Origin of the sequence: Exiguobacterium sp. s125 (assembly GCF_018618605.1) — a bacterium.
In the GTDB taxonomy this organism is placed as follows: domain Bacteria; phylum Bacillota; class Bacilli; order Exiguobacteriales; family Exiguobacteriaceae; genus Exiguobacterium_A; species Exiguobacterium_A oxidotolerans.
Genome location: NZ_JACSMI010000001.1, coordinates 403,701 through 634,386 on the forward strand (window position 1 = coordinate 403,701; position 230,686 = coordinate 634,386).

A 230,686-nucleotide genomic window follows, 5' to 3' on the forward strand; every position below is an offset into this window, starting at 1 on the left:
CTCTTTCGGTTGCCTGAAGGCAGTTAAACCATCATCGAGGAGGTAAGTGGCGAGTTGTTTACTTGCGACAGGTCCTTCGATTTCAACTGGACCGAGCGATGTTTCATGAGTACGATGATTGAATTGTTTTTCAAACATGTAAGCGTCACCACCTTTCTCTTTATTATAGCCGAAGCGAGTTGCGGAAAGAGAGGGATTTTTTAACAAATTAACGGCAATCGATTGAACTACACCATAACTAGCTTATAATGGAGAGGAGTATAGAGAAGGGGAGGAACGAGAGATGAAAGTTTTGAAAGCGCTTCCGGGTAAGCATTGGTTATCCGACTATAATGAATCGGCGTCATACGATTGGCAAGAAGCGGAACAATATTTTTCATGGGCAACGACGGGGAAAGTCAATATGGCCCATGAAGCAATTGACCGTCATGCTGAAGGTGAACGAGCGAATAAAAAAGCTCTGATTTACTTTGATGGAACGACGGAGCAAACTTTTACGTATGCTGACATGAAACGTTTGACGAACAAAGCGGCAAACGTTTTGACGGATGCTGGAATCAAAGCAGGAGACCGAATTTTTATCTTCATGCCACGTTCGCCAGAACTTTATTTTGCGTTGCTCGGTGCCTTGAAAGTCGGAGCAATCGTCGGTCCGTTGTTTGAAGCCTTCATGGAACAAGCTGTACGCGACCGCTTGCTTGATTCTGAAGCAAAGATGTTGATTACGACGAAAGCATTATTACCACGTGTTCCGCTTGAAGAGTTATCGACACTCGAATCCGTCTTTTTAGTCGATGAAGACATCGAGACGACAGATCGGCTACTGGACTTCCGGGCAGCGTTCGAGTCCGCGTCAGATGTGTACGAACCGGTTTGGCTCGACCGGGAAGACGGTCTCATCTTACATTATACGTCTGGGTCGACGGGAAAACCAAAAGGGGTCTTACACGCTCAAAATGCGATGATTCAACACATGATGACCGGACGTTGGGTTCTTGACCTTCAGGAAGATGATATCTATTGGTGTACAGCAGATCCGGGCTGGGTGACGGGGACGAGTTATGGGATTTTTGCCCCGTTCTTAAATGGTGCGACGAATGTCATCGTCGGTGGTCGGTTCAATCCGGAGTTTTGGTACAGTGTCATTGAAAAATACAAGGTAACGGTTTGGTATAGTGCACCGACCGCATTCCGGATGCTGATGGGTGCCGGCGCAGACGTCGCACAAACACATGACTTGTCGAGCTTACGGCACGTGTTATCGGTTGGGGAACCGCTCAACCCAGAAGTCGTTCGTTGGGGAAAAGAAGCATTCGACCAACGCATCCATGATACGTGGTGGATGACGGAAACAGGGGCAATGATGATTTGCAACTATAAATCGATGGACATCAAACCAGGGTCGATGGGGAAACCGATTCCTGGGACAGAAGCTGCAATCATCGATGATCAAGGGAATGAGTTACCTCCGTTTAGAATGGGCAATTTAGCTTTGAAAACACCGTGGCCATCCATGATGCGGCAAATCTGGAATAATCCACAAAAGTATGAATCATACTTCTTCAAAGGATGGTACGTTTCAGGAGATTCTGCATATATGGATGATGAAGGATACTTCTGGTTCCAAGGACGCGTCGATGATGTCATCATGACGGCAGGAGAACGGGTGGGACCGTTCGAAGTTGAAAGTCGTCTTGTCGAGCACCCGGCAGTTGCAGAAGCCGGTGTCATCGGGAAACCGGATCCAGTACGTGGTGAAATCATCAAAGCCTTCATTTCGTTACGAGACGGCTATGAACCGACTGAAGAATTGAAACAAGAAATTCAGGCGTTCGTCAAAGAAGGGCTTGCAGCACATGCGACGCCACGTGAGATTGACTTCCGAGACAAGCTTCCGAAAACCCGGAGCGGTAAAATCATGCGCCGCGTCTTGAAGGCGTGGGAGTTAAATCTTGAAGCGGGTGACCTCTCGACGATGGAAGAATGATGTCAGAGTAAGTGACGTATAGGATTGACTGTTCTTGAACTACCAACGATGCTTCGTTGGTAGTTTTTTAATATGAACAAAAAAACGAAGTTCACTGTTACGTGAACTTCGTTTTTTTGAATGGCTTCATTCAGTTTTTTTGTTGTCTTCTTTTGCTTTCTTTTCAGCATCAGCCTTCGCCTCTGCTTCTTTCTTCTTAGCCTCCGCATCGGCTTTCGCCTTGTCGTCAGCCGCTTTTTTCTTAGCCTCTGCATCAGCTTTCGCTTTGGCATCGGCCGCTTTTTTCGCGTCCGCATCGGCTGCTTTATCTTCAGCAGCTTTCTTTTCAGCGTCAGCTTTTGCTTGCGCTTCAGCGTCGTCTTTCTTCTTCGCGTCTGCTTCTTTTTCTTTTGCCTCGGCCTCTTTTTTCTTTTCTTCAGCGGCTTTTTTCTTCGCTTCCGCTTCTTTTTTCTTTTTATCTTCTTCTTTGAATGAACCTGAGTTCTTGAAGTCATCTGCGTCTACTGAAGCCGGTTGATTGAAGCGTGCACCTGACTTGAAGTAACTGTTGTTCGCAGCATACGTTGCATTTGCCATCTGTGCCCACAGGTTCTGGGTACGTTGGTAATATGTCGTTGCACCCATCAATGAGTTGTTTTGATCATGCCCCGTCCAAACCGCCAGTGTAACCCCTGGTGTTGAAGCAACGAGGTAAGAGTCCTTAATTTCGTTCGTCGTTCCGGTCTTACCGGCCCAATCGCCAGGTACTTTTAATAACGAGTTCGCATAACGAGCTGTTCCGTTATCAAAGACACCACGCATCATATCAAGCGTTAAATAAGCCGTACGCTCTTCGTAGATTTTTTCTTTTTTCGATTTAGCTTTATAGATGCTTTTCCCGTCTTTCGTAATCTTCGAGATGATATACGGTTCGACGTATTCACCGTAGTTCGCGAGCATCGCATAAGCACCAGCAAGCTCAACCGGTGTGATTTCCATCGTTCCAAGAGCAGCAGATGGTGCGTACCGGATGCTGTCAGGAACTTTAATACCCATGTCGACTAGTTTTTGAATCGAGTTCGACATATTCATTTTTTCGTAAATCTTCACGGCTGGAACGTTGAGTGAAAGTTCCAATGCCTCACGGACCGTCACATTACCTCGGTAACGCCCGCCTTCATTGTTGATTGGGTTGTCACCTGGTTGACGTGGAACCGTTTGATAATAATACTTTTCATCATTAACGGTCGAAGCCGGTGTAATCAAGCCGTTTTCGATACCGTTCGAATAAACAAGAATTGGTTTGGCTGTCGAACCGATTTGACGTTTTGCCTGGAACGCGCGGTTGAAATCATCCGCCGTTCCATCCGTGTAACGTCCACCGACGAAGCCTAAAATACGACCTGTCTCATTTTGAATCATGACAGCAGCCGTTTCTTCTGGATCTTTTTTCGAGACCGTTTTTTTCGTTTTTGGATCAACGACTTGCGTGTATTGTGGAGAAGCAGGGAAGTTGGCAGCATTTTTAGCCGGTGCCTGCATCGCCTCGTGAATTTTCTTATCAAGTGTCAAGTGAATCTTGTATCCGCCTTGACGCATGGCAACTAAAGCCTGTTCCTGATAGTTTGCTTTGACTTCTGCGAGTTCGGATGGTTTTACTTCATCTTCTTTGACGCCATCCTTTTTCATGAAATAGCTCGTCATGATTTTCAAAGCTTCTTTTTCAGCAAGATCGTAAACGTACGGGTACGTATCACGCGAACGTGTTGACGTTTTGGCGAAGTCTTTTGTGATATCGTATTTGACGGCTTTTTCATATTGCTTTTTCGTAATGTTTTTTGCGACATACATCCGTTTTAGAACAGTTTTCATCCGGTTCGTACTTGCTGTCAAATCTTCTTTGACGACACCACCTTGAAGGTAGGGTGTGTAATAATACGGGTTTTTCGGAATGCCTGCTAAGAAGGCTGCTTGTGGTAATGTCAGTTTTTTCGCGGATTTATTGAAGACACCACGAGAGGCGGCTTCGATTCCGGCAATATTTCGTCCGAGAGAGTTTCGACCGAATGAGACAACGTTTAAATAGGCTTGTAGAATTTCATCCTTCGTCATCGCATTTTCGAGACGAAGTGCTAAGATGATTTCTTTTGCTTTCCGTTCGAATGAAACTTCATTCGTTAAAATTTGGTTTTTAATCAATTGTTGTGTCAACGTACTGCCACCCGTCCGAGAAGACGAGTTCGTTAACTCCTGTAAGACTGCCCGGAGTGTTGCTTTCGGTACGACGCCATCATGTTCATAAAAATCGACATCTTCCGTCGAAAGAACAGCGTCTAGCAGGTAAGGTGAAATTTCTTTGATGTTGACCGGTTGACGTTCTTCATCTGTTGAAATGTTCGTCAACTTTTCGCCACTGCCCCAGTAAATTTCACTCGTAATGGCATAACTATTAACTTGTTGCTTCATTTCCGTTAATTCTGGTGCTTTTGTATCTTTGACGAGCGAAGCGAAATAGCCGCCTGCTGCACCGACAGAAAAACTCCCAATCAGTAGGACAGCAATGATGAGGAATAAAATGATATTCCAAGATACGTCATATGTGATATTCGACCAGTGCCGAACGGCTTTCGTTCGGGGATGATTCCAAAACTTGGACCAGTTCTCGCGCATAAATGATCTCCTTTACATCTTAAACTTGGGTGTAAATTAACATTAAATCACAGATAGACGTATTATACCACAACTGAAACGTGACAATGTCTCTTGACAGTCGATTCTACTTCGACGTATCATGAAAACATCTTATGAAAAATATACGAAAAAATCAGCTGTGATTGGAATTAGTAATGGAACGCTCCCTGTATCAGAGACCTAGTGGTGCTGCGAACTAGGACATAGCGTGTTCATGAATTACGTCTCCAGGAGCTTCTTGAGAAATCAGGCGGACCGTCCCGTTATCGACGATCTAAGTGGCATGTGTTGCATGCAATTAGGGTGGTACCACGGAATATTCCGTCCCTTCGTTCAGTCGGAGGGGCGGTTTTTTTATACAATTTTTTTAGGAGGAAAACAGATGACGTTACTTGAGGATTTAGAGTTTCGCGGCCTAATCAGCCAAATGACAGATGAAGAAGGTATTAAAGAACTCCTGGCAAGTCCGACAACACTGTACACGGGATTCGACCCGACAGCAGATTCATTGCATATCGGACACCTGTTACCAATTCTCGTTCTACGCCGTTTCCAAGAAGCGGGGCACCACGTGGTCGGTCTCGTCGGTGGCGCAACCGGGATGATTGGAGATCCAAGTGGGCGGTCGACAGAACGATCACTGAACACGTCGGATATCGTCGAAGAATTTGCGAACCGCATCAAAGGGCAATTATCACGCTTTTTACCGCTGGATGGCGAAAACCCTGTGACGATTGCGAACAACCTGGATTGGACAAAAGATTTAACGATCATCGATTTCTTACGCGATATCGGAAAACACTTCCCGATCAGCTACATGCTAGCGAAAGACTCTGTTGATTCACGCCTTCAGAACGGGATTTCTTTCACAGAGTTTTCGTACATGCTATTGCAATCATTTGATTTCTTAAAGCTATATGAAAACGAAGGGTGCCGACTCCAGGTCGGCGGAAGTGATCAGTGGGGAAACATTACAGCAGGGATGGAACTGATCCGACGCGTTGGTCATGAAGAGAAAGCATTCGGCATCACTGTACCACTCGTCACGAAATCAGACGGGCAAAAATTCGGGAAAACAGCAGGCGGGGCAGTGTGGCTCGATGCCGAAAAAACGACACCGTACGAGTTTTACCAGTTTTGGTTCAACGTCGATGACCTTGATGTCGTCAAATTCCTGAAATACTTTACGTTCTTGACACACGAAGAACTGGAAGGATTGCAAACGGAAGTGGAAACGGCACCTGAAAAACGGATTGCCCAGCGCCGTCTGGCAGAAGAGATGACGAAACTTGTCCATGGCAGCGAAGCGCTTGAACAAGCGGAGCGAATTACGAAAGCACTCTTCAGTGGTGACATCAAAACATTGCAGGCGGCTGATATCGCAGATGCCTTTAAAGGGATGCCGCGCTTTACGCTTGGTGAAGCAACGAATCTCGTCGACGTACTCGTCGAAGCGAAAATCAGTCCGTCGAAGCGTCAAGCGCGAGAAGACGTGACGAATGGCGCAATCTACATCAATGGAGACCGTGAACAAGAGTTGACGAAAGAGATCACGAAGCAAGATGCGATTGGTGACTTCACGATCATCCGTCGTGGGAAAAAGAAATACTTCGTACTTGAACATGCGTAAGTGATATAACAAAAAAGAACGCTGACGAATGCTCGTCAGCGTTCTTTTTGTTTAGGCTGTTCTAAAAATACGGAGTGGTAATAAACGAACGGCGATCGTCGTGGCAAGTAACGCTTTTAGCGTATCACCGATGATAAACGGGACATTAATGACGAGGGCATCCATGAATGATAAATGTAGGACGAGCATTAAACCGAATGTTCCGAGTAAGTAAACGAGACCGAGTCCGAAAACGACCATTCCAAAAAACAATGGGATGAAGCGAGTCGTTCGTTCGGCGACATAGCCGATGAAGAAGCCGGCAATCGGGAAGGCGACTAAATACCCTACGGTCGGTCCGACGAACGGCGCAAGACCACCTTTGCCTCCGAGAAGTGGTAATCCGGCAGCAGCGAGCAGCAAAAAAATCAAGACGGCAAGCCCGCCACGCTTCGCACCGAGAATGGCACTGACCGTCATGATGGCGAGCATCTGGAGTGTGATCGGTACAGGTCCGACGAGTTGAAGTTGTGGTAGTAAACTAATGGCTGAGATGATTGCAGCACCGAGTGCAGTAAATGTAAGATCTTTTGTTTTCATGATGGATGAGGGCCTCTTTTCTTTTTTTTGTGTTAACCAATATAAATAAAAGGTTAACACAAAAAGAAAATGATGCAACTACTATTTTTAAAAAATGTTAAAAGGACACAAAAAAAGCACCCACCGAAGTGAGTGCTAAAAACAACAGATTAACGTGAGTAGTACTCAACGACGAGTTGTTCTTGGATTTGATCGTTCAATTCAGAACGCTCTGGAAGACGGACGAACGTTCCTTCGAGCTTTTCAGCATCAAAAGTAACGAAGTCTTTAGTTGCTGGTGCAACTTCGAGTGCTTCTTTGATAACGACAAAGTTCTTCGATTTTTCGCGAACTGAGATCGTTTGACCTGGTTTCACGCGGAATGAAGGGATGTCGACGCGAGCGCCTTCAACTTGGATGTGACCGTGGTTGACGAGCTGACGAGCAGCACGACGTGTACGAGCCATACCCATACGGTAAACGACGTTGTCAAGACGTGCTTCAAGTAAGAACATGAAGTTCTCACCGTGGATACCAGGCATTTTGCCAGCATCGTTGAAGATACGGTTGAATTGGCGTTCGTTTACTCCGTACATGTGACGAAGCGTTTGCTTCGCTTGAAGTTGAAGACCGTACTCAGACATTTTGCGACGGCTGTTACCGTGTTGTCCTGGAGCGTACGGACGTTTTGCGATTTCTTTTCCTGTTTCAGTAAGAGAGATACCGAGACGACGTGAAAGTTTCCAAGCTGGACCTGTATAGCGAGCCATAATAAGACTCCTCCTTAGTGTTCGTTATTATTTGCATAAAAATAATAACGCCATCAAACCCACGTTACGCCCATTTCATGGTGTGGCACCCTCGCTTGATAGCAAAGTTACACGATGCCCCTCCGGCAAAGCCGAGTCATGAAATGTGATACGCAAGCGATTTGACCGCTATCGTTATCATTTCTGCACTTTTACAAGTATACGTCTGCTTATTCCTGCTGTCAATCAAATATGACGAAGAAGAATTTCGCTAAAGGCTTCAAGGCCGGCTTGATCGGTTTCGTCAAAACGATTCAGTTCAGGACTGTCGATATCGAGGACACCAATCGTTTTTCCATCTTTAATTAATGGAATGACGATTTCGGAATTCGTTGCCGCATCACACGCGATATGGCCTGGGAAAGCATGGACATCCATGACCAGTTGTGTCGTTTGATCTTCTGCCGCTGTACCACAGACACCACGACCGAATGGAATCCGGACACAAGCAGGTAAGCCTTGGAATGGTCCGAGAACGAGTTGATTTTGTTCTGCGTCCGTTAAATAGAAGCCGACCCAGTTCGTTCGATCGAGAAATTGACCAAGTAACGCACTCGCATTTGAAAGATTGGCAATTTGATTCGTTTCTCCAGTCAGTAAAGCATTAAGTTGCTTATTCAGCATGTCATATTGTTTTGTTCGGTCACCATCATACGTCGTTGTCTCAAACATCATTAAGATTCCTCCTGAAAAATCATATTTAATCTATCTTACCCGAGTTTTAAAGATGCTGACAAACAATTGATTTCTCGGCGAGACGCTGTAATCTGTGGAAGAAATCAGGAAAAGCCTTAGTAAATCTATGCAAATCGGTTGCGCTATACTATTATAAGGATAAGATAAAAAGCGAAATTGTTGATAAATGGAATCGCTTGATAGGGTGGAGGTCGTGACAAATGTGGGCATGGGTGATTGGTGTCATCGTCATCGTATTACTCGTCATGTTATTTAGCATGATTAGTCGAAAAAAATATTATACAAAAATTGACGAGCTAGATATGCGCAAACAGGGGATTATTAGCGCATCAATTCCGAAGGAGCTACAAGAATTAAAGCAGCTTCCGATGGCGGGCGAGACGGAGACGAAATTCACTTCCTGGCATCAGGCTTGGGAGGAACTGTTGACAGTCCACGTCGCGCAAATCGATGAAACATTGTATCGAGCGGAAGAAGGGCTCGATAAATATCATTTCCTTGCCGTCAAGAATGATTTAGAAGTAACGGAACAATTAATCGGTGAGCTTGAAGGGTTAATCGATGAGATGCTGCGTGAGATGGAGACGTTTAAAAATAATCAATCTGCATTGACTTCATTGAAAGCGCAAGGTGAGACAGATTCAGGTCAAGTCCGTAAATCGTTGCTCCTACAAGCGACGTCGTTTGGTCCGGCATTAGCGAAACTTGAAGAACGCAGTGAAGAAATCGATCAGTTGCGTACAGAAATGTCTGCTTTTGAGGAAGCAGGTGAAGTGACGAAAGCGTATGAAACAAGCCTTCAGCTTGAAGAACGAGTCGCACAGACGCGTCAATTAGTCGAAGTGATTCCGAATCATTGGAAAGTCCTGGCACATGAGTTACGTCAACGAATCGACCAATTGAGCGCCGGATATAATGAAATGACGCTGGATGGTTATCCGCTTGAGCCGCTTGGCATGCAGTCGGATATTAAACGATTTGAGGAAACACGCCTCAACCTAGTTAAAAAACTTGAATTTCTAGAAATGGACGATTTAGAAGAACGCGTCCAGCAACTTTCGGCTGATGTCGACCAAATGTATGATACGTTCCGTCGTGAAGTCGACGCGCGTCATCATGTAAAAAAAGAAAATCAAGTCTTGAAACAAAAAGCACTGCGGATGCGTGAAAAAGTCCATCAATTGGCACAAGAATTTAGTTCGCTCCGTGAACAGTATGAGATTTCAGCTGACTTAGGAGAGCATTACGAGTCGATTCAGCGCGATGAAGAGATGTTGTTTGGGGCAGCAAAGGATTTAGACGAATCCATCGCTAGCCGAATCATTCCGTTCAGCATGTTAGAAGATCAGATGCGTGATGCCATTCGGCTGGAAGAACAATTAACGATTCAATACGAACGGTTCAGTATCGAACTCCAAGCACTACGCAAAGAAGAGCTGGAAGTACGCGAACGCATCAATGAATGGCGTCATGCATTCTCTAGTGCCCGGTTACGATTAAAACGGCTCGGGTTACCGAAGATGCCGCAAGATGTCGAAGAAGCGCTTCAAACAGCGAGTCGTTCGTTACAGACGCTCGAGGCACGTTTTGAGGAGATTCCGTTTAATGTCGGTTACATCGTTTCGCAAAGCGAAGATGTCAAGTTGACGTTTAAACAATTGCAAGAACGGATAGATACATTAGTGTTCGAAGTCACTTATGCAGAACGACTTGTCCAGTACGCGAATCGTTTCCGTCGCAATGATAATGAGATACATATGTCGTTGACGATTGCTGAGACGAAGTTCCTCGCTGGCGATTACGAACGTGCGATTTTACTAGGGGAACGTGTCCTCGAACAATTTGATCCACAATCAATTGAACGAATCAAACAAGCATGTGCCAAGCAAGAAACGATTCATATGTAATCATCACTGACAACTCAGGGTGGCCGCCGCGGTCACCCTGTTTTCGTAAAAAAAAGGAGCGATTAAGATGGGAATACTTTATGTAAACGGAATCATTCGAACGATGGCGCATGAACATGATGTTCATCCGGCGATGTTTATCGAAGCAGGTCGGATTGTAGCCATGGGGGATGAGGGGAAGTTACGGCGACGTTTCGGTAAACGCGTCGAGTCGATTGAGAATCTGAATGGCAAAGCCGTCTATCCTGCCTTTACCGATGCGCACATCCACCTCATTGGATATGGCGAAGCGATAGGTCGTGTCGATGCTTCGCGTTACATGACGCTAGAAGAACTCGGACAGGCCTTTTTAAAAGCAGAAGCGATCAATGGAATTCATGTGGCAGAAGGCTACGACGAGACCAAGCTAGATCAAGCGCCAACAAAAGCTTGGTTGAATCAACTGTTCCCGACAGAACCAGCTTTACTAAAGCGGACGGATCGGCATACGGTACTCGTCAATGACGTATTGTTTGAACAATTGGGATATAAAGCATCAACGGTCATCGAGGGTGGGAAAATCGGTTTGCTCGATTCAGGGGAAGCAGATGGTTTTCTTTATGATGCAGCAATGGAACCGCTCTATGCGTTGCAAGCAGGATCGACGGAACGAAACAAATCATCGTTGCGCGCGGCAATCAAAGACTTATATCGTCATGGGATCGTGGCGGCACATACAGAGGATTTATCTTATCACGGTGCATTAAACGAAGTCTTATCAGCTTATAAAGAAGTGACGGAAGAAACGGGTTTTCATGCCCATCTTCTCGTGCATCATCTCGTCCTTGATGAATTCATTCAAGCAAACCCTGTTCTCCCTGACACGCTCTCAATTGGAGCGATGAAATTATTTGTCGATGGTGCCCTCGGTGGAAGAACGGCATTATTGCATCGTGGCTATTCGGACGACCCGACGACGCGTGGCATTGAAGTTCACTCGCAGGACCAACTTGAACAACTCGTGAAGCGAGCACGAAGTTACGGTTTTACTGTCGCGGCGCACGTCATCGGAGATCTTGCAATCGAACGTTTCGTGGATGTGCTTGAAAAGTATCCGGCTCCGAAAGGGACGCGCGATCGTATTATTCACGCAACGGTCGTACGACCTGAATTATTGGCACGGATTCGGAAGTTGCCCGTCTTAATTGATGTGCAACCGGTCTTCTTGTTAGATGATGCTGATTTTGCTGAAGCACGTCTCGGTTTGAAGCGTCTCGACTCGGCCTATCGCTTGAAGTCGCTAGCGGGCACAGGAGCCTTAATGTGTGGAGGCTCTGACGCGCCGATTTCAAGTCCCGATGTTCGCCGAGCGCTCTATGCAGCGACCGTGGGGAAAGCAGGGCGGATTAATAAATCGAACGAAGTTCTTTCAATGTACGAAGCATTGTTATTATTCACAAAAAATCCACATGTCGCAACAGAGACACATGGACGAAAAGGAATGTTATTGCCTGGATATGATGCAGACTTCGTCATCTTCGAAGAAGATTTTTATCGTCTTGCAGATGAACAGATTCTTACGAATCGACTAGTCGAAACGGTACAACAAGGAAAAACGGTCTATCGCCAGGAAGCATCTTTGACAACGACTTAAGAGGTTGCGTTCGTTCCGTAAATCCTCAAAAGGGGATGACTCATAGTCAGATGAACACCACCCCTTGTGACGGACGCGCTTCCTTTCCCCTCGGAGTCGAGGATGAACGTTTCCGTCCTCTATCAATCAAATGACCGATGATCCGCTTTTCGCGGTTTAAAGCGATTCAAGACGTTCTTTTCTGTACGTTCCTTAGGTGATAAAAAAACTTCCTTGTCCTTGGTGGACAGGGAAGTTTTTGTTTGTTTTATAAGAATGACCGTTGGATTTTATGCCAAAATGTATTGTTTGTTAATTTGACGGTTTTTAATTCTTTATCGGACAATTGGATGTCGACGGAGTCCGTTCGTTTTAAGCTTAACGCTTCATTGTCCATCCCGATGATCGGATAGTCGTTTCCGTCTTCGATGATGCGAAGCGATAATTTACGACCACGGTTCAAGAGGAAAGCCGATCCGAGCGTCCGGTAGCGGTTATTGTTGACGGATGCGATTTCGCTGACTTGGAGGCAGTGAATCAATGGATCGACGATTGCACCAGACAAGGACTTGTTATAAGCGGTCGATCCGGTCGGCGTCGAAATGACCATACCATCGCCACGGAACGTTTCAAATAAGAATCCATCAATGTAGACTTCAATTGCGAGTGATTTAATGATGCTCGATTTAACGGAACATTCATTGAGGCAAAGCATACCTGGCCCGCCATTGATCGATGCTTCAAGCAATGGATAACGTCGGACTTCAATTTCGCCATTCGAGACGCGATCGCCTGTTTCTTTGAAAATGGCTTCGACGGAGGACAGGTCATTAATGTCGAAGTCACAGTAAAAGGAATTTGGACCTTCTGCGAAACCGACATAGATGGCATCGTCACGGAAGCCTGTAAAGCGAGCTGCTTGAAGAAACGCGCCGTCACCACCGATTGAAACGATGATATTTGCTTGTTTATGATCCTGGACGACATTCAATCCGTATCGCTTGCCGACTTCAACTAATTTACGTACCTGCGTCTCGTGTCTTTGTTTATTTCGGTAATACAGGTAGACATTGTTTCGAGCCATGGTCAATTCCCCCTTGAAAGCGTTTCATGTACTCTTTCATTATAACTGTTTTTTCAGAAATCGGGAACCGATAGCTAGGAAGTTCGTCAGAAAGCTTGCGTTATAAGGCGAACCTTCCTATAGTAAGATTGAAAATGCATTTGAAAGACAACATGGGGAAATGGGGAATACACATGGCAACGTTTAAAGGAAATGATATTACATTACTTGGTACACAAGTTGAAGTCGGACAACAAGCACCAGACTTCGAGGTACTCGCTAACGATCTTTCGCCGGTTTCGCGCGATACATACAAAGGAATTCGTATGATTAGCGTCGTTCCATCGATCGATACGGGCGTCTGTGACGCTCAAACACGTAAGTTCAATGAAGAAGCAGCACAAATCGATGGCGTGACAGTGTTGACAATCTCAAACGACCTTCCGTTCGCACAACGTCGCTGGTGTGCCGCAAGCGGGCTTGATAATGTCGTAACATTATCGGATCACCGTGATTTATCGTTTGGGCATAGCTATGGCGTCGCGATTGAAGAACTTCGTTTGCTAGCTCGTTCGGTATTCGTTATTGGTTCAGCAAATCAAGTCGTCTATGTCGAATATATGCCAGAATCGACAGACGAAGTGAATTTTGATGCGGCGATCGCCGCAGCAAAAGCTGCGAAGTAAGAATAGTTTACAAACGACGTAAAACAGATACAATGGATGTAATGAGAAGAACGGCTCCCAGGAAATATGGGGGGCCGTTTCGTTTTGAAAGGATGAACTGACGATGGAAACATTAGAAAAATTATATAAGGAACTAACGCAACAAACGAGAAAATTAGAACGCGACCTTGATATGCCCTATTTAGAGGCGCTGACGGAGGTCATTGATCGCTTAAATGACCGCCATACTGAAAAAGTCGATCCAGAAGTCATTCGGAAATCTGTTTCGCTTGCTGTTCTCGAAGGAATGAAACAGGCACAACCGAATCATTTGCCAACACCGGACAGCGTTGCATTGTTTGCAGGTTATTTAATCGGGAAACTAATCAAGAAGGACGACGCTCGGTTACTTGATCTTGGTAGTGGAACAGGTGGGATGCTTCATGCCGTCATGAGTCAACTTCCGACGGGGACGGCAGCAGAAGCAGTCGAAGTCGATGAAACGTTAGTCCGGTTATCGGCTTCAATCACGGAATTACTCAATTATCCCGTCACTTACACGCATCAAGATGCACTCCGTCCTCTACTGTTAGATCCAGTCGATCTCGCGATGGCAGACTTGCCGATTGGTTACTATCCGGACGAAGAAGTATCAAAAGAGTATGTGTTAAAACGAGAAGAAGGAATGAGTTACAGCCACTTTCTTTTGATTGAACAGGCGATGAATTATGTTAAACCAGGCGGATTCGGTGTCTTTGTCATCCCGAATGGATTATTTGAGCACGATACGGAAGGGAAATTGAAGCAGTATTTTGAGACGAAGGCACATGTCGTCGGCATCTTGCAACTGCCATTAACCATGTTCAAGCAAGAACAGGCAGCAAAAAGTTATTTAATCGTCCGAAATCACCTAGCGGGAATGACGATGCCAAAACAAGCATTACTTGCTGAACTCCCGTCATTCACCGATGCACGTGCATTTGGTGGAATGGTGAAACAGATTGATGAATGGATTAATACAGAATTAAAATGAAAAGTGAAAAGTAATTGAATTCTATTGTTAATTTGACTATCCTAATGTAAGACAGAAAAAATAGAACACCCACACAGATGTGAATGTCTACTGATTTTGAATGGAAAAGGGGAAAATAGATCATGGCAAAAATTATGGCGGTAAATGCTGGTAGTTCGTCGCTTAAGTTCCAACTACTTGAGATGCCGAGTGAAACGTTAGTAGCAATCGGTTTAGTAGAGCGTGTCGGGAAAGACGATGCAATCTTTACAATTAAATATGGTGAAGGGCAAAAGTATACAGACGTCCTTCCGCTTGCAACACATAAAGAAGCAGTAGAACTCTCACTTGAAAAGTTGATGGAGTTTGGCATCATTTCTTCTTACGATGAAATCAAAGGTGTTGGACACCGTGTCCTTCATGGTAAAGAAAAGTATGCGGATTCTGTCGTGATTACGGAAGATGTCATTAAAGATATCGATTCCTATACAGAGCTCGGTCCACTCCACATCCCACCAAACTTGATCGGGATTCGTGCGTTCCAAGCAATCTTGCCGGAAGTCGAGCAAGTGGCTGTCTTCGATACGGCCTTCCACCAAACGATGCCAGAAGAAAACTTCCTTTACAGCCTTCCGTACGAATACTATACGGAATACGGCATTCGGAAATATGGCTTCCACGGTACGAGCCACAAATATGTTACGGAACGTGCATCTGAGTTGCTCGGACGTCCGCTTAAAGACCTTCGTTTGATTTCTTGTCACCTCGGTAGTGGGGCATCGATTGCAGCAGTTGCTGGCGGTGAGTCACTCGATACGACGATGGGCTTCACGCCACTTGAAGGAATTACGATGGGAACACGTTCTGGTTCGCTTGACCCGGCCTTGATTCCGTTCCTGATGGAGAAAACAGGGAAGTCGGCAGAAGATGTCTTGAACGTCATGAACAAAGAATCAGGAATCTACGGATTATCTGGTCTTTCAAGTGACTTACGTGATGTTGAATCAGCAGCAACGGAAGGAAACCATCGTTCTGAAATGGCACTTCGTATTTTCGCGAACCGGATTCATGGATACATCGGACAATATGCTGCAGAGATGAACGGCGTCGATGCCATCATCTTCACGGCAGGTGTCGGTGAAAACTCTGACTCGATTCGTGAGCGTGTTCTCCGTGGACTCGAGTTCATGGGCGTCTACTGGGATCCATCGCTTAACAACGGAGCGCGCGGAGAAGAACTCTTCATCAACTACCCGCACTCACCAGTCAAAGTCATCATCATTCCAACGAATGAAGAATTGATGATCGCACGTGACACAGTTCGTGTCGGTGGATTGATTGAACAAAATGCATAAGTACTAACATGCAGAAGGCCGGACGTCATGTCCGGTCTTCTGACTGTAGACAACGTGCTATCGGGAGATCAAGCGTCTTTTTTTGTTGCTTTCCTCGGGCGAGGCGCAAGCCGTTGCTCCTTGGATCCTAGCGGACAACGAGCAGGGTTTTGCCTGCCTCTGAACGTGCGTTAAACACGCACTTTTCCGTAGGAGTCAACGAAACGTGACGCTTTTTAGGGAATACCATGATGGAAATCCAGCATGCAGACACTTTAGAGCGAAATCCGCCTCGATATCGCATGTTCACGTTTCGTAAGAGTTTATCTACACGAAGGCCGGACATCATGTCCGGTCTTTTTTTGTATTGATAAAGCTAAAACAATGATTTTTTTAACGAGAACTTTTGTTCTTGTTTTTTAGTTATGTTACGGTCTTTGTCATATAACGTTCTGAAATCTGTCTTCATTTCAAAAATAAGTCGTAAATAAGGTTTGAAAACATAAATATGAGCCTTTTGTAACATAATAGTAATAGTAACGACATTTTTTTGTGGTCTATATGTAACGGCACTGCCCCTTTTTGTCATGTATATTAATCTCAGTTAACAAATCGGGAACAATTATGGAGGAGAGATTACATGATGAAACGAATACTCGCTAGTGTTTTAGCAATGTTGTTAGCACTCAGTTCGTTTGCAGGTCTTCAAGCAGAAGCTGCTACTAAAAAGAATGTTAAATCGTCGGTCAATAGCCTAGTTGTTCGTCAAAAAGCAACCACGTCATCGAAAAAATTAGGTCTTCTTTATAAAAATCAAACTTTACCGTACAAAGCAAAAACAGGTAACTGGTACAAAGTAAGCTACAAAGGAAAAACAGCATACTTAAGCGCACGTTATTCAAAGGTCGTCAAGAGCTCGTCTTCTAAAAAACAATCGTCAAGCGGTTGGAAAACACTAACAAACGTCAGTGCGACAGCTTACACGCCGTACGATCCGGGCAGTGGCAACTTGACAGCGATTGGTTGGAACATCAAGAGTTCGAAGAAAAAAGTCGTAGCGGTCGACCCGCGTGTCATCCCGCTTCGTTCGACGGTCAAAGTGTATTATAAAGGGAAATTAAAAGGTACGTACACGGCAGCGGATACAGGTGGAGCCATCAAGGGAAAAAAACTTGATATCTTGTACTACTCGCGCTCAGAAGCATTCAGCTGGGGACGTCGTAACGTCACCGTTAAATTTAAATAAGCACATCTATCCATCGGGCATCGGCTCGATGGATTTTTTTACGAAAAAAAGCACCCTCGTGAGAAGGTGCGGAGAAAATAATGAATTCAATTAAAGACGGACGATCAAAACATCACATTTGGCGTAACGTGTGATGCTTTCAGAGACACTACCGATGAAGAAACGTTCGACGGCATTCAGGCCGGTCGCACCACAAATGATTAAATCGACATCATGATTTGGAGCGAGTTTCTTCGCGATCGTGACTTTCGGTGAACCGTACTCGATTGCGACTTCCACATCTTTGACTCCACGTTCTTGCGCCGTTTTGACATATTCGTCTAATAATTCTTTTGCATAAGACTCGGCACGCTCTGTGATTGTGCGGTCATATGCTTCGACAGTCGCGAACGTCCGTGTATCGATGACATGGGCGATGACTAACTTGGCGTCATTTCGAAGTGAGACGTCGATTGCGGTCTCAAATGCACGTTCTGCTTCTTTTGATCCGTCAACTGCTACTAGTACGTTATGATATACGATTGCCATGATGAATCCATCCCTTCGTATTCGGCTGATACTACGTCCTTATTATACCATTCCCACAAATGGAAAGTGTTGAACATTGTTAGAGTTCTAAAAATTGTTCTTCAAACGTGAACATCGTAAGATAGAACAAGGTGAAAGGGGGCGATGCCAAGATGAGGCACGCGTTGATTACAGCAGGAACGAAAGGGCTTGGAGAAATGGTGACACGCCGTCTGTTAGACGAAGGATGGTATGTGACAGCATTGCACCGATCGAAGCCGGAGTTTGAACATGAACGTCTTTATCCAATTCAAGCAGATGTGACGAAACAAACCGAATTGCTTAAAGCAGTAGATGAAGCGATGGAAAAGCATGGGCGGATTGATGCATTGATACTTAATGCGGGACCGTATATTTTTGAACGGAAATCACTCGTCGATTATTCAGACGAAGAGTGGGACGAAGTCGTCGCAGGGAATTTGACGGCGAGCTTTTGGTTACTACGGAAAGTGATTCCAATCATGCGGGAGCAACGCTATGGACGTGTCATCACATATGGTTTTCCGGAAAGTGCGACAGCACCAGGATGGATTTATCGAGCTGCTTTCGCTGCTGCGAAGAGTGGGATGGTCAGCTTAACGAAAAGTGTTGCGTTAGAAGAGGCGGAGTACGGGATTACGGCGAATATGGTCAATCCCGGAAACATCGTCGGAGACAACAAGACGAAGTGGATTGATGAAGCAGTCGCAGACGATCAAACGCCTGTCGGCCGGACCGGTGTCGGGGGCGATATCGCCCGCGCCATTTCATTTTTACTTGCAGAAGATGCGAGTCTGATTACGGGTGCAATTCTCGATGTGACAGGTGGCGTCAACGTCGTTCATCAGTCGCGAAAATAAAAAAAGGTTAGCTCATCCGAAGAATTCAGTCGGTTGAGCTAACCTTTTTTAGTAGATGTTTAGTTGGCTTCGATTGATTGTAAGTGTTTCGGATAGCGCGTCAATGCTTCTGGACCGTCTGCTGTTAAATGAATGTCGTCTTCGATTCGAACGCCACCAACGTCAGGGACGTAGATGCCAGGCTCAAGTGTATAGACGATACCAGGCTCAGCTGTCAGAAGATTATTCGATGCAAGTGACGGGAATTCATGGACGTCGATTCCGAGACCGTGACCAACGCGGTGCGTGAAGTATTCGCCATAACCAGCCTGGTCGATGACGTTCCGTGCCGCTTCGTCGAGTGTACCGAGTGTGATGCCGACACGACTCGCATCTGTCGCTGCTTCAAGCGCGGTTAAAACAGTTTGATACATTTTTTCCTGTTCCGCGCTCGGAGTTCCATAAACGAACGTCCGTGTAATATCAGAGCAGTATCCTTTCCAAACGACACCGAGGTCAAACAAAACGAAATCGCCCTCTTTAATGACGCGGTCGCCAGGGACACCGTGCGGATCAGCGCTGTTTGCACCGAATAAGACGAGTGTATCAAAAGACATTTCGCGGACGCCTTTTTTCTTCATCTCGAATTCGATTTGTGCGATGACTTCGATTTCAGTTACGCCGGGGCGAATTGCATTTTTCCCGATTTCGATTGCTTCGTCTGCGAGTTGAGCGGCTTCGCGTAAAATCGTGATTTCTTCTGAATCTTTTTGGAGGCGTAATGCTTGGAGCTTATCTCCGATATCGAGAATTGCCGCATTTTCCAAACGAGACTCAAGCTCTTTGAAACGGCTGAACGTCATGTGTTCCCCTTCAATCCCGAGTCGGTTGTTTGAGACGGCGAACGAGCCGAGCAATTGCGCGATTTTGTCGAATGGATTTTCATGATCGGCATAAGTGACGACTTCACCATCCCATGGACTTGCTGCTACGATACTTGCTTCGAGTGCTGGGCAGAAGAGTGCTCGTTTTCCATTCGCGTCAACGATGACGGCCATGACACGTTCGTGTGGTTCAGCGTAGACACCAGAAAAATAGAATACACCGGCTTTTGAAGTAATCAAGGCGACATCGATGCCTGATTCTTTTAATACTTGGCTGATTTGATTCGTACGTTCTAACATCTTATTCCCACCTCTCTTATAGTCACTTTTCAGTATAACATCCTTGCTTTTGGAAAACATTTCTCGCAAATCGGACTAGTACACTTTTCATTCTTTCGAGTAGTACAGTATAATGACAGAAGAGTAGAATATAGGAAAAAGAAGGGATACAGCATGCCTACGAAACACGAACAGATCATCCGACACATTGAAGATCTCGATGTTGGCGCAAAAATATCCGTCCGGCAGATTGCGAAAGATTTAACGGTATCGGAAGGTACGGCATACCGTGCGATTAAAGAAGCCGAAAATCTAGGCTTTGTTTCGACGATTGAACGGGTCGGGACGATTCGCATTAAGAAAAAACAGAAAGAAAATATTGAAAAACTGACGTTTGCAGAAGTTGTCAACATCGTTGACGGACAAGTTCTCGGCGGACGGAACGGTCTACACAAGACGTTAACGAAATTCGTTATCGGTGCGATGAAGTTAGAGGCGATGATGCGATACATCGACGTCGATAGTCTCGTTATCATCGGTAACCGAGAAAAGGCGCATGAACTGGTTCTCGAGGCGGGAGCGGCAGTCTTAATCACAGGCGGTTTCGATACGACGGAAGATGCGAAGCGCTTGGCAGATGAAATGGAACTTCCGATCATTTCGACGTCGTACGATACGTTTACGGTTGCGACGATGATTAACCGGGCGATTTACGATCGCCTGATCAAAAAGGAGATTTTGCTCGTTTCCGATATTTTGATTCCGTTGCATGATACCTTTTATTTACAGACGAACGACCCGATTTCCAGATGGCATGAATTGAACGAACAGACGAAACACAATCGGTATCCTGTCATCGATGAACAGATGAAGGTCGTCGGCGTTGTCACGGCGAAAGACATCATTGACCGACCGCATGATTGGCCGGTTGAAAAAGTCATGACCCGTCATCCGATCACGGTCGGTATTCGGACGAGCGTGACGAACTCGGCGCACCAGATGGTTTGGGAAGGGATCGAAATGTTGCCGGTCATCGACCAGTACGGCAGGTTGCTAGGCATCATCAGTCGGCAAGATGTCTTGAAGGCGCTCCAACTCGCAAATCGTCAGCCGCAAGTCGGCGAAACGTTTGATGATTTGATTACAGGGCAAATCAAGACGGCGGAAGATGATCGTGGGCAGTACCTGTCGCTTGAAGTCTCACCGCAGATGACGAATTTCATGGGGACGGCGTCGAGTGGCGTCTTGACGACGCTGCTCGTCGAGGGTGCGACACGGATGTTGCGGCATATGAAGAAGGGTGACCTCGTCATCGAAAATGTCAGCATCTACTTCATCAAGCCGGTCCAGATTGAAAGTACGATTACGATTCGGGCAAATGTATTTGATGTTGGCCGGAAGTTCGGTAAAGTCGACGTCGAGATGTACCAAGGAACCCAAATTGTTGCGAAGGCACTTGTGACCTCACAATTGATCGACCGATAAATGACCAAATAAAAAAGACGGAGAATCCGTCTTTTTTACGATTGTTCCATTTCGCGAACAACATAAGGGTAAATTTTTCGATAACGAATGAAACCAGCGATGAATGAGGCGAGACCAACTGCGATTAAAATCGAGCAGACGATTTTACCCGTCAACGTCGTCAATCCGTCGCCAGACAGAAATTGATTGGCTGCGAACAAGATGACGAATAGGCTGAGCCAAATGCTTGCTTGGGTGTTAAATAAAAATTTCCGATTCGTACTCTTCGTATGGAATGCACGACGCTTAGCGAGTAAATAGCCTCCTAGCGACAAGACGATTAACAAGATTAGAACGAATTGCATGGGGATGACCTTCCTTTCTTTTTCGTATCTGTTTGTATCATATCAATATTTAGAGGAGCTGTGCACTGTGAAAGAACAAATCAGACAATTGATTGAAGACGCATCGACGATTATTATTCATCGGCATGAACGACCGGATCCGGATGCGCTTGGAAGCCAGTTCGGGTTACGTGAAGTTTTGCAGCAACAATTTCCGGAGAAAAAAATCTACGCCGTCGGTGAGATGGCAGACTCCCTATCGTTCATGGGGAAGCTCGACGCAGTGGAACCGAAAATGTATGAAGAAGCACTCGTCGTCATTTTAGATACGGCGAATGAAGCACGAATCGACGGTCATGTTGCGATGACAGGGCGTCACGTCATTAAGATTGATCATCACCCGGACGAAGATGCTTATGCAAAAGTCCAACTCGTCGATCCGACCGTCAGTTCGACATCGGAATTACTTGTCCATCTGTTGAATGACTGGGGATATCCTATCCCAGCGGCAGCGGCGATTCAATTTTATGCAGGAATCGTCGGGGATACAGGACGCTTCCAATTTAGAGGGACGACGAGCAAAACGTTTGCCGTCGCAGCACAACTGCTTGATCTCGAAATCGATACAGATTGGCTCTATCGCAACATGTATCAAACGGAACTCGTTGCACTTCATTTGCAAGGATATGTCTTGCAACATATCCAGTTGACGGATGCAGGCGTCGGTTATGTCGTCTTGACGCAAGAGACGTTAAAACGTTTCGATGCGACGGTCGAACAAGCTTCGTTGCTCGTCAATAGTTTTGCCGGCCTTAAAGGAATGAAGAGTTGGGCGTTATTCCTCGAGACGGAAAAAGAGGTCCGCGTGCGCATTCGTTCAAAAGGACCCGTCATCAACGAAGTAGCGAAGGAGTTCCGGGGCGGTGGACATCCGATGGCGTCCGGTGCGACAATCGATCACTTGTCAGAAGTGGATCAAGTCGTCGCTCGTCTCGACGCAGTCGCACAAGACTTCCGCTTCGAATGAAAAGAGGCTGCTCGCTATCATCCAAATTCGGATACATAGCGGACAGCCTTTTGTGGTCTCAGTGCGTTGTTGTCTCTTCTTGCGGAATAAACCAAGTTCCGCGTTCTGTATGGTCTTCGATGACATTGAGTTCTAACTCTTTAACAGACTTCCGAATGCGTTCGGCGATTTCTTCTGTTTCAGTAAAGGCAGTGACACCGAGTTTGAGTTGCTCGACTTTTTCACGGGCAATCTGGCTACGATTTAAAATCATCAGAAACACTCCTTCCTTCCGCGTCATGATATTTCTATACTTATTGTATCGAATATTGAGTAAGAAGGCGATAGTCAGGAGTCGCTAGATATGAATGTTCTGAAAACTTTTACCATGCAAAAACTTATAATGGATGAAAGAAGTAGAAAAGGAGGGAGGAAATATGATGCAATTGAACGTACGAACGGCCTACAGCCCATTGCAGAGTATGATTCGTCTATCACCGTATCTCGACGAGTTGAAGCGAAGGGGAGCCTCAACTGCGGCGATTTGCGAGACGACGTTAACGGGGGTTCCGGCGTTCGTTTCTGAATGTCAAAAACGGGATTTGCTTCCGGTCGTCGGTTATGAACAAGACATGAAGGAAATCGATGAATTCAATATTTTATGGTATGCCAAAACAGGTCGGGGATTACAGATATTATACCGATTAGCCAGTGGACAGGAAACAGAGGAATGCAGCGAATTAATCGCAATCCTTGAGCCGAAACGTCAAGCGACAGAAGATGAAACGCGACTTCGGCGTCAAGTCGTGAATTGGATGGGGTATGCCAAAAATGCGACGGTCTATTTAGGTGTGAAAATGGCGCGCTCGACTGTCGAACGGGACAGCAGGGAGCGTTACCGGGTAGTTGCCCAAGAGTTAGGACTGGAAACCATCCCGATCGATCCCGTCCGCTACTTGCGTCGTGACGACGCAGATGCCTACCAAGCACTCCGAGCGATTGACGAAGGGACACCGTTTCAAGAACAAAAAGTGAATCGACAAGCACATCTCAAGTCGGATGAAGAATTACGCGAACATTTTACCGAGCACGAACAACGTCTCTTGAAACAGTGGGCGCAGACGCAAGAAACACTTACATTACCGAAACAGTCGAGACCGTTGCCACGTGTCGCGGATGACTCAATGGGGAAACTACGTCAGCTTGCACGCGACGGATTACTGGCACACGGTCTAGTTGATGAGACTGCGGAGGCGAGACTCCGTTACGAGCTCGACGTCATCGAAACAACTGGATTTGCTGACTACTTTTTAATCGTCGAGGATTTAGTACGGCATGCGAAAGCGGTCGGCATTCGTGTCGGTCCCGGGCGTGGGTCGGCTGCCGGGTCGCTCGTCAGTTATACATTAGGCATTACGACGGTTGATCCGTTGAAATATGGGTTGCTGTTCGAACGTTTCTTAAATCCGGAACGCATCACGATGCCGGATATCGATATCGATATTGAGGACGAACGCCGCGAGGAGCTACTGGATTATCTCGTTGACCGATATGGTCGAAGTCACGTCGGTCAAATCGGGACGTTGTCGACCCTTGGTGCAAAAGCATCACTTCGAGATGTCGCCCGTGTCCTCGAGTTTTCAAAAGATGAGACGGATGCTGCGGCGAAGCAAATCGCTAAAGAAACGACCTTACAAGGAATCGAACAAAAGCAAACCATCTACCGCTGGTTCTCCGGAAGTGAGAAGCGGCGCCAATTGTTACACCTCGCCCAAGAAATCGAAGGATTGCCAAGACAGCGGTCGATTCATGCAGCCGGTGTCGTCATCGGCTCGGAAGACTTGATTGAGACGACGCCGCTCGATACAGGATCGAGCGACCGGTTCGTCACCCAATATTTGATGAAAGCACTCGAACAACAAGGTCTCTTGAAAATCGATTTACTAGGACTCAGGAATTTGACGCGTCTTCGACAAATGGAACAGCTGATTCGGCGGGAACGTCCCGATTTTTCGATGGAAGAGCTTCCGGAAGAAGATTCGGCAACCCTGCGTTTATTTGCACGAGGGGATACGGATTATATCTTCCAGTTTGAATCGAACGGGATGAAGCAGACGTTACGTGAAGTCAAACCGACCCGTTTTGAAGATTTAGTCGCGACGATGTCACTCTTTCGGCCGGGGCCGATGAAATTCATCGATCTATATGCGAAACGAAAGGCGGGACAACCTTATCAAACGGTTCATCCGATTTTAGCGGAAGTACTAGAGACGACATACGGTGTCATCGTCTATCAAGAGCAAATCATGGAAATCACGCGTCGGGTCGCCGGATTTACACTGGCGCAAGCAGATTTATTACGTCGGGCGATATCGAAAAAAAATAGTGCGTCGGTCGAATCAGAGAAAGTGCGTTTTTTAGAAGGTGCCGTTCAGAATGGTCTTGCGCAAACGACTGCTGAGACACTGTATGATCAAATCGAACGTTTCGCGGGCTATGGCTTTAACCGGAGTCACGCAGTCGCCTATACGAAGATTAGTTATGCGTTAGGTTATATGAAAGCTCACTATCCACAAGTTTTTTCCCTTGTGTCGATCGATCAACCGGAACGACTTGTCCGGGCGATGCGGGACAAGCGTTTGCCAGCTTTACCACCTGATATTTGGATTTCAGACTATCGTTCGACTCTGGAAGGAAAAGGCATCCGACTCGGGATTCAAGTGTTACGTGGAATATCGGAACGCGATTTCAAAGCTTTGAAAGAAGCAGCGAAATCATCGCAGACAATCACGACGTTACTGACGACCGTCGGCTGGGGAAAAAAAGAACGCGCTAAAATCGAATTGTTACTCTATGGTGGAGCATTCGACCGTGCGACACATGGCGACCGGGGATTAGCGGAACAAGAAGTCCTTGATTACTTTACGATGGCTTCGAATACGTTGTTACCGGACGAATTAGCAAGCCTCGGTAAGCGGGCAACGACAAAAGCCGTCACACGTACTGCGACGGACTGGGCGCGGCTCGAACGTGAAGCACTTGGATTCTGGTTAACCTACTCACCTTTGATGACAGCGATGACACCCCAAGTCGAGACGACGCATTTTCATGATGTTTCAAGCGAGATGGAAGAATCCGTTTACCTTGTGTGTTATATCGAGCAGCTGCGGGAATTTAAGACGAAGCGTGCACAATCAATGGGCGTCATGCAAGCCGTTGATGGGTATTCGAACGAAGAGGTCGTCATTTTCCCGAAACAGTACGACATGTATAAACGATCGTTGTATGTCGGAAACGTGTTGTTGATCGAAGTGAAGGTGCAAGACCGGGCAGGTGAACGGCAGTTCGTGTTAGAGCGGTTACGTCCGCTTGGTCAAGATGTCTTGTTCATCAAGTTACCTTCTAAAAATGAGCTGGCTCCTCTTGAACGTGTACTTGAAATCGCACCGGGTGACATTCCGGTCGTCGTCCGCTATGCTGACACGAACGAAACAAAGACGTTGCCGGGTTTATATGCGATTCGTCATGAAGAAGAGCTGTTCGCGCAATTACGGATTCAATTTGGTGAAGCGAACATCATCTTAAAAAATGTCCCCCGATCAAACTAGTAGTAGGTAATAAGATTTGTTATAATAAGGGGTAATTGGTCTGACCAATGCCACCTAATTTTATGTAATGACGGGTACGTCAGAAAGGTGGTGCCGTAAAAATGGAGAAAAAGCGAAACGCTTTTGAAATGAACATCGCGGCAATTAAATTGATGATTGAGCAGGATGGATTAGTTCCGGGAGATCGGATCCCATCTGAACGTGAGTTGGCTGATCGACTAGCAATCAGCCGACCGTCCGTCAGGGAAGCATTGCGAACGCTTGCTTATCTCGGAATCATCGAGACGAGACATGGTGGAGGAAGCTTTCTTTTAAATCGTGACGACCATACCTATATTCAAATCATTGCCCAATTTTTAGTGACCGGCGACTCGAAATTTGAAGATTTAGCAGGAACACTTCGCTTACTTGAACAATCTGCTATTGCCCAGTTGGACGATCATACGTTTCTGGAAGAACATCTCGATTCAGATACTGCGTTTCGAGAAACGTTGATCAATACGGTGAAAAATGATTTGTTCGAGCGGATTTGGAGACAAGTGAATGCATTTTATCAAAGTTTTGGTCAAGGGGAACTCTATACGCGAGCGGAACGGGAAGCACTCCTGAAACGCTCTTAGGAACTACAAGGGGGAACTAACGTGCAAGCATTTTTTCGAAAACCTAAAAAGTTCGTGACGTTGACGACGAAAGAGCAACGGGTCGACGTCCCAGTCGGACTGATGACGAAATGTCCAAAATGTAAATTAATCCAATATACGAAACAACTTGAAGCCAACTTGCGTGTCTGTACATGTGGATATCACCATCCTTTGACGGCGCAGGAACGGTTTTCGCAACTATTTGATGACGGTAGCATCACATATTTTGATCTTCCGAACGTAAAAGCAGACCCGCTTCAATTTCAAGATTATCCAGAAAAATTGAAGGGGGATCAAGTGCGGACAGGTCTTGAAGAAGCCATCGTCTGTGGTGTCGGGACGGTGGATGGTTATCCACTCGTTGCGTGTGTGATGGATGCACGCTTTCGGATGGGTTCGATGGGGGCGGCAGTTGGAGCAGCGATTGCAGAAGCAGTCCGGTATGCAACGAAACACCGATTGCCTGTAACGATTTTCTCTGCTTCAGGTGGGGCACGGATGCAAGAAGGCATGGTCAGTTTAATGCAGATGGCGAAGTCGAGTTTATTCCTGAAGCAACATTCGGGTGCCGGACTCCTCTACATCTCATGCATGACTCATCCGACGACAGGTGGTGTCTCAGCTAGTTTTGCGATGCTTGGAGACTACAACATTGCAGAGCCGGGTGCGTTGATTGGATTTGCAGGACGACGGATCATCGAACAAACGATTCGAGAAAAATTGCCGGAAGATTTTCAGACGTCGGAATTTCTACTACAAGCGGGTCAACTCGATGATGTCGTATCACGACACGATTTGAAGACCTACTATAAACGAATTCTGATGATGCACGCGGAGGGAACAAATCATGCAACCATTTGATCAACCAGTCATCGCGTTACGCGAGAAAATATTAGAACTTCACGACATGGCGGAAACGCAAGGTCTCGATTTTAAAGAAGAGCTGAATTTGCTCGAAGAACGATTACGTCGATTAGAACTCGATATTTATGGGAATATGAAAGCGTGGAACCGTGTGCAGTTGGCACGTCATCCTGAACGACCGACGACGCTTGATTATGTCGAGCGGATTTGTGACGACTTCATCGAACTTCATGGCGACCGGCATGGATATGATGATGCTGCAATCGTTGGTGGAATCGCGATGCTGAACGGTCGACCTGTAACAATCATCGGCCATCAGCGTGGTAAGGATACGAAGGAAAACATCCGCCGAAACTTTGGAATGCCTCATCCGGAAGGATATCGAAAAGCACTACGACTCATGCAACAAGCCGTGAAGTTCAACCGTCCAATCATTACGTTCATCGATACGAAAGGGGCTTACCCGGGTCGTGCAGCGGAAGAGCGCGGCCAAAGCGAGGCGATCGCGAAAAATCTCTTTGAAATGGCTGGCATGGAAGTGCCGATCATCTCGATCGTCATTGGCGAAGGCGGTTCTGGTGGAGCGCTTGGTATCGGTGTATGTGATGAACTGTTGATGCTCGAAAACTCAACGTACTCTGTCATATCACCTGAAGGTGCAGCTGCTTTGCTTTGGAAAGATGCAAGTCTTGCAGAACAAGCGGCGGAATCAATGCGAATTACTGCACCCGATTTATTGCGTCTAGGGATTGCGGATGCAATCATTCCTGAAGTCATTGGTGGAGCACACTTAGATGTTTCATTACAGGCGGACAAATTAAAAGTTGTACTAGAACAGAAGCTTGCGTATCTTACACAGTTAACATCAGAACAGCTGATTGAGAAGCGCACAGAAAAATATCACCGGATTGGCACATAAGGGGCATGTAATCGCTATCATGGTTGGGATTCCTTATTTCGTGATAGGCTGAACAAACTGTCTGTTCAAGTTTATGCAATCTGCCCTGTTGTAAAACAAGAAAACAACGTGCTATTTTAGATTCAGATTAATAGAGAGGTGATTAACGTGAGTTTAAAACGGATTGCTGTCTTAACAAGTGGTGGAGATGCACCCGGGATGAATGCTGCGGTGCGTGCTGTTACACGTAAAGCAATTTTTCATGGCCTAGAAGTATTTGGTGTCTACAATGGATATCAAGGTTTAATCAATGGAGATCTCGTCCAATTGAACCTTGGGTCAGTTGGGGACATTATTCAGCGTGGAGGAACATTCCTTCGTTCAGCTCGCTGTCCTGAGTTCCGCACAGAAGAAGGACGTGCGAAAGCAGTCGTCAACTTGAAGAAGTTCGAAATTGACGCACTTGTCGTCGTAGGTGGCGACGGGTCGTACCGTGGTGCTCAAAAACTGACGGGACTTGGTTTCCCGACAATCGGTCTTCCGGGAACGATTGATAATGATATTCCAGGAACGGATTATACGATTGGATTTGATACAGCGCTCAATACAGCGCTCGAAGCAATCGATAAAATCCGGGATACGGCATCTTCGCATGAACGGACATATGTCATCGAAGTCATGGGTCGTGATGCTGGAGATATCGCACTCTATGCTGGATTAGCAGGTGGGGCGGAGTCGATTCTTGTTCCAGAGCGTCCAGAAGATTTAAAAGAAGTCCTCGATCGTATTCAAAGTGGTGTCAATCGTGGTAAAAAACACTCGATCGTCATCGTCGCTGAAGGTGCAGGTCGGGCGCAAGATGTTGGGGATCAAATCGCGAAAGAAACGGGGCTTGATACACGCGTTACCGTGTTAGGTCATGTTCAACGTGGAGGAGCGCCAACAGCTGCTGACCGCGTACTTGCGAGCCGGATGGGCGCTTACGCAATCGACATTTTACTTGAAGGTAAACAGGGACGTGTTGTTGGCGTTCGGGGTGGTAAAATGATGGATCTTGATATTGACGAAGCATTAGATGAAAACAAACATGTACTCGATCTTGATATCTTAGAATTGTCGAAACAACTTTCAATCTAATATATCTTTAATACTCGAGGTCATTTTGGTTAGGTTTATTGGCACTGTTGACAAACGGCCAAACATTGTAGGAGGTTTATGGAATATGCGCAGAACTAAAATTGTATGTACGATTGGACCGGCGTCAGAAAAACGTCTTCCAGAAATGATTGAAGCAGGAATGAACGTCGCTCGTTTGAACTTCTCACACGGTGACTATGAAGAACACGGCGCACGAATCACGGATATCCGTCGCGCAGCTGAAGAAGCAAACAAATTAGTAACAATCCTTTTAGATACAAAAGGTCCTGAAATCCGGACGCATACGTTTGAAGAAGGAAAAGCGCTTCTCGTCCGTGGCAAACAAGTCATCGTCGTCAGCGGTGATGCAAATGAAATCGTCGGTACAGCAGATAAATTCTCTGTGACATATGACGGTTTGTATGATGATGTCGAAGTCGGTTCGATGATCATGTTAGACGATGGATTAATCGGACTTCGTGTTGCGGAGAAACTTGCGAACCGTGAACTTCTTTGTGACATCGAAAACGAAGGTATCATCAAAACGAAAAAAGGTGTTAACTTACCGAACGTAAAAGTTAACCTACCTGCTTTGACAGATAAAGATATCGCAGACATCGAGTTCGGAATCAAGAGTGACATCGATTTAATCGCTGCTTCATTCGTCCGTCGTGCGTCTGACGTTGTGGCGATTCGTCAATTACTTGAAAAACACAACGCGAGCCACATCAAAATCTTCCCGAAAATCGAAAACCAAGAAGGTTTCGACAACATCGAAGAAATCATCGCGATTTCAGACGGTTTGATGGTTGCACGTGGTGATCTTGGAATCGAGATTCCGACTGAAGAAGTAACACCAGCTCAAAAAGACCTCATCAAAATTTGTAATCACTATGGTAAACCAGTCATCACAGCAACACAGATGCTTGATTCGATGCAACGTTTCCCACGTCCGACACGTGCCGAAGCATCAGACGTCGCGAATGCGATTCTTGATGGAACGGATGCAATCATGCTTTCAGGCGAAACAGCAGCAGGGGATTACCCGATCGAGTCTGTTCAAATGATGCATACGATTGCGAAGCGGACAGAAAAAATGCTTGACTACAAAAAATTATTGAAAGATCGTCAAACGCGTAGTGAGCACACGGTGACGGATGCAATCGCTCAAGCGGTTACGCATACATCAATCAACTTGGACGCAAAAGCAATCTTGACGCCGACACAATCAGGCTACACGGCATCACGGATTTCAAAATACCGTCCGGAGGCGAACATCGTTGCGGTCACACCAAGCGCGCGTGTTGCGCGTCAGTTGAATATCGTCTGGGGTGTGTACCCAATCGTCGTTGATCATCTCTCGGACAACACGGATGATATGTTGACACTTGCTGCCGATACAGCAAAAGATGCTGGATTCGTCACAGACGGTGACCTCGTCGTCATCTCTGCTGGGATCCCTGCTCTGACTGCCGGTACAACGAACATGTTGAAAATTCATATCGTTGGTAAAGAAATCGCGAACGGTCGCGGAATCGGCGAACGTGGTGTCGTTGGCGAAGTCGTCATCGCGCACACAGCTGAAGAAGCAAACGCGAAAGCAAAAAAAGGTATGATTCTTGTTACGAACTCAACCGATCGTGACATGATGCCTGCAATCGAGTTAGCAGCTGCAATGATCACAGTAGATGGCGGATTGACAAGCCATGCTGGGATCGTAGGTCCTTCACTCGGCAAACCAGTCATCGTCGGTGTTGAAAATGCTTTGACAATCTTTACAGATGGTCAAATGATTTCAATCGATCCATTGACAGGGAAATTGTACAACGCATAATCAATGAAACGGATATGGCGAAAGCCATGTCCGTTTTTTCGAAACATGGGGGTCGTCATGGAAGCCTATCTCTTTTTAATTGGTCTCGTTTTAATCGGAGTCATTGCGCAAAATAAGTCACTCATCATCGCAGCTGCCTTCTTGTTAATCGTCAAAGCGATTGGATTAGATAGTCGCCTCTTCCCATCGTTGCAGGCGAAGGGAATCACCTGGGGCGTGACATTGATCACGGCTGCTATTCTCGTGCCGATTGCGGCAGGGGACATCGGGTTTAAGGAATTGTTAAACAGCATCCGGGGTCATATCGGAATCATTTCATTTTTAGCGGGAATATTCGTCGCAATCGTTGCTGCCCACGGGGTCGGTTTGATGAAGGAAGATCCACTCGTCACAACGGCACTGCTTGCCGGAACAATTCTTGCGGTCGGTTTATTCAGAGGTGTTCCCGTAGGTCCATTGATAGGAGCGGGAATCGCTGCACTCGTCATTGGAATGTGGGATGTTATATCAAAAGCATTTAGTGGCTAAGTGACTTAAATGAACGCAAACGAATTAATTTTTTGATAATAGTATGCAAGTTCGTTCACTTTTTGGTTAATTTTGTTTATACTAAGGACAGAAACAAGATGGTCTATTCAAGAACAAGCGATTCAGCAAGGGGATTTCTTGAGTAGACGTCTTTTTTTCAATACGGAAATGAAAGCGTTTTAAATTTCTGGGGGAAAAAAAGGGGGATTTTTACATGACTCAAACAAAAGGGTTAGAAGGAATCGTCGCGACAGCATCGAAGATTAGTTCGATTATCGATGGTCAGTTGACGTATGGTGGTTATACAATTGATGATTTGGCGGAGCACGCCTCATTTGAAGAAGTCGTCTTCTTACTTTGGAACGATCGTTTGCCAAAAGAAGATGAGTTAAAGCAACTTTCAGAAGCTTTAATTACTGAAGCAGAAGTTGCACCGGCTGTACTTGAGACGTTAAAAGTAGCTCCGAAAACAGCGAATGCGATGGCAGCCATCCGAACTGCTTTATCACAGCTTGCATTGTATGATGAGTCTGCTGAAGATATGTCGACAGAGGCGAACTACGCTAAAGCCATCAAACTCCAAGCACAAATCGCGACGCTCGTAACGGCGTACGCGCGTATCAAGAAGGGGCACGATCCGATTGCACCAAAATCCGGTCTTTCGTACGCTGCGAACTTCCTGTATATGTTGACAGGTGAAGAGCCGACAGAAGTTGCTGAAAAAGCATTCAACCAAGCGCTTGTGCTTCACGCCGACCATGAGTTGAACGCCTCGACGTTCACAGCACGTGTTTGTGTCGCGACACTTTCTGATGTCTATTCAGGTGTGACGGCAGCAATGGGTGCACTTAAAGGTCCACTTCATGGTGGAGCGAACGAAGCGGTCATGAAAATGTTGACTGAAATTGATTCGGTTGAAAAGGTTGACGAGTATGTTCATAATAAACTTAAGAACAAGGAAAAAATCATGGGCTTCGGTCACCGTGTTTATAAAGATGGTGATCCACGCGCGAAGCACCTTCAAGAGATGAGCCGTCAATTGACTGCTCAAATCGGGGAGCCGAAATGGTATGAGATGTCAGTTAAGGTTGACGAAATCGTCCAGTCGGAAAAAGGATTGAAACCAAATGTTGATTTCTATTCTGCTTCTACGTACCATGCACTTGGTCTTGAGACAGAATTGTTTACACCAATCTTTGCTGTTAGTCGGATGTCAGGTTGGTTAGCGCACATTTTAGAGCAATATAGTGACAATCGCCTCATTCGCCCACGCGCAGATTATATTGGTGAAACGCACCGGACATACGTGTCTATGAACGAACGTTAAGCGACGGAGAGGAGCAATCCTCTCCTGCTTTTTGACGTTAACTATTATTCAAGGGGGATTTTACACATGGCTACAATTCAAGGCGAAAACATCACGGTAACAAACGGAACATTGCACGTACCTAACGCTCCAATCATTCCTTTCATCATCGGTGATGGCACTGGACCTGATATCTGGAATGCCGCAGTTCGCGTATTTGACGCTGCAGTCGAAAAAGCATACAACGGCGAAAAGAAAATTGAATGGAAAGAAGTCTATGCAGGCGAAAAAGCATTCAATAAAACAGGTAGCTGGCTTCCGGAAGAAACGCTTGACCTAATCCGTGAGCACATCATCGCAATCAAAGGACCACTCACGACACCAGTCGGTGGTGGAATTCGTTCACTGAACGTTGCCCTTCGTCAAGAACTCGACTTGTACACATGTCTCCGTCCGGTACGTTATTTCACTGGTGTTCCGTCACCTGTTAAACGTCCTGAAGATACTGATATGGTCATCTTCCGTGAAAACACAGAAGACATCTACGCAGGAATCGAATATGCAGAAGGTAGCGAAGGTGCACAAAAATTACTTAACTTCCTCCAAACAGAAATGGGTGTCAACAAAATTCGCTTCCCAGAAACATCGGGTCTCGGAATTAAACCGATTTCAAAAGAAGGTACAGAACGCCTCGTCCGTGCTGCAATCGAATATGCACTCGAAAACAAACGTGCTTCATTGACGCTCGTTCATAAAGGAAACATCATGAAGTTCACAGAAGGTGCTTTCAAAAACTGGGGATACGAGCTTGCTGAGCGTGAATACGCAGAGCATGTCTTCACATGGAACCAGTATGACCGCATCAAAGAAGAAGAAGGTGCTGACGCAGCAAACAAAGCACAATCTGAAGCTGAAGCTGCTGGCAAATTAATCGTCAAAGATTCAATTGCAGATATCTTCTTACAACAAATTCTCACGCGTCCAAAAGAGTTTGATGTCGTTGCGACAATGAACTTAAACGGAGACTACATTTCAGATGCACTTGCAGCACAAGTCGGTGGAATCGGAATTGCTCCTGGAGCAAACATCAACTACATCACAGGACATGCAATCTTCGAAGCAACGCACGGTACTGCACCGAAGTATGCTGGTCTTGACAAAGTAAACCCATCGTCAGTCATTCTTTCAGGAGAAATGATGTTCCGTCACCTTGGCTGGAACGAAGCGGCTGATTTAATCATCAAGTCGATGGAAACATCAATCGAAGAAAAAGTGGTCACATATGACTTCGCACGTCTCATGGATGGCGCGACAGAAGTGAAATGTTCTGAATTCGCGGATGAACTCATCAAAAACATGTAATCTCGGATTAGAGGGGGTATGGGAAGATGAACAAGCGGAAGAAAATTTCAATCATCGGTAGTGGATTTACGGGAGCGACGACGGCACTTTATCTTGCTCAAAAAGAGCTTGGAGATATCGTACTCGTCGATATGCCGCAACTGGAAGATCCGACAAAAGGCAAAGCACTTGATTTACAGGAAACGGCTCCGATTCAAGGATTTGATTCATGGATTCAAGGAACGTCTGACTACAAGGACATCAGTGACTCAGATATCGTCGTCATTACGGCAGGTATCGCGCGGAAACCGGGAATGAGTCGGGAAGACTTAGTCAGCACGAATGCAACTGTCATGAAATCGGTGACAAAAGAAATCGTTCGCCATGCACCGGAATCGATCATTATCGTGTTGACGAATCCGGTTGATGCGATGACGTATACAGTCTTTCAGGAGTCAGGATTTCCGAAAGAGCGGGTCATCGGTCAATCGGGTGTGCTCGATACGGCACGGTTCCGGACGTTCATCGCCATGGAGTTGAATGTTTCCGTCAAGGACGTCTCAGGATTTGTCCTCGGCGGACACGGAGACGACATGGTACCGTTACTTCGCTATTCACAAGCCGGTGGTATTCCGGTCGAGAAACTCATTTCTGCCGACCGCCTCGCGGCAATCGTTGAACGGACACGTAAAGGGGGCGGAGAAATCGTCCAGTTACTTGGTAACGGTTCTGCCTACTATGCGCCAGCAGCAGCCATCGTTGAGATGGTAGAGGCAATCCTAAAAGATCAGCGACGGATTTTACCAGCCATCGCGTATCTTGAAGGAGAGTATGGCTATCACGATCTATACTTTGGGGTTCCGACGATCATCGGTGGGAATGGTCTTGAACAGATTATCGAGCTTGAATTGACAGAAGACGAACAAAAATCGCTTGACCGTTCGGCGGAGACCGTTCGATCTGTCCTGACGATTTTATGAATGTGAAATTACAACACCACGCCTTTCTAGACAGTCTTGACTGTTTCGGGAAGGCGTGGTGTTTGCGTTAAAAGGAATGTAGCTGCCTTAGTAGGAACGTAAAATTTTGAACGGAGGATGTCATATCGTTCCTCAATCAGAATAATTTCAGACTTTATAAATCGTTCGCATATATTGAGTATATGTACAATCAGGCATTAGAAATTTTAAGGAACATATCAAACGAATACAAGGAATGTGTATTAATATTTTTTTAGTAGGGTATAAATGGAAGGTACGTTCATTGCATATTATTTCTCAGTAAAGGGAGGAAACAACATGCGGGCTGTAACCTATCAAGGGGCAAAGAATATTGAAGTAAAAAATGTAGCAGATCCATCGATTGAAAAGAATGATGACATTATTGTTAAAATTACATCGACAGCAATATGCGGTTCGGATTTACACATTTACCAAGGAACGATGCCGGCAAAAAAAGACTATGTCATCGGTCATGAGCCAATGGGAATTGTTGAAGAAGTAGGTCCTGAAGTAACAAAGGTAAAACGAGGAGACAGAGTCGTTTTACCATTTAACGTTGCTTGTGGTCATTGTTTCTTTTGCGAGCATGATATGGAAAGTCAATGTGATAATTCGAATGGGAATCCTCACGTTGATACAGGTGGATACTTTGGATTTACGGAAACGTTTGGTGACCATCCCGGTGGTCAGGCGGAATATTTAAAAGTGCCTTACGGAAACTTCATGCCACTCGTTATTCCTGAATCATGTGAGTTAGAAGATGAGGCTCTACTCTTTTTATCCGATGTTATTCCAACTGCATATTGGAGTGTTGTGAATAGTGGAGTGAAAAAAGGTGATACCGTCGTAATTCTCGGATCCGGTCCGGTCGGATTAATGACTCAAAAATTTGCGTGGTTGCAGGGTGCGAAGCGAGTGATCGCTGTTGATCAACAAGTGTATCGCTTAAATCATGCGAAGATGACAAACCATGTCGAGACTGTAAATCTACAAGATCATCAAGAAACTGGACAGTATATAAAAGAGTTGACGCAAGGTGGAGCAGATGTTGTCATTGATTGTGTTGGACTGGATGGAAAAATGTCTTCGCTTGAAAAGGTTGAACAAAAAATTGGATTGCAGGGCGGAACGTTGAGTGCCATCAATATTGCAAAAGATGCAGTTCGTAAGTTCGGAACCGTTCAATTAACAGGTGTGTATGCAGAAAAATACAATCAGTTCCCGCTTGGCGATTTTTTCACGCGAAATATTACGTTGAAGATGGGACAGGCACCGGTTGTCCATTTGATGCCGGGGTTATTTCAAAAAATTATTAATCGGGAGTTCGACCCGACTGATATTATTACACACAAGGTTGGTATAGAAGACGCCGCACAAGCTTATAAAACCTTTAATAATCACGAAGACGGTTGCATTAAGGTGATACTAAAACCATAAGTACCCATTTTGATGGGCATTTCCAACAATCATTTTTTTGTGAGAGATATCCTCGCTTTTAGTCAGCTATTTAGGTTATAGAAAATTTGTTACGAAGATGGAGAATTTTCTATGGAAGATTGTCTTGCCGCTTTATCTAAAAACTGAGCACTCCTTCAGAAAGAAGGAGTGCTCAGTTTTTATTTTAATGTTGAGTTTGGTATTCAATTTTTGAAGAATTCTCCAACATTCCTGTACTTTGAATTAAAAGAAAAGGACGGGCCATAGGAAACCGACTGCTAAACCAAGCAACATGCCGACGAATACTTGGAATTCCGTGTGTCCGACTAATTCGTTTAATAGTGGCGTGTCATGGCGGATTCCCTTGAAGTAGTCATTTAGTAATTTTGCCTGTAACCCGACAGCCTGCCTGACGCCTGTCGCGTCATACATGATGATGACTGCAAAGATGGTCGCGAGAGCGAACAGTGACGAACCGAAGCCTTCTTGGAAGCCGATGACGACGGCGAGAGCGACGACGGTCGAACTATGTGAACTTGGCATGCCGCCTGACGCGAACATGATTTCAAGATCAAAGGTTTTATTCTTGATGACACCTGTAACGAGTTTTGCGGCTTGTGCGATAAACCATGCGGTAAATGCAGCGAGTAAAGGGCTGTTCCATTCCATGTCTATTCCTCCAGATTCATTGACGATACAGTATTGTTTCCCGAATTGATGGGCTTTTACACGGAAATCTGACTTTCGACGTAGCTTGACCTTAAAGATTGTGTAAAGAAAGGTAAGAAAGATTTGTGATTCAGTAGGAAAAGTCGTTAAGATGAAGACAGAAGAAGTGGATTCCAATGAATTCCGCATTCGAAGATGAGATTTGCCGAGGAGGCCGACTGTTTTGAAAGATAAAATAATTGTTGTTGATGACGAACTCTCGATCGCTACACTTTTGAAATTCAATCTAGAACAAGCTGGCTTTATTGTAGAGACTGCCCACGATGGCATGTCCGGTTTAAAATTAGCGGAAAAGCAAGATGCCGCATTGATTGTACTCGATTTAATGCTACCGGAACTGGATGGACTTGAAGTCTGTAAACGACTTCGCCAACAAAAAATCAACACGCCAATCTTGATGTTGACGGCAAAAGATGACGAATTTGATAAAGTGCTGGGACTTGAGCTCGGAGCAGACGATTATTTGACGAAACCGTTTAGTCCGCGCGAAGTCGTAGCCCGTGTCAAGGCGATTCTTCGCCGAATGAATCAGCAAGTCGCGACGGAAGAAACGACGGATGGAACGATCTTAATCGGGGACGTCAAAATCGTTCCGGATAACTATGAAGCGTTCAAAGCAGAGGAACGCCTAGAGCTCACACCAAAAGAGTTCGAGTTGCTCGTTTACCTCGCTAAAAATAAAGGTCGGGTTTTGACACGTGATCAACTCCTATCTGCGATTTGGAACTATGATTTTGTCGGAGATACGCGAATTGTCGATGTGCATATCAGTCACGTACGTGAAAAGATTGAACCAAATACGAAAAAACCGATCTATATTAAAACAATCCGTGGGCTCGGATATAAGATGGAGGAGCCGAAAGTGGAATGAGCAAATACCGAAAACGATTCATACTAAAAATGTTGTCCTTCATCAGTCTTGTGCTGATTGCGCTTGGTTTTTTGTTAGGACAATCGTTTAAAGAGTTTTATGTGAATAACGAAAAAGAAAAGTTGATGGATGAAACATCACTCGTTGAAACGATTTTACAAGGTCGATCGTTAGAAGAGATGGCTGCGTATGTCGACCAATTGTACGCAGAATCGCATTTCGATATGATTTTATTTAACTCACGGGGAGAAATCATTGCTGGGACACCCGTTGATGTTACGAAATTAAATGTGCGGGCAATCAATTTCTCAGCGATTCCGGTGGATGGTACGTTCGAATCGAAGACCGATGATACGAGTCTCCAGTTTACGAAACCTGTCCAGACAGCTAGTGGAAATGAAGTGTACCTCAGCTTGATTCGTTATACGAAAGACTTAGATGTCATCTACTCACGCATTTGGACGGTGATCGTTCTTTCGCTCATCGTCTCCTTGTTTATGATTTTCTTTACCGTCTACAGCTCGACGAAACGGTTCTTACGTCCTGTAGCGGAAGCGACGGAAGTTTTGCGTGAACTATCGCACGGAAACTATAAATCCCGTGTCTATGAGTTAAATTCACCAGATGAATCAAGGGACTTAGGGAAGTCGATCAATTTACTCGCACGCAACTTAGAAAATGCTTCGTCCGGTGAAGCGATGCAACGCGCGCGACTTGAGTCGTTGATTGAATACATGGGTGCCGGTCTGATGTTGATTGATGAAAAAGGCTACGTTCTCCTCGTCAATCGGACGTATCGGGAAATGTTCAACATTCATGGTAAATCAAATGGTCAACTGTATTATCGTGTGTTGCCAAATGAGAAAATGAGTCAAGTCATTGAAGATGTTTACTTGACGGAAAAACCGAACCGGAAACAATCGAGTGTCCGCTTTGGAATCAATAGTCGGACGTTCATGGTCAGTGCGGCACCAATCTTCGGTAAGAATGGCCGTGTCCAAGGTACGACCGTCGTTTTCAATGACATCACGGAAATCAAGAAGCTGGAGCAGATGCGGAAAGACTTCGTCGCAAATGTTAGCCACGAGTTAAAGACACCATTAACATCGATTAAAGGATTTGCGGAAACCTTGCTTGATGGTGCGCAAGACGTACCGGAAATCCGCGAACAATTTTTGAATATCATTCACGATGAGTCTGAGCGGATGCAGACATTAGTAGAGGACTTGTTGGAGTTATCGCGTCTTGAACAAGATAACTATCAACTTGAGACGACGATTGTCGATGTGACGAGTCTGATTAACGAGACAGAGGCGTTGCTGCATCATAAGGCGCAAGAAAAAGAGATGACGATCCATATCGAGACGGAAGAGGAAGTCTTCATCCGGGCAGACTTGAATCGGTTGAAACAAGTCGTCGTCAACCTAGTTGCCAATGCTTTGAATTATACGCCGAATGGTGGGAATGTCTGGGTCAGCTTAGAAGACGGGGAAGAGATGGTCACGCTCCAAATCAAGGATGACGGGATCGGAATACATCCGAAAGAAACGCAACGGATTTTCGAACGTTTCTATCGGATTGACAAAGCGAGAAGTCGTAATTCAGGTGGGACAGGGTTAGGTCTTGCCATCGTCAAACACATCATCGATTTGCATCATGGAACGATTGATGTCGAGTCGGAGGAGCAACAAGGAACGACCTTTACGATACGTTTACCGAAAAAAGGCTGAACTTCACCGTGAGTTCATATTCTCTTTACAGAGCGATTGTATGCTAAAGATACCTTCTTCATCATCTGTGGAACGACTGGTTCAGCTCCCATGTCGTACACCACAAGGCGATTGGCTTCACAGCCAATCGTCTTTTTTTATGGCGTTTTTAGCGAACAAATGTGTGTAGAGTGATACAATAAGAACAGAAATTCTTCCAAAGGAGCGGAGACGATGGAAAACAAACTTTTATTGATTGACGGAAACTCACTAACGTATCGTGCCTTTTTTGCCTTGCCGCCGATGACGGACGCACAAGGACGTAACACGAACGCCGCTTACGGCTTTACGATGATGTTACTTAAATTACTTGAAGAGGAGCAACCGACGCATATGTTAGTCGCGTTTGATGCTTCGAGCGAAACGTTCCGCCACGATGTGTACCAAGAATACAAGGGAAGTCGGGAAAAGACGCCGTCTGAACTACGGGAGCAGTTCCCGATTGTACGTGATATCTGTGAAGCGCTCGGTATTCAAATGATGGAGCTTCATCGTTATGAAGCAGATGATTTGATTGGAACCCTAGCGCGGACGATGCCGGCAGACCGGACACGGATCGTCACGGGTGATAAAGATTTACTTCAACTCGTCACCAATCAAGTCGAGGTATTGATCACGAAGCGCGGTATCACGGACGTTCAGTGTATGACGGAAGACTTGTTTGCCGAGACATACGGTGGACTGAAGCCGATTCAAATGATTGATTTAAAAGGGCTGATGGGTGATAAATCGGATAACATTCCCGGGATTCCTGGTATCGGCGAAAAAACAGCGATTAAATTAATTTCTGCGTATGGTTCAGTCGAAGGACTGTATGAGCATGTCGAAGACTTAAAAGGAAAACAAAAAGAGAAGGTCATCGCGAACGAAGACCTTGCCCGGTTGTCGAAAGAACTTGCGACAATCAAACTCGATGTCCCGCTCGACGTCACGTTGCCTGATTTACAAATCAGTGATGTCGACACACAAGTACCGTATTCGTTGTTCCAATCGCTCGGGTTTAAATCGTTAACGAATCGTTTTGCTCCTGTCATCAAGGAAGAGGACAAGGAACAATTGAACGTCGAGACGATTACGACACTTCCTTCAGACGTGCAGGATGCTGTCCTCGTCGTCGAGCAGTTGCGCGAAGACTATATGGAAGAAGACATCATCGGTTTTAGTATCGCGACACCGAATCAAATTTATGTCGCTTCTCGTGAATTGGTCGAGGATCCTGCTTTTCGCGAATGGATCGAGTCGGACAATCAAAAAATCTGTCTCGATGCGAAACAAGCTGCTTTTGCGTTACGGAAACATGGTTTAAAACTGCAAGCCTTCGATGACTTGTTACTCGCTGGATATTTATTGAACTTAAGCGGTGGGACGACACTAGCGTCGATTGCCGGTCATTATGCGATGATGGCGCCGAGTGAAGAAGCCGTCCTTGGAAAAGGTGCAAAGCGTAGCGTGCCGACAGACAAACTGTTGCATCCTTATTTGGCAGAAAAAGCACGGATGATTGAGCGGTTGTTCCCGAAAGTACAAGAAGAGCTCAAAGCGAACCAACAATTCGAATTGTATGAGACGCTCGAACGTCCTTTGTCAGGTGTGCTTGCTGAAATGGAGTGGACCGGCATCCGTGTTGATGTCGCGACGTTGCAAGAGATGCAACATGATCTTGCAGGACGCTTAACGGATCTTGAGGAATTGATTTATGGTCAAGCGGGTGAAGCGTTCAATATCAACTCACCGAAACAACTCGGCGTCATCCTGTTCGAAAAACTCGAACTTCCCGCCTTTAAGAAAACGAAGACGGGTTATTCGACGGCAGCAGATGTCTTAGAGAAGTTAAGACCACTCCATCCGGTCATCGATCACATCATGCTATATCGTGAACTGCAAAAACTCCAATCGACGTATGTCGAAGGGTTACAAAAAGTCATCAAAGAAGATGGGAAAATCCATACGCGGTTCGCTCAGACGATCGCCCAAACAGGACGACTCAGTTCCGTTAACCCGAACCTGCAAAATATTCCTGTCCGGATTGAAGAGGGACGTAAGATTCGTAAAGCGTTTGTTCCGAGTCAAGCCGGATGGTCACTGTACGCTGCCGACTATTCACAAATTGAGTTGCGTGTCATGGCGCATATGTCGGAAGATAAAACGCTGGTCGATGCATTCCTGCACGACGCTGACATTCATACGCAAACAGCGAGTAGTGTTTTTTCGGTCGATCCGGGTGATGTGACAGGAAACATGCGTCGCCAAGCGAAAGCTGTCAACTTCGGAATCATTTACGGTATCAGTGATTACGGACTCTCACAAAATTTGAACATCAGTCGAAAAGAAGCACAAGACTTCATCGATCGTTATTTTGAGTTGTTCCCGCAAATCAAGTTATTCATGGATGCTGCAATCGAGAAAGCACGCGCGAATGGATTCGTCGAGACATTGATGAACCGGCGTCGTAACATCCCGGACATCAATTCGAAGAACTTTAACTTACGTGGTTTTGCAGAACGGACGGCAATCAATACACCGATTCAAGGATCGGCGGCAGATATCATCAAAAAAGCGATGCTCGATGTCCATGCTGCGCTTGAAGCGTCACCACTCAAGGCGCGTTTATTGCTTCAAGTACATGATGAATTGATATTTGAAGCACCAGACGAAGAACTGGACGCTTTAAAAGCACTCGTCAAACAAGCGATGGAGCAGACGGTCGAATTGTCAGTGCCGTTACGCGTTGACGGGGATGCGGGGCATTCATGGTACGAAACGAAATAATCTGTTAGAGGAGGAGCTAGTTTGCCTGAATTACCTGAAGTCGAGACCGTCAGACGCAATCTGGAGCGGACGGTCTCTGGAAAAACGATTTCTTCTGTGAAGGTCTTCCATCCGAAGATGATTCGGGGAATGGAAGTCGCACCGTTTGTCGACGCTTTGAAGCAAGAGCGGATTGAACGGGTCGAACGGCGCGGGAAATTTCTTTTATTTGCATTTGAACAATTTTATCTCGTCAGTCATTTACGAATGGAAGGGAAGTATTTTCCGTATCCCCAAGCGATTGAAAAAGATAAGCATACTCATGTCATCTTTCGATTCACAGACGGCTCAGAGTTGCATTATAACGACGTCCGAAAGTTCGGGACGATGGAGTTGCGGGAAAAAGCGACCGTGATGCAGGTCCCACCACTTGCCCAACTCGAGCGGGAACCGTTTGATCCGACGTTCACGGCGGAAGTCTTAGCCGAAAATCTAATTCGCAAAAAACGCAGCCCAATCAAGACAGCATTGCTCGATCAATCGATCTTTTTAGGACTTGGGAACATCTATGTCGATGAGACGTTGTTCGCGGCACGGGTTCATCCGTTAACGAAAGCAGGGGCCTTGACGCTTGACGATATTTCGCGGATTCACGTCGCAGGTGTCGATGTCTTACAAAAAGCCGTCGAAAGTGGCGGCAGTACGATTCGAAGTTATGTCTCGCCATCCGGAAAAGGGGAGTTTCAACTGCAACTTGCTGTGTATGGTCAAACAGGTGTCCCGTGTCCGCGTTGCGGGACAGCGATTGAAAAAATCAAGGTTGGTGGACGTGGGACACACTTCTGCCCGAACTGTCAGCAGGTCGCGTTATGAGAATCGGTTTGACGGGAGGAATCGCGACGGGAAAGAGTACCGTCGCGACGTATCTACAAACGAATGGGATTCCGGTCATCGATGCTGATTTGATCGCGCGGGAAGTCATGGAACCGGATGGAACGGCTTATCAAGATGTGAAAGCTGCCTTTCCGGAAGCATTTGAAGAGGGGATATTAATCCGAGCCAAGCTTGGTGAAATTATTTTTCACGATAGTGAAAAACGGAATTTACTGAATGAGTTGATGCATCCGAAGATTCGACAACAGATGCTCGCCCGGGCAGACGAATTGGAACAGCAAGAAGAATCTTTAGTGGTTTTTGATATCCCGCTTTTATTAGAAGGAGATTGGAAACAGCTTGTCGATCAAGTCGTGGTCGTCTATTGTAACGCTTCTCTACAATTGGATCGCTTGATGAAACGCAATCAAATGTCACGGGAGGAAGCGCAATCACGTGTGCAATCTCAACTCGATATTGAACAGAAACGTCTCCTCGCCGACTATGTGTTGGTCAACGAAGGAACGGTCGAAGCGTTATACCGACAAATCGATCAGTGGTTAAAAACGTTACCTGTCACGCGTTGAGGTTTGGAGCGAAACAAAATTAAAGAAGCAGAAGTATCGTTTTGGGAGAAGTTGATGACTTCTCTCAACTTTTTTTTGGTTACATAATGAAATCGCTTACATTTCATGATATAGTTCTATCTGTAAACGGAGCATTATCCGTCACATTGAAGGGGGATCCGCACATGGGAGTCAAGGTGGCAGTTAACGGGTTTGGGCGTATTGGTCGAATGGTGTTCCGTCGATTAATCGCTGAGGGGAAAAGTCAGGTCGTCGCAATTAATGCAAGTTATCCACCGGAAACACTCGCGCACTTAATTAAGTACGATACGGTCCATGGAAAGTTTGAATACCCGGTCGAGATTGTCGAGGGTGGTTTGATGATTAATGAACAACTCGTGAAAATCGTCAGCGAACGTAATCCTGAGTTATTACCGTGGGGGGAACTTGAGATTGATGTCGTCGTCGAAGCAACAGGAAAGTTCAATTCGAAAGACGGCGCAAGTAAACATGTGTTGGCGGGAGCAAAAAAAGTCGTCATCACGGCACCGGCGAAAGGGGACATTCGGACAATCGTAATGGGGGTCAACGATGCGATGTACGATCATGAGAACGATCATGTCGTCTCGAATGCATCCTGTACGACGAATTGTCTTGCCCCTGTTGTTCAAGTCATCGATCGAGCATTCGGAATCGAGACGGGACTCGTCACGACGATTCATGCTTTTACGAATGATCAAAATAATATTGATAATCCACATAAGGATTTACGTCGGGCACGGGCTTGTGGATCATCAATTATTCCGACATCCACTGGTGCGGCACGTGCCATTTCGCTCGTTTTACCGCATCTCGAAGGGAAGTTGAACGGGCTTGCGCTCCGTGTTCCGACACCGAACGTGTCGCTCGTTGACCTCGTCGTCGAAGTGAGTCGTGATACGACGGTCGCAGAAGTAAATGAAGCGTTCGTGAAAGCAGCTGATGGTGCGTTAGACGGGATTCTAGGGTTGACGATGGAACCGCTCGTTTCGATTGATTTTAACGGGGAAGTCCGTTCGACGGTCGTCGATGGCCTATCGACGATGGTCATGGGTGGACGCCAAGTGAAGGTGCTTGCTTGGTACGACAATGAATGGGGATATTCATGTCGTGTCGTCGATCTCGTTCAGATGATTGGAGCACATATTGAGGCAACAACGGTTGAAAAGGAATTAGAATTAAAATAATTTATATTTTTTAAACCGCTCTATACCAACAGATAGAGCGGTTTTTTAATAAATAGGCGCTGAAATTTAAAATTTATCCTTGTGTATCTTTTTGATACTCGCTATAATTCAAATCGTGAACTTCAATCGGTCTGGCAATCGCAGCTTAAAGGGTTAGGACCTCTCTGGACTAACTTTCCCCCGTGGGTGCGAAAGACTCAGGCGCAAAGTAAGTGATCATGACTATACTTTGAAGACCATTGAATGTAGGGGGGATCCACTAATGGATACTATGGGAAGACACATTATTGCAGAACTTTGGGATTGTAATCCTGAAAAATTAAACGACATGGAGTTTGTCGAACGACTCTTCGTTGACGCAGCACTTCAAGCAGGTGCAGAGGTACGCGAAGTCGCATTCCATAAGTTTGCTCCACACGGAGTAAGCGGCGTCGTCATCATTTCTGAATCGCATTTGACGATTCATAGCTTCCCAGAACACGGATATGCATCAGTTGATGTCTTTACGTGTGGGGATCGCATCGATCCAGCAATCGCAGCGAATTATATCGCTGACGCATTAGATGCAAAAATCCGTGAAAATGTCGAAATTCCGCGTGGCATGGGACCAGTTAAAGTTCCGGCAGCTACGATTCAGCACGTTAACTGACAAAAACACGAACTACCAGCCCTCGTCTTTATGGCGAGGGCTTTTTAATATGTCTGACGTCTGTTATTCTTAATAGTAGAAGAAAACAGAAAAGGTGATGGCGGATGGGATTTAAAGAACGTTTGCAAAAACAACTTGAAACGTCTGATACGCATAAAAACGAAAAATTACGAACGCACTATTATGCTGCGACTCCCGAGATGTTGTTTACAGGTCTTGAGACTGTCGTGGCGAAGCAACACGGAACCGTTAAACGAATTGATGTTGAACGAGGAGAATTATCTTTTCAAGGAACTGGGTTAGATGGACTAGCGACAGTCATCATGGTCGGTTCTGGTAGAACAGCTGTTGATCTATTTTTGCATCGCGAAGGATTACTTGGTCCGGACCTCGAGCAATGGATTGAAACAATCTATCAAGAATTAGATGCGACATACCGATTGAAAATGATTGGAACAAAAGAATTTACGTGAACGGAGGTGCGGCATGCGTTGTCCAGCCTGTAATTATAACGGGACGAAGGTTCTCGATTCGAGACCTGTGCAAGATTTTGGCTCGATTCGGCGCCGTCGTGAATGTGAATCATGTGGTTATCGTTTTACAACATTCGAGATGATTGAACAAACACCACTCATCATCGTGAAAAAGGATGGGACCCGTGACGAATTCAATCGTGATAAAATTTTACGTGGACTCGTCCGTGCATGTGAAAAACGTCCGATTTCAATTGAGCAACTCGAAACGGTCGTCAGTCGTGTCGAAAAAGCCTTACGGGCAACGGCACAACATGAAATTCCGAGTGAACAGGTCGGCCGGCTCGTCTTGAATGAACTCGCTTCTGTTGATGAAGTGGCTTACGTCCGTTTTGCGAGTGTCTATAAACAATTCAAAGACATCAATGTCTTTTTCCAAGAGTTATCTGAACTAATGGAACGCCATCAAGAAAATGAACGTGAAAATTTAACGTAATCGAGGAGAGGTCGTCTGTAGGTCAGAACGCACCTCTCTTTTTCTCACGAAAGAAGGGACGAAACAGATGTTGGAACGTGATGTATCGGGAACGGACTTATGTTTAATCATGAGTAATGGTGTCGTCGATCGTGAAGCTTATCAATCCCTCTATTATTTATATCAGCCGATCATCGGTGTAAAAGCTCTTGGTCTGTACCAAACGTTTTGGAGTGAGATGATTCCTGGTAAAACGAAATCACAATATATCTCACATGCAGAACTAGGAACATTGTTAGGATTTTCTGTTGATGAATTTAAAGAGGAGCTTTTTAAGCTCGAAGGAATTGGATTGATTCGAACATTTGAGGCGAAACAAGCTGCCTATCGTTATGTTTATCAAATTCGCGTCCCGTTAGCACCGAATACGTTCTTGAATGATGGTGTCTTATCAAGCTTACTGTTTTATCGTGTCGGAGAAATCCGCTTTCGAGCACTTCAAAATCGTTTTCGGACGGAGCAGCTACCGAAAAATGTCGTTGACCGGACGGTTCGTTTTGATCAAGTGTTTGATGTCAAAGCAGGACTTGCTTCTGCCCATCAACCAAAATCGTATGCGAAACAAGAACGTGCCGCCTATGAATTTGATTATTCATTCGACTTAGAAGAAATGAAGCGTCAGACCGATCGTTTTCTCCCGAGAAGCTTTTATACGAAATCGATTGACCAATTGTTGCTGAAGCTAGCTTACGTCACACAGTCGAATGAAACCTTGATGGCGGAACTGTTGAATGCCCGCTTCCGGCATGAAGCGTACCTACCAATGACGGACAGTGAGAAGCAAGAGCGCTGTAAACAGATGATGTTATCGGCGAAACAAAAGCTCAGTCGTGATAAAAAAGCGAAGGTCGCTGTCCTCGAAGAAGTCGAAGTCGGTGATTTAAGTGAAAGTGAGACGATGGAAGGGACTCATCCGAAGCACTATGTCGCGAAGTTACGTAAGGTGAAGTCACTTTCTGAACGGGATGAAGAATTGATTCAGCAATTGATCATCGATTATGAAATGTCGTCGGGAATCGTCAATGCTGCCTATTATTACGCACTTGTCATGAAAAAGGACAATCGCTTCAGTAAAAACTTTTTGCTGTCGATTGTCGACGATTGGAAACAGAAAGGTTACGCGACAGCAGCAGAAGCATTAGCGAAAACAAAAGACCAAGACGAATTAATCGCAAAGAAACAGGATCAAAAGCAAGAACGGTCACGCCAAACGGTTGGCGGCAGAAGAGGGCGTCCGAGTTCGACTGGACCGAATCCGAAATGGCTACAAGAAGAAAAAGAGAAACAACAAAAATATGAAGCGACTAAAAAAGCGAGTTTTGAATCCGAAGTACCGGATGATGCAGAGATGGAACGGATTCTGCGTGAACTAAAGGGGAAGTAAAGGAGTAGTGAGATGGAACATATCCAATCATCGATTGAAAAAATCTTGAATCGTCCAGGTGTCGCAGCATCCGTGCGCGCCATTCATGAGCGAGTCCTATCGCATCCAGGTGTCATCGTCTTTTTAAGGACACATCCTGAAATTGATCAACGGACGATTGAGCGAGGGATGTTAAAGCTCAATGAATATGCCGAGCAGATGGACGGTCATCAAGTGATTGAAAAAAAAGCCGTTATCGAAGGCTATCAGCCCGTGCTGCATTTAGAAAAAGGTCAAATCATGGTCGCTTATGAAAAAACGCAAGCACTCAAAGATCGTGAAAATGAACGGGCGCTCGAGAAAAAATTCAAAAGTTTGTTTTTACCGGATGAAGTACGGGACGCGAACTTCAGTGACTTTGATTTGACGACGACGGATCGAAAACTTGCCTTGCGGGCAGCATCACAATTTTTGAATACGATTCGTTCGAAAGAGCAGGTCAAAGGACTGTATCTGCACGGGAGTTTCGGTGTCGGGAAAACGTACCTGCTCGCAGCAATCGGGAATGCGCTCAAAAAAGAGCGTGTTGCGACAATTCTTGTCCATGCGCCGGGATTTGTCTCGGAAGCGAAACGCCGAATCCGGTCTGATAGTTTTGATACGTTCCTCGAGAGTTTTCAGACGGTGCCCGTTTTATTGATTGACGACATCGGGGCGGAGTCGATCAGCCCGTGGGTCCGGGACGAACTGTTCGGGATCATCTTGCAGTACCGGATGATGCATCGCTTGCCGACATTGTTCAGTTCGAATTTATCCTATGATGAACTCGAGCTTCATTTCGGGATTACGAATGATCAAGGAGATAAATTGAAAGCGATGCGATTGATGGAACGCATCCGGACGACGACGAATCCAGTTGAATTTTTAGGTGAAAATCGCCGGCGTTATTAATTTTCCTTGTCAAAGAACTTCATTTTTCGCTATACTTAGTGCACAATCAGTATAGTGAATTGCAAAGATTGAGGATACGAAGGACGAACTGGACCAAACAAGCGAGAGAAGGATGGTGAAAGCTTCTCATGGACTCTATTCGTTTTCTTTACTCCCTCATAGCACAGACGGGGCTAATCCGTTTGCGTCTCACGCCCGTTATCGCGTGTTCGAGCCGGTACATGGAAACATGTTCGGGAACGAGGGTGGTACCACGAGATGAAGACTCGTCCCTTTTTAGAGGGATGGGTCTTTTTTTTATTTAATTTAAGGGGGAAACAGTCATGTCAACTATTGCTCTTACATTTCCAGACGGCGCGGTCAAAGAATTCGCAGCCGGTACAACTGCTGAAGAAGTCGCGGCTTCCATCAGTCCAGGACTCCGTAAAAAGGCATTTGCCGCAAAACTAGACGGTGAAGTCATCGACTACCGACGTCCGATTGAAAAAGACGGTGTCATCGAACTCGTCATGCCAGACTCAGAAGAAGGACTCGATTTGATTCGTCACTCGTCTGCGCACTTGATGGCGCAAGCGATCAAACGTCTTTTCCCGGATGAAACGATTCACCTTGGAATCGGACCGACAATTGAAAACGGCTTTTATTATGACATCGATATGGAACGTCGTTTGACAGAAGAAGATCTTCCGGTCATCGAAAAGATGATGAATAAAATTGCGGGAGAAAACTTGTCCATTGAACGGGAAGTCGTTTCGCGTGACGAAGCTTTAAACATCTATAAGGAACTGAATGACCCGCTTAAAATCGAATTGATTGAGTCGATTCCAGCCGATCAAGATTTGACACTGTATCGCCAAGGCGAGTTCTTCGACTTATGCCGTGGTCCACACGTCCCGGCGACAGCGAAGCTACAAGTCTTCAAATTGATGAGCATCGCAGGTGCTTACTGGCGTGGTGATTCAAAAAATAAAATGCTGCAACGGATTTACGGGACAGCCTGGGCAACAAAAGACCAACTGAAACAACACTTACACTTCTTGGCAGAAGCAAAAGAACGTGATCACCGGAAACTCGGAAAAGAACTTGATTTGTTCTTTACATCGCAAGACGTCGGTCAAGGGTTACCAATGTGGTTACCAAAAGGGGCGGCCATCCGTCGTACTGTCGAACGGTACATCGTCGATAAAGAGCTCGAACTGGGTTATGAACATGTCTACACACCTGTGCTCGGTTCAGTTGAGTTGTATAAGACGTCAGGTCACTGGGATCACTATCAAGATGACATGTTCCCGAAAATGGAGATGGATAATGAAGAACTCGTTCTTCGGCCGATGAACTGTCCGCACCACATGATGATTTATAAAAATGAACCACGGTCATACCGTGACTTACCACTCCGTGTCGCAGAACTTGGTGGCATGCACCGTTATGAAATGTCAGGTGCACTGACTGGGCTACAACGCGTGCGTTATATGGTCCTAAACGACGGGCATACATTCGTCCGTCCGGATCAAATGAAAGATGAGTTTAAAGCCATCGTTCACTTGATTCAAGAAGTCTACGCGGACTTCGGGATTACTGATTATAAATTCCGTCTGTCTTACCGTGACCCGGCAGATAAGGAAAAGTATTTCGACAACGATGCGATTTGGGAAATGGCGCAACGTGAGTTGAAAGAAACGATGGATGAACTTGAACTTGAGTATTTCGAAGCAGAAGGTGAAGCCGCGTTTTATGGTCCAAAACTCGATGTTCAAGTCCGGACAGCACTCGGTAAGGATGAGACACTGTCGACAGTTCAGCTCGACTTCTTGTTACCGGAGCGCTTTGAATTGACGTATAAAGGAAATGACGGACAAGATCATCGTCCGGTCGTCTTGCACCGTGGTGTCGTTTCGACAATGGAACGTTTCGTTGCGTACTTGATCGAAGAATACAAAGGGGCATTCCCGACATGGCTCGCACCGGTCCAAGTCAAATTGATTCCGGTCTCACGGGCACAGGAAGACTATGCACGTGAAATTAAAGCGATGCTCTTGAAAAAAGGGATCCGGATTGAAACGGACTTCCGCGATGAGAAGCTCGGTTACCGCATCCGTGAAGCACAGATGAACAAAATCCCGGTCATGCTCGTACTCGGGGATAAAGAAGTGGAGTCACGGGAAGTCAACATCCGTCGTTATGGCTCGAAAGATTCAAGCAATGCCTCGCTTGAGCAATTCGTTGCTGATTTAGAAGCAGAGATTGCCAACCGTTCGAAGTAATCAATAATAAGCTGAATCGGTTAGCACGACACAAGTCAGCTTTCCTGTCCGTCACGGGCACGGGAAGGCTGGCTTTTTCTTGCATCCGGGAGGAATCGCAGCTTAACCCGATGGATTTTGGAGAAATTTTCGAGTCCACCCGTTTTGTATCTACAGAGTTTTTGAGAAACGACCGATACATGGATGAGAGGGGTGGAACGGTTGAAGAAATTAATTTTAGTGTGTCTTTGTGCGATGTCGTTTACCTTCATTGCGCCGGACATCGAACGAGTCGAAAGTATGAAAACATACCGGATTACACCTCGGACAGAGCCGATTGATTCTGTTTTACGAAAGTATTCGACATATAATGAAAAAACAAAAAACTATTATACGTTGCGGTCTTATTTAGAAAAAATTGAGGCGGAAGGTGGCGGGACACTGATCTTAGCGAAAGGAACGTATCTGTCGCCGATTCGTGTGGGGGTTCCATCGAATACGACGATTCGTTTAGAAGATGGTGTCATCATTAAAAAGACATTCGATACCGGGACGACGAAAATCGCAGCAACAACAAGTGTCTTCGACCTCGTTCCACCATCCGTTTTGCGTCTGAAGACAACGGTCGGAAAATACAACGGTTCGAACCATGTGACGATTGAAGGTCAGGGCAATGCACAAATCGACTTAAGTCATCTCGCTAGAGGCGCAGCCTTTGCGATCGCCCATAACGCGAATCTTTACATCGGTGGACTGACGATTCGTAACCAAAACGGTTCACACGCGATTGAGTTAGATGCAACGAATCATGCTGTGATAGAAAATATGGCATTCATCAATGCGACGATGATTAAAAATACGGGACCCAATGAATCAATTAATTTAGATACACCTGATCCGGTAACACAAGGATTTCGATGGAAGTGGTCTGCGCAGGATCGGACACCGAATCAAAACATTGTGATTCGAAACAATACGTTCAAAAACATAAATGTCGCAGTCGGTACCCACCAATACTCGCAAGACCGTCCACATCAGAATATTCGAATTGAGTACAATACGATTGATGGTACGAAAGATCACGCGATTTCGATGATGAATTGGGAGAAGCCGATCGTTCAAATGAATACAATCCGAAACGTTCATCGAGCAGATGGAAAGGCAATCGCGATTCTCGGACGTGGTGTCGTTGGTGGAATCATCAAAGGTAATAAGATTGAAAATACAGATCGTGCGATTCAAATGCAACCACATCAAAGTAATGGATTTAAACCCGTCTATAATCGATTTACGGATGCTGAAAAGTTGAATTTTCGTAAAAATAAAATCAAACAAGTCAACGTCGGGCAAGTCGTACTCTATTCGAAATTGAATGATTTTTCAGTAGAGACATCAGAACGGTTCAATTTTGTCCCATGAAGCATATAAATTCCGGATTGAAGCGAAGTGTGACAAATGGTTGCTGCAAAAAAAGAACGGGTCATCCCATGTAAAAGTCTTCCGTCAGTAGTGTTTCTATAATTAAAAACAGCCCACTCCGGATTCAGGAGTAGGCTGTTCGTTTATACGGCTTATCATTTTTGCATTTGTTGCAAGAACGGTTTGATATCGACGTTCAATGCTTCCGATAACTTTTCACCGAGTGACGCATCGGCACGGTAGAAGTTACAGATTGCAAGTAAGACCGTGTTTTCGTGACGTACTTGTTGAAGGTCATTCACAAGGTTATTGAGAAGGGCCATCTGTTCTTCTTCCGTCATACGACGGTAGACTTCACCAGCTTGTCCGAAGTTATTCGTTTTCTCGATTTCGAGACGGCCATGAATGTCATCATGGAGTGGCTGTGTGTCTTCCGTATACTCAGGTGTTTGTTTCGGTTCATCTTGGTAACGGTTTGGTTCGTAGTTGACTGAACTTGTTTGCTGCTTAAACGGCATTGCACCATCACGCTGGTAGTTGTTGACTTGAGCGAACGGACAGTTGATTGGAAGCTGTTGATAGTTCGGTCCGATCCGGTGACGTTGTGTATCAGAGTAAGAGAATAAACGACCTTGAAGTAATTTATCTTCAGACGGTAACATACCTGGTACAAGGACACCTGGGTTGAAACCGACTGATTCTGTTTCGGAAAAGTAGTTGTCGACGTTTTTGTTTAATGTCATTGTTCCGACGTGTTGGAACGGAATGACATCTTCGAACCAGTCTTTTGTAGCATCAAGTGGGTCGAAGTCGAAGTTTTCGACATCAGCAGGGTCGAGTACTTGAACGAAGAGGTCCCATTCTGGGAAATCGCCATTTTCGATAGCCTGGAATGTATCGTTTGATGCGTGATTGAAATCTTTTCCTTGAACTTCTGTTGCTTCGTCAGCAGACAGGTTATGAACGCCTTCTTTTGGTACCCAACGTAATTTGATATAGACCGTGTTACCGTGTGCGTTTACCCATTTAAATGAGTGAACAGAAGAACCACGCATTTTACGGTAGCTTGCTGGAATTCCTTCATCTGTGAAGAGGTGCATCAACATATTCGTTGATTCAGGGCGGAGTGTCATGAAATCCCAGTAGCGATCAGGATCTTGGATGTTTGTCCGTGGATCTGGTTTTAATGAATGAACCATATCCGGGAACTTCATTGCATCTCGAATGAAGAAGACCGGTAAATTGTTACCGACGAAATCCCAGTTTCCTTCTTCTGTATAGAATTTAACAGAGAAGCCGCGTGGATCACGGAGTGTTTCAGGAGAGTGTGTACCATGAATGACGGTAGAGAAGCGGGCAAAGACAGGGACTTCCGTTCCTTCTTCTTGTAGGAAAGCCGCTTTTGTATATTTTTTCATCGAATTTTTTACTTTAAAGACACCGTGTGCGCCGAAGCCACGTGCGTGTACAACGCGTTCCGGTACGCGCTCACGGTCAAAGTGAGCAATTTTTTCGATTAATTGATAGTCTTCTAATAAAGTAGGTCCGCGACGTCCAGCTGTACGTGAGTTTTGGTTGTCCCCAATCGGCACACCCTGATTCGTCGTTAATTTCTTTTCGTTTTCATTCATTATTTTAACTCCCCCTTATGTAAGATTAAAACAATTATAAAACAATAATCATTCTAAATAAAGAAATAAGCACTATTCAAATAAATAATTTTTAGCACAAGATAAATTTACCCATTCATTTCTAATCAGAAACTTCTTGCTAAACGAACTTAGGATTGCTATTATAATCAAGTATGTGAGCAACGTGCTAATTGAACTGATAAAGCGGCTTGACATCACGGGAAAGTAAGTGCTATGATAGCAAAGTGAAATGACAACAAAGCAGAAGCATCCCGCTTCTCACCATGTACAGGTTGCTGTGCTGGTCCATCATGATGATATGTGATAGTAGAGTGTTCTCTGACTATTGTATTCTTTATGAGTGTGGGCGGGAAAAACTGCCGACGCTTTTTTTATAGCGTTTTATATCATTCATTTTTCGTGCTCTGCACGATGGAGGTGCTAACCATTAGCAAAGATCTGTTAATCAATGAAGGCATCCGCGCTCGAGAAGTTCGTCTTATCGGAGCGGATGGTGCACAACTTGGAGTCCAATCACGCACTGAGGCATTGCGTCTCGCTGAGGAAGCTGACCTTGACCTCGTCATGGTCGCACCACAAGCAACGCCGCCTGTATGTAAAATCATGGACTACGGTAAATACCGTTTCGAGTTGCAAAAGAAGGACAAAGAAACTCGGAAGAATCAGAAAGTGATTCAGATGAAAGAAGTCCGTCTCAGCCCAACAATCGAGGAGAATGACTTCCAAACGAAATTCCGTAATGCGAAGAAATTCTTGGAGAATGGTAACAAAGTGAAAGCGAGTATTCGCTTCCGCGGACGTGCCATCACTCACTCGGAAATCGGTAGACGTGTCCTTGAACGTCTCGCTACGGATTTAAGCGAGTTCGGTGTAGTTGAACAGAGACCGAAGATGGAAGGACGCAGCATGTTCTTAGTGCTTGCTCCAAAGAAAGAAGACTAATCGAATCGAAGTAGGAGGGAATCTCTCATGCCTAAAATGAAATCGCACCGCGGTGCTTCTAAGCGTTTCAAACGTACTGCTTCTGGCAAATTGAAACGTGGTCGTGCTTACACAAGCCACTTATTCGGTAACAAATCAACTAAAGCGAAACGTAAATTACGTAAAGCTAGCATGGTATCATCGGGTGACTTCAAACGCATCCGTCACATGATCGCGAAGTAATTTATTCAATCGTACACAGATTTAGGAGGGAATTTATATGCCACGCGTAAAAGGCGGATATACGACTCGTCAACGTCGTAAAAAACAACTCAAATTAGCTAAGGGCTATTACGGCTCGAAACATACACTCTTCAAGGTAGCGAAACAGCAAGTCATGAAATCTCTCATGTATGCTTACCGTGACCGTCGTCAAAAGAAACGTGACTTCCGTCGCCTCTGGATCACTCGGATCAATGCGGCTGCACGTATCAACGGTCTTTCTTATAGCCGCATGATGCATGGTCTCAAACTTGCGGGTATCGACATCAACCGTAAGATGCTTGCTGACCTCGCAGTTACAGATTCAGCTGCATTTGCTTCACTTGCTGACTCAGCAAAAGCAAAATTGAACGCTTAAGTTCTACAATTCGTCGGGGAATTTAATTCTCCGGCGTTTTTTTTTGAGGAATGCTAAAATAGGTGATAGGCAGAAGTTTATGTCTACGTTTTATTTTTTTGGATAGAAGGAGAATTAAGATGGACTGGTTGACACTTTTTGAGATGCAGGAACAGTTAGATAAACGAATCCAGTCAGAACATAATTTGACCGGGAATCAGTTTGATGAGCGGTTGCTTGCCCTATTAGTAGAGTTAGGCGAACTGGCGAATGAAACACGTTGCTTTAAATTCTGGTCGACAAAGGGACCATCAGCACAAGTTACGATTCTTGAGGAATATGTCGATGGCGTCCATTTCCTCCTATCGCTCGGTCTAGCTCTTGATTATAAGAAAGATCGATTCGTTGAAGGGGATTATTACTTGACTGCGACAGACGCGTTTTTAGATGTTTACAATAAAACAAATGTGTTCGCGATTTCAAGAACAGAACAAAGTTACGATGTTTTAATTGGTGCATACCTAGCATTAGGTGCTACACTTGGTTTTACACAAGAAATGATTTTCAAGGCTTATGTTTCAAAAAACGAGGCGAATCATGTTCGCCAAGACAACGGTTACTGAGGAGGAAATCAGATGAATGAACAATTACATATGTTGAAGCGTCTAACGGATGCAACAGGAGTACCCGGGAACGAGAAAGAAGTACGCCAGCTCATGCGGGAGTATCTAGAACCTCACGCTGAAGCATTCCATCAAGATGGGTTAGGTAGCTTATTCGCGGAACACAAAGGGGCAGAAGATGATGCGCCTCGTATTTTAATTGCCGGTCACATGGATGAAGTTGGATTCATGGTAACGAAGATCGATGAAAAAGGGTTTCTTCGCTTCCAACCACTCGGTGGTTGGTGGGGACAAGTGCTTCTGGCACAGCGTATGAACATTGTGACATCATCTGGAGAAGTCATTCCAGGCGTAATCGGTGCGAAACCACCTCATGTTTTACCACCGGAAGCGCGCAATAAACCAGTCGATATTAAAGAAATGTTTATTGATATCGGTGCTACTTCAAAAGAAGAAGTCGAAGGTTGGGGAATCCGACCAGGAGATACGGTCGTTCCACATTGCGAATTTACTGTGATGAAAAATGAGAATTTCTTGATGGCAAAAGCTTGGGACAATCGGATTGGCTGCGCGATTGCGATTGAAGCCATCAAACGTTTAAAAGAAGAAGGACATCCGAACACGATTTTTGCAGGAGCAACGGTGCAAGAAGAAGTTGGGCTTCGTGGCGCGCAAACGGCTGCGAACTTGATTCATCCATCGATTGCATTTGCTGTTGACACAGGAATCCCTGGTGATACACCAGGAATGACGGATCGCGAAGCATTGTCAAAACTTGGAGAAGGTGTACAAGTCATCATGTTTGATGCGACGATGATCGCACACCGTGGATTAATCGATTTCGTCACAGGTGTCGCAAAAGAAGAAAACATTAAATATCAATTGGACCTAACACCGGGTGGTGGGACGGATGCTGCGAAATTCCATTTATCGAACACAGGAGTTCCTTCGCTCGCATTGACAGTACCAATCCGTTACTTGCATACGAACGTTTCCATTATGCATAAAGCAGATTTCGAAGCAGCAGTCGATTTAATCGTTGCCGTTACGAAACGTTTAGATACGCAAGCAGTCCAAGCGATTTACGAGGGGTAAACCATGAAACATATTTCTTCTACGAAGAATGAGATCGTCAAACAATGGAAAAAGCTTTTAACAAAAAAAGGACGTCTTCAGACAAAACGTTTCCTCATTGAAGGAGAGCACCTCGTTGAAGAGGCTGTTCGTGCTGGAATCATCAAAGAATTGATTGTCCGTGAAGATGTTCAAGTTCCGGGTTCTTGGAAGAAAAATGCGGCTGACTTGATCACAATTGACGAATCAGTTGCCAAAGTCTTGTCAGAAACAGAAACGACACAAGGGATTTTCGCAGTTTGTGAGATGAAAGAGCAAACAGAGCGCTTAGAGCGTGGCCGTTACCTGTTACTCGATCGTCTGCAAGACCCGGGTAATGTCGGAACGATGATTCGGACAGCCGATGCGGCTGGATTCGATGGTGTCATCATTGGTCACGGGACAGTTGATGTCTATAACAGCAAAGTCCTCCGCGCAACACAAGGTTCGATTTTCCACTTGCCGGTCATCATGATGTCGCTTGATGAAGCGATTCAAGACTTGCATGAATTAGGGGTGTTCGTTCTCGGAACGGCACTACGCAATGCCAATCCGTATACAGAAGTCGAAAATCTTGGTGCAATCGGACTCATCATCGGGAATGAAGCACAAGGTGTTGCACCAGAATTGCTCGACCAATGTGATGGACGTGCTTACATTCCAATTCGCGGAAAAGCCGAATCACTCAATGCAGCCGTTGCAGCAGGAATTTTACTGTATCATTTTGCTCCGGTCGATTGAATCACTGAAGCGTTCATGCTAAAGTGAGTTACAGTAGAACATTTAATTAGACGTTGATGGAACAGAGTAGGTTAGAGAACGATTCGATTAGGGAGAAGAAGCCTTAGACTGCAAGCTTCTTTACGAATCCGCTAGCTGAATTCACTCCGGAGTCGCACGAGAGATCGTGACGGGAAGCGCCCGTTATCGCGCTACTTGAGGACTTGATGGATTCAAGTCGAACAAGGGTGGTACCACGATTGAATTAAATCGTCCCTTCGGCATTTGCTGAAGGGGCGTTTTTTATTTGAAAAAAAGGAGTGACGAGCATGCGGGAACAATTAGAGGCACTTCGCGACGAAGCGTTACAACTCGTGAATCAAGCCAGTACACAAAAAGAATTAAATGATGTCCGTGTCAAATATCTCGGAAAAAAAGGTCCGATCACAGAAGTATTACGTGGAATGGGAAAATTATCAGCAGAAGAACGTCCGGTCGTCGGTGAAATCGCAAATGCGGTTCGTGGTGTCATCCAAACAGAACTCGAGCAACGTTTAGTAGACGTCAAGCAACAAGAAATGGACGCAAAACTAGCGCTTGAAGCGATTGACGTGACACTTCCGGGTCGACCGAAAAAAGTCGGACAAGCGCATTTGCTTCAACAAGTCACGGACGAGATCGAGGACATCTTTGTTGGACTCGGTTATACGATTGCAGAAGGACCTGAAGTCGAACAAGATTTGTTCAACTTCGAAATGTTGAATCTGCCGAAAGATCATCCGGCACGTGATATGCAAGATTCATTTTATATCACGGATGAAATTCTGATGCGGACCCATACGTCACCTGTCCAAGCGCGGACGATGCTCGCTTCGAAAGGTGAACCGATTCGGATTCTTTGCCCAGGGAAAGTCTATCGTCGCGATGAAGACGATGCGACGCACTCACACCAATTCATGCAAGTGGAAGGACTCGTCGTTGGAGAGTCGATTTCAATGGCAGACTTAAAAGGCACGCTCGAAGCATTCGTGAAGCAAATGTTTGGGGAGGCACGTGAAATCCGGTTACGCCCTAGCTTCTTCCCGTTCACAGAACCATCCGTCGAAGTCGACGTCTCGTGTTTTAAATGTGGTGGAAAAGGGTGCAATATCTGTAAACAAACAGGCTGGATTGAAATTTTAGGTGCCGGTATGGTTCATCCGCACGTCCTTGAGATGGCAGAATATGATAGTACGAAAATGTCTGGATTTGCCTTCGGGATGGGGATTGAGCGAATCGCCATGTTGAAATATGGGGTCGATGATATTCGCCACTTCTATACGAATGACGTTCGCTTCAGCGAACAGTTTTAAGGGGGAAAACAGATGTTAGTCTCAAAACAATGGTTACAGCAGTTCGTTGACGTCAGTCAGAAAACCGGTGAGGAACTGGCGGATTTAATTACGAAGAGTGGAATCGAGGTCGAGGGCGTCGAAGTCCGTGACGCCGATTTGAACAATATCGTCGTCGGTCATGTATTAACAAAAGAAAAGCATCCGGAAGCGGATAAGCTAAACATCACGACGGTTGATATCGGACAAGAAGAACCGGTACAAATCGTGTGTGGTGCACCAAACATTGAAGCAGGACAAGATGTCATCGTTGCCCGTGTCGGAGCACGCCTTCCGGGCATTAAAATTAAGCGAGCTAAACTGCGTGGAGTCGTTTCTGAAGGCATGATTTGTTCACTTGAAGAACTTGGCTTTGAGAAAAAGTATATTCGTGAAGATGAGCAAGCTGGCATTCATACATTCCGTGAGCCGGTCACACCAGGGCAAGACGTCTTAGAACTACTTGGTCTGCATGACGAAGTATTAGAACTCGGTTTGACACCGAACCGTTCTGATTGCCTAAGCATGTACGGTGTGGCGCATGAAGTAGCAGGTATCTTAAATACGACGGCTGTTTTCCCGGCAATCGACGTGACGGAAGCAACTGATAAAACAACACTTGCTGTCACACTTGAGTCGGAGGAATGTCCGTTTTATGCGGCGCGTGAAATCCAACATGTCGTCATCGGTGAGTCGCCACTTTGGCTCAAAAACCGCTTGATTGCGAACGGGATTCGTCCAATCAACAATGTCGTCGACGTGACGAACTTCGTCTTACTTGAAACAGGACAACCGCTTCATTCATTCGATGCTGAAAAACTGGGGCAGCAAATCGTCGTTCGTCAAGCGAAAGCAGGAGAGTCCTTCCAAACACTTGACGAAGTCGAACGGACACTCGATCCTTCGATGCTCGTCATCACAGATGGCGAAAAGCCCGTCGCGCTTGCAGGTGTCATGGGTGGTGCAAATACAGAAGTCGACGCAACAACGACGTCAATCATCCTCGAATCGGCTTATTTCGCACCGACATCTGTCCGGAAGACGAGTCGTGTCCTTGGACTACGTTCGGACTCCAGTTCACGTTTTGAAAAAGGGGTCGACCCACGTCGTGTCTTGTTAGCACTTGACCGGGCAGCCGCATTGATTGCTGAACTTGCTGGTGGAACAGTCCTTGCTGGAACGGTCCAAGCAGGTACACTTCAACTCGATGATCACTTAATCGAAGCGAGTGTCTCGTATATCAATCATCGTCTCGGAATGAAAATCGAAGGTACGGTCATGAAAGAGTTATTAGAACGCCTTGGACTCGAAGTTGAGTTATCAGGAGATGCACTAACGGTCAGTGTACCGACACGTCGCCAAGACTTGATGATTCCGGCTGATATCGCGGAAGAAGTCGCACGACTCTATGGGTATGATGCATTGACATCGAGCTTACCGCAAGAAGCGAGCCGCGGTTTCTTGCCGAAACGGAATCAACATCGCCGTCAAATCCGTCGTCTCTTACAAGGTGCCGGTTTATCGCAAGCCATCACGTACTCACTGACGAGTGAACAACGTGCGATGCAATTCAATGAACAAACAGATCTCCACCCCGTTAAGTTGGCGATGCCGATCAGCGAAGCACGTTCGACACTTCGGACATCATTGATTCCAGGGTTACTCGAAGTCGCGCAACACAATGTCGCACGTCAACATGCCGACCTCGCTTACTACGAACTGGGGAGCGTTTACCTCCAGCGTGATGCGTCACTTGAGACGTTGCCGATCGAACAAGAACTGGTCGCCGGAGTCGCTGTCGGACTAGCGGAACAACACCGTGCGCATGGCACAATGGTCAAAACGGATTTCTTCGTTGTCAAGGGAATCGTCGAAACGTTAGCAGAGGCATTCAATGTCAAGTTGACATACGAAGCGGCAGTCATCGATTCGATGCATCCAGGTCGGACGGCACGTGTACTGATGGACGGTGAAGCGATTGGGTTCGTCGGCCAAGTGCATCCAGCACTCTCGAAAGAGCAGTATGGCTTAAAAGAAGTCTACGTCTTTGAACTCGATGCCATGAAACTTCACTCGAAAGAGCCGGTCGTCTATCAAGAGATGTCCCGTTTCCCATCGATGACGCGCGACATCGCGATTGTCCTCAATCAATCGGTCACAGCAAGCGAAGTGGAGCAAGTGATCATGCAAGCAGCAGGTCCGCTTTTACAACATGTCACATTATTTGATGTCTACACGGGCGATAACGTCGGTGAAAACAAAAAATCATTCGCCTTCTCGCTCCGTTATCAAAATAAGGAACGGACTTTGGTCGATGAAGAAGTCACAGCAGCACACGAACATGTCGTATCGGCTTTAACAAAAGCGTTCGACGCAGAACTTCGTGCGTAACCGGTCAATCGAATCACATGAGTTAAAACGAGGATGACGTCACTGTCATTCTCGTTTTTTTTGCGTTTCGGCCGTTTCTTCGTTCAAGATACAGTCGAACTACAGCTAGACTACAGATACGTTGCATAAGATGAGCTTAGAAGATTAAAGGAGGAACACGAAAAATGAATTTTTTGAAGCGGGCAGGAAAAAGTATTGTAGCGCGAAAGGGAAAGACGATGATCATGTTGATTATTTTGACGGTAATCGGATCACTCGTACTGTCAGGATTCGCGATTCAGAATGCTGCTAAATCGGCGGGAGAAGAGGCGAGAAAAGAGTTAGGGGCGACAGTGACACTACAAGTCGATCGACAAAAGCAAATGCAGGAACGACAAGCGTCAGGTGAACGTGGACGACCAGAAGAAGTAGCGATTGATACGACGGATGTTGAAGCAATCGAACAACTAGATGAAGTCAAGTCCGTCAACTACCTGGCACAAACGACGGCGACATCAAGTGATCTCACACCGATTGAGAGTGAATCAACGAACTCAGGTGGTGGGCGAGGGGGAGAGATGCCTGAAGGGATGACGATGCCAGATTTCTCTTTAAATGGTGTGACGAACATGGAACTACTTGATACATACACGAACGGTACGTTGAAAATCGTGGATGGAGAAGCATTGACTACCGATGCTAAAGAAAAAAGTGTTGTCATCGATGAAAACTTAGCGACTGAAAATGATCTCAAAGTCGGGGATACGTTTAAGCTGACATCGACAACGACCGAGGATTCCGTAACAGTGACAATCATTGGTTTATCGGCATCGACGGAAGCGACATCCGATGCGAATTTCCGAGCGGCAGGCTTCATGGACCCGATGAACCAGATGTACATTGCAAATGATACACTCGCGAGCTTCTCGACTGAAGAAGGAACGGTCAGTGTATCGAGTGTCGTCTACGCGCTAGAAGATCCATCTGAAATCAATACGTTCAAAAAAGAAGCGATGGCTGTCTCACCACTCGACTGGGATACGTTCACACTGGATGCGAATGATGCTGCTTATCAAAAAATGGTTGGACCGATTGAACAAGTCGCGTCCTTCTCAAAATCTGTCGTCTATCTTGTTAGTATCGCAGGTGGTTTGATTTTAGCGCTGTTGATTTTATTATCCGTCCGGGAACGTCGAAAAGAAATGGGTATTTTACTGGCGATGGGTGAAAAACGCTCGAAATTAATGGGGCAATTACTAATTGAAACGTTTGCGATTGCGGCAATTGCTTTCCTTGTCACGTATGCGACAGGTGGCATGACATCACAATTCATGACAGATCAGCTTTTGAACCGCGAGGTGACGGAAGCGGCTAGTTCGGTCGCAACGCAGACTGGTTTTGGCGGTCCGGGTGGACGCGGCGGACAACAAGTGTTAGATAGCATTCCACAAATTACAGAGATGACAACGAAGATTGATTGGACGACGTTACTTCAAGTCATCGAAATTGGAAGTCTAATCGTCTTTTTATCTGTCTTGTTACCTTCACTTGCCTTACTACGGATGAATCCAAAAGAAATTCTATTACGGGAGGATTAATACTATGACGACTTTAAAAATGACGAACGTCACCTATGCCTATACATCAGGAAGCAAGCAACAACGGATCTTGAACGATGTCTCGATGCAGTTCGAGGCTGGACGGTTTTATGCAATTCTCGGTGAGTCAGGTTCCGGGAAAACGACGGCTCTCAGTCTGTTGAGTGGACTTGATTCACCGACAGAAGGACAGATTACGTATCAAGGTCGCGATATTCGAAAAATCGGATTGACGACGTATCGTTCACGACATGCTGCGACCGTTTTTCAATCGTTTAATTTATTGACGTATATGAACGCATTGGATAACGTGATTGTCGCACTCGAATTGAGTGGACAACGCATAAAAGGAAAAAAGAAACATGCCCAAAATCTCCTTGAACAGGTCGGAATCGACGAAGCCCATGCGACAAAAAATGTACTGCAGTTGAGTGGTGGTCAACAGCAACGTGTCGCCATCGCACGTGCCCTTGCGACGGAAGCCCCAATCATTCTTGCAGATGAGCCGACGGGAGCGCTCGATGAAAAAACTGCGACGGACATCATTCGGCTATTTCAAGAACTTGCTCACCGTTCTAACCGTTGCATCATCGCGGTGACGCACTCTGCGGAAGTCGCTCGTGCTGCCGATCATATCATTGAATTGAAGAAACAGCGTTTTATAGAGAAGAAACGTGTTACGGAAGGCGAGGTCGTTCCTGCACGTTGATCCGAAAAAGCTCTCGCGTCTTTAGACGGGAGAGTTTTTCCTTGAGCGCTTTAAGAAGCAATATTTTGTTTAGTTGAAAGCAACGTTGATCGACGGAAATAACCATATAAGAGTCCACTACTGACGACGATGAGGCTACACATCAAAAACATGTTCGAGTAACCCACTTTCGCGGCGATGCCTGACAAAAGAAAAGCACCGATTCCGAACCCGCTATCGTAAGCGAGAAAGAATGTCGAAATCGCCTTGCCTTTTTGTGCGGGAGCCGCATAGGTCAACATGACGGTTTGTATCCCTGGAAAAATCGAAGCGGAACCAATTCCGATGATGAGGGCGGCGGACAATAATCCGGGAAGTGTCGGGAACAGTCCGAGTACTAAAAAACCGACGGCGTATAAAACATACGATGGCACCAATACAGAGGCTGGTCCGCGTCGATCAAACCGCTTACCGGCAAAAGGACGAATGGCAACCATGCCGAGTGCAGCAAGACCATAAAAGTAAGAGGCATAAGTGACATGGTCCATCGCATCTGCATACAGCGAAATGAACGCGGATGTACTTGAAATCGCAATACCAGCAAGAACAGTTGCAAGAAGTAAGACAGGACTTGATAAGAATAACGACTGCCGTAAACGAAATGGTGCGGAACTCGTAACGTGACTACTCGTTAATGGTAAACGCCAGATGAAACTAAACGAACAAATCGCAAGCAGGGCAATCGTTACGAAGTACCAGACGAGCGCATCGTGTGCAATCAACGTCAATCCGATGACCGGCCCGAGAACGGAAGCAAGGTTCATCGAGAGGACGAAATAGCCCATTCCTTCTCCTTGACGCGGCTTTGGAATCAAGGTCGTCACACTCAAACTCAGTGAAGAAGAAATCATTCCGAAACTAAAACCATGTAAGATGCGAATGATGAGCAACAGACTGAATGATTCGAGCGGTAAGACGATGAGATATAAGCAACTGACAATCATGAAAAATGTAGCGGACAGCAGTAACATTCGTTTGAGTTCATAACGATCGAGCCAATGTCCGATTAAAGGACGTGAACAAACCGTTGCTAAAATGAATGCCGTTACGACCCAACCGAGCGAACTTTGAGAAACATTGAACTGTTGTGCGGCCAGTAAAGGTAAGGAAGCATTCAATAAATAGAAGGTGATGAACAACAGTAGATTGACGACGAGTGTCGTTACATAGTGACGGTGGAATAAACGATTCAAGAAGATTCCTCCTGTTCGACAGGACGGTGGGTCGCCAGCAGACGGGTCATCAAAATCTCTAAAGAATGTTGTTCTTCTTTTGATAGTTCACCTAGGAACAAGCGATGTGCTGCCTGGACTGCTTCATCGATACCATTGAAAGCAGCTCTTGCCTGTGGTGTCAATTCAACAAGGCGTTGTCGTCCGACGGATTTCCGAGAGATGAAGCCTAGTTCTTCTAAGCGAACGACCGTTTTCGTGACAGCTGGTTTTTCGATGATTAAGTATTTCGAGAGGGTGATTTGCGACACCGGTTCAAGTAAGGAGACTGCTTTTAACAATGCCCATTGACCAGTGTGCAAAGAATGTTGGGCAAGGACGGCGTCGATATCTCGTTTGACGAGCCGTGCCACTTTTGAAAGTTGACCAAGAATATCTTCTTGTTGGGATGACATTAAAAAACCTCCTTTAAGTTAACTAGTTAACTTAAAGGAGTATAACGAATGAAGTTAGTGTTTGGCAAGGAGGAAATCTTAAACGATTGATTTGAACTGTGCTGCAAATTGAACCTGATTGGGACTTCCTTGAAGAGTAGCATCGATGTCTAGTCGTTCCATGATTTGATGAACGAGATAAAGTCCGAGCCCGCTGCCACCATGTATACGATTTCGGGATTGCTCAGAGCGTTCGAGAGGATTAAACCAGGCAGCGGTCTCACTCGAATCTTGGGTCGTTGGGAAATTTGTAATGCGCAACGTCAACTCGTCTCCTTGTTCGAACTCGATATGAATCGTTCCATTAACAGCGGTATAGGAAATCGCATTCATCAAGAGATTATGGAGTGCCCGTTCAAGTAACTGGGCATCGGTTTGAACAGTCAACTCGTTTTCTATGAGGACGATGTCGAGGTTGCGATCGACAATTAACTGATCGAACTGTTGCAATTGATGCTTGATTAATGTGAGTGGGTTAATTGGTGTGAGTTGAAGATTCATTTGCTCAACACGAGCGACTTCTAACAATTCGGCAATGAGTCGCTCCATATCTTCAATGACGTGCCCCGCCCGAGCTAGATAATGATCCCGGTCACGATAGGCACCGAGGTTTAACAGCATTCCTTCAATTTGACCTTTCACAATGGTGACGGGTGTTTTGAGTTCATGTGAGATGGCGAGGAATAATTGACGACGTTCCGCATCGCGCTTACGGTCTTTTTCGGACTCGAACCGCAATTGTTCGTTGGATGTTTGAAGCGACTCCATCGTGACTTCAAGTTTAGTCGCCAATTGGTTAATGTTTCGTGACAAATCACCCAGTTCATCGGCAGAAGTATGATGGGTTCGGACGGAAAAATTCAAGTTCGCCAGTTCTTTTGTTGCTTGATTAATTGTTAAGAGTGGGCGTGAGATGATGCGCGAATACAGATAGGCGGCAAGACCTGCTAGCAGAAGCAAGGGTAAGACGATATAGGGCGCTAATTTTAAAATAACGCTTTTCACTTCATCGATTGGCTGAATCATCTGATCGACATCTAAAATGACAGTTTGGTCTACTAATTGAAGCGGAATTGAATCTTGAATTATTCCAGCAGGAGAAGTATTGGCAGTTCGTCGAACCGGTCCACGTCCAAAACCAGGTGCGTATAACAATTGATCTTCTTCCGTCCATAAGGAAAAACGAATCCCTTTTGCCGTTAACTGATCGAGCAGCGGAAGGAGATTTTCGCTCGAGAGATGCGTGCTCTCTTCTTGAAGAGAAGCCATCGTCGCGTGAAATTGCTCTTCCCGATAACTTTGATAATAAGAAGGTAATGTCGCATATAAAAAACCAATCGTCGAAAGAACTGCCACAATCAACAAACTCATCGTCAGGAAAAAAAGTTTTCCCGTGATGCGTGGACGTTTAATTAGTCGCTTCAAGTTTATAGCCGACCCCTTTCACGGTTTGAATGTAAGGTAAATCAATTTTTTTACGTAAATTTTTAATATGTGTATCTAAAAAACGTGTATCTCCTAATGCATCGAATCCCCAAAGTTGTTGAATCAACTGTTCGCGCTCTAAGACTCGTCCAGGATTTTCAAGTAATAAATGAAGGATTTGAAATTCCTTGAGGGTCAACGTCGTTTGAATTCCTGAAATTAAAACGTTATAGCTTGACGGAAATAGGGTAATCTCTCGAAAAGAGAGTTGTTCTTCAGAGTTCGTTTGGATTCGTCTGATGATCGCTTCAATTCTTCGTAGTAAAATCCGAAGTGAGAAGGGTTTGGCGATGTAATCATCGATTCCAAGGTCAAATCCCTTCACTTGATTTTCCTCATCCTGCAAGGCCGTCAAAAAAATAATTGGTGTTTGTGATTGCTTTCGAATGTTGCGTGCGACTTCAAAACCATCAAAATAGGGCATCATGATATCTAAAATGATTAAATCGAATGAATCGGACTGATATAACTTTAATGCCTCCATCCCATTTGTGGCACAGGAAACGTTATATCCACTTGATTCAAGTAATTCCGTAAGCAGTTCACGAATGTCGAATTCATCTTCTGCTATTAATATATGTGTCATAGTTTTCACCTCAACTTTAGTTGTAGCATACTTACCTGAAGTTTAACTGAAGATTACTGGAAGACTGTTTAGAAAATGCTAGAATGGATCAAAATCAAATTCGGATTTTGAACATAGAAGGGAAGCGAACACCATGAATCATCAACACAAATTACTGTCAGACTTGCTTTCGCCTTTCCAGTTAACGACTGAAGAAAACCCAGTGATTACAAGCATTGAAACGGACTCACGCAAAGTGAAGCCGGGGAGCCTGTTCATTTGCATTCGTGGTTATACGGTAGATGGGCATCAATATGTACAAGAAGCAAAAGATAACGGAGCGGTTGCGATTCTTGCTGAAAAACAAGTCGGGGTAGTAGGGATTCCAACGATTCTCTTACCGGATACGAAACAAGCAGCAGGAAAGATTGCTAATTTTTTTTATGACCATCCGAGTCAAAAGATGAGAGTCTACGGTATTACTGGAACAAATGGGAAAACGACGACGACGCAACTTTCCTACGACTTGTTTCGAGCTGCCGGAAGACGAACGGGAATGATCAGTACGGTAGGTGCTCTGATTGATGGGCAACGTTTTGAGACACCAAATACGACACCGGAAGCTGTCATCTTACATCGTTTATTACACGAAATGGTCAACAATGGCGTAACGGACTGCATGCTCGAAGTATCGTCACATGCGTTAGTTGAGGGACGTGTAGAAGGTGTATCCTTCCACGCAGCGGCGTTCACGAACCTTTCACATGACCACCTGGATTATCATCAATCGATGGAAGAGTATGCGGAAGCGAAAGGCATGTTGTTTCAACAAGTAGCGAGGAATGACGGGAAGGGACTCGTCTTAAATGAGGAAGATGCGGCGAGTCACGTCATGGAGCGGGCCGGGGCAAATGTTCCTGTCACGTGGTATTCGACAAAGATAGAATCGGAAGCATCAATTGTAGTCGAGTGGCGAGAGGAATCTGTAAATGTTCGAATTGACGGAACGACTACTGAAGTCCCGATCGCGCTACTCGGAAACTTTAATGCGGCCAATTTAGCAGCCGCGATCGGATTGATGAAAACAGGCGAGGTCAACATGTATGAATTAATTCGACATATCCCGTCGCTTCGTTTACCCAAAGGGCGACTCGAGCGGCTATCGTTTGAAGGAACGGAAATTTATATCGATTATGCGCACACTCCAGACGGGTTAAGAAAATGTTTAGAAGCGCTATCCGTTTCGAATGAGACATTATACGTCGTATTAAGTGCAGCAGGTGAACGTGACCGGACGAAACGTCAGGAAATGGGACGAATTGCAGCACAATATTGTGCAGGAATTATCGTCACGGTTCACGATACGAGACGAGAAGATCCAAGACAAATTATTGATGAACTGAGCGTGGATATTTCGTCTGATAAAATCATTTCTTGTCACGTAGATCGAAAAAATGCCTTGCTCGCGGCAGCTGAAATTGCGCTCGAAGGAAAACGCGTTGTAATTGTCGGAAAAGGACACGAAGAAATCGAGCGAATCGGGACTGAAGGTGTCCCGTTCAATGAAACGAAAATTCTTCTCGCGGAGTTAGGGCGTTTGAAAGGAAAAGAGTCAGCCATTTAAAAACCGACCACTCCTTAGGATGATGGTCGGTTTCGTTTTTCAGCTAATTGTGTCGCTTTTTTTGTATTAGCAAAATGAAATTTTGTCCAGTTCTTTAATTGATCTGGACCGTGTTTCAATAAAAGTGATGCAGCGACTTGATCGACCTTTGCACCTGCACCTTTTGGAATTTCTGTACCCGCTTGTTGACTGAGTACATCCATCTCTTTCAAAAAGATCGCGCGGGCGAGGATGGATGCTGCTGCGACAGCGACATGAAGTCCTTCTGCTTTCGTCGAAAAATAAACGTTCTCTTTGACTTGGTTTACTTCACCAGACAAGTGTTTATAATAGGTCGCTTTTTCTGCGAACTGATCGATTAGAATCGCTTTTGGAGTGGCTTCGAGCTTTTCGAGCAGACCACCTAGCGCTGAATTGTGTAGAAGTGCCGTCATCTTTCCTTGTGTCATCGTACGCTGCATCCGATTGTAGTCTGGATTATGAAGGATTCGGAATTCGTACGGAATGACGGCATGAAGGTCGCGGGCAATCTTTCGGATTTCGATGTCCGAGACATTTTTGGAATCACGCACACCAAGTTCTTGGACGAGCTCGATTTGTTGTGCATCTACATAGGCGGCAACGACGACGAGCGGACCAAAGAAGTCTCCTTTCCCGACTTCATCACTACCGATGACTGACCAAGTCGAGAAGTCTCTCGGAAGCAGTCCACTCGCAGTAGAAGGGGCTTTCTTTAAGAGCGGGGCTCCGTAACGGGCAGAAATCGCCTCAGCTTCTGTGCCTTGGAACATTACTTTTCCTGAATTATAGATGGTGACGACACAGGTTTTCGTGCGTGCAGCAAAGCGGGCATATGGTGGCGATGTGATACGAGAAGCTTGAAAATCAGAAATAACGACTTCTTGTTTATCCTTTGGTAATTTTAAAACGACGGTTCCCATAAATAGATCATCCTTTCAGACAACAAGCATACCATCCTCTAGACCGATGGTGGACTTCTTTTCCTATTTCAAAAATGATGGTACTATATGAAAGAAGCAAAGTATGAGGAGGACAGAATAATGGCTGATTCAGAAGGGCTGAACCGGACGACGATTCATATCGCAGGTAATGATTATACGATTGTCGGGACGGAGTCGCCAGAACACGTACGTGAAGTGGGTCTCCTCGTCGATACAAAAATTCGGGAAATTCGAGACCAAGCACCACAACTCGACGTTCGTCAAATTGCCGTTTTAGCGGCTCTCAATATTGGTAGTGATTACGTAAAAATCAAAAAGAATTTGGGTGAACTTTAAACTATGATTACCTTTGTTATTTTATTATTTCTCGCATTAGGAACGATGACAGGTGTCCGTCGAGGCGTTGTCTTGCAAGCAGGACATTTACTGAGTCTGTTGATCTCGTTCATCGTGGCACTCTCGTTTTATGATGAGTTAGCTGCAAAATTTAAATTATGGGTTCCATATCCATCAACACTCGACGATGCTGGAATTGATTTAACGATGTTTTCAATTCCGAGCTCAATTGGGTTAGATGAAGTATTTTATAAAGCATTTTGGTTCATCGTTCTGTTTTTCGGGACAAAAATCATTTTATCAATGATTTTATCGATGTTTGATTCCTTGACGAACATTCCAGTGTTAAAACAAGTGAAAGGTTTACTCGGCGGTATATTTGGATTCATCGAGATGTATATTTTCGTGTTCTTGATTCTATTTTTGGCAGCCTTTGCGCCAGTCCAATCGATTCAAGATGCCATTGCGAATTCGAGCTTGGCGACATTCATGATTCAACATACACCGTTATTAGCGGAATGGCTCATGACGAAAGTCGGTTTGATAAAATAACGCGCTCCCGTTAACTGGGGGCTTTTTTTGAGGGGAGAATTGACGATGCGAACGACTCAAGATGCGATTCGACATTTAGAACGGATTTCCGTTTATCTCGAAGTAAAAGGTGAAAACCCATTTAAAATCAATGCCTTTCGTAAGGCGGCAAGTATATTAGAAGCGGCAGAACACGATTTCATGGACATTGAAGATTTCACAGCGATGAAAGGGATTGGCAAAGGAACAGCGGCGGTCCTTGAAGAATTCCGGACGACAGGCACGAGTACGGCACTCTCGGAACTGGAACAAGAAGTGCCAGAAGGTCTGATTGCGCTACTGAAGATTCCAGGTCTCGGAGGTAAGAAACTCGCAAAATTACATGATGTCGGTGTCATCGATGCAGATTCCTTTGCCGAAAAACTGGAGGATGGTACAGTCGAAGCGATGCCGGGATTCGGGAAAAAGACAGTCGAAAAATACGTGAAGGCACTCGAAACCTTTGAAACACGACCGGAACGATTACCGTACGGTGTCATGCGAAAAATCGTAAGTGAACTCGAACAGACACTAACGGCATTTGAAGGAATCATCCGATTCGCAGTTGGCGGAAGTTTCCGTCGCGCGGAAGAGACGTGCAAGGATCTTGATTTTATTTTGTCGACAGATCAAGCAGAAGTCGTCAAAGGACAATTACTCGAGCTTGAGCAAATCGATGAAATCATCGCGGCAGGTGAGACGAAAGTATCGGTCGTCTTAAAACGCGATACGAACTATATCGCAGTCGACTTCCGCTTAGTCGACGACGCAGCATTCGCCTCGACGTTACATCACTTCACAGGGTCGAAAGATCATAATGTTCGGATGCGTCAACTCGCAAAAGAACGTGGTGAGAGTATTTCGGAATACGGTGTCGAGACGAAAGACGGTTTGTTCCAACCACAAACAGAGGATGAATTATTCGCGCGGTATGACTTGCCGTTCATCCCACCAGAGTTACGTAGCGGGCGCCACGAGTTTGAACAAGATTTGACGCGACTGATTACGGAAAAAGATATCCAAGCGGATGTCCATATGCATACGACGTGGTCGGACGGAACCTTATCAGTCGAAGAACTCGTCGATGCTTGTGCTGCGCGCGGTTACTCGTGGATGGCCATCACGGATCACAGCCAATACATGAAGTTCGTCAACGGATTGACGATAGATCGCTTACGCAAACAACGTGTTGAGATTGAAGCCGCGCGTAAGAAACATCCCGACATGACAATCTTATGTGGTGTCGAGATGGATATCTTGCCGGATGGATCACTTGATTATGAGGATGAGTTCTTGCAGGAAATGGACTACGTCATCGCCTCGATTCATTCGAAGTTTGATCAGACGGAAACTGAAATCATGCAACGCTTAGAAAATGCTTGTCGTAATCCTTATGTCTCACTCATTGCCCATCCGACAGGACGAATCATCGGTCGGCGCGAAGGTTATGCCGTCAATGTTGATCGCCTGATTGAACTGGCGGCAGAGACAGGGACAGCGCTTGAACTGAATGCGAACCCGGCACGTTTTGATTTAACGGCGGCTTCGCTCGCGAAAGCAAAGGCAGCGGGTGTTAAAATCATGATTAATACGGACACACACCGTCCAGAAATGTTAGAAGACATGAAACTTGGAGTCCTCCATGCACGTAAAGCATACTTGGAACCAACAGATGTCATCAATACGTGGACGGCGCAGGAGGCGCGTGCCTTCTTTGATCGAAAACGTTTAGGAGTGGATTAAATGAATGCTAACGCATTACGCGTCTTAGAATATGATAAATTGAAAGACTTACTCATCAAACAAACGGCTAGCTCGCTCGGAGCACAGTTCGTCAAAAATATGCAACCGTCAGAAGATTATGAACAAGTCAAAGCACTCTTAGCCGTGACGACGGAAGCGACGACGGTCTATCGTCTACGCGACCGTTATCCGTTCGGCGGTTTAACGGATGTGCGTAGTGAAGTCAAACGGTCTGAGATTGGTTCAATCCTCTCGACGAGTGAATTGTTGGCTGTAGCAGACGTCGTTTACTCCGGACGCCAAGTGAAAGCTTTTCAAGAACGGCTGCACGAGGACAATCCCGACTTACGATTGCCGGCACTCGACAGCCGAATCGAGCAAATTACGAAGCTCGTCGAAATCGAACAAGGGATTCGTCATGCGATTGATGACCAAGGCGTCGTCCAAGACTCTGCGAGTGACAAACTACGGTCGTTAAGAAGTCAGCTGCGCTCACTCGAAGGACAAGTCCGTTCGAAAATCGACGGTGTCTTACGCAGTAAATCGAAGATGTTGTCGGATGCCATCGTCACGATGCGAAACGACCGTTATTGTGTCCCGGTCAAACAAGAATACCGTCAAGCATTTGGCGGGATTGTCCACGATCAATCAGCGTCTGGTGCAACACTGTTCATCGAACCACAAGCCGTCGTTGCCGCAAATAACGAAATCCAAGAAGCGCGTCTCAAAGAACGTGCCGAAATCGAACGCATTTTAGCCCGGTTATCGGCACTTGTCGGTGCCGTCGGAGATTCATTACGGATTAATCTCGATGTGTTGGCAGAACTCGATTTCATCATGGCGAAAGCGTTGTATGGTCATCAAATCCGTGCCGTCGAGCCACGCTTGAATGAAGAGCGGCGAATCGTCTTAAAAGAAGCGCGCCATCCGTTCATCGCGGATGAAGATGTCGTCCCGATCACCGTTTCCTTAGGTGGCGAATTTACATCACTCGTCATCACTGGACCAAACACCGGTGGGAAAACCGTCACGTTGAAGACGATTGGTCTTCTACAACTGATGGTCCAGTCCGGATTATACGTGCCGGCAGCCGACGAAACGGAACTGAGTGTCTTTGACGCGATTTATGCAGATATCGGTGACGAACAATCGATCGAACAAAATCTCTCGACGTTTAGTTCACACATGACGAACATCGTCTCGATGATGGAGAAGATTGACTTCATGAGCCTCGTCCTATTTGATGAGCTCGGAGCAGGAACTGATCCGACGGAAGGGGCGGCACTCGCGATTGCGATTCTCGATGAAGTCAAGCGTCGCGGAGCACGTGTCGCCGCGACGACTCACTATTCGGAACTGAAAGCTTATGGTTATAATCGTGAAGGTGTCGTCAATGCCTCGATGGAATTTGATGTCGAATCACTCAGCCCGACCTATCGTTTACTGATTGGTGTCCCGGGTCGCTCGAATGCCTTTGAAATTTCGAAACGACTTGGCTTATCGGACATGGTGATTGAGGCAGCGCGTGGTCAAGTCGGAAGCGATGCTCAGTCTGTCGAAACGATGATTGGTCGACTCGAGGAAGCGAAACAACGTGCCGAATCACTCGAGCAAGAACTACAACAAGAAAAAGAACGACTGACATTAGACCGCGAACAGTTCGAACAGGAACAAGCTGAAATTTTTGAGGAGAAAAATGAAATTTTAGCGAAAGCAGAAGAAAAAGCGACACGAGCCGTCGAACGCGCTCAAAAAGAGGCGGAGGCCGTTATCAAACGCCTGAAAGAACTCCGTGATGCAGGTGCCGTCAAGGAACATGAATTGATTGAAGCCCGCAAGCAGCTCGAACAAGCAAAACCGACCTTACAAGATCAGCGGATTGCGAAAGTAAAAGCGAAACATGATAAAACGCCGACGTTTGCTAAAGGTGAAGAAGTCAAAGTGACGACCTTCAATCAAAAAGGCTACATCATCAATCAAAACTCAAACGGCGACTACACGGTTCAAGTCGGTATCATGAAAGTCAACGTCAAGCCCGGTGATCTCGCTAAAATCGGAGCAGCCAAACCAACCCAGAAGACAACAAAACGGTCAGGAAGTTCAAGTATCACAAAACAATCGTCTCCGTCAGCCGAACTCGATTTACGCGGTGTACGGGTAGAAGAAGGTCTATCGAAACTGGAACGTTTCATGGATCAGGCGTTATTGTCGAACTATGATCATATCCGTGTCATTCATGGACTCGGGACGGGTGCGATGCGTCAAGGCGTGCAGGAATACTTGCGTGGCAATCGTCACGTGAAGACGTCTCGACTCGGTGGTCAAGGTGAAGGTGGACATGGCGTGACAATCATCGAATTGAAATGAGGAAACGCGAATGAACATCTTTGAAAACGTCTACGTCTATACGACGGCGCTCTATTCAGTTGCGGGTCTCTTAATTATCATGGGTCTTGCACTGTTTGAGTTGACAACACGGTATCGGAACTGGGAACATATCAAGAGTGGAAACATCGCTGTTGCTCTAGCGACAGGCGGAAAAATCATCGGACTCGCAAACATCGTTCATTTCGCTGTCCAAAGTGAAGAACGTGTCGGGGCAATTTTTTTAGAGAGTGCCTTTGGATTTTTATTGTTAATCTCGACCTATTGGATTTTTGAGTTCTTGACACCTAATCTCCCAGTAGACCGAGAAATCGAAAAAGGAAACATCGCAGTCGGTATCATTGCGTGTGCTCTCTCGATTGGGATGTCATTCGTCATCGGTTCTGCGTTAGTGGGGTGAGCTTGTGTTAGAACGGTTAGCAAAAATTATGTTTGGTGTCTCGATTGCTTTTTTAGTCGTCGGATTGTTATGGATCTTTATGAATTAAAAGAACTGGCTTTGCTAAGTGATCATTCCGTACTGAACTTCATTCAGTGCGGAATTTTTATGGAGTGAGGACTACTTTTCATATGAAGGAGGAACATTGAATGAATGTCAGAAAAACAACAACAAATGAAACGAGACGACGTGCATTCGAAGCCATGCAAGCCATCTCGTGGAAGGATATTTTTTGGATTATCGTTGGTTCCGCCATTTTATCATTTGGCGTCAATTACTTTACGATACCGAATGATTTATCTGAAGGTGGATTAATTGGGATTACGGTGATCTTCTATTACCTGTATGGCTGGGATCCGGGACTTGTTTCGCTCCTTGCGAACGCTATTCTCTTCATCATCGGCTATCGTTTCTTAAGTCGGAAAACGATGATTTACTCGGTCATCTCGGTTGCGGTGACATCCTTCGTCCTCTCGACGACGGCATCATTCACGACTTCGTCAGATAATCGTCTGATCGGGACAGTTTACGCAGGGATTTTGATCGGGGTCGGAATCGGTCTTGTTATCCGCGCAGGGGGGACGACAGGTGGTGGTGTCATCATCGCCCGTCTGATGAATAAATATTTGAACCTCGGGATTGCAGTCTCGATGTTTATCATCGATGTCATCGTTGTCGGAGCGTCCGGGTTCTTATTCGGTGAAGAAACGATGCTGTATACATTGATTGCAATCATCATCGGCTCTTATTTGATTGATCTCGTCAGCGAAGGCCTGAATGTTCGAGAAGCGGTCACAATCATTAGTCACCGTCAAGAAGAGATTGCGACTGTGCTGACGGAAACACTCGGAAGAAGTGCGACTGTCATCCATAGTCATGGTCATTTTACGAAACAAAAAAATGACATGCTCTATATGATTGTCGATAAACGCCAACTCGCGCCACTAAAACAAATTGTCGAAGCAGCAGACCCACGAGCTTTCGTCGTCATTCATAAAGTACGTGAAGTCATCGGAGAAGGATTTACGTATCCTTCACGATAAGATGAAGCGAGGTCAGACTAAAATTAAATGTTATGTTCCAAGCCTATTGTTCATATGTTGTGAACGGTAGGCTTTTTTTTGATGAAGTCCTTAATCATAAGAAAACCCGTCTTCATGAAAAGAGGAATTTTTTAACTTTTTTTAGCCAATAGTAGCCGTAAAGGGTAAATAACACGTATAATAAAAAATGAATAGTAATTCAGTCACAGGGAGGGATTTGAATGGATTCAGTATGGTTAAAGGATTATCCAGAGCAAGTACCCGCATCAATCGACTATCGTGAGATTCCGTTGTACCAAGCTTTAGATGAAGCGGCAGATGATTTTCCGGAGCGACGGGCACTGAGTTTTCTTGGGAAACGAATGACTTTCAAGGAAGTACGACAAGAAGCAAGAAGTCTAGCACACGTTTTACAAGAAGCTGGGCTCGAAAAAGGGGACCGTGTCGGTTTAATGTTGCCGAACTGCCCGCAGTATATGCTGAGTTATTATGCCGTATTATACGCCGGTGGAACGGTCGTCCAAGTAAACCCGCTCTATACGGACCGTGAGCTCGAGCAAATTCTAGTCGATTCTTCTGTGAAAATGCTCATCACCCTCGATCTTCTCTACCCGAAGGCGACACGAGTCAAGTCATCGACGCCCTTGACGACGGTCGTGACGACGAGCATCGCAGACTATCTGTCATTTCCAAAAAACAAACTATATCCAATCAAATCACGCAAGGACAACAACATCATCGTCGATACGACGGGATCCATTCCTTTTTTGACACACCGAGAGCACCCTCCGATTGAACCGGTCGAGATTGATCCAAAAGAAGACATTGCTGTTTTACAATATACCGGTGGCACGACAGGAGCACCGAAAGGCGTCATGTTGACGCATTTCAATTTAAGCGCGAACGTCGAACAAATTGGGCACTGGTTCTATAAATATTCACGCGGTGATGGGCGTAAATTATTAGCGGTCGTTCCTTATTTCCACGTGTATGGCATGACCTGCAACTTAAACTTTGGGATTTTTAATGCGTATGAGCAAATCATCTTACCAAAGTTTGATATTGAACAAGTGCTGAAAACGATTGATAAAGAAAAACCGAACTTGTTCCCGGGTGCACCGACGATGTACGTCGGTTTATTAAATCATCCGAAACTGAAAAAATATGATCTTTCGTCCATCGAGGCTTGTATTTCCGGTTCGGCACCACTTCCGGTCGAAGTCCAGGAGAAATTTGAAAGTGTGACGGGTGGACGGATCGTCGAAGGATATGGTTTGTCAGAGACGAGCCCTGTCACACATACGAACTGCATTTGGGATAAACGCGTTCCAGGATCAGTTGGCATTCCGGTTCCAGACACAATCGCAAAAATCGTTCAAGCCGATGGTGAGACGCTAGCAGCACCAGGTGAGATTGGTGAGATTCTTGTCCGAGGTCCGCAAGTCATGAAGGGATATTGGAAACGTCCAGAAGATACGCAGGCAGTCTTGCGTGATGGGTGGTTGCACACGGGGGACTTAGGATATGTGGGGGAAGACCATTATTTCCGGATTGTCGACCGTAAAAAAGATTTAATCATCGCTTCAGGATTTAATATCTATCCACGTGAAGTCGAAGAAATTTTATATGAACATCCTGCAGTCAAAGAGGCTGTCGTGATTGGTGTACCTGATGCTTATAGAGGTGAGACAGTGAAGGCCTTTATCGTCCTCAAAGATGAAATGAGCGTGACGGAGGAAGAACTTGATCAGTTCTGTCGAAAAAACTTAGCATCGTTCAAAGTACCAAAACGCTACGAATTTAGACAAGAGTTGCCGAAAACATTTGTAGGGAAGATTCTCCGCCGTGTCCTAGTCGAAGAAGAACGGGCAAAACAGCTGGAAGAAAGCAGTTGACAGTAAAGAAAGACATGGTAGAATAAATATGAATGAACCATCATTCATTTTATTTGTTAGGAGATATCTTTATGAAAAGAACAATGTCTAAGAGTGATCGCATCATTGATGCAGCAGTCAAAGTGATTGCAAAAAACGGTTATCATGGCGCGAAAGTAACAGCCATCGCGAAAGAAGCAGGCGTCGCAGACGGGACGATTTATCTTTACTTTAAAAACAAAGAACACCTGTTGATCTCTTTGTTCGAAGCGAAGATGGGGAGTTTCATCGAGTATTCAGAAGCTCAAATCGCGAATCATCAATCAGCGACGAAACAACTCGCTGCATTGATTGAGGCACACTTGGAGCAACTGTCCGTCGATTATGATTTGGCCGTCGTCACACAAATCGAGTTACGGCAGTCAAATCAAGAGATGCGGCAAAAGATTGCGACCGTCCTCAAACCATATCTCCATTTAATTGACCGTGTCATTCACAATGGGATCGCATCAGGCGAGTTCTCAGCCGAACTGGATTATCGGTTGGCGAGACAAATGGTCTTCGGGACGATTGATGAAGTCGTCACGAGTTGGATGGCGAGTGGCTTTAAATATGATTTATTGGAAACGCAACATGGTATTCATCGAATGCTGATCAAAGGGCTGAGTTAAGCCCTTTTCAAGACAAGCTTTTTGTAAGCGGATACAACGGATGATGGTGAATAGAAGTTGACAAGGGGGAGCTAGTGATGGAAATCTATGTGTTGTTAAAACGGACGTTTGATACGGAAGAAGCAATCCAGCTCGAAAACGGTAAGATTGAGGAAGACGGAGCAGAGTTCATCATCAATCCATATGATGAGTATGCGGTCGAGGAAGCGATTCGGGTGCGGGATGCACAAGGGGGAGTCGTAACCGTCTTAACAGTAGGTCCGGAAGATGCGGATAAAGAATTACGAACAGCACTTGCAATGGGGGCTGACAAAGCGGTTCGTATTTCGATTGAGGACGATGTCGAAGAAGCGGATCATTTCTCGGTTTCTGAAGTCCTCGCTGGTTATCTGAAGGAACAAGACGTTGACTTAATCATCGCCGGGAACGTAGCGGTTGACGGTGGAAGCGGACAAGTCGCACCACGTGTCGCACAGTTGCTTGACATACCATATGTCACGACGATCACGAAGTTAGAGATCGACGGAACGGATGCTGTCGTCACACGTGACTCGGAAGGGGACACGGAAGTCATCAAAACGTCGTTACCGTTACTCGTCACGGCACAACAAGGGTTAAACGAACCGCGTTACCCTAGTCTTCCTGGAATCATGAAAGCGAAAAAGAAACCACTTGAAGAATTAGATCTCTCAGATCTTGAACTGGACGAAGATGAACTAGCACCACGTCTCGAGACAGTCGAACGCTTTTTACCACCGAACAAAGCCGCTGGTAAAGTGCTCGAAGGAGAGATCTCGACACAAGTCGAAGAACTCGCTGCGCTATTACGAAACGAAGCAAAAGTAGTCTAAGGGGGAATGAACGATATGTCAAAAGCACTTGTACTTGCAGAATCACGTGATGGTAATTTACGAAATGTTTCGTTTGAAGCGATTGCGGCAGCGAAACTTGTAGCAGATGAAGTCGTCGTCGCCTTGATTGGGGAAAACGTAGCAAAAGATGCGGCACAACTCGCGACGCGTGGGGCGAACCAGGTTCTCGTCGTAGAGGACGCACGTCTTCTTCACTATACACCGGACGGTTATGGACAAGTCTTCATGCAACTGATTGACCGTGTGTCACCGGATGTACTCGTCTTCGGTCACACGTCGCTCGGAAAAGATTTGTCACCCAAAATCGCAGCGAAGCTCGAAGCCGGTTTAATCAGTGACGTCACATCAATCGAGGGAAGCGGAGCGGATGCGTTGTTCATCCGACCGATTTACTCAGGGAAAGCCTTTGAAAAGGTAAAAGTCACAGAAGGTAAAACACTGTTTACGGTCCGACCAAATAACATCGAACCGTTAGCGGAAGGCAGTTCGGACGGATCGATTGAAGCAGTAACGGTCGAATTAAAAGATTTACGGACCATCGTTTCTGAAGTCATTCGTAAAGCAACGGGCGGGGTCGATTTATCAGAGGCAAAAATCATCGTTGCGGGTGGACGTGGTGTCAAGAGTGCCGACGGGTTTGCACCGTTACAGGAATTAGCGGATTTACTTGGCGGGGCAGTCGGCGCTTCTCGTGGCGCCTGTGACGCTGATTACTGTGACTATGCGTTACAGATTGGCCAAACGGGGAAAGTCGTTACACCGGATCTCTACATCGCCTGTGGCATTTCCGGAGCGATTCAACACTTGGCAGGCATGTCGAATGCGAAAGTCATCGTCGCCATCAACAAAGATCCGGAAGCGAATATCTTCTCGGTCGCAGATTATGGCATCGTCGGAGATTTGTTTGATGTTGTGCCATTATTGACAGCAGAATTCAAGAAAATGCTCGTTCATTAATTTAAAAAGTGGGGTGGAGGAATCATCCTCTGCTCCTCTTTTTCTGCACGGTGGGCGGCGTAAAAATCGTCGTGAGCAGTTTCTTTTATCGAACGACATCGCTGTGCTATACTCAAATCAGTAAACAGGTTGATTTCACTTTTGCTGTAGCAAACATGAAATGAATCTAAAATTTAGGGGGTAATATTTTATGGCAATCGTACACGCAACTAGCCAATCATTTAAAGAAGATACACAAAAAGGACTCGTCCTCGTTGACTTTTGGGCAACTTGGTGCGGACCTTGTCGTATGCTCGCTCCAGTTCTCGAAGAACTCGATGCGGACATGCAAGACGTAACAATCGTTAAAGTTGATGTCGACGCTAACCCAGAAATCGCTGGCGCGTTCCAAGTACAAAGTATCCCGACACTCGTTCTCTTTAAAGACGGTGAGCCGGTTAATAAAACAATGGGCTTCATGCCTAAAGATGCATTAAAAGAATTCGTTGAATCAAACTAATTCGTTGAATGTTTCATAAAGAAGAGAGTGCCTCCTGAAATACGGAGGCACTCTTTTTTCAGACTGTAAACAACGTGATATTGGAAGATCCAGCGTCTTTTTTCGTTGCTTTCCTCGGGCGAGGCGCAAGCCGTTGCTCCTTGGTCCTCACGGCCAACGAGCAGGGTCTTGCCTGCCTCTGAACGTGCGTTGAAAACGCACGTTTTCCCGTAGGAGTCAACGAAACGTGACGCTTTTTAGGTCATACCGTGAAGGAAACTCATGCTTACAGACGCTTTAGATTGCAAGCTGTCGCGACCCTGCAGCTTTGCTGTAGCTTCATAAGAGTTTGTCCATACGCCGCAAAGAGAGTGCCTCCTGAACTACGGAGGCACTCTTTTGGTCGTTCGTTTAATCGAGTGGGACGATCCCGCCGAAAGATGTCGCTGACGATTGTCTAACGGCGCATTGTCAAGACATCGGTGAACAAAGCTCGACGAGGTGACCGTCCGGGTCAAGCACATAAGCGACGGTTTGTCCCCACGGTTTAACCGTTGGAGCGAGGATTGAAGGGAATCCTGCTACGATGATTCGTTCGTATACGTCCTTAACATCATCAGTAACGAATCCGATTTCGAGGGACTGCGGTCCGGTCTTGTCCGGGATGTCGTACGCAATCAGCGTTCGTACATCTTCTTTCGTATTAAAGGCGAGTGTCGTCGTGCCCGTGTCAAATTCGACATAACTTCCATGCTGCGCTTTGATTGGTAGACCTAATAATTCATGATAAAACATCAATGTCTGTTTGGGGTCATCAATGTAAAGGATCGTATAGCCGTAACGAATCATCGGAACCTCCTGACAAAAATTTAATCAACGAGTAACGAAGAAATATCGGAAGCGGGTGTCGGATAAGCGAAACGCGTTTGTTGCAAGGCGGAACTTGGGATTCGGTGTTGCATTGCGAATGAAAAATAGTTCGCAAGTTCAGCGGCGTGAACCCCGATGAAATGAGCGCCGAGAATTTGATCATCGTCACCAATCAGTACTTTAGCACGCGCGAAGGGATCTTTGATGCGGACATTCGTCTGCCAGGAAGAGGTATCGATCAAGTGACCGCGATAAGATATGTTGGCTTTTTTCAAAGCCGCTTCCGTTTGCCCGACTTGCGTGACGTTCGGTGCAGTAAAGACGACGCTCGGCACCGGTAATAACTCCAGTTTTCGAGAAGGTCCTTCAATCATGTTATGTGCCGCAAGACTCCCTTCGGTTCCTGCAAACGGGGTTAAGGCAGGATTGCCACTGAGCGCGACATCACCTGCAGCAAAGATGTTTGAAGTAGACGACTGGAGGTATTCATTGACATGGATGCCTTTTTCTTCGTATTCGACACCTGCTTTTTCTAGGTCGAGCTGGTCGACGCTCGCGACGCGACCGGTAGCATTTAAGACGACATCGGTTTCGACCGTCGTATCATTTGATAGTTGAAGCGTCGTGCCATGATAGGAGACAGCTTCTGCACTATGCACGATTTTAATCCCGAGTGCTTGAGTCGCTTCGAGCAACACTTCGACAAGTTCCTGTTCAAACTGTTTTAAAGGACGGGACCGTAACACGATCGTGACTTCTGCCCCGGCGATGCGGGCGAGGTGAGCGAACTCAAATGAAATATATCCGCCGCCGATGCAGACAAGGCGCCGCGGGACATCTCGTAATTCTAAAAATTCATTGCTCGTCAAGAAGCGTTCGCTTCCTGGAATCGACAATTCGCGTGGTCGTAAGCCAGTGGCAATCAAAAAGTGTTTCGCTTCGAGTTCAGTGTCATCGACTACGATCCGTTCCTTCGAGAGAAATCGGGGTTCACCGTGGAAATAGTCGATTCCGATCTCGTCATAACGCGCACGTGTTTGTTCCGGGATGGCACGTGTATATTCATTTTTTTCGTTCCATCAATTGACGCCAATCGATGGAGATGAGTCCTTTAAGACCATAACCGAGCAATCTCTCGACAGCATCTTTCGTTTCACTGCCAGTCAAAAGAATTTTTTTTGCATCACACCCACGTTGAGCGCATGTTCCACCTGGAGTGAAATTTTCGATTATCGCGACGCGAAGTCCTTTCTCGACGAATTTACAAGCTGCTTGATTCCCAGCAGAGCCTGTTCCAATTATAATGCAATCATATGTACGCATATTTTATCCTCCATGTGTCATAATCGTTGTAAGATGTTTACCCTATAAGGCAAAACTAAAAACGGTGGAAGGAGACATTTTTGTGAGCCATCAAGAACATATCAAGGCGAAACTATCCCTCTTACCTGACGAACCAGGTTGTTATTTGCATAAAAATGAATTTGGAGAAGTCATTTATGTCGGAAAAGCTAAAAATCTAAAGAATCGGGTCCGGTCCTATTTTACAGGAGCGCATGATTTGAAAACAGAACGACTTGTCGCGGATATCCGTGATTTTGAATATATCATCACAGGGAGCGAACTCGAAGCGTTACTCCTCGAGATGACGCTGATTAAAAAACATGATCCGAAATACAACATCATGTTAAAAGATGATAAGTCCTATCCGTACCTAAAAATTACGAATGAAACGTATCCGCGGCTGATTACGACCCGGAAGTTAAAAAAAGATGGAGGACATTATTTCGGACCTTATCCGAATGCGTATGCCGCTAACGAGACGAAGCGTCTGCTTGATCGCCTTTATCCGCTACGTAAGTGTCAGCCGATGCCGAAGAAACTTTGTCTCTATTACCACATCGGACAATGTCTTGGACCGTGCGAAATTCAGGGTTTAGAGACGGAACAGAAAGAACTCGTCTCAGAAATCCGTCGTTTTTTATCGGGAGAAACAAAAGAGCTCGTCGCATCTTTACAGACGAAGATGGGCGAAGCGGCAGAAGCGATGGAATTTGAACGGGCAGGCGAACTACGTGATCAAATCCGCGCCATCGACTCCATCATGAACAAACAGAACATGATTACGGCAGATTTGACGTCCCGTGACGTTTTTGGAATTTACGTCGACAAAGGGTGGATGTGTGTCCAGGTCTTCTTCTTACGGGGAGGGAAAATGATTGAACGAGACGTGTCTCTGTTCCCGATTTACGGGACACCTGCGGAAGAATTAGAAAGTTTCATCGTTCAGTTCTACGAAAAGAATATCAAACCGAGCGAGATGTATGTTCCGCCACTCGTTAATCAACTGTTATTGAAAGAGGCAATCGGAATTCGCGTTCATGTACCGGTCCGTGGATCGAAGCGGAAGTTACTCGATCTAGCGACGAAGAATGCCGAAAACGCAATTGGAGAACGGTTTGAATTGATTGCGCGTGATGAAAAGAAAACGGTCCAGGCAGTCCAGGAACTGGCTGACGCGATTGATGTTCATCCGTTATCGCGAATTGAAATCATCGATAATGCCAATATCCAAGGGGCGGACGCCGTTTCGGCGCTCGTTGTGTTCGAAGACGGAAAACCTCTTAAAAAAGAGTATCGTAAATTTAAGATTAAGACGGTCAAGGGACCGGATGATTATGAATCGATGCGCGAAATCGTCCGTCGTCGATATCGTCGCTTATTGCTAGAAGGGGCACGTCTTCCCGATTTAGTGTTGATTGATGGGGGTCTCGGACAATTGAATGCAGCGCTGGAAGTCATTCAAGACGAGCTCGGTTTGGATTTACCCGTCGGTTCGCTCAAAAAAGATGATAAACACCGGACGAGCCAACTATTATTCGGTGAAGGTGGGCAACTGATTGAACTCCATCCGCGCTCGAGTGCCTTTTATCTTCTCCAGCGCATGCAAGATGAAGTTCACCGTTTTGCAATCACCTTCCACCGATCATTACGTTCGAAAGGGATGACCCGCTCGGTACTCGATGACATACCGGGTGTCGGCCCAAAACGCCGTCAGCAGTTGATTCGCCATTTCGGTTCGATGCGCAGCTTAAAGAAAGCGAATATCGAACAGTTGACGGAAGCTGGTCTACCTGTAAAATTGGCTGAATCGGTCGCGGAATATTTGAGTCAAGAAAATGAAGAATGAAAGTAGGGGACTTCCGATTGACGGAGGTCCCCTACTGGTGTGCATTAGAATCTGAAGATGCATTGCTCTACGTTAACGAAATTAGTTGTTGATATATTTTTCGTAAAACGCTCCGAAGTCTTTTTGGTTCCAACGGTGGTAATGTCCTTCTAACCAATCAAACGATTCTTGTGATAATGCTTTAAAGGCTTGTGGAACATCCATTTCAGCTTGCCGGATGCCACCGAGAATCGTCACGGAATGATTGAGCGAGTTATTGGCGAACTCGAGCATCTTTTGTCCTTCATATTGCTTTTCAGCAATCGCAAGAAGTGCTTTATAAAGGTCTTTGACATGTTCGAGCTGTTTTTTATCGACGTCGATCGAGTAATGCTTTCCGCCGATTTCGAATTTGATCTCGACATCCAAGTCGACCGTTCCTGCTGTTTCGAACATGACATGACGAATCGGATAATGGGCGTACGGATAGCGATAGAGGACACGCTTTGAACTGACGGCGCTTTCCCCGTCGAGGTGAATCAATGCTAAATTCGTAAAGCAGTACTCATCACTTTTGGATTTGATTAAAAAATAAATTTTTTCGCCGTCCTCATGGAGCACGTAATCGTCGGCGGCGGCTTTATCAAAATCGTCCGGATGAATGACTTGACCGATATCGCTGAATCCTGTTAAGTCTGCTGCTAATTTCTTGAACATCGTAATTCCTCCTCGAATATATGATCGACTACTTTATACGATTACGTGACGAAAAAAGTTTCATGCTAACACGAATCGTATTAGAGAAATACGTATCAGTTCGAACGATCAAGAGGATCTTTCGGATCGAATTGGATGGTAATATGTACGCACTCTTTCCCCATCTCAGCATATCCTTCAGCGACAAATCCGTTCAACTTGGCAACCTGTTCGGCTAAAAAGCCTGCCTCAAGTTGAAAATAGCCGGTCGGTCGCTCGGCTTTAGTTGATTCCGGTGGTAAAAGTTCAAAAGAAAAAGTCGTCCCCTTTTTTTTCGTAAGGGAGAGGGTACCCCAACCGGCCTCTACGAAAAAAGGAATTAATTCGTCCTCGTTCAACACGGGGAATTGCCGGGCAAGTCGCTTACCTGCCCAGTAGATGACTTGACGATAGTCGTTACCGAGTAGATCGCTTAACACGTAATCGCGGATCAGTTCGATGCCGAATGTTGGCGCAGTGTTTGGTGTTGATTCCATGATGATTCACTCCTATCTCTGAAACTATTATAGCGAGCTAATTCTCGATGGTCATTGTTTTCCTAAAAAAATTTGCAGTTATTTGCAGTTAAATGCAACGGCTCGGGTTGTCTTATAAAAAGGACAGGAGTAGAATAAGTGATGAAAAGACGAATTTCCTTATGAAAGCGCTTTTCTACCAAAATGCGCCAACGTTTGATTGGCAAACAAAAGGGGGGATTTGGATGGCGAATCATCGTGATTTCGTGAGTCGTAAAATACACTCACTGCTCGGCGTCATTCCAATCGGGTTATTTTTACTTTCTCATCTTACGACGAACTATTTCATCGTTCGAGGGGAGGAAGACTTCAATAAGGCTGCGGAATTCGTGGGGAACGTTCCGTATCGACTGTTTCTAGAAGTGTTTGTCATCTTCATACCCATCATTTTACATGGTGTCTACGGTGTTTACATCGCATTCACAGGTTCCGCGAACACAGGACGTTATACATACTTCCGGAACTGGATGTATGTCTTACAACGCTTCACAGGTGTCTTCCTCGTCGTGTTCATTACATGGCATGTCTGGGAAACGCGGATTGCGGCAGCAATGGGGACGGAAGTTAATGCAAGCATGATGCAAAACATCGTCGATAACGGATTCATGCTCACGTTTTATATCGTCGGGATTCTAGCGACGACATTCCACCTTGCGAACGGACTTTGGACGTTCTGCATCACATGGGGAATCACACAGTCACCAGCGTCTCAACGCGCGATGTCTTATGTGGCGGCCCTCGTATTCATCGGTTTATCGTTTGTAGGCGTACGCTCGATTTTAACGTTTGCAGGCGTGTTGTAAGGAAAGGGGAACTGACAACATGGCGAACAAAAATCTTGTCATCATCGGTGGAGGGCTTGCCGGGTTGATGGCTACGATAAAAGCAGCAGAACAAGGAGTACCAGTAAAGTTATTCTCACTCGTACCCGTTAAACGATCACACTCTGTATGTGCCCAAGGCGGCATCAACGGTGCGGTCAATACAAAAGGGGAGGGTGACTCACCCTACCAGCATTTAGATGATACGGTGTATGGTGGCGACTTCCTCGCGAACCAACCGCCTGTTCAAAAAATGACAGAAGCGGCTCCGAAAATCATTCATATGTTCGACCGGATGGGCGTCATGTTTAACCGGACACCGGAAGGCTTACTCGACTTCCGGCGTTTCGGAGGAACACTCCATCATCGGACGGCTTATGCGGGAGCAACGACAGGACAACAATTACTGTACGCACTTGATGAGCAAGTACGTAAGTTTGAAGCGCAAGGTTTGGTAGAAAAATATGAAGGATGGGAATTCCTTCGCGCAGTCATTGATGAAGAAGGGATTTGTCGTGGTGCGGTGTGTCAAAATCTTCGTTCGATGGAAATCGAAGCATTTGCAGCGGATTCGGTCATCTTAGCGACGGGTGGACCCGGTGTCATCTTCGGTAAATCAACGAACTCGGTCATCAATACGGGACAAGCGGCAGCGGCTGTTTACCGGCAAGGTGCGATTTATGCGAACGGTGAGTTCATCCAGATTCACCCGACAGCGATTCCTGGTGACGATAAGCTCCGTCTGATGAGCGAATCGGCACGTGGTGAAGGCGGACGTGTCTGGACGTATAAAGACGGGAAACCGTGGTACTTCCTCGAAGAAAAATATCCGGCATACGGGAACCTCGTCCCGCGTGATATCGCGACACGTGAAATCTTTGATGTCTGTGTCAATCAAAAGCTTGGTGTCAACGGGGAGAACATGGTGTATCTCGATCTCTCACACAAAGACGCAAAAGAGCTTGATGTCAAACTCGGCGGTATCTTAGAAATTTATGAGAAGTTCGTTGGTGACGATCCACGAAAAGTACCGATGAAAATCTTCCCGGCCGTCCATTACTCGATGGGTGGATTATGGGTCGATTACGATCAAATGACGAACATCCCAGGATTGTTCGCGTCTGGTGAGTGTGATTACTCGATGCACGGTGGAAACCGTCTCGGTGCGAACTCACTTCTCTCTGCCGTTTATGGCGGAATGGTTGCGGGTCCAGCAGCGATTGCCTATATGAACGAACTTGAAACTTCTGTCCATGATATGCCGGAAGAGGTCGTTGAAGCGCATAAAATCGCTGAAATCGATCGATTCAATGATATCTTGGCGATGGAAGGGACAGAAAATGCGTATCAAATCCACCGTGAGCTCGGTGAAGTCATGACGGATAACGTAACCGTTGTCCGGTATAACGATAAGCTCGAACAGACGTTGACGAAGATTAAGGAATTACGGGAACGTTTCACGCGGATCTCGGCGACGGATACGGCACGCTGGAGTAACCAGGGCGCATCCTTCATCCGTCAGCTCGATCACATGCTTGATTTAGCGGAAGCGATCACACTCGGTGCCCTTCAACGTGACGAGAGTCGTGGTGCCCACTACAAGCCAGACTTCCCAGAGCGTGATGATGAGCGGTTCTTAAAAACGACGATGGCACGTTATACAAACGGTCATCCTGAAATCTATTACGAAGAAGTCGATACATCACTGATTCCACCACGCAAACGCGACTACAGCAAGAAGTCGAAGAAAGAGGTGAAAGCATAATGGCGACACCACTCGAACAAGAAACAAAACAAAAACCGGTTCAGTTCATCGTGCAACGTCAGGATGGACCAGACGGAAAAGCCTATGATGAAGCTTTCGAAGTCCCGTATCGTCCGAACATGAACGTCATTTCAGCATTGATGGAGATTCGCCGGAATCCTGTCAATGCGGCAGGTGAAAAAACGACACCGATCAACTGGGACATGGGTTGTCTTGAAGAAGTATGTGGTGCGTGCTCGATGGTCATCAACGGGACACCACGTCAATCCTGTACAGCGCTCGTCGATAAGCTCGAACAACCGATTCGTTTGCAACCGATGCAGACGTTCCCGATTGTGCGCGACTTACAAGTTGACCGTCAACGGATGTTTGACGCACTCAAAAAAGTAAAAGCATGGGTTCCGATCGATGGGACGTATGACCTTGGTCCAGGACCACGGATGCCAGAGAACAAACGGCAATGGGCGTATGAACTTTCAAAATGTATGACGTGTGGCGTTTGTCTTGAAGCATGTCCGAACGTCAATGACCGTTCGAACTTCATCGGACCGGCGTCGATCTCACAAGTTCGTCTCTTCAACTCACACCCGACAGGTGCCTATCATAAAGAAGAGCGCCTGGAAGCATTGATGGAAGATGGCGGCATCATGCAATGCGGTAATGCACAAAACTGTGTTGAGGTCTGCCCGAAAGGGATTCCGCTTACGACATCGATTGCGGCAATGAACCGTCAGACGACATTACACTCGTTCAAAAAATTCTTCGGTAGCGACGAAGGTCGTACAGGAGAAGCGGTTAGCAATTAATTCATAAAAAAGAAGGGGCGCTGCTCCTTCTTTTTATATTCAGGAGGGAATTTACGTGCGTGTACCTAGTTATATCGAAGATTTAGATGGGTGGTTAAGTCAAATGAAACACGGGACGAAACTCGATGTTGCGGTTCGCTTCGCTGAGACGGATGCCTACGGTCATATGAACAATCGGGTCCCGTTCGTCTATTTTGAGGATGTCCGGACGTTGATGCTTGAAGAGACAGGCTACTCGTTAGCAGATGACGGAATCGTCGTCGTCGCGGATGCGCAGTGTAACTACATCCGCCAAGTTTATCCACGGACGCGGCTTGCAGTCTACGCCTATCCTGTTCAAGTCGGAAAAGCCTCGTGTGACGTCCATTACGCGGCATTCGATGACGAAGAGCAACTGATGTTTACAGGACGAACATCGATGGTACAAATCGATCGTGCTGGGAATGCTTTTCCATGGGATGAAGCCTATAAAAATTCCTTGCAGAATCGATTCGAATCCGTTATCATTTGATAATGAGTTCACATATTCGAAAACGACTCACTAGTACGTTATTAGTGGAGGGAGATTTCTTAATCATGGAAAAAACATTCAAAGTCATCGCAGATTCAGGCATTCATGCTCGTCCTGCAACACAACTTGTCAACACAGCTTCAAAATTCCAATCAGATATCAACTTGGAGTACAACGGAAAGACTGTTAACCTTAAGTCGATCATGGGTGTACTTTCACTCGGTATCGCTAAAGATTCAGACATCAAAATCGTTGCAAACGGTGACGATGCTTCTGAAGCAATCACGACTCTTTCAGACATGCTGACAAGCGAAGGTCTTGCTCAGTAATCCTTTTATCTACATTCTCGGACGCCGGTCTTGCACCGTCGTCCTTTTTTGTTACCATAGAGGATAGGAAGGTGAGATATGACGTGAACAAACCAATTGGAGTATTAGATTCTGGGGTCGGCGGCTTGACGGTCGCGCGTGAGCTGATGCGGCAGCTTCCTCATGAACAAATCATATATGTCGGGGATACATTACGCTGTCCCTATGGACCACGACCGGAAGAAGAAATCCGGCAATTTACATGGGAGATGATTGATTATCTTGTCGCGCAGGATGTCAAACTGATTGTCATCGCCTGTAATACAGCGACGGCAGTCGTCCTGAAAGAAGCACGGGAAAAATTGACGATTCCAGTCATTGGCGTCATCGACCCAGGAGCACGGGCGGCAGTCAAGGTAACGCGATCGAAACGAATCGGTGTCATCGGGACGAAGATGACGGTAGAGAGCAATTCTTATGAAAAGGCATTACGACATGTCGAAGGGCAAGTTGTTGTCGAATCACTTGCATGTCCGCCGTTCGTCCCGCTCGTCGAGTCCTCACAGACGACAGGTGCTTACGTCGAACGTGTCGTCGCTAATACATTACGTCCATTGCTTTCGTACGACATGGACACGTTGATTTTAGGGTGCACCCATTATCCGCTGCTCGCAGATGTCATTGGACGAGTCATCGGACCAGACGTCCAATTGATTTCTTCAGGAGACGAGACGGCGCTCGAAGTCGCGGCTCTCCTCGATTACAATGGAATTGCAGCAGGAAATGATTTTATACCGGAACATGTGTATCATGCGACAGGTGACACGCGTTCCTTTGAACGGATCGCGACCGATTGGTTGAGTCAACCAATCCAAGCAAAACGATTAGTACTCGGAACGGAGGAAACGACATGAGAATCGATCAACGAGAATCTACGATGATGCGTGCGATTGCGTTTGAGACGAACGTGAATAAACATGCGGAAGGTTCCATTATGATCGCAGTCGGAGACACGCGGGTCTTGTGTACGGCAACGGTCGAAGAGAAAGTCCCGCCCTTTTTACGGGGGAAACGTCATGGTTGGATCAATGCGGAATATGCGATGTTACCACGTGCGACGGCGCAACGGACAGCGCGCGAGTCGGTCCGTGGTAAACAGACAGGTCGGACGATGGAAATCCAGCGTTTGATCAGTCGGGCGTTACGTGCTGTCGTCGACTTAGAAAAACTAGGTGAACGGACGGTCTGGATTGATTGTGATGTCATTCAGGCGGATGGCGGAACGAGAACGGCTGCGATCACAGGCGGTTTTCTTGCCCTCGTCCTCGCAGTAGACGGTCTGATTCAAAGCGGGAAACTGACGGATACACCAATCAAAGAAGGAATCGCAGCCGTCTCGATTGGAAAGGTCGGTCAAGAGCTGCTCCTTGATCTCTGTTATGAAGAGGATGCTGCAGCCGATGTTGATTTGAACTTAGTCATGACCTCTTCCGGGAAAATCGTCGAGATGCAGGCGACAGGTGAAGAGGCGACATTTTCGAAACGGGAAATGCTCGATATGCTCGAACTTGGGGAAAAGGGTATTGAAGAACTCCTGCGTGCCGGTCAAGACGCATTAGGTGCTTCGTGGTGGTATGTTGGAGAAGAAGTGGGGGAACATCGATGAAAATCATCGTCGCGACCCGCAATGCCGGGAAAGTGAAAGAACTCGAAGTGATGCTCGGGAAACTAGGTTATGACGTATCTTCTCTACTGGATTACGAAGCTGCACCTGAGACGGATGAAACGGGTGTAACTTTTGAAGAAAATGCTGAACTGAAAGCGAAAGAAGCAGCTGCTTACTTCGGTCACGCGGTTCTTGCCGACGACTCGGGACTCGAAGTCGACGCGCTCGACGGGGCGCCTGGTGTTTACTCAGCGCGTTTTGCAGGTCTAGAAAAATCAGATGCAGCGAATAATGCATTGTTGCTCGAGAAATTGGGCAATCGATCAATCGAAGAGCGGACAGCGCGCTTCGTCTGTGCATTGTCACTTGCGAAACCTTCTGGGGAGACGTTGACTGTACGCGGTACGATGGAAGGTCTCATCGGATTCGAAGCGAAAGGTGAGCATGGTTTCGGTTATGATCCTTTGTTCATCGTCCCATCTCGAAATCAAACGGCCGCCGAGTTAACAAAAGATGAGAAAGCGGCGATTAGTCATCGCGGGAATGCGTTGAAAAAACTTGGATTAGCACTGACTACTTTTTTAGGAGAGTGATCAACGATGAAAGCATTAATCGTTAGTGATAGCCATGGTCTCGAATCGGAACTTCTGACAATCGTCGAACGGCATCCGGAAGCAGAGGTTGCGTATCATTGTGGAGACTCACAGTTGACACGGATGGACGAATCATTATATCCCTATCGTGTCGTTAAAGGGAATTGTGATTATGGTAACGACTTTGCCGATGAGGTACTTGAGCCTTTTGGCGCAGTCAATCTATTATGTGTCCATGGTCATCGTCAAGACGTGAAATACAGCCTCGATCAATTAGTCCATCGTGCGGATCAAAAAGCAGCACAGGTCGTGTTGTACGGTCATTCGCACGTGGCGAAAGCGGAACAAAAGGATGGTAAACTCTTCATCAATCCGGGTTCGATTCGTATGCCGCGACACCGTCCTGAAAAAACGTATGCGATTTTGACGCTTGAAGAAGATGCGTATTCCGTTGATTTTTACGATCTGACAGGTGAACAGATTAATGCTTTACATTTAGAAGGCACGCTTTAAGAAAAGATTTTTTGTAATGTGATTGACACGAAAGAATTGTTTTAGTATAGTTTATTCGTGTTGACACGTCCCAATAGCTCAGCTGGATAGAGCAACGCCCTTCTAAGGCGTCGGTCGGGGGTTCGAATCCCTCTTGGGACGCTATAATTAAAATAGAGACTGCCCTTACGAGGGTGGTCTCTTTTTTTTATTATGATTTTCGATTATAATCAAGGTATCATGAACTTAAAAAGGGGATGTGGACAATGAGGAAACGAATCGGTGGAATCCTCCTTCTGACAGTTGCTCTAGCTGGTTGTAGCGAAATAACGAATACGGTCGACGACGCAAAACAACAAGTCGTCGAAGTGAAAAATAATGTTGATTATGCAGCGGAACTACAAACGATTGCGAAAGATACATCACGTGTCACGTCAGAGCTCTCGGCTAAGCTCGATCAAGCAGCGGAGAAGGCACGCGAATCGGCAAATCCAGAACAAACACTGGATCAACAAATGGAAAAGCTGAAAAATGATGAGACGGTTCAAAAGTTAGAGAAAGAGCTCGATCAAATCGACGAGCGTCTGTCTAGTCTCGACAGTCCGCCGGCCGAACTAAAGAGTTTGAGTGATAAGTTAAAGCAGTATGTCGATCAATCAGAGTCGATGACACGTCTTCTTGAGACGGACGTCTCGCTCGATACGTTGAATCAGCTTGGAGTCGAACAAGGGCAACGACTGCAAGACGCAATATCTAGTTGGACGGAACGACTCGATCCCTTCACAAAATAAGAATGATTGGTAGAGGAGGAGAGCGCATGAGTGAATCCCGTTGGATGGAACGACCGCTGGAACAGGAACGGATGCGACTCGCACGGATAACGAGGGTCGAGCGAGATGAACGGATGAAGCGACTCGATGACGTGGCGATGAGTGATGACGACATTTTGTATAGGGTATATACGATGCAAGATGCTTTTTCTGAGAGTAAAGAAGAACGAGAACGCTTCATCAAAATAGCGGAATCGTTTTTGACAGTCGAAGGAGTTGAGCAAGTGCTTGCGCTCTTCCTCTTTGAGCATGGACAGGCATACCCGCTTCGTGTCGCGCTTCGGACAGCCTCACCATACTTACCATACGGTCTAGCAGTTAAGTTGGAGGAAGCGGCATCAATGCTTGGACGGCAAACGGAACCAGACAGGGAAGCACGTTCGGACGAATCGTTTTTAACGCGGAAATCGGTCGGAAAGTCGGAAGCGGAATGGATAAACGTTTTTCAAACAGGAACGTACGAACAACAATTCGAGCAGTTACGTGGACTGACGCTTGAAAAGGCGCTTGAATTGAGACGGTATCTTTGCACCTCTTATGCAATCGGTGAGGACGTAAGACAGCAAAGTTTGATCGTCCTTCATACGTTATTATCGCAATTAATGACGGACGACTCATGTTTTCCTTTAACGCTTCGAATCGAACGTTTGCAGCTTGACGTGACATTCGATTCTGCCGAGCAGCTACGTAGACGGTTGGAACAACAGCAGGCGCAACTGCTCGGAGTGCAAGAAGTTTTATTTAGCTTAAGACGGCTCGATCCTTTTCGAGCGCTACTAATGTTGTCCTGGCATCAAATGCTCCACCTCAATCAGGAAGTCGATTTATTCGATATGGATCCGGTCGAGATGATTGAAACGCTTGATGCACTCGCTGGAATGACGTTCGAACGTGATGTGCCCGAAAAAGAACTCGGGGCACTTGCGCGTGACTTATACGATAGTGCTCATCAGATGTTAGAAGAGGGAAAAGCGTACGAGAAGACGGCGATATAGGAAATGCGAGGAATCCATTCGTTCAACAGTGGTAATGCTCGGAATGGATGTGCTATAATGTGACTTGTTGTACACACATGTACGCTAATTGACAATTTTGGAGGGACTCAGCATGACTGCAAAATGGGAAAAACAATCAGGTAGCCTCGGCGTTCTCACGTATGAAGCGCCTGCTGAAGCATTTGATAAAGCGGTAGACCAAGCGTTCAAGAAAGTCGTTAAGACTTTGAACACACCTGGTTTCCGTAAAGGAAAAATGCCACGCACAATGTTTAACAAAATGTACGGTGAAGAAGCACTTTATCAAGATGCTCTTGATATCTTGTATCAAGATACAATCGAAGGTGCTGTCGTCGAATCAGGTATCGAGCCAATCGCGCTTGAAAACATCGACGTTGAAACACTCGAAAAAGGAAAACCGGTTGAGTTTAAAATCACGTTCGTCATCGAACCTGAAGCAACTCTTGGTGAGTACAAAGGTCTTGAGTACACAGCTGTCGAAACTGACGTTACTGACGAAGATGTCGATGCTGAACTCAAAACAATGCAAGAGCGTGGAGCAGAGCTCGTCGTAAAAGAAGACGGCGTCATCGAAAATGGCGACACGGTCGTATTCGACTTCGCAGGTTTTGATGGGGACAACCAATTCGACGGCGGAACTGCTGAAAACTATTCACTCGTCATCGGTTCAGGAAACTTCATTCCAGGATTCGAAGAGCAAATGGTCGGTCTGAAAACTGGTGAGCAAAAAGATATCGACGTTACTTTCCCAGAAGAGTACCATGAAGCATCACTCGCTGGTAAACCAGTCGTATTCAAAGTAACAATCCACGAAGTGAAAGCACAAGAACTCCCTGAATTGACAGATGAGTTCGCTAAAGAAATGGACGAAGAAGTTTCTTCTCTTGATGAGTTGAAAACAAAAATTCGTACACGTCTTGAAAACACACGTAAACAAGAAGCTGATGCTTCAATGCGTGATGAGTTGGTTGAAGCAGCGACTAAAAACGCGACAGTTGATCTTCCTGCAGTTATGGTCGACAACGAAGTTGAGCGTATGGTCCAAGAATTCACACAACGCATTCAATCACAAGGTATCGAACTCGACATGTACTTCCAGTTAACTGGAACGACAGAAGAAGCGATGCGTACTGAAATGAAAGAACAAGCAGAAGAACGTGTTAAAGCACGTCTCGTTCTGAAACAAATTGTTGCAGATGAAAACATCGAAGTGAACGAAGAAGAAGCGCAAGCTGAACTTCAATCGATGTCTGAACTCTACAACATCCCTGCTGATCAACTTGAAACGATGCTCGCGCCACAAGGTGGTCTCGACACGCTTAAAGGTGATCTCCAGTTCCGTAAAGCAATCGACGTTCTCGTTGATAATGCTAAAACGAAATAAGTTTTTTAACTGAACTAAACGATTTCAAGACCTATTTCTGGTCTTGAAGTCGTTTTTTTTGTACGATAGGTCAAACAAGGACAAACATTATCAAAATCTTCAAATCAAACTGTAAAACGCTCGTCCAAGATTTGAAAGACTTTCCTTGTTCGTGCTACAATCATTAATAGTAAAACGTGAGATTGGATGCGAAACGTATCTATACAACTTCCACGTTAAAGGGGTGGACCTTTATGTTTAAATTTAACGAAGAGAAAGGTCAGCTAAAATGTTCTTTCTGCGGAAAGACACAAGAGCAAGTGCGCAAACTTGTTGCTGGACCTGGCGTTTACATTTGCGATGAATGTATCGAACTCTGCAATGAAATCGTTGAAGAGGAACTTGGTACAGAAGAAGAAGTCGAACTAAAGAACGTACCAAAACCGCATGAAATTCGTGAGACATTAAATGATTATGTCATTGGTCAAGAGAAAGCGAAAAAGTCTTTGTCTGTCGCAATGTACAATCATTACAAACGAATCAACGCCGGTGGTCGGGCAGATGATGTCGAGCTTTCTAAATCTAACATCGTCATGATTGGACCAACAGGTAGTGGTAAGACACTTCTTGCACAAACAATGGCACGTATCTTAAATGTTCCTTTCGCGATTGCGGATGCGACAAGTTTAACGGAAGCTGGATATGTTGGGGAAGATGTTGAAAACATCCTCTTGAAACTCATTCAAGCTGCTGATTACGATGTCGAGAAAGCAGAAAAAGGAATCATCTATATTGATGAGATTGATAAAATTGCCCGTAAATCTGAAAATCCTTCCATCACACGTGATGTATCAGGAGAAGGGGTGCAACAAGCACTTCTTAAAATCCTAGAAGGAACAGTTGCGAGCGTACCGCCACAAGGTGGACGTAAACATCCACATCAAGAATTCATTCAAATCGATACGACGAATATTCTTTTCATCGTCGGTGGAGCATTTGATGGAATCGATCAATCGATTAAACGTCGTCTTGGTAAAAAAGTCATCGGATTCGGAAATGATTCTGAAAACCGTAACTTTACGCAAAAAGAAATTCTTGCTGCCGCATTACCAGAGGATCTCCAAAAATTCGGACTAATCCCCGAGTTCATCGGTCGTCTGCCAGTCATGGCGACACTCGAACCACTCGATGAGGATGCACTCGTCCAAATCTTGACGAAACCTAAAAATGCGTTAGTCAAACAATATAAAAAAATGCTTCAACTTGATGATGTCGAACTCGACTTCACAGATGAAGGACTAATTGAAATCGCGAAACTCGCAATCAAACGGAAAACCGGTGCACGTGGTTTACGTTCGATCATTGAGGAAACGATGCTTGAAATCATGTTCGAAATACCATCACGTGAAGATATCGCAAAAGTCATCATTACAGCTGAAACGTTGACTGGTAAGCGTGGTCCGACGCTTGAGTTGAAAGATGGTACAATTGAACAAGGTAAAGAAAAAGAAACGGCGTAACACCGTGACAAATCGGCTCGGAGGCTACTTGTACGCCTTTCCGAGCCTTTTTTGTTTAGGAGGAATTTGATGAAGACAAAACAATATCCACTTTTACCACTTCGTGGCGTCGTCGCCTATCCATTAATCGGCTTGACGATTGATGTTGGTCGACCAGTTTCACTAAAAGCATTACTCGCTTCAAAGGAACATGAAATTGATTTGGTCGTCGTGACGCAACGCGACCCAGAAGCAGAACCATCGGTTGACGGACTGCATACAATCGGAACACTTGTCCAAATCGCGAAGATGAGTGAGCTTGGCAATGATACGGTCCGCGTCCGCGTCATCGGTAAGGAACGTGTTCGGATTGAACAAGTCAGTGAAACGGATGAAGGGTATCAAGCAGCCATCGAACCGATTGAGAAAATCGATATCAAAGGTGCAAAACAAGAGGCGCTCGTCCGCTTGATTAAAGAACAATTCGGTCAACTCGTCTCCCGTATCAAAGGCATCGGGACAGACGAACGACGTCGTTTTGAAACGTATGAACGCCTGGATTCTTTGACGGATTACATCACGTCGAAATTGCCGATTGAACTTGCAAAAAAACAAGAATTCCTAGAAGAAAATGATCCGGTCGAGCGGGGCTTGATGTTGCTCGATGTCATGAAGCATGAGTATGAAGTCGTTGAGCTAGAGCGAGAAATGCGGGAACGGACGAAAAAAACGATTGAACAATCCCAACGTGACTATTACCTTCGGGAACAGTTGAAAACGATTCAACAAGAACTCGGAGGGGAAGCAGTTTCTGCTGAAAGTGATGCTGTGAAGTATAAAGAACAGCTAGCGATGCTAGATTTATCAGACACAGCCGTTGCAAACGTTGAAAAAGAAATCAATCGGTTAGCCGTCGTACCGGCGACGAGTCCGGAACATGGTGTCATTCGAAATTACTTGGAATGGTTCTTCTCGCTTCCATGGAATGAGGCGACGGATGATTTCTTGAACGTCGAAGCGGCGTCAGAACAACTCGATGAAGATCACTACGGTCTCGAAAAAGTAAAAGAACGGATTCTCGAGTATTTAGCTGTCCGTCAATTGACAGATTCGTTACGTGGACCGATTCTATGTCTCGCAGGTCCTCCGGGGGTCGGGAAGACTTCACTTGCACGTTCCATCGCTACCGCTCTTGAACGGAAGTTCGTCCGTGTATCGCTTGGTGGTGTACGAGATGAAGCAGAGATCCGCGGCCATCGCCGGACCTATATCGGAGCGATGCCGGGACGAATCATTCGTGGACTGAAACAAGCAGGTACGAACAATCCGGTCTTCCTACTCGACGAAATCGATAAGATGTCGAATGATTTCCGTGGGGATCCATCGTCTGCGATGCTTGAAGTGCTCGATCCTGAGCAAAACAATAGCTTTTCTGATCACTATATCGAAGAACCGTTCGATTTATCGAACGTGTTATTCATCGCAACGGCGAATGATGTCTCGAACATTCCAGGACCTTTACTTGACCGGATGGAATTGATTCAAATCGGTGGTTATACGGAGCAAGAGAAAGCACAAATTGCCGTCCGTCACTTGCTATCGAAACAAATCAAAGAACATGGCTTGAAAAAGAGTCAATTAACAGTCAAACCGGACGCGCTCGAGGAAGTCGTCCGACGGTATACACGAGAAGCCGGTGTCCGGAACTTGGAACGTGTGTTAGGGTCGCTTTGTCGTAAGGCGGCGAAACAAATCGCGATGGGTGAAAAGAAACGTGTCACGGTGACGAAACGGAACTTACCAGACTTCTTAGGGAAACCGATCTACCGGTATGGTCAAGGAGAATTAGAAGATACGATTGGCGCGGTGACCGGTTTAGCGTATACTGCATTTGGGGGCGACACACTGACGATTGAAGTCAGTCTTGCGCCAGGTAAAGGAAAATTGCAATTAACGGGTAAACTTGGTGACGTCATGCAAGAGTCGGCTCAGACAGCATACAGCTTCGTACGAGCGAACGCTGAAACAGTTGGAATTGACCCGAATTTCTATGAAACACAGGATATTCATATCCACGTACCGGAAGGCGCCGTACCGAAAGATGGCCCGTCAGCTGGGATTACGATTGCGACAGCCTTGATTTCTGCTCTGACGAAACGTCCAGTCCGGCGCGACGTCGGAATGACAGGCGAAATCACGTTACGTGGTCGTGTCTTACCAATCGGTGGTCTAAAAGAGAAATCGCTCGCGGCACATCGTGCAGGATTGACGACGATTTTAATGCCACAAGACAATACGCGCGATATCGATGAGATTCCAGAAACCGTTCGAGATGGGATTCGATTCATTCCGGTCGCTACGATGGACCAAGTACTCGAACATGCATTAAAAGGAGAGTAACATGAAAATTTATAAAGCAGATTTTATTACAAGTGGTGTCAATCCGGAGCATTATCCGGAACCACTTCTTCCGGAAGTTGCACTTGCGGGACGGTCGAACGTCGGAAAGTCGTCGTTCATCAATAAGCTCGTACAGCGGAAGGCGCTCGCGCGTACTTCATCAAAACCAGGGAAAACACAAACGTTGAACTTCTTCAATATCAATGATGAGCTCATGTTTGTCGATGTACCCGGATACGGCTACGCGAAAGTTTCGAAAACGGAACGGGAAGCCTGGGGAAAAATGATGGAGAAGTATTTCACGACACGTGAAATACTAAAAGGTGTCGTCTTACTCGTTGACATTCGTCATGAACCATCGGCAGATGATGTCATCATGTACGACTTCTTAAAGTACTATGATTTATCCGTCATCGTCGTCGCGACAAAACTTGATAAAATCAAGCGTGGTCAGCGGGATAAACAAATCGCAGCCATCAAGCGGAAACTGCAATTTGATGGTCAAGATACATTCATTCCGTTTTCTTCAGAAACGGGCGAAGGTGTCGATGCGGCATGGGAAGCGATTTATGCTCATTTGTAAGAGGTACAACTGATTGAAGGTAAAAGGCAATGTTCACAAGATGAACATTGCCTTTTAATTTATTATTTCGAAAATAATATAGATAAAAAATAGCGATGTATCTATACTTAATATTGTAAAAAGATAAAGATTATTTCCAGTTCTCTTTTGGGCATAGCTTTCATCCAGCGTAAATTTTGACGAAAAAGATGAAATAATAACAAATTAATGGAATAGCAGCTTTAAAAAATATGCTATACCGGAATTGAAAACTGTAGGAGGCTTATTCGTGGACTTACTTCGAAACAAATGGTTTAAAGCATTACTTTGGATACTAACGATTTTCTTAGTCATCTGGGTCGGGACGAAAATCTCGTTTTTATTCCAACCGATTAAAGTGATGCTTGCGTTAATTTTCCCACCACTTATCATTGCAGGAATTTTTTATTACTTTACACTTGGAATCGTTGACGCCTTACAAAAACGTGTCAAAAAACGTGGACTTGCCGTTCTGATTGTTTTACTCGCTTTTGTCGGGATTTTGACGCTCATCATTACGTTGATCGGTCCAATCCTCGTCAAACAGGTGACGGAGTTTGTCACGAGCATCCCGAATCTTGTCGTAGAACTACGTGATCAAACGTTGAATCTACGCGATCAATTGATGGACAATCGTTTTATTTCGAATTGGGTTCAACACAATACGGAATTGTTTGACGAGTGGACGAATGAAGCGACGTCATATATCGGAACGCTCTTCAAGTCCGTTTCGGCATCTGTCGGAACCATTTTCGGTGTCATCTCTTCGACGGTTCTAATCGTCGTGCTCGTTCCGTTCATTCTCGTCTACATGCTGCTTGACGGGTACAAGTTTCCTGACTCGGTCGTTAAACTTTTACCGAAAGGCTATGAGGCAGAAACACGTAACATCTTACATGACATGCACGTGACGGTTAAGCACTACGTCAATGGTCAAGTCATCGTTTCACTCTGCGTCGGATTGATGTCGTTAATCGGTTTCTTCATCTCAGATATTCAATACGCTTTGTTACTCGCATTATTTTGTACGGTGACGAACATCATTCCGTATCTTGGACCATATATCGGGGCTGTTCCTGCTGTCATCGTCGGATTCATCGATGATCCGATCAAGGCGCTTTATGCAATCATCACGATCGTTATCGCACAACAGATTGAATCGAATTTGATTTCTCCGTATGTTCAAGGGAAAACGTTAAAAGTGCATCCGTTGACGATCATCATCGTCTTGCTCGTCGCCGGTAAAATCGCCGGTATCATCGGCGTCATTTTGGCTGTTCCGACATATGCTGTCTCCAAAGTCGTCATCCAGAACATTGCTCGTATTTATCGTTTACGTCAGCAACAGTTCGACTTGCAGACCGAGAGCTCGACAATCATTACCGATTCTTCCAAATCCTAACGATAAGCCCTCTGCTGAAACATTCGAGCAGAGGGTTTGTGATTTATCCGAGAGAGGGATAGGATGAAAGAATACTTTTCACAACTTTGACTCATTTTAGTTTATAAATTGATTGGAATCTTTTTTATAATGGTTATAATGTAGAGTAGAGAACAAAAGATAGAGGAGAATGAAATCTTTAGACGTAAGGGGTAGAGCGCATGCATATCGTAGTTGTCGGTTTAAATAATAAGACGGCGCCTGTATCAATACGCGAACAAGTCTCATTTGGGGAACATGAGATGAAGGGAGCGGTCGTGGCGTTACGAGATGAAAAGAGTATTTTCGAGAGCGTCATCGTGTCGACTTGTAACCGGACCGAATTATATGTCGTGACGGATCAACCACACACAGGACGCTACTATACAAAACGTTTTCTTGCGAACTGGTTCGGTTTGACGATGGAAGAACTTGAACCGTATTTATTCATCCATGAAGGGTTTGATGCGATGAAGCACTTGTTCCGAGTGACGAGTGGTCTCGATTCGATGATCGTCGGGGAAACGCAAATTTTAGGTCAAGTGAAGACAAGTTTCTTTACAGCGCAAAAATTAGAAACGACGGGAACGGTCTTCAACAAACTATTTAAGGAAGCGGTAACGCTTGCGAAACGTGCCCATGCTGAAACAGGAATCGGGGAGAGTGCCGTTTCTGTCAGTGCTGCTGCCGTGACACTTGCAGAACAATTGCTCGGTTCTCTTGAAGATAAATCAATTGTCGTCATCGGTGCCGGTGAGACAGGTGAATTGACGACGTTGAACTTGTATGAGGCCGGTGCGCGAGATATCACGGTCTTTAACCGAACGCTTGCGAAAGCAGAAGAAGTTGCGAATCGTTTCGAAGGGTCTGCACATTCGATTAACGAAATGCAATGTGGTCTTCTTCGCGCTGATATCGTCATTTCTTCTACCGGTGCCAAACGGGCGATCATCAAGCGGGAAGATATCGCCGCTGCTCAACTGTTCCGCAGTGACCGTCCCTTCCTGTTGATCGACATTGCGGTACCACGTGATATCGAGCCGACAGCGGGTGACTTACCTGGTGTTCATTTATATGACGTCGATGATTTAACATCAATCGTCCAACAGAACATGGCGGAACGGATGAAAGAAGCGGCTAAAATCGAGTTACGGATTGAAGCTGCCATCGCTGAGTTTGAAGGATGGATGACGACGCTTGGTGTCGTTCCAATCATTACGGAACTGCGCGATCAATCGCTTAAAATTCAGCAAGAGACGATGCAAAGCCTCGAACGGAAACTGCCGGACATGTCGGCCCGTGAAAAAGCCGTCATCGGAAAACACATGAAATCAATTATCAATCAATTATTACGTGAACCGCTCTCATACATTAAAGATGCCGCGGCAAAACCAGATGCAGAACAACGCATTGCACAGTTCATGGACACCTTTGCACTCGATGAAGAACTGTTTGATTCGTCGGTCGAAGACGTCGTGTTACAAGACGAAACTTCTGAACCACGCAAAGCTGTGAATCGGTGAACAAAGCTGTAATTGTGTTACAATAGAAAAGCATGGGGCGGACTTGTGCCGCCCCTTTATTATTGTACAGGGGGATTTTAGCATGCGAAAAATCATAGTAGGTTCACGCAGTTCGAAACTAGCGATGACACAGACGAAATGGGTCATCGAGCAATTGAAACAAGCGGGTGCTCCATATGAATTCGAAATCAAAAACATCATCACTAAAGGGGACCGCATCCTTGATGTGACATTGTCTAAAGTCGGCGGGAAAGGATTATTCGTCAAGGAAATCGAACAACAGATGCTGGATGAAGAAATCGACTTCGCTGTCCATAGCATGAAAGATCTTCCGTCAGAACTTCCGGCAGGTCTTATCATCGGATCAACACCTGCACGTGTCGATGCACGGGATGCGCTCATCACAACAACAGGCGGCGGACTTGCGACCCTGCCTGAAGGTGCTACGGTCGGGACGAGCAGTTTACGCCGCGGCTCACAATTGCTTAAACTTCGTCCGGATTTGAAGATTGAATCGATTCGCGGAAACATTGATACACGTCTCGAAAAGTTGAAGACAGGACCATTCGACGGGATTTTACTTGCGGCAGCTGGTCTGCAACGGATGGGGTGGTCAGATGAAATCGTCTCGGAATACATTTCGACGGACGAGATGATTCCTGCTGTCGGTCAAGGTATCTTGGCAATCGAATGCCGTGAACAAGATCAAGAAATCCGTGATCTTTTAAATTTAATTCATGATCAAATGACTGAAAAAGTGGCCTTTGCCGAGCGGTCATTCTTATCCGCGATCGAAGGAAGCTGTCACGTCCCGGTTGGTGGTTTTGCGACGATCAACGAAGATTTATCGACGACACTCGTCGGTTTCATCGGTTCAGTCGATGGGACACAAATCTTGCTCGAACGCGAAACTTCGCTTGACCCGATGCAACTCGGTCAACTCGTCGCGGATCGGTTACTCGATGCCGGCGGTCGCGAAATTCTTGCATCGTTGCCGGATGACTTATAAACGGCTTGTCCTGACCGGGAGTCGGCCACCGAACTCGCAGCAAGTGCAGCGTTTAGCGGAACGACAGATTGAAGTCATTCACGAACCAAGTATCGAGACGGTACCGGTTGCATTCGAATTGCCGCCGGCACTTGATTGGTTGGTCGTGACGAGCCCGACAGGCGTCGAACGAATCGAGGCCGATTTACCACGATTACAAAAAACGAAAATTGCAGTTGTTGGGACAAAAACAGCGCAAGCCCTCGAACGAGCGGGGCGAACCGCGGACTTCATCCCATCTGCCTTTACGGGTGATGTTCTCGTCGCCGAGTTACAGCATCAACTATTGCCGAACCAACGGATTTGTTTTGCCCGTGGGAATCGGTCGCGCCAAGAACCACTCGAACACTTAAAACAATTCGTCTCAGCTGACGTCCTCGAAGTCGTGACGTATGAAACGAACATCCGACGGATTCCGAGAGAACGTTTGTCTGGCGCAACTTATATCGGATTACAAAGTCCATCGGCCGTCGAAGCACTCGCTTCGTTAGCACTTCAAACGTCTGCGACGTATGTCGCGATTGGACCGGTCACGGAACAAGCAGCGCGAGCAGCAGGACTGTATCCTCTGCGCATCGCGAAGACGTTTACGCTCGACGGATTGATTGACTGTATTTTAGAGGAGGAACTGTTATGAACACATTAGAATTCGCACGTCACCGCCGTTTGCGAAATACGGCTTCACTTCGCTCACTCGTACGAGAAAATCATTTGCATAAATCAGATTTGATTTATCCACTGTTTATCGCAGAAGGAGAAGACATTAAGCGGGAAGTTAGTTCGATGCCTGGTGTGTTCAACCTATCGCTTGATCATCTCGAAGCAGAAATCAACGAAATCGTAAAACTCGGTATCGAGTCGGTGATTTTATTTGGTGTCCCACATGATCATTTAAAAGATGAACAAGGCACAGGGGCATTCCATGATCACGGGATCGTTCAAGAAGCAACGCGTCTCGTCAAGAAACTCGCACCGCAATTGACGGTCATCGCGGATACATGTCTCTGTGAATATACATCGACAGGACATTGCGGCATCGTCGCGGACGGTACAGTCGATAATGACGCCTCACTCCCACTGCACGTTCAAACGGCCGTCTCACAAGCGCGTGCCGGTGCAGACATTATTGCACCATCATCGATGATGGACGGTTTTGTCGCTGCAATCCGTCAAGGGCTTGATGAGAATGGGTTCAGCCATATTCCGGTCATGAGTTATGGCGTTAAGTACGCTTCTGCCTATTATGGGCCATTCCGTGACGCAGCCAATTCAGCACCGGGTGAAGGTGATCGTAAAGGATATCAAATGGATCCGGCGAACCGCCGTGAAGCATTCCGGGAAGCAACGTCTGACGTAGAACAAGGGGCAGACTTCATGATTGTCAAACCAGCGCTTGCCTTCATGGACATCATTCGGGACGTGCGCGAGCGGATTGATTTACCAATCGTCGCCTACAACGTCTCAGGGGAATATGCCATGGTCAAAGCAGCGGCACTCAACGGTTGGATTGATGAAGAACGAATCGTCATGGAGACGATGCTTAGCTTTAAACGTGCTGGAGCGGATTTAATCATCACGTATTTCGCGAAAGACATCTGTCGTTACTTGGAGGGATCGAAATGAGCTTAACCAATCAGAACTCAAAATCAAAAGCTGCCTTTGAGCGGGCATTACCACTCATGCCTGGTGGCGTGAACAGTCCAGTCCGTGCCTATAAATCAGTTGGTATGACACCAATCTTTGCCGAACGGGCAAGTGGTTCAAAATTATACGATATCGATGGGAAAGAATACATCGATTACGTTTTATCATGGGGACCGATGATTTTAGGTCACGCCGATCCGATCGTCACGGCGGCGATTCAAGAACAGGCAACACGCGGTTGGAGTTACGGGACACCAACTGAAATCGAGTCAGCGATGGCAGAACTCGTCATCAGTCGTGTCCCGTCCGTCGAGGTCGTCCGGATGGTCAACTCGGGGACGGAAGCAACGATGGCGGCATTACGTCTCGCGCGTGGGTTTACAGGCAAAACGAAAATCCTGAAATTTGAAGGATGTTACCACGGACACGGCGATTCGTTGTTGATTAAAGCCGGTTCAGGCGTCGCGACGCTCGGTCTTCCCGATTCACCGGGAGTTCCAGCACAAATCGCCAGCATGACGTTGACGGTTCCGTATAACGACATGGACGCTGTCCGGACTGCCTTTGAAAAACATGGTGACGATATCGCAGGTGTCATCGTTGAACCGGCAGCAGGGAACATGGGCTTCGTCCCGCCGGCAGCCGGATTCCTCGAAGGGCTTCGTGAAATCACGGAAGCACACGGTACGTTATTAATTTTCGACGAAGTCATGACGGGTTTCCGTGTCGGTTTCAACTGTGCCCAAGGATACTTCGGTGTCACGCCAGACATCACATGTCTCGGTAAAGTCATCGGTGGTGGTATGCCCGTCGGTGCCTACGGTGGACGCCGTGACATCATGGAGCAAATCGCGCCGCAAGGTCCAATCTATCAGGCAGGTACCCTGTCGGGGAATCCGCTTGCGATGGCAGCGGGGCTTGCGACCTTAACGCAATTAAAACCGGAGCACTATGAAGAATTTGACCAAAAAGCAAATCGTCTAGCAGAAGGCTATTTACAGGCTGCTGCGAAATATAACATTCCGTTGACGACGAACCGGGCTGGAGCAATGTTCGGTGTCTTCTTCACTAATCAACCCGTGACGAATTTCGAACAAGCGAAAACATCGAACCTCGAGATGTTCCGTTCGTACTATCAAAAGATGGCGGCGCGCGGAATCTTCCTCCCACCGTCACAATTCGAGGGACTCTTCTTATCGACCGTCCACTCGGATGATGATATCGAACGGACGATTGAAGCCGTCGAACTGACGTTCAAAGAACTCCAGGTCGAATTTAACCGTTAAGGAGTTCTTGACGGGTGATGGACGTCTCGGATAAAATAAGGAAAGAATAATTTGGAAACAGCGTTGACGGGAAGAGTAGTCAGACAACAGACTGTAAGAGAGAACACATCCACCGGCTGAGAGATGTGACAGTGTGTCCTGACGAAGGTCACCCCACGAGCTGGTATCGTAAGCGCGAGCGAGCGATATCCGGATTCCGCACGTTACGCGGGCTAGAGGGCACTCCCGTTTTCGGGGTGAACTAAGGTGGTACCGCGGAAGAGCAACGGCTTCTTTCGTCCTTAGATGAGGACGAGAGTAGCCGTTTTTATTATGGATAAAAGGAGCGATTTAGATGCAGGAATTATCAATGCCGACGAAATATGATCCGCAGGCGACGGAAGAAAAATGGTACGATTTTTGGTTGGAAGGGGAATATTTCAAAGCCGATCAAGATCCGGAGAAAGCACCGTACACGATCGTCATCCCCCCACCGAACGTGACAGGGAAACTACACCTCGGTCATGCTTGGGATACGACACTGCAAGACATGCTGACACGAATGAAACGGATGCAAGGGTTCGACGTCCTGTATTTGCCGGGAATGGACCACGCGGGAATCGCGACGCAAGCGAAAGTCGAACAAAAATTGCGGGCAGAAGGACAATCGCGCTTAGAAATGGGACGTGAGAAGTTCCTCGAACAATCATGGGCATGGAAAGAAGAATATGCGTCGACGATTCGTGCGCAATGGGCGAAACTCGGACTTGGTCTGGATTACTCACGCGAGCGCTTTACGCTCGATGAAGGGTTATCTGAAGCGGTCCAGGAAGTATTCGTTAAGCTGTATGAAAAAGGCTTGATTTACCGTGGCGAATACATCGTCAACTGGGACCCGGCGACGAAAACAGCGATTTCCGATATCGAAGTCATTTATAAAGATATCGAAGGTGCGTTCTACCACCTCAGCTATCCGTTGACGGACGGAACAGGTCACGTTGAACTCGCGACGACGCGCCCGGAGACGATGCTTGGGGATACGGCAATCGCCGTCAATCCGAAAGATGAGCGTTACGCTCACCTCGTCGGTAAAACGATCACGCTCCCGATCGTCGAACGAGAAATTCCGATCGTCGCTGACGAATATGTCGATATGGAATTCGGAACAGGTGTCGTTAAAATCACGCCTGCCCATGACCCGAATGACTTTGAAGTGGGGAACCGTCATGACTTACCACGTGTCCTCGTCATGAACGAAGACGGAACGATGAACGAAAACGCCGGTAAATACGAGGGTATGGATCGCTTCGAGTGCCGCAAACAAATTGTCGAAGATTTGAAAGCCTCGGGCGTCTTGATTAAAGTCGAGCCGCACCTGCACTCGGTTGGTCACTCGGAACGGTCGGATGCAGTCGTTGAACCGTACTTGTCGCTGCAATGGTTCGTCAAGATGGAGCCACTCGCTGAAAAAGCACTTGCTGAACAACAGGGCGAGGATAAAATCAACTTCGTCCCACAACGGTTCGAAAACACCTACGTCCGCTGGATGGAGAATATCCGTGACTGGTGTGTCAGCCGTCAACTCTGGTGGGGACACCGTATTCCAGCCTGGTATCATAAAGAAACAGGTGAAGTGTTCGTTGGGAAAGAAGCACCTGCCGACATCGAAAACTGGGAGCAGGACAACGATGTCCTCGATACGTGGTTCTCGTCAGCGCTCTGGCCGTTCTCGACGATGGGTTGGCCGAATACGGATGCTGCGGACTACCAAAAATACTTCCCGACGTCGACACTCGTTACGGGGTACGACATCATCGCCTTCTGGGTATCGCGGATGATTTTCCAATCGTATGAATTCACAGGCGAACGTCCATTCAACGATGTGTTGATTCACGGTCTGATTCGTGACTCGGACGGACGGAAGATGTCGAAATCACTCGGGAACGGAATCGATCCAATGGACGTCATCGAAAAATATGGTGCCGATTCACTCCGTTGGTTCTTAACGACAGGTTCGACGCCAGGAAACGACCTACGTTTCTATTGGGAAAAAATCGAAGCGACATGGAACTTCTCGAATAAATTGTGGAACGCAAGCCGTTTCGCACTGATGAACATGGATGGTCTGACGTATGAAGAAATCGATCTGACGGGCGAAAAATCATTAGCCGATCAGTGGATTTTGACACGTCTGAACACGACGATTGCTGATGTGACACGATTATCCGATAAGTATGAGTTCGGTGAAGCCGGTCGAGTCCTCTACCACTTCATCTGGGAAGATTTCTGTAACTGGTACATCGAGATGGCGAAGTTACCGCTGAACGGTGAAGATGAGGCCGCTAAATTGACGACGCGTTCGATTCTTGCGTACACGCTCGACCAAATCATGCGTCTGATGCACCCGTTCATGCCGTTCATCACGGAAGAGATTTGGCAACACTTGCCGCATCAAGGAGAAACGATCACGCGTGCGGCTTGGCCGACACGTAATGAGACACTCGACTTCCCGCAAGCAGTTCCTGCGTTTGAAGCTGTCCAAAATGTTATCCGGTCGGTCCGGAACATTCGTGCCGAAGTGAACGCACCGATGTCAAAACAAATCCAGTTGATGATTTCGACGAGTGACGACCAAGTACAGCATGACTTAGAGACGAACGTCTCGTACTTGAAGAAGTTTACGAATGCTTCCGAATTACTTGTCGAACGCAGCATGGCGGCACCGGAAAAAGCACTCAGTGCCATCGTGACCGGCGCAGAATTGTTCATTCCGTTGGCTGACTTAATCAACATCGAAGAAGAAATCGCCCGCTTGAACAAAGAACTCGTCAAGTATACGAAGGAAGTCGAACGGGTCGAGAAAAAACTCAACAACCCAGGTTTCGTCGGAAAAGCACCGGCACATGTCATCGAAGAAGAACAGGCAAAAGCACAGGATTATAACGAAAAACGTGCGGCAGTCGAAGCGCGGATCAACGAACTATCTCAATAATTTCAACAGTGGCTCAAGTTTCCTTGAGCCACTTTTTTTAAAGGAGCGGGGACAGAGTGGAGACGAGAGAAGACGTATTAGAGTGGTTGTCACGGTTACTGGCATTCGGTATCAAACCGGGACTAAGTCGGATGGAAGCGTTACTAGAAGAACTAAAGATTGATCCGGATGCTGTTCCGACGATCCATGTCGCGGGGACGAACGGGAAAGGGTCGACCGTCGCCTTCTTACGGGAGATGGGAATGGCGGAAGGGTTACACATCGGGACGTTTACATCCCCATACATCATTCAGTTCGAGGAACGGATCATGCTGAACGGAGTGCCGATTGCTGAAGCGGATCTCGTTAAGGCAGCAAATGCAGTGAAGCAAGCGATGACCGAGCTTGAGCCGACGATTGGTACAGTGACGGAATTTGAAGCGTTGACGGCACTTGCTTTCTATCATTTCAATCAAGTTCGGCCAGACTTCGTCATTTACGAGGTCGGACTCGGAGGGCTTTATGACTCGACGAACGTACTGAAGCAACCGATTGCTGCCATCATCACCTCGATTGGTCACGATCATCAAGCGATTCTCGGAGATACGCTCCAAGAGATTGCCCTTCAAAAGTTCGGCATCATCAAACGGGGAACATCGGTCATTGCCGGGAAACTGCAAGAGGAATTGACGGTCCCGTTGATGGCCTATTGTGGCGACCGGGCAGCGACGTTGAAGTGGAGTCAGGAAGCCATCGTCTCGTACCGACTGAATGCGACCGGAACATGGGCGACGTATGAAGGAATTCCCGAAACACGACTTGGACTCGAAGGGCACCATCAAGTCGAAAATGCAGCGAACGCCGTCATCTGTGCAAAGAAACTCGGTTGGTCGAAGACGGCAATTCGTCGTGGTCTCCGAAACGCCAAACATCCGGGACGGTTTGAGACGATTTCGCGCGAGCCGCGCATCATCTTAGACGGGGCTCATAATCCGGAAGGTGTTAAAGCGCTCGTCGACCGTCTAAAACAGGAAACAATGCCAATCGTCATCCTTTGCTCCATCCTGCGGGATAAAGATCGCCTTGCGATGATTAAACAATTTCAGGAAGTGACACCAACGATTATGGAGACGACGTTTGATTTTCCGCGAGCCCGGTCGCTAGAAGAACTGACTGCGGATGGGGCAAATGTCATAGAACTCGATTCGTTTCTCGCTGAATACGAAGGAACAAATCAAACACTCATCGTAACAGGATCTCTTTACTTCATCAGTGTCGTTCGTGAAAAAATACTGCGACAACGTTTTACAAAAAAGGGAAAACGCTAAAAGTCCTTGTATACTAAGGTTGGGGTAATATAGTCCTATATTTTATGATCTTACGACGAGGAGACGATGGAAGATGAAACGGTGGTTACGTCTGTTTTTAGTCAGTGTACTGATCTTTACGAGTTTTAGTTATATACAGGAACCACATACGAAGGCTGCTGCGGCAGATAAGTTGAAAATTCTTGAAATCCGGGATGCATGGTCGACGACGAACCGGATTGATCCAAATACGACAATCACCTCATTGCTCAACGGGCTCGATTCGACCCGCTATGAGATTGAAATGATGACGGTCAAAGAATTGAACGCTTCTCGTTTTCCGTTAGATGGTGCGTTTGATGCTGTTGTCTTTGATCCATCCGTCTTCACAGGAACCGACCGTTATTCAATGACAATCTCGGATACGAAGAAAGCACATAATACGAGTAAGATTGAGAACGACATCACGAAGTTAAAAGGAAATGAAATCGTCAGTGCCTTCGTCAATAAAGGGCTGCCGGTTTTTCTACATCAAGATGTCTTGACACATACGTCAAGCAATTTTAATGCCATCTTTAAAGATCTTAAATCAAATGCATTGATGCGATATACGGATATTCAGACAGTCATGACGAAGTTAAAGACTCAAAAGGTCATCCGTCCGCGGCTAGAAGGTGTTTCCGTCAAACAAAACGGTGTGTCATTAACAGGAATCGATAAAGGGAAGTCAGCTGTTCCGAACGTTCCAATCGACTTCATGTACACGACGACGCTCGAGAACACGAATCAGTTAGCGCAACTGTATATCGACTTTGATAGCAATGACCAATTTGAAGAGTCGGAAAAGGTTGATGAGAAGCCGGCTACCAAAACGGGGGCATTGAGCTATAATTTCGATGCCCCGAGTTACACGGGACCGCGGAACTGGATGATCCGTGTGTCGAGTAGCGACGGACTGACCGACTACAAAACAGGTAGTTTCTTAATGAAGGACCAAGTCGCAGAAGCAAAAATCTTACAGGTGACGCGCAGTGGATCGACGGGTTCAATCAATGGCTTCATGAACACCGGTACGTTATTGAAAGAAACCGGGTACTATGATTTTAACGTCGAAGTCATTACGGCAGATACATTTAACAGTACGTACGCATCACGAAACTTAAATACGACGTACGACATGTTAATCTTTGGATTTCAAGATTCGTACGGAGCGGCGTCGCTGAATGATGCGGCCTCGAATGCAATCCTTGATTTCACGAACACCGGGCAAGGACTGATGTTGTCCCACGATACGATTTTCCGTCCAAGTCAGTCAGCGAATCCGGAACTGTTCTGGGAAAAGAAATTTGCCGGACTTGCCGGACAAAAGAACTTCACGAACATGGGGTACGGAGCACAGCGGACGTCAGGGAAGGCGGTCAAACAAAATGACGGTGTCATGACGTCGTATCCGTTTACGTTAGCGGATGAAGTCTCAATCGCAACAACCCATGACCAATACTTTGGTCTTGATTTAGAACAACCCGATTTAATTCCGTGGTACAACATTCGGGAAAATAGTACGGCTGATTCGAATCAGTCAGCCGGACGCACAATCGGCGATGCCCGTAACCATTACTACATGTATACAAAAGGCAATGTGACGTATTCTGGTGCAGGACATACCTCGACGTTCAACCAACAACAGGAAAAAGAACTGTTCTCGAACACGATGTACCGCGCCTTTATCGGGGCGAATCATAAACCGCTCATTAAAAATATCCTGCCAGCCAATCAAGCGAGTTATTTAGACAATGAACCAATCACGGTATCTTATAAGGTTAATGACTATGACTTACGCGATCGGGAATTGAAGACACGAATCTACATCGACAATGAAAAAGTGTATGAAAATAATAAACTAAAAAACAATTCGTTTGTCAGCCAAAGCTTCGATGCTAAGTTGACAGGGAAAACAACCGCGACAATCCGGATCGAAGCAGAGGATCAACGGGGGGCGAAAACGATTGAGACACGTACCGTCCAAATCGTTCAGCCATCCGCTTCATCTCCGTTCACGTTATCACGGTCAATCGATCCGGCAACGATTCCGCAAGGGGAAACAGCAACGATTACGTATACGGTCAAAACAAGCCCGATGCTTCAAAAAGATGCAATCGGTAACAACGGCTACATCATGGGACAATTTTCAGTAACGATGGAAGATATTTTGTTTACAGAAAACTTCCCGAGTAATGTCGAAGTCGTCTCAGCAACAGGTCTTAACGGTGCGAAAATCGTCAATCAAACATTGACGGGGAATGTACCGGACATCGAATATGATGAAGCGATTGAAGGGCTCCACAAAGGATTATGGATTGCAAAGCCGTCGGAACTGACTTTTACCGTAAAAGTACGAGCGAAGGATGCGGCAGGTGTTCATGTCTTCGATGAAAAAGAGAATACAATTGTTTCAACGAAGACCATCTACCGTGATAAAAAAAATGGCGTCGATAAATCGACTTCACTTGCGAACGATGTTCAGTCGTTCCCGAGACTAGGATATGCCTTATCGACCCGCTTTGCGACGGAAGCTAAAATTCCAGCTGTCCGGATGGATATCAACACGCCGTCTTATAAGGTATTGCCAGAAATCAATCCGGCAGGTAGCCAGTACGGCACATTGAGATGGTCGATTGAAGATACGAGCATTGCGAAGATTAACGATCAAGGCATCATCGAACCGAAGAAAATCGGAACGACGGAAATTAAATTGATTGTCCCCGTCGCGAATGGACGTGAGTTAGTCGCGACTTCGAAGTTGACGATTAACGATGTCTTTGGTGGATTGATCGTCCGTGGTGTACCAAGCGAGTTATACGTCGGACAGACGAAAGCGATGACGGGCGAAGCAGCCATGTTGTCCGGGACGGATGCACCGATTAAATGGCTTGTCACGAACAACGATTTAGTCGAGGCTACCGGTCTGACAACAGATGAGTTATCGCTAACAGGAAAAAAACCAGGCACAATGACCGTTCAAGCCGTTGTTCCGGCATCGAGCGGCAGCACGACCTATTTAGCACAGTCGCAAATCTATACGATTGAAGTTAAATTACCGGAACTAGCCGTAACACCGAATAACCTAGAGTTATGGGTCAACACGACGCAAGATGTCACAGCGACCTTTACACCGAGTATTCGATTACCGTTCACCGTTTCGACGTCTAGTCCGGCGATCGAACTCATTCAAACGGCGGCTGGTTACACAGTCAAGGGAATAACGGGGACACCGGCTGGTCCAGTCGACGGCTTATTGAAACTTCGAGATTTTACAGCGACACAAGCCATCACGAAAATCATGGTACGTGAAAATCCAACTGATTTGACGGCGAACGATTTAACACTTTCCATGCAGGATGTTCAAAAGCAGCCTGTCTTGAACTGGTTACCCGTGACGGCGACAGAGCGTTTTTATCGGTTGGAAGTGCTTCAGGGAAAAGAGTATGTGAAGATTGATTCATCGGCACAAGCCTTAAAACCGATTCGCCCAGGTGTCGCACGTGTCAAAGTGACGGCATTAAAAGCAGATCAATCGGTCCTTGAAGTCATCAAAACCGGTGCGACGGAGAAACAACCGTTGACGGCGACCTTTAAAGTGACGATTTCTTCTGAAGGTTCGAGCACTTCACCAGATACGGATGTCTATTAAGTGACGGGGGAAATGACGTGAAGAAAAAGCAAATCATTAGCGTCGTTCTCCTGTTTCTAATCGGAATTGGAGCAGCGACCTACTTGTTGATCGAACAGCGAAACCAGCAAGCGTTTGAAAAGAGTATCGATACGTCAGATGTTAACGCATTTGCGTCAGCAGTCGAACACGTTTCTTTATCGACAAAAGACCGGAATCAGTACATTCAGCAGTTCCAAGAAGCACTCGACTATGACAAAGCACTCGTTTTGTTGGACGACACGAGTGTTAAAAATCAAGTTAACTGGTTTTATGTCGCCCGGTTCGGACCAGCTTCTGTAGTCAAGAAATGGCTTGCTACGGGGGCTTCCGTCGAGCAAACGAATGAGCAACAACAGACAGTCTTGCATGTTGCGACGAGCGTGAACCAACCTGCGGATGCTTATGCTTTACTGATTAAAGAAGCTACACGAAAAAATATCAATGCGCTCGATAAAGCCGGAAATTCGCCTCTCTACTATGCGACGGTCGATCAAAATGAGACTGTGATTAAGCAGTTACTGGCAGCAGGAGCAAATCCGAACGTCGGAAAGCATCAGCCGATTTATGAAGCAGTCAAACAAGACCGACAGGATATTTATCAGTTGTTGGTAAAACAAGGTGCAGAAGTCAAGAAGACCAAAGTCAAAAAGTTGGCACGAGCGTATGGTGCGACAACATTTCAATGAAAAAACCCCTCGACATCCATCAATGTCGAGGGGTTTTTAGCGTCAAGGAGTTGTTCGTTTCGGAGTCTCGACATACATTTTGACAGCCCGACTGAGTGGAAGCATCGACGTCGGATTTTTCAGGACACTCGCATCATATTTCAGGCGGAGACGAGATTGTACCGCGTCAGCAGATTTTTTCGTGTTCATCAAAGTGGTCAACGCGGTGACGTCTGCCGGGTAGTTCGCTTCCGGTAAGTCCAGCGTCCCGCGATACGCATTAACCTCAAGCTGTCCTTTTGTGAAGATACCGCCTTGTAAGTTCATCGTCGACCCGACTGAATAAATGCGATTCAAGGTAGGCGAATCACTGTAAAGAAAGGCATTCATGTCCGGTGCGGTTGTTTTAGGTGCGGAAAACTTATTGACACGATTGATCGTTAACGTTCCTTTGCTGAGTAAAATCAGAGTGTTTTGATTCGTTGAACTCGTGATGCCTTGAATGTTGGCATCATCTAACCGGCTTGAACCGGTCGAGAAGATGGTTGTCGCAAAACTGACGTTACCCCGAATCAATAAATCACCGAGGACGACGATTGGACGTTTAATCTCAAGCGGTTGCGTAATCGGATTGAGTGAAGAAATCGTCAAGTTGCCGTCGATGATTAACGGTTCGAGCGATTCTTTAACGATATCATCGGTAATCGTCACTGTATTTTGCTCAGTCGGAGCTGGGATGATGATTTGTTTCTTCGTACTCAATTCATTCAAGAATGGTCCTGTCAGCACCGATTTTTCAATTGATTGACTCTTTAAGTAGGTCGGAACGGAGGCGAGTGGTGTGTTACTTGGAATCGTTAAGAAATCATTCAGGGCAAATTCAAAATCGAACGGAACGAGCGTATCTTTCGTTGAAACAAGATCCGTTTTGGTGGTCGGATCAAAGACGGTCGCATCACATGGTAAAAAGTCTGTACATGTTAGAAGCGGTTGAGTTTGCGGCTGGAAAACACGAACTTGTCCATCAATGTATGGATGGGCCAGCTTATCTGTATAGTGGCCTATCTGACCGTTATAGATGAAGTTTGGCGTCGCAGAAACTTTGAGTGCTTCCCGCGAGAAGACGTTCCCTTCGATTCGTGGTGCTCCATTTAAGATGACTTGATTGTCGGACCCGAGCGTATAGTATAGAAAACTAGGAATCGCTGATAAATAGACCCGTTGAGTATAGGTCTTTTTGACCGTCGGTTGATCACCTTTCGTCTCTTCGACGTGAGCGGTCAAATCGAACGCTTTAACACGGACGTTCGAGGCGGCTTCATTTAACTGAACTTCAACAAGAGGAGCCGACGTCTTCAAGGGGAGTATGATTTTATTCGGGATATCTGCAAATAGCTCTTTTGAGGAACTGGTTGGATTCTCTTGACTGGTTTTTGCGACGAGTTGTTGGAGTGCTGCGATCGCTTGATCAAGCTCGTTTCGCGTCGCTGTATCGACTTCGATATTCGTTCCGCGAATTTCCGTCAATCGTGTCGATTGTAGGCTGACACCAATCGTCGCGATTGCTAAGACCGATAGGACGGTCAATGTCACGAGTACGAACAATAGCGTATAACCTTCTTCAGATTTTTTCATGGGTCGTCCTTTCTGAACTAAAATCCAATCGTACTATTCAAGGTCTGTGTTTCTTCATTATCCGTCGACTGAATTCGGAGCGTCATCGTCAAAATGCCATGGACGACGTATCTGCCCGGGTAGTCACCGGTCGTGATGTCGACGTACTCGGGACTTGAAATCGTAAAGGTCTTTTTGATTTCTGTTTGATCATTGATGTTTTCGAGTGCACCTTCGTAGATGAGTATGTTTTCGTCAAGTCGTTGTGTTGCGAATGTATAGGTGATTGGAGTTGATGTGACTTCATTTTGTTGTTCGACATTGGCGTTGAACGGAATGAAGCCGTCCGTTCGCTCGAGTAGACCGGAATCTAGGTTAAGGCTAGGCAATGTCTTTTTATAGAAAGACAGCTCATTCGCTGTTGTGATGCGAATGGCATCGAAGCCGGTGATTTCATTTAAAATGAGTCCGACCGAACTATCGGCTTCGCTTCTGAGCTCACTGATGATTCCCGTCGCCTGAAAACTCTTTGTACCGGAGATGAAGACGGTCAGGATGACTCCGCTGAAAATAGCAGCGATGACGATGGCAACGAGCAGTTCGACGAGGGAAAATCCGTCATTTTGTTGCGGGAAAACTTTGGTTGAGCGTCGCATTCGTAATCGATCCTTTCAATGATGTAATCGGTTCAGCTTGACCGTCGAGATAGACATAGACGTATAAATCGAGGAGGTTCGGGTTTTCGATTCCCTCGATTTTATGCGGGGTAACACTGATTTTTACATCGAATGGCATATTATTTATTTCCGCATCATTGAAGATTGAGTCACAAATAGCCGATACACCACATGACGGCGTGTTCGGCGTCGGTATTGTATAGCTACCATTCTGATATGGGGTGCCTTTCGTCTGTTCAAGAAGTGTATCGAATACGAAGGGGCCGTTCTCCGCTTCGACGGCTTCCCGTTCGATATAAGAAGCGGCATTTTTCGCCAGGTAATTCGCAAACGTCAATTCCGTGCTATCACGAGAAGCGGATAAGGATTGGGAAAAAATGCTGATGAGTGAAACTGAAATGATTGAAAGAATCGTGATACTGACTAATACTTCGATTAATGAAAAGCCTTGTTGCTTGTTTTGCATGGATTCACCTCGTATCTGACTCAATATGAATTATCTATTCAAAAATGAAAAACGGTATGTATTCACACATGATGAAAGTTATTGTCAGGATAGGACTTATGTTTCATCATAATATTCATTATAATGGAAATACTAGACACCTGAAATGGTTATTTCATAAGGAAAGGAAACAGATGATGATAAATCCTAAACGTTTTGCAGTACATACGCTTCTTTTAGTCCTCTTGATTGCCTTAATCTATGTTCCTTCGTTTGCGCTGATTTCGTTTACGGGACAAGCAAGCGTCAGTGAAAAGTTCTCTGAAAGTGCGCGGATTGCCTCTGTTCCGGTTAGTGGTATGACACGGGAAGAAGCAAAACCGAAAGTTCAAAAAGCCATCACGACCTGGTCGAACAAAACGCCATTGACGATTGGGGCGGGAGAAGAACTTGTTCCTGTTCCGACGACGCTCGTGACGTTTAAAGTGGATGAGGCCGTCGAAGCAGCTGCTTTAAAAAAGGGAGGCGACTTGGACATCACGCTTGACGAACCGGGCGTTGAAGCATTCCTCTCGACGCAACCGGTCGTATACACGCCGGAACAAACGACGGCATTTAAAGCATGGCTGACGAACATGGGACAACAACTCGAAGAGGGCAACTATGATCCGGCTGTCTCGACAACATCTCCATCAACGGAAGAAGTCGTTTCCTCGGTGTCCTTTACAACACGTTCAGTCGCCGAAGAACAGATGGTTGAGGCGATGACGCAAGTCGATTTAAAAGCCGGACAGTTGATGAATACGAAGACATACGGAATGGACGGTGTGGCGGCTTCATATATCGGCAGTAAACTATATGAACTCTTCGCAAAAACACCGTTTGAAATCGTCGAGCGGATGCCACACGATCAATTGCCGGATGGAATCACACTCGGCTACGATGTCCGAATTGATGAAAAAACAGATTTTGCCGTACGGAACACACAAGCAGTGAACTACCAGCTTGTCGCAACGAAAAACGGTAGTGACGTGACGCTTGAACTACGGGGAATGCCGTTCAAAGAAACGGTCACAGCAGTGCTTGAAGGTGAAAAATCAATTCCGTACCGGACGATCACCCGCTATTCAGCGACACTATCTGCTGGAACGACAAGTGATACACAGTCCGGATCGGAAGGGACATCGATTGAACTGTACCGTATCATCAAGTCGAACAAAGGCGAAGAGAAAATCCTGGTCGCACTTGATTTTTATGCCGCGACACCGGCAATCGTCACGAAGAGCAGTCAAGCGGAGCAAGCACCGGTCGTCACACCACCTGCTGAAGATCCACAGGACGGGACGACGGATCAAACCGATGCTGAGTCCGATACGACGGATCAAACGGACCCTGAGTCAGATGTGACAAGTCCAGACGAACCGGCAACTCCCGATACACCGACGTCACCGAATACACCAGATGCTCCGACAGAAGGCGATCCAGCTTCTCCCACCGAAAGTGATACAGCGGAACCAGCAGTCGGTTAAAAATCAATAGAAAATGAGGGATTCTATGAACTGGACAGATTTAGCAATTGAGCTCGGAATCATTATTGGTCTGGCGACGATTATTTGTGGCTTGATGTTTGCGGTTCAAATCCCATTCATCGCGACGGCACGTGCGAAAGTCATTCTCTCGGTGATGGCACTTGTACTAGTCTTAGCACTTTACATGCTCGTCAAATTCGATTGGATGGCGAATCCGTTCGTCATTGCGGGATACATCGTCACACTCTTAATCGTTACAGCGATTACGAGTACGATTGACGAAAAACAACAACAGCGACCGACAGTACTTGATGAAGAAGAAACATGGCACGCGGAAGGGTGACGAACTAAATGGCAATGAAACGGAAACGTCTCGGCGAGATGCTGCTTGAAGAAAGTCTCGTCACGGAAAGTCAGATTGAAGAAGCCTTGACGGTCAAACGGGCGACTGAAAAATTAGGGGATGCGCTCTTACGATTAGGGCATTTGACGGAGCAACAACTACTCGAAGCACTCCATCATCAATTGAAGATACCGATCATTCAACTGTATAACTATCCGGTCGACGTGGCTGTCACGAAGCTGATTTCAAAAGACCTTGCTCAGCGCCATACGCTCGTCCCGGTCTACCGGGAAGGCAACCGTTTATTCATTGCGATGGCGGATCCGCTCGATTTGATTGCGATTGATGACCTGCGGCTTCAGACGGGGTTGATGATTGAAGTCGGCATCGCGACACGCGATGAAATCCGACGGACGATTTTAAAGTATTACGATATCGATTCATCACTCCGGGAGTTACTCGAATCCGATGAAATGATGGAGTCTGATGCGACGCGGGATGTCGTGACACGAGAAGATGCGCCAATCATTCGTCTCGTTAATCAAATTCTCGAGAATGGGATTTCGCAACGGGCATCCGACGTCCACATGGATCCGCAGGAAGCCTCCTTATCGATTCGGATTCGGATTGACGGGGAGTTGCGGACGGAAAACAACTACCCGAAACAAATTCAGAACATCTTGACGACCCGGATCAAGGTTATGAGTGAGCTTGACATTACGGAATCACGCTTGCCGCAAGACGGACGGATCAAGTACATCTATAATGGTCTCGCCTACGATTTCCGTGTCTCGACGCTTCCGACGGTCTATGGTGAGAAAGTCGTCATCCGGATTCTCGACAGTTCGAACTCGAATATCTCGATTTCGAAAATCGGATTTAGTGAACGCAATGAATCCCAGTTCCGGGAGATGCTGAAACGACCGAACGGCATCATCTTGATTACTGGACCGACAGGGTCTGGTAAGTCCTCGACATTGTATGCGGCTCTAAACGAATTGAATGATGAGAGCCGTAACATCATTACGGTCGAAGATCCGGTCGAGTACCAAGTCGACGGCATCAATCAAGTTCAAGTGAACAGTAAGATCGGCTTGACGTTCGCGAGTGGGCTACGCTCGATTTTGCGACAAGATCCGAACGTCGTCATGGTCGGAGAGATCCGCGATATTGAAACGGCGGAAATTTCGATTCGGGCCTCATTGACGGGACACCTTGTCCTGTCGACGTTGCACACGAACTCGGCCATCAGTTCGATCACCCGTCTGATTGACATGGGAGTTGAACCATTCCTTGTCGCGGCGTCGGTTACCGGATTGATTGCGCAACGTCTCGTCCGTCGCGTCTGTCGTGATTGCGGGGAAGTCCAACCACTCTCAAAACGCGAACAAGAGTTGTTTGCGCAAGAAGGGATCGAAGCGACGACCGTCATGCGCGGACGCGGCTGTTCATCTTGTAACATGACGGGGTACCGGGGGCGACTCGCGATCCAGGAAGTCGTCATGATCGATGAAGTATTGCGACGGATGATTATGAACCAATCGACGGAAAGCGAAATTACGATGTACGTCAAGTCGCAAGGTCAACGGTTCCTGTTAGCGGATGGACTGACGAAAGTCGCCCAAGGAATTACGACGACGGAAGAAATCTTACGGACGGTGATATCAGAATGAGTACGATGGAACGCGCACAAATCGAAGACATTCTCAGATCGTCAAAAGAAAAAGGGGCTTCTGACGTCCATTTGACGGCAGGATCTCCCCCCGTCTTTCGCGTCAATGGAACATTGATTGCTTACGGGACGGATAAACTCAAACCGGTCATCATCGACGGGTTCGTTCAGTCGCTGATTACCGAGGAAATGTACCTTCAGCTCAAACAGGATCGTGACATCGACTTTTCCTTTGGTGTGACGGGTGTCGCCCGTTACCGCGTCAATTGTTTTTATCAACGTGGTGCACTCTCAATGGCTTTTCGAACGATTCCGACTGAAGTGCCGACACTCGAACAATTGGCGTTACCTCCTGTCCTCAAACGGTTTTTAACGAAACCGCATGGCTTGATTCTCGTCACGGGACCGACCGGGTCAGGGAAGTCGACGACACTCGCTGCGATGATCAACGAAATCAATCAGACGATGTATAAACGCATCATTACGCTCGAGGACCCGATTGAATACTTACATAGTCATCATAAAAGTTTGATTGACCAACGTGAAATCGGCATTGATGCCCCGCGATTCGCGAGTGGCTTACGTTCTGCACTCCGTCAGGATCCGGATGTGATTTTGCTTGGTGAGATGCGGGACTTGGAGACGATTTCGACGGCAGTCACAGCTGCAGAGACGGGACATCTTGTCTTCGCGACCGTCCATACGTCGACCGCTGCCTCGACAGTCAGTCGGATCATCGATGTTTTTCCATCGGAGCAACAGGATCAAATTCGCGCCCAACTGGCAAATGTCCTGGCGGGTGTCGTCTCGCAACGCTTGATGCCCCGGTCCGATGGTACAGGCAGGGTCGCGGCGCTTGAAATCATGGTCGAGACACCAGCCGTCTCAAACTTGATTCGCACAGGTAAGGAATATCAGATTCAATCCGTTTTGCAGACCGGAAAACAGTATGGGATGCAGACGATGCAAATGGCCTTACAAGACTTAGTTAGTCGGGGACTGATCCCAGCATCAGCCGCGACACCTTACATATCGGGGTGAGCAGATGGCAGTATTCATGTATGAAGGTCGGACGATGGCCGGTAAACGGAAAAAAGGTAAGATTACAGCATTAACGAAACGGGAGGCGGCAGAACGTCTCCGGACAGAACAAATCGCCGTCACGTCACTTGAGAAACAAGAATCAAAAGGCTTAAATACCGAGATCACATTCTTAACGGCAAAACCGAAAATCGAACACTTAGTCATGTACGCACGTCAATTTGCGACGCTCGTCCGGTCCGGTGTCTCAATCGTTAAAGCGACCGAAATATTACGGAAACAGACCGAATCGAAGCCGCTCGAGCGGGCACTCGTCGAAGTCGAAGATGATTTACGGAGCGGGATTCAATTTTCGCAAGCGATTGAGAAACATCCGCGCGTCTTTGATACATTCTTCGTCAGCATGGCGATGGCGGGTGAGGCGAGCGGGAATTTAGAAGAAGCCCTCGATAACATCGTCACCCAGCTTCAAAAACAGTACGAGATTAAACGGAAAGTCATTTCGGCATTGATTTATCCGGCCGTCGTTTCAATCGTTGCGATTGGTGTCGTCGTCTTCCTGATGTTGAACGTCGTCCCGACGTTCGCGTCGATTTTCGATCAACTCGGAAGTGAACTTCCGTTAATCACGAAACTTGTTGTTGCCGTATCGGACTTTTTTGTCGCTTACTGGTGGGTCTTGTTGCTTGTCGCCTTCGGATTGCTCGGTCTGCTGTATTTTAATTTAAAAAATGAGCGGCAACGGGTCATCTTCGACAGCTTACTGTTAATGTTGCCGGTCTTCGGACCATTGATTCAAAAGTCACAGATTGCTTTGATGACGCGGGGACTCGCTGTATTACTGAATGCATCGGTCCCGATTCTTGCTTCGCTCGACATTACGGAGCGAATCGTCACGAACCGAATCATCCGTAAAGGAATCGCCGGTGCGAATGAAGCGATGTCGCGCGGGATTCCGATGCACGAACCATTAGAAAAAAACAAATATTTCCCACCTCTCGTGACACAGATGATTGCCATCGGGGAGGAGTCCGGGCGCCTGGACTCCATGCTGACAGAGGTCGCAGACTTTTATGAGACGGAAGTTGAAACAACGACGGATCGCTTGAAGTCAATCATCGAGCCGCTGTTGATTGTCGTCCTCGCCGCAATCGTTGGTGTCATCGTCATCGCCGTCGTCGTCCCGATGTTCAAAATCTATTCGGATATCCAGGGCGAATAACAACTGCGAAATCATTTACCTGTTGTCTAAAAAAGACATAATTAACTAAAATTATGGTGCTACTATAATAGTATTCATATGGATAGTATTACCTATACATCGAACTCAGAAAAAAGCACTAGGGAGGAATACTAAAATGTTAGAACGGTTAAAAGAAATTTGGTTAGATGCAAAACAAATGCGCGATGAGCGGGGCTTGACGTTGATCGAGTTACTCGTCGTCGTCGTTATCCTCGGAATTATTGCCGCAATCGCGGTAGTAGCGATTGGCGGATTGATTGAAAACTCACGTAAGGATGCAGTCGTATCCGATGCGAAACAATTAGTAGCGGCAGCGAAGTTGTATACATCTTCAAATCCAGTTCAACCTGGAGAAACTGTGAAAGTTGGTGTTAATGAAAATAAAAAAGCAATCGTAGCAAATGACGTCACAAAAGGTACGACAGCTACGCCGAGAGTAGATTCTTTGAAAAAATATATCGATGATATGAAGGATGCCTTAAATTCTGATAAGGCGTATGAAGATTCATTCGTCACTGTCACTGAGGACAAAGGTACTTATACTTATAAAGTTACTTTAAAAAGTGAGTCTGAAGATTATACTTACTTCACAGGAGCAGCTCCATCAGCACTCAAACGAACTGGTATAGAAGAAAAGAAATAATTTAAATTCCACCCCCACCTCGGGGGTTTTTTTCTGAAGTTTTTTAAGAAAGGAGCCTAACATGACAATCGTTTTTACAGTCTATTTTTTCATTATTGGCATGTTGATCACGTCGTTTACAAATGTCGTCGGACTGCGGATTCCGGTGGGGGAATCGATTGTGCGACCGCGCTCGCATTGCCCGAATTGTGGTCACGTCCTCGGTGCGCTCGAACTGACACCGGTCATCGGCTATCTCGCTTTACGCGGAAAATGCCGTGTCTGCCAACTGCCGATCTCCGCGAAGTATCCGGCGCTGGAACTGCTTGGTGGCGTACTTTACGCCTATGCGTTCTATCAATTCGGATGGTCGATGCAATTCGTGTTGACACTTGTCCTGACGAGCCTGTTATTCATCCTCGTCATGTCGGATCTTGCTTACATGCTCGTCCCGAATAAAATATTACTCTTCTTTTTACCGATTAGTCTGATAGTTCGCTACCTTTCTCCATACGAGAACTGGTATAATCCAATTATTGGCGGAATCGTCGGTTTTAGTTTATTGTTTGCAATTTTTCTCGCATCACGTCAAGGGATGGGCGCAGGGGACGTCAAACTGTTTGGTTTACTCGGTATTTTTCTCGGACCACTCGACGTCGTGATTGCCTTATTCGTCTCGGCACTTGTCGGTTCCGTCATTGGGCTGACATTGCTCGGATTGAAGCGCGTCGAACGCAAGCAACCGATTCCCTTCGTCCCGTCGATTGCGATCGGGACATTACTCACTTATTATTTCGCGGACGATTGGGTGACGTTATACCTCGATCTGTTCCTATGAGAAAGGACGAACCTACATATGGCGCAAGCTAGGCGTAGAGGTACATATATTTATTTCAACTTCACGGATGTCGCCGTCTTCGGCGCCGTCGTCAAGAACGGTGTCATCAAACGACGCGCTGTTGCGTCCCTGCCTGCCGGGACACTCCAAGGTGGATGGTTGCAACCGGAAGCGTCACTTGATTTGATTTTTGACAGCCTGTTGACGAAATTAAAGGTTCCGCGAGGTTCGCAAGCTGTTCTTGCCCTCGATGGTTCACTCGTCCTTGCCCGAAAACTTGAAATCCCGGAGTCGGTCGAGACGAATCAAATCCGCGGGTACTTGTTCATGGAGCTTGGTCACAGTATCGTCCTGCCGTTTGAAGAACCGTACTTCGATTACACTCTGCTCGAAGAAGACGGCAAACGGGAAATCATGCTGTATGCGGCACCGAACGAAGCGATTCAACAATACATGCAATTGTTTAAGCAAAAGCACCTGCGGCTTGTCGCAGCTGAACCGCAACCGCTCGCTACGTTTTTCGGAATCGAGTCGCTCTATGAAGTCGAAGACAGTAGCAGCGTCTTGATTTGGAACGTCAATGCGACGAATCATCAACTGATCATCATCGAAGACAAAGTGCCGCGCTTAATCCGTTCCGTCGATACGTTCAGTTCGAACGTCTGGGAAGTTGAAGTGATGGAGGATCGTCTCCATTACCGGTATCGCTTAGATGACGCACAAGTCGAGATGACGCTTGACGAAATGCTGCTCGAATTTTCACGTGTGCTCGATTTCTATCGGTTTTCGCTCGCACGCGACCAACGGGAAATCAGCCGTGTCATTCTAGCGGGAGACTTCCCGTTCCAGGAGGAGCTCGTCAAACGGTTCGAAGCGAATTTTGATCTCCGACTCGAACAGCTTTCGGAGCAGCTCGAAGTCGCGCCACAACCGATTCCGCGTGCGTATTTACCGCTGATCGGACTCGCGATTCCACAAAAAACTCGAATCAATCTGTTACCAGAGAACGACGTCATGCCGAAGTTTCCGCTCGTCGCGTCGCTCGTCCTGTTGTTATTTGGCGGAATGATTGGCGGCTACTTGTTCTGGCAAACGGACCAGTTCGCGGACCGAATCGAGACGGCAAACAATCAAGTGCAAATCGTTCGTGCCCTTCAAGCGGAATCGGCACAATCAGCAAAACAAGAAATTGCCCAATTGAAGCAGACCGTCGACGGATTAGAGGAGACGCCGCGCCCGGCAGTCCCGACGCTTGAACGGATTACCCGCTACTTACCGGAACGCGGCTACATCTTACAGTTCGCCTATGGTGCCGATCATCTCGTGACGATGAATGCACAATTCGAAACACTGGAAGAGTTGAATGGTTTTTATCGTCAACTCTTGACGGATGACGTCTTTACAGGAGTTTCATTGACAGGTATCACAACGAAGACGATGAACGAAGAGGCAGATGTCGTCACGTCGACGACGATCGACCCGGCAACAGGGGAAGAAATTCCGACGACGACGATTACACCATCGGCTGATGAAAAAACGGAAGAACCGCGTTACATCGGTCAATTCACGTTGTCAGTCTTACCGGCGGAGGTCGTCAAAGGTGAAACGAATGAAGCGAATCCGGATGTACCAAAAGAAGATGGCGAGACGGAGTCGGCAACGCCAGACGGTGAAGTGACACCGGAAGACGGAACAGGCGAAGTCGTCTCGACCGAGATTGAGGAGGTGGAGGATAATTGAAGCGCTATAGTAGTTACCTTCTCCTCGGATTGACGCTCCTGCTCGTAATTGGAGGAGTCGCCTATTTCGGTTATACGACCTATACGACGTACGAAGAATTGAATGAAACGGAAGCGACGCTTGACCGGGAACAGATGGCCCTCGAAATCGCAAAAGCGAATGAGCAAAAAGTCGATGTCGCCGAATCAAGCTTCTTACAGAAAAAAGTGCCTGTCCTCCCGGCGAATGATGACGTCATCGACGCCATCAATGCCTCGAGTCAAATCGCAGGAGTCAAAGTCCAGTCGATTACGTTCAGCCAAACGGATGTTGCACCTGCTCCGGTTGTCGAGTCGACACCGGTCGTCGACGGAGCGATGGCGACAGAGTCTGACATCGATGCGGATGGAGCAGAAGCACCCGTCGCGACGACGGCCGCGACACCGCTTCCGGCATCGTTATCCGTCGAAGCACCATCCTATCTCGAACTGATGGCATTCCTTAAACAAATCGAACGGACGGATCGGATTACGATCTTGCGTCAGATTCAATTGACGGGGCCGGATGAACCGGGTGCCGGAAGTGAGACGATTCTTCTTGACGATGAGATGATGGCGTTTACGATTGAAATCGAGACGTATTACCGACCTGATCTAACACAACTCGTTCCAGATAAGAAGACACCACTCAAGGAGACGACCCCGAAATCAGATCCCTTTGTTGATGTCACAGGAAATTAGTTTGGAAACAAGTGCTTCCCTTCACGGGAGAGGCACTTGTTTTTCGTTATACTACCCGTTGAGTGAATTAAGCTAGTTCGAAATCTATCAGAAAGAGCGTGATACTAATGGTAACGCAACCACCCTTGATTCTTGCTTCGGCGTCTCCGCGCCGGACACAGCTTTTGGACCAAATCGGGATACAGCATGAGGTTCGTCCTGCTGACGTCGTCGAAGAAGCGCCCTATCCGATGGCGCCTGCCGAATACGTCGCCTACTTATCCGACAAAAAAGCACGTGCTGTAGCTAAGGCGGATGAAATCATTCTGGCGGCAGATACCGTCGTGTCGATTGACGGTTTGATTTTGGAAAAACCGCTCAATCGCTTAGCCGCAAAGCAGATGTTGCTTCAATTATCTGGTCGGACCCACCATGTCTTGACGGGCGTGACGATTGTGATGAATGATCATGTCGAAACATTTACCGTGACGACAGAAGTCCGTTTTGCCAAATTGTCGCAGGACTGGATTATGCGCTACACGGAGACGGATGAGCCGTATGATAAAGCCGGTGGATACGGCATCCAGGCGGTCGGAGGATTATTCGTCGAAGCGATTTCAGGCGATTATTATAATGTCGTCGGATTACCGATTCATCCGATTGCGAAACGACTCGAAGCATTCGGAATCAAGCCGGAATTTGCGTAACGCCTATTAAAGAGAGGTCGGATGCAGTGATTGAATTGCCGAAGGATATGATTCAACTAAAAGGGCTGACCCGTGCGACGACAGTCGAATTGCTAGCATGTCTCGTCCGAAGTGGAACGAGAAATCAATCGCCGCTTGAAATCGCGGAAGAATTACTTGATCGTCATCCCTCGTTGATTGAGCTTGAGGCAGCGGGAGTCGGAGGACTGGAGAAGTCACCCGGCGTCGGCAAGGCGAAGGCGCTCCAAATCATGGCGGGACTCGAGCTCGGCCGCCGGCTCGTCACAGAACCGAAGTGGGTCCGACCGGTCGTTCGTTCACCGGAGGATGCAGCGGAGCTGTTGTTAGAAGAGATGCGCCTGTATCAACAGGAACATTTCATCTGTCTGTATTTGAACACGAAAAACGAAGTCATTTCTAAAAAGACGCTCTTTATCGGCGGTCTCAATACGTCGATTGTTCACCCGCGCGACATATTTCGGGAAGCCATCCGCTGTTCGGCGGCCAGCTTCATCGCTGTCCATAATCATCCGTCTGGCGATCCGACGCCAAGCCGGGAAGATATCGAGGTGTCGGAACGGATGGTCGAGGCGGGCAGATTGATTGGAATCAGTTGTATCGATCACCTCGTCATCGGTCACGGACAATTTATTAGTATGAAACAACGCGGATTTATGTAAGAATAACGTCTGAGGGGGAAGTGGACTTCCTGACCTCAGGCGTTTTTATGTTTTGAAAAATAGGTGAACTGTAAACAAGCTGTAACGTTTTAGCGCTTTTCTAAGAGTGCTTTTCCGTTATAATTAGTGGAGTTGTATTTTCAGAGAGGGGTTTTTTGAATAATGTTTGGATCATTTAGCCGTGAAATCGGCATTGACTTAGGTACGGCAAACACGCTCGTTTATGTAAAGGGGCAAGGAATCGTTGTACGCGAACCTTCTGTTGTCGCTTTCCGTACCGATACAGGTAAGATTGAAGCAGTCGGGAACGCAGCGAAAAACATGATTGGACGGACACCGGGCAACGTGACGGCACGACGGCCGATGAAAGATGGCGTAATCGCTGATTATGAAACAACTGCGACGATGATCAAGTACTTCATGGATCAAGCGTCGAAGAAAAAAGGATTGTTCTCTTCGAAGACGAACGTCATGATTTGTGTGCCAAGCGGCATCACATCAGTCGAAAAACGTGCCGTTGAAGATGCAGCAAAACTTGCCGGGGCGCGTGAAGCCTATACGATTGAAGAACCATTCGCAGCGGCAATCGGAGCTGGACTCCCGGTATCTGAACCAACAGGATCGATGGTCGTCGATATCGGTGGCGGAACGACGGAAGTCGCAGTCATCTCGCTTGGCGGCATCGTAACAAGTCAATCAATTCGTGTCGGTGGAGATGAAATGGATGAGTCAATCATTCGTTACATCAAATCGAAATATAACTTGATGATTGGTGAACGGACAGCCGAGACACTCAAGATGACGATCGGTTATGCACGAATCGACGAAGAGTCAGAAAACGAAACGATGGAAATTCGTGGTCGCGACCTCGTCACAGGTCTTCCGAAACAAATCGAAGTAACGAGTGCAGAAATTTGCGACGCGTTATCCGATACGGTCGATGCGATTTTAGCAGGTGTCAAGCACACGCTTGAACAGACACCGCCGGAACTTTCGGCTGATGTCATGGACCGCGGAATCGTCTTGACAGGCGGCGGTGCGCTCCTTAAAAACCTTGATTCTGTCATCGAAGACGAAACACGCATCTTGACGCTTGTTGCTGAAAACGCACTCGATTGTGTCGCAATCGGTACAGGAAAATCACTTGAGATGATGAATGTCCTTCGTTCGAAATCAGGCATCTCACAAAAAAGATAAGGACGGGATGAGCGATGAAGCGATTTTTAAATAATCGAAAACTGCTCATCACACTCCTTAGTTTTCTCCTTTTGGTGATATTGATCGGTATTTCGTTGCAAGGGCGTAACCAATCCCACTGGTATCAAAGTTTTGTCCGTGATACCGTCGGGGTCGGTCAACGTCTTTTCGCGACACCGATTGGCTGGATTGATGATACGGTCACTTCGATTACAGAAGTGCGTGACGTGTATAAGGAAAATGAGTATTTAAAATCACGTTTAAATGACTATGCGGAAAATTCCGTCAAAGTTCGTGATTTAGAACGTGAGAATAAAGAGTTAAAAGATATGCTCGACCTGGGTGGCTCGATTCGCGACTATACGTTACTTCCAGCTGAAATGATTGGTCGCACACCGTCCGAGTGGCAACGTTTCGTGACCGTGAACATCGGCGAACAAAAAGGGGTCAAGTCCAATATGGCCGTCGTGACGGCAGATGGATTGATTGGACGCGTCATTCAGACGAGTGCCTACACTTCGCTCGTTCAGTTGTTATCTGACACGAGTCGTACGAACAATGTCTCAGCTGTTGCGGACGATACAAAAGGAAAAGGGGTCTTCGGAACGATTGAAGGGTTCGATGAGGAAACAAACTTGTTGAAATTCACGAAAATTCCGAATGACGCGAAGTTAAAAAAAGGGCAGATTGTCGCGACATCCGGTCTCGGAGGAAAGTATCCAAGCGGTGTTGTCATCGGCAAAATCGAGGAAGTGAAGTCGGATAAATACGGTGCTTCGAAAATCGCATACGTCAAACCGGCAGCAGACTTCGAACAGTTTGGTCACGTCTTCGTGATTGAACGAGAGGCGGAGGAACCTTTCGCTGAGACCGATAAGGGAGGGGACACTAGTGAATAACGTCAAGTTGTTTTTCGCCGTGTTCCTTCTTTTTATCTTGGAAGGAACGATTTTTGCAGGTCCGCTCGGTGACGGGTCACCGTATGCGGTCCACCTGACTTTGATTGCCTTGATGTTTCTCGGACGCTACGGCAAAATCGAACAGGCACTTGGTTTCGGCTTAGTATTCGGTCTGTTATATGACTTCGTCTATTCCGATATCATCGGTATTTACTTATTTGCGTTATCTGCCATTCCGCTTTTTAGTAGCTTCGTGCTAAAATATGTAAAGGAGAACGTATTGACGATTATCGTCACCTTTACGTTCAGTGCCTTATTATTCGAATTTGATATTTATTTCTTTACGGCTTCGGTCTTAGGTGTCGATGTTCCGTTTAAAGAACTGGCGACACAAATCATTCCGAAGAGTCTCATTGCACAGCTGATCGGGATTATCATTCTGTATTATCCGATGACCCGACTCGTGCAATCCACACTTGACGAGAAAAGAGGATGAGTCATGATTGAACGTAAGCGTTATGTAACGATGAAAGGTCATCGTGGTGGCCTTGCCGTTTATGTAAACGAACGGTGCAGTGTGGATGAATTTCTTGACGACTTAGAATTGACGCTTGCCGATAAATCCGTCGAGAACGGACGCGCCGTACCGATTACGTTCTTCTTTGGGCGACGTTACGTCGACGAAGGTGTCGTGACAGCGGTCGAATCGATTGTCGGACGACATGATTCCTTTTCATTTAACGGGTATGACAGTGAGTGCCTGACGAAAGATGAAGCAAAAGCATTATACGGGGAACGGACCTTCCACTATTTTGGTGGAACTGCTAGGAGCGGTCATGTCCTTGATATTGAAGGGTCCATCGTCGTCATCGGTGACATCAACCCTGGTGCTGTCGTACATGCGACTGGAAGTATCTATTGTCTCGGAGCATTAAGAGGAACGGTTCACGCCGGTAAAGGTGGTAATGATGAAGCAGTCGTCGCTGCAAGTATGCTACAACCGAAGTGGATTTCGATTTCCGACCTTGTCCATGATGAACCGGATGATGCACCGGTACCGGCCTTAGAAATGGGTTGTGCGTTTATAGGGGAAGCGGGAATTGAATTTTCTCGACTCCAAACCGTTCCGCTTGCGCGGATGGATCAGTTTGCGATCGATAGTGAAAGAGGGTGACAGACATGGAACAAGTGAAAGAACAGGTACATAGAGATGCCAAAACGAACGTCGGGCGGGCGATTGTCGTCACGTCTGGTAAAGGTGGCGTCGGGAAAACGACGACGACTGCGAACATCGGAACTGCGCTCGCATTGATGGGCCATTCTGTTTGTCTCGTCGATACGGATATTGGATTACGTAATCTCGATATCGTACTTGGTCTCGATAATCGGAGTATCTATAACATCGTCGACGTCGTGACGGGGCAATGTAAGTTGCACCAAGCACTCGTGCGTGATAAACGTTTTGAAGAGATGTATCTGTTGCCTGCTGCCCAGTCTAAGGACAAATCGTCCGTCACGCCGGAACAGGTGAAAGCGATCATTGACACGTTGAAACTTGAATATGAGTTTGTTTTAATCGATTGCCCTGCTGGAATCGAGCAAGGATTCATGAACGCGATTGCCGGGGCGGATGAAGCCGTCATCGTCACGACACCGGAAAAAGCCGCGGTTCAGGATGCAGACCGAATCATCGGCATGCTCGAACGGTCGGAGCGTGAAATCGTCCCGCGTCTCGTCATCAACCGTGTCCGTTCACATATGATGGCATCAGGGGACATGCTCGACATCGATGAAATCATGCGTATCTTGTCGATCGACCTGCTCGGCTTGATCGTCGACGACGAAGAAGTCATCGCGGCCTCGCACCGTGGCGTCCCGGTGACGATGAACCCGGATAATCGGGCCGGACTCGGTTACCGGAACATCACGCGGCGGATTCTAGGAGAGTCAGTTCCATTACTCGACTTAAACGAACAACCGCAAAAAGGGTTCTTCGTGAAATTGAAAAAAATGCTTGGTATGAAATAAGTTAGGGAAAATAGACGAGAAGAGCTATGTTGCTTCTGGTCTATTTTTTTTGGAGGAATTCGTATGAAATGGATTAGTGAACAAACCCCGTCGCTTGAGCGTGTTGCGTTAGTTGAAGGCGGACGGGTCGTCGAGTACCATGAACGGATGCGAGATGACATTCGTGTCGGTACGCTGCTCTACGCGAAAGTCGATCGGCTGCATCCGACGCTTGAGGCTGCTTTTTTGATTGCGACCGATGGAACACCGCTTTACTTACCGATCAACGAAACATTAGAAACGTTACGCCGTTACCCAGATGTCCCGACAATCGGTCAGGCTGTCCAAGTCGGTCAGACCGTTCTCGTTCAGGTCGTCAAGGAAGGCACGGCACCGAAACAGCATAAAGTGACGCAAAACATCACCTATGGCGGACGCTATCTCGTCTATTTCCCGTATGGTCGGCGTGTCCGCTTCAGCCGGAAACTCGATCTCGTCACGCAGCAACAATTAGCGGAGCTGATTCAGACAAGTGAAATGGAAGGCATCTTATACCGGACGGAAGCATCGCAAGCAGAAGCCGGTGTACTTGAGAAAGAACTGTTCCAGTTACGTGCCCGTCATGAACAAATGCTAAAGCAGGATAACTTAGAACAGGATGAATCATTGATTGTCCAGGAAGCGAAACGGCTCCCGTTCGTCGAAGAAGCCTGTGTATCGAATCGAATGGAAAAAGAACGATTGGAGCAACTCGGATTACGCGTCGATCGTCCTGTATCAAAAGGACGGCTCCCGGAGATGGAGCATGTCGACCGCGTCATCGAGAAAGCGCTCGAAAAAGTCGTTTGGCTCGATGGCGGCGCCTATTTATTGATTGAAGAAGTCGAGACGATGACAGTGATTGACGTCAATAGTGGAAAGATGATTTCCGTCAAAGAGCAAAAGCGGACGTTTGACCAAATCAATGAAGCGGCAGCCGGTGAAATCATGCGCCAATTACGCCTGCGCAACATCAGTGGCATGATTGCCGTCGATTTCCTGCGGGGCTCAAGTAAAGGGCAGACGCGTGTGACGCAATTGCTAAAGGAACGCGCCGCCCAAGAAACGAAGCAAATCGAAGTCTACGGCTTTACGAAGATGGGCCTTTGCGAATTGACGCGGCAACGGCATGGAAAATCGTTACTCGAGCGTTCCATCGTACAAGGGAAGCCGTCGCGGATTGCGATTCACCGGCAACTCGAACCGAAGTTGATTGAAATTGCGACCTATGCGGAAGCAGCAGTCGTCCGCGTGCCGACTGGCGGATTAAGTCCGTTGTTGCTACAAGATGCACCGGTCGAGCTGTTGATTGTCGAAGGCGAAACCGGTATCTTATTTACGGGAACGAAGCAGGAATGTGAAGAATTTATCGGTCGTCAGCAAAAACAATAAGAACGTTATTGACAATAGTCAACTTCATTTGGTATTCTGAATAACGTTAGTTCGTTTGGAAGCACCAAATGACTACAACCGCACAGACCGGGTTTTAAAGCATCCGCTGCCCGTGATGGCGAGTCTGAGTTCCTAAGAGGAGGTGCACGTAATGTACGCAATTATTAAAACTGGTGGTAAACAAGTTAAAGTCGAAGCTGGCCAAGAGATCTACGTTGAGAAATTAAACGCAGACGTCGACAGCACAGTAGAATTCGGCGAAGTCTTGATCCTTGGTGGTGACGATGTTAAAGTCGGCGCTCCACTCGTAGAAGGTGCGAAGGTCGTAGCAACGGTCATCAAACACGCTCGCGCGAAAAAGATCACAGTCTTCAAAATGAAAGCTAAAAAGAACTACCGTCGTAAGCAAGGTCACCGTCAACCTTACACGAAGGTCCGCATCGAGAAAATCGAAGCGTAAGCCATGATACGTGTTAAGATTCGACGAGATGAAGCGGATTTGATCCGCTCCATCGAAGTGACAGGACATGCCGAGTTTGCTGAGCCTGGTCTAGATTTAGTCTGTGCCGGCACTTCAAGCGTGATTTTCGGAGCATACAATGCAATCGAGTCACTACTCGGGCAGGTCCTGCTCCTTGAAATGGCAGAACAACAAGAAGGTGGCTACTTTTATGTAGAGCCGTACGCTGACTTAGCACCGGATGTCAGTGAACGCACCCAATTGTTACTGGAAGCGACATTGGTCCAACTCGGAACCATCGCTGAAAGTTACGGTGAGTATATCCAACTTGAACAAATATAGGAGGTGGATTCCACATGTTGAAACTTAATCTTCAGTTCTTCGCATCGAAAAAAGGGGTAGGTTCGACAAAGAACGGTCGTGACTCGCAATCGAAACGCCTTGGGGCGAAACGTGCAGACGGTCAAACTGTTTCTGCTGGTTCAATCCTCTACCGCCAACGCGGTACGAAGATTCACCCAGGTATGAACGTCGGACGTGGTGGCGATGATACACTTTTCGCAACTGCAACTGGTGTCGTTCGTTTCGAACGTCTTGGACGCGACAAAAAACAAGTCAGCGTTTACCCAGCATAAGTGATCGATGAAGCAGACTCTAGCCACTTTCGGGGGTTAGGGTCTGTTTTTTTAGGAGGGAACGACCGATGAAGGATGAGCAGGTACTTGATCTTTTAAAGACACTTCGTCACGAATGGTTGAATCGATTACAACTCGTTCGTTCGTATAGCGCGATGGGTGACGAGGCGGCGGTTGAATCGATTTGTTCAGTCTATCGCGAGCAAGCGTCACGAGAAGGACGCCTGACGTTGATTGAACTACCGAAAACAGCGCTCACACTTCAACGAGCGGATTGGACAGGCTTGACTGTCGAATATGATGTGATCGAGAAACCGAAGCAGATTGATGACGTACGGCTAGCGAAAATCATCGAGGCTGCGATTGATATGATTGAAGTGGGAGATGGAGAAGTATCCGTGACCTTCCATGAGGGCGTGACCATCGAGGTCTATCGGGATCTACTAGATATGTCGCGCCTTAAGAATCTAGTGACGCCGATGGAAATCGAGTCACAGACAGCCAATGAGTGTGTGATCGAAATTGAAAGTCTTCCTGTAGGGGAAGAGAAGTAATAGGAGGGATCTGACATGTTCGTCGATCAGGTAAATATTTATGTAAAAGCAGGAGATGGTGGACGCGGGCAAGTTGCGTTCCGTCGTGAAAAATATGTTCCAGACGGTGGTCCAGCCGGAGGAGATGGTGGGCACGGTGCTCACGTCGTTCTTGAAGTGGATGAAGGACTTCGTACGTTAATGGACTTCCGTTACAAACGCCATTTTAAAGCCGTTCAAGGTGAAAATGGAATGTCGAAGGGGATGCACGGACGTAAGTCGGAGCACCTCGTCGTTAAAGTACCACCAGGCACGGTCGTCTACGATGATGATACGGATGCAGTCATTGCCGATCTCGTTCATCACGGGCAACAAGCTGTCGTCGCTAAAGGTGGACGTGGTGGACGCGGAAACTCGCGTTTCGCGACACCTGCGAACCCAGCTCCGGAACATGCGGAAAACGGGGAGCCGGGCGAAGAGAAGTACTTGAAACTTGAACTCAAGATGCTCGCTGATGTTGGACTTGTCGGATTCCCGAGTGTCGGGAAATCAACGATGTTATCAATCGTCTCAGCAGCACGTCCGAAAATTGGAGCATATCACTTCACGACAATCACACCGAACATCGGTGTCGTTGAAACGGAAGACAGCCGTAGCTTCATCATGGCCGACTTACCGGGACTCATCGAAGGAGCAAGTGAAGGTGTCGGACTCGGTCACCAATTCCTCCGTCACGTCGAGCGGACGAAAGTCATCGTCCACGTCATCGATATGAGTGGAATGGAAGGGCGCGACCCGGTTGAGGATTACAACATCATCAACAAAGAACTGGCAGACTATAACTTACGTCTGACGGATCGTCCGCAAGTCGTCGTCGCAAACAAGATGGATATGCCGGATGCAGAAGCGAACCTCGAAGCGTTCAAAGAAGCTTTCCCGGACCTCGAAGTCTTTGCAATTTCTGCAGCGACGCGTCAAGGATTGCGTGACCTCTTGTTCCGGATCGCCGATCTCGTCGATGCGACACCAGAATTTGGTCTTGAAGAGCTTGAAGAAAAAGCAGCGACACCACGTGTTGTCTATGGTTACGAAGCACCAGAAGCTGGCTTTACGATTTCGAAAGATGAAGATGATTGCTTCGTCATCCAAGGACCACGGATCGAGAAACTCTTCACGATGACGAACTTCATGCGGGAAGAGTCGATTAAACGATTCGCTCGGACATTACGTCAAATGGGCGTCGATGATGAGCTCCGTAAGTTAGGTGCGATTGATGGGGACGTCGTTCGGATCCGTGACTTCGAATTCGAATTCATCGAGTCTTCGTTCTAAAGATCACGTAAATCATTCATTTAGGAAATGGAGTGTGAAATCATCGTGGACCCACTTCCCGCGATTCCGTTTATCTGGCTGCTCGTGTTATTGGTCATCTCAGCGTTCTTCTCTTCTTCTGAAACTGCTTTATCTAGCGCAAACCGCTTACGGATTTTGCATCAATCAGAAGAAGGCGACCGTCGTGCCTCACAAGCACTGCGCTTGTTCCAACGCTATGAAGAAACGCTGACCGCAATTTTGATTGGCAATACGATTTCGAACCTCGGTGTTGCGATGATTGGGGGATGGCTTGCGATGACGATGTCACCGGAGCCGTTACCACGCGTCGGCATCATTTTCGGAACGTTCTTACTGATTTTGTTATTCGGTGAATTGATTCCGAAATCTTACGCACGGGAACATGCTGAAAAGTACGTCCTCTGGATTAGTCGTCCACTGCGCATGTGCCTGAGTCTCTTCAAACCGGGAGTCTTCTTATTCTTAAAGTTGCGCCACGTTGCACTCGTCCTGATTGGTGCTGATCCGAAAGGACCGCTCGTAACGGAACAAGAACTTCGTGCACTCGTCGACATTAGCGAAGAAGAAGGCGTCATGGATGAAGCAGGGGCTGAGCTTGTCCACCGTGCCGTCGATTTTAAGAACATTACTGTCGAAGAAGCGTTGACACCACGAACAGATATTCAAGCGATTGATATCGATGACAGCTTCGAAGAAATTTTACGTGAGGTACAAAAAGGCGGTTTTTCCCGTCTGCCGGTTTATAAGGACTCGATTGACCATATCATCGGTGTTCTATCCGAACGTGATTTCTTACGCGAGTTCGTCAAAAATGGAACCGTCGACATCCGTGAGTGGATTCGACCGGTATCCTTCGTCGTTCCGCAAACCCATTTGATGGATTTGTTACCTGAACTGAAAGTGAAACAGTCACATATGGCTGTCGTACTTGACGAGTTTGGTGGAACGGCCGGATTAATCACGCTTGAAGATATTTTAGAAGAATTAGTCGGTGAAATTTGGGATGAGCATGATGAATCACTTGAATATACGAAACAGATTGGTGTAAACCGTTTCGAATGTCTCGCAGAGTATGATATTGAAGATTTTTGTGACCAATTCGAGTTGACGATGCCGGAAACAGAAGCCCAGTCGCTGGGCGGCTGGATTATGGAACGTGTCGGTCAAATTCCTGAAGTTGGCACAACGATGACATATGAGCGTGTCACGTTCACGGTACTTCATGTTGAAAACCGCCGTGTCCGAAAAATATTAGCAACATTCGCGTCTGAAGTTGCTGAAACGGTCGAAGAACGATCTTGATCGATTTGGAAGAGGTCTGAATACAACACGTTGATTAAAAGCCGATGATAATAAAGAAGGGATTGCCATCTATCATGGATGTGCAATCCCTTCTTTCAGCGTGTAGACAAAGTGATATCTGAAAATAAAAGTGTCTTTTTTCGTTGCTTTCCTCGGGCGAGGCGCAAGCCGTTGCTCCTTGGTCCTCACGGCCAACGAGCAGGGTCTTGCCTGCCTCTGCAGTGCGTTCCGCGACCCTGCAGCTTTGCTGTAGCGGCGCGGAAGATTGCCGAGGCGAGACAGGGAAGCGCGAACTGTTGCTTCTCGATATCACATTTTTACGTTTCATAAGAGTTTGTCTACAGTCTAAAAGTCGAAGAGGCATATGCAATCATCGCTTAAAAATCAAACGTAATGAAAAACAGTTTCGCCCTGTGCGTAAGAAACGCCGATGTTCCCGCTTTTATGCGGAGTCATCGGCGTTTTCTGTACATACTTTTTCGTTCATGACGGTCAGATGCATGCATTTTGGTTAGACGTCCAACTCAGAAACTAGGATGCCGAGATGATCTAACTTTTCAATTGCTGCTTCAAGCGCCTCATCACTGTCAGCTTCTAACGTATGGATGTGGACACCATCCGTCAGACTCGATAATGGGGTCGCCTGTGTTTCTTCAAGGCGTTCTATTAAAACGCGGACATCACGCCGACTTTTCAGCATCAACTCGCCCGTGATGAAACCGTAGACCGGATGTTCGACGATGACGTCAAGAACGGTGACGCCTTCGTCGACGATGGCGTCACATTCTTCTTTAAGTTGATCGTATCCATGACGGCAGACGATTTTTCGCCGTTTTCGTGAAGAATCATTTTCTAGTTCGTTGAGTAAATACCCGCGAGCCGTAGCTACGACTGGATGACCTTTGGCTTTTAATAACGATAAATCCTGAACGATGACTTGTCGGCTTACACCCGCCTGTTTCGCAAGTGCCGTACCGGTGATCGGATGATCACTATCCTCGATAATCTGTAGGAGTAAGTTTCGCCGTTCTTCTCCAGATTGTCTTCTTCCCATTGCCACTCCTGCCCTTCTTCAAAAAAATCATATATCAAGTGTACATAAGAAATCGATACACCGCTCGACTTCCTCTTTTGTCGTATGAAGTCCAAAACTAAGACGAATCAGGCCGTGTGCTGCCGTTTCATCATACTGGATGGCACGAAGCGTAGAATTCGGTCCATTTTCGCCTGCCCGGCAAGCGCTTCCGGCTGAAACAGCGATTCCAGCCCGGTTCAGGGCAAGTAAAACGAATTGTCCATCCATCCGTTTCGTATGAATGGCACAAATCGATGCCAGTTGATGTGGAGATTCGACGATGTGATAACTCGCATGAGGAAGTCTTTTTTGTAGCATACCACGAAATTTCTGACTTGCGGCTTGGAAGCGAGGATTTTCAGATTGATAGTGCTCACAAGCAGTCAGGAAAGCGACGATTCCCGGGATGTCGACCGTTCCGGGGCGAATTCCAAGCTCGTGGTGGGCAGCGTAGTAAGGGCTAAAGAGCGGACGGCGTAAATAGACGGCACCAAGTCCTTTTGGTCCGTAGACTTTATGACTGCTGCATGTATAGGCATCAAACGAGTCGATTGAGAGGGGGTGTTTGAGAAATCCTTGCACACCGTCACAGTGAAATAAGATGCCTCTCGCCTGACAAAATTGAGCGATTTCTTCAACTGGAAAAATGAAGCCTGTGTCCGAGTTGACGTGTTGAATCGAGACAACACCGACTTCATCCGTGCAGGCGGTCTTGAAGTACGTCCAGTCAAATGAACCATTTGGAAGCAGTGGTAAGAGAATCGTATTTGAGGCGAGCCGCTCCAGTGGCAGGAGAACGGAATCGTGTTCGCAAGCAAGTGTCAAGACAGTTGTCTTTTGACTTTGACGAAGGAGGTGCTGTATCGCAATGTAATTCGCTTCCGAGCCACTACCGGTAAAAACGATATTTCCATCAGTTTGACCGAGTAGAGCTAAGAGCTGTGTACGTGCACGTTCGAGAATTTGTGCTGCTCGATTTCCTATGTCATGAAGTGAAGAACTGTTGCCGTAAGCTTGTTCAGCCGCCAATCGATACTGTTCAATTGCACCAGGGTACATCGGAGTCGTTGCCGCGTAATCTAAATAAATCATAAATGAACCGGATCCTTTCGTCTTGTCACTCGACTAAAAATATGCCAAACTTATTGTCAAGACAATAGTAAACTAAAAAAACAGAGGTGTAAAACAAATGTCTTTACATAAACATTTCGTGACCGATGTCTTGATTGTCGGGACAGGGCTTGCAGCAATCACGGTCGCACTCCACTTACCGGACAATCTGCGCGCATTACTCGTCACGAAAGGAACTAGAAGTGAGACGAACTCGATGCGGGCACAAGGGGGGATTGCTTCTTCGGCGCTCGAGGATGATCACGAGGCACATCGCGCAGATACAGTCCGCGCTGCAAAAGGATGGGTGAACCCTGAAGCCGTGGAGTTCGTAACACGCGAAGGAAGGACAGTGATTTCTGAACTCGAAGCACTGGGTGTCATCTTCGACCGTCAAGAGAATGGTGAGTACGCGGTTGGGCGTGAGGGAGCGCACGGTCTTCCGCGGATATTCCATAGCGGGGGTGACCAGACTGGGTGCCGGATGATGGAAACACTATCTGAAAAAATCACGCATCCAGTCCTTGAGCAGACCGTCATCACACAATTGTTAACGTCTGGCGGACGTGTCGTCGGAGCAGCAGGATATCGCGGCGAAGAGCGGATTGAAATTTCAGCACGTGCCGTCGTCCTGGCGACAGGAGGAATCGGCGGCCTTTTGTCGACTTCGACGAATGATACTACGATCACCGGAGACGGATTAGCACTTGCTGCTGCCGTCGGGGCAAACTTGTCTGATTTAGGGTACGTCCAACACCATCCAACGATTTTAGTCCACCATGGAAAATCCGTTGGCTTAATCACAGAGGCGTTGAGAGGTGCGGGAGCATACTTAATGACGCGCGATGGTCACCGTGTGATGGACAATCATCCGGAAGGGGACTTAGCGGCACGGGACGAAGTGGCGGCTATGATCACGGCAGTCCGAAAACAGGAATCGGTTTACCTCAACACGACACCGGTCGTGCAATTAGCGGAACGCTTCCCGACATTCGTCCAAAAATGTGAAAAATTGAACATAAATCCAAAGCTTGTCGAGGTGACGACCGGTGTCCACTTTTTGATGGGTGGGATTAAAACGGATCTTGCAGGACAAACGTCCGTCGCTGGTTTATATGCAGTCGGCGAGACGGCATCAATCGGATTACACGGCACGAATCGTCTTGCTTCGAACTCGTTGCTTGAATGTTTTGTGATGGGAAAAGCCGTGGCACGGCAGTTACAGCTCGCACCTCGGAGGGCACTCCCTGCATTCCGACCGGTCTTTGGATGTGAGGATGATGTTTTACAGGAGAAGTTGAGTGAAGTCTTAACGGTGGAACTTAAAGAAGACCGTCTTCAAGCCACCCTTGAGCAATTAATGAGCGAGTCGGTTCAGCAAACGGGGCGGCAGGCGGAACAAAATCGATTACACATCATGACGGGACGTCTCCTCCTCGAAGGAGCATTACGTCGATTAAAAGAGGAGCGACAAACGAATGAACAGATGGCACCTGCAGCAACAACTTGAAGGATTTTTAATCGAGGATATCGGACATCAAGACATCACGAGTGAACTTTGTCTGACTGGACACGAGCAAGGGACGGGACGATTCCTTGCGAAAGAGGATGGCATCTTTTGCGGCGTCGCCGTGTTGCGTGAGCTTGCACGATTGCTAGAGGTGACATTCATTCAACAGGTTGAAGATGGACAAGCAATCAAGCGGGGACAAGTTCTTGCGGAATGGACGGGCGACTTGCGTTCAATTCTGAGCGGAGAACGGGTAGCGCTTAATTTGATTCAACGGACGTCAGGTATTGCGACATTGACACGCAGTGCTGTTGACCGGGCAGACGGACGAATTCGCATCGCGGATACACGCAAGACGACACCAGGTCTACGGATGCTTGAAAAACATGCTGTTCGCGTCGGTGGTGGCTTCAATCACCGGGGGCGCCTAGACGACGCCGTGATGATTAAAGATAACCACATCACGGCAGCAGGGTCGATCACGGAGGCAGTCAAACGGGCAAAACGTGCCGTCGGGCATACGACGCCGATCGAAGTCGAAGTCGAGACAGAATCGGAAGTCGACGAAGCGGTCAAAGCCGGTGTCGACATCATCATGCTCGACAACCGAACACCTGCAGAAATCAAACAGCTCCGGCAACTGATCCCATCGCATATCACGGTGGAAATTTCCGGCGGTATTACAGTTGAGACGCTGCCAGACTACGCGGATAGCGGAGCAAATGTCATCTCAGTCGGGGCGTTGACACATTCAGCGCCGGCACTCGATATCAGTATGAAAATTCAAGGAGGAAAAAAAGATGAGCTTTGATTTATTGGCGAATCAAGGGATTCCCGGACAGTACTTAGAAAAAACAGAGGCAGAATTAATAGCAATCATTGAAGGGGTCAAACACCGGATGGGCAGTCGGTTGTTTTTGCCGGCGCACCATTATCAAAAGGATGAAGTCGTCCAGTTTGCTGACGCGACAGGGGACTCGCTTCAACTGGCGCAAATCGCGAAACAGATGACGGAGGCCGAGTATACCGTTTTTTGTGGTGTCCATTTCATGGCAGAAACCGCTGATATGTTAACACAGCCTGAACATACGGTCGTCTTGCCCGACATGCGTGCCGGCTGTTCGATGGCGGACATGGCGAACGGCTATCAAACGGAACGCGCCTATGCCTATCTCGTCAATCGGCTCGGTGACTCGATTTTACCTTTGACCTACGTCAACTCGACAGCAGAAATCAAAGCGTTCGTCGGACGCCATGGGGGAGCGACGGTGACTTCATCGAATGCTGTCAAGATGGTCGAATGGGCGCTTGCGGAACGAAATATCCTGTTTTTCCTGCCGGATCAACATTTAGGACGAAACACGGCGCATGCGCTCGGGATTCCGCTCGAACAGATGGCGGTCTGGGATCCGATTAACGATGAGTTGGTGTTTGACGGGGAGGATTCGGACATCCGCGTCATTTTGTGGAAAGGACATTGTTCGGTCCACGAAAAGTTCACGGTCGGTCAAATTGAACAGTTCCGGCTGACGGATCCGGCACGCCGGATTCTCGTCCATCCAGAATGCTCGTTTGAGGTCGTCGAAGCAGCAGATTTAAACGGTTCGACAGCCTATATCATCAATCAGGTGAAGCAGGCGGCAGCCGGCACGAAATGGGCGATCGGAACAGAGATGAATCTCGTCAACCGGTTGGCGCAGGACTTTCCGGAGCAAGATATCGTATCCCTCAATCCATTCATGTGTCCCTGCTTGACGATGAACCGGATTGATTTACCACACCTCGCCTGGTCACTCGAACAAGTCGAGCGTGGCACACCTGTCAACATCATCAGCGTCGATGCCGAGACGACGGAATATGCCGTCTTGGCACTGGAGCGGATGCTCGACCGATCATAAATCAGACAGCGCCTTGCCGATTAAACTCATCGGTGAGGCGTTTTTTGTCGGAAGAACATTTTGAAGCAAATCAGAGTTATATGCTACAATAGCACGAGAGTTTGTAATTGGATGGGAGCGTTCTAAATTGATAGAATTCGTACGCGGCGAGGTCGCTTATGTCTGTGCGGAATTCGTGACGATCGAAGTCGGGGGGATTGGCTACAAAATCGTAGCACCGAACCCGTTTTTTTATCGGACCGGAGACGAACAGGTTATCGTATATACGTATCATTATGTGAGAGAAGATCAAGAAGTATTGTTCGGATTCCGTTCACGACGCGAACGCGCATTGTTCACGAAATTGCTTGGTGTGACAGGAATTGGTCCAAAAGGGGCACTCGCAATCGTCGCATCAGGAAATGTTGACGCGCTTGTAGAAGCGATTGAACAGGAAAAAGAAAGTTACCTCATCAAGTTCCCGGGCGTCGGTAAAAAGACGGCGAAACAGATGACACTTGATTTAAAAGGAAAATTAGCCGAGCTCGCTCCGGATTATGTACCGAGCGAAGGGCTGTTCGCCCAAAGTAATGCCGAGTTGAACGAAGCATGTGAAGCCTTGACGGCTCTCGGGTACAGTGACCGTGAAGTCGAAAAAGTCAAGAAGGCGCTTCAAGCCGAAGTGCTCTCAACGGATCAATATGTCAAGCGGGCCCTTCAGTTGTTATTGAATGTGAGGTGAGGACAAAATGGAAGAGCGGATTTTATCAGAATCAGCCCATGCAGAAGATCAAGAAGAGTGGAGTCTACGTCCGCAAACACTTGATCAGTACATCGGTCAAGAGAAGGCAAAAGGAAACTTAAGTGTCTTCATCGAAGCGGCGAAGATTCGTCAAGAGACGCTCGATCACGTTCTGCTTTATGGCCCTCCTGGTCTCGGAAAGACGACACTTGCGACGATCATCGCCAATGAGATGGGCGTCGGTGTCAAGACGACAGCAGGACCGGCAATCGAGCGACCGGGTGACTTAGCAGCAATCCTCTCGTCACTCGAACCGGGAGATGTCTTATTCATCGATGAAATTCATCGGCTCAGTCGTTCAATCGAAGAAATTCTGTATCCGGCGATGGAAGATTATTGCCTTGATATCGTGATCGGACAAGGCGAACTGGCCCGCAGTGTCCGGATTGACTTGCCACCGTTTACGCTCGTCGGTGCGACGACGCGGGCCGGGATGCTGTCTGCCCCGCTCCGTGACCGCTTCGGTGTGACACTGAAACTTGAGTATTACACGATGCCGGAGCTCTCAGCGATTGTTACCCGGACGTCACGTCTATTCGGATTTGAAGCAGACCGGATGGCGGCGGAAGCCATCGCGCTCCGCTCGCGTGGAACGCCACGGGTCGCCAATCGCTTATTACGCCGGGTGCGTGATTTTGCCCAGGTCGCCCATCAAACAGAAATCGATGCGACACTCGCGACGAGTGCACTCGACCGGCTCCATGTCGATGCGCTCGGACTGGATGATGTCGATCACCGGTTACTCCGTTCACTCGCTGAACGGTTTGCTGGCGGACCCGTCGGACTCGAAACGATTGCCGCAACGATCGGGGAGGACGCACAGACGATTGAAGACGTCTACGAACCGTACCTGTTACAACAAGGATTTTTACAACGAACCCCACGCGGTCGTGTCTTGACACCGTTCGCGCGGCAACATTTAGGATTGAAAGAAGGAAATTGACTCATGGATGTAAACTTATTTGATTTTCATTTGCCGGAAGAACAGATTGCCCAAGTTCCCTTACTCGACCGGACGAGCTCGAAGCTGATGGTGATTGACCGCGAGACGGGAGCGTTACGTCACGAACGGTTCCATGATATCGTCTCGCATTTCAATGCGGGCGACACGCTCGTCATCAATGATACAAAAGTCTTACCAGCCCGTTTGTTTGGTGTCAAAGAAGAAACCGGTGGAAAAATCGAGCTGTTGTTATTGAAGCAGACGAGTGATGATGTCTGGGAGACGCTCGCAAAACCAGCGAAACGTGTGAAGCCGGGAACGGTGATTACGTTTGGTGACGGCTTACTTAAAGCTGAATGCGTCGAAGCGCTCGACGATGGCGGACGAATTTTGAAGTTCTCGTATGACGGTATCTTTTATGAAGTCCTCGACGAGCTCGGGACGATGCCGCTTCCACCTTATATTCACGAGCAACTCGACGATCAAGATCGTTACCAGACGGTGTATGCGCGCGAACGCGGGAGTGCTGCGGCACCGACTGCTGGACTCCACTTCACACCGGAATTGCTGAAAGCATTGACGGATAAAGGCGTTACACTAGCACCGCTCACGTTACATGTCGGTCTCGGTACGTTCCGTCCGGTTTCGGTCGATGACGTCGACAGTCATAAGATGCATAGTGAATATTATGAACTGCCGGAAAGTTCAGCAGCAATTTTACGTGAGACACGAGCGCGCGGCGGACGGATCATCGCGGTCGGAACGACGTCGACGCGGACACTTGAGACAGTTATCCGTGATCATGGTGACTTCGTCGAAGCGACTGGCTGGACGGACATCTTTATTTACCCGGGGCAGGAAGTGAAGGCGATCGATGGTTTGATTACGAATTTCCATTTGCCGAAGTCGACGTTAATCATGCTTGTCTCCGCACTGTCGACCCGCGAACACATTTTACACGCATACGAAGAAGCCGTCGCAAACGGATACCGATTCTTTAGTTTCGGTGACGCGATGTTCTTAACAAGAGAGGAATTAAACCGATGACAAAACACGCAGTAACATACGAACACATTAAGACATGTAAACAATCAGGTGCGCGGTTAGGAATCGTCCACACGCCGCACGGTAGCTTCGAAACACCTGTCTTCATGCCAGTCGGAACGCAAGCGACGGTCAAGACGATGGCACCGGAACAAATCAAGGACATGAACGCAAACATCATTCTCTCGAACACCTATCATCTCTGGGTTCGTCCGGGGCACGACGTCATCAAAGAAGCAGGCGGTCTACACAAGTTCATGAACTGGGATGGCGCGATTTTAACGGATTCTGGTGGTTTCCAGGTCTTCTCACTCGCTGACCTCCGGAACATCACGGAAGAAGGCGTCCACTTCCGGAATCACTTGAACGGGGACAAGCTGTTCCTCTCACCGGAAAAAGCGATGGAGATTCAAAACGCACTCGGTTCAGACATCATGATGGCGTTTGACGAATGTCCGCCGTTCCCGGCGTCACACGAATACATGAAAGCATCGGTCGAACGGACAAGTCGCTGGGCAGAACGTTGCTTGACGGCGCATGAACGGCCGCAAGATCAAGCCTTGTTCGGGATCATCCAAGGGGGCGAGTACGAAGACTTACGTCGTCAAAGCGCACGTGACCTTGCATCACTCGACTTCCCAGGCTATGCCGTCGGTGGTTTGTCTGTCGGAGAACCGAAAGATGTCATGTACCGGGCGCTCGAATTCACGACGCCACTCATGCCGGAAGATAAACCACGTTACTTGATGGGTGTCGGATCACCGGATGCCTTGATTGAAGGGGCGATTCGCGGTATCGATATGTTCGACTGTGTCTTACCGACGCGGATTGCGCGTAACGGAACGTTGATGACATCAAGCGGCCGGCTTGTCGTCCGTAATGCGAAATATGCACGCGATTTCCGTCCGCTCGACGAAAAGTGTGATTGCTATGCATGTAAAAATTACTCACGTGCCTACATCCACCACTTGATTCGTGCCCAGGAAACGTTCGGTTTACATCTCTGTTCGACACATAACCTTCACTTCCTCGTCAAATTGATGGAGGGCGTTCGCCAAGCGATTCGAGAGGACCGTTTACTTGATTTCAAGGATGAGTTCTTCGAAGAATACGGTTATAATTTACCAAACGCAAAGAATTTCTGAGTTATCATCTGACAAATCAATCGTTTCAAGGTATAATGAACGTGATTTGAATGAAAAGGAGCTGAGTCAGATGCAACAACTAATCACATTCCTCCCGATGATTTTGATCTTCGTGGTGTTCTATTTCTTGTTGATTCGTCCACAGAACAAACGCCAGAAGCAAGTCCGTGAAATGCAAACGCAATTATCACGCGGCGACACGGTCGTTACAATCGGTGGACTCCACGGAGTCGTACAAAAGGTTGATGAAACGACAGTTACATTAAAATCAGGGAATTCCCAATTGACGTTCAATCGTAGTGCAGTCGCGGAAGTTACAAAAAAATCAACGACTGTCATGGACGACGAAACCGTCGAATAAGGCAAGAAAAAGACGCTTTCCGAATTTCGGAGCGTCTTTTCTGTCTTTATATGAGAAAAACGATTGCTATGATTACCAATTCTTATGTAAGCTAGGATAGGATACGAAAGTTGTCTGAAAATATACTGGGGTTTAGAGAAAGGACAATGTAGCATGGTTAAGAAAGGAAAACTAGCCACGTTCTTCATTATCGTCGCCGCATTACTCATCTTGATCGGCACGACGTCGACATGGCTCTTGAAAGACACGAAACTCGGTCTTGATTTAAAGGGCGGGTTCGAAGTGTTGTATGAAGTTCAACCCTTAAAAGAGGGGGATGTCATCGATGATACAGCGATGAGCGCGACGTTGACGGCAATCGAAAACCGTGTCAACGTTCTCGGTGTATCGGAGCCGGACATCCGAATCGAAGGGAAAGACCGGATTCGTGTACAACTCGCGGGTGTCAAAAACCAAAGCGAAGCACGTCAGATTCTATCTTCGACAGCCGAGTTATCATTCCGTGATATCGACGATAAGCTGTTGCTTGACGGATCGGATTTAAAGGCGAAGGGTGCGAAAGTCGGATATGATCCGAATACGAACGAACCACTCGTCGAATTAACATTGAAATCAAAAGAGAAGTTCTATGAAGTGACACAACAGATTTCGCAAAAACAAGCGCCGGATAATCGTCTCGTTATTTGGCTTGATTATGCGAAAGGTGACACGTACGAAAAAGAGATTCAAAAAGAAAATTCGAAAATTGTATCTGATGCGTCAGTCAATCAGCCAATCAACTCGGATAAAGCAATCATCTCGGGTGGCGATATCGACGCCGAGTACGGAAAACAATTGTCATCCATTTTAAATGCTGGGGCATTACCGGTTAAGCTTGATGAAATCTACTCGACATCAGTGTCGGCGGCATTCGGGAAAGATGCGCTTGATCAAACATTATTTGCATCAATGATCGGTGTTGCGGCAGTCTTCTTATTCATGTTGCTGTTCTACCGTGTATCTGGTTTCGTCTCAATCATCACGTTGTTGTTCTATATTTACCTCGTCATGATCTTCTTCAACGGAATCAATGCCGTCTTGACCTTACCGGGTATCGCGGCACTCGTCCTTGGAGTCGGGATGGCGGTCGATGCGAACATCATCACTGCAGAGCGGATTAAAGATGAGCTACGTAGTGGGAAATCTGTTTTGTCGGCATTCAAAGCCGGGAATCGCCGTTCATTCGGAACGATTTTAGATGCGAACTTAACGACGCTGATTTCAGCAGGTGTCCTCTATTACTTCGGAACGAGTACCGTCAAAGGGTTTGCGATCATGTTGATGGTTTCGATTGCCGTCACGTTCATCACGAACGTCTTCATCTCTCGTTACTTGATGCAACTTCTTGTCAGTAGCCGTTGGTTTGATAAGAAAAAATCATGGTTTGGCGTAAAGGAGAGTGAAATTCGTGAACTTTAATCCTACGAAATTCGATTATGTAAAACATCGCAAAGTCTACTTCACGATCACAATCGCTTTAGTTCTCCTGTCGGTTCTGTTGCTTTCATTCCGAGGCTTGAATCTCGGGATTGACTTCACGGAAGGGACACGTGTCGAAATTTCTTCGGAAAATCAAATCGAGGAAAGTGAAGTCCGGTCCGTCATTGAAGAAGCGGGAATCGACGCAAAAGAAATCGACGGGATTCAGTTCGCGCAAGGCGGTACGCTCGCGAACGTCACGTTCGTCGGTGAGTTCAGTCAAGAACAAGTCGCGGAAATGAACAAAACGATTGAAGCGAAATATGATAAAGCACCAAGTATTTCAACGGTCTCCCCACAAGTGGGTCGTGAGATCGCCCGAAATGCGATGTACGCTGTCTTGCTCGCTTCAATCGGAATTGTCATCTATGTCTCGTTCCGTTTCCAACCGACGTATGGAATCGCGACAGTGCTTGCTTTGCTCCATGATGCCTTGATGATCATCGCGTTCTTCTCACTCTTCCAAATCGAAGTCAACCTGTACTTCATCGCCGCCGTCCTGACGATTATCGGGTACTCGGTCAATGATACGATCGTGACGTTCGACAGGGTGCGTGAAAATTTAGGGCGTGCTGAAAAAGGCGGCAGAACCGTTTCGTTTGATGAATTATGCGACGTCGTCAACGAATCGATTCAGCAAACGATCATCCGTTCAATCAATACGGTCGTGACCGTCATCATGACGGCTGCCGCCCTCTATATTTTCGGAAGTGAAGCGATTCGTGGTTTCAGTCTTGCCTTGCTTGTCGGTTTGTTCATGGGGATGTATTCATCGATCTTCATCGCTGCGCAACTTTGGCTCGTCATGAAAAAACGCACATTAAAACAACCAAAACAAGCTTCATGAAGACAATCCGCGTTGGGTATCCCTGACGCGGGTTTTGTCTTATAATGGGGAAGTTGATTGGAGGGATTGGATGTATCATTCAAAAAAAACATGGCTCGACAAAGCAGTCGATCCGCTAAAAATAGACGAGCTGGTCGCGCAAGCGTCCGTCTCACCGAACGTAGCCCGTCTGCTAGTCCAGCGTGGTCTCGAGACGCCGGCTCAGGCAACGGCCTTTTTAGAAGCAGGACAAATGCCGTTCCACGATCCATTCCTGTTTCAGGATATGGAAAAAGTCGTCGCACGGATTAAAGAAGCTGCCGATCAAGGTGAAATGATTTTAATTTATGGGGATTATGATGTCGATGGTGTCAGTTCGGCTGCGATTTTGTGGCATGCGTTAACTGAAATCGGGGCAATGGCAGAATGTTATATCCCGAACCGGTTCACGGAAGGCTACGGACCGAATGAAGCGGCCTTCCGCTGGGCGGTCGAAGAAGGATTCGGATTAATCATCACGGTCGACTGCGGGATTTCAGGTATCAAGGAAGCAGCCGTCTTAAAAGAGTTAGGTGTCGACCTCATCATCACCGATCACCATGAGGCGAAAGAAGTTCTCCCGGACGCCTATGCGATGATTCACCCGGGTGTCGATCGCAACTATCCGTTCTCAAAACTCGCTGGGGCAGGTGTTGCCTTTAAAGTCGCACACGCACTGCTCGAACGTGTCCCGACGGAGTTGCTTGACCTCGCCGTGCTCGGAACGATTGCCGACTTAGTACCGCTCGTCGATGAGAACCGGTTGCTTGCGACAAAAGGAATTGAAGCGTTGAATGGAAGTGAGCGTCCCGGCATCTTGGCACTACGCCAAGTCTGTAGTTTGACGGAAGACGAACTGACGGAAGAATCGGTCGGGTTCGCATTCGGTCCCCGGATCAATGCGGCCGGTCGACTCGATTCCGCGATGCCGGCACTTGAGATGTTACTTGCTGAGACACTCGAGGAAGCCGTCGTACTTGCGAACCAGCTCGACCAACAAAATAAACAACGGCAAGACATCGTCAAACAAATCGCGGAAGAAGCGACAGCACTTGTCGAAGAAAAATATCTAGAAGACCGTGTGCTTGTTGTTGACGCGGACAACTGGAACCCGGGTGTCGTCGGCATCGTCGCCTCACGACTCGTCGAGAAATATCACCGTCCGGTCATCATGCTTTGTCATGATGCGGAGAAGGGGACGGCGAAAGGGTCTGGTCGCTCGATTGCAGCCTTCGATTTATTTGCCGAGTTGACGCTATGTGAAGACATCTTACCGCATTTCGGTGGACACCCGGCAGCTGCCGGCATGACACTCTCGTCGGATGACGTCGTCACGTTACGTGAACGCTTGAATGCACAGGCTGCCAAACTACCGGATGAAGCCTTCATCGCGACGATTGAGATCGACTTGCGGCTATGCGTCTCTGACGTTTCAATCGGATTGATTGAGGAAATTGGTCGCTTAGCTCCGTTCGGTATGGGGAATCCGGCACCACGGATCGTCATCGAAGACGCTAAAATTCGGGACATGAAACGGATCGGCCGTGATTTGACCCATTTGAAGGCGCTCTTATCGGATGGAACGTCAGAGTTAGACGGGATTGGTTTCGGTTTCGGTGACGCGGTAGACGAAATTTCACTACTCGCTGAAGTCTCCTTGATGGGGAGTCTGAACATCAATGAGTGGAATGGTTTTCGGAAGCCGCAATTGATGATTCAAGATTTGGCTGTCGCCGATTATCAATTATTTGATTACCGCGGTGGGAAAAAACCATTAACGGACATTTTTGAGTTGCCCCAAGAACAGACGACGCTCGTTGCATTTTCGGACGAGACAAAACAAAAATATGCCGAGCGTCCGCTGAATGGAGCGATTCATGAAAATGTTGTGTTCCTCGACTTACCGGAGACGGAAGAAGCATTCTTACCGTACTTGAAACAGGCGGAGCGGATTTATTGTGCGTTTAAGGATGAAGGGTACTACTTCGAGGCGATTCCGTCGCGTGAAGACTTCAAGCATTACTTTAATTACTTCGCAAAATGTCCACGCGAAGAGTTGCGAATCGGACTCGTTCGTTTGTCGAAAACAAGAAAATGGTCGAAACGTTCGATTAACTTTATGCATTCAGTGTTTTCGGAACTCGATTTTCTTGTTACAATGGAGGACGGGCTACCGGGTGTGAACCCTGACGCTGAAAAACGAGATTTGACGGAGGCCGCGACGTACAAGCGTCATGAAGAACGTCAACGTCTCGAGCAACAATACATTTATTCGTCACTCGCTCAGTTGAAAGAGCGTTTTGATACTTTAGTGGAAGCGGCGAAGCAGGAGGAAATGACATGGAGTTCAAACAGCATATAAAAGAGGTCGAGAACTGGCCGAAAGAAGGAATCAGCTTTAAAGACATCACATCATTGATGGAAAACGGTCCGGCTTACAAACAATCGGTCGATGCACTCGTCGATTACGCACGCAAGCAAGGGGCAGACGTTATCGCAGGACCGGAAGCACGTGGATTCGTCGTCGGTTGCCCTGCGGCATACGCGATGGAAATCGGTTTTGTTCCCGTTCGTAAAGAAGGCAAGCTCCCTCGTGAGACAGTCCGTGTCGAGTATGGTCTTGAGTACGGCAAAGATGTCTTGACGATGCACCATGATGCAATCAAACCAGGGCAACGTGTTGTCATCCTGGATGATTTGCTTGCGACAGGCGGGACGATTGAAGCAACGATCAAAATGATTGAACAACTTGGTGGTACGGTTGCCGGAATCGGGTTCTTGATTGAATTGGATGGACTTGGTGGACGTGAAAAATTAGCAGGTTACGATATTTTGTCATTGATTCGCTACGAAGACTAATGACAGGAATACTCTCCCGACGAACTTGTCGGGGGGGTATTTCTTTTTATTTTGACATCTTATAAAGATTTCACGATAATAGGAGATATATATTAGGGATTTAGGCGGAAGCAATCCCGGGGACTGGGTGAGGAAAAGGGATGACAAATAAACAAATCGTAAACGTAGAAGACCTTCTCGCTCGATGTGCGGAATACATGACTGTGGCAGAAGTGAACGATATTGAACGTGCCTACCAATTCGCAAAAGACGAGCATGATGGACAATTTCGTCGATCGGGTGAACCTTATATCATTCACCCGGTACAAGTTGCCGGGATTCTTGTCGACATCGGACTCGATGCCACGACGATTGTCGCAGCGCTTCTTCATGACGTCGTAGAAGATACAGACATTACGCTTGAAGAGTTGACGGAACGCTTTGGACCGGACGTCGCGATGCTCGTTGATGGTGTGACGAAACTCGGGAAAATTAAATATAAATCCAAACGTGAAGAGTTAGCAGAGAATCACCGGAAGATGTTCATTGCGATGGCAGAAGACATTCGTGTCATCTTGATTAAGCTTGCTGACCGTCTGCATAACATGCGGACCTTGCAACACATGGTCAAAGAAAAGCAAGTTCAAAAAGCGGAAGAAACACTCGAAATTTTCGCGCCGCTTGCACACCGTCTCGGGATTTCGACGATTAAATGGGAGCTTGAAGACATCAGCCTCCGATACATCAATCCACAGCAATATTACCGGATCGTCTCGATGATGAAACAAAAACGAACGGAACGTGAAGCGCTCGTTAATTCCGTCATCGGAGAGGTCAATGAAGTGTTGGATGAAGTACAGATTGCTGCTGAGGTCGACGGTCGTCCAAAACACATTTACTCGATCTATAATAAAATGCAAAACTCGAAAAAAGAGTTCAGTGAAATTTATGATTTAATGGCAGTCCGAATCATCGTGGATTCAATCAAAGATTGTTACGCGGTCCTTGGTATCATTCATACGCAATACAAACCGATGCCGGGTCGATTCAAAGATTACATCGCGATGCCGAAACCGAACATGTACCAGTCGCTGCATACGACCGTCATCGGACCGAAAGGGGAGCCGCTCGAAGTTCAAATTCGGACACGGGACATGCACTTCATCGCCGAGTACGGAATCGCCGCACACTGGGCGTACAAGGAAGGAAAAGAGCAAGAGGCGAAATCGGGCTTCGAAGACAAGATTGCTCATTTCCGTGAGATCCTGGAGTTACAAAAAGATACAGCGGACGCGGAAGAGTTCATGGAATCCGTCAAAGTCGATTTCTTTAGTGATATGTTGTACGTCTTTACACCAAAGGGCGACGTCATCGAGCTACCGAAGGGCTCTGTCCCGATCGATTATGCTTACCGTATTCATACGGAGATCGGACACCGGACGATTGGTGCGAAGGTCAACGGACGGATGGTTCCAATCGATTATAAATTGAAAACGGGCGATATCATTGAAATCGTTACGTCGAAGCATAGTTACGGTCCAAGTAAGGACTGGTTAAAAATCTGTGTCTCGAGTCAAGCGAAAAATAAAATCCGTCAATGGTTCAAACGGCAACAGCGCGAAGAAAATGTCCTTAAAGGGCGCGAATTGATTGAAGCAGAAGTTAAAAAACTTGGTTTTGAACCGAAGGAAGTCATCACGGATAAAACACTCGAAGACGTCACGCGGAAGTTCAACTTCGGTCAAGAAGAAGACATGTACGCCGCAGTCGGTTACCATGGCTTGACGGCTGCCCAAGTCGCTCACAAATTGACGGAAAAGTTACGCAAAGATAAAGAATCTAAAAATCTTGAGTTGAATGACGCCATCAGTGAGATGAAAACATTTGACCGTCCGAAAAAACAAAATCCAGAAGGTGTGCGTGTCAAAGGCATCGACAATATGCTCGTCCGGATGAGTCGCTGTTGTAGCCCGGTTCCCGGGGACGACATCGTCGGTTATATTACGCGTGGACGCGGAGTGTCGATTCACCGTTCGGATTGCCTGAATGTTTTGAATGAACAAAATCCGGAACGCTTGCTCGAAGTCGAGTGGGAGCATGAAGGAAAAACGGTCAAGAGTTATAACGTCGAAATCGAAATCTCGGGGTACGACCGTGCGGGTCTACTCAATGAAGTATTGCAGTCTGTTTCAGCAACAAACACGAACATCGTTGCCGTCAGCGGTAAAGGCGATGACAGCAAACAAGCGAAGATTTCGATGACGATCGCGATCAATAACGTCAATCACTTACAAAAGGTCGTTGACCGGATTAAACAAATCTCAGACGTGTATGCAGTCCATCGCGTCATGATGACGTAAGGAGCGGATAGGATGAGAGTCGTTTTACAACGCGTCAAAGAAGCGAGCGTGACGGTCGACGAATCAATCATCGGTCAAATCGAACGGGGATTTTTATTGCTCGTCGGTGTCACGCATGAGGATACGCTCGATCAAGTCAATTGGTTAGCAGATAAAATTGCCGGGCTACGCGTGTTCGAGGATGAGGAAGAACGGATGAATCGTTCACTCGATGATGTCGATGGGAAGATTTTATCCGTCTCCCAGTTCACCTTATACGGAGACGTCAAAAAAGGGCGGCGTCCGGCATTTACCGAAGCCGCGAAGCCGGATCTTGCAAATGAACTTTATGAAGCTTTTAATACACGGCTTCGCTCGAACGGTGTAACGGTCGAAACGGGACAGTTCGGTGCGATGATGGATATTGCCCTCATCAATGACGGACCGGTCACGTTAATTTTAGAAAAGTGACCAAAGTCTTGACAGGACTTCGGGAACGATGCAATATAAATGGTAATAGAACGATTATAGAACCGATGACGAAGAGGAGTAGTCCAAGACCTCGTCTGCTTAGAGAGTCGCCCCTTGGCTGAAAGGGTGATCAGATGAATTGGGTGAAAGACCCTTCCGAGGTATTTTCCTGAACACTGCAGTAGGGAAAATCGTAAGCAGGCGTTAACTGCACCGAGTGGCTGAATTTTTTCAGCAACCAGGGTGGTACCACGGGATCTTCAAGTTCTCGTCCCTTTGCGGACGAGGACTTTTTTGTATTCACTTATAAGGAGGAATTAAGATGAAATTACCACGCGGTACGTTCGATATCCTTCCAGGGACGGTTGAGCGCTGGCAGTATATCGAAAATCAATTACGTGAGATCAGTAAACGATACAACTATAAAGAAATTCGGACACCGATCTTTGAAGAAACAGAACTCTTCAAACGGGGTGTCGGAGAAACGACCGACATCGTTCAAAAAGAAATGTTCATGCTCGAAAAACGCGGAAAAGATCAATTTACGCTTCGTCCGGAAGGGACGGCAGCGGTCGTACGTTCATTCGTGACGAACAAACTGTACGGAGCACCGAACCAGCCGACGAAATTGTTCTACATCGGACCGATGTTCCGTTATGAACGTCCGCAAGCAGGACGTTTCCGTCAGCTCCACCAGTACGGCGTCGAAGCACTCGGCAGTGAAGAACCGGCAATCGATGCAGAAGTCATCAGTCTCGCAATGAGCATCTATCGGTCATTCGGTCTGAAACAATTAAAACTCGTCATCAACTCGCTTGGTGATAGCGAAAGTCGTGCCGCACACCGCGAAGCACTCGTCAATCACTTCAAGCCGGTCGCACACGAGCTTTGTCAAGATTGTCAAAACCGTTTAGAAGCGAACCCGTTGCGTGTCCTTGACTGTAAAGTCGACCGGAACCACCCGAGTATGGCGACGGCACCATCGATTCTCGATTTCTTGAACGCGTCATCGAAAGATTACTTCGATCAAGTCTTGTCACACCTCGATGCGTTAGGGATTGAATATGTCATCGATCCAACACTCGTCCGTGGTCTTGACTATTACAATCACACGTCATTTGAAATCATGTCCGAGGCAGAAGGTTTCGGTGCGATTACGACGCTTTGCGGCGGTGGACGGTATAACGGTCTCGTCGAACAAATCGGTGGACCTGCGACACCGGGGATTGGGTTCGGAATCGGAATCGAGCGTCTCTTGATGGCACTTGAGAATGAACAAGTCCTGCCGGAAATCGACGAGGCAATCGATGTCTTCATCGTCGCCCAAGGCAACGAAGAAGTCGAAAAAACGGCGACACGTCTTCTCCAATTGATGCGTCTCGAAGGACTCACGGCAGATCGTGATTATCTTGGTCGTAAATTTAAGGGGCAATTCAAGGCAGCAGACCGGATGAAGGCGCGGTATACGGTCATACTCGGTGATGAAGAAGTTGAACGTGGTGCCGCAGCGTTAAAAAATATGGAGACAGGCGAACAGACAGATGTTCCCTTGTCGGCGGTCGCAGATACGATCGTCGCAAAATTAAAGGAGGCAGCACAATGATCGGACGCACACATATGAATGGACACGTGACGGAAGATGTCATCGGACAATCCGTCCAGCTAAAAGGATGGGTTCAAAAACGACGTGACCTCGGGGGCTTGATTTTCCTCGATCTTCGCGACCGGACAGGAATCGTCCAAGTCGTCTTCCAACCGGAAAACGAACAGGCACACCGCTTAGCAGAATCGATTCGTTCCGAGTACGTGCTTGATATTAAAGGGAAAGTCGTCCAACGCGAAAATCCGAACCCGAACATGCCGACGGGGCTCGTTGAAGTCGTTGCGGACGAAGTCGTCATTTTGAACGCTTCAAAAATGACGCCATTTCCAATCAGTGAAGAAGCAGAGCAAACGTCAGAAGATCTTCGTTTGAAGTATCGCTACCTTGATTTACGTCGTCCGTCGCTCCAAGAGACATTCCGCCTCCGTTCGAAAGCGTCGAACATCATGCGGAACTTCCTCGACGAACAGGACTTCCTCGAAGTCGAAACACCGATTTTGACGAAGTCGACACCGGAAGGCGCGCGTGACTATCTCGTACCAAGCCGTGTCCACCCAGGTGAATTCTATGCTTTGCCACAATCACCACAGTTGTTTAAACAGTTACTGATGGTATCTGGTTTTGAACGCTACTTCCAAATCGCACGTTGTTTCCGTGACGAAGACTTACGGGCAGACCGTCAGCCGGAGTTCACACAAGTCGATATCGAAACGAGCTTCATGGACGTGGAAGACTTGTATGCGATGATGGAGTCGATGATGACACGTGTCATGAAAGAGACACTCGGAAAAGACATCGTGACACCATTCCCACGGATGCCATACGCAGAAGCGATGAGCCGGTTCGGTTCGGACAAGCCGGATACACGCTTCGGTCTCGAACTGATCGATGTTGCGGAAGCCGTCAAAGGGGCGGGCTTTAAAGTCTTCGACATGGCACTTGAAGCCGGTGGCGAAGTCAAAGCATTGAACGTCAAAGGGGCGGCAGACAACTTCTCGCGGAAAGACATCGATAAATTACAAGAGTTCACGGCCATTTACGGCGCGAAAGGTCTCGCCTGGGTCAAAGTGACTCCGGACGGCTTAAACGGACCAATTGCCAAATTCTTTGATGAAGTAGCGGCTGCCCGTCTTATCGCTGCGACGGAAGCAGAAACAGGCGACTTACTCGTCTTCGTCGCAGCAAAAGCGTCAATCGTTGCCGACAGCCTCGGCGCACTGCGTCAAAAACTGGCGAAAGAACTTGGTTTGATTGACGAAACGGTCTTTAACTTCCTGTGGGTGACGGACTTCCCGCTCGTGACATTCGAAGAAGAAGACGGTCGTTTCTATGCGAACCACCATCCATTCACGATGCCACGCCGCGAAGATCTTGATAAACTCGAAACGGACCCGGGCAGCGTCCTTGCCGTCGCCTATGACCTTGTCTTGAACGGATATGAGTTAGGTGGCGGATCGCAACGGATTTATGAGCGCGATATCCAAGAGCGGATGTTCAAATTACTTGGTTTCACGGAAGAAGAGGCGAACGAACAGTTCGGATTCTTGATGGAAGCATTTGAATACGGCACACCACCGCATGCTGGAATTGCACTCGGACTTGACCGCTTGATCATGTTACTCGCGGGACGGACAAACTTACGCGATACGATCGCTTTCCCGAAAACGGCGTCGGCGAGCGACTTATTGACTGCAGCACCGAGCCCGGTCTCGGACGCACAATTAAATGAGTTGTCAATCCGGACGGCTGTCAAACAATAATCATCACAACAGACTTTCTTCCTCTTTTGGAAGGGAGTCTGTTTCTTTTAGTTGAATTGGTTTTGACTAATTCAAGATTCTGATTTCCGTAAGAGTGATTGGAAGAATAGGAGGGGACAGCAATGGAACGGAGTTTTTTTGAACGATCGCCGCTTGAGGTCGGCAAAGACTTGATTGGAAGTGTGCTGACGGTTGATGACGTCACGATGCGAATCGTCGAGGTCGAAGCGTATCTCGGACCGTACGATCAAGCTGCACATTCTTACAGTGGCCGCCCGACGAAACGGACGGCACCGATGTTCGGTGAAGCGGGGCATCTCTATGTCTACTTCACCTATGGCATGCATCATTGCTTAAATTTCGTCTGTGGAGACGTCGGACAAGGGTATGCCGTTTTACTGCGTGGGGCGGAAATCATCTCAGGTCATGAGATCATCGCCTACCGTCGATTTAATAGATCGTATCACGAACTGACAAAAGCCCAACTCAAAAACTTAGTCAACGGACCGGCGAAGCTTTGTCAGGCCTTCGGGTTAACGACTGCTGAGTCGGGAGAAGATTTGTATCAAGAACGTTTCCGGCTCGTTGCGGGTCAAGCCGGACAAATCATCGAGACGACACGAGTCGGGATTCCGAATGCCGGTGAAGCGACACACTATCCGTGGCGGTTTTATGAAGAGGAAAGTCTTGGTGTCAGTAAAAAATGACAACAAAAAAGACGCGAGGGACGATGAAGTCCGTCGCGTCTTGACGTTTTATTTAGGGGTGTTCGTCGTTTTTTTAGATTGTTGTTGTTTATAAAACTTATAGACGATTGGTCCAACTGTCGTCGCGAGCGTGATTAACGTTCTTAATTTTCCTTTTTTAGCCATCTGCCTGTCACTCCTTACACCGTTTTGTATTAATTATATTCCACGAAAACAAAAAGCTGAAACCTTTTCGGCATATTGCAGAGTAGGCGAATCACGAAATCCTTGAGATGATGAAACTAGACGAGTGGAGAGGAGACGAGATGATGAGTGGAATCGTATGGTACCGTGCTGATTTACGTGTCGATGATCACGAAGCCTTAGCACAGGCACGGCAGGCACATTCGACGGTCAAAGCTGTTTTTGTTCAACAACCGTTAAATACGAGACGATTTGAACGGGGACATGCGCAACTGAAATTTGAGCGTGAAACATTACAGACGCTTCAGGAAGAGTTAGGACGACTCGGAATCGAGTTAACGATTTTAACCGGGGACGTCAGCGAACAGTTGGGACGGTTTATGAAGCCGGGAGACGTCGTTTATTTTCATCGAATGACAGGGTATTACGAGTTAATTGATGAGCAGGCAGTGCTTGCACAATTCACGGCACGCATCTATGAAACACAGACGTTGTACCGCCGTGAACAAATCGGTAGCGATAAATTGGCGCATGTCTTTTCGGCCTTTCGAAAGAAAGTCGAGCGGTCGGGTCATTTTGAACAACCAATCGCGCTTGAATACCCTACGGCTGCTATTACGTTACCCGCTTATGACTCAGATGCTGCGTTTCCCTTTGAAGGAGGCGAGATGACGGGGAAAGCAAGATTAAAAGCGTATTTGGAAGGACCCGTTTTTACGTATAAGGAAACACGGAATGGTTTCGGTCGGGATGATTCCTCCAAATTATCGGCCTGGTTAGCGAACGGTTCCTTATCCCCACGCCGGGTCATGGCAGAACTTCAAAACGCGGAAAGACGCCATGGTGCTAATGAATCGACATACTGGTTGTATTTCGAGTTACTTTGGCGCGACTTTTTTCATTTCACGATGCGTGAGACAAAGAACCGATTATTTCTTGCACACGGATTAGGAGAAGGGAGTAAAGTCTGGTCGACGGACGAGTCAATCATTTCGATGTGGATCGAAGGACGAACCGGGCAACCGTTCGTAGATGCCTTTATGCATGAATTTCGAGAAACAGGATGGATGTCGAATCGTGGGCGGCAAATTACTGCGAGTTATTTGATTCATGAGCTTGGGCAGGACTGGCGCGTCGGGGCGTCATACTTTGAAAGCCAACTGATCGATTATGACGTCGCTTCAAATTACGGTAACTGGGCTTATATCGCAGGTGTCGGAAACGCGACTCGAATTCCACGCTTCAATCCTACTTTTCAGCAGCAAATGTATGATCCGACAGGCGCCTTCACGAAGCGTTGGACATCACGCTGAGCCGTTAAAAAAATATCATTTTTTTAGAAGCAGATTGAGTTGCAATTCGGTTAGGGGAATGCTATATTAAATGCAACAGATGGGGTTCCTGAGATGTACGAGAGCCGCCTTTTATCTTTGAGCCACTCTTTTTTGATAGGGAGTTTGACGTTCCAACTAGTAGTACATGCCTCGTAACACAGCAGGAGGACGTACGAATAGGAATCGGATAAGACACCCACCTGCACAGCAGGTTCAAAAATAAGGTATCGACACGGCACTTCGGGTCCCATCGTCTTTTTATTAAAATTAAAAAACGTTTTAAAAAAGACACGTCGCATGACGTTTTTTTTTATGATATAATTCCGAGTAAAACAGTATGAGAATTGTGAGGTTAGAGAAATGTTGCATCAATTTTCACGTAATGAATTAGCAATCGGTAAGACGGGACTTGAAGCATTGGCATCAAAGTCTGTCGCTATCTTAGGAATTGGCGGCGTCGGATCGTTTTCAGCAGAAGCACTGGCACGGAGTGGTGTCGGACGATTGATTCTCGTCGATAAAGATGACATCGATATCACGAACGTCAACCGGCAAATCCATGCCTTGCTCCCGACCGTCGGACAGCCGAAAGTCGATGCGATGGCTGATCGTTTGATGTTGATTAATCCCGACATTGAAATCGTCCGTCTGAAGATGTTTTACAATGAAGAAACGTACGAATCCTTTTTTGAACAACAACCGGACTATGTCATCGATGCATCAGATACTGTCTCGTTCAAGATTCATTTAATTAAAGAGTGTAAACGACGAAACATTCCAATCATCTCGAGTATGGGGATGGCAAATAAAATGGATCCGACACGGATTAAGATCGTTGACATCAAAGACACGACATATGATCCGTTAGCGAAAGTCATTCGGACACGTTTACGCAAGGAAGGGATCCATAAAGGGGTTCCTGTCGTCTTCTCGGATGAACCACCTGTCAAAATCATCGAAGAAGTGCGTCAAGTCGTCGGAAATGACGAAGCGGTTATTCGAAAAGCGAAGATGCCCCCAAGTTCGAACGCATTCGTTCCATCAGTCGGTGGTTTGATTGCAGCAAGTCACGTCATCAATGAGATCGTTCGCGAAGCAGGCGTTACGATTGAACGCGTCCGTTAAAAAAAGCGACCACTTCGGTCGCTTTTTCGCATCTTGAATGGTTACGGCTGTTTTTTCCAAAACTCGAGTCGGGCTTGGAGTTGTTTCTCAAAACCACGTGGACTCGGCTCGTAAAAGACCGGTTTCGTCCGCGCTAAGTTTTCCGGCCAATAGCTTTGTTTCACGTAAGCATGAGGAAACTGGTGCGGGTATTGATAAGCGACACCACTTCCGAGTGCTTCTGCACCGGGATGATGGGCGTCACGAAGATGCGGTGGGACCGGTCCACCGTCCGAACGTCGTACGAGAGCGAGCGCCTTGTCGATTGCTGTGATGACGGTATTTGATTTAGGTGCCGTCGCCAAATACAATACGGTTTCAGCGAGCGGAATCCGTGCTTCCGGAAAACCAACGTATTCACACGCGCGAGCACAAGCGTCGACAATCAACAGGGCTTGTGGATCCGATAGCCCGATGTCTTCTGCGGCATGGACGTACAATCGTCTGACGATGAAGCGAGGACTTTCGCCCGCTTCAATCATGACGGCGAGCCAATATAATGCTGCGTCGGGATCGGATCCACGGATTGATTTAATGAAAGCCGAGATGACATCATAATGGCGGTCGCCGTCTTTATCGTATTTCAATGCTTTTTGCTGAATCGATTCTTCCGCGACGGCGAGGTCAATCGTGATTTCACCGTCGACTTCCGGAGTCGTCAAGACGGCGAGCTCGAGTGCATTTAGCAAGGCGCGATAGTCGCCGTCGGATAGTTTAACGTAATGATCAATCGCTTCTTCTGTAATCGAAATCGGATATTTTCCGAGACCGCGGTCTTTATCAGCTAACGTTCGGTTAAGCACGACACGTAAATCGTCTGCCGTCGGTGGTTCGAACCGAAAGACGGTCGCCCGAGAGAGTAAAGCGGCGTTGACCTCGAAGCTTGGATTTTCCGTCGTCGCCCCGATTAAAGTGATCGTACCTGCTTCAAGAGCGGGGAGCAACGCGTCTTGCTGCATTTTATTAAAACGATGGATTTCATCTAAAAAGAGAATTGTTTTTTGATCATCAAACTGTAAACGAGACTCCGCCGCCTTTAAGACGTCGCGTAATTGATCGAGTTTTGCGGTGACGGCATTCAACTGTTCAAAAGCCGACTTCGTGTAACTCGAGATGACGCGTGCGAGTGTCGTTTTCCCTGTTCCCGGTGGACCATAAAAAATGACCGTCCCGAGCCGATCGGCAAGGATAGCGCGACGTAAGAGGGTCGTCTCTCCAATTAAATGCCGTTGGCCAACGATTTCGTCCAGTGACTGAGGACGCATCCGGTTGGCGAGCGGTCCAGCAGGATATTTTGATTCAAATAAATTAGCCATAGGTAGCGTTCCTTCTTTCCACGTGGATTCAGCTCCTACTATACTAGAAAGGATGTTATTTCGCATGATGAAAATCTCGACGAAAGGCCGGTATGGTCTGACAATCATGATCGCACTCGCTAAAGGAGGCGAACAAAAGCCGTTATCCTTAAAGAAAATTGCGCAAATGTATAATCTGTCGGAGCATTATTTGGAACAATTGATTGCCCCGCTCCGAAATGGCGGGCTGGTCAAAAGTGTCCGTGGCGCTTACGGCGGTTATAAGTTAGGGCGTAAAGCGGAAGAAATCACGGCCGGCGATATCATTCGTTTGCTTGAAGGACCACTCGTCGTTGTCGAAGGGGACAATTCTGATGAAGTGACGAAACGAAAGTTATGGGATAAAATCCAAAGTGCAGTCGATCAAGTACTGGATTCGACGACATTAAAGGATTTAGCGGAAGACGATGATACTGGATATATGTTCTATATATGAAAGGTGAGACGAAATGATGTATTTTGATCATGCGGCGACAACGCCGATGCACCCTGATGTACTCCAAACAATGACTCCATATATGCTCGAGCAATTCGGGAATCCGTCGAGCGTCCACGCGTTCGGTCGTTCCGGCCGGGCGGCGATTGACGCGGCACGTCGGACAATCGCGAGTGAACTGAATGCCAAACCAAATGAAATCATCTTCACGGCGGGGGGAACGGAGTCGGATAACTATGCGATTTTGGGTGCCGCGATGAAACATCAAGACAAGGGACAACATGTCATCACGACACGCTTCGAACACCATGCCGTCCTGCGTGCGTTCGAAGAACTCGAAAAACGTGGGTTTGACGTGACGTATTTAGAAGTGCCGGAGTCGGGCGTCGTCACGGTCGACGCACTCGCGGCAGCGCTTCGCCCGGATACGATTCTTGTTTCGGTCATGTTCGGAAACAATGAAGTCGGGACACTGCAACCAATCAAGGAAATGGGCCAGTTATTAAACAAACAAAACATTCTCTTTCATACGGATGCGGTCCAAGTCTTTGGCAAGCTGAGTCTCGACGTCGAAGCATGTCATATTGACCTATTATCGGCATCAAGTCATAAAATCAATGGACCAAAAGGTGTCGGGATGCTCTACGTCCGAACAGGCGTCCAGTTAGAAGTGCAGTCGTACGGTGGCGAACAAGAACGGAAGCGTCGCGCGGGAACAGAAAACGTCGCTGGAATCGTCGGTTTCGCAAAAGCCGTTCAATTGATCGTAGCAGAACGTGACATACTGAAAGCCCAGTCGGAAGACTTGCGTCGCCTATTACTCAATCGTCTCGAGGCTAGTTCGATTTCCTATGAACAAAATGGGCATCCAGGACTGCCGCATATCGTCAATCTCTATTTCCCGCGTGTCGAGATTGAACCGTTTTTAATCATGCTCGATATGCGCGGAATTGCCGTCTCGAGCGGGAGTGCCTGTACGGCAGGTTCCATTGAACCATCTCACGTGTTGTCCGCGATGTACGGTGAAAATGACCGGACGCGGCAATCGGTCCGAATTAGTTTCGGCCGTGGAAATGATGCCGGGCAAGTCGAACTACTCGCACAAGGATTGATAGATGTCGTAAAATCGTTTCAGAACAAATAAGAGGTGAAAGCAATGAATACAAGAGCAAAAGCGCCAAGTGAGACGACAGTCGTCGTCGGGATGTCTGGCGGCGTCGACTCGTCCGTCACAGCACACTTGCTGAAAGAACAAGGGTACAACGTCATCGGAATCTTCATGAAAAACTGGGATGATACGGATGAAGACGGTTTTTGTACAGCGACGGAAGACTATGAAGATGTGATCGCGGTCGCCAATCAAATCGGCATTCCGTACTATGCAGTCAACTTCGAAAAAGAATACTGGGACAAAGTCTTCACGTATTTCTTGAATGAATATAAACTGGGTCGGACACCGAATCCGGATGTCATGTGTAACAAGGAAATCAAGTTCAAAGCGTTTCTTGATCACGCCATGCGTCTCGGGGCGGATTTTGTCGCGACAGGTCATTACGCGCGTGCAGTCTATGAAGACGGGGAACACAAGTTACTCCGTGGGGTCGATATGAATAAAGACCAAACGTACTTCTTGAACCAACTGTCACAAGACCAAATTGCGAAAGCGATGTTCCCGATCGGTCACATGGAAAAGTCAGAAGTCCGGAAAATCGCGGAAGAAGCGAACTTGGCGACGGCGAAGAAAAAAGATTCGACCGGTATCTGTTTTATCGGGGAACGGAACTTTAAACAATTCCTCAGCCAATACCTCCCGGCACAACCAGGCGAAATGCGGACACTCGACGGAAAAGTCATGGGACGTCACGATGGTTTGATGTATTACACGATGGGACAGCGTCATGGGTTAGGGATTGGCGGAGACGGAGAGCCTTGGTTCGTTGTTGGAAAAAATCTTGCGGATAACGTCTTGTTCGTTGATCAAGGCTTCCATAATGAACTGCTCTACTCGGAAGGATTATATGCGTCGGACATCAGCTGGACGGCACCACTTAAAGTCGGCGATACATTCCGGTGTACGGCGAAGTTCCGCTACCGTCAAGAAGACTCAGGCGTGACTGTCCGCTTGCTTGAAAATGGACGTCTTGATGTTGCCTTTGACGAACGCCAACGGGCAATTACACCAGGACAAGCCGTCGTATTTTATGATGGTGATGTCTGCTTAGGTGGCGCAACGATTGACGAAGCGTACAAAGCGGGCGAACGTCTTACGTATCTTGCATAAGGGAGAGAACACGATGAATTATAACGAAGTAGGATTCAGACATTTAGAAGCGGGAAATTACGAACTGGCTGCGCAAGCCTTCAACGATGCGATTGAAGAAAACCCGAATGATCCGACGGCATATGTCAACTTAGGAACGTTGCTTCAATCGATGGATGATGCAGACCGGGCATTACGCTTTTATGAAAAGGCGCTGACAATTGACCCGACGTTCGCCAGTGCCCACTATGCAAAAGGGGCATTGTTCTTTGCGGCAGAGCAACTGGTCGAGGCAGAAGATGCCTTGCGGCTCGCCTTACTCCATGGACTTGATGACGCCGATCTACACTTCATGCTTGGTCTGACGTATCAAAAGCTCGGCGATCCTGTCCGGGGAATTCCTCGCTTGAAACAAGCGACGGAATTGAACGGGGTGGACGTCGAAATTGCTTTCCAATACGGCCTTGCGCTCGCACAAAACGAACAGATCGAAGAAGCGGCAGAAATTTTCGAGCAAGTCCTGTTGTTAGAAGAAACGCACACGGACGCACGCTATAACTATGCGATTGCCCTTGCATTTCTTGGTCAGCAAGAAGCGTGTTATACGGAGCTCGAGACGGTTCTTGAATATCAACCGAATCATACGCTTGCGCAAGATGCGAAAGCGAAAATGGATTCTTTGTTGAAATAAGGTCAATGAATGGGTCTGACTCATAAGTCAGACCAGCATCAAGCCGTGTGACGGATGTTTCCGTCCTTCAACAATCAAATGGCCGATGATCCCACTTTTCAAGGGACCATCGGCCATTTTTGTGCAATTTCTTATCGTTCAAGAGGGTTTAATACTTGCCTGTGTCATGCGACCGCTTTAAAGCGCATTCCGTCTCTGATCGTTTTGAAGATTGCGTTAGTTTCCGACTTCACGTACGACGCGTTGCGGCGGACCAGAAAAGTCTTCGTACGCCTCGTCCATATTTTTTGTATAGAGCTCAATCACATTTTGTTCAGTATCTTTAAAATAAGCGGAGTATTCTTTATCATTCGAAGTTTCTTGTTCATCCCATTCTCGAATCTTAACGGCAATATCTGCTTCCCGTAAGACGTTCAGAGCGTCCTCGAATCGGTTTTTTTCAATGTAAAAGGCGCAGTGGACGTGAGTCCCTCCTTCATCATAAAGCGAATCCCACTTCGTGACCGGTAGATTTTTCACAGTCCGTTCCTCGAGTGTGAAATCTCGTTTGAGCCAGAGTCCAAGTCGCGTGTTTCCGCCAATATAGAGCCATGTCGCCCAAACGCCGTCTTGCGTCGCTTGTTCTTTACTTGGTTCCGCGTCATCTGGAGCCCATTGCTCGACAATCGGTATTCCGAGCGTCCCATGCCAAAAGTTGACAGCGCGTTCCATATCCTCTACTTCAAGTACTAATTCACATAAACCAGCAATTGGTAATCGTCCCACATGCTTCTCCTCCAATTCAATTTTTAGTTCAAGTTCACTTTCCCTGATTTTAAATCGATTAAACGAGTGCTATGATGATGAGAGCGTAGTAAATCGTAGTCTTTTAGAAAGTAGGTGGAGTGATGGAGCACCCTCATCAAGTCGTCGGTCGTGTTAAACGTGTGCTCTTCTCCTCCGAAGAAGAAGCGCATTCCATCGTATTGGTGGCTGTTAAGGAAAAAAACTTTGAATTGAAAGAAACTGAACTCGTCGTGACGGGAACGGGAGTCGGGATTGAACTTGGCGGTACGTATCAGGCGTTTGGCCGTTTAGTGGACCATCCACGGTTTGGTAAACAATTAAAGGCAGAATTAATTCGCCGTTCTGTCCCGATGACGAAGCATGCCGCTGTCCGCTTTTTGACGAATGGATCGTTTACCGGCATTGGTCCGAAAACAGCGAAAAATATCGTCGAGGCACTTGGCGAGGATGCGATTGATGTCATCTTAAAAGATAGCCGTGCCCTCGATCGTGTGCCTGGACTTAAACAAAAACAAGCTGACGTCATCTTCAGTCGACTGGCAACGCTCTATGGCGTTGATCAATTGATGTTGTTTTTGGCACCGTTCGACGTCACGCCGAAACTTGCAGCTAAAATTTATGCGGCGTACGAAGGGGATGCGATGGCGCGGATTCGTGAAAACCCGTATTCCTTGATGTACGAAGTGAGCGGGATCGGTTTTAAGACGGCCGATCAAATTGCCTCCCATCTCGGCTTGATTGGTCTTCACCCGGAACGCGTTGCAGCGTCCGTCATGCACATACTTGAGCAAGAGGCAGGGGAAGGACATGCTTTTGCGACAATTGATTCATTGTTGCAGCGGGCACCCCGCCTGCTAGGCGAAGACCCAGGAGAACGACTCGAACAGGCAATCGAGTTGTTGTTGACAGAAGATAAAGTAAAACTCGAAGAAGGCTGTCTGTATCTGCCGACGATTTATTATGCGGAAGTCAGGGCGGCAAAAGAGCTGGCACGCGTCATGGCGAATGGAGCAGAGCAAGAAGTCGATGTCGCGACGATCTTAACGGCAATCGGTCAGCTCGAAGAACGTTTCGGAATGGAATATGCGACGCAACAACGAGAAGCGATTGAACTGGCCGTCAAAGCACCATTGATGGTCTTGACCGGTGGACCGGGAACCGGTAAAACGACGGTCATCAAAGGAATCTTACATGCCTTACAAGAAATCCATGATTGGCCGCTCGAAAAAAGTCAAGTCAAATCAGGTGATGTGTATCCGTACGTTCTCGTCGCACCGACCGGGCGTGCTGCAAAACGATTGTCGGAAGCGACCGATGTTCCGGCGATGACAATTCATCGGCTGTTGAAATACGACGGCTCAAATTTTCAATTGAATGAAGATCAACCAATCACCGGAAAAGTGTTGATCATCGATGAATCATCGATGATTGATATCTACCTCTTGTCGAGTCTCCTTCGCGCCGTGCCGAACGGGATGAAAATCTTGTTCGTTGGTGACCGGGATCAACTGCCGTCGGTCGGTCCGGGACAAGTTTTGGCTGATTTAATGGATACGGACGGGATTCCGGTCGTACGACTCAATGTCGTACACCGTCAAGCGGAGGATTCGTCGATTTTACGATTGGCTCATGATTTGAAAAATCGGGTCACATCAGCTGATTTATTGGCACCGTTATCGGACCGCCGTTTTTATTCACTTGCTCCGCAGGAATCATTACGCGGGATTGCCGCCTTCGCTGAAAAAGCGTTAGCAAAAGGCTACTCGAAGTTCGACGTCCAAGTCCTCGCCCCGACATATCGCGGACAAGTCGGGATTGATGAACTCAATCTCGCGCTGCAAAATGTCTACAATCCGGAAGCACCGAAAAAACGGGAAGTGAAGCAAGGGAATCGGCTGTACCGGAGTGGAGATAAGATTCTTCAGCTCGTCAACAATGCGGAAGAAAATGTCTACAATGGTGATATCGGCGAAATCGTCAACATCTTTTTTGCGAAAGAAAACGTCGATAAAGTCGATAAAATTATCGCGCGGTTCGACCAGACGGAAGTCGAATACAATCGCAGTGACTGGGACCAATTCACACATGCCTATGCGATCACGATCCATAAAGCCCAAGGGTCGGAGTTTCCGATCGTTCTGATGCCGGTCTTCTTTACGGGCGCCTTTAAGCATTCGAGAAACTTAATTTATACGGCCGTGACCCGTGCGAAAACAAGTTTGTTGTTGTTCGGAGATCCACGCGCCTTTCACAAGGCATCACAAGAAGAAGAACCTCGTCGACGGACGCGGTTGATTGAACGTCTGGGTGGTGCGACAAAGACTTGACGGAATACGTTGGATAGGTAATAATCACGTTAGATGAATGGACGCAAAACGTTGATAGAAGATAAGTAGAGTGATGCAATCATGACGAAGAGAGAGATGGATTTGCTGCAACCATCTCCATGATGAATCATTTGAAGCTCCTTCTTGAGTCGAGTGAAAACACTTGCGGTTAATCCCCGTTATTGGATTTTTCGAGGTAACATCCGTAACAGAGGATGTTGCGAACGAGGGTGGTACCACGAGAGCGATGCTTTCGTCCCTTTCCTAGGGGATGATGCATCGTTTTTTTTGCGTTCAGGATGAACTTATTAATTAATTGGGGGTATTTTCGATGAAACCATTAAAACCGTTGACTGGCGCACAAATCCGTCAGATGTATCTCGACTTTTTCCAATCGAAAGGTCACGCTGTGGAACCGAGTGCTTCTCTCGTACCAGTGGAAGATCCAACATTGCTTTGGATTAACTCAGGTGTCGCGACATTAAAAAAATATTTTGATGGACGTGTCATCCCAGACAATCCACGAATCGTCAATGCACAAAAATCGATCCGGACGAACGATATCGAAAACGTCGGTAAAACGGCACGTCACCATACGTTTTTTGAAATGCTCGGTAACTTTTCAGTCGGTGATTACTTCCGTGAAGATGCGATCAAATGGGGCTGGGAACTCTTAACGAGTGACGAGTGGTACGGTCTAGATCCAGAGTACTTGTCTGTTACGATCCATCCGGAAGACGATGCGGCACGCCAAATCTGGCTTGAGCTCGGTGTTCCGGCTGAACGGATCATTCCGCTCGAAGATAACTTCTGGGAAATCGGTGAAGGTCCATCTGGTCCGAACACGGAAATTTTCTTTGATCGTGGTCCAGACTTCGGTGACGACCCGAACGATTCAGAACTCTACCCGGGTGGCGAAAATGAACGTTATCTTGAAATCTGGAACATCGTTTTCAGTCAGTATAACCATGATGGAAACGGGAACTACACAGAACTTCCACGCAAAAACATTGATACAGGAATGGGTCTCGAACGGATGGCTAGTGTCTTACAAAACGTGCCGACGAACTTCGATACGGACTTGTTCATGCCGATCATCCATAAGACGGAAGAAATGAGTGGTAAAAAATACCGTGATGACGCGAAGCTGGATGTAGCATTCAAAGTCATCGCTGATCATATCCGAACAGTTTCGTTTGCGATTGGCGACGGCGCATTGCCATCGAACGAAGGACGCGGGTATGTCCTCCGTCGTTTACTTCGCCGGGCAGTCCGCTATGCGAAGATGCTTGGAATCGAACGTCCGTTCATGTACGAGCTCGTGGATACGGTCGGTGGCGTCATGGTTGACTTTTACCCACAAGTTCCAGAGAAGGCGGACTTCATCAAACGTGTCATCAAGAATGAAGAAGAACGTTTCCATGAAACATTACAAGATGGTCTCGCGATTTTAAATACGGTCGCTCAGACGGCTAAAAATAATGGAGAGCATACGATTAGTGGGGAAGATGCATTCCGTCTTTACGACACGTACGGTTTCCCCCTCGAATTGACAGTCGAATATGCAGAAGATCATCAAATGGCAGTTGACGAAGAAGGCTTTAAACGGGCGATGGATGAGCAACGTAAGCGGGCCCGTGCGGCACGTGAAGATGGCGGATCGATGCAACAGCAATCTGAAGTTCTTGCGACATTGACGGTACCAAGCCGGTTCGTCGGTTATACGGATGTGAAGACGGATGCAACGATCGTCGCATTGCTTCATGATGGAGAACATGTCACGGAAGTCGCAGCAGGCGAACAGGCACAAGTCATTTTAGACATCACGCCGTTTTATGCTGAGAGCGGTGGTGAAGTCGCGGATACAGGAACGATTGAAGGAAAAGATTTCGTCTTAGACGTCAAAGACGTACAAAAAGCACCGAACGGTCAAAACTTGCATACGGTCATCGTTCGGACGGGGATTGCACTCGCGGACGCTTCAGTCATCGCAGAAGTCGAAGGCGCAGCACGTAAAGCCATTACGAAAAACCATACAGCAACACACTTGTTGCATAAAGCACTAAAAGATACACTCGGCACGCACGTCAATCAAGCAGGATCACTCGTGTCAGCAGATCGTCTCCGCTTTGACTTCTCTCACTTTGGTGCAGTCACGGCAGATGAACTGAAAACGATTGAACAGGATGTCAATCAGGCAATCTGGGCATCGCTGGCTGTCGATATCGAAGAAATGAACATCGCCGATGCAAAAGCAAAAGGGGCAATGGCACTGTTCGGTGAAAAATATGGTGAAACGGTCCGCGTCGTATCGGCAGGAACGTATTCAATCGAATTATGTGGCGGGATCCACGTCAAGAACACGGCGGAAATCGGTCTTTTCAAAATTGTTTCTGAATCAGGTATCGGTGCTGGTACACGTCGGATTGAAGCGGTCACAGGAGCTGGTGCATATCGTGTCATGAATGCGCATCTTGAGACGCTCGAACAAGCAGCACGTGTCCTGAAGACGAAAACGACGGAAGTTCCGAGTCGAATCGAAGCGTTACAAGTTCAATTACGTGAGACAGAACGCGCAAACGAATCACTCCAAGCAAAACTTTCGAATATCGAAGCAGCATCACTTAAAGATGACGTTGAACTGATCAATGGTGTCCAAGTCCTTTCGAAACGTGTCGATGTGTCTGATATGGATGCATTACGTGGGATGATGGATGAATTGAAAGGTTCACTCGAGTCAGCAATCATCGTCCTCGGCAGTGCGCAAGGCGACAAAGTGAACCTCGTCGCAAGTGTCTCGAAAGACTTAATCGACCAAGGTTATCATGCCGGGAAATTGATTAAAGAAGTTGCGACACGTTGTGGCGGCGGTGGCGGTGGTCGCCCCGATATGGCCCAAGCAGGCGGGAAAGATGCTTCGAAATTAAATGAAGCGTTGGCGTATGCTTCACATTATGCGCAATCACTGGCATAATAGAAAAGTAGTGTAAATGAAAGAGGTGATTAACGTGAGTCAGATGGATCAAACGATGAAATTTAATTTTCCGGAAGACGATAGTAAAGCAGCGACACGGGAAGTGTTGTTGACGGTCTATCACGCTTTGGAAGAGAAAGGATATCATCCAATTAATCAGATCGTCGGATACCTTCTATCTGGGGATCCTGCTTACATTCCTCGTCATAATGATGCACGTAATCTAATCCGTAAGATTGAACGAGATGAATTGCTTGAAGAACTCGTCAAATCCTATCTGTCGGAGAGTGGAGACAAAAAATGAAGCGTGCGATCGGACTCGATGTCGGTTCGAAGACGATTGGAGTCGCGGTGAGTGATTTGATGGGCTGGACGGCGCAAGGCGTCGAGACCGTCAAATGGACAGAACCCGATTATCCTGTCGCCTTCAAGCGACTAGAGGCAATCATTAAAGAGTACGGTGTCGAAATCATCGTCATCGGACATCCGAAAAACATGAACGGTTCGATTGGTCCGCGAGCAGAAGCAAGTGAAGCGTTCGCGCGTGAAATCGAATCAGCGACAGGACTTTCAACAGTTCTCGTCGATGAGCGTCTCACGACGATGCAGGCAGAGCGTATGTTGATCGACGCAGATGTCAGTCGAAAAAAACGAAAACAAGTCATCGATAAGATGGCGGCAGTCATGATCCTACAATCGTATTTGGATCGGGCGAACCGGTAAAGGAGGAAATGAGATGTCTGAAGAAAAGCGCCAGTATCTCTTTCCGGATGAAGACGGTGGCGAACATCTTTTCGAAGAATGGTACCGTTATGTCAGCGAGCGAACAGGGAAAACGTATCTGTTCCTCGAAATGATAGGGAATCCAGAAGATGGCGCAGATGATTTAATCATCTGTGAGATTGATGAGTATGGAGAAGGCGACGATGATTTTGAATTGAGCCTGATCGATGAAAATGATGAGCAGACTTGGGATGAACTCGAGACTGCATTAAAGGAGCGGATGAATGATGCAACAGAATGAACCAACACGTTACGTAATTCCAGATGGTGAAGGTAATGATTTCGAATTTATGGAGCGGTTACGTTATGAGAGCCCACGCTCAAACAAAACGTATATCTTCCTCGAGCCAGTCGGTGCTGACTACGACAACGCGGAAGAAGTCGACATCTTCGTTTACGAACTAGACGAGTATGGCGACGGAGACAATGACTTCAATCTTGTTCCGATCGAAGAAGATGACACGGAAACGTGGGATGAAATCGAAGAAGTCTTCAATACATTAGAAGACGAGCTTGAATAACCGACTCGTGTATAAGGTGATGTCGAAGGAGCAATGCTCTTTCGAGGTCACCTTGTTTTAAGAGAAAAAGGAGGAACCGATGGAGAACGAATGGAAGCACAATGCTGAAATCGAAAACAAGCGCCGCCGGACATCACGCCGGATTACGCTCATCATCCTTTCAGTGTTATTCACGATTTTCTTAGTAGCAGGTGCGGCAATCTATATCTTTTTAAAAAATTCACTCGAACCCGTCAACGCGGACGCAACAAAATCCGTGAAAGTCGAAATTCCGTTAGGTGCTGGAACAAGTACGATTTCAAATATCCTAAAGGACAAAGAATTGATTGCAAATGAAACGATTTTTCGCTATTACGTTCGCTATAAGAATGAATCGTCATTCCAAGCGGGAACGTACACGCTGACGCAAGCGATGACACCGGACGAAATCATCAATAAGTTGAAAACCGGTAAAGTCATGAAAGCAGCAGATGTCAAGATGACGATTCCTGAAGGGATTACGATGGATCGGCAAATCGCCGTGATTGCAAAAGCAACGGGCTTTAAGCAAGAGGCTGTTCGTAAAGCACTGACGGATCAAACGTACATCAACAGTTTGATTGAAAAGTATCCGATGTTAACGGATGAAGTGAAACAAAAAGGAGTACTCTACTCCCTTGAAGGTTACTTGTTCCCGGCGACGTATGAATTTGATAAAGGGAAAAACATCAATCAAATTGCTGAGACGATGCTTGACGAGATGGAAAAAATTTATGATGCAAATGCAGATGCGATTAAAGAATCAGGAATGACATTCCATGAAGTCCTCAGTCTTGGATCGATGGTTGAACGTGAAGCGGCAACAGCGAAAGACCGCCGTGAAATCGCTGGCGTTTTCAAAAATCGTCTTGATGATGGTATGAAACTTCAGTCGGATCCAACAGTCTGGTATGGTACGGGGGAAAACACGGCATTAACGACATTGAAAGATCTTGAGAATAACTCGAAATACAATACGTATAAATATGAGGGAATTCCAATCGGTCCGATTTCAACAGTCAGTAAAGATTCCGTACTCGCCGTACTCAATCCGAATAAAACAAAGTATGTTTATTTCTTTGCTCGGCCACCGAGTGAAAAAAATCCAAAAGGACAGATTCTTTACGAAGAGACGTATGAAGAACATCAACGTAATGTCGTAAAGTATAAACCGGAATGGGTTGAATACGAAGCAAGTAAAGAGCAATGAGCATCGGGTTGGTTTGGGACGAGTATTTTCGTTCCAGGTCAACCTGTTTATGCGGAGAAGGAGTAGTTCGAATGAATGAGTTTACAGCGTATGTTGAAGCAATGATTAAGCCACGTGATTCGCTACTCGAAGAGATGGAAGCATATGCTAAGGAACATCACATCCCAATCATTGAATTGACGGGGTCAGAAGTGTTATTATCCTTGCTGACGCTACAACAACCAAAGCGGATACTCGAACTCGGGACGGCAATTGGATATAGCGCGATTCGAATGGCACGTGCATTGCCGAACGCACGCATCACGACAGTCGAACGAAATGCAAAACGGTATGAAGAGGCAAAAGCATTCATCGCCCGGTCAGATGTCGCGGACCGAATTGACATCGTTTTTGCAGATGCAGTAGAATTAGCCGAAACCCTTGACCAAGAGTTCGATGCAATCTTCATCGATGCGGCGAAAGGGCAGTATAAAAAATTCTTCAACGGTTATGGGCGGCTTGTGCCAATAGGCGGGATTTTATACACGGATAATCTGTTTTTACATGGTGATGTTTTAGAAACAGATCCAAAAACGTTTGATCGAAGAAGACGACGACTCGTCCGTCTCGTCAAGGAATTCACAGTCTGGATGATGGAACAAGAACAATACGATACGACGATTTTTCCACTCGGAGACGGTGTTTCCGTAAGTCGAAAAATCAAGTCGGAATGATGGAGGAACAAAATCAATGCAAAAACCGGTTGTAATTGGCGTTGCTGGAGGTACGGGATCAGGAAAGACGACAGTCGCACGCTCACTCGTCGCAGCTTTCCCGAGCGAATCGATCGTCATGATCGAGCAAGATGCTTACTATAAAGATCAAAGTACACTCTCGATGGAAGAAAGATATCAAACAAATTATGACCATCCGTTTGCATTCGATAATGATTTGCTGATTAACCACATCAAATCGTTACGTGAAAACATTGCGGTCGAAAAACCTGTTTATGATTACGTTGCGCATACGCGAGCGGAGGAGACGATCAAACTCGATCCACGTGATGTTATCATCGTCGAAGGAATCTTAGCGCTTGAAGATGAGCGTTTACGGGAATTGATGGATATTAAAGTGTTTGTCGATACAGATGCGGACGTACGGATTTTACGACGGATGCAACGTGATATCAACGAACGTGGTCGATCAATCGACTCGGTCGTCGAGCAGTATACGAATGTCGTCCGTCCGATGCATCTTCAGTTTTGTGAGCCGACAAAACGCTATGCAGATATCATCGTTCCGGAAGGTGGAGAGAATCATGTCGCGATTGATCTCCTCGTAACGAAGATTCGTGCCATACTCGATTATCGAACAGCACTTGATGAAAGAGGATATTGATTCCAAAAAAGATGTGAATATACTATACTAGTGGAATAAAAAGGAGCGTGACAAAAATGGCAGAAAAACAGTATTATATGACGCTTGACGGTAAAGCGAAAATTGAGAACGAGTTAAACGAACTGAAGTCAGTCCGCCGTAAAGAAGTAGTTGAAAATATTAAGATTGCACGATCTTTCGGAGACTTGTCTGAGAACGCAGAATATGATTCAGCGAAAGAAGAACAAGCGATGGTCGAAGGACGAATTGCACAACTTGAGGAAATGCTACGTAACGTAGCAATTATTTCTGAAGAAGAAAAGGATATTTCGGTCGTTAGTATCGGAACGACGGTCACATTCTTGATTCTTGAAGATGATGAAGAAGAAACGTACACGATTGTCGGAAGTGCAGAAGCGGATCCGTTCACAGGTAAAATCTCGAACGAATCACCAATCGCTAAAAGCTTACTCGGACATAGTGTAGGTGAGAAAGTATCGGTACAGGCTCCAGGTGGAGATTTCGCTGTAAAAATTACATCGATTAAATAAATAAAACGATGAAGCCGGAGCAATCCGGCTTTCTGTATGATGGAGGAATGAGTATGCCAATCGCTATCATTGGAGCAATGGAAGAAGAGGTCAACTTACTTCGGAATGAACTTTCTGAACGAAAAGACACGATGATTGCTAACTATCATTTTTATGAAGGTTTGTTGAACAGTGTGCCAGTCGTCATCTTGAAATCAGGCATCGGGAAAGTGAATGCTGCGATTGGAACGACATTGTTACTGGATCATTTTAAACCCAGTGCCGTCATCAATACGGGTTCTGCTGGTGGATTTAAGGCAGGGCTGACTGTCGGTGACGTCGTCGTCTCGACAGAAGTCCGTCATCATGATGTCGACGTGACAGCATTCGGATATGAATATGGACAAGTACCGGGTATGCCAGCTGCTTACGTGGCAGACGAAAAACTTGTCGCGACAGCTGAAGCCGTCATCGAACGGATGGAGTCGATTAATGTCGTTCACGGTCTAATCGTGACAGGAGATTCCTTCATTCAGGATACAGAGCGCTCGACACTCATTAAAAAGAACTTCCCGGACGTCGCAGCAGTTGAAATGGAAGCAGCACCGATCGCACAAGTCTGTCATCAATTCGATGTTCCTTTCGTCGTAACACGTTCGATCTCGGATAGTGCAGATGAGGAAGCTTCACTCTCATTTGATGAATTTTTAGAAATTGCGTCGATTAACTCTGCGAAGATGGTCATGGAAGTTGTACGAACGCTAGCAGATTCTGAAGCGTAAGGTGGACGGAGGAGGGCCTTGATTGAAGGGACCCTTCTTTTTTCTTTGACAAAAAAGGATTAACGCTTTATATTAGTACCAGATACTAATACTAAAGGAGCGACCACATGAATATCGGGATTGTAGGACTAGGGACGTCATTACCAGAACGTCGAATTACAAATGATGATTTAGCGAAAACGCTTGATACGAGCGATGAATGGATTCGGACACGAACGGGAATCGGTGCAAGACGGATTGCAACAGACGAAGTCGATGTAACGGATTTAGCGACAGAGGCCGCTAAACAAGCATTGATCGATGCGGACCTAACAGCAGACGATATCGGATTGATTGTCGTCGGAACAGCGACGGGACGTGCCTTTCCTTCAACAGCCTGTATCGTTCAGGAACGGTTAGGGGCGCTAGGCGCGACGGCATTTGATGTTAGTGCTGCCTGCAGCGGCTTCATTTTCGCTCTTCAAACAGCATCAAGCATGATGGAGACGACGAACTCTAAATATGCGCTTGTCATTGGGGCAGAAAAAATGTCGAGCATCGTCGACTGGTCAGACCGGTCGACAGCAATTTTATTTGGAGATGGTGCGGGTGCAGTCGTCCTCGGACCAACAGAACAGCAAGGGTTGAATGCGTTTGAACTCGGAACGGATGGGCGAGGAGCGCATCTGTTGTTTAAAGAGTTGGATGGGCCAATTGAAATGAACGGACGAGAAGTGTTTAAATTTGCCGTTCGAAAATTACCAGAGATTGTCGATAAAGTCATTCAAAAAGCGAACGGATCGTTGGAATCACTTGACTTATTGATTCCGCACCAAGCAAACTTACGGATTATCGACGCGGCACGCGAACGATTAGGCATCGATGAAAAGAAAGTCATCGTCACGATTGATGAACATGCAAATACATCAGCGGCTTCGATTCCGTTGGCTTTAGAAGAAGCGCGGCGTCAAGGGCGACTACAGCCGGGAACGACACTCGTTCTCGCAGGCTTTGGTGCCGGATTGACTTGGGGAGCTTCTTACATTACTTGGACTAAAGGGGAGAACATATAAGATGACGAGAAAACGAGTAGTAGTTACTGGTATGGGTGCACTAACACCGATTGGAAATGATGTGGATACATTTTGGAATGCATTAAAAGCAGGTGAAAACGGGATTCGTCCGATGGAGCGACTTGATATCGATGAGTATCCAACAAAAGTGACGGGTGAGTTACAAGGGTTTGATATTACAGAATTCATCGAAGCAAAAGAAGCACGCAAGATGGATCGATTTGTTCACTATTCACTGGTCGCAAGCATGGAAGCTGTCAAAGATGCAGGACTTGATGTCAAGTCGAATGCTGAACGTACAGGCGTATGGATTGGTTCAGGGATTGGTGGCGTGGAGACGATTGAAAAACAAGCGAAAATCTACTTTGAGCGCGGACATCGTCGTGTCAGCCCGTTCTTCATTCCAATGATGATTCCGAATATGGCTAGTGGTCAAGTTTCGATTTATACAGGAGCGAAAGGTCCAAATAACTGTTCTGTCACTGCCTGTGCTTCAGGTACGAATGCAATCGGTGAAGCGTTACGCGTAATCGAACGTGGTGATGCGGATGTCATGATTGCCGGTGGGGCGGAAGCACCAATCACGAACTTAGCGTTCGCCGGTTTTTGTGCGAACAAAGCGATGTCGACAAATCATGACCCGAATACAGCGAGCCGTCCATTCGATGAGGGACGCGATGGATTTGTCATGGGAGAAGGGGCAGGCATTCTCGTCCTTGAAGAATACGATCACGCGATTGCTCGTGGAGCAAAAATCTACGCAGAGGTCAGTGGATACGGTCTGACTGCAGATGCGTATCATATTACTGCTCCAGATCCGGATGGTGATGGAGGCGCACGTGCGATGGCGATGGCGATTCAAGATGCGAACATCGAGCCAACTGCTGTTCAATATATCAATGCGCATGGTACGAGTACGCCAATGAATGATGTTCTGGAAACGAAAGCCATTCATACGGTCTTCGGAGAACATGCAGCGAAACTCGCTGTGAACTCGACGAAATCAATGATCGGTCATTTACTCGGTGGTGCAGGTGGCGTCGAGGCGATTGCAACAATCAAGTCGTTGCAAGAACAAACGGTTCACCCGACGATTCATCTCGAACAACCAAGCGAAGGCTGTAATTTAGATTACGTTCGTGAAGGTAGCAGAGCATGGGACGTCGAGTATGCAGTTAGCAATTCGCTCGGTTTTGGTGGGCACAATGCATCACTCGTCTTTAAGCGGTACCAGCAAGCATAATTCTTGAAGGATTGCGCTCTAAACCGCCTGCATGCCCGGTTTTCCGTCACGGTATTACCTAAAAAGTGTCATATTTCGTTGACTCCTACGGGAAAAGTGCGTGTTTAACGCATTGTCAGAGGCAGGCAAGACCTTGCTCGTTGGCCGCTAGGATCCAAGGAGCAACAGCTTGCGCAACGCCCGAGGAAAGCAACGAAAAAAATGCTTTATCTCTTGATAACACTTTGTCTACAGCCTGGAGCGACCTACTGTCAATAAGACAGTAAGGTCGCTTTTTTGGTTGAATTCTGTTTGAATAATAGAGTCACTTTAAAAATAAAAGGGGAAAAATATGTCTAAGCAATTTAAACTGTTTGTTTTAATGTTTTTAGTAATCGGAGTAATCATTAGTGGATTCGTTGTGTTTCAACAAAACACAACAGAGGAAGCCTCTACAAAAAAGCAACAACAGCATATGACAATCATTGAGTCATCGATGCCACGAGTACCGGATATTGCACAGGCAACAGATAATCGTTCACAAACGTTGCTTGCACAATTATATGAAGGACTATTTGTGTTTACTGGCGGTCCATCTGTCCGAAAAGGTCTCGCCCGAACGATGACTGTTTCGGATAAGGGCTTGACGTACACGATTGAACTAAAAGAAACAAAGTTCGTTGACGGTACGCCAGTCGAAGCGCAAGATTTTGTTGATAGTTTTCAACGTGTTGCTTCAAATGAGACAAATTCACCATATGGTTTTTTATTTGAAGTTTTTAAAAATGGACGACAAGTCAATGATGGCGAACTCCCACCGAATAAACTTGGTGTTAGAGCAGAAGGAAAATCAACGCTAATCATTGAATTAAATCAGCCGGTTTCGGATTTATCACAATTACTGGCCATGTCTGTCTTTTATCCACAACCTGAAGTAAGCGAATGGTCGGATTTGAATGAAAATGGTCCATTTAAAATGCGTGAGATGAAAAAGGCATCCTACATGCTTGAAAAAAATGATCATTATCATCAAGCGACTGTGGTTCAGCTCGATACCGTCAAAAGTATCACCGCTAAAAGTATGTCAGATCAGGTGACAGCATATCGAAATGATCAGGCAGACATGTTGCCATTAATTGAAGGATTTGATACAAATCTTTTGATGGGGGACGAGCCTACTTATCAAAAAAGTCGGAGCGGAGTCTTTTATCTGGCCTTTAATATGAACGACCCATTATTTAAAAGTCGAAATGCCCGTCAAGCCATCTCTTCTACACTGATGAATCAACAAACACTGAACTTGCCGCTCGGATTATCAGGGAAACCGACGAATCGTTTTGTAGTAACGGCGAGTGACTGGATTTCTCCACCTCAAGAGCAAACAACGACAAAGTGGAAACAGGCAACTAAGAAAAAAGTGAAGGTTGAATTGTTGAATTTTGATGATCAAAAAGCATTGGAGCTAGGGAAAACAATTGAAAAAATTCTTGAAAAGCAGCTGCCTGGAATCGATATTGTTACTAAAAATGTAGATATCGAAGATAAAATACGCCTTGAACAATCTGGTGATTTTTCCATGACGCTGACAGGCTGGATGCCTGACTACCCAGGTCCTCTCGCATATTTAAATCAATTCGTATCCGATAATCCTTTGAATAAAGTAAATTACAATTCAAAAGAATATGACAAATTGATTAAAGAAACAAGAAATGTAAAGACAATAAAAGAAAAAACTGTAGGTTATCGAACTGCTGAAAAAAAATTGATTGAAAAAGATGCGGTCATTATTCCACTTTATCAGACAACGGAAAATATGTTGGTAAAAGAAGGGATAAACGGCTTGACGGTGCCAATTTATGGACCTGAATATTTGCTTCGAACAGTAAAGAAATCGAATTAATCAATTAAGGAAGGACATGGGATGCACCCATGTCCTTCTTATTTTTTTGAAAAAATATTTAGAAAAATCGGATAAAAGCTTTGCAAAATTATCAGAACATTGTAAACTATTTGTAACGGAGAGTTTTGTTCGGCCAAAAAGTACTACTTTTTTTCGGACAAAAACTTTAGATTACTAGCTTTGGAAATTTTAGGGGGGTCATCGTATCATGAAAAAGAAAAGTTTTGCACTCGCTACCTCGGTAGCGCTCGTATCAAGCGCATTCCTTGCTGCTTGTTCGACGACTGATTCAAATGATTCATCGGGCGATAACGGTTCGGACAAAAAATCAAGTGAGCAGACGCTTAACCTGATCGAAAGCGCGGATATCCCGACGCTTAACCCAACAACTTCTACGGACGCTGTTTCTTTCAACGTCTTGAACAACACGATGGAAGGTCTTTACCGTTTGGATGACAAGCAACAGCCAACACCAGGTATTGCAGAAAGCCATACGGTTTCTGACGACAAATTGACGTACACGTTCAAGCTACGTGATGCTAACTGGTCTGATGGTACACCAATCACTGCAAAAGACTTCGAGTACGCTTGGAAAGAAGTGCTTAACCCAGAAAACGCATCGCAATATGCGTACGTATTCTACAACATCGAAGGTGCTGAAGAATACAACACGAAAAAAGGCGAGCGTGACGCGGTAGGCGTTAAAGCAGTTGATGATAAAACGTTCGAAGTAAAATTAAAATCACCTGCAGATTACTTCCTCGGATTGACTGGATTCGGTCCATTCATGCCGAAATCGGAAGAACTTTCGAAAGAAATCGGTAAGGGCTTCGGTACGACAGCTGACAAATCACTTTACAATGGACCATTCAAGTTAACAGAATGGACACGTGAACAAGGCTGGAAAATGGTTAAAAACGATAACTACTGGGATAAAGATAGCGTCAAATTAGACACGATCAATGTTAAGGTCGTAAAAGAAATTTCGACTGCTGTTAACCTTTACGAAAAAGGGACGATCGACCGTACAGGTCTTTCATCTGAATTCGTAGCTCAGTATCAAGATAATAAAGAATTTGAAACTAAAGGTGAATCAACAATCTTCTACCTTTACTTGAATACGAAAGTTGAAGCACTCGAAAATGAAAAAATTCGCCGTGCGATCGACATGGGATATAACAAAAAAGGAATCACGGATGTCATCCTTGCAAACGGATCACTTCCAGCAAACTATCTTGTACCAAAAGACTTCGCGAAAGATGCTGACGGAAAAGACTTCCGTGAAAAGTATCCAACATTCAACGAGTTCAATGCGGATGAAGCGAAAAAACTTTGGGAAGAGGGCTTAAAAGAAATCGGCAAAGATTCAGTCGAACTTGAGCTTCTTAACTATGATAGTGATGATGCGAAGAAAATCGGTGAGTTCTTGAAAGGCGAGCTTGAAAAGAACCTTCCAGGTATGAAAGTCACAATCAAGCAACAACCGTTCAAAAACAAACTTGATCTTGAAAACAAAGGCGACTTCGAATTCTCATTCGCAGGCTGGGGTCCTGACTATCAAGATCCAATGACGTTCCTCGATCTCTTCTTGACTGATGGACCATATAACCGTGGTGACTGGTCAGATCCAGAGTACGACAAACTCATCAAAGATGCACAAACACAAACGGATGCAGCAAAACGTTGGTCTGAGCTTCAAGAAGCAGAGAAAATCCTTCTTGATTCTGCGGGAATCTCACCTGTTTATCAACGTGGACGTGCGTTCCTCGTTAAACCATACGTAAAAGGTGTTGTCGAGCATAACTTCGGCGCAGACTTCTCTTACAAATGGGCTTCGATCGAAGGTAAATAAAATGTCAAGAGAGCGTCTCTAGTGTAGAGATGCTCTCTTTTTTTGACAAAAGGTCCCGTGCTCTTTGTGTAAAGAGCACGGGACCTTTTTTAATGAAAGAATTGATTATTTTTTGACTTTAGCACGTTTGCGTTGGAGCCCCATGGCTTTTTCTACTTTAGCAAGTTTACGAGAAGCGACGAGGTCAGCTTTTTCACGGCCTTGATCTAAAATGACATCGAGTTCTTCTGAATCGATTAACTCATAATAGCGCTTTTGAATCGGCTCGAGCTCGGCAATGATTGCTTCAGCAACATCTGCTTTGAACACGCCATAATTTGAACCTTCGTATTTCGCTTCGAGCTCGGCGATGGAGATATTAGCGAGTAGTGAATAGATTTCGAGTAAGTTTGAGACACCCGGTTTGTTTTCCCGATCGAACTTAACAATTCCTTCCGAATCCGTCACGGCCGACTTAATTTTTTTACGGATACTAGCTGGTTCATCGAGCATCGTGATGTAGCCTTTTGGATTCGTATCTGTTTTAGACATTTTTTTCTCTGGTGTCGTCAAACTCATGATACGAGCACCTGTTTCTGCGATGACTGGCTCAGGCATTTTAAAGGTCTCATAGTACCGGCTATTGAATCGTTGTGCTAAGTCGCGTGTCAACTCGATGTGTTGTTTTTGATCTTCACCGACAGGGACGAGTTCCGCATCATATAAAAGGATGTCAGAGGCCATTAACGTCGGATAGACGAAGAGACCTGCGCCAATCCGCTCTTTTCCTTGTGATTTATCTTTATATTGCGTCATGCGTTCAAGTTCACCCATACCTGCTAGGCACGTTAACATCCATCCGAGCTGCGCGTGTGCTTTGACTTCTGATTGGACGAAAATCGTCGCTTTTTCTGGGTCGAGACCACTTGCAATATACAGTGCAGCGAGGGCACGTGTATTGTTCATCAACTCGACACGGTCAATCTCGACTGTGATCGAATGGAGATCGACGATACAATAATAGGCATCATGCTCATCTTGTAAGTTGACAAAATGCTTCATCGCCCCAATGTAGTTTCCTAGCGTGACTGTACCGGTTGGTTTAATACCTGAAAAAATCGTTTTCATAATCGTTTCCCTCCGAAAATAGAATAAAAAAAGATGACTCGTCCCTTGAATAATCAAGGGACGAGTCATCGCGTTGCCACCCAAGTTGCTATGATAATAGCCGCTCTAAACTGCTGTAACGGGCAATCCCGTCTGACTCTACTTCACTGTTCAAGTCAGCCACTCCGAAGTCCATTCCATCTGCATCCACTATCCATTCACACCAACCATGGACTCTCTTAAAGTGACGACTCGATGTACTACTCTTCTTCACCGTGTTATTATACATGTAACTTAACAAGATTTTACCATAGACCATTGTCTAGCGTCACGAAAAATTCGTTTAAACGAATGATAAAAGCAATGAGAAAACAATGCACAATAAGCCGCTAGACAAGTATGGCCCTGTCCGGTTTAAAGAACGTTTCCGCTTTTCTTCATACACTTCGTGCTCTTCATCTTCGTCCTCGTGATACTCACCATCGATTTCTCGTAATCTTGCCTCACGTTGTTTTTTGAACCCGGCAGTCAGTCCTCTAAAAAATCCATTTGCAGACATGTTAGAAAATAATCCGATTGCCATTAAGATGAATCCTGAGATAAATAACCCACCCGAAAAGTGATAAAAAAAAGAATGGGTTGAATCCGTGAAACTCGCCCAAATGGTGTAAATAATCGATAAAATTAAAGCGATTAAAATCGGACGAAACAAGTGAAAACGCATAGTAGTCCCCCTTAATATGGATTATGAATTCATTATACGCAATGCTCCCGAAAGTTACGAATTTATTACGGTTATATATCTTAAAACAGCAAATAGTGTGACTATTCACTTGACGTTATTGTTATTCTCACATAAAATCAACTTATCACTTCGTTTGAATTTTCGAAACCAGGTCAATGCATTTTGGGGAATGCATGTGGATTCGATCCAACGTTATTGATGTCATAACTGTTTATGGCAACTTGAAAATTGAAAAGGAGATGACTCACCGATGAAGAAAAAAACTGTCGGTCTCGCGTTATCAGTCATGCTAGCAGGGAGTGTAGTCCTTGCAGGATGTTCGACGAGCGGAGATAAAGATTCAGGTTCTTCAGACAAGAAAAACTTGCGCTTAACGAGTACGTCCGATATTACGACGGTCGACCCGGCTAAAGCAACGGATTCAGTCGCATTTGATATGATTGGGAACACGATGGAAGGACTCTACCGGTTAGACAAAGAAGGTAAGGCGATTCCTGCACTAGCCGAAAAAACAGATATCTCGAGTGATAACCTCACGTACACGTTTACACTTCGTGAATCGAAATGGTCTGATGGTTCTCCAGTCAAAGCACAAGATTTTGAATTTGCTTGGAAACGTGCAGTTGATCCAGAAACAGGTTCAGGATATGCCTATATCTTTGATACTGTCAAAAATGGTGCAGCTGTCTCACAAGGGAAAAAACCAGTTGATGAATTAGGAGTCAAAGCACTTGATGATAAAACGCTTGAAGTAACACTTGAGCGTCCATCGCCGTACTTCTTGTCACTGACGTCATTTGGAACATATACACCGATTAGTGAAGATTTTTATAAAAAGAACGAAAAAGACTTTTCACTTCAACCGGATAAATTGTTATACAACGGACCATTCGTTTGGACATCTTGGAAAACAGATTCAAAACGTGTCTTGACTAAGAATGAAAACTACTGGGATAAAGATGCCGTCAGTCTTGACGAAGTAACGATTCGTGTCGTTAAAGATTCGTCAACGGTCACTAACCTGTATGAATCGAATGACATCGATTATGCTGGCTTAACATCTGAACAAGTTGCTGTTTATGAATCGAAACCTGAATTCAATACGGCATTACGTTCTACGATCGCTTATTTGAAGTTCAATAACGAAGATGCGACGATGAAAGATGTCAATGCCCGCAAAGCGATCGCTCGCGCAATTGATCCTAAAGGCATCACGGAAACGTTACTTGCGAATGGTTCGATTCCAACAACAAGCTTCATTCCAAAAGACTTCATTAAAGATGAAGCTGGAAAAGACTATACGAGTGACATTAACTGGTTCGATCGTGATGGGAACGAAGCAGCTGATCTTTGGAAAAAAGCAAATGGCGATAAGAAAACAACGATTGAACTATTATCGTTCGACAGCGAAGACTCTAAAAAGACAAGTGAGTACATGAAAGGTCAAATTGAAAGAAACTTGCCGAACGTGACAGTTTCAATCAAACAACAGCCATTCAAGAACAAACTCGATTTAGAGTCTAAAGGTGACTACCAAATGTCGTATTCACTTTGGGGTCCTGATTACCAAGATCCAATGTCGAATTTGTCGATCTTTGAATCAACAAATAGTCAAAACGATGTTAATTACGACTCATCAGCATATGATAAGTTGTTGAATGCTGCCAATAAAGAAGCAGATGTTACGAAACGTCTCGACTTGTTCAAGCAAGCGGAAGCCCAATTGATCGAGAAAGATCAAGCAATTGCGCCATTGTATCAAGCAGGTGCAGCTTACTTGAGCCGTCCGACAGTTGAAAACTTCAAACGCCAATTGTTTGGTGCGGATTTCCAATACAAATATGTTGATATGAAGTAAAAAAACTGGAGCGTCCCGAATTAGGTTCAGGGAACGCTCCTGTTTTATACTACTTTTTCTGAATGTGTAATCATTTCTAAACGAAATGTGAACTATTTGTAAAAAAGATGTTCTAATTACTTTGTTAGCAAAGTATAATGGAATCAAACGAAAAATTCTGAAATATTGGTTAACTGTGAAAAAACAGTGATCATGGGGGGGCATCATATCAGGTTGGGACAAAAAAGAATTTAAAATTTTACAACAAAATTCTTGAATGTTCCGACAATTTTACGTCATACTGGTTTTATTGATGTTTTCGAAAAAAACAGAAAAATCTTTATAGGGGGTGCCATCTATGGGCCGTTATTTAGCTCAACGCCTTACTTACGGCGTACTGACGTTTTTACTCATCGCTTCATTCACGTTCTTCTTGATGGATCTGTTACCAGGTTCACCGTTCCAAAACCAGGAAAAGCTTTCTCCTGAGCAATTGAATATCCTTCGGGATAAGTACAACTTGAATGATCCACTTCCACAACGCTACGCAGCGTACATGGTTAACTTGTTCCAAGGTGACTTAGGAGTATCATTTAAATATGATAGCCGTCCTGTTACAGATTTAATCATGGAACGGATCGGACCGTCAGCTCAATTAGGAGCACAAGCACTTATACTCGGTGTCTTTGCAGGTCTTTTACTTGGTGTCGTTGCGGCACTACGTCATAACACAGCGATTGATTACGGTGCGATGTTTGCATCAGTACTCGGTATTTCAATACCGTCGTTCGTATTTGCTTCGCTTCTTCAATACTACGTAGGAGTGAAATGGGGCATTTTGCCGGTCGCCTTCTGGGAAAGCCCAGCACATACGATTTTGCCTACAATTTCCTTGTCCTTAGGAGTTACTGCCTCCATCGCTCGTTTTGTTCGAACGGAGATGCTCGAGGTAACAGGACAGGATTATGTCACGCTTGCTAAGGCAAAAGGACTAGATGGACAATCGATCACGTGGAAACACATGGTGCGTAATGCCTTGATTCCAGCAATTACGATTCTTGGACCGATGACTGCTGCCTTAATCACAGGAACACTCGTCATTGAAAGAATCTTTGCTGTACCGGGTCTTGGTGAGTTGTTCGTATCATCAATCACGCTAAATGACTATACAGTCATCATGGGAACAACACTGTTCTTCTCAGCGGTCTTCATCCTTATGATTTTGATCGTCGACTTACTGTACGGTGTCGTTGATCCACGGATTCGTTTGGGGGGTAATGAATAATGGCAGAGCAAAATTCAAATGCAAAAACGGAACAATTCGATTCGTCACTGTTTCAAACGGTTGAGTTCAACGAACAAGCCGGAGAGCGTATCGCCGGAAAAAGTTTAAATTTCTGGCAAGATGCCTGGACGCGTCTTATTCGAAATAAAGCAGCGATTCTTTCGCTCATCATCATTCTTATCATTGCGTTACTTTCAATCTTCGGACCGATGATTTCAGGGCGCGATGCTTACACGCAAACAATCACGCAAGCGAAGCTACCACCAAAAGTAACAGGGCTTGAGTGGGCCGGATTTGATGGTATGGCAACATTAGGTGATAAAGAAATTGATTTTTACGAGCAAAAACAAGTAACAGAAAACTACTGGTTCGGAACGGATCATCTCGGACGTGACTCTTGGTCACGTGTCTGGGAAGGTACACGCGTTTCACTCTTTATTGGTGTCATGGCTGCAATCATCGATGTCATCATCGGTGTCACATATGGTGGACTTTCTGCTTACTATGGCGGTCGTGTTGATAACATCATGCAACGTATTACGGAAATCCTGACCGGGATTCCGAACTTAATCTTAATCATTCTGTTCATCTTGATTCTTGAACCGGGGATCACGACGATTATCTTGGCGATGACCATCACCGGATGGATTGGGATGAGTCGACTCGTTCGAGGACAAATCTTGAAACTTAAGAATCAGGAATTTGTACTCGCAGCACGTACGCTTGGGGCTTCTAGCTCACGTTTAATCTTTAAGCATTTGATTCCAAATACTCTTGGAATTATTATCATCTCACTTATGTTCACGATTCCTAGTGCGATTTTCTTCGAAGCGTTCCTTAGCTTCATTGGACTTGGTCTCGCTCCACCGAAACCGTCCCTTGGTACATTGATCAACGAAGGGTACAAAGAATTGAAGACGTTCCCTTACTTGCTTGTCGTGCCATCGACGGTCATCGTACTCCTAATGATCAGCTTTAACATGTTGGCCGATGGATTACGGGATGCGTTTGACCCACGTCTACGCCGCTAACGGAAATTAGAGAGGAGTTCATCCACAATGGAAACTATTTTATCTGTACGCGACCTAACCGTCGCTTTCCATACGTATGCCGGGACGGTACAAGCCGTCCGTGGCGTATCGTTTGATTTAAAAAAAGGTGAAACACTTGCAATCGTTGGTGAATCTGGTTCAGGAAAGTCGGTTACATCAAAAGCAATCATGCGACTGATTCCGAATCCTCCTGGTGAGATCACGAATGGTGAGATTATTTTCGAAGACCGTGACTTAGTCAAGTTGTCGGACAAGGAAATGCAAAAAGTTCGTGGTCGTGACATCGCAATGATCTTCCAGGATCCGATGACATCACTCAACCCGACGATGACAATTTACAAACAGATTGCAGAAGGTTTGAAACGTCACCAAGGCTTGACAGGGGATGCCGCAAAAAAACGGACGCTCGAATTATTGACGCTCGTAGGGATTCCGAATCCGGAAGCACGTTTAAAACAATATCCACACCAATTATCAGGTGGGATGCGTCAACGGATCGTTATCGCGATTGCGTTAGCATGTAACCCGAAAGTTTTGATTGCCGATGAGCCGACGACAGCACTCGACGTTACGATTCAAGCTCAGATTTTAGAGCTCTTAAAAGACATTCAACAAAAAACAGGTACAGCAATCATCTTCATCACGCATGATCTCGGTGTCGTGGCGAACATGGCCGACCGCGTAGCTGTTATGTATGCTGGGAAATTGATTGAAAAAGGTACGGTTGATGAGATTTTCTATGAACCACGCCACCCGTACACATGGGGACTTCTCGGATCGATGCCACGCCCTTCAGATGACCGTTCGCAGGACTTACCGGCGATTCCGGGTACGCCACCGAACTTGCTTCATCCGCCTACAGGTGATGCATTCGCACCACGTAATCAATATGCGATGAAAATTGATTTCGAGAAAGAACCTCCGTTCTTCCGTATCACTGATACACACGAAGCAGCAACGTGGTTGTTACATCCACAAGCTCCTTACGTAGAACCACCAGCAGCCATCCGTGACCTCGCACTGAAATATCGTCCAGATAGTACATTTGCGAAGTCGCTTTTGAAAGGCGGTCTTAAGTAATGGAAAACCGTAATAAATTACTTGAAGTAAAAAATCTAAAGCAACATTTCAATATTGGACGAGGACGTGTCGTCAAAGCAGTAGACGGACTTTCATTTGATATTTATGAAGGAGAAGTACTTGGTCTTGTTGGAGAGTCAGGTTGCGGCAAATCGACGACGGGTCGTTCGATTATCGGACTTTACGATGCGACAGACGGGGAAGTCTTGTTCAAAGGTGAGAATGTCCATGCGAAGAAATCACGTAAAGAAAAATTGAAGTTCAACCGTGCGATGCAAATGATTTTCCAAGATCCTTACGCATCTCTAAATCCACGGATGACAGTCGGAGATATCATCGCAGAAGGAATTGATATCCACGGACTTGCGAAATCAAAAGAAGAGCGAGATAACCGTGTCTACGACTTGTTAGAAACAGTAGGTTTGACGAAAGAACACGCGAGTCGTTACCCCCACGAATTCTCTGGTGGTCAGCGTCAACGGATTGGGATCGCACGTGCACTAGCAGTAGAACCGGACTTCATCATTGCCGATGAGCCGATCTCGGCACTTGACGTTTCCATCCAAGCACAGGTCGTCAACTTGATGAAACAATTACAACGTGATCGCAGTTTGACGTATTTATTCATCGCCCACGATCTTTCGATGGTTAAATATATTTCGGACCGGATTGGTGTTATGTATCAAGGTCACCTTGTTGAGTTATGTGATGCGGATCGTTTGTACGAGAACCCAGTTCATGCGTATACGAAGTCGCTCTTATCTGCAATCCCGCTACCGGATCCAGAGCACGAACGGACACGTAAACGGATTGTCTATGATCGCCCGACAGGCGGAGCCGTTGGTAAATCGAGTGAAGATTCGAGTATCCCTGCACTTCGTGAAATCGAGCCGGGACATTACGTCTCGATGACGGATGCTGAGCTTGAAGCGTATCAAGCACAACTCGTCTAATAAAAAAAGCATTCCTGAATCGTTCAGGAATGCCTTTTTTTAGTTTTCGGAAGCGATTCGTGGAAGGTTACTAAAGCGATGGACAACTGAATCTAATGCATCAAGACGTTTGACGGCTTCATCAAAGGGGATTTTCTCATAATGATGCAAACCACCCGGTTGCTCTTCTAACGTATCGGCATCGTGGACGAGTTGTTGGAGTGGGGTCCGGTTAATTGTACCTGGTGGGAGATATGAATCCGTGTGTAAGAGGACGGCAAGCGAGATTTCTTTTGCGCGTGCCGGCTCTTCCCCTAAACGAATTAATAACTTATGGGCACGTTCTGCTCCTTTAATCGCATGAATATCATTTTGACGGTAAAGATCATAATTCCATGTTCCATCCGTATACCATTCATAATGGCCGATGTCATGAAGCAGTGCTGCTTTTGTCGCCGAATCAGCATCAAGACCACGCTGTGTCGCAAGCGTCAATGCCCGTTCCGCAACGGAAATCGCATGATTGAGCCCAGAACGCTCTAAATATTTTTGGGCAATCGGGTGTTCGATAATTGTAACTAAAGTAACTGGCATAACTGAAATGCTCCTTTCAACGAGTAAGTATTTCTATATACTCTACGTGAATTTGCAAGTAATTGCAACTCTCTGCTTAAATGAACGCAACAATCTCACACATTTAATTAACCGAAGTAGGAATAGAATTTAGGCAAACGTGGTATACTAATTAATGTAGAAGATGATAATTCAGCTTTCGTTGGTTGCTTGTTCTTTTTTCGGACCGAGTGAGGTGTCGGAGTTATGAAAGAACGTGATAAGAAGAAAAAGTTGAAAAAACGACTTTTGCGGGATATTTTCGAAAAGAAATTAAAAGAAATGAAACTCCCGAAAGCAAAAGAAACGATTTCTCAACCTTTTGATCACACGCCAGCTTGCTGAAGCCATCTCGTGGCTCCAGCGAGTTTTTTTACGAAAAAGTTCTTTCATCTTAAAAAATAGCTAGGTTTTATTTGAAATTCAATGTAAACTGTCAAGTAATAGAATCATCATTAATAATTAGGAAAAGGATACGTTCCTTTTTATAGTTCAGACATGATGTAAATCAGGGGGAGGATGTTTTTCAATGGTAACACTCTATACTTCACCAAGCTGTACTTCTTGTCGTAAAGCGCGCGCGTGGCTTGAAGAACATGAAATCCCATTTGTGGAACGAAATATTTTTTCGGAACCATTGTCGCTTGATGAAATCAAACAAATTCTTCGTATGACGGAAGATGGAACAGATGAGATTATCTCGACACGTTCAAAAGTCTTTTCTAAATTAGACGTTTCAGTCGAGAACTTGTCGCTGCAACATCTTTATGATTTAATTCAAGAATATCCTGGATTGTTACGTCGTCCGATTTTGATTGACGAAAAACGACTCCAAGTTGGATATAATGAGGATGAAATTCGCCGTTTCTTACCACGTAAAGTTCGCACTTTCCAATTGATGGAAGCGCAACGCTTGGTAAACGAATAAATTTTAACCAGCGCGCTGCTTCCGTGAGCAGTGTGCTTTTTGTTACCGTCAAAAAAGGTTAAAATAAAGATAACAAAGGAATATACCCTATATGGTTAAAAAGGGGTTCTTTTTGAATCCATGTTATGTGCTCGTTCGTATACTAGATAAGAGCGAGATGAAAGGAGTGGACATATTGAAAATCGAACGCGTCAATGACAACACGGTCAAGTTCTTCATTACGTATACGGATATCGAACGCCGCGGCTTTGCCCGAGACGAGATTTGGTATAACCGTGAGCGTGGAGAACAGTTATTCTGGCAGATGATGGATGAAGCGAATGAAAAAGAGTCCATCTCCTTCGAAGGTCCACTATGGATACAAGTTCAAGCATTTGAAAAAGGTCTTGAAGTGACGGTTACAATCGCTAAAACAACAGTTGATGGCGAACAAGTGGATGAAGAAGAGTTGGATTCATTACTCCGTTCAGCAATGTCTGAGGCAGAAGATAAAGAAACAGAACTCAGCCAAGACGTATTATTTGAAACGACGGATTTTGAGCATGTTATTGCTCTTAGCCAATATGCAGAAGCACCGGTCTTCAAAGATTTGAAAACAGCGCTCTATCAAAAAGATGGTGCCTACTTGCTCCACGTCCATTTTAAAGACGAAGTGGAAGTGGAAGAACAAGAAAACGTGATGAGTTTGATTGCCGAGTACTTGCAATTTAGCGAACAAACGATTCATCCGGTCGCAGAGTATGGTAAAACCATCATTGCCGACGATGTTTTTGCTGTCGTCCGTAAGCACTTTACGAACTAAATACAAATGTCACGTTAAAAGGACTGCTCCTATACAAAAAGGGAGCAGTCCTTTTTTTGTTAGCATCACGTCAATGTATATCCACCATCGACGATTAATGATTGGCCATTGATATAACTAGCTTTATCCGACAATAAAAAACAGACGACTTCTGCAATTTCAGCCGGCTGTGCTGCGTTCCCGCGAAGGTGATGTTTCATTGCCAAGTCAAACTTGTCTTTCCCACCGTATAAGGAATGGCTTAATGCTGTATCGACGGGGCCGGGGCAGATCGCATTAAAACGATACTTTCCATGAAACCGGGCCGCGTAAGTTTTCGTAAGGGTGATAAGAGCACTTTTTGAAGACGCATAAGGTAAGAGCATCGCCGGGAATTTGACATGTCCGACGATTGCGCTATTGTTAACGATTGAAGCCCCTTTGGAAAATCGTTTGACAGCGAGTTGAATGATTTGTTCAGGTGCATGATAATTGACTTGGAATACTTCTTGTTGGGCATCTGTTACGCGTTCAGGTGCGACAGGTTTTCCAAAAGTTCCGGCATTGTTAAAAATGCCATCGATGGTTGGAAAGTCAGTCGCGGTGTCATCGAAGAACTGCTGAATCTCTGGTGGTTTAGCAAGATCGACCTGGAAGAAATGAATGTTGCCTTGTCCATGTTGTTCGAGTACCGTTCCTTTTTCGGTATTTCTCCCTAAGGCAAGAACGGTATGTCCTTCTTTTGCAAGTTGGAGGGTGGTCGCTTCCCCGATTCCACCAGTCGCGCCCGTTACGATGTAAGTTTTCATTCGAATACTTCCCTTCTGATAATAGAGTCGAAAAACTTGATACATAGTAAAAAGAAAGAGGAGGGGATTTCATGTTACGACGTGTTCAACTGCTGATGACGTTACTGTTGACCTGTAGCTTACTGGCGTTTTTGTCTTACTACTGGAGTGTCTACATGGTCGGTTGGTTATCAATCGTCATCATCTTAATCGTTTTAAGTGTCTTCATCATCATCTTACTTGAAAATCGAAATCCCGAACGGACTTTAGTCTGGGCGCTTGTCATGATGGCGCTGCCCGTCGTAGGCGTGTTCGTCTATTTCACGTTCGGTCAGAACTATCGCCGTAAAAAAATGTTTCGCTTAAAAGCGATGCTTGATGAAGAGTCATACATTAAATATCGTACCCAATTTGATCATGGTATACACAATCGAGTGTTCAAACATGGATATTATGCAAAGGTTGTCAAACTTATCGATTCCATCAGCCGGCTTCCAATATCGTATAATACACATACGAAGATATTGACTAACGGAGAGGAGAAATTTCCGCTCTTGCTCGCTGAAATCCGTCAAGCGGAGCACCATATTCACTTAGAGTACTATATTGTCCGCGATGATGCGTTAGCCCTCGAGTTACAAGCCGCTTTGATTGAACGTGCTGAGGCTGGGGTCGAGGTTCGTTTCTTATATGACGCAGTCGGTTGTTTCTCTACTGACAAAAGTTACTTTAAAAAGATGATTCAGGCTGGCATTGAAGTGCATGCCTTTTTCCCTGTCGTCCTTCCCTTCATCTCCAGCAAATCCAATTATCGAAACCACCGTAAAATCGTTGTTATTGATGGAACGGTCGCATTTACAGGCGGAATCAATGTCGGAAATGAATACATCGGGAAAGATAAAGCATTCGGATTTTGGCGAGATACGCATCTTGTCGTTCGTGGAGAGGCTGTGTCAGAGCTCCAATTGATATTTTTACAGGATTGGTACTACATGACAGGAGAGCGTCTGTTCACACCTTTCTACATGGAGCCGCTCGAAGTGGTCACGGATGCAACAGGGGGCGTTCAAATCATCGCCAGTGGACCGGACGAACCGCAAGAGACCATGAAGTCGCTTTACTTCGCATTGATTACGGAAGCACGAAGTTCGGTCTACATTGCTTCACCGTACTTGATTCCGGACGAGGACTTGATGACAGCATTAAAAACAGCAGCGATGTCCGGAATCGATGTTCGAATTCTCTTGCCGAGTTTTCCGGATCATAAAGTTGTTTTTTATGCGAGTCGCTCGTATTTCGACGATTTACTCCAAGCAGGCGTTAAAATCTACGAATACAATAAAGGATTCATGCATTCCAAAGTCATTGTCGTCGATGATGCGATTGCAACCATCGGAACGGCGAATATGGATTTAAGAAGTTTTCATCTGAACTTTGAAGTCAATGCCTTCTTGTATGGTACAAATTCCGTTCACGAACTGACCCGGGATTTTTATGATGATTTTTCGCATTCGACTCAAGTTGATCGCCATTACTTCAGTCAGCGCAGTTTTTCGCAACGCTTGATTGAGTCAGTTTCACGTCTATTCTCACCTTTACTCTAAAGGGGTGCTGTCATGTTTGAAGCCGTTGATGAAACAGGTCGCCGAATCAATATCCATCTCGTACAAGTCGAACAATTAAAGCAAATGACGTTGTATTGTCCTTATTGCCTGAACCGGTTACGGGTCAGGCAGGGACGAAAGCGAACGCATTTTGTTCATGTCTCAGCATGTACGGGAGAGTCGAGTGCACATCAAGGTTGGAAAACGACTTTAGCGGAATACTTTCGTAGCTTAGGTTATGACGTCGCTTTAGAACAAGTTCAAGGGCAACGTCGATTTGACTTGTGGATCCCTGCACTCCGGATAGCGGTAGAAATCCAACGATCGAAGATGACCGCGTTGGAGTGGAATCGACGACGAACGATTGATCAACAAAAAGCATATGCTGTGCGCTGGATTGGCTTTCATCCAACAGGCGGATGCATCATTAAGTTAGACGGGTGGATGAAACAAGCATTATTGACGGATGGTTATCTCGATTTAATCGAACAGGGAAAAATTAACCGCTATGGTTTTGCTGTCCCTTTTACGAAACACTTAGTGATTTGTCAACGACTAGAAACTTCTTTCACACAATTTATTAGACCTACCCCCCAAGCATTTCCCCGGAAATTTTCTGCGAAAAAATGGATTCAACTTGTGCGGAAATACCGACTACGTCCTTTCTTCTCGACGATGCCAAATCATCTACTCAAAAATCCACTCTATCAAGCAGGTCTGCATGTTTTATACCTTCCAGCCCACTGTTTTTTACCCATCGAAACACTTCTCGCCTTTCCACTCCATCCTTTTGAACTTCAAATGACACTTTATTTATCCTTACAAGGAAACTACTCGAAAATCCGACTTGAACATGCGTTAGTCTCCTGTCTCGACGCATGCCGGATTTCTCATGAGCCGAATCTGCTTCGACGTGTGGTAGAGGATTGGATGAATTTACTAGCTGTCGCACGCATATGTCAGCAATCTAGTATTGCTACAACTGTAAACCGTTTTAAAGAAGACGCCGTTTTAGCAGGAGCAATTCAGTTGTTTGTCGAAAAAGAAACAGGTATAAATGAAGTAAGGGAGTGATTGAAATGGCAGAACTATTGACACGAAAAGATGTCACGGTAGAAGAAACGTGGAACTTAGAATCAATTTATGAAACGAATGAAGCATGGGAAGAGGAGTTTGAATCTGTCAAAGCGATGTTACCTTTGATGATTGATTACAAAGGGCGACTTGGAAAAGATGATACAACGCTTTTTGAAGGTTTACAGTTACGTGATGAAATTTCACGACGTCTGCATAAGCTTTATACATACGCGCATATGCGTTATGACGAAAATACGGCTGATAGCTTCTATCAAGCGATGAATGACCGTGCGCGGACGCTCGCTTCGCAGATTGGAGCTGCACTAGCTTTCATGACACCAGAACTGTTGACGATTCCAGTTGAAACGATTACGGGATTTTTAGATCGCAATCCGGATCTTGCGATGTATCGTCATGCGTTTGATGAACTTAATCGAGAACGCGACCATGTATTAACTGAAGCTGAAGAAGCAATTCTTGCTAAAGCAGGGGAAGTATTAGGGCAATCTGGAACGACGTTCGGTATGTTGAATAATGCTGACTTGAAATTCCCTAAAATCAAAGGGGAAGACGGGCAAGAGGCGGAATTGACACATGGTCGATTCATTACATTCATGGAGTCGAAAGACCGTTCAGTCCGCGAGGCAGCGTTCAAGGCGATGTACGAAACATACGGCAACTATACAAACACGCTCGCGTCGACACTTGCAGGATCAGTCAAAAAAGATAATTTTTATGCGGAAGTGCGACAGTTCAAGTCGGCGCGTGAGTCTGCATTACATGGAAATGCCATTCCGGAGCAAGTGTATGATGGATTAGTAGAAGCGGTCCATGAACATCTCCCATTGTTACATCGTTACGTTGAACTTCGTAAACGTGTACTCGGATTAGAAGAGCTTCATATGTATGACATGTATACACCGCTCGTTAGCGAAGTCGAAATGAAAGTCTCTTACGATGAAGCGAAACAATTGATGGTCGATGGATTGGCACCACTTGGAGATGAGTACAAGCATATCTTAGAAGAAGGTTTGACAGATCGATGGGTCGATGTTCGCGAGACACGTGGTAAGCGCAGTGGTGCCTATTCTTCTGGCGCATATGATACACAACCGTTTATCTTGATGAATTGGCAAGATAACGTCAACAACCTCTTTACATTGGCACATGAATTCGGACATTCTGTTCATAGTTACTATACACGTCAATCACAACCATATGCTTATGGTGATTATTCGATTTTTGTAGCGGAAGTAGCTTCGACGACAAATGAGGCTTTGTTAAATGATTTCTTACTGAAACGTGTTACAGACAAAAAAGAGAAACTTTATCTGTTAAACAATCAATTAGAAACATTCCGTGGTACGTTGTTCCGCCAGACGATGTTCGCAGAATTTGAACATGAAATTCACGAGGCGGCTCGACTCGGTCAATCGTTGACACCAGAATTCCTGACGAAAACGTATTATGCGTTGAACCAAAAATATTTTGGCGACGGAATCGTATTGGATGAAGAAATCGGTCTTGAGTGGGCACGGATTCCTCACTTCTACTACAATTATTATGTCTACCAGTATGCGACAGGTATTTCAGCCGCTGCCGCATTGACGACGCAAATTTTAGAAGAAGGACAACCTGCTGTTGATCGTTACATTAATAATTTCCTTAAAGCAGGATCAAGTGATTATCCGATTGAAGTCTTAAAGGCAGCAGGTGTCGATATGACGACAAAAGCACCAGTGGAAGCAGCATTACGTCAATTTGAACGTGTGTTGGATGAATTCGAAGCATTACTCGGAGAGTGACAACTCTGTGAATTTTTGCACAAAGTTATAGAAAAAAATCCGGGGCTCTTATATACTAAGAATGTGAAGAGGGTCACATTCCCCTGATGATTCTCTTTTCCCCCATCCAATGGTCATGTGAATGACAAAAAAGGTGTTTCCGCAATTGCGGAAACACCTTTTTCTTTTAACTTAAGCATGTGCTGAGTCTTTAAGGTGACGCCATACTTTACCGTCACAATAAGAAAGTGAGACACATTTTTGTTGAAGTGCAAGTTTTTTCAACTCATGTTCAATTTGCGCTTCAGATACATCGTAAATAAAAGCGATTTCTGAAGTTGTTGCTGTTTCATACCGTTTCAAGAAATGTTCGAGCGGTGGCTTTGGTTGCTTCTCAACAGGTTGATCCAATAACTCATTTAAAATGGAGACATAAATGAGGTATTCATAAGCACCTTCAGCTTTAATGGCTTCTTCATCTCCAATGAAAGCGAGGGTAGGGAGGACGCGTACGTCCCATTCTGTCACGAGCTGCGTTTCTTTTTCGAGCATGAGCTGAATCGTATTTGATTCAACATCGCGATGAAATTCCTCCAAGTCGAGACCGAATTCAGTTAAGGCTTCGGCTAAGCGGATTAAAGAAGAACGTGTATAGGCACTTTCGCCTTCTACATTATGCAACATCCGGAGACGTCTCATGAAGCGCATTCCGAATGTCTTACCTTGTAGTTCGATTGCTTTTAAAATCAACAATGGCGACATATCACACGCAGAGCGTGATGGAGCACAAGGAATTGTCGCAATCGTTCTGAGTCGGAAGAGATGACCATACTCTAACTCTAATTTCTTGAGAACGGGTATCAACCGTAAACCATCTGTTTGCGTCACATCTAGAAAATGATAAATTTCTAGGGGTTTCGTCGGTTGTTGAATTGATGGTTCGTCCAATGAACAATAAGAACCGTTACATTGATCGTGTTCCATCCGTTCACCCCCTTCTGTTGTTATCGTTACCCTATTTTAGCAACGAAAAAAATGAAAGAGCAAAGGTTTTGCTTGTACATTTGTACACGATTAGCGTGAAACCGCTTTACGCTCCATGAAACGGACAATTTTATTTTTCGTTTCACGACGTGGAATTTGATGTTTCTCGAGCAGTTGCGTGAAAGCAAGTTGACCTTGTTCGAAGGCTTGCACTTCGAATTCTAATTCGTAGTCGGTTACGCCTAAATAGTGACTTTGATCCAGTACGAGCAATCCGTCTTTCAATTTTGTTTCAAAACGAGTTGTTTCTAAACGTCCTAAGTGTTCAAGCGATGCTGTTAAGTTGAAGCGACTCAATTGTTCATTCATCGCATCAGATTGAATCAGACCATATTTGAATAATTCCTCTGCCTCTGCTTCCGATAGAGAAACATGTGTTTCAAGTAAACCATCATCTTTCGGTTCTTTTAAGGTTAATACGAGACCCTCTTTTTTCTGACGGATGCGTAGAGCGGCGCCATGCTGACGCAATTCAAACGTAGGTGTATCAAAATAATCATTTGCTTGCCAAATCGTTTCGTCTTGTTTGCCGTAAACTTGCATCAGTTGCTTGTATTCATCTGCTGTTAACAAGTTTTTAAATTCAATTTCCATTTCTTGTCTCATTCCGGTTCACGCCTTTCTAGTTGAATGCTTGAAAATATGATAACATGAATGAAGTAGTGGAACGAATTGAACCAACAATTTAGATTAAAAGTGGTGACGAAAACGATGACAAAAGAAAATTGGGATTTATTTCTCGCGCCGTATCAAATCGCGGTTGATGAACTGAAGGTAAAGCTAAAGGCCATTCGAAAACAATTTCAACAACGTGGGGAACATTCACCGATTGAATTTGTCACGGGACGGGTAAAACCTGTGAAGAGTATTATCCAAAAAGCGGAGCGGAAATCGATTGCGATCAGTTCGTTAGAACAAGAGATGCAAGACATCGCCGGCTTACGCATTATGTGTCAATTTGTCGACGACATCATCCACGTACTAGAACTGTTACGATCACGTGGAGACTTTAAGGTTGTCGAAGAGCGAAATTATATCACACAAAAAAAAGAGAGCGGATATCGTTCCTATCATATTATTATTGCCTATCCTGTCCAAACGATTGAAGGTGAGATTCCGACGCTCGTTGAGATTCAGATTCGGACACTTGCGATGAACTTTTGGGCGACGATTGAGCACTCACTCAATTATAAATACCAAGGAAACATTCCGGAGGAGACACGCGAACGACTGCGACGTGCCGCGGAAGCCGCCTTTTTATTGGATGCGGAAATGAGTCAACTGAAAGTAGAGATTCAAGACGCACAGCTCGTCCTACATGAACGAGACGGAAAACAAACTAATAATCCAGTAAGCGAGTAGGAGGATGACCATGCGCTTTGCGATTACAGCACGAGATGATGAACGCTCGCGAATGCTACGCGATCAATTGGAACAAGAGTTGATTGCTCGGGGGAGTGTTCTTGATGCAGCGACTCCGGAAATCATCATTTCAATTGGTGGAGATGGAACGATGCTCCAGGCATTTCATTCTTATTTGAGTCAAGTCGAAGACATCACACTCGTTGGGATTCATACGGGACATCTTGGTTTTTATGCAGATTGGCGCCCGGAAGAAATGGACGAGTTGATTCGTCATATCGCAGATGAAAATTTGGCGACGGTCGAATACCCATTGCTTGAGCTGTCGATTGATTATGCGGACGGTTCACATAATAAGTTGTTGGCGCTAAACGAATGTACGATTAAAAGTTTTAATCAGACACTTGTATGTGACTTGTCGATACGTGGAGACTACTTTGAGACGTTTCGTGGGGATGGGTTGTGTATCTCGACCCCATCCGGTTCGACAGCCTACAACAAGGCGTTAGGTGGTGCAATTGTCCACCCGGCCCTCGAAGCGATTCAAATTACTGAGATGGCTTCCATCAACAATCGTGTATATCGAACAATCGGTTCCCCGATGTTGTTGCCGAAGCATCATGATGTCGAAATACGACCGGTCAATCCGATTGATTTTCAATTGACTTACGATCATTATGCTTCTATTGTTCATCAAAACGTAAAATCGATTCGCTGTCGTGTCTCCGATAAGAAAGTAAAATTTGCCCGTTTTCGTTCCTTCCCATTTTGGGAGCGGGTCAGAGAATCATTTTTAGCAGAAGAAAGAAGTTAAGTAAAAGAGGTAAGTGATGATGGTATTTGAATTGAAAGAAACAGTGACACATGAACAGGTCGGCTGGAGTGTCGGACATTTTTGTACGACGCGCCTCCGAATTTCCCGAAAAATGCTCGTGTCGATAAAGCATCATGGTGACATTTTGCGAAACGGACAACATGTTAACGTTAACGAGAGTGTCGATCTCGACGACGAAATCCATGTCTCTTTCCCTGAGGAGCACCCAGCAGAAGACATGATTGCGACACAAGGAGAGCTTGATATCTTGTTTGAAGACGAGTGGTTGTTGATTGTCAATAAACCACCGGGGATGGCTTCGATTCCCTCGCGTCTTCACCCGGAACGTTCTTTGGCGAATTTCGTGTTGGGTTACTATAAACAACGACAGATTCCGTATGCGATTCACATCGTCAATCGATTGGACCGGGATACAAGTGGGCTTGTGATTTTTGCCAAACATGCGCTAGCTCATCATCAATTGAGTAAAATGCAACAAAATGGACTGCTCGACCGGCGGTATGTTGCATTGATCGAAGGAGAACTCGGTCCACAAACAATCGATTTACCGATTGGTCAGACGGATCACTCTTTTATGGAACGGATGGTCCGTGAAGATGGTCAACGAGCGGTTACGCATATCTTGAAGAGTACGGCAGTCGAAGCCTTCATGCGAACGATTTCGCAGTTAGAAATCAAGCTGGAAACAGGACGGACACATCAGATTCGTGTTCATCTCGCAGCACTCGGTCATCCGTTAGTCGGAGATACGATGTATCGCGGGACACCGCTCATTCCGCGCCAGGCGCTTCATAGTGCAAGCGCACGGTTTCCTCACCCGGGGACGGGAGAAATGGTCATGTTCGAAGCGCCGTTACCGAGTGACTTGTTCATAGAACAATAAAAAAGAGTTGATTCCTGCAACAGGGAATCAACTCTTTTTTTAATCTTCATCAAACATCGAGACACGTGATTGGGAAGCGATCGCCATAATAAGGCCAAGACCTACTAAGTTGACGATCATCGTCGAACCTCCATAGCTGATGAAAGGCAGTGGGAGACCGGTGATCGGTAAAACACCCATCGTCATCCCGATGTTTTGAAAGATTTGGAACGTAAACATTGCGACGTAACCTGTCACGATATAGGTTCCAAACGGATCGGCTGTTTCAAGTGCGATTTGAATCAGGCGGTAGATGAACAAAAACAGGATGACTAAGACGACGGCAGCCCCAATAAATCCGTAATGGGCAGAAATCGCAGTGAAAATGAAATCAGTATGCAATTCCGGGACGGAAACCTGGAGTTTTCCATAGCCGACACCAAACATTTGCCCGGAGCCGATTGCATTAATCGATTGGACCAATTGATAAGATAAATCGTCGGCATACTCAAATGGTTGTAACCACGCCATGATTCGGTTCATCGCGTGTCCTGGGAAGAAGGTCGCAAGTAAATCATTCTGGAAATAAAAGAGATAAAAGAAACCGACGATTGAAATTGTAAATAAAATCACCATGCTCAGGAGCCACTTCCAGTTGAGGCCGGATAAGAGCATCGCACAGGCAAGAATAACACATAAAATTAAGCCGATTCCTAAATCGGGTTGGATGATGATTAAAGCGAGTGGAAGTAATGTTACAACAACCATTTTGAGCAGAAGTAAAAAATCACGTTCGTGTTGAACGTACCGTGCATTATGTTCAGAGATGACGGCAGCTAACGTGACAATCAAAAAGAACTTCATGAACTCTGCCGGTTGGACCGTTCCGATGACCGGAAGCTGATACCAGCCATACGCCCCTTTAATGTTCGCAACAAGCGGTGTATTACGTAAGACGACAAGACCAATCAAGGAGACGATTCCTGCTCCATATAAATACCAATGAAAACGTTTGAGTTGCTCATAATCGATGAGAATGACGACAGATAGTGCGATAAATCCGATGATATACCACTGAATCTGTTTCGCCATGAAATTGATTTCACTAATCGCGCCTTGCAAAAAAGGTTGCGCCGTATAGATTGCGATGATACTGATGATCATCAGGCAACCGAGTAAAAAAAGTAACGTGTTATCATATCGTTGTGTAAATGATTTAAAACGGTTCATTTCATCCCTACTTTCTATCTCTTTCTATATTAACGTAATTTATCAAAATCGCAATATCAAGAGGGGTGGTTGACAGAAGCGTTACGTTTTTGTAACCTAGATATAGGTGTTATTACCAGGTACTAATTTTAGGGGGAGTTCAAATGAATATTTATCCTTCACTTGAGGGAAAGACGTATGTCGTAATGGGTGTCATCAATCAACGCTCGATCGCATGGGGAATTGCCCGAGCGCTTGACGCGGCAGGTGCAAGCCTCGCGTTTACGTATGTAGGCGAACGATTTAAAGCACCACTCGAAAAGTTAGGGAAAGAATTATCGCGACCAGCTACTTACTATACATGTGACGTAACGAGTGATAAAGAAATCGAGCAAGTGTTCCAAAGCATCCATGCGGATCACGGACAGATTTCGGGGATTGCCCATTCGATCGCCTTTGCCGATAAAGAAGCATTACGCGGCGAGTTTTCAGGCGTAACGCGTGAACAGTTCGCGCAAGCGCTCGATATTTCTGCATTCAGCTTAACGGCAGTCGTCAAAGCAGCGAAAGACTTTTTCACAGAAGATGCTTCAGTCATCACGTTGACATATCTCGGTGGTGAGAAGATGGTCCCGAACTATAACGTCATGGGTGTCGCGAAAGCTGCGCTCGACGCTAGCGTTCGTTACCTTGCGGCTGAATACGGAAAACAAGGTGTTCGTGTCAATGCAATCTCAGCTGGTCCAGTGCGTACGGTCTCGGCAAAAGGTGTCGGCGACTTCAACTCGATTCTCGACAGCATTGAAGAGCGTGCACCACTGCACCGAAACGTTTCGACGGAACAAATCGGTCAAAGTGGCTTGTTCCTGTTGTCACAAATGTCGAGTGGCGTGACAGGTGAAATTCTCCACGTCGACAGTGGTTTCCACATTCTTTAAGTGCTCAACCTATTTGCTGTAGTTCTAAACCGGGGGCAACCCTGGTTTTTTTGTTTTCTAAAAAGCTATTTTGGGAATAAGAAAAGTAGATGAGGAAAATAACGGCTACAGAAATAGGAGGGAAGAGATATGTATCAAATTGATTTTACAGTCGTTCAATACGTCAATCGGCAGGTTCGTGTTGAACCGGAACGAAAAACAGAACCGATTGCCCGAATCAATCCGATTGAGCGGATTCAGTCACATGATTATGAATTAGAAGAACAAGCGAATGCGTATGGAGTTTTACCGGAATTAAAACTTCCCGGCCGTAAGTTCGACCGGGAAGTTTAATGTTAGTGTTGTTTGAAGCGGAATGTTTCATAAACGCTCCAGGCACCATTTTCTAATTCATAGAGAAGTGCCATTTTCGTGACGTCTTCTTGAAAGCGAATATCTTCCATCTTTAGCCGTTCTAGAACGTCGAACAGTTCGACATCAGAAAGATCTTGGCCAATCGTAATATGTGGCAAAAAGTCGTACTTGGGTGTATGTTCGAGTCCATTTGAATGTAGAGCACGATGCAACTGCTCCATTTCGTCCGTCGGCATGACTTTTAAGAACAAGACATTGTTTGTCGGGTGGAAAGAGCGTGCCCCTTGAAGATGTAGTGCGAGTGGTTTCGTTTGTTCAGCCACTTTGTTTAATTCAGAAACAATCGATTCTAACTCACTTTCATCAACACTCACGCGTTCACGCATCGTAATATGTGGCGTGATTAAAGCATACTTTGAATCATATCGTTTTCGATACGAATTCGCGAAATCTTGTATGCGCTTCGATGGAAACAGAACTACCCCGATGTTCATCGAAAATCCCCTACTTTCCCCTAAAATGATAACGCTTTACAAAATAATCATGACGGATTATGGGCGCTATGTCAAAGATGTTTGAGAAGAGTCAGGGAATCTGTGTATACTTGTGAAGAACTTTGTCAGAGAGGTGGATTTAGTCATGAAAGAAAAAGCACATTCAAAAGAGGTCAAACAAGCAGCGATTGAAAAGCTTCACGAACGTGGAGTAACGATTCATGCCATTTCTGAAATCGTGTATCAGATGCAGGCACCTTATACGGAGGAGTTGACACTCGAGACATGTCTCAGCTCAGTCGAACGTGTACTCGAAAAACGGGAACTCCAACATGCGATTTTAGTTGGGGCAGAACTTGATATTCTTGCGGAAAAGGGTCTGTTGTCTGAACCATTATTATCCATCATTCGAAGTGATGAAGGATTGTTTGGCGTCGATGAAACGATTGCGATTGGTGCGGTCAATACGTATGGTTCAATCGCGGTCACGACGTTCGGTTACTTAGATAAAGCCAAAATCGGTATTATCAAGGAGCTCGATACGAAAGTCGATGATGGACGTGTCAATACATTCATGGATGACATCGTCGCGGCGATTGCAGCGAACGCATCCGGACGCCTTGCACACCGTTTACGTGATAAAGAAGACTATTCAGCGGAAGAACTTGAACAACGAAAGGGAACGTACTAATGAAAACCAATCATCGGGCGTTAATCGTCTCAGGAATCGTACTCGTATTGTTTTTAACGATTGCGTTATCGATTCGCCTGACGGGTTATTTTTTGTTTGATGCCCAATTATCGAATGAAATGGCAGAACGTGTCCCAGGTAGCTATGTCTCGTGGTTCACGCGGATTGGATCAGGTGTCGGAGCTGTGACGATTACGAGCATTCTTGCAATCGTCAGTTACCTGATTTGGCGTGATAAAGTCGGTAGCATTTGGTATTTCATTGCTTGTCTCTCCGTCGGGGCGTTAAATCAAGTCGTTAAATTGATTTTCGTCAGAGAACGTCCATCATTAAATGACTTGGTAGGGGGCGTAGGATATAGCTTTCCAAGTGGACATTCATCGATGGCATTTGCCGTTTATGGAGGATTCATCGTACTTGCTTGGCGCTTTTTAAGTCGGACGGGGCGGATTGTCGTCAGCACGATTTGTACGTTGATGTTTCTCGCAATGGGATCTTCACGGATTATTTTGAACGTTCATTATTTTTCTGATGTCCTCGGAGGATTTTTATTCGCGGCCTTCGTCCTCAGCTTATCATATGCATTCGTATCACCGAGACGAAAAAAGGAGATTTACAATTAATGTTGTTACTTGATATTGACAATAGCATTTTGTTCGATGAAGCAACGATGCGGAAGATGAACAAACCGACATTGCTCGTCGAGCGATTGGATGGAAACAAACAGTTCATGACGATGCGGGCGCATCTGCGCCTGAAGCGTCTAGTTGAAATCAATCAAGTGATTCCAGTGACGAGCCGAACGGTGGATCAGTTTAAACATCTTGAATTATTTCAAATCGACGCAAAACCAAAGTGGGCAATTCTTGAGAGCGGGAAAACTCTGCTAAAAGAAGGGAAATCAGATAAGCGATATGAAAATTGGCTGCGACAACATCAGCAACCTGCCACGATGTCGTCGATTTTAATCTATCTCGAAGAAGTAGAAGTGACGAACTGGCAAGCTTATCCGGCGATGACCTTATCGGAACGTCTGACTCGTCCCCATGAAGGAATCTCTTCCGTAGAGGATGAATCAGCGTTATTAGAAGAACTATTTCATCGTTATCAAACGTGAATCATTAAAGTAAAAGAAAAAGCATCCGACGTAGTGACGTCGGATGCTTTTTCTTTTTACTATTACGGGTATTCAATTTGGTCGAACCAATAGACACCGATAGTAGCGGCACCTGCATGTGACAAAATAGATGGGCCGAATTGAGTGATTTCGATGGAAACGTCAGATAGTTTAGATTGAATGAGACCACGAAGTTGTTCAGCTTCTTCTAACGCCAATGTATGTCCGACGTAGAGTCTTTGCTGGTGTAGACCAGAAGCCTGGACTTTTGCCACGACCTCCGTAGCCATTTCCTGAAAAGCTTTCTTCAAGGAGCGAACCTTCTTAAAGGGAACGAGTTTCCCAAGTTCATTGAACGTAACAATCGGCTTGATATTCAGCATGTTCGCAAGTAAAAATTGACTACTTGAAACGCGACCCCCACGCCGCATCGTTTCCATATTCCCGATGATCAAATAAAAGTGAGAACCGTGTTTGAACTTTTCGAGAACAGTCATCACGTTTTCAGGACGCATTCCAGAAGTTGCGAGCTCGATCGCAATCTTAATCATTTCTTGCTGATTGGTCGCCCCTGTATAAGAATCAATGGCATACAAGGGGAAGCCAACAGCCTCTGCAGCTGCGACTGAGCTTGCATATGTTCCGCTTAAGCCACTCGTGATATGAATGGCATACCCGTAATCATATCCTTCGCTCTTTAGACGCTCATACAACTCGACTAACTCTCCAAAGGAAGGCTGAGAAGTCGTAGGGACGGCAGAAGAATGTTGTTTCATTTTTTCATCTAGTTGTTCAATTGAAATGTCGACATACTCACGGTACGATTCACCGTTAATGATGAGTTGGGTCGGCACCACATGGACTCCGATCTGTTCTGCTTCTCCCTCTCGGAAAAAAGCCATACTATCGGTGATCCAAGCAATCTTATCCATTAAAACGACGCCTCCAGTAGAATTCCATTTTTCTCATTATACCACAGGCATGAAAGCGGAATCATCAGCCTGCTTGTTTTTGGCTGATGGAATTATGAGAAACGTGTCCAATCCATGAACTGATGATGAATGTCACGATTGCAGGTAATAACCATGCCATGTTTTGGTCGACTAACGGGAAAGCTTTATACATACTGCTGGCGAATGCAGGTAAAACTTTTAACGACATGAGTGAGCTGAGTAAAGAGAGAAGCGCCGTTACGAACAATGTCGCACCATAGACGATGGCTGGCTTCTTGATAGCTGAACGAATGAACGTCAAGACGATTAAGACGATGACAATCGGATAAAGGAACATCAATACAGGTACAGCAATCGACAGTAGTGTCTGCAATCCGAAAATCGAGATTGCGAACCCTAATACGGCTGTCGTGATACTTGCGACCGGGAAAGACAATCGTTTAAACAATGAAATCAAATATTCTGAAAATGCTGTCACAAGACCGACGGAAGTTGTTAAACAAGCAAGCAAAATCGCTGTTCCTAAAATGACTAAACCAACCGTACCGAACGTACTATCAGCATATTGTTGCAACAAATCAGGACCGCTGACTGAACCGACAGCACCGAAGCTGTTTCGTCCAATGAAACCAAGTCCTGTATAGACGACAGTCAATGAGACTGCGGCAATTAAACCGGCTTTTGTCACGTTTTTTAATTGTGATGTACGATCTTTAATTCCACGTGTGTGAAGCGTGTGTAAGACGATAACCCCGAAGACGAGTGCACCGAGTGCGTCGAGGGTCAAATAGCCTTGAAGAAATCCTTGAACAAACGAGTTCGTAAAACTGTTGTATGCAGGAGCTGGTGCCTCGACGGCAGAAAGTGGATTGACGATACTACTTATACTGAGAATCATAAGTGCCGTCAGTAATAACGGTGTGATGAAGCGACCGATGATATCAAGTAACTTACCCGGTCTTAAAACGAGAAACACGGTTGCCAAGAAAAAGAGTAATGATGAAATGATTAACGTCGTTTGGCTGGGTTCTCCTAAAAAAGGAACGATACCAAGTTCATACGTGACGACGGATGTTCTCGGGATGCCGAAGAATGGACCAATCGCGACGTAAAGTGCGAATGTCAAGAAAGCACCAACAGCTTTCGGCAATGGATTTGCCAGCGTACTAATTCCGCCGCCAACCCAAGCGACTGCGATTAAGCCCGCTAACGGGAGACCGACGCCTGTTACGATGAAGCCTAGCATGGCAGGTAAGAATTGTGTCCCGGCAAGAGCACCGAGTTCGGGTGGGAAAATTAAGTTACCGGCACCAAAAAACAAAGCGAAAATCATAAATCCTAAAGCGAATAAATCTTTACGGTTCAACATATATTATGCCTCCTGATTCCTCATAATCTTACTCACTATACCATTAGAAATTAGCTGTTATAAATAAATTTTAAAACATTCGTTATTCAAGAATCGAGGAGTCGAAGCAAACGCGTTTTAACCTCTACACTTGTAAAAGAAGATCAACCGCAATGTGGAATTAAAAAACCTATCCGTTAGATTGGATAGGCGCCATCTGTTTCACTGGACGCCTCATTCGATCCATCGAAAGGAGAGCCCAAAAACTATTTCATCGTCACATGAAATGTTTTCAGTCCCACGCGTACAGAATAATCAGTCGGTGATTCAAAGTTAAAACTAAAGTGCTCATAATATGGTGCTCCTCTCGTTGAATTTGTCTCAGATTATCACGGGATACATGATTAATCAATATTTTCTGACAATTGTTCCAAAAGAAAAAATATTGAGAACGTTATCATGCATATTATTACTAAAAAAGATGCGAAAAGAACCATATTATAACAAAAAATCCGGTCCTTCATTGAAGAAGTGACCGGATGGTTAATATAGATATAACGAGCGACATAAGTTTAACTAGAAGCCATGAAGCGCCCCTTTTTTTGTCGTCTCATTTTGTGGAGGAGCCAGGCGTGAACGACTTCACAAGATTGACGGGGCAACGTTAGCTCGACGAGCGGTTCCTGTTGCTGCCCTCGGATGGTGAATACTCCGGTCTCTTCATCAATCGGTGAGATTGCCATTGAGCTCGCATCATTCAGTGATAATTTAAGTTCGCCAATTGACGCATCCTTCAGTTTCAGGATATGTCCGTTCGTCGCGAATTTAGCGAATGATCCGATTCCGTTCACTTTTAACTGGTCCATAACTAGTTCCTCCTTTGTTAGCTAACACGAACAATCATCATACGTGTAACGAAAAAAAACAACTGCAACTTCTAACTTATCAAAAAGGTTAATCTCATTATAACGAAGTCTCTAAAAGAAGCTAGCATTATTTTATGTGAAAATTCAATTAATTCAAGAGAGGTATTGTATGATATTAGATTTCTTGAAATAATACATGAAAGTAGAAAAAAATAAGATACAAAAAAAGCATCCTATCATTTGATGATAGAGATGCTGAAGATCATCGTACCTCAAAATCCCAGGCTTTTTTGCGGTGGACGAATTCACCACGTGCGATGATGGACTCTTTTTCAGACTCAAAGTCTTCCTTTAGCACGGCCATGTCTTCGTAACGACCCGCAATATAAAGAGGAATGCTGAGTTGTCTCGTAAAAACAGAGCGTTTTATATTCGCGAAATCAATTAACACACCTTCGCTGAGCAATTGACGAATATGGATCAGGATTTCAGCCGTCAAAGGACGGGGAGATAACCCACGAAGCTCGTGACGAATCTTTCGCTGGATTAAGACTGAGAGAATTTGCTCGATTCGGGACCAATCTTTTAAATATACTGTTGCCTGAAATCCGTCGTGTTCACTGAAATAGGCGAACTCGTTCTCGACCGATGACGCGAACGGGCTCGGCATACCACGCTTCATATGCATGAGGAATAACAGCTCCGCAACTTCAGGATCAGTTAATGTATCTAAGGAATGTGAAGAGCGGATGTCGATCGCGTTCAATGGATGACGAACGACATCATTCGACGCGGAAAATTGCTCGATTTCATGTGCTTCAACGTAATTGAGCGAAGTACGAAACGATTGTTTGACGGCTTTAAAGTCTGCACCTGAGACAAGTAATGGACGTTTTAAATCTAGCGCAATCATGAAATCAGAAAATGTCACACCAGACATCGTTAAACGATGGTTTTCTGCATCTTCATAAAAATAAAGCATTGTACTTGACATAGCCATCTGCTTCCTTTCTTGACTCATCAATACTTACTATTTCAATAGTAGCAAAACTTCAATCGAGCGAAAAGAATAATTCCTTTTGAAAACGGGCATAATAAAGAATAGAAGCATAAAAAGAGGTGATCAAACGATGTGGGGGTTACGAAAACCATTTCCAGAGTTGACGACGGAACGATTTGTTCTAAGGGAACTTGAAAATAAAGATGCACGTGATTTATTTAAGATTCTTTCAGATGAGGACGTCATGTACTATTACGGATCGGATCCGTTAGCGACTGTGTATGAAGCAAAAAACGTCATTAGTTATTTCAAAGAACAGTTTACACAAGGGAAGGCGATTCGGTGGGCAATCGCTGATTTGCAAACGAACCAATTAATCGGGACAATCGGCTTCCATAATTGGTTAGCGCAGTACCACCGTGCTGAAATCGGTTTTGAGGTCAGTCAAGACTACTGGAAGCAAGGTGTCGCTTCTGAGGCGGCGCGTGCTGTTTTAACACATGGATTCGAAGACTTCGCCCTCCATCGCATCAGTGCCCTTGTTGCACCTGAAAATCTTGCTTCGAATGCACTCGTCCAAAAATTAGGTTTTCAATCGGAAGGATTGCTTGAGGATTATGCCTACAGTCATGGACGTTTTATGGATTTGACAATTTACCGGATGCTTGCATCGGAATGGAAGGGATGAGTTAGTCAATGTCGAAACAAACACTCGTATTGCTACACGGATTTGCTGGAGGAACAGATTATTTTAATCGGGTGGAAGCAAAGCTTCGCTTATCGTTTGATGTCTTGCCGCTGCGACTACCCGGTCATGAAGGAGAGGACGTAGGACCTGACACAGTGGAAGGATTTGCAGAGTGGGTCATGAAGGACTTGGAACGCCGGGAAATCGAAAATCCGATTATCATTGGTCACTCTTTCGGCGGATATATTACGGCTGCGATCGTCGAAGCTTATGCAGATAAAATTGCTGGTTTCGGTCTCGTCTATTCAACGGCGAAACCAGACGCTACTGAAGCGAAACAAAAACGGAATCAAAACATTAGTCGTGTCGAGGAAATTGGAGTTCGGGCATTCGTTGACGGCATGATTCCCGGCTTATTTGCTGAAGGGGCAGATCCGATGCTAATTTCTGAAGCAAAAGAGATTGGTTACATGATGACAGTCGAAGGTGCAATACGCGCTCTAAGTGCGATGCGCGACCGGAGAGATGTCACGAGCGCATTGAATCAAACTTCAGTTCCTGGTGTGATTGTTCATGGTGAAAAAGATGCCCTTATCTCTAAAGAGAGTGCATTTAGCCCGAATAACTCACGGATCAGCTTTGAATCGACGGACAGTGGTCACATGGGGATGCTTGAAACACCGGATGCGTTCTGTGAGATTATCGAGCGTGTATTTGCTTAAACAACATCAAAGCTCTACGGTTCGAATCGTAGAGCTTTTGCGTTGCAATTTCTTTAAAGTTTCTGAATGATGGAGGGGGAGGGATCGATATGAAAATTGTAGCAATTGAACCAACACCAAGTCCAAACAACATGAAAGTCATCGTTGATGAAACATTTTCTGAAAAGGGACAGACCTTTGAACATGCTTTTGGTGCGCCGGAGCACGTAACGAAACTTTTAGACATTCCTGGAATTAAATCAGTCTATCAAGTGAGTGACTTTCTTGCCGTCGAACGTTTTCCAAAATACGATTGGCGAACACTCGTCATCGAAATTCGCCGAGCTTTTGGTGAGAATTTAAGTGATGTCGAAAATCATGAAACAGATGCCGCATTCGAACCTGTGCATCTCTTTGTTCAATTCATCCTCGGTGTCCCGATGCAAATCAAAGGCGTCAAAGGATTAGAAGAAAAACGACAAGGGTTACCGGAAAGGTTTCGGGATGCTGCACTATTCGTCCAACCTTTTGTCCAAAATGTCATTAGTGATCGACGCTGGGTTGAACAAGCCCCACGGTATGGGGAACTGGACGATAGTCTAGAGGAAGTGGCGCAAGAGCTCGAAATCGCCTATCCTCAAGAGCGGGTTGAACGATTGAAAGTACTCGCTTCGGGTGAAGACGTTACGTTTGATGGACAAGCCCTTAGCTCGAGCGACTGGAAAGAGCGGTTTGCAGCACTGGATGAATTACCGATTGATTTAAGCTGGGTCTCGGCTTATGCGAAGATGCTTCAGGATGAAAAAATGCAAATCAGACGACAAGCAATCGTCAAGCTCGGCATGTTTGAGGAGAATCGTCAAGAATTGCTCGAATATATCACGAATGCTTTACATGACCCTTCAGGAATCGTTCGTCGGACCGCAGGGGATACAGTATCTGATTGGGCACTTCCGGAAGCGGAGCCGATGATGATTGAAGCGTTGACCGATAAAAACAAACTTGTTCGTTGGCGTGCCGCGCGCTTTCTATTCGATGTTGGAACGGAACGGGCAGTATCTCGCTTAAAAGAAGCAGCACAAGATAAAGAATATGAAGTCGCACTCCAAGCCGAGCTCGCCTTAGCACGAATTGAGAGTGGGGAAGAAGCACTAGGGACAGTCTGGCAACAAATGAACCGTTTGATTGACGAAAGTTCATAAGAACTTGAAAAAACCATGTTTGGCACAATCATTCGACAAAATCGCGCATGTTTTGTCTAGTCATATTTTACCTATAAGACTTATGTCCTGGTAAAAAAAAGAAGAAAAAACTGTAATGATTTTGAAATGTCTTTGAAATCTGATGATAATCTGCATGTTTCAAAAGAAATGATTTGTTTTTTATATCATCCATTTTATGGGTTAGAAAACTGGCATAAAGTTTTGACATGAATTGTCGAATGACAATTCACCTGCTCTTTTGGACGTTTGGTAAAGTGAAATCAACATAACGGATTCGAGATTAACCGAGTGAGTTGGTTTAACTGAAATCTAACATAACAAAGGAGATGCGGGGACATGATACTTTTTGCAGAAACAGACTTAGCAGTGGGGTATAAAGAACGAACGGCTTCTGGTGTGTATGTTACAATCGAGACAGGTGATAGTCGGACCATCACACTCGTCGCACCGGTCACAGCGACAGATGCGATCTGTGATGAGTTATTCGTAACGGGGATGGAACAATTATTCTCAGGTTCAACCGATGTAACAGAAATGCCTGTTGCTTAATCAGCAACTATGAAAGGGAGATGAGGGAAACCTTGTCTCCTTTTTTGTATGATAAAATGGATGAAAAGAGGGAGGAAACGTCATGAAATGGTCTCGAACACGGTTGCTGTTACTTGGATTAGCGCTCATGTTAGTCGGATGTAGTCAAGAAACTAAAAAAGCGGACCTTGCAACAAAAGTGTCGAATCAACCGATTGAAATTGCCGTGTCAGGACAGGCTGTTGGATTGAATACAATAGAGGCAATCGTACGGTTGCACAATCCAAATGACCAAAACGTGAAAATTGCGTATCCTTCATCACAACGCTTTGAATTAATGGTGCGTGATGGACGAAATCACGTGATTTACACGTTTTCGAAAGAACATCTTTTTACACAAGCGATTGAAGAAGAACAGTTTAAACCGTATGAGGAAAAGGAATATGAAGTGACGATTGAATTATCAGATACTAGCGATGTAAAAGAAATCGACGGAATGACTGTTCAACAATTCGAGGGAGCGCGTGACTCGACATCGAAGGTGACATCCGTTATTTCTAAAGGGAAGCTATGATGCTAAACTGAAACTATTGAACTACCTCCACCTATGCTTCGCTAAAAGGTGGAGGATTCCTGAGTTATTCGATCTAATGTTCGAAACTTTATCAGGCTAACCCCGTCGTCCCGACGGTTGAACGTTAATCTTGCCCGTTTCTTTTGAGCGGATGCCTACTCTGCTTGGTTTTCGCTACTTCGGTCATCCGCAAGGTGGACGTTGAAGATTTTACGTGACAGACGAACTTCCTGTCACAACCCTATATCTTCAGTTTCCAAAGAACGTGACATTTTAATTATTCCTGATTTTAATTGTTTTCAAACGAAGAGCGTCGGACAATTGACGTATTGGAAGACACGTCCTGTCCGACGACGATTCATCCCCCCACTTGGACTAGGGCTTCGCCCTGAACGTTTAGAAGGGGGAGTATTCTCGTCTAATTTTGGTGAAAAATAGAGAATGAGGAGTGTGATGTGACAATGCAACAAGACATCATTCAAGCGACAGGAGTCAAGCCAGTCATCGAGGCGCATGAAGAGGTGGCGAACCGGATTCGTTTCTTAAAAGAATACTTACTGCACACGGGTGCTAAAGGATTTATCCTTGGTATTTCAGGTGGTCAAGACTCGTCTCTTGCCGGACGGCTCTGTCAACTCGCTGTAGAAGAACTGAGAGCAGAAACAGGACGAGATTTTCATTTTTATGCGGTCCGCCTTCCTTATGGACAGCAGCAGGATGAATCGGACGCACAACTTGCCTTATCATTCATTCGACCAGATCACTCGTTACGCGTTGATATCAAGCCGGCAGTAGAAGCGGCAATGGCTTCATTTGAAGTCGCGACAGGAGAAGTCCTATCTGATTTCAGTAAAGGTAATACGAAGGCACGTGAACGGATGAAAGTACAATATGATCTTGGAGCGCACTTTGGTTGTCTCGTCGTCGGAACGGATCATGCAGCTGAATTCGTCACAGGTTTCTACACGAAGCATGGTGACGGGGCTTGTGATTTAACACCGTTGACTGGCTTAAACAAACGACAAGGAAAACAATTGTTACGTTATTTAGATGCACCTGTCGGATTGATTGATAAAGTACCGACAGCTGATCTAGAGGATGACCGACCTGGTTTACCTGACGAACTCGCATTAGGGATGACGTATGATGAGATTGACGACTATCTAGAAGGAAAAAGCATTTCAACTGCAAGTCAAACGAAACTAGAGACACAGTATAAACGTGTAGGTCATAAACATCATATGCCGGTTTCTCCATTAGATGACTGGTGGAAATGATATGACGATGCTTGCTCTCCGAGGCAAAGTATCTTTTTAAAACGACATCCTTTAGGGGTTTCGTTTCAGACTGTAGACAAAGTGCTATCAGGAGAAAAAGCGTCTTTATTCGTTGCTTTCCTCGGGCGAGGCGCAAGCCGTTGCTCCTTGGTCCTTACGGACAACGAGCAGGGTCTTGTCTGCCTCTGAAAGTGCGTTAAAAACGCACTTTTTCCCGTAGGAGTCAACGAAACATGACGCTTTTTAGCTAATACCGTGACCAAAAAGCCAGGCGTGGAGACGGTTTAGAGCGCAATCCGTCTCGAATCGCTTTGAAGACGAGGCGAGACAGGGAAGCGCGAACGGATTGCATCTCGATACCGTATGTTTACGCTTTTTAATAGTTTGTCTACACGCTGAAACGACATCCTTTAGGGGTGTCGTTTTTTTTGTTTGGAATCGGGAAAAGAATCAAGAAAAGGGAATTGATGCTTAAAAGGAGGTGCGTCGAGTGGAAAAGATTGCAGTCGTCGGTGGTGGGTTAGCTGGTTTATCAGTGGCAGCACTTCTCGCGGATCAAGGAAAGGAAATTCATCTGTACGATGCCGGTTTACTGGGGGGGAGGGCAACTTCGCAAGTGCTTAAAGGATTTACGTTCAATTATGGAGCGCATGCTGTTTATGGGCGTGACCAATCAGCACTCCGTTCATTAATTAAACAATTGAAGCTTAATGTGACATGGCTCGATTTTTCTTCTTCTAAGGCGAAATATGAGTTTGCTGGACATTTGACTGCGGCTCCTGCGAATGCACTCGGCCTGTTGAAGACAGAACTAGTGGAAGGAACCGATAAGGTGCGTTTCACATGGGCGGTCGTTAAAACACTACTGTCACTCGAACGTGGAGAGTCGGAAGTTTCAATTGGGGACTGGTTGGTCCAAGAAAAGGTCGAAGACGATGTCTCAAGGTTAATGCTCGATTTAGCTTCGAGTAATTTTTTCACTTCCGAACCCGAAAATATTCCGTCATCTGTCTATTTTGCGTATTACCGGAAACTATTTCGTACGCGCAAACCGGTTTCATATATTGCTGGAGGTTGGCAAACCTTAATTGATGAACTCGAACGCGTTTTGACGGACTACGGGGGAGAAATCCATCGGAAAACCAAGATTACAGCGATTGAACAAAGTAGGGGAGGTTATCGATTACGCGATCGCCAAAAAAATGAATGGTCGGCTAAGCGTGTAATTCTCGCGATACCTCCTCGCGAGATGCGTAAAGTTGCATTACCATTATCGATCCAGCACTTTATTGAACCATACGCGCAGTTTGAACCAGCCGAAGCCCTAGTCTATGATGTCGGAATCAGTCCTTACATTGATACTCCTTTTTCTTATGTATTCGATCGAGACCATCAAGTCTTCGTCACGGATTTGTCACACTATGATGCAAGCATTTCTCCGAAAGAGGGACAAGTCTTACAAGTCGTCGCATATCTTGATCATAAACAGGTCAGTCAAGCGACATATATTGAAGAAAAAGTACAGCACGCCCATGACTTATTAGATCACCACTATCCAGGGTGGCGAGATCGCCTTGTGACAGAGCGGACGATGAAACGCGCAATCGTTCAAGAAATCAAATGGAAGATGGGACAAAGGCCGTTGCCTTGCTTTTTGGAAGCGGATACGTCGATTGCTTTCGTAGGTGATTGGTGTGAAGGAGAAGGTCAGTTATCGGAATTATCTTTTTCAAGTGCCTACGCGGTGTCGAGGGAGTGGCAGTGAAACGGTCAAGCATAGTATCGGCATCGGAAGGAAATGAAAAACCCGAGCATTCCTGTAATCGAAATGGAATCGCTCGGGTTTCCTGTGCGTTAATTTTTGTAGTGAGTTCTACGTGACGCATTTGTTTGAACAGATATCTGCAACTTATGCACTTTGTTTATTCGGGTAAAAGGCAAGGATCAATAAGAGGGTGAAGGCGATTAAACTCATCATTGGGATTGTCAAAAAACCGAAGTAGTTGACCCATTGAATCAGGCAACCATTCGTACAGAGTGCCTCGCCATCCGGGAGGCGTTCGAGAACAACGTGATAGGCAGCAACTGCCCAACCGATTCCAACATATAGTCGAACGAAAAGAGCATCGACGGGGCGATTCCGAAAGAGTGTAATGATTAAATAAAATGCCGTCGTATACATGAACAAGCGTTGCCACCAACAAAGTGGACAAGGGATGAAACCGCGAACTTCACTGAAGTACAGACTTCCTAAGGTCGCAATCGTTGAGACGATTAACATAAAATGATAGCGTGACATATGTACCTTCCTTCCTAACGTGTTAAACTAATGCCATCTTATATCATGAGGAGTCGAATCTTACATTGCAAGTGTCGGAAATGGAAATGTTGATAACTTTATCGGAAGAGCTGAATATGCGAAGAGCAGCCGAACGTCTTTTCGTCTCGCAGCCGGCACTCAGTCAACGATTGGTTGCGATTGAGCGCAGGTGGGCGACGAAGTTGTTCATTCGTTCTTCCCGTGGATTAAGCATTACGCCCCAAGGAGAAAAAGTCATTGGGCTCGCAAAAGAAATGAATCGAAAAGAATTAGAACTGAAAAGTGAACTGACTGCCGAAGAAGGGGCAGTCTACGGGACCCTTCGGATTGCTGTCGCCTCCATCATGGGTCAATATTGGTTGCCACGCGTGTTGAAACGTTTCGTGGAACGTTACCCGCATGTACGCGTCCAACTCGTAACAGGGTGGTCGAGTGAAATGATGCGGCATATGCTCGAAGAACATTTTCATATCGGCATCATTCGAGGTAATCCGGACTGGAAGGGCGTCAAGGAACGGTTGTTCTCAGACCCGCTCTATCTTGTTGATAGTGAGTTGACGACGCTTGAACAGTTGCGTAAGACGGACCGACCATTCATTCAGTTCAAAAGTGATTCGACGTACTATCAAGAAATACTCGAGTGGTGGCAGGATCGTTTTTCAAGTCCGCCTGCGCGGACGCTCGTCGTCGACCAAATCGAAACTTGTAAACAAATGGCGTTACACGGCATTGGATTCGCGATTTTACCAGAGTCAACGATTCAAGAATCGAGCGAAGTGATGCAGATTCCGTTGAAGACGTCTTCGGGTAAAGTACTGAAACGCGATACATGGATTTTATCGACGGAATCCATGCTTGAGTTAAAACAAGTCCAAGCCTTTTGGGACATCGTAAAAGAAGAAGGGGGAAGTCAGTCAGATGGAATACGCGATTGAAATGCGAAGAGAACTTCATAAAATACCTGAATTAGGATTCAAGGAGTTCAAGACGCAAGCCTTTATTTTAAATCAGATTCGCTCTTATCCTGAAGACCGCGTCAGCTACGATACGTTTGAAACAGGTGTTTTCGTTCGTGTTAAAGGGTTGACCGGAAATCGAACAATCGGTTACCGCGCAGATATCGATGGTTTGCCGATCGAAGAAGCGACGGGTCTTCCTTTTGGTTCGGAGCATCCGGGAATGATGCACGCCTGTGGGCATGACGTCCATGCGTCAATTGCGTTAGGTCTGCTTCGTCGTCTTGTCGAGTTACCGATCATGGATGACGTCGTCTTCTTATTCCAACCGGCAGAAGAAGGTCCGGGTGGAGCGGAACCGATGATTAAAAGTCCATTATTCGAAAAATATCGTCCGAGTGAAATGTATGGTCTCCATGTGGCACCTGAATATCCGGTCGGGACAATTGCGAGTCGTCCTGGCGTATTATTTGCCAGTGCGCGGGAAGTTCACATCACGATTTATGGTCAAAGTGGTCATGCTGCATTTCCACACTTGACGGTCGATACGGTCGTTGCTCAGGCTGCACTCATCATGCAGTTGCAAACAATCGTCAGTCGATCAATCAATCCGATGAATTGTAGTGTCATCACGATTGGCAAGGTCGATGCGGGGATTCGTGAAAATGTTATTGCCGGTCGAGCTGTGCTAGATGGAACGATGCGTGCGTTGAACGGTACTGATATGGAAAAATTAGAAGAACGGGTACGTGACATCGTTCGTGGAATTGAAGCGTCATTTGGCGTGAAAATTGATTTGCAATTTGGAAACCGCTATTACGAAGTCGTGAATGATCAAAACGTCGTCGATAAATTTTCTTCATTCGTTAAGATGAATGCAAATTATGTTGAATGCGACGCTGCGATGACGGGTGAAGACTTTGGATTCATGTTAAAAGAAGTCCCAGGCATGATGTTTTGGCTTGGAATCGATAATCCAACGTCCGGTTTACATCAGCCGACGTTGAATCCGGATGAAGAGGCGATCCCATTTGTGATTAATTTACTGGATCATTACTTCCGTGAATATGTGTAAACTGAATGAATCGTAAAAAGACTGTAGAAATGCCCTTTACTTCGCCTCAAATCGAAGTAAAGGGTTTTCATTTAGCGAGATCATCTAGTTTTCGAACGTTTTGTGAAGAAAATCACGAATAGATGTGAACAATTTGTTACATCAAACATTTAGAACAGACACAAATGATTATGTTCTCTATGATACGGATATAAACATATATAGAAGTACGTTTAGGAAGAGGGGGGCACACACATGTTCAATGATCCAGTTATGCTCAGTCGATTATTGACAGGGCTCACATTAGCATTTCACATCATTTTTGCAACGATTGGTGTAGGAGTTCCGTTGATGGTACTCGCAGCCGAGTACATTGGAATTAAACGAAAAGATCCAGATTATATTCTTTTAGCACGACGTTGGACGCGCGGTTATATCGTAACGGTAGCGGTCGGAGTCGTTACGGGGACGGCAATCGGATTACAATTATCGCTCTTATGGCCTTCATTAATGCAAGTAGCCGGACAGACGATTGCTTTGCCGCTCTTCATGGAAACGTTCGCCTTCTTCTTTGAAGCGATCTTCCTTGGGATTTACTTGTACACATGGGATCGCTTTAAAAATCCATGGTTACACTGGTTAATCGGGATTCCGGTCGTCATTGGGGCAACGGCGTCAGCCTTCTTCATCACGACAGTTAACTCGTTCATGAATTCTCCGGAAGGTTTTAAAATTGTCAACGGAACGTTAACACAAATCGAACCGTTAAAAGCGATGTTCAATACGGCAACGCCAACAAAAGCGACACACGTTATTGTATCTGCTTACTTGACGGTTGCGTTCATCTTAGCAGCAATTGCTGCGTTCCATCTATTGCGCAAGAAAACACTGTCCGCAGCCGAGACGGCGTATCACAAAAAGGCACTTCGTCTGACAGTCATGGCTGGATTGATTTTCGCCTTCTCGACAGCGCTCGTCGGTGATTTTTCAGGAAAGTACCTTGCGAAATATCAACCTGAAAAATTAGCAGCAGCGGAGTGGCATTTTGAAACGACAAATGAAGCAGAACTGATTTTCGGTGGGATTTTGGATGAGCAAGAAGATGGTAGTTATGACATCAAAGGTGCGGTTAAGATTCCATACGCCTTGTCAATTCTTGCAGGTGGAGCACCAGATACAGAAGTCATCGGTCTAAATGAATTTGCGAAAGAAGACCAAGCGCCTTTATTCGTCCACTATTTCTTCGATATCATGGTATCGATTGGGATGTATTTAGCAGCGATTTCCGCCTTGTTCATACTCGCATTCCGACTGAAGAAGTTGAACCCGTATAATAAATGGTTACTGCGCGGTATTTTCATTGGTGGACCACTTGCCATCGTTTCGATTGAAGCAGGTTGGATGTACGCGGAAATCGGACGTCAACCATGGACGCTATATGGTATTATGAGAACGGCTGACGCAGCGACGACATCTACTGCAGTCGGACCGATGCTGATTCTATTCAGCATGTTGTACCTCTTACTTGGTACGATTTGTACAGTCGTATTGCTCCGTATGTTTAAGAATAATCCTGTCGGTAAAGAACTCGCAGACGATCACCATACTCGCGGTGAAGCGATGTTTGCGGACGATAAAGAATAAGGAGGGAACGAGTTGGACATTCAAACACTAGGAATAACCGTACTTTGGACGTTCCTCTATGGATATCTCATCGTTGCCTCAATTGACTTCGGTGCTGGATTTTACGCATTTTACTCGAAATATACAAAACGAGATCATTTGACGAATCGATTGATTTTACGTTATCTTTCGCCCGTTTGGGAAGTGACGAACGTTTTCTTCGTTTTCTTCTTTGTTGGTCTCGTCGGGTTTTTCCCGGACACAGCTTATTACTATGGAACGGCACTTCTCGTGCCTGCATCAATCGTACTCGTTCTGATTGCGATTCGCGGTAGCTTTTATGCCTTTGCGAACTACGGTTCGAACGATAGTATGTTCTATACGTTTCTCTATGGTGCGACGGGGCTCTTGATTCCGGCTGCGATGTCGACGACGTTGACGATTAGTCAAGGTGGCTTTATTCGTAAAACGAATGAAACGGTTGAGTTTTTAGGGACGAAATTGTTTACGAACTTTTATTCCTGGTCAGTCGTAGCACTTGCGATTGTCTCTGTCCTTTATATTAGTGCGATGTTCCTGTTGTTCTACGCAGATAAGGCGCGAGACGTAGGGGCGAGTGACTTGATTCGGAAATGGGCGCTCTTTTGGAGCATTCCAACGATCATCGTCTGTGGACTTGTTTTCTTTGGTTTAAAGAATCAAGCTGCATGGCATTATGAAAACATTTTGAATGGTAACTGGTGGTGGTTCGCAGCAAGTTTTGTGTTTTTCTGTGTTGCAGTCGCACTCGTCTACCTGAAGCGGAATTATGGAATTGCCTTTATCGCTGTCATGGCTCAATACGGAGTTGCATGGTTCGGATACGGCTATACTCATTTACCGTATATCTTATATCCGTACATCGATATCAATAAAGCGGTCGTTAACGAAACAATGGCGACGTCGCTTGTCGTAGTCTTTATCTTCGGACTATTATTATTGATTCCGGCACTCTATCTGATTTTACGATTGTTCCTGTTTGATAACGATTATGTCAGAGGCGAAAAAGTAAAAAAATAGCGAGATCTTAAACGCCTTCACGCACTGTGAAGGCGTTTATAGTATTTTAAGAAGGAATCGGGTACACTACTACTGACGAAGCGAAATCTGAAGGAGAGTTGAACATGAATGGAGAGTTTGCAGTAATTGGTTTGGGGCGTTTTGGTGGTTCGATCGTCCGTGAATTATCGAAGAATGGCTATGACGTTCTAGCGATTGATTCGGATGAAGAACGTGTCAATGAATACATGGGGATTGCGACACACTCCGTCATCGCGGATACGACGGATGAGAACGTATTGAAAAGTCTTGGAATTCGAAACTTTGATCACGTCATCGTTGCGATTGGGGAAAACATTCAAGCTTCGATTTTGACAACGTTGATTTTAAAGGAACTCGGTGTTAAATCAATCACTGTCAAAGCGACGAACGATTACCATGAAAAAGTATTGCGGAAAATCGGTGCTGACTTCATTGTCCACCCGGAACGTGACATGGGGGTTAGGATTGCGAACGGCCTGATGAGTTCGAATATTTTGGATTATCTTGACCTGTCTCAAGAATTCTCAATCGTTGAAATCAAGGTCAGCGATCGCATGGCAAACAAAACGTTGATTGATCTTGATTTACGAAGTAAGTACGGCGCGAACGTCGTCGCCATCAAACGGGGAGAAAATGTCATGATTTCGTTACAAGCTGATGAAGTCATTGAAAAGGGCGACTACCTTGTCGTCATTGGAGAAAACGAAGACTTGGATCGTCTCGAACGAGCCATCCATAAAGTAAAAAGCTGAGGGATCTCCTCAGCTTTTTTTGTATCCCTTTTAAATTAATTGGAATTTTTTTAAACCGTGCGCGATGCCGTCTTCAAGAATGTGTTTCGTGACGAAGTCGGCGGCGGCTTTTGTTTCGTCTAATCCATTGCCCATCGCGATGCCTGTTCCGACGTAGCGGAGCATCTCGAGATCGTTCAGCGCGTCACCGAAAGCAAACGTATCTTCACGTTTGATATCCGTTAAACGGAGGAATTGTTTAATTCCATCGGCTTTCGACGATCCGGCATTGATGACGTCCATCGCTTGTGGGTGCCAGCGAATGAAATCGAATGCTTGATAGTTTTGCGTATAAATCGATTCTTCTTCTGCCTGACAATAGACGAGGGTTTGGAA

The 230,686-nt window shown here is 46.1% G+C and carries 216 protein-coding genes, 1 tRNA gene, 1 other RNA gene, 1 pseudogene and 5 other annotated features (2 of these 224 only partly in view); of the genes and pseudogenes, 176 read left to right on the forward strand and 43 right to left on the reverse strand.

The window, feature by feature from the left end; genetic code table 11:
- On the reverse strand, positions 1 to 138 hold the start of the coding sequence (locus KNQ05_RS01955) for a GNAT family N-acetyltransferase (RefSeq protein ID WP_214766586.1). 495 nt of this gene lie to the left of the window's left edge; 138 of the gene's 633 nt are visible here — the first part of the coding sequence; the start codon lies at positions 136 to 138; its stop codon lies beyond the left edge, outside the window.
- A 145-nt stretch (positions 139 to 283) separates the two neighbouring features.
- On the opposite strand from KNQ05_RS01955, the gene acsA reads away from it, so the two are divergent.
- Positions 284 to 1,987 (forward strand): acetate--CoA ligase, encoded by a 1,704-nt coding sequence (acsA, locus tag KNQ05_RS01960; protein WP_214766584.1) that lies wholly within the window; start codon positions 284 to 286, stop codon positions 1,985 to 1,987.
- 126 nt (positions 1,988 to 2,113) lie between these two features.
- On the opposite strand, the gene KNQ05_RS01965 is transcribed toward acsA, so the two are convergent.
- A complete protein-coding gene (locus KNQ05_RS01965) occupies positions 2,114 to 4,636 on the reverse strand; it encodes a transglycosylase domain-containing protein (RefSeq protein ID WP_214804336.1) in 2,523 nt (840 codons plus the stop codon).
- A 151-nt stretch (positions 4,637 to 4,787) separates the two neighbouring features.
- Positions 4,788 to 4,989: a binding site (T-box leader), on the forward strand.
- A 50-nt stretch (positions 4,990 to 5,039) separates the two neighbouring features.
- Here KNQ05_RS01965 and tyrS point away from each other — a divergent pair.
- Positions 5,040 to 6,287 (forward strand): tyrosine--tRNA ligase, encoded by a 1,248-nt coding sequence (tyrS, locus tag KNQ05_RS01970; RefSeq protein WP_214766580.1) that lies wholly within the window; start codon positions 5,040 to 5,042, stop codon positions 6,285 to 6,287.
- A gap of 51 nt (positions 6,288 to 6,338) precedes the next feature.
- On the opposite strand, the gene KNQ05_RS01975 is transcribed toward tyrS, so the two are convergent.
- From KNQ05_RS01975 to KNQ05_RS01985, 3 genes are all read right to left on the reverse strand, one after another.
- Positions 6,339 to 6,866 carry a biotin transporter BioY gene (locus tag KNQ05_RS01975; RefSeq protein WP_088837624.1) on the reverse strand — a complete coding sequence of 176 codons (528 nt, stop codon included), beginning with the start codon at positions 6,864 to 6,866 and terminating at the stop codon, positions 6,339 to 6,341.
- A 149-nt stretch (positions 6,867 to 7,015) separates the two neighbouring features.
- Complete coding sequence (gene rpsD / locus KNQ05_RS01980; protein ID WP_026827721.1) at positions 7,016 to 7,615, reverse strand: 30S ribosomal protein S4; 600 nt, start codon at positions 7,613 to 7,615, stop codon at positions 7,016 to 7,018.
- A 225-nt stretch (positions 7,616 to 7,840) separates the two neighbouring features.
- The gene (locus KNQ05_RS01985; protein WP_214769053.1) at positions 7,841 to 8,326 is read right to left on the reverse strand and encodes a GAF domain-containing protein; all 486 of its coding nucleotides are present in this window, start codon (positions 8,324 to 8,326) and stop codon (positions 7,841 to 7,843) included.
- Between the two features lie 224 nt (positions 8,327 to 8,550).
- On the opposite strand from KNQ05_RS01985, the gene ezrA reads away from it, so the two are divergent.
- Both ezrA and KNQ05_RS01995 read left to right on the forward strand, forming a co-directional pair.
- Positions 8,551 to 10,257: a septation ring formation regulator EzrA gene (gene ezrA, locus KNQ05_RS01990; RefSeq protein ID WP_088837623.1), complete on the forward strand. Its 1,707-nt coding sequence runs from the start codon at positions 8,551 to 8,553 to the stop codon at positions 10,255 to 10,257.
- Positions 10,258 to 10,324: 67 nt separating this feature from the next.
- A complete protein-coding gene (locus tag KNQ05_RS01995; protein WP_214804337.1) occupies positions 10,325 to 11,890 on the forward strand; it encodes an amidohydrolase in 1,566 nt (521 codons plus the stop codon).
- Between the two features lie 247 nt (positions 11,891 to 12,137).
- Here KNQ05_RS01995 and KNQ05_RS02000 read toward each other — a convergent pair whose 3' ends face one another.
- Entirely contained in the window at positions 12,138 to 12,953 is an 816-nt protein-coding gene (locus KNQ05_RS02000) for an NAD kinase (protein ID WP_029331162.1), read from the reverse strand.
- Positions 12,954 to 13,120: 167 nt separating this feature from the next.
- Between KNQ05_RS02000 and tpx the strand changes: the two genes are divergently transcribed.
- The 4 genes from tpx to KNQ05_RS02020 all read left to right on the forward strand — a co-directional run bounded on the left by tpx (position 13,121) and on the right by KNQ05_RS02020 (position 17,189).
- Positions 13,121 to 13,618: a thiol peroxidase gene (tpx, locus tag KNQ05_RS02005; protein ID WP_214805048.1), complete on the forward strand. Its 498-nt coding sequence runs from the start codon at positions 13,121 to 13,123 to the stop codon at positions 13,616 to 13,618.
- A 103-nt stretch (positions 13,619 to 13,721) separates the two neighbouring features.
- A complete protein-coding gene (locus KNQ05_RS02010) occupies positions 13,722 to 14,630 on the forward strand; it encodes a class I SAM-dependent methyltransferase (protein ID WP_214804338.1) in 909 nt (302 codons plus the stop codon).
- Between the two features lie 122 nt (positions 14,631 to 14,752).
- Positions 14,753 to 15,964, forward strand: a complete 1,212-nt coding sequence (locus KNQ05_RS02015) for an acetate kinase (RefSeq protein WP_088837619.1) — start codon at positions 14,753 to 14,755, stop codon at positions 15,962 to 15,964.
- 619 nt (positions 15,965 to 16,583) lie between these two features.
- Positions 16,584 to 17,189 carry a 3D domain-containing protein gene (locus KNQ05_RS02020; protein WP_029331158.1) on the forward strand — a complete coding sequence of 202 codons (606 nt, stop codon included), beginning with the start codon at positions 16,584 to 16,586 and terminating at the stop codon, positions 17,187 to 17,189.
- A gap of 90 nt (positions 17,190 to 17,279) precedes the next feature.
- Here the strand turns inward: KNQ05_RS02020 and KNQ05_RS02025 are convergent, their stop codons facing one another.
- Positions 17,280 to 17,717, reverse strand: a complete 438-nt coding sequence (locus tag KNQ05_RS02025; protein WP_088837618.1) for a universal stress protein — start codon at positions 17,715 to 17,717, stop codon at positions 17,280 to 17,282.
- Positions 17,718 to 17,869: 152 nt separating this feature from the next.
- Here KNQ05_RS02025 and KNQ05_RS02030 point away from each other — a divergent pair, with 152 nt between their 5' ends.
- Positions 17,870 to 18,595 carry an SDR family oxidoreductase gene (locus KNQ05_RS02030; protein WP_088837617.1) on the forward strand — a complete coding sequence of 242 codons (726 nt, stop codon included), beginning with the start codon at positions 17,870 to 17,872 and terminating at the stop codon, positions 18,593 to 18,595.
- A gap of 59 nt (positions 18,596 to 18,654) precedes the next feature.
- Here KNQ05_RS02030 and KNQ05_RS02035 read toward each other — a convergent pair whose 3' ends face one another.
- Positions 18,655 to 19,758 (reverse strand): M24 family metallopeptidase, encoded by a 1,104-nt coding sequence (locus KNQ05_RS02035; protein WP_088837616.1) that lies wholly within the window; start codon positions 19,756 to 19,758, stop codon positions 18,655 to 18,657.
- A 153-nt stretch (positions 19,759 to 19,911) separates the two neighbouring features.
- On the opposite strand from KNQ05_RS02035, the gene KNQ05_RS02040 reads away from it, so the two are divergent.
- Positions 19,912 to 21,222 carry a DRTGG domain-containing protein gene (locus KNQ05_RS02040; RefSeq protein ID WP_029331154.1) on the forward strand — a complete coding sequence of 437 codons (1,311 nt, stop codon included), beginning with the start codon at positions 19,912 to 19,914 and terminating at the stop codon, positions 21,220 to 21,222.
- A gap of 35 nt (positions 21,223 to 21,257) precedes the next feature.
- Here the strand turns inward: KNQ05_RS02040 and KNQ05_RS02045 are convergent, their stop codons facing one another.
- Positions 21,258 to 21,566 (reverse strand): YtpI family protein, encoded by a 309-nt coding sequence (locus KNQ05_RS02045; RefSeq protein WP_088837614.1) that lies wholly within the window; start codon positions 21,564 to 21,566, stop codon positions 21,258 to 21,260.
- Positions 21,567 to 21,633: 67 nt separating this feature from the next.
- Between KNQ05_RS02045 and KNQ05_RS02050 the strand changes: the two genes are divergently transcribed.
- Positions 21,634 to 22,572: a DHH family phosphoesterase gene (locus KNQ05_RS02050; protein ID WP_214766576.1), complete on the forward strand. Its 939-nt coding sequence runs from the start codon at positions 21,634 to 21,636 to the stop codon at positions 22,570 to 22,572.
- A 58-nt stretch (positions 22,573 to 22,630) separates the two neighbouring features.
- On the opposite strand, the gene KNQ05_RS02055 is transcribed toward KNQ05_RS02050, so the two are convergent.
- Positions 22,631 to 22,825 (reverse strand): YtzJ family protein, encoded by a 195-nt coding sequence (locus tag KNQ05_RS02055; protein WP_214766574.1) that lies wholly within the window; start codon positions 22,823 to 22,825, stop codon positions 22,631 to 22,633.
- A gap of 163 nt (positions 22,826 to 22,988) precedes the next feature.
- Between KNQ05_RS02055 and dnaE the strand changes: the two genes are divergently transcribed.
- From dnaE to KNQ05_RS02110, 11 genes are all read left to right on the forward strand, one after another.
- On the forward strand, positions 22,989 to 26,159 hold the full coding sequence (gene dnaE, locus KNQ05_RS02060; RefSeq protein ID WP_214804339.1) for a DNA polymerase III subunit alpha: 3,171 nt from the start codon (positions 22,989 to 22,991) through the stop codon (positions 26,157 to 26,159).
- A gap of 101 nt (positions 26,160 to 26,260) precedes the next feature.
- Entirely contained in the window at positions 26,261 to 26,779 is a 519-nt protein-coding gene (locus tag KNQ05_RS02065) for a FadR/GntR family transcriptional regulator (RefSeq protein WP_214768727.1), read from the forward strand.
- A 21-nt stretch (positions 26,780 to 26,800) separates the two neighbouring features.
- Positions 26,801 to 27,661: an acetyl-CoA carboxylase, carboxyltransferase subunit beta gene (gene accD / locus KNQ05_RS02070; protein ID WP_214804340.1), complete on the forward strand. Its 861-nt coding sequence runs from the start codon at positions 26,801 to 26,803 to the stop codon at positions 27,659 to 27,661.
- Positions 27,648 to 28,583: an acetyl-CoA carboxylase carboxyl transferase subunit alpha gene (accA, locus tag KNQ05_RS02075; RefSeq protein ID WP_029331147.1), complete on the forward strand. Its 936-nt coding sequence runs from the start codon at positions 27,648 to 27,650 to the stop codon at positions 28,581 to 28,583. The genes accD and accA overlap by 14 nt, the downstream gene beginning before the upstream one ends.
- A gap of 147 nt (positions 28,584 to 28,730) precedes the next feature.
- The gene (pfkA, locus tag KNQ05_RS02080; RefSeq protein WP_088837608.1) at positions 28,731 to 29,699 is read left to right on the forward strand and encodes a 6-phosphofructokinase; all 969 of its coding nucleotides are present in this window, start codon (positions 28,731 to 28,733) and stop codon (positions 29,697 to 29,699) included.
- Positions 29,700 to 29,784: 85 nt separating this feature from the next.
- Complete coding sequence (gene pyk / locus KNQ05_RS02085) at positions 29,785 to 31,533, forward strand: pyruvate kinase (protein WP_088837607.1); 1,749 nt, start codon at positions 29,785 to 29,787, stop codon at positions 31,531 to 31,533.
- 57 nt (positions 31,534 to 31,590) lie between these two features.
- On the forward strand, positions 31,591 to 32,061 hold the full coding sequence (locus tag KNQ05_RS02090; protein ID WP_029331144.1) for a DUF441 domain-containing protein: 471 nt from the start codon (positions 31,591 to 31,593) through the stop codon (positions 32,059 to 32,061).
- A 214-nt stretch (positions 32,062 to 32,275) separates the two neighbouring features.
- Positions 32,276 to 33,388 carry a citrate synthase gene (citZ, locus tag KNQ05_RS02095; protein ID WP_214766566.1) on the forward strand — a complete coding sequence of 371 codons (1,113 nt, stop codon included), beginning with the start codon at positions 32,276 to 32,278 and terminating at the stop codon, positions 33,386 to 33,388.
- 66 nt (positions 33,389 to 33,454) lie between these two features.
- Positions 33,455 to 34,729 (forward strand): NADP-dependent isocitrate dehydrogenase, encoded by a 1,275-nt coding sequence (gene icd, locus KNQ05_RS02100; RefSeq protein WP_029331142.1) that lies wholly within the window; start codon positions 33,455 to 33,457, stop codon positions 34,727 to 34,729.
- 26 nt (positions 34,730 to 34,755) lie between these two features.
- Positions 34,756 to 35,688 carry a malate dehydrogenase gene (mdh, locus tag KNQ05_RS02105; RefSeq protein WP_214804342.1) on the forward strand — a complete coding sequence of 311 codons (933 nt, stop codon included), beginning with the start codon at positions 34,756 to 34,758 and terminating at the stop codon, positions 35,686 to 35,688.
- 318 nt (positions 35,689 to 36,006) lie between these two features.
- Positions 36,007 to 37,146 (forward strand): zinc-dependent alcohol dehydrogenase, encoded by a 1,140-nt coding sequence (locus KNQ05_RS02110; protein WP_214766562.1) that lies wholly within the window; start codon positions 36,007 to 36,009, stop codon positions 37,144 to 37,146.
- A gap of 243 nt (positions 37,147 to 37,389) precedes the next feature.
- Here KNQ05_RS02110 and KNQ05_RS02115 read toward each other — a convergent pair whose 3' ends face one another.
- Entirely contained in the window at positions 37,390 to 37,815 is a 426-nt protein-coding gene (locus KNQ05_RS02115; RefSeq protein WP_088837603.1) for a divergent PAP2 family protein, read from the reverse strand.
- A 223-nt stretch (positions 37,816 to 38,038) separates the two neighbouring features.
- Between KNQ05_RS02115 and KNQ05_RS02120 the strand changes: the two genes are divergently transcribed.
- The 13 genes from KNQ05_RS02120 (at position 38,039) to KNQ05_RS02180 (ending at position 53,561) form a co-directional block, all read left to right on the forward strand.
- Entirely contained in the window at positions 38,039 to 38,746 is a 708-nt protein-coding gene (locus tag KNQ05_RS02120) for a response regulator transcription factor (protein ID WP_029331139.1), read from the forward strand.
- Positions 38,743 to 40,476, forward strand: a complete 1,734-nt coding sequence (gene pnpS / locus KNQ05_RS02125; protein ID WP_088837602.1) for a two-component system histidine kinase PnpS — start codon at positions 38,743 to 38,745, stop codon at positions 40,474 to 40,476. The genes KNQ05_RS02120 and pnpS overlap by 4 nt, the downstream gene beginning before the upstream one ends.
- A 213-nt stretch (positions 40,477 to 40,689) precedes the next feature.
- The gene (gene polA, locus KNQ05_RS02130) at positions 40,690 to 43,284 is read left to right on the forward strand and encodes a DNA polymerase I (RefSeq protein ID WP_214804344.1); all 2,595 of its coding nucleotides are present in this window, start codon (positions 40,690 to 40,692) and stop codon (positions 43,282 to 43,284) included.
- 21 nt (positions 43,285 to 43,305) lie between these two features.
- Positions 43,306 to 44,136: a DNA-formamidopyrimidine glycosylase gene (gene mutM, locus KNQ05_RS02135; protein WP_214766560.1), complete on the forward strand. Its 831-nt coding sequence runs from the start codon at positions 43,306 to 43,308 to the stop codon at positions 44,134 to 44,136.
- Positions 44,133 to 44,723 carry a dephospho-CoA kinase gene (coaE, locus tag KNQ05_RS02140; protein ID WP_214802076.1) on the forward strand — a complete coding sequence of 197 codons (591 nt, stop codon included), beginning with the start codon at positions 44,133 to 44,135 and terminating at the stop codon, positions 44,721 to 44,723. The genes mutM and coaE overlap by 4 nt, the downstream gene beginning before the upstream one ends.
- Positions 44,724 to 44,887: 164 nt before the next feature.
- Positions 44,888 to 45,928 (forward strand): glyceraldehyde-3-phosphate dehydrogenase, encoded by a 1,041-nt coding sequence (locus tag KNQ05_RS02145; protein WP_214804346.1) that lies wholly within the window; start codon positions 44,888 to 44,890, stop codon positions 45,926 to 45,928.
- Positions 45,929 to 46,190: 262 nt separating this feature from the next.
- Positions 46,191 to 46,577: an adenosylmethionine decarboxylase gene (speD, locus tag KNQ05_RS02150; RefSeq protein WP_029331133.1), complete on the forward strand. Its 387-nt coding sequence runs from the start codon at positions 46,191 to 46,193 to the stop codon at positions 46,575 to 46,577.
- 104 nt (positions 46,578 to 46,681) lie between these two features.
- The gene (locus KNQ05_RS02155) at positions 46,682 to 47,050 is read left to right on the forward strand and encodes a hypothetical protein (protein ID WP_088837597.1); all 369 of its coding nucleotides are present in this window, start codon (positions 46,682 to 46,684) and stop codon (positions 47,048 to 47,050) included.
- A gap of 13 nt (positions 47,051 to 47,063) precedes the next feature.
- A complete protein-coding gene (gene nrdR / locus KNQ05_RS02160) occupies positions 47,064 to 47,546 on the forward strand; it encodes a transcriptional regulator NrdR (RefSeq protein WP_088837596.1) in 483 nt (160 codons plus the stop codon).
- Positions 47,547 to 47,613: 67 nt separating this feature from the next.
- Positions 47,614 to 48,969, forward strand: coding sequence for a replication initiation and membrane attachment family protein (locus KNQ05_RS02165; RefSeq protein ID WP_088837595.1), 1,356 nt, complete (start codon positions 47,614 to 47,616; stop codon positions 48,967 to 48,969).
- 12 nt (positions 48,970 to 48,981) lie between these two features.
- Positions 48,982 to 49,899, forward strand: coding sequence for a primosomal protein DnaI (dnaI, locus tag KNQ05_RS02170; RefSeq protein ID WP_214766556.1), 918 nt, complete (start codon positions 48,982 to 48,984; stop codon positions 49,897 to 49,899).
- Positions 49,900 to 50,222: 323 nt separating this feature from the next.
- Entirely contained in the window at positions 50,223 to 52,163 is a 1,941-nt protein-coding gene (gene thrS / locus KNQ05_RS02175) for a threonine--tRNA ligase (protein WP_088837593.1), read from the forward strand.
- Between the two features lie 201 nt (positions 52,164 to 52,364).
- Positions 52,365 to 53,561 (forward strand): glycoside hydrolase family protein, encoded by a 1,197-nt coding sequence (locus tag KNQ05_RS02180; RefSeq protein ID WP_251132450.1) that lies wholly within the window; start codon positions 52,365 to 52,367, stop codon positions 53,559 to 53,561.
- Between the two features lie 155 nt (positions 53,562 to 53,716).
- Here KNQ05_RS02180 and KNQ05_RS02185 read toward each other — a convergent pair whose 3' ends face one another.
- Positions 53,717 to 55,192: a catalase gene (locus KNQ05_RS02185; protein WP_214804348.1), complete on the reverse strand. Its 1,476-nt coding sequence runs from the start codon at positions 55,190 to 55,192 to the stop codon at positions 53,717 to 53,719.
- Positions 55,193 to 55,624: 432 nt separating this feature from the next.
- Here KNQ05_RS02185 and infC point away from each other — a divergent pair, with 432 nt between their 5' ends.
- The 10 genes from infC (at position 55,625) to KNQ05_RS02235 (ending at position 65,256) form a co-directional block, all read left to right on the forward strand.
- Positions 55,625 to 56,155 carry a translation initiation factor IF-3 gene (gene infC / locus KNQ05_RS02190; protein ID WP_029331126.1) on the forward strand — a complete coding sequence of 177 codons (531 nt, stop codon included), beginning with the start codon at positions 55,625 to 55,627 and terminating at the stop codon, positions 56,153 to 56,155.
- A gap of 27 nt (positions 56,156 to 56,182) precedes the next feature.
- On the forward strand, positions 56,183 to 56,377 hold the full coding sequence (gene rpmI, locus KNQ05_RS02195) for a 50S ribosomal protein L35 (RefSeq protein ID WP_012371058.1): 195 nt from the start codon (positions 56,183 to 56,185) through the stop codon (positions 56,375 to 56,377).
- 37 nt (positions 56,378 to 56,414) lie between these two features.
- Entirely contained in the window at positions 56,415 to 56,774 is a 360-nt protein-coding gene (gene rplT, locus KNQ05_RS02200; RefSeq protein ID WP_088837591.1) for a 50S ribosomal protein L20, read from the forward strand.
- 119 nt (positions 56,775 to 56,893) lie between these two features.
- Complete coding sequence (locus KNQ05_RS02205; RefSeq protein WP_214766554.1) at positions 56,894 to 57,376, forward strand: dUTP diphosphatase; 483 nt, start codon at positions 56,894 to 56,896, stop codon at positions 57,374 to 57,376.
- 12 nt (positions 57,377 to 57,388) lie between these two features.
- Positions 57,389 to 58,471: a M42 family metallopeptidase gene (locus tag KNQ05_RS02210; protein WP_088837589.1), complete on the forward strand. Its 1,083-nt coding sequence runs from the start codon at positions 57,389 to 57,391 to the stop codon at positions 58,469 to 58,471.
- 3 nt (positions 58,472 to 58,474) lie between these two features.
- Positions 58,475 to 59,230: a TrmH family RNA methyltransferase gene (locus KNQ05_RS02215; protein ID WP_029331122.1), complete on the forward strand. Its 756-nt coding sequence runs from the start codon at positions 58,475 to 58,477 to the stop codon at positions 59,228 to 59,230.
- A gap of 44 nt (positions 59,231 to 59,274) precedes the next feature.
- Positions 59,275 to 59,490, forward strand: a binding site (T-box leader).
- A gap of 48 nt (positions 59,491 to 59,538) precedes the next feature.
- On the forward strand, positions 59,539 to 60,561 hold the full coding sequence (gene pheS, locus KNQ05_RS02220; RefSeq protein ID WP_029331121.1) for a phenylalanine--tRNA ligase subunit alpha: 1,023 nt from the start codon (positions 59,539 to 59,541) through the stop codon (positions 60,559 to 60,561).
- 12 nt (positions 60,562 to 60,573) lie between these two features.
- Positions 60,574 to 62,970, forward strand: coding sequence for a phenylalanine--tRNA ligase subunit beta (gene pheT, locus KNQ05_RS02225; protein WP_214804350.1), 2,397 nt, complete (start codon positions 60,574 to 60,576; stop codon positions 62,968 to 62,970).
- Positions 62,971 to 63,134: 164 nt separating this feature from the next.
- Positions 63,135 to 64,547, forward strand: a complete 1,413-nt coding sequence (locus KNQ05_RS02230) for an ABC transporter permease (protein WP_214804352.1) — start codon at positions 63,135 to 63,137, stop codon at positions 64,545 to 64,547.
- A 4-nt stretch (positions 64,548 to 64,551) separates the two neighbouring features.
- Positions 64,552 to 65,256 carry an ABC transporter ATP-binding protein gene (locus KNQ05_RS02235; protein WP_214804354.1) on the forward strand — a complete coding sequence of 235 codons (705 nt, stop codon included), beginning with the start codon at positions 64,552 to 64,554 and terminating at the stop codon, positions 65,254 to 65,256.
- A 50-nt stretch (positions 65,257 to 65,306) separates the two neighbouring features.
- Here the strand turns inward: KNQ05_RS02235 and KNQ05_RS02240 are convergent, their stop codons facing one another.
- The 4 genes from KNQ05_RS02240 to KNQ05_RS02255 form a co-directional block, all read right to left on the reverse strand.
- The gene (locus KNQ05_RS02240; RefSeq protein WP_214804356.1) at positions 65,307 to 66,488 is read right to left on the reverse strand and encodes an MFS transporter; all 1,182 of its coding nucleotides are present in this window, start codon (positions 66,486 to 66,488) and stop codon (positions 65,307 to 65,309) included.
- A complete protein-coding gene (locus KNQ05_RS02245) occupies positions 66,485 to 66,922 on the reverse strand; it encodes a MarR family winged helix-turn-helix transcriptional regulator (RefSeq protein ID WP_214766546.1) in 438 nt (145 codons plus the stop codon). Before KNQ05_RS02245 ends, KNQ05_RS02240 begins: the two co-directional genes overlap by 4 nt.
- A 78-nt stretch (positions 66,923 to 67,000) precedes the next feature.
- Positions 67,001 to 68,386, reverse strand: a complete 1,386-nt coding sequence (locus KNQ05_RS02250) for a sensor histidine kinase (RefSeq protein WP_214804358.1) — start codon at positions 68,384 to 68,386, stop codon at positions 67,001 to 67,003.
- Complete coding sequence (locus KNQ05_RS02255) at positions 68,370 to 69,032, reverse strand: response regulator transcription factor (protein ID WP_088837582.1); 663 nt, start codon at positions 69,030 to 69,032, stop codon at positions 68,370 to 68,372. The genes KNQ05_RS02250 and KNQ05_RS02255 overlap by 17 nt, the downstream gene beginning before the upstream one ends.
- 133 nt (positions 69,033 to 69,165) lie before the next feature.
- Here KNQ05_RS02255 and KNQ05_RS02260 point away from each other — a divergent pair, with 133 nt between their 5' ends.
- Positions 69,166 to 70,635: a UDP-N-acetylmuramoyl-L-alanyl-D-glutamate--2,6-diaminopimelate ligase gene (locus KNQ05_RS02260; RefSeq protein ID WP_214804360.1), complete on the forward strand. Its 1,470-nt coding sequence runs from the start codon at positions 69,166 to 69,168 to the stop codon at positions 70,633 to 70,635.
- Positions 70,636 to 70,649: 14 nt separating this feature from the next.
- Here the strand turns inward: KNQ05_RS02260 and rnhC are convergent, their stop codons facing one another.
- Complete coding sequence (gene rnhC / locus KNQ05_RS02265; RefSeq protein ID WP_088837580.1) at positions 70,650 to 71,576, reverse strand: ribonuclease HIII; 927 nt, start codon at positions 71,574 to 71,576, stop codon at positions 70,650 to 70,652.
- A 120-nt stretch (positions 71,577 to 71,696) separates the two neighbouring features.
- Here rnhC and zapA point away from each other — a divergent pair, with 120 nt between their 5' ends.
- From zapA to trxA, 11 genes are all read left to right on the forward strand, one after another.
- A complete protein-coding gene (zapA, locus tag KNQ05_RS02270) occupies positions 71,697 to 71,933 on the forward strand; it encodes a cell division protein ZapA (RefSeq protein ID WP_012371043.1) in 237 nt (78 codons plus the stop codon).
- A 3-nt stretch (positions 71,934 to 71,936) separates the two neighbouring features.
- On the forward strand, positions 71,937 to 72,485 hold the full coding sequence (locus KNQ05_RS02275; protein WP_088837579.1) for a CvpA family protein: 549 nt from the start codon (positions 71,937 to 71,939) through the stop codon (positions 72,483 to 72,485).
- Between the two features lie 45 nt (positions 72,486 to 72,530).
- Positions 72,531 to 74,246 carry a DNA polymerase/3'-5' exonuclease PolX gene (gene polX / locus KNQ05_RS02280; protein WP_088837578.1) on the forward strand — a complete coding sequence of 572 codons (1,716 nt, stop codon included), beginning with the start codon at positions 72,531 to 72,533 and terminating at the stop codon, positions 74,244 to 74,246.
- Positions 74,247 to 76,613: an endonuclease MutS2 gene (locus tag KNQ05_RS02285; RefSeq protein WP_214804362.1), complete on the forward strand. Its 2,367-nt coding sequence runs from the start codon at positions 74,247 to 74,249 to the stop codon at positions 76,611 to 76,613.
- A gap of 10 nt (positions 76,614 to 76,623) precedes the next feature.
- On the forward strand, positions 76,624 to 77,031 hold the full coding sequence (locus KNQ05_RS02290) for a DUF350 domain-containing protein (protein ID WP_029331108.1): 408 nt from the start codon (positions 76,624 to 76,626) through the stop codon (positions 77,029 to 77,031).
- Positions 77,032 to 77,219: 188 nt separating this feature from the next.
- On the forward strand, positions 77,220 to 78,113 hold the full coding sequence (locus KNQ05_RS02295; RefSeq protein WP_034800851.1) for a YitT family protein: 894 nt from the start codon (positions 77,220 to 77,222) through the stop codon (positions 78,111 to 78,113).
- A 221-nt stretch (positions 78,114 to 78,334) separates the two neighbouring features.
- Positions 78,335 to 80,008, forward strand: a complete 1,674-nt coding sequence (locus KNQ05_RS02300; protein WP_214804364.1) for an AMP-binding protein — start codon at positions 78,335 to 78,337, stop codon at positions 80,006 to 80,008.
- Between the two features lie 71 nt (positions 80,009 to 80,079).
- On the forward strand, positions 80,080 to 80,658 hold the full coding sequence (locus KNQ05_RS02305; RefSeq protein ID WP_051667299.1) for a fatty acid metabolism transcriptional regulator FadR: 579 nt from the start codon (positions 80,080 to 80,082) through the stop codon (positions 80,656 to 80,658).
- 77 nt (positions 80,659 to 80,735) lie between these two features.
- Positions 80,736 to 81,509: an electron transfer flavoprotein subunit beta/FixA family protein gene (locus KNQ05_RS02310; protein ID WP_214766538.1), complete on the forward strand. Its 774-nt coding sequence runs from the start codon at positions 80,736 to 80,738 to the stop codon at positions 81,507 to 81,509.
- 15 nt (positions 81,510 to 81,524) lie between these two features.
- On the forward strand, positions 81,525 to 82,487 hold the full coding sequence (locus tag KNQ05_RS02315; protein WP_214766536.1) for an electron transfer flavoprotein subunit alpha/FixB family protein: 963 nt from the start codon (positions 81,525 to 81,527) through the stop codon (positions 82,485 to 82,487).
- Positions 82,488 to 82,677: 190 nt separating this feature from the next.
- Entirely contained in the window at positions 82,678 to 82,986 is a 309-nt protein-coding gene (trxA, locus tag KNQ05_RS02320) for a thioredoxin (RefSeq protein ID WP_029331102.1), read from the forward strand.
- 450 nt (positions 82,987 to 83,436) lie between these two features.
- Here trxA and KNQ05_RS02325 read toward each other — a convergent pair whose 3' ends face one another.
- The 3 genes from KNQ05_RS02325 to KNQ05_RS02335 are packed head-to-tail and all read right to left on the reverse strand — an operon-like array spanning position 83,437 to position 85,158.
- Positions 83,437 to 83,814: a VOC family protein gene (locus KNQ05_RS02325; protein ID WP_214804366.1), complete on the reverse strand. Its 378-nt coding sequence runs from the start codon at positions 83,812 to 83,814 to the stop codon at positions 83,437 to 83,439.
- Between the two features lie 20 nt (positions 83,815 to 83,834).
- Positions 83,835 to 84,884 carry a dihydrolipoyl dehydrogenase family protein gene (locus KNQ05_RS15805; RefSeq protein ID WP_353049618.1) on the reverse strand — a complete coding sequence of 350 codons (1,050 nt, stop codon included), beginning with the start codon at positions 84,882 to 84,884 and terminating at the stop codon, positions 83,835 to 83,837.
- 13 nt (positions 84,885 to 84,897) lie between these two features.
- Complete coding sequence (locus KNQ05_RS02335; RefSeq protein ID WP_214804370.1) at positions 84,898 to 85,158, reverse strand: FAD-dependent oxidoreductase; 261 nt, start codon at positions 85,156 to 85,158, stop codon at positions 84,898 to 84,900.
- An 82-nt stretch (positions 85,159 to 85,240) separates the two neighbouring features.
- Between KNQ05_RS02335 and uvrC the strand changes: the two genes are divergently transcribed.
- A complete protein-coding gene (gene uvrC / locus KNQ05_RS02340; RefSeq protein WP_214766530.1) occupies positions 85,241 to 87,025 on the forward strand; it encodes an excinuclease ABC subunit UvrC in 1,785 nt (594 codons plus the stop codon).
- A gap of 81 nt (positions 87,026 to 87,106) precedes the next feature.
- On the opposite strand, the gene KNQ05_RS02345 is transcribed toward uvrC, so the two are convergent.
- A complete protein-coding gene (locus KNQ05_RS02345; protein WP_088837570.1) occupies positions 87,107 to 87,721 on the reverse strand; it encodes a PH domain-containing protein in 615 nt (204 codons plus the stop codon).
- Between the two features lie 95 nt (positions 87,722 to 87,816).
- The gene (locus tag KNQ05_RS02350) at positions 87,817 to 88,236 is read right to left on the reverse strand and encodes a YslB family protein (RefSeq protein WP_214766528.1); all 420 of its coding nucleotides are present in this window, start codon (positions 88,234 to 88,236) and stop codon (positions 87,817 to 87,819) included.
- 224 nt (positions 88,237 to 88,460) lie between these two features.
- Between KNQ05_RS02350 and KNQ05_RS02355 the strand changes: the two genes are divergently transcribed.
- The 26 genes from KNQ05_RS02355 (at position 88,461) to KNQ05_RS02480 (ending at position 118,522) form a co-directional block, all read left to right on the forward strand.
- Positions 88,461 to 89,078, forward strand: coding sequence for a succinate dehydrogenase cytochrome b558 subunit (locus KNQ05_RS02355; RefSeq protein WP_029331096.1), 618 nt, complete (start codon positions 88,461 to 88,463; stop codon positions 89,076 to 89,078).
- A 19-nt stretch (positions 89,079 to 89,097) separates the two neighbouring features.
- Positions 89,098 to 90,861 (forward strand): succinate dehydrogenase flavoprotein subunit, encoded by a 1,764-nt coding sequence (gene sdhA, locus KNQ05_RS02360; RefSeq protein WP_159173051.1) that lies wholly within the window; start codon positions 89,098 to 89,100, stop codon positions 90,859 to 90,861.
- Complete coding sequence (gene sdhB / locus KNQ05_RS02365) at positions 90,861 to 91,667, forward strand: succinate dehydrogenase iron-sulfur subunit (RefSeq protein WP_088837567.1); 807 nt, start codon at positions 90,861 to 90,863, stop codon at positions 91,665 to 91,667. The genes sdhA and sdhB overlap by 1 nt, the downstream gene beginning before the upstream one ends.
- 55 nt (positions 91,668 to 91,722) lie before the next feature.
- The gene (locus KNQ05_RS02370; protein WP_214804372.1) at positions 91,723 to 92,178 is read left to right on the forward strand and encodes an acyl-CoA thioesterase; all 456 of its coding nucleotides are present in this window, start codon (positions 91,723 to 91,725) and stop codon (positions 92,176 to 92,178) included.
- Positions 92,179 to 92,243: 65 nt separating this feature from the next.
- On the forward strand, positions 92,244 to 92,507 hold the full coding sequence (locus KNQ05_RS02375; protein ID WP_012371023.1) for a phosphocarrier protein HPr: 264 nt from the start codon (positions 92,244 to 92,246) through the stop codon (positions 92,505 to 92,507).
- 83 nt (positions 92,508 to 92,590) lie between these two features.
- Positions 92,591 to 93,400, forward strand: coding sequence for a glutamate racemase (racE, locus tag KNQ05_RS02380; RefSeq protein ID WP_214766522.1), 810 nt, complete (start codon positions 92,591 to 92,593; stop codon positions 93,398 to 93,400).
- Positions 93,397 to 94,152 carry a ribonuclease PH gene (gene rph, locus KNQ05_RS02385; RefSeq protein ID WP_214766520.1) on the forward strand — a complete coding sequence of 252 codons (756 nt, stop codon included), beginning with the start codon at positions 93,397 to 93,399 and terminating at the stop codon, positions 94,150 to 94,152. Before racE ends, rph begins: the two co-directional genes overlap by 4 nt.
- Positions 94,149 to 94,745: an XTP/dITP diphosphatase gene (locus KNQ05_RS02390; protein ID WP_214804374.1), complete on the forward strand. Its 597-nt coding sequence runs from the start codon at positions 94,149 to 94,151 to the stop codon at positions 94,743 to 94,745. The genes rph and KNQ05_RS02390 overlap by 4 nt, the downstream gene beginning before the upstream one ends.
- 6 nt (positions 94,746 to 94,751) lie before the next feature.
- On the forward strand, positions 94,752 to 95,258 hold the full coding sequence (locus KNQ05_RS02395; protein WP_214804376.1) for a metallophosphoesterase family protein: 507 nt from the start codon (positions 94,752 to 94,754) through the stop codon (positions 95,256 to 95,258).
- A 67-nt stretch (positions 95,259 to 95,325) separates the two neighbouring features.
- Positions 95,326 to 95,399, forward strand: a tRNA-Arg gene (locus KNQ05_RS02400).
- A 104-nt stretch (positions 95,400 to 95,503) separates the two neighbouring features.
- Entirely contained in the window at positions 95,504 to 96,028 is a 525-nt protein-coding gene (locus KNQ05_RS02405) for a hypothetical protein (RefSeq protein WP_235195165.1), read from the forward strand.
- Between the two features lie 26 nt (positions 96,029 to 96,054).
- Positions 96,055 to 97,062 carry a hypothetical protein gene (locus KNQ05_RS02410; RefSeq protein ID WP_214804378.1) on the forward strand — a complete coding sequence of 336 codons (1,008 nt, stop codon included), beginning with the start codon at positions 96,055 to 96,057 and terminating at the stop codon, positions 97,060 to 97,062.
- Positions 97,063 to 97,174: 112 nt separating this feature from the next.
- The gene (gene tig, locus KNQ05_RS02415) at positions 97,175 to 98,467 is read left to right on the forward strand and encodes a trigger factor (RefSeq protein WP_088837559.1); all 1,293 of its coding nucleotides are present in this window, start codon (positions 97,175 to 97,177) and stop codon (positions 98,465 to 98,467) included.
- Positions 98,468 to 98,700: 233 nt separating this feature from the next.
- Positions 98,701 to 99,966, forward strand: a complete 1,266-nt coding sequence (clpX, locus tag KNQ05_RS02420; RefSeq protein WP_088837558.1) for an ATP-dependent protease ATP-binding subunit ClpX — start codon at positions 98,701 to 98,703, stop codon at positions 99,964 to 99,966.
- A 69-nt stretch (positions 99,967 to 100,035) separates the two neighbouring features.
- Positions 100,036 to 102,345: an endopeptidase La gene (gene lon, locus KNQ05_RS02425; protein ID WP_088837557.1), complete on the forward strand. Its 2,310-nt coding sequence runs from the start codon at positions 100,036 to 100,038 to the stop codon at positions 102,343 to 102,345.
- Position 102,346: 1 nt separating this feature from the next.
- Positions 102,347 to 102,928 carry a ribosome biogenesis GTP-binding protein YihA/YsxC gene (gene yihA, locus KNQ05_RS02430; protein ID WP_088837556.1) on the forward strand — a complete coding sequence of 194 codons (582 nt, stop codon included), beginning with the start codon at positions 102,347 to 102,349 and terminating at the stop codon, positions 102,926 to 102,928.
- Between the two features lie 268 nt (positions 102,929 to 103,196).
- Positions 103,197 to 104,348, forward strand: a complete 1,152-nt coding sequence (locus KNQ05_RS02435; protein WP_214766512.1) for an AI-2E family transporter — start codon at positions 103,197 to 103,199, stop codon at positions 104,346 to 104,348.
- Between the two features lie 200 nt (positions 104,349 to 104,548).
- Positions 104,549 to 105,889: a glutamyl-tRNA reductase gene (gene hemA / locus KNQ05_RS02440; protein WP_088837554.1), complete on the forward strand. Its 1,341-nt coding sequence runs from the start codon at positions 104,549 to 104,551 to the stop codon at positions 105,887 to 105,889.
- Positions 105,890 to 105,971: 82 nt separating this feature from the next.
- Entirely contained in the window at positions 105,972 to 106,898 is a 927-nt protein-coding gene (gene hemC / locus KNQ05_RS02445; protein WP_088837553.1) for a hydroxymethylbilane synthase, read from the forward strand.
- Positions 106,888 to 107,574 (forward strand): uroporphyrinogen-III synthase, encoded by a 687-nt coding sequence (locus KNQ05_RS02450; RefSeq protein ID WP_214802126.1) that lies wholly within the window; start codon positions 106,888 to 106,890, stop codon positions 107,572 to 107,574. Before hemC ends, KNQ05_RS02450 begins: the two co-directional genes overlap by 11 nt.
- Entirely contained in the window at positions 107,571 to 108,560 is a 990-nt protein-coding gene (gene hemB, locus KNQ05_RS02455) for a porphobilinogen synthase (protein WP_214804380.1), read from the forward strand. The genes KNQ05_RS02450 and hemB overlap by 4 nt, the downstream gene beginning before the upstream one ends.
- Positions 108,557 to 109,867 (forward strand): glutamate-1-semialdehyde 2,1-aminomutase, encoded by a 1,311-nt coding sequence (hemL, locus tag KNQ05_RS02460; RefSeq protein ID WP_088837552.1) that lies wholly within the window; start codon positions 108,557 to 108,559, stop codon positions 109,865 to 109,867. Before hemB ends, hemL begins: the two co-directional genes overlap by 4 nt.
- A 334-nt stretch (positions 109,868 to 110,201) precedes the next feature.
- Positions 110,202 to 112,838 (forward strand): valine--tRNA ligase, encoded by a 2,637-nt coding sequence (locus KNQ05_RS02465; RefSeq protein WP_214804387.1) that lies wholly within the window; start codon positions 110,202 to 110,204, stop codon positions 112,836 to 112,838.
- A 56-nt stretch (positions 112,839 to 112,894) separates the two neighbouring features.
- Positions 112,895 to 114,145, forward strand: coding sequence for a bifunctional folylpolyglutamate synthase/dihydrofolate synthase (locus KNQ05_RS02470; protein ID WP_088837550.1), 1,251 nt, complete (start codon positions 112,895 to 112,897; stop codon positions 114,143 to 114,145).
- Positions 114,146 to 114,218: 73 nt separating this feature from the next.
- Positions 114,219 to 117,815, forward strand: a complete 3,597-nt coding sequence (locus KNQ05_RS02475) for a DUF5057 domain-containing protein (RefSeq protein WP_214768690.1) — start codon at positions 114,219 to 114,221, stop codon at positions 117,813 to 117,815.
- 17 nt (positions 117,816 to 117,832) lie between these two features.
- Complete coding sequence (locus KNQ05_RS02480; protein WP_214766497.1) at positions 117,833 to 118,522, forward strand: ankyrin repeat domain-containing protein; 690 nt, start codon at positions 117,833 to 117,835, stop codon at positions 118,520 to 118,522.
- Between the two features lie 42 nt (positions 118,523 to 118,564).
- On the opposite strand, the gene KNQ05_RS02485 is transcribed toward KNQ05_RS02480, so the two are convergent.
- Genes KNQ05_RS02485 through KNQ05_RS02495 form a run of 3 tightly spaced genes read right to left on the reverse strand, consistent with a single transcriptional unit; the run spans position 118,565 to position 121,258 of the window.
- Positions 118,565 to 120,136, reverse strand: a complete 1,572-nt coding sequence (locus KNQ05_RS02485; RefSeq protein WP_214766495.1) for a type II secretion system protein — start codon at positions 120,134 to 120,136, stop codon at positions 118,565 to 118,567.
- A gap of 17 nt (positions 120,137 to 120,153) precedes the next feature.
- Entirely contained in the window at positions 120,154 to 120,771 is a 618-nt protein-coding gene (locus tag KNQ05_RS02490; RefSeq protein WP_088837546.1) for a PilW family protein, read from the reverse strand.
- A complete protein-coding gene (locus KNQ05_RS02495; RefSeq protein ID WP_088837545.1) occupies positions 120,734 to 121,258 on the reverse strand; it encodes a type IV pilus modification PilV family protein in 525 nt (174 codons plus the stop codon). Before KNQ05_RS02495 ends, KNQ05_RS02490 begins: the two co-directional genes overlap by 38 nt.
- A gap of 173 nt (positions 121,259 to 121,431) precedes the next feature.
- Between KNQ05_RS02495 and KNQ05_RS02500 the strand changes: the two genes are divergently transcribed.
- The 23 genes from KNQ05_RS02500 (at position 121,432) to KNQ05_RS02610 (ending at position 142,167) form a co-directional block, all read left to right on the forward strand.
- The gene (locus KNQ05_RS02500) at positions 121,432 to 122,766 is read left to right on the forward strand and encodes a VanW family protein (protein WP_251132002.1); all 1,335 of its coding nucleotides are present in this window, start codon (positions 121,432 to 121,434) and stop codon (positions 122,764 to 122,766) included.
- A gap of 25 nt (positions 122,767 to 122,791) precedes the next feature.
- A complete protein-coding gene (locus KNQ05_RS02505; RefSeq protein WP_214766493.1) occupies positions 122,792 to 123,109 on the forward strand; it encodes a hypothetical protein in 318 nt (105 codons plus the stop codon).
- 8 nt (positions 123,110 to 123,117) lie between these two features.
- The gene (locus KNQ05_RS02510) at positions 123,118 to 124,782 is read left to right on the forward strand and encodes a GspE/PulE family protein (RefSeq protein WP_214766491.1); all 1,665 of its coding nucleotides are present in this window, start codon (positions 123,118 to 123,120) and stop codon (positions 124,780 to 124,782) included.
- Positions 124,779 to 125,822: a type IV pilus twitching motility protein PilT gene (locus KNQ05_RS02515; protein ID WP_088837542.1), complete on the forward strand. Its 1,044-nt coding sequence runs from the start codon at positions 124,779 to 124,781 to the stop codon at positions 125,820 to 125,822. The genes KNQ05_RS02510 and KNQ05_RS02515 overlap by 4 nt, the downstream gene beginning before the upstream one ends.
- Before the next feature lie 4 nt (positions 125,823 to 125,826).
- Positions 125,827 to 127,044, forward strand: coding sequence for a type II secretion system F family protein (locus tag KNQ05_RS02520; RefSeq protein WP_088837541.1), 1,218 nt, complete (start codon positions 125,827 to 125,829; stop codon positions 127,042 to 127,044).
- A gap of 136 nt (positions 127,045 to 127,180) precedes the next feature.
- A complete protein-coding gene (locus KNQ05_RS02525; RefSeq protein ID WP_088837540.1) occupies positions 127,181 to 127,708 on the forward strand; it encodes a type II secretion system protein in 528 nt (175 codons plus the stop codon).
- Between the two features lie 61 nt (positions 127,709 to 127,769).
- Complete coding sequence (locus tag KNQ05_RS02530; RefSeq protein ID WP_088837539.1) at positions 127,770 to 128,525, forward strand: prepilin peptidase; 756 nt, start codon at positions 127,770 to 127,772, stop codon at positions 128,523 to 128,525.
- An 18-nt stretch (positions 128,526 to 128,543) separates the two neighbouring features.
- Positions 128,544 to 130,265, forward strand: a complete 1,722-nt coding sequence (locus KNQ05_RS02535) for a type IV pilus biogenesis protein PilM (protein ID WP_088837538.1) — start codon at positions 128,544 to 128,546, stop codon at positions 130,263 to 130,265.
- Positions 130,262 to 130,984 carry a hypothetical protein gene (locus KNQ05_RS02540; RefSeq protein ID WP_214766489.1) on the forward strand — a complete coding sequence of 241 codons (723 nt, stop codon included), beginning with the start codon at positions 130,262 to 130,264 and terminating at the stop codon, positions 130,982 to 130,984. The genes KNQ05_RS02535 and KNQ05_RS02540 overlap by 4 nt, the downstream gene beginning before the upstream one ends.
- A gap of 107 nt (positions 130,985 to 131,091) precedes the next feature.
- Complete coding sequence (locus tag KNQ05_RS02545; RefSeq protein ID WP_088837536.1) at positions 131,092 to 131,670, forward strand: Maf family protein; 579 nt, start codon at positions 131,092 to 131,094, stop codon at positions 131,668 to 131,670.
- Positions 131,671 to 131,717: 47 nt separating this feature from the next.
- Positions 131,718 to 132,350, forward strand: a complete 633-nt coding sequence (radC, locus tag KNQ05_RS02550) for a RadC family protein (RefSeq protein ID WP_204251439.1) — start codon at positions 131,718 to 131,720, stop codon at positions 132,348 to 132,350.
- Between the two features lie 162 nt (positions 132,351 to 132,512).
- A complete protein-coding gene (locus KNQ05_RS02555) occupies positions 132,513 to 133,547 on the forward strand; it encodes a rod shape-determining protein (protein WP_029331054.1) in 1,035 nt (344 codons plus the stop codon).
- 14 nt (positions 133,548 to 133,561) lie between these two features.
- Positions 133,562 to 134,446: a rod shape-determining protein MreC gene (mreC, locus tag KNQ05_RS02560; RefSeq protein ID WP_088837534.1), complete on the forward strand. Its 885-nt coding sequence runs from the start codon at positions 133,562 to 133,564 to the stop codon at positions 134,444 to 134,446.
- On the forward strand, positions 134,439 to 134,942 hold the full coding sequence (gene mreD / locus KNQ05_RS02565; protein ID WP_088837533.1) for a rod shape-determining protein MreD: 504 nt from the start codon (positions 134,439 to 134,441) through the stop codon (positions 134,940 to 134,942). The genes mreC and mreD overlap by 8 nt, the downstream gene beginning before the upstream one ends.
- Before the next feature lie 3 nt (positions 134,943 to 134,945).
- Positions 134,946 to 135,620 carry a septum site-determining protein MinC gene (locus tag KNQ05_RS02570; RefSeq protein WP_088837532.1) on the forward strand — a complete coding sequence of 225 codons (675 nt, stop codon included), beginning with the start codon at positions 134,946 to 134,948 and terminating at the stop codon, positions 135,618 to 135,620.
- A 5-nt stretch (positions 135,621 to 135,625) separates the two neighbouring features.
- Entirely contained in the window at positions 135,626 to 136,474 is an 849-nt protein-coding gene (gene minD / locus KNQ05_RS02575) for a septum site-determining protein MinD (RefSeq protein ID WP_051667297.1), read from the forward strand.
- A 63-nt stretch (positions 136,475 to 136,537) separates the two neighbouring features.
- Positions 136,538 to 137,884, forward strand: a complete 1,347-nt coding sequence (locus KNQ05_RS02580; RefSeq protein WP_088837531.1) for a ribonuclease E/G — start codon at positions 136,538 to 136,540, stop codon at positions 137,882 to 137,884.
- Positions 137,885 to 137,950: 66 nt separating this feature from the next.
- Positions 137,951 to 138,020: a sequence feature (ribosomal protein L21 leader region), on the forward strand.
- 15 nt (positions 138,021 to 138,035) lie between these two features.
- Entirely contained in the window at positions 138,036 to 138,344 is a 309-nt protein-coding gene (rplU, locus tag KNQ05_RS02585) for a 50S ribosomal protein L21 (protein ID WP_012370978.1), read from the forward strand.
- A gap of 3 nt (positions 138,345 to 138,347) precedes the next feature.
- Positions 138,348 to 138,686, forward strand: a complete 339-nt coding sequence (locus KNQ05_RS02590; RefSeq protein ID WP_029331048.1) for a ribosomal-processing cysteine protease Prp — start codon at positions 138,348 to 138,350, stop codon at positions 138,684 to 138,686.
- 14 nt (positions 138,687 to 138,700) lie between these two features.
- Entirely contained in the window at positions 138,701 to 138,979 is a 279-nt protein-coding gene (rpmA, locus tag KNQ05_RS02595; protein WP_012370976.1) for a 50S ribosomal protein L27, read from the forward strand.
- Between the two features lie 68 nt (positions 138,980 to 139,047).
- Entirely contained in the window at positions 139,048 to 139,533 is a 486-nt protein-coding gene (locus KNQ05_RS02600) for a Spo0B domain-containing protein (protein ID WP_029331047.1), read from the forward strand.
- Positions 139,534 to 139,548: 15 nt separating this feature from the next.
- The gene (gene obgE, locus KNQ05_RS02605) at positions 139,549 to 140,844 is read left to right on the forward strand and encodes a GTPase ObgE (protein ID WP_029331046.1); all 1,296 of its coding nucleotides are present in this window, start codon (positions 139,549 to 139,551) and stop codon (positions 140,842 to 140,844) included.
- A 45-nt stretch (positions 140,845 to 140,889) separates the two neighbouring features.
- Complete coding sequence (locus KNQ05_RS02610) at positions 140,890 to 142,167, forward strand: hemolysin family protein (RefSeq protein WP_088837530.1); 1,278 nt, start codon at positions 140,890 to 140,892, stop codon at positions 142,165 to 142,167.
- 511 nt (positions 142,168 to 142,678) lie between these two features.
- Here KNQ05_RS02610 and KNQ05_RS02615 read toward each other — a convergent pair.
- Entirely contained in the window at positions 142,679 to 143,221 is a 543-nt protein-coding gene (locus KNQ05_RS02615; RefSeq protein WP_088837529.1) for a transcription repressor NadR, read from the reverse strand.
- A 27-nt stretch (positions 143,222 to 143,248) separates the two neighbouring features.
- The gene (locus tag KNQ05_RS02620) at positions 143,249 to 144,334 is read right to left on the reverse strand and encodes a cysteine desulfurase family protein (protein ID WP_088837528.1); all 1,086 of its coding nucleotides are present in this window, start codon (positions 144,332 to 144,334) and stop codon (positions 143,249 to 143,251) included.
- Between the two features lie 97 nt (positions 144,335 to 144,431).
- Here KNQ05_RS02620 and KNQ05_RS02625 point away from each other — a divergent pair, with 97 nt between their 5' ends.
- The 19 genes and pseudogenes from KNQ05_RS02625 (at position 144,432) to KNQ05_RS02720 (ending at position 166,777) form a co-directional block, all read left to right on the forward strand.
- Positions 144,432 to 145,862 (forward strand): L-aspartate oxidase, encoded by a 1,431-nt coding sequence (locus KNQ05_RS02625; protein WP_214804390.1) that lies wholly within the window; start codon positions 144,432 to 144,434, stop codon positions 145,860 to 145,862.
- Positions 145,831 to 146,673, forward strand: coding sequence for a carboxylating nicotinate-nucleotide diphosphorylase (gene nadC / locus KNQ05_RS02630; protein ID WP_214766480.1), 843 nt, complete (start codon positions 145,831 to 145,833; stop codon positions 146,671 to 146,673). Before KNQ05_RS02625 ends, nadC begins: the two co-directional genes overlap by 32 nt.
- Positions 146,663 to 147,760, forward strand: a complete 1,098-nt coding sequence (gene nadA, locus KNQ05_RS02635; RefSeq protein WP_214766478.1) for a quinolinate synthase NadA — start codon at positions 146,663 to 146,665, stop codon at positions 147,758 to 147,760. The genes nadC and nadA overlap by 11 nt, the downstream gene beginning before the upstream one ends.
- A 127-nt stretch (positions 147,761 to 147,887) precedes the next feature.
- Positions 147,888 to 148,481 (forward strand): Holliday junction branch migration protein RuvA, encoded by a 594-nt coding sequence (ruvA, locus tag KNQ05_RS02640; protein ID WP_029331039.1) that lies wholly within the window; start codon positions 147,888 to 147,890, stop codon positions 148,479 to 148,481.
- A gap of 7 nt (positions 148,482 to 148,488) precedes the next feature.
- Positions 148,489 to 149,484, forward strand: coding sequence for a Holliday junction branch migration DNA helicase RuvB (gene ruvB / locus KNQ05_RS02645; RefSeq protein WP_088837524.1), 996 nt, complete (start codon positions 148,489 to 148,491; stop codon positions 149,482 to 149,484).
- A gap of 3 nt (positions 149,485 to 149,487) precedes the next feature.
- Entirely contained in the window at positions 149,488 to 150,531 is a 1,044-nt protein-coding gene (gene queA / locus KNQ05_RS02650) for a tRNA preQ1(34) S-adenosylmethionine ribosyltransferase-isomerase QueA (RefSeq protein WP_088837523.1), read from the forward strand.
- Positions 150,528 to 151,673 carry a tRNA guanosine(34) transglycosylase Tgt gene (tgt, locus tag KNQ05_RS02655; protein WP_088837522.1) on the forward strand — a complete coding sequence of 382 codons (1,146 nt, stop codon included), beginning with the start codon at positions 150,528 to 150,530 and terminating at the stop codon, positions 151,671 to 151,673. The genes queA and tgt overlap by 4 nt, the downstream gene beginning before the upstream one ends.
- A gap of 70 nt (positions 151,674 to 151,743) precedes the next feature.
- Positions 151,744 to 152,034, forward strand: a complete 291-nt coding sequence (yajC, locus tag KNQ05_RS02660; protein WP_029331035.1) for a preprotein translocase subunit YajC — start codon at positions 151,744 to 151,746, stop codon at positions 152,032 to 152,034.
- 153 nt (positions 152,035 to 152,187) lie between these two features.
- Positions 152,188 to 154,399 (forward strand): annotated as a pseudogene (secD, locus tag KNQ05_RS15650) (protein translocase subunit SecD).
- Positions 154,400 to 154,469: 70 nt separating this feature from the next.
- Complete coding sequence (gene recJ / locus KNQ05_RS02675) at positions 154,470 to 156,779, forward strand: single-stranded-DNA-specific exonuclease RecJ (RefSeq protein WP_088837521.1); 2,310 nt, start codon at positions 154,470 to 154,472, stop codon at positions 156,777 to 156,779.
- A complete protein-coding gene (locus tag KNQ05_RS02680; RefSeq protein ID WP_029331033.1) occupies positions 156,758 to 157,276 on the forward strand; it encodes an adenine phosphoribosyltransferase in 519 nt (172 codons plus the stop codon). The genes recJ and KNQ05_RS02680 overlap by 22 nt, the downstream gene beginning before the upstream one ends.
- Before the next feature lie 140 nt (positions 157,277 to 157,416).
- Positions 157,417 to 159,615 carry a RelA/SpoT family protein gene (locus KNQ05_RS02685; protein WP_088837520.1) on the forward strand — a complete coding sequence of 733 codons (2,199 nt, stop codon included), beginning with the start codon at positions 157,417 to 157,419 and terminating at the stop codon, positions 159,613 to 159,615.
- A 12-nt stretch (positions 159,616 to 159,627) separates the two neighbouring features.
- Positions 159,628 to 160,065, forward strand: coding sequence for a D-aminoacyl-tRNA deacylase (dtd, locus tag KNQ05_RS02690; protein WP_214766476.1), 438 nt, complete (start codon positions 159,628 to 159,630; stop codon positions 160,063 to 160,065).
- 56 nt (positions 160,066 to 160,121) lie between these two features.
- Positions 160,122 to 160,344, forward strand: a binding site (T-box leader).
- Positions 160,345 to 160,387: 43 nt separating this feature from the next.
- Complete coding sequence (hisS, locus tag KNQ05_RS02695) at positions 160,388 to 161,668, forward strand: histidine--tRNA ligase (protein WP_251132449.1); 1,281 nt, start codon at positions 160,388 to 160,390, stop codon at positions 161,666 to 161,668.
- Entirely contained in the window at positions 161,665 to 163,428 is a 1,764-nt protein-coding gene (gene aspS / locus KNQ05_RS02700; protein ID WP_088837517.1) for an aspartate--tRNA ligase, read from the forward strand. The genes hisS and aspS overlap by 4 nt, the downstream gene beginning before the upstream one ends.
- A gap of 122 nt (positions 163,429 to 163,550) precedes the next feature.
- Positions 163,551 to 164,135, forward strand: a complete 585-nt coding sequence (locus KNQ05_RS02705; RefSeq protein ID WP_214804392.1) for a DNA-3-methyladenine glycosylase — start codon at positions 163,551 to 163,553, stop codon at positions 164,133 to 164,135.
- A 308-nt stretch (positions 164,136 to 164,443) separates the two neighbouring features.
- Positions 164,444 to 165,631, forward strand: a complete 1,188-nt coding sequence (locus tag KNQ05_RS02710) for a DASH family cryptochrome (RefSeq protein ID WP_214766472.1) — start codon at positions 164,444 to 164,446, stop codon at positions 165,629 to 165,631.
- Positions 165,632 to 165,713: 82 nt separating this feature from the next.
- Positions 165,714 to 165,903, forward strand: a non-coding RNA gene (ssrS, locus tag KNQ05_RS02715) — 6S RNA.
- Positions 165,904 to 166,012: 109 nt separating this feature from the next.
- Positions 166,013 to 166,777, forward strand: coding sequence for a tRNA threonylcarbamoyladenosine dehydratase (locus KNQ05_RS02720; RefSeq protein ID WP_088837514.1), 765 nt, complete (start codon positions 166,013 to 166,015; stop codon positions 166,775 to 166,777).
- Positions 166,778 to 166,818: 41 nt separating this feature from the next.
- Here the strand turns inward: KNQ05_RS02720 and KNQ05_RS02725 are convergent, their stop codons facing one another.
- Positions 166,819 to 168,132 (reverse strand): replication-associated recombination protein A, encoded by a 1,314-nt coding sequence (locus tag KNQ05_RS02725; protein WP_088837513.1) that lies wholly within the window; start codon positions 168,130 to 168,132, stop codon positions 166,819 to 166,821.
- Positions 168,133 to 168,199: 67 nt separating this feature from the next.
- Here KNQ05_RS02725 and cymR point away from each other — a divergent pair, with 67 nt between their 5' ends.
- The 4 genes from cymR to KNQ05_RS02745 are packed head-to-tail and all read left to right on the forward strand — an operon-like array spanning position 168,200 to position 171,558.
- The gene (gene cymR, locus KNQ05_RS02730) at positions 168,200 to 168,607 is read left to right on the forward strand and encodes a cysteine metabolism transcriptional regulator CymR (RefSeq protein WP_088838504.1); all 408 of its coding nucleotides are present in this window, start codon (positions 168,200 to 168,202) and stop codon (positions 168,605 to 168,607) included.
- A 13-nt stretch (positions 168,608 to 168,620) separates the two neighbouring features.
- Positions 168,621 to 169,751 carry a cysteine desulfurase family protein gene (locus KNQ05_RS02735; RefSeq protein WP_214766468.1) on the forward strand — a complete coding sequence of 377 codons (1,131 nt, stop codon included), beginning with the start codon at positions 168,621 to 168,623 and terminating at the stop codon, positions 169,749 to 169,751.
- Between the two features lie 12 nt (positions 169,752 to 169,763).
- Positions 169,764 to 170,888, forward strand: coding sequence for a tRNA 2-thiouridine(34) synthase MnmA (mnmA, locus tag KNQ05_RS02740; RefSeq protein WP_214766466.1), 1,125 nt, complete (start codon positions 169,764 to 169,766; stop codon positions 170,886 to 170,888).
- Positions 170,842 to 171,558, forward strand: coding sequence for a tetratricopeptide repeat protein (locus tag KNQ05_RS02745; RefSeq protein ID WP_235195163.1), 717 nt, complete (start codon positions 170,842 to 170,844; stop codon positions 171,556 to 171,558). Before mnmA ends, KNQ05_RS02745 begins: the two co-directional genes overlap by 47 nt.
- Positions 171,559 to 171,774: 216 nt before the next feature.
- Here KNQ05_RS02745 and KNQ05_RS02750 read toward each other — a convergent pair whose 3' ends face one another.
- Positions 171,775 to 172,323, reverse strand: a complete 549-nt coding sequence (locus KNQ05_RS02750) for a VOC family protein (RefSeq protein WP_088837511.1) — start codon at positions 172,321 to 172,323, stop codon at positions 171,775 to 171,777.
- 122 nt (positions 172,324 to 172,445) lie between these two features.
- On the opposite strand from KNQ05_RS02750, the gene recD2 reads away from it, so the two are divergent.
- From recD2 to KNQ05_RS02825, 15 genes are all read left to right on the forward strand, one after another.
- The gene (recD2, locus tag KNQ05_RS02755; RefSeq protein ID WP_088837510.1) at positions 172,446 to 174,671 is read left to right on the forward strand and encodes an SF1B family DNA helicase RecD2; all 2,226 of its coding nucleotides are present in this window, start codon (positions 172,446 to 172,448) and stop codon (positions 174,669 to 174,671) included.
- 331 nt (positions 174,672 to 175,002) lie between these two features.
- Positions 175,003 to 177,645: an alanine--tRNA ligase gene (alaS, locus tag KNQ05_RS02760; RefSeq protein ID WP_214766464.1), complete on the forward strand. Its 2,643-nt coding sequence runs from the start codon at positions 175,003 to 175,005 to the stop codon at positions 177,643 to 177,645.
- Positions 177,646 to 177,679: 34 nt separating this feature from the next.
- Entirely contained in the window at positions 177,680 to 177,949 is a 270-nt protein-coding gene (locus KNQ05_RS02765) for an IreB family regulatory phosphoprotein (protein WP_029331017.1), read from the forward strand.
- A complete protein-coding gene (gene ruvX, locus KNQ05_RS02770; protein ID WP_029331016.1) occupies positions 177,946 to 178,368 on the forward strand; it encodes a Holliday junction resolvase RuvX in 423 nt (140 codons plus the stop codon). Before KNQ05_RS02765 ends, ruvX begins: the two co-directional genes overlap by 4 nt.
- A gap of 13 nt (positions 178,369 to 178,381) precedes the next feature.
- Positions 178,382 to 178,669: a DUF1292 domain-containing protein gene (locus tag KNQ05_RS02775; protein WP_029331015.1), complete on the forward strand. Its 288-nt coding sequence runs from the start codon at positions 178,382 to 178,384 to the stop codon at positions 178,667 to 178,669.
- The gene (locus KNQ05_RS02780) at positions 178,653 to 178,949 is read left to right on the forward strand and encodes a DUF1292 domain-containing protein (RefSeq protein ID WP_235195162.1); all 297 of its coding nucleotides are present in this window, start codon (positions 178,653 to 178,655) and stop codon (positions 178,947 to 178,949) included. The genes KNQ05_RS02775 and KNQ05_RS02780 overlap by 17 nt, the downstream gene beginning before the upstream one ends.
- Before the next feature lie 79 nt (positions 178,950 to 179,028).
- The gene (gene mltG / locus KNQ05_RS02785) at positions 179,029 to 180,177 is read left to right on the forward strand and encodes an endolytic transglycosylase MltG (protein WP_088837508.1); all 1,149 of its coding nucleotides are present in this window, start codon (positions 179,029 to 179,031) and stop codon (positions 180,175 to 180,177) included.
- A 71-nt stretch (positions 180,178 to 180,248) separates the two neighbouring features.
- The gene (locus tag KNQ05_RS02790; RefSeq protein WP_029331012.1) at positions 180,249 to 180,890 is read left to right on the forward strand and encodes an O-methyltransferase; all 642 of its coding nucleotides are present in this window, start codon (positions 180,249 to 180,251) and stop codon (positions 180,888 to 180,890) included.
- Between the two features lie 16 nt (positions 180,891 to 180,906).
- Positions 180,907 to 181,554 (forward strand): uridine kinase, encoded by a 648-nt coding sequence (udk, locus tag KNQ05_RS02795; RefSeq protein WP_214766460.1) that lies wholly within the window; start codon positions 180,907 to 180,909, stop codon positions 181,552 to 181,554.
- 56 nt (positions 181,555 to 181,610) lie between these two features.
- A complete protein-coding gene (gene greA / locus KNQ05_RS02800) occupies positions 181,611 to 182,084 on the forward strand; it encodes a transcription elongation factor GreA (RefSeq protein WP_088837506.1) in 474 nt (157 codons plus the stop codon).
- A 53-nt stretch (positions 182,085 to 182,137) separates the two neighbouring features.
- The gene (mtnN, locus tag KNQ05_RS02805; protein ID WP_088837505.1) at positions 182,138 to 182,845 is read left to right on the forward strand and encodes a 5'-methylthioadenosine/S-adenosylhomocysteine nucleosidase; all 708 of its coding nucleotides are present in this window, start codon (positions 182,138 to 182,140) and stop codon (positions 182,843 to 182,845) included.
- 107 nt (positions 182,846 to 182,952) lie between these two features.
- Positions 182,953 to 183,897: a beta-ketoacyl-ACP synthase III gene (locus KNQ05_RS02810; RefSeq protein WP_088837504.1), complete on the forward strand. Its 945-nt coding sequence runs from the start codon at positions 182,953 to 182,955 to the stop codon at positions 183,895 to 183,897.
- 1 nt (position 183,898) lies between these two features.
- Positions 183,899 to 185,140: a beta-ketoacyl-ACP synthase II gene (gene fabF, locus KNQ05_RS02815; protein ID WP_088837503.1), complete on the forward strand. Its 1,242-nt coding sequence runs from the start codon at positions 183,899 to 183,901 to the stop codon at positions 185,138 to 185,140.
- Positions 185,141 to 185,471: 331 nt separating this feature from the next.
- Entirely contained in the window at positions 185,472 to 187,019 is a 1,548-nt protein-coding gene (locus KNQ05_RS02820; RefSeq protein WP_214804394.1) for a peptide ABC transporter substrate-binding protein, read from the forward strand.
- A 208-nt stretch (positions 187,020 to 187,227) separates the two neighbouring features.
- On the forward strand, positions 187,228 to 188,871 hold the full coding sequence (locus KNQ05_RS02825; RefSeq protein WP_088837501.1) for a peptide ABC transporter substrate-binding protein: 1,644 nt from the start codon (positions 187,228 to 187,230) through the stop codon (positions 188,869 to 188,871).
- A gap of 105 nt (positions 188,872 to 188,976) precedes the next feature.
- Here the strand turns inward: KNQ05_RS02825 and trpS are convergent, their stop codons facing one another.
- Together trpS and KNQ05_RS02835 are read right to left on the reverse strand one after the other, a co-directional pair.
- Positions 188,977 to 189,981, reverse strand: coding sequence for a tryptophan--tRNA ligase (gene trpS, locus KNQ05_RS02830; RefSeq protein WP_239456910.1), 1,005 nt, complete (start codon positions 189,979 to 189,981; stop codon positions 188,977 to 188,979).
- A gap of 50 nt (positions 189,982 to 190,031) precedes the next feature.
- Positions 190,032 to 190,240, reverse strand: a binding site (T-box leader).
- Positions 190,241 to 190,300: 60 nt separating this feature from the next.
- Positions 190,301 to 190,681, reverse strand: a complete 381-nt coding sequence (locus KNQ05_RS02835) for a DUF3899 domain-containing protein (protein ID WP_088837499.1) — start codon at positions 190,679 to 190,681, stop codon at positions 190,301 to 190,303.
- 271 nt (positions 190,682 to 190,952) lie between these two features.
- Here KNQ05_RS02835 and KNQ05_RS02840 point away from each other — a divergent pair, with 271 nt between their 5' ends.
- The 5 genes from KNQ05_RS02840 to KNQ05_RS02860 all read left to right on the forward strand — a co-directional run bounded on the left by KNQ05_RS02840 (position 190,953) and on the right by KNQ05_RS02860 (position 196,909).
- A complete protein-coding gene (locus KNQ05_RS02840) occupies positions 190,953 to 192,560 on the forward strand; it encodes a peptide ABC transporter substrate-binding protein (protein WP_088837498.1) in 1,608 nt (535 codons plus the stop codon).
- Between the two features lie 337 nt (positions 192,561 to 192,897).
- Positions 192,898 to 193,824 carry an oligopeptide ABC transporter permease gene (gene opp3b / locus KNQ05_RS02845; RefSeq protein ID WP_088837497.1) on the forward strand — a complete coding sequence of 309 codons (927 nt, stop codon included), beginning with the start codon at positions 192,898 to 192,900 and terminating at the stop codon, positions 193,822 to 193,824.
- Positions 193,824 to 194,855: an oligopeptide ABC transporter permease gene (gene opp3C / locus KNQ05_RS02850; protein WP_088837496.1), complete on the forward strand. Its 1,032-nt coding sequence runs from the start codon at positions 193,824 to 193,826 to the stop codon at positions 194,853 to 194,855. Before opp3b ends, opp3C begins: the two co-directional genes overlap by 1 nt.
- Positions 194,856 to 194,882: 27 nt before the next feature.
- Positions 194,883 to 195,956, forward strand: coding sequence for an ABC transporter ATP-binding protein (locus KNQ05_RS02855; protein ID WP_159173523.1), 1,074 nt, complete (start codon positions 194,883 to 194,885; stop codon positions 195,954 to 195,956).
- Positions 195,956 to 196,909: an ABC transporter ATP-binding protein gene (locus KNQ05_RS02860; RefSeq protein WP_029330998.1), complete on the forward strand. Its 954-nt coding sequence runs from the start codon at positions 195,956 to 195,958 to the stop codon at positions 196,907 to 196,909. The genes KNQ05_RS02855 and KNQ05_RS02860 overlap by 1 nt, the downstream gene beginning before the upstream one ends.
- Positions 196,910 to 196,948: 39 nt before the next feature.
- On the opposite strand, the gene KNQ05_RS02865 is transcribed toward KNQ05_RS02860, so the two are convergent.
- Positions 196,949 to 197,482, reverse strand: a complete 534-nt coding sequence (locus KNQ05_RS02865; RefSeq protein WP_029330997.1) for an HD domain-containing protein — start codon at positions 197,480 to 197,482, stop codon at positions 196,949 to 196,951.
- 225 nt (positions 197,483 to 197,707) lie between these two features.
- On the opposite strand from KNQ05_RS02865, the gene KNQ05_RS02870 reads away from it, so the two are divergent.
- The 3 genes from KNQ05_RS02870 to mecA all read left to right on the forward strand — a co-directional run bounded on the left by KNQ05_RS02870 (position 197,708) and on the right by mecA (position 199,230).
- Positions 197,708 to 197,845 (forward strand): hypothetical protein, encoded by a 138-nt coding sequence (locus tag KNQ05_RS02870; RefSeq protein WP_167331086.1) that lies wholly within the window; start codon positions 197,708 to 197,710, stop codon positions 197,843 to 197,845.
- Between the two features lie 184 nt (positions 197,846 to 198,029).
- Positions 198,030 to 198,428 carry a transcriptional regulator SpxA gene (gene spxA, locus KNQ05_RS02875; protein WP_029330996.1) on the forward strand — a complete coding sequence of 133 codons (399 nt, stop codon included), beginning with the start codon at positions 198,030 to 198,032 and terminating at the stop codon, positions 198,426 to 198,428.
- Positions 198,429 to 198,603: 175 nt separating this feature from the next.
- The gene (gene mecA, locus KNQ05_RS02880) at positions 198,604 to 199,230 is read left to right on the forward strand and encodes an adaptor protein MecA (RefSeq protein WP_088837494.1); all 627 of its coding nucleotides are present in this window, start codon (positions 198,604 to 198,606) and stop codon (positions 199,228 to 199,230) included.
- A gap of 65 nt (positions 199,231 to 199,295) precedes the next feature.
- Here the strand turns inward: mecA and KNQ05_RS02885 are convergent, their stop codons facing one another.
- Positions 199,296 to 200,018 carry an SDR family NAD(P)-dependent oxidoreductase gene (locus KNQ05_RS02885; protein WP_214766456.1) on the reverse strand — a complete coding sequence of 241 codons (723 nt, stop codon included), beginning with the start codon at positions 200,016 to 200,018 and terminating at the stop codon, positions 199,296 to 199,298.
- A gap of 71 nt (positions 200,019 to 200,089) precedes the next feature.
- On the opposite strand from KNQ05_RS02885, the gene cls reads away from it, so the two are divergent.
- Genes cls through pepF form a run of 3 tightly spaced genes read left to right on the forward strand, consistent with a single transcriptional unit; the run spans position 200,090 to position 204,483 of the window.
- Positions 200,090 to 201,601 (forward strand): cardiolipin synthase, encoded by a 1,512-nt coding sequence (cls, locus tag KNQ05_RS02890; RefSeq protein ID WP_088837492.1) that lies wholly within the window; start codon positions 200,090 to 200,092, stop codon positions 201,599 to 201,601.
- Positions 201,602 to 201,613: 12 nt separating this feature from the next.
- Positions 201,614 to 202,675 (forward strand): competence protein CoiA family protein, encoded by a 1,062-nt coding sequence (locus KNQ05_RS02895; RefSeq protein WP_088837491.1) that lies wholly within the window; start codon positions 201,614 to 201,616, stop codon positions 202,673 to 202,675.
- A 5-nt stretch (positions 202,676 to 202,680) separates the two neighbouring features.
- Positions 202,681 to 204,483 carry an oligoendopeptidase F gene (pepF, locus tag KNQ05_RS02900; protein WP_214804396.1) on the forward strand — a complete coding sequence of 601 codons (1,803 nt, stop codon included), beginning with the start codon at positions 202,681 to 202,683 and terminating at the stop codon, positions 204,481 to 204,483.
- A gap of 171 nt (positions 204,484 to 204,654) precedes the next feature.
- Here pepF and KNQ05_RS02905 read toward each other — a convergent pair whose 3' ends face one another.
- Both KNQ05_RS02905 and KNQ05_RS02910 read right to left on the reverse strand, forming a co-directional pair.
- Complete coding sequence (locus tag KNQ05_RS02905) at positions 204,655 to 205,446, reverse strand: DsbA family protein (RefSeq protein ID WP_088837489.1); 792 nt, start codon at positions 205,444 to 205,446, stop codon at positions 204,655 to 204,657.
- Between the two features lie 90 nt (positions 205,447 to 205,536).
- A complete protein-coding gene (locus KNQ05_RS02910; RefSeq protein ID WP_029330989.1) occupies positions 205,537 to 206,112 on the reverse strand; it encodes a CYTH domain-containing protein in 576 nt (191 codons plus the stop codon).
- 105 nt (positions 206,113 to 206,217) lie between these two features.
- Between KNQ05_RS02910 and yjbM the strand changes: the two genes are divergently transcribed.
- The 3 genes from yjbM to KNQ05_RS02925 are packed head-to-tail and all read left to right on the forward strand — an operon-like array spanning position 206,218 to position 208,586.
- Complete coding sequence (yjbM, locus tag KNQ05_RS02915) at positions 206,218 to 206,868, forward strand: GTP diphosphokinase (protein ID WP_029330988.1); 651 nt, start codon at positions 206,218 to 206,220, stop codon at positions 206,866 to 206,868.
- Between the two features lie 10 nt (positions 206,869 to 206,878).
- On the forward strand, positions 206,879 to 207,682 hold the full coding sequence (locus KNQ05_RS02920; protein ID WP_088837488.1) for an NAD kinase: 804 nt from the start codon (positions 206,879 to 206,881) through the stop codon (positions 207,680 to 207,682).
- A 16-nt stretch (positions 207,683 to 207,698) separates the two neighbouring features.
- Positions 207,699 to 208,586, forward strand: a complete 888-nt coding sequence (locus KNQ05_RS02925) for an RluA family pseudouridine synthase (protein ID WP_251132171.1) — start codon at positions 207,699 to 207,701, stop codon at positions 208,584 to 208,586.
- A 39-nt stretch (positions 208,587 to 208,625) separates the two neighbouring features.
- Here KNQ05_RS02925 and KNQ05_RS02930 read toward each other — a convergent pair whose 3' ends face one another.
- On the reverse strand, positions 208,626 to 209,795 hold the full coding sequence (locus tag KNQ05_RS02930; protein WP_214766454.1) for an FtsW/RodA/SpoVE family cell cycle protein: 1,170 nt from the start codon (positions 209,793 to 209,795) through the stop codon (positions 208,626 to 208,628).
- Between the two features lie 143 nt (positions 209,796 to 209,938).
- Between KNQ05_RS02930 and fabI the strand changes: the two genes are divergently transcribed.
- Together fabI and KNQ05_RS02940 are read left to right on the forward strand one after the other, a co-directional pair.
- Positions 209,939 to 210,712, forward strand: coding sequence for an enoyl-ACP reductase FabI (fabI, locus tag KNQ05_RS02935; protein WP_088837485.1), 774 nt, complete (start codon positions 209,939 to 209,941; stop codon positions 210,710 to 210,712).
- A 129-nt stretch (positions 210,713 to 210,841) separates the two neighbouring features.
- Positions 210,842 to 211,045: a hypothetical protein gene (locus tag KNQ05_RS02940; protein WP_029330983.1), complete on the forward strand. Its 204-nt coding sequence runs from the start codon at positions 210,842 to 210,844 to the stop codon at positions 211,043 to 211,045.
- 2 nt (positions 211,046 to 211,047) lie between these two features.
- Here KNQ05_RS02940 and KNQ05_RS02945 read toward each other — a convergent pair whose 3' ends face one another.
- Complete coding sequence (locus tag KNQ05_RS02945; RefSeq protein ID WP_029330982.1) at positions 211,048 to 211,560, reverse strand: YjcG family protein; 513 nt, start codon at positions 211,558 to 211,560, stop codon at positions 211,048 to 211,050.
- Positions 211,561 to 211,705: 145 nt separating this feature from the next.
- Here KNQ05_RS02945 and KNQ05_RS02950 point away from each other — a divergent pair, with 145 nt between their 5' ends.
- The 3 genes from KNQ05_RS02950 to KNQ05_RS02960 are packed head-to-tail and all read left to right on the forward strand — an operon-like array spanning position 211,706 to position 213,368.
- On the forward strand, positions 211,706 to 212,251 hold the full coding sequence (locus tag KNQ05_RS02950; RefSeq protein WP_088837484.1) for a phosphatidylglycerophosphatase A family protein: 546 nt from the start codon (positions 211,706 to 211,708) through the stop codon (positions 212,249 to 212,251).
- Complete coding sequence (locus tag KNQ05_RS02955; RefSeq protein ID WP_088837483.1) at positions 212,251 to 212,874, forward strand: phosphatase PAP2 family protein; 624 nt, start codon at positions 212,251 to 212,253, stop codon at positions 212,872 to 212,874. The genes KNQ05_RS02950 and KNQ05_RS02955 overlap by 1 nt, the downstream gene beginning before the upstream one ends.
- A complete protein-coding gene (locus KNQ05_RS02960) occupies positions 212,874 to 213,368 on the forward strand; it encodes a hypothetical protein (RefSeq protein WP_214804398.1) in 495 nt (164 codons plus the stop codon). Before KNQ05_RS02955 ends, KNQ05_RS02960 begins: the two co-directional genes overlap by 1 nt.
- 62 nt (positions 213,369 to 213,430) lie before the next feature.
- Here KNQ05_RS02960 and KNQ05_RS02965 read toward each other — a convergent pair whose 3' ends face one another.
- The 4 genes from KNQ05_RS02965 to KNQ05_RS02980 all read right to left on the reverse strand — a co-directional run bounded on the left by KNQ05_RS02965 (position 213,431) and on the right by KNQ05_RS02980 (position 217,529).
- On the reverse strand, positions 213,431 to 214,300 hold the full coding sequence (locus KNQ05_RS02965) for a DegV family protein (RefSeq protein WP_088837481.1): 870 nt from the start codon (positions 214,298 to 214,300) through the stop codon (positions 213,431 to 213,433).
- A gap of 64 nt (positions 214,301 to 214,364) precedes the next feature.
- Positions 214,365 to 215,690, reverse strand: coding sequence for a branched-chain amino acid transport system II carrier protein (gene brnQ / locus KNQ05_RS02970; protein WP_088837480.1), 1,326 nt, complete (start codon positions 215,688 to 215,690; stop codon positions 214,365 to 214,367).
- A 551-nt stretch (positions 215,691 to 216,241) separates the two neighbouring features.
- Positions 216,242 to 216,535: a hypothetical protein gene (locus KNQ05_RS02975; protein WP_029330976.1), complete on the reverse strand. Its 294-nt coding sequence runs from the start codon at positions 216,533 to 216,535 to the stop codon at positions 216,242 to 216,244.
- A gap of 262 nt (positions 216,536 to 216,797) precedes the next feature.
- Positions 216,798 to 217,529, reverse strand: a complete 732-nt coding sequence (locus tag KNQ05_RS02980; protein WP_088837479.1) for a hypothetical protein — start codon at positions 217,527 to 217,529, stop codon at positions 216,798 to 216,800.
- Between the two features lie 136 nt (positions 217,530 to 217,665).
- Here KNQ05_RS02980 and KNQ05_RS02985 point away from each other — a divergent pair, with 136 nt between their 5' ends.
- The 7 genes from KNQ05_RS02985 (at position 217,666) to KNQ05_RS03015 (ending at position 224,291) form a co-directional block, all read left to right on the forward strand.
- On the forward strand, positions 217,666 to 218,223 hold the full coding sequence (locus tag KNQ05_RS02985) for a GNAT family N-acetyltransferase (protein WP_029330974.1): 558 nt from the start codon (positions 217,666 to 217,668) through the stop codon (positions 218,221 to 218,223).
- Positions 218,224 to 218,231: 8 nt separating this feature from the next.
- On the forward strand, positions 218,232 to 218,945 hold the full coding sequence (locus KNQ05_RS02990; RefSeq protein ID WP_088837478.1) for an alpha/beta fold hydrolase: 714 nt from the start codon (positions 218,232 to 218,234) through the stop codon (positions 218,943 to 218,945).
- Between the two features lie 89 nt (positions 218,946 to 219,034).
- A complete protein-coding gene (locus tag KNQ05_RS02995) occupies positions 219,035 to 220,126 on the forward strand; it encodes a virulence factor (protein ID WP_214804400.1) in 1,092 nt (363 codons plus the stop codon).
- A gap of 357 nt (positions 220,127 to 220,483) precedes the next feature.
- Complete coding sequence (locus KNQ05_RS03000; RefSeq protein WP_029330971.1) at positions 220,484 to 220,696, forward strand: hypothetical protein; 213 nt, start codon at positions 220,484 to 220,486, stop codon at positions 220,694 to 220,696.
- Positions 220,697 to 220,778: 82 nt separating this feature from the next.
- Positions 220,779 to 221,249, forward strand: a complete 471-nt coding sequence (locus KNQ05_RS03005) for a BsuPI-related putative proteinase inhibitor (protein WP_088837476.1) — start codon at positions 220,779 to 220,781, stop codon at positions 221,247 to 221,249.
- Between the two features lie 461 nt (positions 221,250 to 221,710).
- Entirely contained in the window at positions 221,711 to 222,526 is an 816-nt protein-coding gene (nadE, locus tag KNQ05_RS03010) for an ammonia-dependent NAD(+) synthetase (RefSeq protein WP_088837475.1), read from the forward strand.
- A gap of 490 nt (positions 222,527 to 223,016) precedes the next feature.
- Complete coding sequence (locus KNQ05_RS03015) at positions 223,017 to 224,291, forward strand: FAD-dependent oxidoreductase (protein ID WP_157898489.1); 1,275 nt, start codon at positions 223,017 to 223,019, stop codon at positions 224,289 to 224,291.
- Between the two features lie 144 nt (positions 224,292 to 224,435).
- Here KNQ05_RS03015 and KNQ05_RS03020 read toward each other — a convergent pair whose 3' ends face one another.
- Entirely contained in the window at positions 224,436 to 224,825 is a 390-nt protein-coding gene (locus KNQ05_RS03020; protein WP_214765263.1) for a disulfide bond formation protein B, read from the reverse strand.
- Positions 224,826 to 224,890: 65 nt separating this feature from the next.
- Between KNQ05_RS03020 and KNQ05_RS03025 the strand changes: the two genes are divergently transcribed.
- The 5 genes from KNQ05_RS03025 (at position 224,891) to KNQ05_RS03045 (ending at position 230,311) form a co-directional block, all read left to right on the forward strand.
- Complete coding sequence (locus KNQ05_RS03025; protein ID WP_029330966.1) at positions 224,891 to 225,781, forward strand: transcriptional regulator CcpC; 891 nt, start codon at positions 224,891 to 224,893, stop codon at positions 225,779 to 225,781.
- Positions 225,765 to 226,877 (forward strand): N-acetyldiaminopimelate deacetylase, encoded by a 1,113-nt coding sequence (locus KNQ05_RS03030; RefSeq protein WP_088837472.1) that lies wholly within the window; start codon positions 225,765 to 225,767, stop codon positions 226,875 to 226,877. The genes KNQ05_RS03025 and KNQ05_RS03030 overlap by 17 nt, the downstream gene beginning before the upstream one ends.
- A 234-nt stretch (positions 226,878 to 227,111) precedes the next feature.
- Positions 227,112 to 228,500 (forward strand): cytochrome ubiquinol oxidase subunit I, encoded by a 1,389-nt coding sequence (locus KNQ05_RS03035; protein ID WP_029330964.1) that lies wholly within the window; start codon positions 227,112 to 227,114, stop codon positions 228,498 to 228,500.
- Positions 228,501 to 228,512: 12 nt separating this feature from the next.
- Positions 228,513 to 229,538, forward strand: coding sequence for a cytochrome d ubiquinol oxidase subunit II (locus KNQ05_RS03040; protein WP_088837471.1), 1,026 nt, complete (start codon positions 228,513 to 228,515; stop codon positions 229,536 to 229,538).
- 104 nt (positions 229,539 to 229,642) lie between these two features.
- Positions 229,643 to 230,311, forward strand: coding sequence for a potassium channel family protein (locus KNQ05_RS03045; protein WP_029330962.1), 669 nt, complete (start codon positions 229,643 to 229,645; stop codon positions 230,309 to 230,311).
- 30 nt (positions 230,312 to 230,341) lie between these two features.
- On the opposite strand, the gene KNQ05_RS03050 is transcribed toward KNQ05_RS03045, so the two are convergent.
- Positions 230,342 to 230,686, reverse strand: the 3' end of a protein-coding gene (locus KNQ05_RS03050; RefSeq protein ID WP_088837470.1) for a Cof-type HAD-IIB family hydrolase. It continues 432 nt past the right edge of the window; the window shows 345 of its 777 coding nt (coding positions 433–777); the start codon falls outside the window, past its right edge; it ends in the stop codon at positions 230,342 to 230,344.

Coding starts and splice junctions, on each gene's coding strand:
- acsA (WP_214766584.1), top strand. CDS start 284: ATGAAAGTTTTGAAAGCGCTTCCGGGTAAGCATTGGTTATCCGACTAT.
- KNQ05_RS01965 (WP_214804336.1), bottom strand. CDS start 4,636: ATGCGCGAGAACTGGTCCAAGTTTTGGAATCATCCCCGAACGAAAGCC.
- tyrS (WP_214766580.1), top strand. CDS start 5,040: ATGACGTTACTTGAGGATTTAGAGTTTCGCGGCCTAATCAGCCAAATG.
- KNQ05_RS01975 (WP_088837624.1), bottom strand. CDS start 6,866: ATGAAAACAAAAGATCTTACATTTACTGCACTCGGTGCTGCAATCATC.
- rpsD (WP_026827721.1), bottom strand. CDS start 7,615: ATGGCTCGCTATACAGGTCCAGCTTGGAAACTTTCACGTCGTCTCGGT.
- KNQ05_RS01985 (WP_214769053.1), bottom strand. CDS start 8,326: ATGTTTGAGACAACGACGTATGATGGTGACCGAACAAAACAATATGAC.
- ezrA (WP_088837623.1), top strand. CDS start 8,551: ATGTGGGCATGGGTGATTGGTGTCATCGTCATCGTATTACTCGTCATG.
- KNQ05_RS01995 (WP_214804337.1), top strand. CDS start 10,325: ATGGGAATACTTTATGTAAACGGAATCATTCGAACGATGGCGCATGAA.
- KNQ05_RS02000 (WP_029331162.1), bottom strand. CDS start 12,953: ATGGCTCGAAACAATGTCTACCTGTATTACCGAAATAAACAAAGACAC.
- KNQ05_RS02010 (WP_214804338.1), top strand. CDS start 13,722: ATGGAAACATTAGAAAAATTATATAAGGAACTAACGCAACAAACGAGA.
- KNQ05_RS02015 (WP_088837619.1), top strand. CDS start 14,753: ATGGCAAAAATTATGGCGGTAAATGCTGGTAGTTCGTCGCTTAAGTTC.
- KNQ05_RS02020 (WP_029331158.1), top strand. CDS start 16,584: ATGATGAAACGAATACTCGCTAGTGTTTTAGCAATGTTGTTAGCACTC.
- KNQ05_RS02025 (WP_088837618.1), bottom strand. CDS start 17,717: ATGGCAATCGTATATCATAACGTACTAGTAGCAGTTGACGGATCAAAA.
- KNQ05_RS02030 (WP_088837617.1), top strand. CDS start 17,870: ATGAGGCACGCGTTGATTACAGCAGGAACGAAAGGGCTTGGAGAAATG.
- KNQ05_RS02035 (WP_088837616.1), bottom strand. CDS start 19,758: ATGTTAGAACGTACGAATCAAATCAGCCAAGTATTAAAAGAATCAGGC.
- KNQ05_RS02040 (WP_029331154.1), top strand. CDS start 19,912: ATGCCTACGAAACACGAACAGATCATCCGACACATTGAAGATCTCGAT.
- KNQ05_RS02045 (WP_088837614.1), bottom strand. CDS start 21,566: ATGCAATTCGTTCTAATCTTGTTAATCGTCTTGTCGCTAGGAGGCTAT.
- KNQ05_RS02055 (WP_214766574.1), bottom strand. CDS start 22,825: ATGATTTTAAATCGTAGCCAGATTGCCCGTGAAAAAGTCGAGCAACTC.
- dnaE (WP_214804339.1), top strand. CDS start 22,989: ATGATGCAATTGAACGTACGAACGGCCTACAGCCCATTGCAGAGTATG.
- KNQ05_RS02065 (WP_214768727.1), top strand. CDS start 26,261: ATGGAGAAAAAGCGAAACGCTTTTGAAATGAACATCGCGGCAATTAAA.
- accA (WP_029331147.1), top strand. CDS start 27,648: ATGCAACCATTTGATCAACCAGTCATCGCGTTACGCGAGAAAATATTA.
- pyk (WP_088837607.1), top strand. CDS start 29,785: ATGCGCAGAACTAAAATTGTATGTACGATTGGACCGGCGTCAGAAAAA.
- KNQ05_RS02090 (WP_029331144.1), top strand. CDS start 31,591: ATGGAAGCCTATCTCTTTTTAATTGGTCTCGTTTTAATCGGAGTCATT.
- citZ (WP_214766566.1), top strand. CDS start 32,276: ATGACTCAAACAAAAGGGTTAGAAGGAATCGTCGCGACAGCATCGAAG.
- icd (WP_029331142.1), top strand. CDS start 33,455: ATGGCTACAATTCAAGGCGAAAACATCACGGTAACAAACGGAACATTG.
- mdh (WP_214804342.1), top strand. CDS start 34,756: ATGAACAAGCGGAAGAAAATTTCAATCATCGGTAGTGGATTTACGGGA.
- KNQ05_RS02110 (WP_214766562.1), top strand. CDS start 36,007: ATGCGGGCTGTAACCTATCAAGGGGCAAAGAATATTGAAGTAAAAAAT.
- KNQ05_RS02115 (WP_088837603.1), bottom strand. CDS start 37,815: ATGGAATGGAACAGCCCTTTACTCGCTGCATTTACCGCATGGTTTATC.
- pnpS (WP_088837602.1), top strand. CDS start 38,743: ATGAGCAAATACCGAAAACGATTCATACTAAAAATGTTGTCCTTCATC.
- polA (WP_214804344.1), top strand. CDS start 40,690: ATGGAAAACAAACTTTTATTGATTGACGGAAACTCACTAACGTATCGT.
- coaE (WP_214802076.1), top strand. CDS start 44,133: ATGAGAATCGGTTTGACGGGAGGAATCGCGACGGGAAAGAGTACCGTC.
- KNQ05_RS02145 (WP_214804346.1), top strand. CDS start 44,888: ATGGGAGTCAAGGTGGCAGTTAACGGGTTTGGGCGTATTGGTCGAATG.
- speD (WP_029331133.1), top strand. CDS start 46,191: ATGGATACTATGGGAAGACACATTATTGCAGAACTTTGGGATTGTAAT.
- KNQ05_RS02155 (WP_088837597.1), top strand. CDS start 46,682: ATGGGATTTAAAGAACGTTTGCAAAAACAACTTGAAACGTCTGATACG.
- nrdR (WP_088837596.1), top strand. CDS start 47,064: ATGCGTTGTCCAGCCTGTAATTATAACGGGACGAAGGTTCTCGATTCG.
- KNQ05_RS02165 (WP_088837595.1), top strand. CDS start 47,614: ATGTTGGAACGTGATGTATCGGGAACGGACTTATGTTTAATCATGAGT.
- dnaI (WP_214766556.1), top strand. CDS start 48,982: ATGGAACATATCCAATCATCGATTGAAAAAATCTTGAATCGTCCAGGT.
- thrS (WP_088837593.1), top strand. CDS start 50,223: ATGTCAACTATTGCTCTTACATTTCCAGACGGCGCGGTCAAAGAATTC.
- KNQ05_RS02185 (WP_214804348.1), bottom strand. CDS start 55,192: ATGAATGAAAACGAAAAGAAATTAACGACGAATCAGGGTGTGCCGATT.
- infC (WP_029331126.1), top strand. CDS start 55,625: ATGGAGGTGCTAACCATTAGCAAAGATCTGTTAATCAATGAAGGCATC.
- rpmI (WP_012371058.1), top strand. CDS start 56,183: ATGCCTAAAATGAAATCGCACCGCGGTGCTTCTAAGCGTTTCAAACGT.
- rplT (WP_088837591.1), top strand. CDS start 56,415: ATGCCACGCGTAAAAGGCGGATATACGACTCGTCAACGTCGTAAAAAA.
- KNQ05_RS02205 (WP_214766554.1), top strand. CDS start 56,894: ATGGACTGGTTGACACTTTTTGAGATGCAGGAACAGTTAGATAAACGA.
- KNQ05_RS02210 (WP_088837589.1), top strand. CDS start 57,389: ATGAATGAACAATTACATATGTTGAAGCGTCTAACGGATGCAACAGGA.
- KNQ05_RS02215 (WP_029331122.1), top strand. CDS start 58,475: ATGAAACATATTTCTTCTACGAAGAATGAGATCGTCAAACAATGGAAA.
- pheS (WP_029331121.1), top strand. CDS start 59,539: ATGCGGGAACAATTAGAGGCACTTCGCGACGAAGCGTTACAACTCGTG.
- pheT (WP_214804350.1), top strand. CDS start 60,574: ATGTTAGTCTCAAAACAATGGTTACAGCAGTTCGTTGACGTCAGTCAG.
- KNQ05_RS02230 (WP_214804352.1), top strand. CDS start 63,135: ATGAATTTTTTGAAGCGGGCAGGAAAAAGTATTGTAGCGCGAAAGGGA.
- KNQ05_RS02235 (WP_214804354.1), top strand. CDS start 64,552: ATGACGACTTTAAAAATGACGAACGTCACCTATGCCTATACATCAGGA.
- KNQ05_RS02245 (WP_214766546.1), bottom strand. CDS start 66,922: ATGTCATCCCAACAAGAAGATATTCTTGGTCAACTTTCAAAAGTGGCA.
- KNQ05_RS02255 (WP_088837582.1), bottom strand. CDS start 69,032: ATGACACATATATTAATAGCAGAAGATGAATTCGACATTCGTGAACTG.
- KNQ05_RS02260 (WP_214804360.1), top strand. CDS start 69,166: ATGAATCATCAACACAAATTACTGTCAGACTTGCTTTCGCCTTTCCAG.
- rnhC (WP_088837580.1), bottom strand. CDS start 71,576: ATGGGAACCGTCGTTTTAAAATTACCAAAGGATAAACAAGAAGTCGTT.
- zapA (WP_012371043.1), top strand. CDS start 71,697: ATGGCTGATTCAGAAGGGCTGAACCGGACGACGATTCATATCGCAGGT.
- KNQ05_RS02275 (WP_088837579.1), top strand. CDS start 71,937: ATGATTACCTTTGTTATTTTATTATTTCTCGCATTAGGAACGATGACA.
- polX (WP_088837578.1), top strand. CDS start 72,531: ATGCGAACGACTCAAGATGCGATTCGACATTTAGAACGGATTTCCGTT.
- KNQ05_RS02285 (WP_214804362.1), top strand. CDS start 74,247: ATGAATGCTAACGCATTACGCGTCTTAGAATATGATAAATTGAAAGAC.
- KNQ05_RS02290 (WP_029331108.1), top strand. CDS start 76,624: ATGAACATCTTTGAAAACGTCTACGTCTATACGACGGCGCTCTATTCA.
- KNQ05_RS02295 (WP_034800851.1), top strand. CDS start 77,220: ATGAATGTCAGAAAAACAACAACAAATGAAACGAGACGACGTGCATTC.
- KNQ05_RS02300 (WP_214804364.1), top strand. CDS start 78,335: ATGGATTCAGTATGGTTAAAGGATTATCCAGAGCAAGTACCCGCATCA.
- KNQ05_RS02305 (WP_051667299.1), top strand. CDS start 80,080: ATGAAAAGAACAATGTCTAAGAGTGATCGCATCATTGATGCAGCAGTC.
- KNQ05_RS02310 (WP_214766538.1), top strand. CDS start 80,736: ATGGAAATCTATGTGTTGTTAAAACGGACGTTTGATACGGAAGAAGCA.
- KNQ05_RS02315 (WP_214766536.1), top strand. CDS start 81,525: ATGTCAAAAGCACTTGTACTTGCAGAATCACGTGATGGTAATTTACGA.
- trxA (WP_029331102.1), top strand. CDS start 82,678: ATGGCAATCGTACACGCAACTAGCCAATCATTTAAAGAAGATACACAA.
- KNQ05_RS02325 (WP_214804366.1), bottom strand. CDS start 83,814: ATGATTCGTTACGGCTATACGATCCTTTACATTGATGACCCCAAACAG.
- KNQ05_RS02335 (WP_214804370.1), bottom strand. CDS start 85,158: ATGCGTACATATGATTGCATTATAATTGGAACAGGCTCTGCTGGGAAT.
- KNQ05_RS02345 (WP_088837570.1), bottom strand. CDS start 87,721: ATGTTCAAGAAATTAGCAGCAGACTTAACAGGATTCAGCGATATCGGT.
- KNQ05_RS02350 (WP_214766528.1), bottom strand. CDS start 88,236: ATGGAATCAACACCAAACACTGCGCCAACATTCGGCATCGAACTGATC.
- KNQ05_RS02355 (WP_029331096.1), top strand. CDS start 88,461: ATGGCGAATCATCGTGATTTCGTGAGTCGTAAAATACACTCACTGCTC.
- sdhA (WP_159173051.1), top strand. CDS start 89,098: ATGGCGAACAAAAATCTTGTCATCATCGGTGGAGGGCTTGCCGGGTTG.
- sdhB (WP_088837567.1), top strand. CDS start 90,861: ATGGCGACACCACTCGAACAAGAAACAAAACAAAAACCGGTTCAGTTC.
- KNQ05_RS02375 (WP_012371023.1), top strand. CDS start 92,244: ATGGAAAAAACATTCAAAGTCATCGCAGATTCAGGCATTCATGCTCGT.
- rph (WP_214766520.1), top strand. CDS start 93,397: ATGAGAATCGATCAACGAGAATCTACGATGATGCGTGCGATTGCGTTT.
- KNQ05_RS02390 (WP_214804374.1), top strand. CDS start 94,149: ATGAAAATCATCGTCGCGACCCGCAATGCCGGGAAAGTGAAAGAACTC.
- KNQ05_RS02395 (WP_214804376.1), top strand. CDS start 94,752: ATGAAAGCATTAATCGTTAGTGATAGCCATGGTCTCGAATCGGAACTT.
- KNQ05_RS02405 (WP_235195165.1), top strand. CDS start 95,504: ATGAGGAAACGAATCGGTGGAATCCTCCTTCTGACAGTTGCTCTAGCT.
- KNQ05_RS02410 (WP_214804378.1), top strand. CDS start 96,055: ATGAGTGAATCCCGTTGGATGGAACGACCGCTGGAACAGGAACGGATG.
- tig (WP_088837559.1), top strand. CDS start 97,175: ATGACTGCAAAATGGGAAAAACAATCAGGTAGCCTCGGCGTTCTCACG.
- clpX (WP_088837558.1), top strand. CDS start 98,701: ATGTTTAAATTTAACGAAGAGAAAGGTCAGCTAAAATGTTCTTTCTGC.
- lon (WP_088837557.1), top strand. CDS start 100,036: ATGAAGACAAAACAATATCCACTTTTACCACTTCGTGGCGTCGTCGCC.
- yihA (WP_088837556.1), top strand. CDS start 102,347: ATGAAAATTTATAAAGCAGATTTTATTACAAGTGGTGTCAATCCGGAG.
- hemA (WP_088837554.1), top strand. CDS start 104,549: ATGCATATCGTAGTTGTCGGTTTAAATAATAAGACGGCGCCTGTATCA.
- hemC (WP_088837553.1), top strand. CDS start 105,972: ATGCGAAAAATCATAGTAGGTTCACGCAGTTCGAAACTAGCGATGACA.
- KNQ05_RS02450 (WP_214802126.1), top strand. CDS start 106,888: ATGACTTATAAACGGCTTGTCCTGACCGGGAGTCGGCCACCGAACTCG.
- hemB (WP_214804380.1), top strand. CDS start 107,571: ATGAACACATTAGAATTCGCACGTCACCGCCGTTTGCGAAATACGGCT.
- hemL (WP_088837552.1), top strand. CDS start 108,557: ATGAGCTTAACCAATCAGAACTCAAAATCAAAAGCTGCCTTTGAGCGG.
- KNQ05_RS02465 (WP_214804387.1), top strand. CDS start 110,202: ATGCAGGAATTATCAATGCCGACGAAATATGATCCGCAGGCGACGGAA.
- KNQ05_RS02475 (WP_214768690.1), top strand. CDS start 114,219: ATGAAACGGTGGTTACGTCTGTTTTTAGTCAGTGTACTGATCTTTACG.
- KNQ05_RS02485 (WP_214766495.1), bottom strand. CDS start 120,136: ATGAAAAAATCTGAAGAAGGTTATACGCTATTGTTCGTACTCGTGACA.
- KNQ05_RS02490 (WP_088837546.1), bottom strand. CDS start 120,771: ATGCGACGCTCAACCAAAGTTTTCCCGCAACAAAATGACGGATTTTCC.
- KNQ05_RS02495 (WP_088837545.1), bottom strand. CDS start 121,258: ATGCAAAACAAGCAACAAGGCTTTTCATTAATCGAAGTATTAGTCAGT.
- KNQ05_RS02500 (WP_251132002.1), top strand. CDS start 121,432: ATGATGATAAATCCTAAACGTTTTGCAGTACATACGCTTCTTTTAGTC.
- KNQ05_RS02505 (WP_214766493.1), top strand. CDS start 122,792: ATGAACTGGACAGATTTAGCAATTGAGCTCGGAATCATTATTGGTCTG.
- KNQ05_RS02510 (WP_214766491.1), top strand. CDS start 123,118: ATGGCAATGAAACGGAAACGTCTCGGCGAGATGCTGCTTGAAGAAAGT.
- KNQ05_RS02515 (WP_088837542.1), top strand. CDS start 124,779: ATGAGTACGATGGAACGCGCACAAATCGAAGACATTCTCAGATCGTCA.
- KNQ05_RS02520 (WP_088837541.1), top strand. CDS start 125,827: ATGGCAGTATTCATGTATGAAGGTCGGACGATGGCCGGTAAACGGAAA.
- KNQ05_RS02525 (WP_088837540.1), top strand. CDS start 127,181: ATGTTAGAACGGTTAAAAGAAATTTGGTTAGATGCAAAACAAATGCGC.
- KNQ05_RS02530 (WP_088837539.1), top strand. CDS start 127,770: ATGACAATCGTTTTTACAGTCTATTTTTTCATTATTGGCATGTTGATC.
- KNQ05_RS02535 (WP_088837538.1), top strand. CDS start 128,544: ATGGCGCAAGCTAGGCGTAGAGGTACATATATTTATTTCAACTTCACG.
- KNQ05_RS02545 (WP_088837536.1), top strand. CDS start 131,092: ATGGTAACGCAACCACCCTTGATTCTTGCTTCGGCGTCTCCGCGCCGG.
- radC (WP_204251439.1), top strand. CDS start 131,718: ATGATTCAACTAAAAGGGCTGACCCGTGCGACGACAGTCGAATTGCTA.
- KNQ05_RS02555 (WP_029331054.1), top strand. CDS start 132,513: ATGTTTGGATCATTTAGCCGTGAAATCGGCATTGACTTAGGTACGGCA.
- mreC (WP_088837534.1), top strand. CDS start 133,562: ATGAAGCGATTTTTAAATAATCGAAAACTGCTCATCACACTCCTTAGT.
- KNQ05_RS02570 (WP_088837532.1), top strand. CDS start 134,946: ATGATTGAACGTAAGCGTTATGTAACGATGAAAGGTCATCGTGGTGGC.
- minD (WP_051667297.1), top strand. CDS start 135,626: ATGGAACAAGTGAAAGAACAGGTACATAGAGATGCCAAAACGAACGTC.
- KNQ05_RS02580 (WP_088837531.1), top strand. CDS start 136,538: ATGAAATGGATTAGTGAACAAACCCCGTCGCTTGAGCGTGTTGCGTTA.
- rplU (WP_012370978.1), top strand. CDS start 138,036: ATGTACGCAATTATTAAAACTGGTGGTAAACAAGTTAAAGTCGAAGCT.
- KNQ05_RS02590 (WP_029331048.1), top strand. CDS start 138,348: ATGATACGTGTTAAGATTCGACGAGATGAAGCGGATTTGATCCGCTCC.
- rpmA (WP_012370976.1), top strand. CDS start 138,701: ATGTTGAAACTTAATCTTCAGTTCTTCGCATCGAAAAAAGGGGTAGGT.
- KNQ05_RS02600 (WP_029331047.1), top strand. CDS start 139,048: ATGAAGGATGAGCAGGTACTTGATCTTTTAAAGACACTTCGTCACGAA.
- obgE (WP_029331046.1), top strand. CDS start 139,549: ATGTTCGTCGATCAGGTAAATATTTATGTAAAAGCAGGAGATGGTGGA.
- KNQ05_RS02615 (WP_088837529.1), bottom strand. CDS start 143,221: ATGGGAAGAAGACAATCTGGAGAAGAACGGCGAAACTTACTCCTACAG.
- KNQ05_RS02620 (WP_088837528.1), bottom strand. CDS start 144,334: ATGATTTATTTAGATTACGCGGCAACGACTCCGATGTACCCTGGTGCA.
- KNQ05_RS02625 (WP_214804390.1), top strand. CDS start 144,432: ATGTCTTTACATAAACATTTCGTGACCGATGTCTTGATTGTCGGGACA.
- nadC (WP_214766480.1), top strand. CDS start 145,831: ATGAACAGATGGCACCTGCAGCAACAACTTGAAGGATTTTTAATCGAG.
- nadA (WP_214766478.1), top strand. CDS start 146,663: ATGAGCTTTGATTTATTGGCGAATCAAGGGATTCCCGGACAGTACTTA.
- ruvB (WP_088837524.1), top strand. CDS start 148,489: ATGGAAGAGCGGATTTTATCAGAATCAGCCCATGCAGAAGATCAAGAA.
- queA (WP_088837523.1), top strand. CDS start 149,488: ATGGATGTAAACTTATTTGATTTTCATTTGCCGGAAGAACAGATTGCC.
- tgt (WP_088837522.1), top strand. CDS start 150,528: ATGACAAAACACGCAGTAACATACGAACACATTAAGACATGTAAACAA.
- yajC (WP_029331035.1), top strand. CDS start 151,744: ATGCAACAACTAATCACATTCCTCCCGATGATTTTGATCTTCGTGGTG.
- recJ (WP_088837521.1), top strand. CDS start 154,470: ATGTATCATTCAAAAAAAACATGGCTCGACAAAGCAGTCGATCCGCTA.
- KNQ05_RS02680 (WP_029331033.1), top strand. CDS start 156,758: ATGGAGTTCAAACAGCATATAAAAGAGGTCGAGAACTGGCCGAAAGAA.
- KNQ05_RS02685 (WP_088837520.1), top strand. CDS start 157,417: ATGACAAATAAACAAATCGTAAACGTAGAAGACCTTCTCGCTCGATGT.
- dtd (WP_214766476.1), top strand. CDS start 159,628: ATGAGAGTCGTTTTACAACGCGTCAAAGAAGCGAGCGTGACGGTCGAC.
- hisS (WP_251132449.1), top strand. CDS start 160,388: ATGAAATTACCACGCGGTACGTTCGATATCCTTCCAGGGACGGTTGAG.
- aspS (WP_088837517.1), top strand. CDS start 161,665: ATGATCGGACGCACACATATGAATGGACACGTGACGGAAGATGTCATC.
- KNQ05_RS02705 (WP_214804392.1), top strand. CDS start 163,551: ATGGAACGGAGTTTTTTTGAACGATCGCCGCTTGAGGTCGGCAAAGAC.
- KNQ05_RS02710 (WP_214766472.1), top strand. CDS start 164,444: ATGAGTGGAATCGTATGGTACCGTGCTGATTTACGTGTCGATGATCAC.
- KNQ05_RS02720 (WP_088837514.1), top strand. CDS start 166,013: ATGTTGCATCAATTTTCACGTAATGAATTAGCAATCGGTAAGACGGGA.
- KNQ05_RS02725 (WP_088837513.1), bottom strand. CDS start 168,132: ATGGCTAATTTATTTGAATCAAAATATCCTGCTGGACCGCTCGCCAAC.
- cymR (WP_088838504.1), top strand. CDS start 168,200: ATGAAAATCTCGACGAAAGGCCGGTATGGTCTGACAATCATGATCGCA.
- KNQ05_RS02735 (WP_214766468.1), top strand. CDS start 168,621: ATGATGTATTTTGATCATGCGGCGACAACGCCGATGCACCCTGATGTA.
- mnmA (WP_214766466.1), top strand. CDS start 169,764: ATGAATACAAGAGCAAAAGCGCCAAGTGAGACGACAGTCGTCGTCGGG.
- recD2 (WP_088837510.1), top strand. CDS start 172,446: ATGGAGCACCCTCATCAAGTCGTCGGTCGTGTTAAACGTGTGCTCTTC.
- alaS (WP_214766464.1), top strand. CDS start 175,003: ATGAAACCATTAAAACCGTTGACTGGCGCACAAATCCGTCAGATGTAT.
- ruvX (WP_029331016.1), top strand. CDS start 177,946: ATGAAGCGTGCGATCGGACTCGATGTCGGTTCGAAGACGATTGGAGTC.
- KNQ05_RS02775 (WP_029331015.1), top strand. CDS start 178,382: ATGTCTGAAGAAAAGCGCCAGTATCTCTTTCCGGATGAAGACGGTGGC.
- KNQ05_RS02780 (WP_235195162.1), top strand. CDS start 178,653: ATGATGCAACAGAATGAACCAACACGTTACGTAATTCCAGATGGTGAA.
- mltG (WP_088837508.1), top strand. CDS start 179,029: ATGGAGAACGAATGGAAGCACAATGCTGAAATCGAAAACAAGCGCCGC.
- KNQ05_RS02790 (WP_029331012.1), top strand. CDS start 180,249: ATGAATGAGTTTACAGCGTATGTTGAAGCAATGATTAAGCCACGTGAT.
- udk (WP_214766460.1), top strand. CDS start 180,907: ATGCAAAAACCGGTTGTAATTGGCGTTGCTGGAGGTACGGGATCAGGA.
- greA (WP_088837506.1), top strand. CDS start 181,611: ATGGCAGAAAAACAGTATTATATGACGCTTGACGGTAAAGCGAAAATT.
- mtnN (WP_088837505.1), top strand. CDS start 182,138: ATGCCAATCGCTATCATTGGAGCAATGGAAGAAGAGGTCAACTTACTT.
- KNQ05_RS02810 (WP_088837504.1), top strand. CDS start 182,953: ATGAATATCGGGATTGTAGGACTAGGGACGTCATTACCAGAACGTCGA.
- fabF (WP_088837503.1), top strand. CDS start 183,899: ATGACGAGAAAACGAGTAGTAGTTACTGGTATGGGTGCACTAACACCG.
- KNQ05_RS02820 (WP_214804394.1), top strand. CDS start 185,472: ATGTCTAAGCAATTTAAACTGTTTGTTTTAATGTTTTTAGTAATCGGA.
- KNQ05_RS02825 (WP_088837501.1), top strand. CDS start 187,228: ATGAAAAAGAAAAGTTTTGCACTCGCTACCTCGGTAGCGCTCGTATCA.
- KNQ05_RS02835 (WP_088837499.1), bottom strand. CDS start 190,681: ATGCGTTTTCACTTGTTTCGTCCGATTTTAATCGCTTTAATTTTATCG.
- KNQ05_RS02840 (WP_088837498.1), top strand. CDS start 190,953: ATGAAGAAAAAAACTGTCGGTCTCGCGTTATCAGTCATGCTAGCAGGG.
- opp3b (WP_088837497.1), top strand. CDS start 192,898: ATGGGCCGTTATTTAGCTCAACGCCTTACTTACGGCGTACTGACGTTT.
- opp3C (WP_088837496.1), top strand. CDS start 193,824: ATGGCAGAGCAAAATTCAAATGCAAAAACGGAACAATTCGATTCGTCA.
- KNQ05_RS02855 (WP_159173523.1), top strand. CDS start 194,883: ATGGAAACTATTTTATCTGTACGCGACCTAACCGTCGCTTTCCATACG.
- KNQ05_RS02860 (WP_029330998.1), top strand. CDS start 195,956: ATGGAAAACCGTAATAAATTACTTGAAGTAAAAAATCTAAAGCAACAT.
- KNQ05_RS02865 (WP_029330997.1), bottom strand. CDS start 197,482: ATGCCAGTTACTTTAGTTACAATTATCGAACACCCGATTGCCCAAAAA.
- KNQ05_RS02870 (WP_167331086.1), top strand. CDS start 197,708: ATGAAAGAACGTGATAAGAAGAAAAAGTTGAAAAAACGACTTTTGCGG.
- spxA (WP_029330996.1), top strand. CDS start 198,030: ATGGTAACACTCTATACTTCACCAAGCTGTACTTCTTGTCGTAAAGCG.
- KNQ05_RS02885 (WP_214766456.1), bottom strand. CDS start 200,018: ATGAAAACTTACATCGTAACGGGCGCGACTGGTGGAATCGGGGAAGCG.
- cls (WP_088837492.1), top strand. CDS start 200,090: ATGTTACGACGTGTTCAACTGCTGATGACGTTACTGTTGACCTGTAGC.
- KNQ05_RS02895 (WP_088837491.1), top strand. CDS start 201,614: ATGTTTGAAGCCGTTGATGAAACAGGTCGCCGAATCAATATCCATCTC.
- pepF (WP_214804396.1), top strand. CDS start 202,681: ATGGCAGAACTATTGACACGAAAAGATGTCACGGTAGAAGAAACGTGG.
- KNQ05_RS02905 (WP_088837489.1), bottom strand. CDS start 205,446: ATGGAACACGATCAATGTAACGGTTCTTATTGTTCATTGGACGAACCA.
- KNQ05_RS02910 (WP_029330989.1), bottom strand. CDS start 206,112: ATGAGACAAGAAATGGAAATTGAATTTAAAAACTTGTTAACAGCAGAT.
- yjbM (WP_029330988.1), top strand. CDS start 206,218: ATGACAAAAGAAAATTGGGATTTATTTCTCGCGCCGTATCAAATCGCG.
- KNQ05_RS02920 (WP_088837488.1), top strand. CDS start 206,879: ATGCGCTTTGCGATTACAGCACGAGATGATGAACGCTCGCGAATGCTA.
- KNQ05_RS02925 (WP_251132171.1), top strand. CDS start 207,699: ATGATGGTATTTGAATTGAAAGAAACAGTGACACATGAACAGGTCGGC.
- KNQ05_RS02930 (WP_214766454.1), bottom strand. CDS start 209,795: ATGAACCGTTTTAAATCATTTACACAACGATATGATAACACGTTACTT.
- fabI (WP_088837485.1), top strand. CDS start 209,939: ATGAATATTTATCCTTCACTTGAGGGAAAGACGTATGTCGTAATGGGT.
- KNQ05_RS02940 (WP_029330983.1), top strand. CDS start 210,842: ATGTATCAAATTGATTTTACAGTCGTTCAATACGTCAATCGGCAGGTT.
- KNQ05_RS02945 (WP_029330982.1), bottom strand. CDS start 211,560: ATGAACATCGGGGTAGTTCTGTTTCCATCGAAGCGCATACAAGATTTC.
- KNQ05_RS02950 (WP_088837484.1), top strand. CDS start 211,706: ATGAAAGAAAAAGCACATTCAAAAGAGGTCAAACAAGCAGCGATTGAA.
- KNQ05_RS02955 (WP_088837483.1), top strand. CDS start 212,251: ATGAAAACCAATCATCGGGCGTTAATCGTCTCAGGAATCGTACTCGTA.
- KNQ05_RS02960 (WP_214804398.1), top strand. CDS start 212,874: ATGTTGTTACTTGATATTGACAATAGCATTTTGTTCGATGAAGCAACG.
- KNQ05_RS02965 (WP_088837481.1), bottom strand. CDS start 214,300: ATGGATAAGATTGCTTGGATCACCGATAGTATGGCTTTTTTCCGAGAG.
- brnQ (WP_088837480.1), bottom strand. CDS start 215,690: ATGTTGAACCGTAAAGATTTATTCGCTTTAGGATTTATGATTTTCGCT.
- KNQ05_RS02975 (WP_029330976.1), bottom strand. CDS start 216,535: ATGGACCAGTTAAAAGTGAACGGAATCGGATCATTCGCTAAATTCGCG.
- KNQ05_RS02980 (WP_088837479.1), bottom strand. CDS start 217,529: ATGTCAAGTACAATGCTTTATTTTTATGAAGATGCAGAAAACCATCGT.
- KNQ05_RS02985 (WP_029330974.1), top strand. CDS start 217,666: ATGTGGGGGTTACGAAAACCATTTCCAGAGTTGACGACGGAACGATTT.
- KNQ05_RS02990 (WP_088837478.1), top strand. CDS start 218,232: ATGTCGAAACAAACACTCGTATTGCTACACGGATTTGCTGGAGGAACA.
- KNQ05_RS02995 (WP_214804400.1), top strand. CDS start 219,035: ATGAAAATTGTAGCAATTGAACCAACACCAAGTCCAAACAACATGAAA.
- KNQ05_RS03000 (WP_029330971.1), top strand. CDS start 220,484: ATGATACTTTTTGCAGAAACAGACTTAGCAGTGGGGTATAAAGAACGA.
- KNQ05_RS03005 (WP_088837476.1), top strand. CDS start 220,779: ATGAAATGGTCTCGAACACGGTTGCTGTTACTTGGATTAGCGCTCATG.
- nadE (WP_088837475.1), top strand. CDS start 221,711: ATGCAACAAGACATCATTCAAGCGACAGGAGTCAAGCCAGTCATCGAG.
- KNQ05_RS03020 (WP_214765263.1), bottom strand. CDS start 224,825: ATGTCACGCTATCATTTTATGTTAATCGTCTCAACGATTGCGACCTTA.
- KNQ05_RS03030 (WP_088837472.1), top strand. CDS start 225,765: ATGGAATACGCGATTGAAATGCGAAGAGAACTTCATAAAATACCTGAA.
- KNQ05_RS03035 (WP_029330964.1), top strand. CDS start 227,112: ATGTTCAATGATCCAGTTATGCTCAGTCGATTATTGACAGGGCTCACA.
- KNQ05_RS03045 (WP_029330962.1), top strand. CDS start 229,643: ATGAATGGAGAGTTTGCAGTAATTGGTTTGGGGCGTTTTGGTGGTTCG.